Annotated in this window: 209 protein-coding genes, 4 tRNA genes, 1 rRNA gene, 3 pseudogenes and 1 riboswitch (1 of these 218 cut by a window edge); of the genes and pseudogenes, 152 read left to right on the top strand and 65 right to left on the bottom strand. The window is 54.7% G+C overall.

What is annotated here, in order from left to right:
• Positions 1 to 6: 6 nt before the first annotated feature.
• A 5S ribosomal RNA gene (rrf, locus tag ACJSDX_RS06490) occupies positions 7 to 120 on the top strand.
• Positions 121 to 306: 186 nt separating this feature from the next.
• On the opposite strand, the gene ACJSDX_RS06485 is transcribed toward rrf, so the two are convergent.
• Complete coding sequence (locus tag ACJSDX_RS06485; protein WP_407994000.1) at positions 307 to 1,074, bottom strand: ParA family protein; 768 nt, start codon at positions 1,072 to 1,074, stop codon at positions 307 to 309.
• A 129-nt stretch (positions 1,075 to 1,203) separates the two neighbouring features.
• Here ACJSDX_RS06485 and msrA point away from each other — a divergent pair, with 129 nt between their 5' ends.
• Entirely contained in the window at positions 1,204 to 1,758 is a 555-nt protein-coding gene (msrA, locus tag ACJSDX_RS06480) for a peptide-methionine (S)-S-oxide reductase MsrA (RefSeq protein ID WP_407993999.1), read from the top strand.
• Positions 1,759 to 1,761: 3 nt separating this feature from the next.
• Here the strand turns inward: msrA and corA are convergent, their stop codons facing one another.
• On the bottom strand, positions 1,762 to 2,832 hold the full coding sequence (gene corA, locus ACJSDX_RS06475; protein WP_407993998.1) for a magnesium/cobalt transporter CorA: 1,071 nt from the start codon (positions 2,830 to 2,832) through the stop codon (positions 1,762 to 1,764).
• A 241-nt stretch (positions 2,833 to 3,073) separates the two neighbouring features.
• Here corA and ACJSDX_RS06470 point away from each other — a divergent pair, with 241 nt between their 5' ends.
• Positions 3,074 to 3,394 carry a hypothetical protein gene (locus ACJSDX_RS06470; protein WP_309566720.1) on the top strand — a complete coding sequence of 107 codons (321 nt, stop codon included), beginning with the start codon at positions 3,074 to 3,076 and terminating at the stop codon, positions 3,392 to 3,394.
• On the opposite strand, the gene ACJSDX_RS06465 is transcribed toward ACJSDX_RS06470, so the two are convergent.
• Entirely contained in the window at positions 3,395 to 4,003 is a 609-nt protein-coding gene (locus tag ACJSDX_RS06465; protein WP_407993997.1) for a flavin reductase family protein, read from the bottom strand.
• Between the two features lies 1 nt (position 4,004).
• Positions 4,005 to 5,786 (bottom strand): glutamine--tRNA ligase/YqeY domain fusion protein, encoded by a 1,782-nt coding sequence (locus tag ACJSDX_RS06460; protein ID WP_407993996.1) that lies wholly within the window; start codon positions 5,784 to 5,786, stop codon positions 4,005 to 4,007.
• 126 nt (positions 5,787 to 5,912) lie between these two features.
• On the opposite strand from ACJSDX_RS06460, the gene birA reads away from it, so the two are divergent.
• The 3 genes from birA to ACJSDX_RS06445 are packed head-to-tail and all read left to right on the top strand — an operon-like array spanning position 5,913 to position 8,293.
• Positions 5,913 to 6,890, top strand: coding sequence for a bifunctional biotin--[acetyl-CoA-carboxylase] ligase/biotin operon repressor BirA (gene birA, locus ACJSDX_RS06455; protein ID WP_407993995.1), 978 nt, complete (start codon positions 5,913 to 5,915; stop codon positions 6,888 to 6,890).
• Positions 6,891 to 7,640 carry a type III pantothenate kinase gene (locus ACJSDX_RS06450; RefSeq protein ID WP_407993994.1) on the top strand — a complete coding sequence of 250 codons (750 nt, stop codon included), beginning with the start codon at positions 6,891 to 6,893 and terminating at the stop codon, positions 7,638 to 7,640.
• On the top strand, positions 7,637 to 8,293 hold the full coding sequence (locus ACJSDX_RS06445) for an SPOR domain-containing protein (protein ID WP_407994014.1): 657 nt from the start codon (positions 7,637 to 7,639) through the stop codon (positions 8,291 to 8,293). The genes ACJSDX_RS06450 and ACJSDX_RS06445 overlap by 4 nt, the downstream gene beginning before the upstream one ends.
• Here the strand turns inward: ACJSDX_RS06445 and ACJSDX_RS06440 are convergent.
• The 4 genes from ACJSDX_RS06440 to ACJSDX_RS06425 form a co-directional block, all read right to left on the bottom strand.
• On the bottom strand, positions 8,280 to 8,687 hold the full coding sequence (locus ACJSDX_RS06440; RefSeq protein WP_407993993.1) for a hypothetical protein: 408 nt from the start codon (positions 8,685 to 8,687) through the stop codon (positions 8,280 to 8,282). The two genes, ACJSDX_RS06445 and ACJSDX_RS06440, sit on opposite strands and share 14 nt — an antisense overlap.
• 87 nt (positions 8,688 to 8,774) lie before the next feature.
• Complete coding sequence (locus ACJSDX_RS06435; protein ID WP_407993992.1) at positions 8,775 to 10,172, bottom strand: efflux transporter outer membrane subunit; 1,398 nt, start codon at positions 10,170 to 10,172, stop codon at positions 8,775 to 8,777.
• Positions 10,169 to 11,428 carry an efflux RND transporter periplasmic adaptor subunit gene (locus ACJSDX_RS06430; protein WP_407993991.1) on the bottom strand — a complete coding sequence of 420 codons (1,260 nt, stop codon included), beginning with the start codon at positions 11,426 to 11,428 and terminating at the stop codon, positions 10,169 to 10,171. The genes ACJSDX_RS06435 and ACJSDX_RS06430 overlap by 4 nt, the downstream gene beginning before the upstream one ends.
• Positions 11,425 to 14,607: an efflux RND transporter permease subunit gene (locus ACJSDX_RS06425; RefSeq protein ID WP_407993990.1), complete on the bottom strand. Its 3,183-nt coding sequence runs from the start codon at positions 14,605 to 14,607 to the stop codon at positions 11,425 to 11,427. The genes ACJSDX_RS06430 and ACJSDX_RS06425 overlap by 4 nt, the downstream gene beginning before the upstream one ends.
• 652 nt (positions 14,608 to 15,259) lie before the next feature.
• On the opposite strand from ACJSDX_RS06425, the gene ACJSDX_RS06420 reads away from it, so the two are divergent.
• The 7 genes from ACJSDX_RS06420 (at position 15,260) to ACJSDX_RS06390 (ending at position 22,330) form a co-directional block, all read left to right on the top strand.
• Positions 15,260 to 17,395 carry a DUF1549 and DUF1553 domain-containing protein gene (locus tag ACJSDX_RS06420; RefSeq protein ID WP_407993989.1) on the top strand — a complete coding sequence of 712 codons (2,136 nt, stop codon included), beginning with the start codon at positions 15,260 to 15,262 and terminating at the stop codon, positions 17,393 to 17,395.
• A 57-nt stretch (positions 17,396 to 17,452) separates the two neighbouring features.
• Positions 17,453 to 18,895, top strand: a complete 1,443-nt coding sequence (locus ACJSDX_RS06415; RefSeq protein WP_407993988.1) for a DUF1501 domain-containing protein — start codon at positions 17,453 to 17,455, stop codon at positions 18,893 to 18,895.
• A 130-nt stretch (positions 18,896 to 19,025) separates the two neighbouring features.
• Entirely contained in the window at positions 19,026 to 19,409 is a 384-nt protein-coding gene (locus ACJSDX_RS06410; protein ID WP_407993987.1) for a hypothetical protein, read from the top strand.
• Between the two features lie 31 nt (positions 19,410 to 19,440).
• On the top strand, positions 19,441 to 20,037 hold the full coding sequence (locus ACJSDX_RS06405) for a peroxiredoxin (RefSeq protein WP_407993986.1): 597 nt from the start codon (positions 19,441 to 19,443) through the stop codon (positions 20,035 to 20,037).
• Between the two features lie 63 nt (positions 20,038 to 20,100).
• Complete coding sequence (locus ACJSDX_RS06400) at positions 20,101 to 20,727, top strand: c-type cytochrome (protein WP_407993985.1); 627 nt, start codon at positions 20,101 to 20,103, stop codon at positions 20,725 to 20,727.
• A gap of 59 nt (positions 20,728 to 20,786) precedes the next feature.
• Positions 20,787 to 21,785 (top strand): SMP-30/gluconolactonase/LRE family protein, encoded by a 999-nt coding sequence (locus tag ACJSDX_RS06395; RefSeq protein WP_407993984.1) that lies wholly within the window; start codon positions 20,787 to 20,789, stop codon positions 21,783 to 21,785.
• 77 nt (positions 21,786 to 21,862) lie between these two features.
• The gene (locus ACJSDX_RS06390; protein ID WP_407993983.1) at positions 21,863 to 22,330 is read left to right on the top strand and encodes a c-type cytochrome; all 468 of its coding nucleotides are present in this window, start codon (positions 21,863 to 21,865) and stop codon (positions 22,328 to 22,330) included.
• Between the two features lie 149 nt (positions 22,331 to 22,479).
• Here the strand turns inward: ACJSDX_RS06390 and ACJSDX_RS06385 are convergent, their stop codons facing one another.
• Positions 22,480 to 23,085: a 2OG-Fe(II) oxygenase gene (locus ACJSDX_RS06385; protein ID WP_407993982.1), complete on the bottom strand. Its 606-nt coding sequence runs from the start codon at positions 23,083 to 23,085 to the stop codon at positions 22,480 to 22,482.
• A 461-nt stretch (positions 23,086 to 23,546) separates the two neighbouring features.
• On the opposite strand from ACJSDX_RS06385, the gene ACJSDX_RS06380 reads away from it, so the two are divergent.
• Positions 23,547 to 25,037 (top strand): MBL fold metallo-hydrolase, encoded by a 1,491-nt coding sequence (locus ACJSDX_RS06380; protein ID WP_407993981.1) that lies wholly within the window; start codon positions 23,547 to 23,549, stop codon positions 25,035 to 25,037.
• A 94-nt stretch (positions 25,038 to 25,131) separates the two neighbouring features.
• On the opposite strand, the gene ACJSDX_RS06375 is transcribed toward ACJSDX_RS06380, so the two are convergent.
• From ACJSDX_RS06375 to ACJSDX_RS06365, 3 genes are all read right to left on the bottom strand, one after another.
• The gene (locus ACJSDX_RS06375) at positions 25,132 to 25,518 is read right to left on the bottom strand and encodes a hypothetical protein (RefSeq protein WP_407993980.1); all 387 of its coding nucleotides are present in this window, start codon (positions 25,516 to 25,518) and stop codon (positions 25,132 to 25,134) included.
• A 70-nt stretch (positions 25,519 to 25,588) separates the two neighbouring features.
• Positions 25,589 to 28,534 (bottom strand): TonB-dependent receptor domain-containing protein, encoded by a 2,946-nt coding sequence (locus ACJSDX_RS06370; protein ID WP_407993979.1) that lies wholly within the window; start codon positions 28,532 to 28,534, stop codon positions 25,589 to 25,591.
• A 284-nt stretch (positions 28,535 to 28,818) separates the two neighbouring features.
• A complete protein-coding gene (locus ACJSDX_RS06365) occupies positions 28,819 to 31,563 on the bottom strand; it encodes a TonB-dependent receptor domain-containing protein (protein WP_407993978.1) in 2,745 nt (914 codons plus the stop codon).
• A 605-nt stretch (positions 31,564 to 32,168) separates the two neighbouring features.
• On the opposite strand from ACJSDX_RS06365, the gene ACJSDX_RS06360 reads away from it, so the two are divergent.
• The 10 genes from ACJSDX_RS06360 to ccmI all read left to right on the top strand — a co-directional run bounded on the left by ACJSDX_RS06360 (position 32,169) and on the right by ccmI (position 39,286).
• A complete protein-coding gene (locus tag ACJSDX_RS06360; protein ID WP_407993977.1) occupies positions 32,169 to 32,633 on the top strand; it encodes a c-type cytochrome in 465 nt (154 codons plus the stop codon).
• Between the two features lie 120 nt (positions 32,634 to 32,753).
• Positions 32,754 to 33,377 carry a cytochrome c biogenesis heme-transporting ATPase CcmA gene (gene ccmA, locus ACJSDX_RS06355; RefSeq protein ID WP_407993976.1) on the top strand — a complete coding sequence of 208 codons (624 nt, stop codon included), beginning with the start codon at positions 32,754 to 32,756 and terminating at the stop codon, positions 33,375 to 33,377.
• Positions 33,377 to 34,045 carry a heme exporter protein CcmB gene (ccmB, locus tag ACJSDX_RS06350; RefSeq protein WP_407993975.1) on the top strand — a complete coding sequence of 223 codons (669 nt, stop codon included), beginning with the start codon at positions 33,377 to 33,379 and terminating at the stop codon, positions 34,043 to 34,045. Before ccmA ends, ccmB begins: the two co-directional genes overlap by 1 nt.
• 6 nt (positions 34,046 to 34,051) lie before the next feature.
• The gene (gene ccmC / locus ACJSDX_RS06345) at positions 34,052 to 34,795 is read left to right on the top strand and encodes a heme ABC transporter permease CcmC (protein WP_407993974.1); all 744 of its coding nucleotides are present in this window, start codon (positions 34,052 to 34,054) and stop codon (positions 34,793 to 34,795) included.
• Positions 34,795 to 34,989 (top strand): heme exporter protein CcmD, encoded by a 195-nt coding sequence (ccmD, locus tag ACJSDX_RS06340; RefSeq protein ID WP_407993973.1) that lies wholly within the window; start codon positions 34,795 to 34,797, stop codon positions 34,987 to 34,989. Before ccmC ends, ccmD begins: the two co-directional genes overlap by 1 nt.
• Complete coding sequence (gene ccmE / locus ACJSDX_RS06335) at positions 34,986 to 35,453, top strand: cytochrome c maturation protein CcmE (RefSeq protein ID WP_407993972.1); 468 nt, start codon at positions 34,986 to 34,988, stop codon at positions 35,451 to 35,453. Before ccmD ends, ccmE begins: the two co-directional genes overlap by 4 nt.
• On the top strand, positions 35,450 to 37,420 hold the full coding sequence (locus ACJSDX_RS06330; protein ID WP_407993971.1) for a heme lyase CcmF/NrfE family subunit: 1,971 nt from the start codon (positions 35,450 to 35,452) through the stop codon (positions 37,418 to 37,420). Before ccmE ends, ACJSDX_RS06330 begins: the two co-directional genes overlap by 4 nt.
• The gene (locus ACJSDX_RS06325; protein WP_407993970.1) at positions 37,417 to 37,953 is read left to right on the top strand and encodes a DsbE family thiol:disulfide interchange protein; all 537 of its coding nucleotides are present in this window, start codon (positions 37,417 to 37,419) and stop codon (positions 37,951 to 37,953) included. Before ACJSDX_RS06330 ends, ACJSDX_RS06325 begins: the two co-directional genes overlap by 4 nt.
• The gene (locus ACJSDX_RS06320) at positions 37,950 to 38,408 is read left to right on the top strand and encodes a cytochrome c-type biogenesis protein (protein ID WP_407993969.1); all 459 of its coding nucleotides are present in this window, start codon (positions 37,950 to 37,952) and stop codon (positions 38,406 to 38,408) included. The genes ACJSDX_RS06325 and ACJSDX_RS06320 overlap by 4 nt, the downstream gene beginning before the upstream one ends.
• 2 nt (positions 38,409 to 38,410) lie before the next feature.
• Complete coding sequence (gene ccmI, locus ACJSDX_RS06315; RefSeq protein ID WP_407993968.1) at positions 38,411 to 39,286, top strand: c-type cytochrome biogenesis protein CcmI; 876 nt, start codon at positions 38,411 to 38,413, stop codon at positions 39,284 to 39,286.
• Between the two features lie 184 nt (positions 39,287 to 39,470).
• On the opposite strand, the gene ACJSDX_RS06310 is transcribed toward ccmI, so the two are convergent.
• The 6 genes from ACJSDX_RS06310 to aceE all read right to left on the bottom strand — a co-directional run bounded on the left by ACJSDX_RS06310 (position 39,471) and on the right by aceE (position 48,185).
• Positions 39,471 to 39,953 carry a cupin domain-containing protein gene (locus tag ACJSDX_RS06310; RefSeq protein WP_407993967.1) on the bottom strand — a complete coding sequence of 161 codons (483 nt, stop codon included), beginning with the start codon at positions 39,951 to 39,953 and terminating at the stop codon, positions 39,471 to 39,473.
• A 197-nt stretch (positions 39,954 to 40,150) separates the two neighbouring features.
• Positions 40,151 to 41,284, bottom strand: a complete 1,134-nt coding sequence (locus tag ACJSDX_RS06305; protein WP_407993966.1) for a DUF6607 family protein — start codon at positions 41,282 to 41,284, stop codon at positions 40,151 to 40,153.
• Between the two features lie 60 nt (positions 41,285 to 41,344).
• The gene (locus ACJSDX_RS06300; protein ID WP_407993965.1) at positions 41,345 to 42,004 is read right to left on the bottom strand and encodes a cytochrome b/b6 domain-containing protein; all 660 of its coding nucleotides are present in this window, start codon (positions 42,002 to 42,004) and stop codon (positions 41,345 to 41,347) included.
• A 261-nt stretch (positions 42,005 to 42,265) separates the two neighbouring features.
• Positions 42,266 to 44,041 (bottom strand): dihydrolipoyl dehydrogenase, encoded by a 1,776-nt coding sequence (gene lpdA, locus ACJSDX_RS06295; protein WP_407993964.1) that lies wholly within the window; start codon positions 44,039 to 44,041, stop codon positions 42,266 to 42,268.
• A 16-nt stretch (positions 44,042 to 44,057) separates the two neighbouring features.
• Complete coding sequence (aceF, locus tag ACJSDX_RS06290) at positions 44,058 to 45,401, bottom strand: dihydrolipoyllysine-residue acetyltransferase (protein WP_407993963.1); 1,344 nt, start codon at positions 45,399 to 45,401, stop codon at positions 44,058 to 44,060.
• A gap of 129 nt (positions 45,402 to 45,530) precedes the next feature.
• Positions 45,531 to 48,185: a pyruvate dehydrogenase (acetyl-transferring), homodimeric type gene (aceE, locus tag ACJSDX_RS06285; protein WP_309566697.1), complete on the bottom strand. Its 2,655-nt coding sequence runs from the start codon at positions 48,183 to 48,185 to the stop codon at positions 45,531 to 45,533.
• 198 nt (positions 48,186 to 48,383) lie between these two features.
• Here aceE and ACJSDX_RS06280 point away from each other — a divergent pair, with 198 nt between their 5' ends.
• Complete coding sequence (locus ACJSDX_RS06280) at positions 48,384 to 49,838, top strand: M17 family metallopeptidase (protein ID WP_407993962.1); 1,455 nt, start codon at positions 48,384 to 48,386, stop codon at positions 49,836 to 49,838.
• A gap of 10 nt (positions 49,839 to 49,848) precedes the next feature.
• On the top strand, positions 49,849 to 50,256 hold the full coding sequence (gene arfB / locus ACJSDX_RS06275) for an alternative ribosome rescue aminoacyl-tRNA hydrolase ArfB (protein ID WP_407993961.1): 408 nt from the start codon (positions 49,849 to 49,851) through the stop codon (positions 50,254 to 50,256).
• An 83-nt stretch (positions 50,257 to 50,339) separates the two neighbouring features.
• Here the strand turns inward: arfB and ACJSDX_RS06270 are convergent, their stop codons facing one another.
• The 6 genes from ACJSDX_RS06270 to ACJSDX_RS06245 form a co-directional block, all read right to left on the bottom strand.
• Complete coding sequence (locus ACJSDX_RS06270; RefSeq protein ID WP_407993960.1) at positions 50,340 to 51,380, bottom strand: M48 family metalloprotease; 1,041 nt, start codon at positions 51,378 to 51,380, stop codon at positions 50,340 to 50,342.
• A 112-nt stretch (positions 51,381 to 51,492) separates the two neighbouring features.
• Positions 51,493 to 53,184, bottom strand: a complete 1,692-nt coding sequence (locus ACJSDX_RS06265) for a potassium channel family protein (protein WP_407994013.1) — start codon at positions 53,182 to 53,184, stop codon at positions 51,493 to 51,495.
• 52 nt (positions 53,185 to 53,236) lie between these two features.
• Complete coding sequence (locus ACJSDX_RS06260; RefSeq protein ID WP_309566689.1) at positions 53,237 to 53,605, bottom strand: DUF6394 family protein; 369 nt, start codon at positions 53,603 to 53,605, stop codon at positions 53,237 to 53,239.
• Positions 53,606 to 53,675: 70 nt separating this feature from the next.
• Positions 53,676 to 55,160, bottom strand: coding sequence for a CYTH and CHAD domain-containing protein (locus tag ACJSDX_RS06255; protein WP_407993959.1), 1,485 nt, complete (start codon positions 55,158 to 55,160; stop codon positions 53,676 to 53,678).
• 15 nt (positions 55,161 to 55,175) lie between these two features.
• Positions 55,176 to 55,808, bottom strand: coding sequence for a nucleotide-binding protein (locus ACJSDX_RS06250; RefSeq protein ID WP_407993958.1), 633 nt, complete (start codon positions 55,806 to 55,808; stop codon positions 55,176 to 55,178).
• 43 nt (positions 55,809 to 55,851) lie between these two features.
• Complete coding sequence (locus ACJSDX_RS06245) at positions 55,852 to 56,304, bottom strand: SixA phosphatase family protein (protein WP_407993957.1); 453 nt, start codon at positions 56,302 to 56,304, stop codon at positions 55,852 to 55,854.
• Positions 56,305 to 56,377: 73 nt separating this feature from the next.
• Between ACJSDX_RS06245 and ACJSDX_RS06240 the strand changes: the two genes are divergently transcribed.
• From ACJSDX_RS06240 to ACJSDX_RS06080, 33 genes are all read left to right on the top strand, one after another.
• Positions 56,378 to 57,322: a hypothetical protein gene (locus tag ACJSDX_RS06240; RefSeq protein WP_407993956.1), complete on the top strand. Its 945-nt coding sequence runs from the start codon at positions 56,378 to 56,380 to the stop codon at positions 57,320 to 57,322.
• Complete coding sequence (gene recJ / locus ACJSDX_RS06235; RefSeq protein WP_407993955.1) at positions 57,322 to 59,016, top strand: single-stranded-DNA-specific exonuclease RecJ; 1,695 nt, start codon at positions 57,322 to 57,324, stop codon at positions 59,014 to 59,016. The genes ACJSDX_RS06240 and recJ overlap by 1 nt, the downstream gene beginning before the upstream one ends.
• Before the next feature lie 81 nt (positions 59,017 to 59,097).
• On the top strand, positions 59,098 to 59,850 hold the full coding sequence (tpiA, locus tag ACJSDX_RS06230; RefSeq protein ID WP_407993954.1) for a triose-phosphate isomerase: 753 nt from the start codon (positions 59,098 to 59,100) through the stop codon (positions 59,848 to 59,850).
• A gap of 33 nt (positions 59,851 to 59,883) precedes the next feature.
• Positions 59,884 to 60,219: a preprotein translocase subunit SecG gene (secG, locus tag ACJSDX_RS06225; RefSeq protein WP_309566676.1), complete on the top strand. Its 336-nt coding sequence runs from the start codon at positions 59,884 to 59,886 to the stop codon at positions 60,217 to 60,219.
• Positions 60,220 to 60,246: 27 nt separating this feature from the next.
• A tRNA-Leu gene (locus ACJSDX_RS06220) sits at positions 60,247 to 60,331 on the top strand.
• Between the two features lie 699 nt (positions 60,332 to 61,030).
• Entirely contained in the window at positions 61,031 to 61,387 is a 357-nt protein-coding gene (locus ACJSDX_RS06215; RefSeq protein WP_230346657.1) for an NADH-quinone oxidoreductase subunit A, read from the top strand.
• A 13-nt stretch (positions 61,388 to 61,400) separates the two neighbouring features.
• Complete coding sequence (locus ACJSDX_RS06210; protein WP_011480281.1) at positions 61,401 to 61,877, top strand: NuoB/complex I 20 kDa subunit family protein; 477 nt, start codon at positions 61,401 to 61,403, stop codon at positions 61,875 to 61,877.
• A gap of 11 nt (positions 61,878 to 61,888) precedes the next feature.
• Positions 61,889 to 62,482 (top strand): NADH-quinone oxidoreductase subunit C, encoded by a 594-nt coding sequence (locus ACJSDX_RS06205; RefSeq protein WP_407993953.1) that lies wholly within the window; start codon positions 61,889 to 61,891, stop codon positions 62,480 to 62,482.
• A gap of 124 nt (positions 62,483 to 62,606) precedes the next feature.
• On the top strand, positions 62,607 to 63,860 hold the full coding sequence (locus ACJSDX_RS06200) for an NADH-quinone oxidoreductase subunit D (protein ID WP_407993952.1): 1,254 nt from the start codon (positions 62,607 to 62,609) through the stop codon (positions 63,858 to 63,860).
• Positions 63,857 to 64,336: an NADH-quinone oxidoreductase subunit NuoE gene (gene nuoE / locus ACJSDX_RS06195; RefSeq protein ID WP_407993951.1), complete on the top strand. Its 480-nt coding sequence runs from the start codon at positions 63,857 to 63,859 to the stop codon at positions 64,334 to 64,336. The genes ACJSDX_RS06200 and nuoE overlap by 4 nt, the downstream gene beginning before the upstream one ends.
• Positions 64,333 to 65,658 carry an NADH-quinone oxidoreductase subunit NuoF gene (nuoF, locus tag ACJSDX_RS06190; RefSeq protein ID WP_407993950.1) on the top strand — a complete coding sequence of 442 codons (1,326 nt, stop codon included), beginning with the start codon at positions 64,333 to 64,335 and terminating at the stop codon, positions 65,656 to 65,658. Before nuoE ends, nuoF begins: the two co-directional genes overlap by 4 nt.
• On the top strand, positions 65,651 to 68,077 hold the full coding sequence (gene nuoG / locus ACJSDX_RS06185) for an NADH-quinone oxidoreductase subunit NuoG (protein WP_407993949.1): 2,427 nt from the start codon (positions 65,651 to 65,653) through the stop codon (positions 68,075 to 68,077). Before nuoF ends, nuoG begins: the two co-directional genes overlap by 8 nt.
• Positions 68,074 to 69,093 carry an NADH-quinone oxidoreductase subunit NuoH gene (nuoH, locus tag ACJSDX_RS06180; RefSeq protein ID WP_407993948.1) on the top strand — a complete coding sequence of 340 codons (1,020 nt, stop codon included), beginning with the start codon at positions 68,074 to 68,076 and terminating at the stop codon, positions 69,091 to 69,093. Before nuoG ends, nuoH begins: the two co-directional genes overlap by 4 nt.
• Positions 69,094 to 69,135: 42 nt before the next feature.
• Complete coding sequence (nuoI, locus tag ACJSDX_RS06175; RefSeq protein ID WP_309566660.1) at positions 69,136 to 69,627, top strand: NADH-quinone oxidoreductase subunit NuoI; 492 nt, start codon at positions 69,136 to 69,138, stop codon at positions 69,625 to 69,627.
• 197 nt (positions 69,628 to 69,824) lie between these two features.
• Positions 69,825 to 70,463: an NADH-quinone oxidoreductase subunit J gene (locus ACJSDX_RS06170; RefSeq protein ID WP_407993947.1), complete on the top strand. Its 639-nt coding sequence runs from the start codon at positions 69,825 to 69,827 to the stop codon at positions 70,461 to 70,463.
• Positions 70,464 to 70,479: 16 nt separating this feature from the next.
• A complete protein-coding gene (nuoK, locus tag ACJSDX_RS06165; protein ID WP_309566657.1) occupies positions 70,480 to 70,788 on the top strand; it encodes an NADH-quinone oxidoreductase subunit NuoK in 309 nt (102 codons plus the stop codon).
• A gap of 59 nt (positions 70,789 to 70,847) precedes the next feature.
• Positions 70,848 to 72,872 (top strand): NADH-quinone oxidoreductase subunit L, encoded by a 2,025-nt coding sequence (gene nuoL, locus ACJSDX_RS06160; RefSeq protein ID WP_407993946.1) that lies wholly within the window; start codon positions 70,848 to 70,850, stop codon positions 72,870 to 72,872.
• A 6-nt stretch (positions 72,873 to 72,878) separates the two neighbouring features.
• The gene (locus tag ACJSDX_RS06155) at positions 72,879 to 74,366 is read left to right on the top strand and encodes an NADH-quinone oxidoreductase subunit M (RefSeq protein ID WP_309566652.1); all 1,488 of its coding nucleotides are present in this window, start codon (positions 72,879 to 72,881) and stop codon (positions 74,364 to 74,366) included.
• 21 nt (positions 74,367 to 74,387) lie between these two features.
• Positions 74,388 to 75,836, top strand: a complete 1,449-nt coding sequence (gene nuoN, locus ACJSDX_RS06150) for an NADH-quinone oxidoreductase subunit NuoN (protein ID WP_407993945.1) — start codon at positions 74,388 to 74,390, stop codon at positions 75,834 to 75,836.
• A 46-nt stretch (positions 75,837 to 75,882) separates the two neighbouring features.
• A complete protein-coding gene (locus tag ACJSDX_RS06145) occupies positions 75,883 to 76,176 on the top strand; it encodes a DUF2818 family protein (RefSeq protein ID WP_407993944.1) in 294 nt (97 codons plus the stop codon).
• A gap of 39 nt (positions 76,177 to 76,215) precedes the next feature.
• Positions 76,216 to 76,800, top strand: a complete 585-nt coding sequence (locus tag ACJSDX_RS06140) for an NUDIX domain-containing protein (RefSeq protein WP_407993943.1) — start codon at positions 76,216 to 76,218, stop codon at positions 76,798 to 76,800.
• Complete coding sequence (locus ACJSDX_RS06135) at positions 76,797 to 77,627, top strand: SDR family oxidoreductase (protein WP_309566644.1); 831 nt, start codon at positions 76,797 to 76,799, stop codon at positions 77,625 to 77,627. The genes ACJSDX_RS06140 and ACJSDX_RS06135 overlap by 4 nt, the downstream gene beginning before the upstream one ends.
• Positions 77,628 to 77,984: 357 nt before the next feature.
• A complete protein-coding gene (locus ACJSDX_RS06130; RefSeq protein WP_309566642.1) occupies positions 77,985 to 79,784 on the top strand; it encodes a methanol/ethanol family PQQ-dependent dehydrogenase in 1,800 nt (599 codons plus the stop codon).
• A gap of 87 nt (positions 79,785 to 79,871) precedes the next feature.
• Positions 79,872 to 80,714, top strand: coding sequence for a methanol oxidation system protein MoxJ (gene moxJ / locus ACJSDX_RS06125; protein ID WP_407993942.1), 843 nt, complete (start codon positions 79,872 to 79,874; stop codon positions 80,712 to 80,714).
• Positions 80,715 to 80,739: 25 nt separating this feature from the next.
• Positions 80,740 to 81,234: a cytochrome c(L), periplasmic gene (moxG, locus tag ACJSDX_RS06120; RefSeq protein WP_405029521.1), complete on the top strand. Its 495-nt coding sequence runs from the start codon at positions 80,740 to 80,742 to the stop codon at positions 81,232 to 81,234.
• Positions 81,235 to 81,332: 98 nt separating this feature from the next.
• Positions 81,333 to 81,608, top strand: coding sequence for a methanol dehydrogenase (locus tag ACJSDX_RS06115; RefSeq protein WP_309566638.1), 276 nt, complete (start codon positions 81,333 to 81,335; stop codon positions 81,606 to 81,608).
• A gap of 142 nt (positions 81,609 to 81,750) precedes the next feature.
• Positions 81,751 to 82,770, top strand: a complete 1,020-nt coding sequence (locus ACJSDX_RS06110; protein WP_407993941.1) for an AAA family ATPase — start codon at positions 81,751 to 81,753, stop codon at positions 82,768 to 82,770.
• A 31-nt stretch (positions 82,771 to 82,801) separates the two neighbouring features.
• On the top strand, positions 82,802 to 83,665 hold the full coding sequence (locus tag ACJSDX_RS06105; RefSeq protein WP_407993940.1) for a DUF58 domain-containing protein: 864 nt from the start codon (positions 82,802 to 82,804) through the stop codon (positions 83,663 to 83,665).
• Complete coding sequence (locus ACJSDX_RS06100; RefSeq protein ID WP_407993939.1) at positions 83,665 to 84,537, top strand: hypothetical protein; 873 nt, start codon at positions 83,665 to 83,667, stop codon at positions 84,535 to 84,537. Before ACJSDX_RS06105 ends, ACJSDX_RS06100 begins: the two co-directional genes overlap by 1 nt.
• Positions 84,534 to 85,535 (top strand): vWA domain-containing protein, encoded by a 1,002-nt coding sequence (locus ACJSDX_RS06095; RefSeq protein ID WP_407993938.1) that lies wholly within the window; start codon positions 84,534 to 84,536, stop codon positions 85,533 to 85,535. The genes ACJSDX_RS06100 and ACJSDX_RS06095 overlap by 4 nt, the downstream gene beginning before the upstream one ends.
• Before the next feature lie 14 nt (positions 85,536 to 85,549).
• On the top strand, positions 85,550 to 86,092 hold the full coding sequence (locus ACJSDX_RS06090) for a hypothetical protein (RefSeq protein WP_407993937.1): 543 nt from the start codon (positions 85,550 to 85,552) through the stop codon (positions 86,090 to 86,092).
• A gap of 2 nt (positions 86,093 to 86,094) precedes the next feature.
• Complete coding sequence (locus ACJSDX_RS06085) at positions 86,095 to 87,117, top strand: vWA domain-containing protein (protein ID WP_407993936.1); 1,023 nt, start codon at positions 86,095 to 86,097, stop codon at positions 87,115 to 87,117.
• Complete coding sequence (locus tag ACJSDX_RS06080; RefSeq protein ID WP_407993935.1) at positions 87,114 to 87,617, top strand: SRPBCC family protein; 504 nt, start codon at positions 87,114 to 87,116, stop codon at positions 87,615 to 87,617. Before ACJSDX_RS06085 ends, ACJSDX_RS06080 begins: the two co-directional genes overlap by 4 nt.
• A 61-nt stretch (positions 87,618 to 87,678) precedes the next feature.
• On the opposite strand, the gene ACJSDX_RS06075 is transcribed toward ACJSDX_RS06080, so the two are convergent.
• Positions 87,679 to 89,148 carry a pyridoxal phosphate-dependent decarboxylase family protein gene (locus tag ACJSDX_RS06075; RefSeq protein ID WP_407993934.1) on the bottom strand — a complete coding sequence of 490 codons (1,470 nt, stop codon included), beginning with the start codon at positions 89,146 to 89,148 and terminating at the stop codon, positions 87,679 to 87,681.
• Entirely contained in the window at positions 89,145 to 89,810 is a 666-nt protein-coding gene (locus ACJSDX_RS06070; protein ID WP_407993933.1) for a 2OG-Fe(II) oxygenase, read from the bottom strand. Before ACJSDX_RS06070 ends, ACJSDX_RS06075 begins: the two co-directional genes overlap by 4 nt.
• 112 nt (positions 89,811 to 89,922) lie before the next feature.
• Here ACJSDX_RS06070 and ACJSDX_RS06065 point away from each other — a divergent pair.
• The 20 genes from ACJSDX_RS06065 (at position 89,923) to ACJSDX_RS05970 (ending at position 113,430) form a co-directional block, all read left to right on the top strand.
• Positions 89,923 to 89,999, top strand: a tRNA-Val gene (locus tag ACJSDX_RS06065).
• Between the two features lie 157 nt (positions 90,000 to 90,156).
• Positions 90,157 to 92,904, top strand: coding sequence for a TonB-dependent receptor (locus tag ACJSDX_RS06060; RefSeq protein WP_407993932.1), 2,748 nt, complete (start codon positions 90,157 to 90,159; stop codon positions 92,902 to 92,904).
• A gap of 478 nt (positions 92,905 to 93,382) precedes the next feature.
• Entirely contained in the window at positions 93,383 to 94,219 is an 837-nt protein-coding gene (locus ACJSDX_RS06055) for a PEP-CTERM sorting domain-containing protein (protein ID WP_407993931.1), read from the top strand.
• Positions 94,220 to 94,335: 116 nt separating this feature from the next.
• Complete coding sequence (locus ACJSDX_RS06050; protein WP_407993930.1) at positions 94,336 to 95,166, top strand: PEP-CTERM sorting domain-containing protein; 831 nt, start codon at positions 94,336 to 94,338, stop codon at positions 95,164 to 95,166.
• Between the two features lie 144 nt (positions 95,167 to 95,310).
• Positions 95,311 to 95,988 (top strand): CAAX prenyl protease-related protein, encoded by a 678-nt coding sequence (locus ACJSDX_RS06045; RefSeq protein WP_407993929.1) that lies wholly within the window; start codon positions 95,311 to 95,313, stop codon positions 95,986 to 95,988.
• A 21-nt stretch (positions 95,989 to 96,009) separates the two neighbouring features.
• Entirely contained in the window at positions 96,010 to 97,248 is a 1,239-nt protein-coding gene (gene epsL, locus ACJSDX_RS06040) for an XrtB/PEP-CTERM-associated polysaccharide biosynthesis outer membrane protein EpsL (protein WP_407993928.1), read from the top strand.
• An 11-nt stretch (positions 97,249 to 97,259) separates the two neighbouring features.
• Complete coding sequence (locus ACJSDX_RS06035; RefSeq protein ID WP_407993927.1) at positions 97,260 to 98,645, top strand: undecaprenyl-phosphate glucose phosphotransferase; 1,386 nt, start codon at positions 97,260 to 97,262, stop codon at positions 98,643 to 98,645.
• 37 nt (positions 98,646 to 98,682) lie between these two features.
• Positions 98,683 to 99,624 (top strand): EpsD family peptidyl-prolyl cis-trans isomerase, encoded by a 942-nt coding sequence (locus ACJSDX_RS06030; protein ID WP_407993926.1) that lies wholly within the window; start codon positions 98,683 to 98,685, stop codon positions 99,622 to 99,624.
• A gap of 21 nt (positions 99,625 to 99,645) precedes the next feature.
• Positions 99,646 to 100,449: a polysaccharide export protein EpsE gene (gene epsE / locus ACJSDX_RS06025; protein WP_407993925.1), complete on the top strand. Its 804-nt coding sequence runs from the start codon at positions 99,646 to 99,648 to the stop codon at positions 100,447 to 100,449.
• Between the two features lie 35 nt (positions 100,450 to 100,484).
• Positions 100,485 to 101,891: a chain length determinant protein EpsF gene (gene epsF, locus ACJSDX_RS06020; protein ID WP_407993924.1), complete on the top strand. Its 1,407-nt coding sequence runs from the start codon at positions 100,485 to 100,487 to the stop codon at positions 101,889 to 101,891.
• Between the two features lie 4 nt (positions 101,892 to 101,895).
• Complete coding sequence (gene epsG, locus ACJSDX_RS06015; RefSeq protein ID WP_407993923.1) at positions 101,896 to 102,768, top strand: chain length determinant protein tyrosine kinase EpsG; 873 nt, start codon at positions 101,896 to 101,898, stop codon at positions 102,766 to 102,768.
• A complete protein-coding gene (gene xrtB / locus ACJSDX_RS06010) occupies positions 102,769 to 103,665 on the top strand; it encodes an exosortase B (RefSeq protein ID WP_407993922.1) in 897 nt (298 codons plus the stop codon).
• 4 nt (positions 103,666 to 103,669) lie between these two features.
• Positions 103,670 to 104,347 carry an exosortase-associated protein EpsI, B-type gene (gene epsI / locus ACJSDX_RS06005; protein ID WP_407993921.1) on the top strand — a complete coding sequence of 226 codons (678 nt, stop codon included), beginning with the start codon at positions 103,670 to 103,672 and terminating at the stop codon, positions 104,345 to 104,347.
• Between the two features lie 38 nt (positions 104,348 to 104,385).
• A complete protein-coding gene (gene gmd / locus ACJSDX_RS06000; protein WP_407993920.1) occupies positions 104,386 to 105,474 on the top strand; it encodes a GDP-mannose 4,6-dehydratase in 1,089 nt (362 codons plus the stop codon).
• 12 nt (positions 105,475 to 105,486) lie between these two features.
• Positions 105,487 to 106,470, top strand: a complete 984-nt coding sequence (locus tag ACJSDX_RS05995; RefSeq protein WP_407993919.1) for a GDP-L-fucose synthase family protein — start codon at positions 105,487 to 105,489, stop codon at positions 106,468 to 106,470.
• A gap of 1 nt (position 106,471) precedes the next feature.
• Complete coding sequence (locus ACJSDX_RS05990; protein ID WP_407993918.1) at positions 106,472 to 107,590, top strand: hypothetical protein; 1,119 nt, start codon at positions 106,472 to 106,474, stop codon at positions 107,588 to 107,590.
• Entirely contained in the window at positions 107,587 to 109,527 is a 1,941-nt protein-coding gene (locus ACJSDX_RS05985) for a carbohydrate binding domain-containing protein (RefSeq protein WP_407993917.1), read from the top strand. The genes ACJSDX_RS05990 and ACJSDX_RS05985 overlap by 4 nt, the downstream gene beginning before the upstream one ends.
• A 633-nt stretch (positions 109,528 to 110,160) precedes the next feature.
• Positions 110,161 to 110,913: a WecB/TagA/CpsF family glycosyltransferase gene (locus ACJSDX_RS05980; RefSeq protein WP_407993916.1), complete on the top strand. Its 753-nt coding sequence runs from the start codon at positions 110,161 to 110,163 to the stop codon at positions 110,911 to 110,913.
• Between the two features lie 298 nt (positions 110,914 to 111,211).
• A complete protein-coding gene (locus tag ACJSDX_RS05975) occupies positions 111,212 to 111,688 on the top strand; it encodes a GDP-mannose mannosyl hydrolase (protein ID WP_407993915.1) in 477 nt (158 codons plus the stop codon).
• Between the two features lie 290 nt (positions 111,689 to 111,978).
• Complete coding sequence (locus ACJSDX_RS05970; protein ID WP_407993914.1) at positions 111,979 to 113,430, top strand: mannose-1-phosphate guanylyltransferase/mannose-6-phosphate isomerase; 1,452 nt, start codon at positions 111,979 to 111,981, stop codon at positions 113,428 to 113,430.
• An 89-nt stretch (positions 113,431 to 113,519) separates the two neighbouring features.
• On the opposite strand, the gene ACJSDX_RS05965 is transcribed toward ACJSDX_RS05970, so the two are convergent.
• On the bottom strand, positions 113,520 to 114,689 hold the full coding sequence (locus ACJSDX_RS05965) for a glycosyltransferase family 4 protein (protein WP_407993913.1): 1,170 nt from the start codon (positions 114,687 to 114,689) through the stop codon (positions 113,520 to 113,522).
• Between the two features lie 1,122 nt (positions 114,690 to 115,811).
• Between ACJSDX_RS05965 and ACJSDX_RS05960 the strand changes: the two genes are divergently transcribed.
• The 5 genes from ACJSDX_RS05960 to ACJSDX_RS05940 all read left to right on the top strand — a co-directional run bounded on the left by ACJSDX_RS05960 (position 115,812) and on the right by ACJSDX_RS05940 (position 121,895).
• Positions 115,812 to 117,350, top strand: a complete 1,539-nt coding sequence (locus ACJSDX_RS05960; protein ID WP_407993912.1) for a lipopolysaccharide biosynthesis protein — start codon at positions 115,812 to 115,814, stop codon at positions 117,348 to 117,350.
• A complete protein-coding gene (locus ACJSDX_RS05955) occupies positions 117,340 to 118,335 on the top strand; it encodes a nitroreductase family protein (RefSeq protein ID WP_407993911.1) in 996 nt (331 codons plus the stop codon). The genes ACJSDX_RS05960 and ACJSDX_RS05955 overlap by 11 nt, the downstream gene beginning before the upstream one ends.
• 172 nt (positions 118,336 to 118,507) lie before the next feature.
• Positions 118,508 to 119,584, top strand: a complete 1,077-nt coding sequence (locus ACJSDX_RS05950) for a polysaccharide pyruvyl transferase family protein (protein ID WP_407993910.1) — start codon at positions 118,508 to 118,510, stop codon at positions 119,582 to 119,584.
• Positions 119,585 to 119,692: 108 nt separating this feature from the next.
• The gene (locus ACJSDX_RS05945; RefSeq protein ID WP_407993909.1) at positions 119,693 to 120,820 is read left to right on the top strand and encodes a polysaccharide pyruvyl transferase family protein; all 1,128 of its coding nucleotides are present in this window, start codon (positions 119,693 to 119,695) and stop codon (positions 120,818 to 120,820) included.
• 49 nt (positions 120,821 to 120,869) lie between these two features.
• Entirely contained in the window at positions 120,870 to 121,895 is a 1,026-nt protein-coding gene (locus ACJSDX_RS05940) for a glycosyltransferase family 2 protein (RefSeq protein WP_407993908.1), read from the top strand.
• Here the strand turns inward: ACJSDX_RS05940 and ACJSDX_RS05935 are convergent.
• From ACJSDX_RS05935 to ACJSDX_RS14345, 3 pseudogenes are all read right to left on the bottom strand, one after another.
• Positions 121,850 to 121,972: pseudogene (locus ACJSDX_RS05935) on the bottom strand (IS1595 family transposase); the annotation flags it as partial. The gene ACJSDX_RS05940 and the pseudogene ACJSDX_RS05935 sit on opposite strands and share 46 nt — an antisense overlap.
• Positions 121,973 to 122,018: 46 nt before the next feature.
• Positions 122,019 to 122,170 (bottom strand): annotated as a pseudogene (locus ACJSDX_RS14350) (IS3 family transposase); the annotation flags it as partial.
• A gap of 20 nt (positions 122,171 to 122,190) precedes the next feature.
• Positions 122,191 to 122,390: pseudogene (locus ACJSDX_RS14345) on the bottom strand (DDE-type integrase/transposase/recombinase); the annotation flags it as partial.
• Between the two features lie 77 nt (positions 122,391 to 122,467).
• On the opposite strand from ACJSDX_RS14345, the gene ACJSDX_RS05930 reads away from it, so the two are divergent.
• A protein-coding gene (locus ACJSDX_RS05930) for an IS3 family transposase (RefSeq protein ID WP_407993907.1) occupies positions 122,468 to 123,615 on the top strand; the annotation gives its coding sequence in 2 pieces (ribosomal slippage) (positions 122,468 to 122,714 and positions 122,714 to 123,615; 1,149 coding nt in all).
• A gap of 174 nt (positions 123,616 to 123,789) precedes the next feature.
• On the opposite strand, the gene rfbD is transcribed toward ACJSDX_RS05930, so the two are convergent.
• The 4 genes from rfbD to rfbB are packed head-to-tail and all read right to left on the bottom strand — an operon-like array spanning position 123,790 to position 127,221.
• On the bottom strand, positions 123,790 to 124,701 hold the full coding sequence (rfbD, locus tag ACJSDX_RS05925) for a dTDP-4-dehydrorhamnose reductase (protein ID WP_407993906.1): 912 nt from the start codon (positions 124,699 to 124,701) through the stop codon (positions 123,790 to 123,792).
• Positions 124,701 to 125,249: a dTDP-4-dehydrorhamnose 3,5-epimerase gene (gene rfbC, locus ACJSDX_RS05920; RefSeq protein ID WP_407993905.1), complete on the bottom strand. Its 549-nt coding sequence runs from the start codon at positions 125,247 to 125,249 to the stop codon at positions 124,701 to 124,703. Before rfbC ends, rfbD begins: the two co-directional genes overlap by 1 nt.
• A complete protein-coding gene (gene rfbA, locus ACJSDX_RS05915) occupies positions 125,249 to 126,127 on the bottom strand; it encodes a glucose-1-phosphate thymidylyltransferase RfbA (protein WP_407993904.1) in 879 nt (292 codons plus the stop codon). The genes rfbC and rfbA overlap by 1 nt, the downstream gene beginning before the upstream one ends.
• Entirely contained in the window at positions 126,124 to 127,221 is a 1,098-nt protein-coding gene (rfbB, locus tag ACJSDX_RS05910; RefSeq protein ID WP_407993903.1) for a dTDP-glucose 4,6-dehydratase, read from the bottom strand. Before rfbB ends, rfbA begins: the two co-directional genes overlap by 4 nt.
• Before the next feature lie 176 nt (positions 127,222 to 127,397).
• Between rfbB and galE the strand changes: the two genes are divergently transcribed.
• The 15 genes from galE (at position 127,398) to ACJSDX_RS05835 (ending at position 141,019) form a co-directional block, all read left to right on the top strand.
• Positions 127,398 to 128,402 (top strand): UDP-glucose 4-epimerase GalE, encoded by a 1,005-nt coding sequence (galE, locus tag ACJSDX_RS05905; protein WP_407993902.1) that lies wholly within the window; start codon positions 127,398 to 127,400, stop codon positions 128,400 to 128,402.
• 174 nt (positions 128,403 to 128,576) lie between these two features.
• Positions 128,577 to 129,056 carry a hypothetical protein gene (locus ACJSDX_RS05900; RefSeq protein WP_309566589.1) on the top strand — a complete coding sequence of 160 codons (480 nt, stop codon included), beginning with the start codon at positions 128,577 to 128,579 and terminating at the stop codon, positions 129,054 to 129,056.
• A 10-nt stretch (positions 129,057 to 129,066) separates the two neighbouring features.
• Complete coding sequence (locus tag ACJSDX_RS05895) at positions 129,067 to 129,510, top strand: PEP-CTERM sorting domain-containing protein (RefSeq protein WP_407993901.1); 444 nt, start codon at positions 129,067 to 129,069, stop codon at positions 129,508 to 129,510.
• Positions 129,511 to 129,604: 94 nt separating this feature from the next.
• Entirely contained in the window at positions 129,605 to 130,642 is a 1,038-nt protein-coding gene (locus ACJSDX_RS05890) for a TIGR03790 family protein (RefSeq protein ID WP_407993900.1), read from the top strand.
• Positions 130,643 to 130,866: 224 nt separating this feature from the next.
• On the top strand, positions 130,867 to 132,774 hold the full coding sequence (gene thrS, locus ACJSDX_RS05885; RefSeq protein ID WP_407993899.1) for a threonine--tRNA ligase: 1,908 nt from the start codon (positions 130,867 to 130,869) through the stop codon (positions 132,772 to 132,774).
• An 84-nt stretch (positions 132,775 to 132,858) separates the two neighbouring features.
• Positions 132,859 to 133,368, top strand: coding sequence for a translation initiation factor IF-3 (gene infC / locus ACJSDX_RS05880; RefSeq protein ID WP_510355930.1), 510 nt, complete (start codon positions 132,859 to 132,861; stop codon positions 133,366 to 133,368).
• 107 nt (positions 133,369 to 133,475) lie between these two features.
• On the top strand, positions 133,476 to 133,673 hold the full coding sequence (gene rpmI, locus ACJSDX_RS05875) for a 50S ribosomal protein L35 (protein ID WP_011480222.1): 198 nt from the start codon (positions 133,476 to 133,478) through the stop codon (positions 133,671 to 133,673).
• 11 nt (positions 133,674 to 133,684) lie between these two features.
• A complete protein-coding gene (gene rplT, locus ACJSDX_RS05870; RefSeq protein WP_011480221.1) occupies positions 133,685 to 134,047 on the top strand; it encodes a 50S ribosomal protein L20 in 363 nt (120 codons plus the stop codon).
• A 138-nt stretch (positions 134,048 to 134,185) separates the two neighbouring features.
• Positions 134,186 to 135,169, top strand: coding sequence for a phenylalanine--tRNA ligase subunit alpha (gene pheS, locus ACJSDX_RS05865; RefSeq protein WP_407993898.1), 984 nt, complete (start codon positions 134,186 to 134,188; stop codon positions 135,167 to 135,169).
• A gap of 26 nt (positions 135,170 to 135,195) precedes the next feature.
• Positions 135,196 to 137,550: a phenylalanine--tRNA ligase subunit beta gene (gene pheT, locus ACJSDX_RS05860; protein ID WP_407993897.1), complete on the top strand. Its 2,355-nt coding sequence runs from the start codon at positions 135,196 to 135,198 to the stop codon at positions 137,548 to 137,550.
• Positions 137,551 to 137,575: 25 nt separating this feature from the next.
• Positions 137,576 to 137,878: an integration host factor subunit alpha gene (locus ACJSDX_RS05855; protein ID WP_226757146.1), complete on the top strand. Its 303-nt coding sequence runs from the start codon at positions 137,576 to 137,578 to the stop codon at positions 137,876 to 137,878.
• The gene (locus ACJSDX_RS05850) at positions 137,859 to 138,284 is read left to right on the top strand and encodes a MerR family transcriptional regulator (protein WP_309566583.1); all 426 of its coding nucleotides are present in this window, start codon (positions 137,859 to 137,861) and stop codon (positions 138,282 to 138,284) included. Before ACJSDX_RS05855 ends, ACJSDX_RS05850 begins: the two co-directional genes overlap by 20 nt.
• 84 nt (positions 138,285 to 138,368) lie before the next feature.
• Positions 138,369 to 138,445, top strand: a tRNA-Pro gene (locus ACJSDX_RS05845).
• A 309-nt stretch (positions 138,446 to 138,754) separates the two neighbouring features.
• Entirely contained in the window at positions 138,755 to 140,275 is a 1,521-nt protein-coding gene (gene adh / locus ACJSDX_RS05840; RefSeq protein WP_407993896.1) for an aldehyde dehydrogenase, read from the top strand.
• A gap of 369 nt (positions 140,276 to 140,644) precedes the next feature.
• Positions 140,645 to 141,019: a DUF779 domain-containing protein gene (locus tag ACJSDX_RS05835; RefSeq protein WP_407993895.1), complete on the top strand. Its 375-nt coding sequence runs from the start codon at positions 140,645 to 140,647 to the stop codon at positions 141,017 to 141,019.
• Between the two features lie 161 nt (positions 141,020 to 141,180).
• Here ACJSDX_RS05835 and ACJSDX_RS05830 read toward each other — a convergent pair whose 3' ends face one another.
• The 5 genes from ACJSDX_RS05830 to ACJSDX_RS05810 form a co-directional block, all read right to left on the bottom strand.
• On the bottom strand, positions 141,181 to 143,337 hold the full coding sequence (locus tag ACJSDX_RS05830; RefSeq protein ID WP_407993894.1) for a TonB-dependent siderophore receptor: 2,157 nt from the start codon (positions 143,335 to 143,337) through the stop codon (positions 141,181 to 141,183).
• Between the two features lie 76 nt (positions 143,338 to 143,413).
• Positions 143,414 to 143,512: riboswitch (TPP riboswitch) on the bottom strand.
• Between the two features lie 120 nt (positions 143,513 to 143,632).
• The gene (locus tag ACJSDX_RS05825) at positions 143,633 to 145,279 is read right to left on the bottom strand and encodes a SulP family inorganic anion transporter (RefSeq protein ID WP_407993893.1); all 1,647 of its coding nucleotides are present in this window, start codon (positions 145,277 to 145,279) and stop codon (positions 143,633 to 143,635) included.
• A 186-nt stretch (positions 145,280 to 145,465) separates the two neighbouring features.
• Entirely contained in the window at positions 145,466 to 146,818 is a 1,353-nt protein-coding gene (locus tag ACJSDX_RS05820) for a di-heme oxidoreductase family protein (protein WP_407993892.1), read from the bottom strand.
• 10 nt (positions 146,819 to 146,828) lie between these two features.
• Positions 146,829 to 148,091 carry an ABC transporter substrate-binding protein gene (locus tag ACJSDX_RS05815; protein WP_407993891.1) on the bottom strand — a complete coding sequence of 421 codons (1,263 nt, stop codon included), beginning with the start codon at positions 148,089 to 148,091 and terminating at the stop codon, positions 146,829 to 146,831.
• Positions 148,092 to 148,119: 28 nt separating this feature from the next.
• Positions 148,120 to 150,147 carry a TonB-dependent receptor plug domain-containing protein gene (locus tag ACJSDX_RS05810; protein WP_407993890.1) on the bottom strand — a complete coding sequence of 676 codons (2,028 nt, stop codon included), beginning with the start codon at positions 150,145 to 150,147 and terminating at the stop codon, positions 148,120 to 148,122.
• A 202-nt stretch (positions 150,148 to 150,349) separates the two neighbouring features.
• On the opposite strand from ACJSDX_RS05810, the gene ACJSDX_RS05805 reads away from it, so the two are divergent.
• The 9 genes from ACJSDX_RS05805 to ACJSDX_RS05765 all read left to right on the top strand — a co-directional run bounded on the left by ACJSDX_RS05805 (position 150,350) and on the right by ACJSDX_RS05765 (position 158,485).
• Positions 150,350 to 151,786 carry a sensor histidine kinase gene (locus tag ACJSDX_RS05805; RefSeq protein ID WP_407993889.1) on the top strand — a complete coding sequence of 479 codons (1,437 nt, stop codon included), beginning with the start codon at positions 150,350 to 150,352 and terminating at the stop codon, positions 151,784 to 151,786.
• A gap of 35 nt (positions 151,787 to 151,821) precedes the next feature.
• Positions 151,822 to 152,469, top strand: coding sequence for a response regulator (locus ACJSDX_RS05800; RefSeq protein ID WP_309566574.1), 648 nt, complete (start codon positions 151,822 to 151,824; stop codon positions 152,467 to 152,469).
• Between the two features lie 552 nt (positions 152,470 to 153,021).
• Complete coding sequence (locus tag ACJSDX_RS05795; protein WP_407993888.1) at positions 153,022 to 153,879, top strand: flagellin domain-containing protein; 858 nt, start codon at positions 153,022 to 153,024, stop codon at positions 153,877 to 153,879.
• Between the two features lie 77 nt (positions 153,880 to 153,956).
• Complete coding sequence (locus ACJSDX_RS05790) at positions 153,957 to 154,310, top strand: flagellar protein FlaG (protein ID WP_407993887.1); 354 nt, start codon at positions 153,957 to 153,959, stop codon at positions 154,308 to 154,310.
• Between the two features lie 38 nt (positions 154,311 to 154,348).
• Positions 154,349 to 156,355 carry a flagellar filament capping protein FliD gene (gene fliD, locus ACJSDX_RS05785; RefSeq protein ID WP_407993886.1) on the top strand — a complete coding sequence of 669 codons (2,007 nt, stop codon included), beginning with the start codon at positions 154,349 to 154,351 and terminating at the stop codon, positions 156,353 to 156,355.
• A gap of 13 nt (positions 156,356 to 156,368) precedes the next feature.
• Positions 156,369 to 156,827, top strand: a complete 459-nt coding sequence (fliS, locus tag ACJSDX_RS05780) for a flagellar export chaperone FliS (RefSeq protein WP_407993885.1) — start codon at positions 156,369 to 156,371, stop codon at positions 156,825 to 156,827.
• Positions 156,824 to 157,165, top strand: a complete 342-nt coding sequence (locus ACJSDX_RS05775; RefSeq protein WP_407993884.1) for a flagellar protein FliT — start codon at positions 156,824 to 156,826, stop codon at positions 157,163 to 157,165. Before fliS ends, ACJSDX_RS05775 begins: the two co-directional genes overlap by 4 nt.
• Positions 157,162 to 158,184 carry a flagellar hook-length control protein FliK gene (gene fliK, locus ACJSDX_RS05770; protein WP_407993883.1) on the top strand — a complete coding sequence of 341 codons (1,023 nt, stop codon included), beginning with the start codon at positions 157,162 to 157,164 and terminating at the stop codon, positions 158,182 to 158,184. Before ACJSDX_RS05775 ends, fliK begins: the two co-directional genes overlap by 4 nt.
• Entirely contained in the window at positions 158,177 to 158,485 is a 309-nt protein-coding gene (locus ACJSDX_RS05765) for an EscU/YscU/HrcU family type III secretion system export apparatus switch protein (RefSeq protein ID WP_309566567.1), read from the top strand. Before fliK ends, ACJSDX_RS05765 begins: the two co-directional genes overlap by 8 nt.
• Before the next feature lie 39 nt (positions 158,486 to 158,524).
• Here the strand turns inward: ACJSDX_RS05765 and fliE are convergent, their stop codons facing one another.
• Positions 158,525 to 158,890 carry a flagellar hook-basal body complex protein FliE gene (fliE, locus tag ACJSDX_RS05760; protein WP_407993882.1) on the bottom strand — a complete coding sequence of 122 codons (366 nt, stop codon included), beginning with the start codon at positions 158,888 to 158,890 and terminating at the stop codon, positions 158,525 to 158,527.
• Between the two features lie 312 nt (positions 158,891 to 159,202).
• Here fliE and fliF point away from each other — a divergent pair, with 312 nt between their 5' ends.
• From fliF to ACJSDX_RS05690, 14 genes are all read left to right on the top strand, one after another.
• The gene (fliF, locus tag ACJSDX_RS05755; RefSeq protein WP_407993881.1) at positions 159,203 to 160,963 is read left to right on the top strand and encodes a flagellar basal-body MS-ring/collar protein FliF; all 1,761 of its coding nucleotides are present in this window, start codon (positions 159,203 to 159,205) and stop codon (positions 160,961 to 160,963) included.
• Positions 160,956 to 161,951 carry a flagellar motor switch protein FliG gene (gene fliG / locus ACJSDX_RS05750; RefSeq protein WP_309566564.1) on the top strand — a complete coding sequence of 332 codons (996 nt, stop codon included), beginning with the start codon at positions 160,956 to 160,958 and terminating at the stop codon, positions 161,949 to 161,951. Before fliF ends, fliG begins: the two co-directional genes overlap by 8 nt.
• Positions 161,944 to 162,624, top strand: coding sequence for a flagellar assembly protein FliH (locus ACJSDX_RS05745; RefSeq protein WP_407993880.1), 681 nt, complete (start codon positions 161,944 to 161,946; stop codon positions 162,622 to 162,624). Before fliG ends, ACJSDX_RS05745 begins: the two co-directional genes overlap by 8 nt.
• Entirely contained in the window at positions 162,617 to 164,035 is a 1,419-nt protein-coding gene (gene fliI / locus ACJSDX_RS05740; RefSeq protein ID WP_407993879.1) for a flagellar protein export ATPase FliI, read from the top strand. Before ACJSDX_RS05745 ends, fliI begins: the two co-directional genes overlap by 8 nt.
• Positions 164,036 to 164,059: 24 nt before the next feature.
• Positions 164,060 to 164,512, top strand: coding sequence for a flagellar export protein FliJ (gene fliJ / locus ACJSDX_RS05735; protein WP_407993878.1), 453 nt, complete (start codon positions 164,060 to 164,062; stop codon positions 164,510 to 164,512).
• A gap of 14 nt (positions 164,513 to 164,526) precedes the next feature.
• The gene (locus tag ACJSDX_RS05730) at positions 164,527 to 165,654 is read left to right on the top strand and encodes a flagellar hook-length control protein FliK (protein WP_407993877.1); all 1,128 of its coding nucleotides are present in this window, start codon (positions 164,527 to 164,529) and stop codon (positions 165,652 to 165,654) included.
• Positions 165,655 to 165,979: 325 nt separating this feature from the next.
• Complete coding sequence (gene fliL / locus ACJSDX_RS05725; protein ID WP_407993876.1) at positions 165,980 to 166,489, top strand: flagellar basal body-associated protein FliL; 510 nt, start codon at positions 165,980 to 165,982, stop codon at positions 166,487 to 166,489.
• A gap of 22 nt (positions 166,490 to 166,511) precedes the next feature.
• Positions 166,512 to 167,519: a flagellar motor switch protein FliM gene (fliM, locus tag ACJSDX_RS05720; protein ID WP_407993875.1), complete on the top strand. Its 1,008-nt coding sequence runs from the start codon at positions 166,512 to 166,514 to the stop codon at positions 167,517 to 167,519.
• Complete coding sequence (fliN, locus tag ACJSDX_RS05715; RefSeq protein ID WP_309566556.1) at positions 167,509 to 167,937, top strand: flagellar motor switch protein FliN; 429 nt, start codon at positions 167,509 to 167,511, stop codon at positions 167,935 to 167,937. The genes fliM and fliN overlap by 11 nt, the downstream gene beginning before the upstream one ends.
• Positions 167,938 to 167,951: 14 nt before the next feature.
• Positions 167,952 to 168,380: a flagellar biosynthetic protein FliO gene (gene fliO / locus ACJSDX_RS05710; RefSeq protein ID WP_407993874.1), complete on the top strand. Its 429-nt coding sequence runs from the start codon at positions 167,952 to 167,954 to the stop codon at positions 168,378 to 168,380.
• 6 nt (positions 168,381 to 168,386) lie between these two features.
• A complete protein-coding gene (gene fliP / locus ACJSDX_RS05705; protein ID WP_407993873.1) occupies positions 168,387 to 169,139 on the top strand; it encodes a flagellar type III secretion system pore protein FliP in 753 nt (250 codons plus the stop codon).
• A gap of 18 nt (positions 169,140 to 169,157) precedes the next feature.
• Positions 169,158 to 169,427, top strand: a complete 270-nt coding sequence (fliQ, locus tag ACJSDX_RS05700; protein WP_309566552.1) for a flagellar biosynthesis protein FliQ — start codon at positions 169,158 to 169,160, stop codon at positions 169,425 to 169,427.
• Positions 169,428 to 169,437: 10 nt separating this feature from the next.
• Positions 169,438 to 170,235: a flagellar biosynthetic protein FliR gene (fliR, locus tag ACJSDX_RS05695; RefSeq protein ID WP_407993872.1), complete on the top strand. Its 798-nt coding sequence runs from the start codon at positions 169,438 to 169,440 to the stop codon at positions 170,233 to 170,235.
• 102 nt (positions 170,236 to 170,337) lie between these two features.
• Positions 170,338 to 171,555 carry an EAL and HDOD domain-containing protein gene (locus ACJSDX_RS05690; RefSeq protein WP_407993871.1) on the top strand — a complete coding sequence of 406 codons (1,218 nt, stop codon included), beginning with the start codon at positions 170,338 to 170,340 and terminating at the stop codon, positions 171,553 to 171,555.
• A gap of 228 nt (positions 171,556 to 171,783) precedes the next feature.
• On the opposite strand, the gene flgL is transcribed toward ACJSDX_RS05690, so the two are convergent.
• The 11 genes from flgL to flgB all read right to left on the bottom strand — a co-directional run bounded on the left by flgL (position 171,784) and on the right by flgB (position 182,118).
• Positions 171,784 to 172,698 carry a flagellar hook-associated protein FlgL gene (gene flgL, locus ACJSDX_RS05685; protein ID WP_407993870.1) on the bottom strand — a complete coding sequence of 305 codons (915 nt, stop codon included), beginning with the start codon at positions 172,696 to 172,698 and terminating at the stop codon, positions 171,784 to 171,786.
• Positions 172,699 to 172,712: 14 nt separating this feature from the next.
• Positions 172,713 to 174,650 (bottom strand): flagellar hook-associated protein FlgK, encoded by a 1,938-nt coding sequence (gene flgK / locus ACJSDX_RS05680; protein ID WP_407993869.1) that lies wholly within the window; start codon positions 174,648 to 174,650, stop codon positions 172,713 to 172,715.
• Positions 174,651 to 174,705: 55 nt separating this feature from the next.
• Positions 174,706 to 175,587: a flagellar assembly peptidoglycan hydrolase FlgJ gene (gene flgJ / locus ACJSDX_RS05675; protein WP_407993868.1), complete on the bottom strand. Its 882-nt coding sequence runs from the start codon at positions 175,585 to 175,587 to the stop codon at positions 174,706 to 174,708.
• A gap of 12 nt (positions 175,588 to 175,599) precedes the next feature.
• A complete protein-coding gene (locus ACJSDX_RS05670; RefSeq protein WP_407993867.1) occupies positions 175,600 to 176,706 on the bottom strand; it encodes a flagellar basal body P-ring protein FlgI in 1,107 nt (368 codons plus the stop codon).
• Positions 176,707 to 176,716: 10 nt separating this feature from the next.
• Positions 176,717 to 177,385 carry a flagellar basal body L-ring protein FlgH gene (locus ACJSDX_RS05665; protein ID WP_309566544.1) on the bottom strand — a complete coding sequence of 223 codons (669 nt, stop codon included), beginning with the start codon at positions 177,383 to 177,385 and terminating at the stop codon, positions 176,717 to 176,719.
• A 34-nt stretch (positions 177,386 to 177,419) separates the two neighbouring features.
• A complete protein-coding gene (gene flgG / locus ACJSDX_RS05660) occupies positions 177,420 to 178,205 on the bottom strand; it encodes a flagellar basal-body rod protein FlgG (protein ID WP_309566543.1) in 786 nt (261 codons plus the stop codon).
• 74 nt (positions 178,206 to 178,279) lie between these two features.
• Positions 178,280 to 179,020, bottom strand: a complete 741-nt coding sequence (gene flgF, locus ACJSDX_RS05655) for a flagellar basal-body rod protein FlgF (RefSeq protein ID WP_407993866.1) — start codon at positions 179,018 to 179,020, stop codon at positions 178,280 to 178,282.
• 258 nt (positions 179,021 to 179,278) lie between these two features.
• Entirely contained in the window at positions 179,279 to 180,532 is a 1,254-nt protein-coding gene (gene flgE / locus ACJSDX_RS05650) for a flagellar hook protein FlgE (protein WP_407993865.1), read from the bottom strand.
• A 34-nt stretch (positions 180,533 to 180,566) separates the two neighbouring features.
• Complete coding sequence (locus ACJSDX_RS05645) at positions 180,567 to 181,253, bottom strand: flagellar hook assembly protein FlgD (RefSeq protein ID WP_407993864.1); 687 nt, start codon at positions 181,251 to 181,253, stop codon at positions 180,567 to 180,569.
• Positions 181,254 to 181,282: 29 nt separating this feature from the next.
• A complete protein-coding gene (gene flgC, locus ACJSDX_RS05640) occupies positions 181,283 to 181,690 on the bottom strand; it encodes a flagellar basal body rod protein FlgC (RefSeq protein WP_309566538.1) in 408 nt (135 codons plus the stop codon).
• Between the two features lie 32 nt (positions 181,691 to 181,722).
• Positions 181,723 to 182,118: a flagellar basal body rod protein FlgB gene (flgB, locus tag ACJSDX_RS05635; protein WP_309566537.1), complete on the bottom strand. Its 396-nt coding sequence runs from the start codon at positions 182,116 to 182,118 to the stop codon at positions 181,723 to 181,725.
• Between the two features lie 232 nt (positions 182,119 to 182,350).
• On the opposite strand from flgB, the gene flgA reads away from it, so the two are divergent.
• From flgA to ACJSDX_RS05620, 3 genes are all read left to right on the top strand, one after another.
• On the top strand, positions 182,351 to 183,058 hold the full coding sequence (flgA, locus tag ACJSDX_RS05630) for a flagellar basal body P-ring formation chaperone FlgA (RefSeq protein ID WP_407993863.1): 708 nt from the start codon (positions 182,351 to 182,353) through the stop codon (positions 183,056 to 183,058).
• Positions 183,059 to 183,210: 152 nt separating this feature from the next.
• Positions 183,211 to 183,513: a flagellar biosynthesis anti-sigma factor FlgM gene (gene flgM / locus ACJSDX_RS05625; RefSeq protein ID WP_407993862.1), complete on the top strand. Its 303-nt coding sequence runs from the start codon at positions 183,211 to 183,213 to the stop codon at positions 183,511 to 183,513.
• A gap of 29 nt (positions 183,514 to 183,542) precedes the next feature.
• Positions 183,543 to 183,992 (top strand): flagellar protein FlgN, encoded by a 450-nt coding sequence (locus tag ACJSDX_RS05620; protein ID WP_407993861.1) that lies wholly within the window; start codon positions 183,543 to 183,545, stop codon positions 183,990 to 183,992.
• 46 nt (positions 183,993 to 184,038) lie between these two features.
• Here ACJSDX_RS05620 and motD read toward each other — a convergent pair whose 3' ends face one another.
• From motD to flhB, 7 genes are read right to left on the bottom strand one after another with little or no spacing between them, the layout of a single operon-like run.
• Positions 184,039 to 184,842, bottom strand: a complete 804-nt coding sequence (gene motD / locus ACJSDX_RS05615; protein WP_407993860.1) for a flagellar motor protein MotD — start codon at positions 184,840 to 184,842, stop codon at positions 184,039 to 184,041.
• A 12-nt stretch (positions 184,843 to 184,854) separates the two neighbouring features.
• A complete protein-coding gene (locus tag ACJSDX_RS05610; protein WP_407993859.1) occupies positions 184,855 to 185,595 on the bottom strand; it encodes a flagellar motor protein in 741 nt (246 codons plus the stop codon).
• Complete coding sequence (locus tag ACJSDX_RS05605; protein ID WP_309566530.1) at positions 185,577 to 186,311, bottom strand: RNA polymerase sigma factor FliA; 735 nt, start codon at positions 186,309 to 186,311, stop codon at positions 185,577 to 185,579. Before ACJSDX_RS05605 ends, ACJSDX_RS05610 begins: the two co-directional genes overlap by 19 nt.
• Before the next feature lie 13 nt (positions 186,312 to 186,324).
• Positions 186,325 to 187,149: a MinD/ParA family ATP-binding protein gene (locus ACJSDX_RS05600; RefSeq protein ID WP_407993858.1), complete on the bottom strand. Its 825-nt coding sequence runs from the start codon at positions 187,147 to 187,149 to the stop codon at positions 186,325 to 186,327.
• Positions 187,146 to 188,540 (bottom strand): flagellar biosynthesis GTPase FlhF, encoded by a 1,395-nt coding sequence (gene flhF / locus ACJSDX_RS05595; RefSeq protein WP_407993857.1) that lies wholly within the window; start codon positions 188,538 to 188,540, stop codon positions 187,146 to 187,148. The genes ACJSDX_RS05600 and flhF overlap by 4 nt, the downstream gene beginning before the upstream one ends.
• Positions 188,537 to 190,609 carry a flagellar biosynthesis protein FlhA gene (gene flhA / locus ACJSDX_RS05590; RefSeq protein ID WP_407993856.1) on the bottom strand — a complete coding sequence of 691 codons (2,073 nt, stop codon included), beginning with the start codon at positions 190,607 to 190,609 and terminating at the stop codon, positions 188,537 to 188,539. The genes flhF and flhA overlap by 4 nt, the downstream gene beginning before the upstream one ends.
• A 3-nt stretch (positions 190,610 to 190,612) precedes the next feature.
• On the bottom strand, positions 190,613 to 191,758 hold the full coding sequence (gene flhB / locus ACJSDX_RS05585) for a flagellar biosynthesis protein FlhB (protein WP_407993855.1): 1,146 nt from the start codon (positions 191,756 to 191,758) through the stop codon (positions 190,613 to 190,615).
• Positions 191,759 to 192,323: 565 nt separating this feature from the next.
• Between flhB and flhD the strand changes: the two genes are divergently transcribed.
• From flhD to cheZ, 16 genes are all read left to right on the top strand, one after another.
• Positions 192,324 to 192,641: a flagellar transcriptional regulator FlhD gene (gene flhD / locus ACJSDX_RS05580; protein WP_011480164.1), complete on the top strand. Its 318-nt coding sequence runs from the start codon at positions 192,324 to 192,326 to the stop codon at positions 192,639 to 192,641.
• A gap of 53 nt (positions 192,642 to 192,694) precedes the next feature.
• Positions 192,695 to 193,246 (top strand): flagellar transcriptional regulator FlhC, encoded by a 552-nt coding sequence (gene flhC, locus ACJSDX_RS05575; RefSeq protein WP_407994012.1) that lies wholly within the window; start codon positions 192,695 to 192,697, stop codon positions 193,244 to 193,246.
• 41 nt (positions 193,247 to 193,287) lie between these two features.
• Complete coding sequence (locus tag ACJSDX_RS05570; protein WP_407993854.1) at positions 193,288 to 194,085, top strand: class I SAM-dependent methyltransferase; 798 nt, start codon at positions 193,288 to 193,290, stop codon at positions 194,083 to 194,085.
• Between the two features lie 159 nt (positions 194,086 to 194,244).
• Entirely contained in the window at positions 194,245 to 195,105 is an 861-nt protein-coding gene (gene motA, locus ACJSDX_RS05565) for a flagellar motor stator protein MotA (RefSeq protein ID WP_407993853.1), read from the top strand.
• A 24-nt stretch (positions 195,106 to 195,129) separates the two neighbouring features.
• A complete protein-coding gene (motB, locus tag ACJSDX_RS05560; RefSeq protein WP_407993852.1) occupies positions 195,130 to 196,056 on the top strand; it encodes a flagellar motor protein MotB in 927 nt (308 codons plus the stop codon).
• A 67-nt stretch (positions 196,057 to 196,123) separates the two neighbouring features.
• Positions 196,124 to 196,672 carry a chemotaxis protein gene (locus ACJSDX_RS05555; RefSeq protein WP_407993851.1) on the top strand — a complete coding sequence of 183 codons (549 nt, stop codon included), beginning with the start codon at positions 196,124 to 196,126 and terminating at the stop codon, positions 196,670 to 196,672.
• 68 nt (positions 196,673 to 196,740) lie between these two features.
• The gene (locus ACJSDX_RS05550; protein WP_407993850.1) at positions 196,741 to 197,106 is read left to right on the top strand and encodes a response regulator; all 366 of its coding nucleotides are present in this window, start codon (positions 196,741 to 196,743) and stop codon (positions 197,104 to 197,106) included.
• Between the two features lie 70 nt (positions 197,107 to 197,176).
• Positions 197,177 to 199,546: a chemotaxis protein CheW gene (locus ACJSDX_RS05545; RefSeq protein ID WP_407993849.1), complete on the top strand. Its 2,370-nt coding sequence runs from the start codon at positions 197,177 to 197,179 to the stop codon at positions 199,544 to 199,546.
• Between the two features lie 11 nt (positions 199,547 to 199,557).
• The gene (locus ACJSDX_RS05540; protein WP_309566518.1) at positions 199,558 to 200,085 is read left to right on the top strand and encodes a chemotaxis protein CheW; all 528 of its coding nucleotides are present in this window, start codon (positions 199,558 to 199,560) and stop codon (positions 200,083 to 200,085) included.
• Between the two features lie 57 nt (positions 200,086 to 200,142).
• A complete protein-coding gene (locus tag ACJSDX_RS05535; RefSeq protein WP_407993848.1) occupies positions 200,143 to 201,822 on the top strand; it encodes a methyl-accepting chemotaxis protein in 1,680 nt (559 codons plus the stop codon).
• An 86-nt stretch (positions 201,823 to 201,908) separates the two neighbouring features.
• Positions 201,909 to 203,711, top strand: a complete 1,803-nt coding sequence (locus tag ACJSDX_RS05530; RefSeq protein ID WP_407993847.1) for a methyl-accepting chemotaxis protein — start codon at positions 201,909 to 201,911, stop codon at positions 203,709 to 203,711.
• Between the two features lie 32 nt (positions 203,712 to 203,743).
• Entirely contained in the window at positions 203,744 to 204,595 is an 852-nt protein-coding gene (locus tag ACJSDX_RS05525; RefSeq protein WP_407993846.1) for a CheR family methyltransferase, read from the top strand.
• A 2-nt stretch (positions 204,596 to 204,597) separates the two neighbouring features.
• Positions 204,598 to 205,209, top strand: a complete 612-nt coding sequence (gene cheD, locus ACJSDX_RS05520; protein WP_407993845.1) for a chemoreceptor glutamine deamidase CheD — start codon at positions 204,598 to 204,600, stop codon at positions 205,207 to 205,209.
• 69 nt (positions 205,210 to 205,278) lie between these two features.
• Entirely contained in the window at positions 205,279 to 206,346 is a 1,068-nt protein-coding gene (locus ACJSDX_RS05515) for a protein-glutamate methylesterase/protein-glutamine glutaminase (protein ID WP_407993844.1), read from the top strand.
• Positions 206,347 to 206,416: 70 nt separating this feature from the next.
• A complete protein-coding gene (cheY, locus tag ACJSDX_RS05510) occupies positions 206,417 to 206,815 on the top strand; it encodes a chemotaxis response regulator CheY (protein ID WP_230347692.1) in 399 nt (132 codons plus the stop codon).
• Between the two features lie 2 nt (positions 206,816 to 206,817).
• Positions 206,818 to 207,483 (top strand): protein phosphatase CheZ, encoded by a 666-nt coding sequence (gene cheZ / locus ACJSDX_RS05505; protein ID WP_309566510.1) that lies wholly within the window; start codon positions 206,818 to 206,820, stop codon positions 207,481 to 207,483.
• A gap of 265 nt (positions 207,484 to 207,748) precedes the next feature.
• Here cheZ and epsA read toward each other — a convergent pair whose 3' ends face one another.
• Positions 207,749 to 208,522: an XrtB/PEP-CTERM-associated transcriptional regulator EpsA gene (gene epsA, locus ACJSDX_RS05500; RefSeq protein ID WP_309566509.1), complete on the bottom strand. Its 774-nt coding sequence runs from the start codon at positions 208,520 to 208,522 to the stop codon at positions 207,749 to 207,751.
• Positions 208,523 to 208,703: 181 nt separating this feature from the next.
• Between epsA and ACJSDX_RS05495 the strand changes: the two genes are divergently transcribed.
• Positions 208,704 to 209,210, top strand: coding sequence for a Crp/Fnr family transcriptional regulator (locus ACJSDX_RS05495; protein ID WP_309566507.1), 507 nt, complete (start codon positions 208,704 to 208,706; stop codon positions 209,208 to 209,210).
• A gap of 436 nt (positions 209,211 to 209,646) precedes the next feature.
• Positions 209,647 to 210,006 (top strand): hypothetical protein, encoded by a 360-nt coding sequence (locus tag ACJSDX_RS05490; protein WP_407993843.1) that lies wholly within the window; start codon positions 209,647 to 209,649, stop codon positions 210,004 to 210,006.
• A gap of 156 nt (positions 210,007 to 210,162) precedes the next feature.
• Here ACJSDX_RS05490 and ACJSDX_RS05485 read toward each other — a convergent pair.
• Positions 210,163 to 210,238: transfer RNA gene (locus tag ACJSDX_RS05485), tRNA-Lys, on the bottom strand.
• Between the two features lie 116 nt (positions 210,239 to 210,354).
• On the opposite strand from ACJSDX_RS05485, the gene ACJSDX_RS05480 reads away from it, so the two are divergent.
• A complete protein-coding gene (locus ACJSDX_RS05480; protein WP_407993842.1) occupies positions 210,355 to 211,986 on the top strand; it encodes an alpha-D-glucose phosphate-specific phosphoglucomutase in 1,632 nt (543 codons plus the stop codon).
• Positions 211,986 to 212,171 carry a GNAT family N-acetyltransferase gene (locus ACJSDX_RS05475; RefSeq protein ID WP_405029520.1) on the top strand — a complete coding sequence of 62 codons (186 nt, stop codon included), beginning with the start codon at positions 211,986 to 211,988 and terminating at the stop codon, positions 212,169 to 212,171. The genes ACJSDX_RS05480 and ACJSDX_RS05475 overlap by 1 nt, the downstream gene beginning before the upstream one ends.
• Before the next feature lie 47 nt (positions 212,172 to 212,218).
• On the opposite strand, the gene ACJSDX_RS05470 is transcribed toward ACJSDX_RS05475, so the two are convergent.
• From ACJSDX_RS05470 to ACJSDX_RS05450, 5 genes are all read right to left on the bottom strand, one after another.
• A complete protein-coding gene (locus ACJSDX_RS05470; RefSeq protein ID WP_407993841.1) occupies positions 212,219 to 212,695 on the bottom strand; it encodes a retropepsin-like aspartic protease family protein in 477 nt (158 codons plus the stop codon).
• Between the two features lie 2 nt (positions 212,696 to 212,697).
• On the bottom strand, positions 212,698 to 214,071 hold the full coding sequence (locus ACJSDX_RS05465) for a phosphomannomutase/phosphoglucomutase (protein ID WP_407993840.1): 1,374 nt from the start codon (positions 214,069 to 214,071) through the stop codon (positions 212,698 to 212,700).
• A gap of 41 nt (positions 214,072 to 214,112) precedes the next feature.
• Positions 214,113 to 214,307 (bottom strand): Fe-S cluster assembly protein IscX, encoded by a 195-nt coding sequence (iscX, locus tag ACJSDX_RS05460; RefSeq protein WP_407993839.1) that lies wholly within the window; start codon positions 214,305 to 214,307, stop codon positions 214,113 to 214,115.
• 61 nt (positions 214,308 to 214,368) lie between these two features.
• Positions 214,369 to 215,436 carry an NADH:flavin oxidoreductase/NADH oxidase gene (locus ACJSDX_RS05455; RefSeq protein ID WP_407993838.1) on the bottom strand — a complete coding sequence of 356 codons (1,068 nt, stop codon included), beginning with the start codon at positions 215,434 to 215,436 and terminating at the stop codon, positions 214,369 to 214,371.
• A 13-nt stretch (positions 215,437 to 215,449) separates the two neighbouring features.
• A complete protein-coding gene (locus ACJSDX_RS05450; protein ID WP_407993837.1) occupies positions 215,450 to 216,973 on the bottom strand; it encodes a fumarate hydratase in 1,524 nt (507 codons plus the stop codon).
• A gap of 349 nt (positions 216,974 to 217,322) precedes the next feature.
• Between ACJSDX_RS05450 and glyA the strand changes: the two genes are divergently transcribed.
• The 6 genes from glyA to ACJSDX_RS05420 all read left to right on the top strand — a co-directional run.
• Positions 217,323 to 218,570 (top strand): serine hydroxymethyltransferase, encoded by a 1,248-nt coding sequence (gene glyA, locus ACJSDX_RS05445; protein WP_407993836.1) that lies wholly within the window; start codon positions 217,323 to 217,325, stop codon positions 218,568 to 218,570.
• A 177-nt stretch (positions 218,571 to 218,747) separates the two neighbouring features.
• Positions 218,748 to 219,194 (top strand): transcriptional regulator NrdR, encoded by a 447-nt coding sequence (gene nrdR, locus ACJSDX_RS05440; RefSeq protein ID WP_230341323.1) that lies wholly within the window; start codon positions 218,748 to 218,750, stop codon positions 219,192 to 219,194.
• A gap of 963 nt (positions 219,195 to 220,157) precedes the next feature.
• Complete coding sequence (gene ribD / locus ACJSDX_RS05435) at positions 220,158 to 221,282, top strand: bifunctional diaminohydroxyphosphoribosylaminopyrimidine deaminase/5-amino-6-(5-phosphoribosylamino)uracil reductase RibD (RefSeq protein WP_407993835.1); 1,125 nt, start codon at positions 220,158 to 220,160, stop codon at positions 221,280 to 221,282.
• A 13-nt stretch (positions 221,283 to 221,295) separates the two neighbouring features.
• Positions 221,296 to 222,096 carry a TatD family hydrolase gene (locus tag ACJSDX_RS05430; protein ID WP_407993834.1) on the top strand — a complete coding sequence of 267 codons (801 nt, stop codon included), beginning with the start codon at positions 221,296 to 221,298 and terminating at the stop codon, positions 222,094 to 222,096.
• A gap of 591 nt (positions 222,097 to 222,687) precedes the next feature.
• The gene (gene mtnA / locus ACJSDX_RS05425; protein WP_407993833.1) at positions 222,688 to 223,815 is read left to right on the top strand and encodes an S-methyl-5-thioribose-1-phosphate isomerase; all 1,128 of its coding nucleotides are present in this window, start codon (positions 222,688 to 222,690) and stop codon (positions 223,813 to 223,815) included.
• A gap of 9 nt (positions 223,816 to 223,824) precedes the next feature.
• Positions 223,825 to 224,559, top strand: the 5' portion of a protein-coding gene (locus ACJSDX_RS05420) for an NAD(P)H-hydrate dehydratase (RefSeq protein ID WP_407993832.1). Its footprint extends 729 nt past the window's final position; the window shows 735 of its 1,464 coding nt (coding positions 1–735); the start codon lies at positions 223,825 to 223,827; its stop codon lies beyond the right edge, outside the window.

The raw sequence follows: 224,559 nt of genomic DNA, 5'->3' as shown, positions 1-224,559 counted from the left end.
GTTATGTCTGGCGGCCATAGCGAATTGGAACCACCCCTTCCCATCTCGAACAGGGCCGTGAAACGATTCCGCGCCAATGATAGTATGCACCTCGCATGCGAAAGTAGGTCACCGCCAGACTTTTATTCAAAGGCCCGCTAGTTTTCTAGCGGGCTTTTTCATTTTTAAACGTCGGTTTAATTCATGGGCCTGAGTGAGATCGCAAAGATCTTGTGACGTTTTGCAGGTGATTTTTAGGGGCTAGGTTTAGGCAGTAAATCTAGAGGTGCTGCAGTAGGCTTTATATGAAGTATTGCGGTAGCTAACTTACTCTTTTGGCCATTTCTGCGCCAATTCAATCAATAACGCCAAGTAGTTTTGCGCGCCGGTACTGTTGGGTTGGTGGCGGAATATGTCAACGCCGTGCTCGGGGCTTTCTGCCACTGCGACATTTTCTGAAATGACGGTGTCGAGCAGGTTATGCCCAAACAGTTCCTTGGCTTTTTTCTGTACTTCGAATGTCATGCTGCGCCTGCGGTCGAAGCGGGTCAGTAGGTAGCGGCGCTCTATCGGCCGCTTTAATACGGGCTCGATGGCAGCCAGGGTGTCACCGACCTTCTTCGCGCCTCTGAGGGAAAGAAAGTCGGAAGAGATGGGAATAATGACGAGGTCGGCGGCAAATATGGCGCTGAGCGACAGCGTGCCCAGGTAAGGGCAGCAATCAATCAATGTGTGGCGGTTCATATACAGCTTGTCTGCAATATCGAGCCCGTGGCGCAGCTTGTTGAGTATCGCCGGGCCTTTGCCGAAGGCGGAGTCAACCTTGATCAGTTCCTTGTGGGAGGGAATTAGATAGCCGAGCCCAGGCCATTGGACTTCCAGGTGATAAAGCGGTTTGTCATCTTGATAGAATGCAAACAAGCTTTGCTTGGCGCTTTCCGGAGGGTGGCCGTAAATCTGGGTCAGGTGCGCTTGCGGGTCCATGTCGATCAACAGCGCCTCCTTGCCCGTGCGTTGCAATGCTGCGGCAAGGTTGAGGGCCGTGGTGGTTTTTGCTACCCCACCTTTCTGGTTAAAAACTGCAATACGCGCCATAATATTTCTACTGATCTAGATAGTTTGCAGGATCCTAGCTCGCATTATCCTGTATCCGCCTCGCGTCCAATCCGAGGATTTGAGGCGGGAACATGCTACTTTTTACCGTTTGAACCGGTATTGAGATAAATGGAAGGGAATCTCGTGGCTGAATCAATAGCTATTTTTGCAGGGGGGTGCTTTTGGTGTCTCGAACCTGTGTTCTCGCAGCTGCGAGGAGTCAAGCAGGTGGTGTCCGGCTATATCGGCGGCCAGGTTGCGCATCCAACTTATGAAGAGGTCTGCACTGGGACGACAGGGCACGCTGAGGCGATCAAGATCGTCTTTGATCCAGCGGAGATTGATTACGAAGTGTTGCTCGAGGTGTTTTTCCTTGCGCACGATCCGACCACATTGAATCGACAAGGGCATGACGTAGGAACACAATATCGCTCAGCCGTGTTTTGTCAAAGCGGCGAGCAGCAGGCTGTGCTTGATCGACTGCTGGCAAAGTTCGCCAGCGAAAATACCTTTGGTGCGCCAGTAGTGACAGAGGTAAATGCAGGCGGCGAGTTTTATGCAGCTGAGCAATATCACCAGCAATACTATGCCCAACATCCGAACCAGCCTTATTGCTTGGCAGTGGCTGCGCCCAAGATCGCGAAGATACGTGCCAAGTATGCTGAGCGTATCAAACCGGAATGACGCTTAATGCCGGCTGAGCCATTGGCGGCGCCAGAAATGCAGGCCCATGCCTCCTGCCACCAGTAGCATCATGGCAATCGCAATCCAGAATCCCCAATGATCCTTAAGCAAGGGCATGCTCTCGAAATTCATGCCGAAAATGCCGGAGATCAAGGTCGCCGGCATGAATAGCATGGTGACGACCGTAAGGATCCGCACTTCTTTATTGACTTGGTTACTGATGCTGGATAGATAGATGTCCAGCATGCCTGCCAATAAATCCCGCAACGATTCCAGGGACTCGATGAAATGGATGCTGTGGTCGTAGACATCGCGCAGATAGAGGATGGTGTTTTCCTGGAAAAAGGCAAACTCATTGCGGATCAATGTATTGATGATTTCGCGCAATGGCCAGACGGCCCGGCGTAGGTCCATGGTTTCGCGCTTGAGCTTGTGTATGCTTTGCAGGACTGCATCACTGGGGCGGTGCAGGAGTTGGTCTTCCAGCTTTTCGCAATCGTCGCTGATCTGTTCGAGCATGACAAAGTATTTGTCCACGATCATGTCCAGCAGGGCATAGGCCAGGACGTCGGCCCCCGATTTGCGCAACAGGCCCTTATTGGCGCGCAGACGTTCGCGCACGGGGTCAAATGAGCCCGTCGGGCGTTCCTGGAATGAGAGGACAAAGCGGTTGCCGAGAATGATGCTGATTTGCTCGGAGTTGACCAACATCTGCTCCGAGTCATAGGCGAAAAAGCGCGTGACCAGGTACAGGTAGTCGTCATAGGCATCGACTTTGGGGCGCTGATCGGTATTGAGGATATCCTCAAGCACCAGCGGGTGCAGCTTGAAGCGCTGGCCTATCTCAGCCATGAGCTTAGGGTCGTGCAGTCCATGCACGTTAAGCCAGAGGATGCTGTCATCTGCGCTTGGCTGGATTTCATCCAGCGAGCTGATCGATTGTTCTTCGATATGTTCCGCGTTATAACGGAACAGGGTCAACGTAATCTGCGGCGTCTTGACATCCCCGGTATGCACCAGGGTGCCCGGAGGCAGGCCAGTTTTCTTGCTATGCGCATGGCGCCGTTTTTTCATCCTTGCTCCAGTGATTGAGGGTATTGTGCCTAGCCTGCAATGGATTTCTTGGCTCTTCCTCAAAGGGATGAGAAAACGCCAGTTTAGACAATGCTAGGTTGATCGCATGCTGGGTTAGAATATCTGGACTGCAGATCAATGCTTTGATTGTCGAGCGTATCAAACCTCAACACAATGGGTAGAGTAATACAACTGCAACGGCATATACAACCAAGTGCCGCATGATAGTAACGGAGGAAAAATGCGATTTTACTTGTTCGCCGGATTGTTGAGTCTGGCATTCAGCTTGCATGCTGCAGAGTCCGGCAGCGATGCGCAAGTGGGCCTGATCGAGGACGACAGCTCCGAGTGCCTTGCCAATGACGGCAAGCTGATCCTGCTGAAGAGCGATGCGGCTGAGACCATGGTGGTATGGCTGGATCGCTGGTTCATGGGAGTGCAGACCGCAGACCATACCAAGCATATTATTCAGCCTGGCGATGAGCCGATTGCACTAGGTTGCTCGGTGACCCGCGACAAGGAAAAGCAATACTGGACCATTGCCAGCGCACAGCCGCAATAATCAATCTTGTCGAGTAGCGATGCCTTCACCCGGCGTGAAGAAAAACCCGCCTGAGACGTGGTGTAGCGTACGCAAGTCATCATACCCGTCAAAATGCCAGCGTCCATTGCTGAATGCGCGGCTATCTGCATAGGCAGCGACAACTTCGGCGAGGAACAAGTCATAAGCCTGCTGGATATGCGGCTCGGGAATGATGCGGCATTCCAGCCAGGCGACACACCCCTCCAGCAACGGGGCTTCAACCTGCGAGGCAGCGAAGGTTGGCAGGTTCAAGGCGGCCACCTTGTTGTCAGGCGTTTTTCCCAATAATTCCCTGCCTGAACTTAAGCCAACCTTGATGACCATGTCTGCCTGGGCGCGGCATGGCACATTGATGGCAAATGTGCCGCTGGCCTCCATCAATTCCCGCGTATAGGTCTTCTTGTCGATGACAATCGCAACCCTGGATGGATTAAAGTCGAGCGGCATGTTCCAGGCAGCGGCCATCACATTGGAGCGGCCGTTGCAAGAAGAGCTGACCAGTACGGTGGGGCCGTGGTTGAGCAGGCGGAACGCCTTATCCAGCGGGACGGCTTGGATGGTTGCGGCAGACTGAATAGGCGATGCCATATTATTTTTGCCAGGCATCGCGCAAGGTCACGGTACGATTGAATACCGGCTTGCCTGGCTGGCTATCCTTGCTGTCCGCGACGAAGTAGCCATGGCGCTCGAACTGGAAGCGGTCTTCCGGCCGGGCCTCCTTCAATGCCGGCTCCAGTTGCGCGCTGATGGTTTTCACCGAGTCCGGGTTGAGGTCGTCCAAGTAGTCGCGGTCGGAGCCGTCTTCATGTTTGCCTTGGCCCGGATGGGCCTCCTTGAACAAGCGGTCGTACATGCGTACTTCGGCGGCGTAGGCATGCGCTGCCGATACCCAGTGGATGTTGCCCTTGACCTTGACGGAGTCTGCGCCTGGCGTGCCGGACTTGGTATCAGGCAGGTATTCGCAATGCACGACAGTGACGTTGCCAGCCGCATCCTTCTCGCAGCTTGTGCATTTGACGACATAGCCGTAGCGCAGGCGCACCATGTTGCCCGGGAACAGACGGAAATAGCCTTTGACCGGCTCTTCCATGAAGTCTTCGCGCTCTATCCACAATTCGCGCGAAAGCGGCACCACCCGGTGGCCGAGTTCTGGTTTTTGTGGATGGTTGGGGGCATGGCAATCCTCTGACTGGCCTTCTGGATAGTTGTCAATCACGAGCTTGATGGGGTCGAGCACGGCAATGCGGCGTTCCGCCGACGCATTGAGCACTTCGCGCATGCAATCCTCGAGGATGGTGTACTCGATCCAGGAGTCTGCCTTGGAAACGCCGATGCGTTCCGCAAACAGGCGGAAGCCTTCAGGCGCATAGCCGCGGCGGCGGGCGCCGACCAGGGTGGGCAGGCGGGGATCGTCCCAGCCGCTGACGAATTGCTTTTCCACCAGTTCGATCAGTTTGCGCTTGGAAAGCACGACATAGGTGAGGTTGAGGCGGGCAAACTCATACTGCTTGGGCAACGGGTGGGCGAGCAGGCCGCCTTCGGCCAGTTTTTCCAGTACCCAGTCGTAGAAGGGGCGCTGATCTTCGAACTCCAGGGTACAGATGGAATGGGTCACGCCTTCGTAGGCATCTTCCAGCGGATGGGCAAAGGTGTACATCGGGTAGATGCACCATTTGTCGCCAGTGTTGTGGTGGTGCGCGCGCTTGATGCGGTAAATCGCAGGGTCGCGCAGGTTGATGTTGGGCGAGGCCATGTCGATCTTGGCGCGCAGCACCATGCTGCCGTCCGCATGCTTGCCGTCGCGCATTTCGCGGAACAAGGCCAGGTTCTCCGCTACGGGGCGGTCACGCCATGGAGAGTTCTTGCCGGGCTCTGTCAGCGTGCCGCGGTTGATGCGCATTTCCTCGGCGGATTGCTGGTCGACATAGGCATTGCCCGATTCGATCAGGTATTCCGCGGCGCGGTACATGAAATCGAAGTAGTTGCTGGCGTAATAAAGGTGGGATTCGCCAAAGGCATCCCAGCCGAAGCCCAGCCATTTCACCGAGTCGGTGATGCTGTCGACGTATTCCTGCTCTTCCTTCTCCGGGTTGGTGTCGTCGAAACGCATATGGCATACGCCGCCGAAGTCGCGCGCCAGGCCGAAGTTGAGGCAGATGCTTTTGGCATGGCCTATATGCAGGTAACCGTTGGGTTCCGGCGGGAACCGGGTGCGAATTTTCGCCGGATCGGGCTCGCCGGCGGCTTGATGCGCGGCATCGCCGGGCGCGCGCGCCCAGCGGCGGCTGGCATAGGTGCCTTGTTCAAGGTCGCGCTCGACAATATTGCGGATAAAGTTGGAAGCTGGAACAACAGGGTTTTTTTCAGACATGGTGGCAGTACGCTATTGATTTGCGCCTATTTTACACCGTGTCATGTCCCAACGGACCGTCCTACGTGATGGTTGTGCCCAGAATATTCATTCGAGCACGATGGCTTGCGATATACTGCCTCAGCAATGAATAACTTGGTATTTCCCATATTGAGGTTGCTGGCAGACGGACGTTTTCACTCCGGTGAGGACATCGCCCGCCAGTTTTCCGTGACCCGCGCCTCGGTCTGGAATGCAATCCAGGCCGCGGAGGCATTGGGGGTCGAAATTTTTTCCGTGCGCGGGCGAGGGTATCGCCTGCCGGAACCGCTCCATTTGCTGAATGAACAGGCCGTACTGATGGCGTTGGGCAATCAGCAACAGCGTTTCAAACTGGCATTGTTCGACTCGATCGAATCCACGAACAGCTATCTGATGCAGCAGGCCGCCCTTGGCGCGCCCCATGGCACGGTGGCGGCAGCCTTGTTGCAAACCAAGGGGCGCGGCCGTCGCGGGCGGAGTTGGCAATCTGCTTTTGGGGCCAGCCTGACGTTTTCATTGCTATGGCGCTTCCAGATGGGGGCTTCCGCGTTATCCGGCTTGAGCCTGGCGGCGGGGCTGGCATTGGTGCGCACCCTGCATCAATATGGTTTGCGCAGTGCGCAATTGAAATGGCCCAACGATATCCTGGTTCGGGAGCGCAAGCTGGCCGGAATATTGATCGAGTTGCATGGGGATATGGACGGGCCCAGCGCGGCAGTGATCGGCATAGGCCTCAATCTCAGGCTGCCCGCCGCCACGCGCGGGCAGATCGATCAGCCGGTGACGGATATGGCGAGCCACCTGCCTGTCGAGATTAACCCGAACGACATACTTGGACAGTTGTTGAACCATTTGGCGCAGGTGCTGGATGAATTCGAGCAGTCAGGCTTTGCGGCCATGCGCGAGGAATGGCAATCCCATCACGCTTTCCAGGGCGAGACCGTCAAGTTGCTGTTCCCGGACGGACGCGAACAATATGGCAATGTGGAGGGCATCGCCGATGACGGCGTATTGCTGGTACGGAACGAGCATGGCACCCAGCGCTTTTCTTCCGGCGAGATCAGCGTGCGGGGAATGAACTAAATGAGTTATTTGCTGGCCATTGATGCGGGAAATACGCGCACCAAGTGGGCGGTGCTGCAATACGCAAGCGGAGAGATTTTGCAGCATGGCGTACTCAATGGCGATGACATGCCTGCTGCATGGCAACAGTGTGACCGGGTTGCTGTGGCCAATGTGGCCGGGCCGGATCGATACACTCTGCTTGATCAGCAACTCAAGCCGCTTGGCGTGCCTGTGCGTTGGCATGCCAGCACAATGCAGGCATGCGGCTTGAGCAATGGCTATGCGGTACCGGAGCAACTGGGCGTGGACCGTTGGGCGGCCATGATAGCGGCCTGGCAATATTATCAGCGCAGTTGCCTGGTAGTGAATGCAGGAACTGCTTTGACGGTTGATATGATTGAGAAAACTTCGCCCGGGCAGGCGCGTTTTATCGGTGGCATCATCATGCCTGGGATGCGGCTGATGCAGACCAGCATCGCCAATGCGGCAGCCAATATCGGAAGAGCACTGGGGGTGTTCCAGGATTTTCCCTTGAACACGCAGGACGGAGTCTACAGCGGCAGCCTTTACGCGTCAGCCGGGGCTGTCGATAATTTGCTGCAGGTGCTCAGCGAGCATTGCGGGCATGTGGTGCCATGCATGCTGAGCGGTGGCGACGCGGTTGTTTTGCTGCCATTATTGCAAAGGCACGTATTGGCAAGGGAATACAATCTAGAGGAAAACCTGGTATTGCAGGGGTTGTGGTACATGGAAAGAGAATTGCCATGAAGTGGATAGTGGGCGGTTTGCTTGTATTGAATCTTGGCTTGTGGATAGCCGTTGGCTGGTTTCATCCGCAACCGGCATCCAAGACGCATATACATGAACCGCTGTCTGCCGACAAGATCAAACTGTTGACGCAGGAAGAGGTAGACGCATTGCCCAAGGCAGACGAAACCGGCGACGCCAGGCAGGATGAGGGGTATGCTTGTTACGAGTGGGGCAGTTTCTCCGTGGAAGGGCTGCAACGCGCGCAAGCCATACTCAACCAGCATTCATTGGTTGCGACGGTACAGCAGAAAAGCATGCAGGAAGCATTGCGCTATTGGGTATATATCCCGCCATTGCCCTCGTTGCAGGCAGCGCAAAGCAAAGTGGGGGAGCTGAAGGCGCTCGGCGTGGACGTGAGCTTCATCATTCAGGAGCCGCCCTGGCGCAATGCAATTTCGCTTGGGGTCTTCAAGGATGAACGTTTAGCGAATAAACTACTCGAACAATTGCAGCGCCAAGGGGTTAGATCAGCGCAAAAAGGGGTGCGCAATCAGGAAAAGGGGCGTGTCAGTTTGCTTATCAATGATATGTCAGCCGAGATGGCGGCCGAGTTGAACAAACAAGGTACAAACTTCCCTGGTAGTGAACTTAAACAGGTTATTTGCCAATAGGAGTCTGTATGGGAATTTTCAAGGATATCGTCAAGAAAGTTGCACTGGCTGCCGCGGTTATCGCAGGGAAGCGAATATTGAGCAAGGTGGTCACCGATGTGATCGACGGAGATAAAGCCACGACGGAACCGGCAGCGCCAGCCCCGGCAAGCAAACCCAAGTCTACTACTTCCAGCAGGAGAAAGCCGGCGGCGAGCCGAGCCAAGACTGCCAGCAGCAAGAGTGGCGAAACAACGGCCAAATCCACAAGCAAGCCGAAATCGGCAAGCAGTGCGGCTTCTGGGCCTAAGACCGCTGCCAAGCCGAGGTCAACCCGTAAGCCGCGTACCAATAATTCAACAGCCGCTAAATCTGCCGAGAAAAGCGTGAGCAGCGGCGATACAACGGCAACCAATAAAGCGCCTCAAGACGAAAGCAAGAGCGAGGCTAGCTAGCTTTCGTTTTGTTTGTCATGTGATGAAGCTGTCGAGGGGGTAGGCTACTATTCCCAGCCCCCTCCCAACGTTTTGATGAGATATACCGTATTCACCAGCCGTTGACCGGTGATCTGCTGTACCAGCCTACGGTTTTCCAACTGTGTCTGCCTAGCGACAAATAACTCGAACGAGGTTGCCAGCCCGTTCTTGTATTGGTATTCAATAATCTCAGCTGCCTGCGTGGCAGCGCGTTCCGCAGCGTGGTTGTTTTCTGCCGCATCTGCAAGCGCCTTGTCCGTACTCAGGCCGTCTTCGACTTCTTGCAATGCAAGCAATACGGTTTGCCTGTAGTTCGACGTTGCCAGTTCATGGCCCGCCTTGGCGAAATCTATCCTGGCATTATTCCGCTTGTCGAAAATTGTCTGGCTCAGGGCGACGCCCAGGGACCATACAATACTGGGCGCATCGAACAAGTTATTGAATTCACTGCTTTGCCACCCTCTGCCGGCTGATAGTCTCAAACTAGGGAACCACGCAGCTTTTGCAACGCCGATTTGCGCATTGGCCGCGGCCACGCTACGCTCAGCCGACGCCACGTCCGGCCGCCTTTCCAGGACTTGGGCCGGCAAGTCTACGGGGACGATGGGAATCTCGCCCGGCAATACGGCGGTGGGCGGAGTGAAATCCGCCACAGCGACCCCGGTCAATGTGGCGAGTGCATGCAGGGTTTGCTTGCGCTGATTCTGCAATAAGTCCAATTGTGCTTGGGTGCTGCTTAACAGCGATTCTTGCTGCAGACTGTCCAACTTGGAGGCAACGCCGTTTTGTTCGCGGAAGTGTGTCAGCGCTACGGTATTTTTCTGAATCTCAATGATCTCTTGCAGCGCTGCGATTTCGGCTTCTTTCGCGCATAGGTTGAAGTAGTTTGCGGCTACTTCGGCCGCCAGGACGAGCTTGATGTTTTCCAAATCCGCCTTTGCCTGCTGCTGACTGGCTGTGGAGGATTCCACTTCTCTGCCGATGCGGCCGAATAGGTCAACTTCATATGCCGCACTGAACAATGGATTGATATTCGTCTGGATCTGGGTTGAAACGCTGGTGTTTCTGGCATTGTTGGGCCGGTTCGCCGAGGGCTGGGTGCGGGCAGCGTCTAGCCCTAATTGCAACGTCGGAAAGTATGCGCCGCGGGATATCTGGGTGAGCGCTCTGGCTTGTTCCAGTCTTGCCAGGCTGGCCTTGATCGTCTGGTTGCTGTCCAGTGCCTGCTGCTCCAGCCGGTTGAGCTCCGCATCGCCGAAGATCTCCCACCAACTCCCTTTGCTGTGGGTATCCCGGGGTTGGGCCGTATGCCAGCCTTCCTGCCAGGCCTGGGGAATTTGCACGGCTGGCTTCTGGTAGTCCGGGCCGACGGCGCAGCCTGATAGCAGCGCTGCCAGCGACAATGCTTGGGTCAGGGTTTTCATGCGGGTGCCTGGCTCCTAGAGGTTGCCGAGGCAGGAACCCGGTCCTGGTCCTTGGCGGTAGGCCTTTCCTGCTTTTTCTCGTTCTGAGAAGGCACTTCTTGCGCCAGGACCTGCTCGTTTTCCTCCAGAGAGTCAGCCGGGTTCAATATCAGCCTGTCTTCGCTGGAAATGCCGTTCAGGATTTCCACAGTTCTGCCCAGGTCGCGTCCCAGCCGGACCGTGCGGAATGCCACTTTGTCTTCCGGAGTCAGCACGGCGATGCGGGGTTCATCCTTGCCCAGAATGAGGACGCTCGCAGGGACGATCAATGCCTTGACGGCGCTGACCAGCTCCAGGCTGACGTCCACAAAGGCGCCAGGGATCAGCTCGCCATCCGGGTTTGGCAGCAGGATTTCCACCTGGCGCGCCCGCGTGACAGGATCCAGTGCCCCGGCCAGGTGGGTGATATTCCCGGAAAAGGTTTTATCGGGGGCCTCGTTCAAGCAGATGGCGACCTGTTGGCCTTGTTTGATGCCGCTTGCATACGCCTGCGGTATCCAGAGGGATATCCTTTGCTTGTCGGTTTGCGCAAGGGTGAACAACGGGGTGGTGCCTGCCGTGATCAGGGCGCCCACGTCCACTTGGCGGTTGACAATGGTGCCGGAGAACGGGGCGGTAATGCGCCGGAATTCGTCGAGCTGCTGCAGTCGCTTGACGGTGGTTTTCGCGACTTCAAGCTCGGCATTGGCCTGGGCCAGCAGGCTGCGCTTTTCTTCCAGGTCCTGCTGCGTGACCGATTCGCGCTGGCGTAATATTTCCCATCGCTCCTGGGTCAGCTTGGCTAGTGCCTGCCTGGCTTGTACCTGCTCCATCGCCGCTTGCGCCTGCGCCAGCTCCTGGGTTTGCTCCGGGGTCTCGACCTCCGCCAGCAGCTCCCCTTTTTTCACCTTGTCGCCCAAGGTCTTGTGCCATGTGGAAAGATAGCCGTTGCTGCGGGCATAGAGCACCGCCTCGCTATAACCGCGCAGCGTGGCCGGCAGGGTGATGCTGTTGACCAGGTTGCCAGGTTTCGCATAAGTGAAGTTGACCGAGCGTTGCCAATTTTCATGCGTGCGTGACTCCAGCGCAGAGGCAGCCATTGCATTGAGCGTAAAGCGAAAAATGCCGCTGCAAACCAGGATCGACAGCAATATCAGGCAAAGCCAGCCGAAGCGCCGCAATGTGCCTGTCGAGTCAGTTGCCGGGTTGGAGAGCAGGTTGGGTTCTATATCGGTCATGGTGTGGTCGGTTCGGGATGTATTGGATTGATGCTGGCATTCGTTGATGCCTGGCGGAAACGATGCAGGCTGGCGAATACCACGGGGACGAACAGCAGGGTGGAGACAGTGGCAAATAACAGGCCTCCGATCACTGCCCGGCCCAACGGGGCGTTTTGTTCGCCGCCTTCGCCGAGGCCCAGCGCCATCGGCAGCATGCCGACAATCATGGCGGAAGCCGTCATCAATACTGGGCGCAGGCGGGTTGCACCTGCTTCCAGTGCGGCGGTCAGCGGCGGGACGCCGCGTGCAAGTTGGGCGCGTGCGAACGAAATGACAAGAATGCTGTTTGCCGTCACTACGCCGATTGCCATGATCATACCTGTCAAGGCGGGCACGCTGAGCGTGGTGCCGCTCAGGAATAATGTCCATGCGATACCTGCCAGCGCGGCGGGCAGGGCGCTGATGATGATGGCGGCATCCAGCCAGGATTGGAAGTTGACCACGATAAGCAGGTAGACCAGCACAATGGCAACAATCAGGCCGGTCCCTAATCCGATGAACGCCGTTTCCAATGTCAGGCTCTGGCCCCTGACTTCAATTTCAGACCCGGCAGGCAATTCGTTGCGGGTTTCTTCCACTAGTTTTTGAATGGCGCGGCTGGCGCTGCCAAGGTCACGGCCCTGGACACTGGCATAGACATTGACCACTTGATTGACATCGTAATGGGAAACGACCGGCTGTTGTGCCGAGCGGGAGATTTTGACCAAGTTGCCGAGCAATTGCGGCTCGCTTGCGTTGGTGCTTTTGACGGGAGTACGCAAGAGCGCGTCTATGCTGGCAATATCTTTTTCCAGGGAGTTGACACCGATATTGTATGTATTGCCATTGACGGGGTTGAGCCAATAGACGGGTGCGGTCTGCATACTGCCGCTCAGGGAGATCATGAGGTTCTGCGCCACATCGTTTGCAGTCAAATTCAATTGGTGCAAGTGGGCGCGATCCATTTCAAGCGCCAACACCGGCTTGCTCCAACGCTGATGGACGTGGGCGTCTACTACGCCAGGTATTTGCCGCAGCTTGTTACTAAAGCGATTGGCTATTTTCGTATTTTCTTCGGTCTTGTTTCCCTTGAACAGGATGTCGATAGGGGCAGGGATGCCGAAGTTGAGGGTTTGGCTGACCTGGTCTGCCGGCTGGAAGAAGAACTCCACTTCAGGAAAGGCACGCGGCAAGGTTTCCCTTAGTTCGGTGATGTAATCCGCCGTAGGGTGTTTTTTGTAATTGGTGAGGGAAATCATGATCTCCGAATCAGAGGACTCCACCGTGCCGGCATTGCCGAACAAGGTATTTCGCGGTGAGTAGGGCCCGCCAACGATGTCCAGTACGTTGCCGATCTCGGATGCCGGGATCACTGTCTTGATATGCTGCTCTATCTTGTCTACCAGTTTGGGCATTTCTTCAATGCGTGTGCCGGAAGGCGCCCGGATATGCAACCGTATCTGTCCCGCATCTACCTGGGGGAAGAGGTCCTGCCCCAGCAATGGGAAAATCCCCAACGAAAGCAGGCAGAACGAGGTAAACAGCAAACTGAAGCTGCGACGGCGGTTCAGCAGCGCCCCCAACAGGCTGACATAAGACTGCCGAAAGGTTTCAAATGCCCTGTTGAATTTTCGATGCAGGCCCGACACTATCTTGATATCGCCTGCTTGTGTGCCTTTCCTTTTCGCCGTCATCATGAACATCACCAGCGTTGGAACGAGGGTGCGTGAAATGATGTACGAAGCCAGCATGGCGAATATCACAGCCTCTGCCATAGGAACGAACAAATAGCGCGGAATGCCTTCCAGGAAAAACATGGGTGCAAACACGATACATATGCATAGGGTGGAGACAAAGGCGGGCACGGCGATCTCCGCCGCGCCGTCAAGAATCGCTTGGTGAGGAGGCTTGCCCATATGCATATGCCGCTCCACATTCTCAATTTCTACCGTGGCATCATCCACCAGGATGCCGATCGCAAGGGCAAGGCCGCCCAGCGTCATGAGGTTGATGGTCTCGCCAATCGCATGCAGCACGATCAATGAGGACATGATGGATAACGGGATGGATACCGCGATAATCGCAGTGGTTTGCCAGTTGCCGAGGAAAAGCAAGATCAGCGCGGCGGTCAGGGCCGCGGCAATCAATGCCTCAAACACCACGTTGCTGATGGCCGCTTTGACAAACAATGACTGGTCAAACATGGCTTTAAGCTTGATGTTTTCCAAGGCTTCCATTGTCTTCGGCAGGGCAGCCTTCACCTTGTTGACCACATCCAGCGATGATGCGCCACCCGTTTTCAATACAGAGACAAGAATGCCGCGCTCTCCGTCTTGCCGCACGATATTGGTTGCTGGGGTGGAGCCATCGCGCACCTGGGCCACGTCGCGTACATAGGTGGTCCTGCCGTCAATGGTACGGATCGGGATATCGCCTATCTTGGGAATGCTTGAAATCGCCCCGTTAAGATTGACGTCATATTGGCTTTCCCCCAGTTTGATGGTGCCGGTCGGCAAGATCAGGGTTTGCTCGGCAATGGCATTGCTGACGTCTCTCGGCGTCAGGCCGTTGGCCATCAAGGCCGCGTTATTGAGGTTCACCGCCACTTGCCGCCCACGATTCCCGTAAGGAAACGTCATTGTCACCCCTTGAATCTTCAGGAGGTTGGGACGCAGGATATTGTTGACGGCATCGCCAATTTCAATATCGGAAACGGTCTCGCTCGACAGGCCGAGCTGTATCAGGGGGAGGTCTGTCGCTGAGTATTGGACCACTTGCGCCGGTTGCATGCCGAGCGGCATGGAGCGCTGGGCAGTCGTGACGTTGGAAAGCACCTGGGTCATTGCTGAGCGGATGTCGGTTCCTTGCTGGAAAAATATCTTGCTGATGGACAGGCCATTCAATGAGACCGATTCCGTGTGTTCGACATCCTCTACTGTTTGATTGAGCCCGCGCAGGGTCGGACTGGTGATGCGGTCTGCAATTTCCTTTGCGGAAAGTCCGTTGTAAGTCCAGGTAACGGCGATCACGGGAATATGGATATTAGGGAATATATCCATCGGCATGTTGCGCAGGACGTAGGGCGTGGACAATACAATTAAAAGCGCCGCGACAATAAAGGTGTAAGGGCGGCGAAGGGCAATATTGACAATCCACATAACTAAAATTTATCTCCGATATTTCTGCTGAATATCTGACGTGACTGCTGAGGAATTCTCACGCAAGGACCGAGATAAATAGCAAAAATCATACCTGAAAATAAACGTAGGAATCCGCCATATAAAAGCTAAAAATTACGAAGAATTGTTTATTTTCAAGCAGCTCCATGTTGATTTTCGATCACCTGTTTTAATTGGTGCAGTCTGAAAGTTGATGTCAAAAAATTCGACTGTATTGGGATCAACATTTTCTTTTGGTTTTCTGTTGTTGCCACAGCAGATTATGGGAAATTTTTTGCTTCTCAAATAAAGGGTTATATTGTTTTTTTATTTTAAATCAATGTATTAATTTATATTGTGGAAGGGGGTGGTTTGGCTGGCACATTAAATGCTCATGAATTGTGGGTTTAACGCATTGGCGTTTTTAAGGTTTAAAAATGCTGATTATCCGACAATTAAGGAATCATCCAAAATGAGAAAAAACGTTAGTTTTTTGATTCTAGTCATGTTGCTTGGCACAAGCTGGGCTATTGCGGCAGAGTCTGAGACAGATGCTTCTGCAAAAGCTGGCACAAGCAGAGGCAAGGATCGCGATTGGGCTTGGCAGCCTATCGCTTCGCCAGCAGTTCCTGCCATACAGCAAAAGAAATTCGTGCGTACGCCCATAGACGCATTTGTGCTTGCCAAGTTGGAAGAGAAGGGTATCAAGCCTTCCCCGGAAGCTAGCCGTGCCGCGTTTATCCGCCGTGCAACTTTAGATGCCTGGGGCTTGATTCCAACCACCGCCGAGGTTGACGCTTTTGTTAACGATAAATCGCCGAACGCCTATGAGAAGCTGGTGGATCGTTTGCTGGCTTCGCCGCGCTATGGCGAGCGCCAAGCGCGCAAATGGTTGGATCTGGCCCGTTATGCCGATAGTACCGGCTTTCAGAATGATTACACCCGTCCTAATATGTGGCGCTATCGCGACTATGTCATCAACGCTTTCAATGAAGACAAGCCGTATAACCAATTTCTCAAGGAGCAATTGGCCGGAGATGAGTTGTATCCCGGCGACAACAATGCATTGATTGCTACCGGGTTCCTGGCTGGCTTTCCCGACAACAAGAATTCGCGCGACTTGATACAGCGCAAATACCAGATCGCGACAGACATTACCGATACGATCGGCACTGCAATCCTGGGTACCACGCTTGAGTGCGCAAGGTGCCACAACCATAAGTCCGACAAGATTACGCAGAAGGACTATTTCGCATTGCATTCGTTCTTTGCCAATGTGAATCTGGTTGAGAACATTCCCGCGCCCAAAGGCCCGGTTGAAATTCAATACGAGCAAGACCTGGCGAAATGGGAAGCAGCGACCAAGGAGCTCAGGGACAAGCGTGCCGCCATCATCGAGCCAATCAGGGCCGCAGCGGAAAAGTACCATCGGGAGCGCTATTTGACCGATAGCCGTGAATCCATCTTTAAGCCCAAGGAGGAATGGAACGCCACGGATCGCTGGGTGCATCATCGCTTGGCCAATGTGACGACCGAGGAGGATTTCGGCGGTTATCTGCGGGTGACGGGCGAAAACAAGGATAGCCCCGAACATATCCCAGCTCATGCCGAAAAGTGGGTGGAATATAAGCGGCTGACGGATGAGTTGAAAAAGCTCGATAAGCTCAAGCCCAGCAAGGGGTCGGATACCATTTCGGCAATGACTGAGCTGGGATACCAGGATGCGCCGCAAAGCTATGTATTCTTCGGTGGCAACCATGAGCGCCCCCTCGACGAAGTGCATCCTGCATTCCCTGCCAACATCACCAGTGAGAAGCCCGTGATCGTGCCAACCGGGTTTTCCTCCGGCCGTCGTACTGCGCTCGCCAATTGGATAGCTAGCCCGACTAACCCATTGACTGCGCGCGTGTTCGTCAACCGTGTCTGGGACCAGTATTTCGGCACAGGCATCGTACGTACCGTCAGCGACTTCGGCCGTGCCGGCGATAAGCCGAACAATCCCGAACTGCTGGACTACTTGGCCAGCAATTTCGTGAAGCAGGGATGGAGCGTCAAGAAACTGCACAAGGAAATCCTGCTGTCCAGTATCTACCGTCAATCTTCCGATTATCGTGAAGACGTGCAAAAGGTAGATCCTGAAAACAAGCTGCTGGCTGTGTTCCCGCGCAAGCGCCTGGATGCGGAGCAAATTCGGGATTCCCTGCTGGTGGCCGCGGGCCGCCTGGACGACAAGATCGGCGGACCTAGCGTGATGCCGCCCGTCCCTGCCAACTTGAGTGCCGGGAATTTCTGGAAAGTGTCTGAAGACAAGAGTGACTGGAATCGCCGGAGCATCTACATCTTCACGCGTCGCAGCGTGCCATACCCATTGCTTTCGACATTTGATATGGCTTCGCCACAGCAAGCCCATAGCAAGCGGGATGTCACAACCACTCCATTGCAGGCGCTGACATTGGTCAATAGCGATGTCGTCTTCGAATGGTCGCAATCGCTGGCGGGTAGGGTGATCAGCGAAGCCGGTACTGATGAAAGCGCTCAGATCGACAAGCTTTATGAAATATTGTTTGCCCGTAAGCCGGATAAGACCGAGCGGGCAACCTTGGCCGCCTTCCTGAAGAACCATGAAAAAACGATCGAGGACAAGCTGAAAGATGCGAACGGGAAGTTGGCGCTGGCGGTGCCCGTCGGGCTGAAGGCCAACCAGCCCGTGAATCCAGTGCGTGCCTCGGCATTCGTGGATTTGGTGCATACCGTGGCCAATTCCAATGAATTTAGTTATCGCTTCTAGAAGTTTGCTGCTATTGCAAGTCTCTTAAGCATTGAAAATATTAAAGGAATCATCAATATGAGCAAGAATTCACGGCGTGATTTTCTGATTAAAGCCGGTTATGGTTTGGGTGGCATTACACTTAGCGGCCTGCTTCCCGGCGGCGGTATGTTGGCTACTGTTGCAAACGCAGGCACCCTGGATCCCCTGGCTCCCAAGCCAACCCATTTCCCCGCCAAGGTAAAGTCGGTGATTTGGCTGCATATGGATGGCGCTCCCAGCACGCTTGATTTGTACGACTATAAGCCAGACCTGGTGAAGCTTGCCGGCCAGCCGATTCCAGCCTCTTTCCTCAAGGGCATCAAAACCAGCACCCGGGGTGGGGCAGAAAAGCTGTTTGCTTCCAATCGCACGTGGAAGCAGCATGGCGAGAGCGGCGCATGGTTCTCGGATCTCCTGCCTAACCTTGCCAAGCAGGCAGACAAGATTGCGTTCGTGAAATCCAGCGTGACCATTGGCGCAACGCACGATATTTCCATCCTGAAGCTCAATACGGGCGACCTCAATCCGGGCCGCCCTTCGCTTGGCGCATGGATACAGTATGCGCTGGGATCGGCCAATCCTGACTTGCCTGCATATGTGGTGCTGTATTCCGGGGACAGGGAGCCTACGGGCGGCTCGGTGAACTGGAGCTCCGGCTTCCTGCCGGCGGTCTACCAAGGCACTGCGTTCCGGCCCGGACCTTCGCCTATCCTGCACTTGGACAAGCCAGAGCTGGTTGCGCAAGCACAACAGCGGGACAACCTGGATTTGCTCAAGCGCCTGAATGAGCACCACAGCGGTTTTTATCCCGGCGATACCGAGCTCAAGGCCAGATTGAATGCCTATGAATTGGCCTACCGTATGGAGTCTGCCGCCCCTGAGGCTGTGGATCTGAGCAAAGAGTCAGATGCAACCAAAGAGCTGTACGGGATTAATGACGAGCATACCAGGGACTATGGAACCAATATGCTGCGCGCGCGCCGCTTGGTCGAGCGAGGCGTCAGGTTCATCCAGGTGGTGTCGGGCCCGGCGATTGGTGCCGGGGACAGGCGCAACTGGGATGCTCACCAGGATCTGGAAGACAACCACGGCGCTCATGCGAAGGCGGTGGACAAGCCTATCGCAGGCCTGTTGGCCGATCTCGAGGCACGCGGCTTGCTGGATTCCACCTTGATCGTCTGGGCGTCGGAATTCGGGCGCACCTCTTACGGTGAAAGCGGCACCGGGCGTGACCACAATCCATGGGGCTATACCCAATGGCTGGCCGGCGGCGGCGTCAAGGCTGGTACTACGTTCGGCCAAACCGATGAAGTCGGCTTGCAGGCCGTGGGGGATCAAACCATGGATACCTATGACCTGCATGCGACCGTGCTGCAGTTGCTCGGCCTGGACCACCTCAAAACCACCTTCCTCCATAACGGGCGTTCGGAGCGCCCGACGGTGGTATATGGCCAGGTGATCAAGGAGCTGTTGGCCTGACACTGAATGATGTTGGAAAGTTTGCGCGAGACAGGACTGGTTCCGGCCGGGTAGGTTTCGCGCAATTTTTATTCAATACCGGAATTTGATGTGATCAGTTTTCCGGCATTAGCAGGGCGAAGAGCGATAAATGCGAAAGTTGTTATTGTCCCTAATCATTTCTGTAGGGATTGCGGGGTCGGTTGCTGCCGCATTGGATGAGATTGAGGAAGACTTCATGCAGGATATAGAGGACATACAGAAGAGTATGACATCCAATATTTCCTTGCAGGATGCGGCTACCGCAACATCCGAGGCACAGGAGCTCGAGGTGATGTTCAAGGATGTCGAGGATTTTTATGTCAGGAAGGGCGATGCCCCCGATGCTGTTGATTGGTCCAAGGAAAGCCGCACTTACCTGACGGAAATCGTAACGGCGCTGAATAAAAAGAACTTTGCTACGGCTTCCGAGTCTGCGGTCGCCCTCGCGAAAACCTGCAAGGCATGCCACAAGATTTACAAATCCAAAGATTGATCTCACACAGTTTGACTTCCCGGAGTTTGTCATGAAAAAAATGATGTTTGGCGGCCTCTTGCTCGGCTTGTTCAGCATATGCGCAACTGCTGCGCTCAAGGAGGGGGATGTTGCTCCCGACTTCCAGGCCCAGGCCTCCCTGAACGGCAAAAGTTTTAATTTCTCGTTGAAGGATGCGCTGAAGAAAGGCCCGGTCGTGGTGTATTTCTATCCTTCGGCGTATACCGGCGGATGCAATGTGCAGGCGCATACCTTTGCCGAGAAACACGACCAGTTCGCTGCCGCTGGCGCCACGATTATCGGGGTCTCGCTGGATAGCATAGAGCGGCTCAACGAGTTCTCGGTCGATCCGGATTATTGCGCCGGCAAGTTCCCCGTTGCCTCCGATGCAGGAGGAAAAATCGCCAAATCCTATGAATTGAATATCCGTGAAGCCTCGCCCGGCAAGAAGGACAGCCGGGGCAAGGAAATCGACCACGGCTTTGCCGAGCGCACCACTTTCGTCATCACGCCGGACGGCAGGGTCAGCGAAACTGTCGGCGGCATCGCTCCCGCGCAGAACGTGGAAAAGGCGCTGGAATCCGTGCAGCGGCTCGCCGAGGCCAGGCACTCATCCAGGAAGCCCTGATCGATTCTCGGGGGAAGCCAGGTAGATGACGTGATATTGAGGTTATTCGCAAGCGGAGTGGTATTGCTTCTGTTATTGGGGACGAACATTGGGGTACGGGCCGAGGGATATGACGAATACGAATTGCATGACCGGATCGGTTCAGGCAACCCGCAATCGGGCGAGGCGAAGTCCAGGGAGGAGTTATGCCAGGGGTGTCATGGCGAGCAAGGCAATAGTACGAGTGCGGAATTCCCGCGCCTGGCGGGGCAGTACACCGGCTATATCATCAAGCAGTTCCGCGATTTCAGGTCCGGAGCTAGGCAGCACCATGTCATGAATGCGGTGGCGGGCAGTATCAGCGACGAGGATTTGACGGATATCGCAGCCTATTTCGCCAGTCGCGAGCGTATCCGCGCCAAGCAGAAGAAGCCGAATGACATTGCCGAAAGACTGTACCGGACCGGGGATATGAAGCGCTCGATCCTGGCCTGCTCGAGCTGTCATGGCGGCGCAGCGCAAGGAAGCTATGCCGGCGGCGAGAGTTTTCCCGTGCTTGCGGGCCAACACAAGCTTTATTTGCGGGAGCAATTGTTGAAATGGCGTTCCAAGGAGCGCAAGAACAGTCCTGGCGGAGTGATGAATGTCGTGGCGGAGTCGCTTAGGGACGAGGAGATTGAGGCCTTGGCCGAGTACATTTCCTCAATGTAGTGAACCCAATACTGGTCGCTTGTCGCGCATCAGGATGGAAGTATAAGGAGAAAGTAGACATGCATTTGAGTTTTGCAGTAAAACAAAAACAACCATGGTTGAAAAACATGCTGGCTGCAGGGTTTGCGGCGAGTTTCGCGGTAATGGCGACAAGCGCGTGGGCGGAAGACTATCCCGTCACGCCGGCGATTCCCGGCGTGGTGGCGGGCGGCCTCCATATCCGCCTGATCAAGGAAGGGTTTACCGGCACCGAGGGACCGCTGGGCCTGCCGGATGGCAGCCTGATCTTTACCGAGACCCAGGCCAACCGCATCACCCGTATCGACGAGAATGACAATGTCACCACCTACATTGCCGATAGCAACGGGGCGAACGGCCTGGCGCTCGGTCCTGGCGGCGAGTTGTATGCCGTGCAGACATTGAAGCCGCGCGTGGGCATTATCCATCCTGCGGAAAAAGCCAAGGTGCTTGCGGAAAAGTACAACGGCAAGCCGCTCAACCGCCCCAACGATTTGGTGCTGGATAAAAAGGGCGGCATCTATTTCACGGACCCAGGACTCAATGGGCCGGCCAAGCCGGACCAAGCGCCGACCCAGCCTGCGGTTTACTACATCAAGCCGAGCGGCGAACTGGTATTGATCGACAACGAAATCAAGCGTCCCAACGGAATTCAGTTGAGCCCGGATGAGAAAGTGCTGTATGTCGCCAATACCGCCGGCGAATACGTCATCGCCTTCGACGTGGCGGCAGACGGATCGGTCAGCAACAAGCGCAATTTCGCCAAGCTGGAAGATGCCCTGCAGAACACCGAGAACGGCCCCTCCAGCGGTGCCGATGGCTTGGCTGTCGACGCCGAGGGCAGGCTCTATGTGGCGGCCAATCCAGGCATTCAGGTGTTCAGTCCGACAGGCGAGTTCCTGGGCAATATCAAGTTGCCGAAGAAAGCGCAGAATATCGCGTTTGCCGGCAAGGACAAGCGGACGTTCTATATTGTCGGCCGAGGCGCAGCCTATAAGTTTCCCACCTTAGCGCAAGGCTATACCGGGCGTGCCAAGTAAGTCATTGCACATATGGTTTGACCTGGCCCGCGTATCAGCGGGCTTATTGTATGGAAGTCGCTATGAAAGAATGCTTGATGAAGAAATTTGTACAGTTTGCATTGCTGCCCTTGATGGTAACGGCTTCGTTGGCCGCAGTCGCTGCGCCTGCGGCCAAGCCCGAAAAACTCATCCAATGGCGCCAGTCCGCCTACCGTGTGGCGGAATGGAATGTCGCCAGGCTGAAGGCGGCGCTCGAGGGGCAGTATGACAAGGAGGAAGCGGTTGCGGCAGCGAATGCGCTGGAGGGGATTGCAGGCTCCGGGATTGAAAGTTTGTTCGTGCCTGGAACGGAGCAGGGCAAAGGATGGCACGAAACCAGCGCTAAACCAGAGGCTTTCAAGGATACCAAGCGGTTTGCCGAACTATCGCTTAGCTTCAGCAAGGAGGCCGCTGAATTGGCAAAACTTGTCCCCGCTGCAGACCAGTCAGCGGTGAAGGCGCAATTCGGTAAAGTCACCCGCACTTGCAAAACCTGCCACGATGCCTTCAAAGGCAAGGACTAGGCTATAAAAGTTGGCGTTATTTGGGGCGGAGCGTTTCTTTAAGAAGCGCTCCGTATGGGGCGAGATACCGGGTCAAGCCCGGTATGACAACGGGGGCCGGGATGTTGCGGTGCCATGCATGCTCCATGATAAAGATCGTGAACAGGCGCTTAGTCCTTGACCACGATAAACGTCTGGATGATATATTTGGCGTTCGATTCCGGCATATGCCCGCAATGCATGTAGTTCCATCCCGTGGGGAAAAGGACAAGGTAGCCGGCTTTGGGAGAAACCTTGATTCCCTGGTGGAAAAATTCGGTTTCCCCGCCTTTCTCCACGTCGTTCAAATATAAGACCATGGCGACCACCCTATTGCCGTTATGCTTTCCCACTGAATCGGCGTGCCAACGGAAATAGCCTTCTTGTTGCGGATACATCTGGATTTTGTATCCGGTTGCCTGCAAGTCGAACGACTGCAGAACCGGGCTTTTCGATAAATAGTGCGACATGCAGGCCTGGATCCTGGGATGGATGCGTTGAAATATATCCTGCCAAGCGCCTGTAGCGCGTATTTCCAGGTCCCAGGAGCGCTTGGTGTCCTCTTCGTAAGACACGTTTCCCGGTCCGGCGGCAATTTTTCCCCGCCACTTGCTTCCGTCTCGATCGAAAAGGTCAATGACGGACTGGCACAAGTCCCTTTCCAGCGCCTGGTAGACCGTAATGAAGTCTTGGTCGTAAACGATATTGGCGAGGGATGCTTCGGTAGCGTTTTGCAAGTGGCCTATTCCTGATGATGAACAACGAGCTTGATGTGGTGACAATGCCTGGATTCATGCAAGTTTCATTCCTCCTGCCGGCGCGCAATGCCCGTGATGAGCTTGATTGCCCGGCACCAGTGCCGGGGGGCATGAGACGTCGAGGTCAAAATTGACATGCTCTGCGGCGCTATTTTTCCTGCATGGCTGCCGCATCATGGGCAAGAGTGATGTGCATGCAGCAATCCTATGTCGGCTTTTGTTGTGCCAGCAACATTTCGACGGGAATGAAATCATGGCGAGGATGGACACTTGCTTTGCTTGAGCTTTTCCATTTTATAAAGTGTAAACATATCAACGTATTATGTAGGTCATGCATTGAACCTGCTTTCAGGAGGCCGGGCGTCGTTGCTGGTGTGCAAATTGCTGAGTACCTGGGTTAATCGAGCGTGGTTTTTACATTAATCTTTAGGGAGAAACATATGTCGGCTTATTTCCACACGCGACACTGGAAGCATGCAGCAGCACTACCAACCTTGCTTTTTTCATTGGGCCTGATCCCAACTTATTGCCTGGCGGCGGGTACGCTGCAGGAAGCGAGCGATGCGCTGGGGGCCGGTAAAATCCAATCCATCGCGTTTGCCGGCACAGGGCGCTGGTACCAGTTCGGCCAGGCGCCGAACCCCAAGTCGCCGTGGCCGCCATTCGACGTCAGCAGCTATAACGCCGAGATCAATTACGACCAGTCCGCCGCCCGGGTTCAAATTACGCGCAAGCAGGTCGTGGAATCCGGCCGCGTCAGGCCGGCTCCCGTGGAGCAGAAGCCGGATCAATACGTGAAGGGCAATGTGGCCTGGAACCTGGCGGTCCCGCCCGGCGGCAGCGCCCCCGCCGTGCAGCCGCAGCCATTGCAGGTTGAGGAGCGTGAGGCTGAAATATGGGCGAGCCCCCAAGGGTTCCTGAAAGCCGCAGCCGCGCATCAGGCTGTTTCCGAAGCGCATAAAGGCGGTTCCAAGGTGACATTCAGCGTGGGCAAGCACCGTTATGTCGGCACCATCAATGCGAAAAACCAGGTTGAGCGCGTACAAACGTGGATTGACAACCCCGTGCTGGGCGATACCGAAATCGATTACGCCTATTCCGATTACAAGGATTTCAACGGCATTGCTTTTCCCGCGCATATTGCTCGCAAGCAGGGCGGCTACCCGGTCCTCGACCTCAAGATTTCATCCGTGACGGCAAACCCGAATGTGCAGATCGATGTGCCTGCGGAAGCTGGCAAGGCGCCGGCGATTGCGGTAACTTCGGAGGAGTTGGCGCCTGGCGTTTACTATCTCAGGGGCGGTACGCACCATAGCGTGCTGATCGACCAGAAGGATCATTTGGTGATCGTCGAGGGCCCATTGAACGAAGAACGCTCGCAGGCCGTGATCGCCAAGGCCAAGGAGCTGGCGCCTAACAAGCCGATCCGCTACCTGGTCAATACCCACCATCATTTCGATCATTCAGGAGGCGTGCGTACTTTTGTCGCCGAAGGCGCAACGGTCGTCACGCACAAGGACAACAAGCCCTATTACGAAAAAATCTGGGCAAACAAACACGCCATCAATCCCGACCGCTTGGCGCAATCGAACACGCCGGCAAAATTCGCCGCGTTCTCAGACAAGCATGTGCTGACCGATGGCCAGCGCAGCATCGAGGTGCATGCGATCAAGAACAGCGGCCACAACGATGCGTTTGCCCTGGTGTATTTGCCTGCGGAAAAAATATTGATCGAGGCCGACGCCTACACGCCATTGGCAGCCGGCGCGCCGGCACCGGCAAGCGTCAATCCATACTCGGTGAACCTCTATGACAACATCAGGCGCTTGAAGCTGAACGTGGACAAGATTGCGGCCCTGCATGGCCCGGGCGTAGTCGCCTTGCCCGACTTGGAAGCCTTCATTGGAAAGTCGCGGAGCGCGGGCAACTAGCTCGCAGGTGTTCACGGTAATGAAAAAGGCCCTGCAAGAGGGCCTTTTTCATATGTCCGCCAGTTGATGGCTTATCCGTCATGGTGGGCTGGCATCACTTGAATTTTTCACTGGCTGCTTTCGCGTCCTCGGCAATGTTGTTATTGGCTTCTTGTATTGCCAATTGTTCCTCCCTGCCCTGGTTGTTGATTGCCTGGATGTCCGCATTGGCTTCCTCCACGATGCAATCCAAGTAAGGTTTTACCTGGGCCCGGTAAGCATTCACAGCGCCTACGCTCTTGTTGTAGGCATCTTCATTGGTCAGGTCGAGCCTGGGCGCGACCGGTCGGCTTCCGCATTTTGCCGATAACCATTTCCCATTCGCCAGCGTTCCGGCATCGGCAATATTGTTGAAGCTGTAGGTAGAGATGGCAGTGATGGCAATGAACTTGCAAATGTTATTGATCAATGTATGTGTGTGCCGATGGTTCTTGGTATTCATAGCTGACTCCAGTCGTGAAAAATAAAAAGAACCTTGGCGGAAGCCAAGGTTCGTGAAATCGAAAGCTGTTTTACATTTTTCCGCTAAAGCTTATGCCTATCCAGCGAGGGTAGGGATATGGAGAATAAGATGTCCAACTTTCTTCATGCGAACGGTCATTAAATATGTTGCGTCCAACCAGGCTGAGATCGAACTGTTTGCTGATCTGCAGGCCAATTGATATATCAGTGCGCGCTAGTGGATCTATCCATCCATAGCTGGAGTTTGTATCAGTGTTGTTATATTTGCTCTGATAATTTGTGTTGAAGCTGGCATGGAAGATTCTACTTCCCCATACAGGCCGCCTATATTCAGCCCCTACGTTGAATGTCCACTTGGAAACGCCAGGAAGCGTTTGCCCGCTTTGATCCGTGAAAGGCCCTTGTGTAGACTGAAGATAGGCGAGTTCATCCGGGTATGCCGCATTCTTGAAATCTACGTATTTTGCATCTGTATATGCACCGGCAAACCTGACTGTGGTGTAGGGAATGCCGGAGTAAAACGCATCCAGTTCCAGGCCTTGAGATTTTGCCCGCTTGATGTTGCCTTGCACTGTGGCATAAGTAATAGGGTTGGCAATATTATTTGCAATATTGGTTTGCGTTGCGAACTCGTCAACTGCGCGGATAGCCGCTTGGTAGTCACGAATATCCATGTAGAAAAGGTTTGCATTGAGGTTCAATGTGTCATTCAGCCAGTTCGACTTGAAGCCAATTTCATAGGCATTGGTTTTTTCAGGCCTGACGTTGGCTGATACAAAATTGACATTAAGCGCTGAACCGGATTTTTCCCCATATTGAAATGAGGTATAGACCGACAAGTTGTCATTCACTTTATAAGTGGGCGTGACAACTGCTGTGACCAACACATCACGATAAGAGCTTTTTACGCCATTGCTAAGCTGGCCGATATTGTTGGCGCGGATCGCTTTTGCTGCCGCGATTTGTCTTTTCTGTGCAACAGAGAGATCGTTATAGGCATCACCAGGATTCGCGTAGGTTGATAAATCAAGTCCAAAGAATTTTGCTGCGGCACTGTCTGCCAATTGCAGTTGCTCAGTGGAATTGGCAGAAGTTAGATTGCCACTAATGTCAGTATTAGGATCATTTGGATCTTTTGCGTTAAAGCTCTCTGAAGCAAAGCCACCCAAATTGACGCCACGCACCGCTACTGGGTTTAGTTCCGAGCCTGAACCGCTGGCAGATAAAATTCTTGTGTCTTCTGTGGTGCGGTCTTCACGCGTAATACGCAGGCCAGTGAGCAAATCGAGCTTTTCGGTCAAGTGCCAGTTGATTTGGCCATAAATGGCATTATGAGTCGTATTTACCTTTGTCTCTCCTATGGCGTAAACATCATTCAGCGAGTCCCGGAGTAGAGCTAAACCTGAACCGCGATTAATTCCAGCATTGGCTTCCAGGGCATTATATTGGGCAGTCGTCGCAAACCAGGCGCCTGCGTCGGAACCATAGCCGGTTTTGGAGGTAATTGAATCCTCCGTCTTCATCGCAAAGTACCCGGCGGTGTAGTCGATCTTTTCTCCCGGGTCGGAAACAATCCTGAACTCCTGGGTATATTGCCGGTAGTCAACACCGCCACCACCGTTCTTGTTGATGTCGAATGGCGTGCCTTCGTCGTTGTGGGCATCAAAGCTATAGCTTCTCCAGCCGGTAATGGATGTCAATGTGTGACCAGGAATGAAATAGTTGATCTCTGCTGAAGCGCCCCTGTTGGAAACAGTCTGGCCTTGATTCTCGTTCTGCAATAGCCTGTTGTTATTGATGTAATCATCGTATGTGTATGGGCCATGGACTTTGCCATTGGAGCTATAAGTGCGATTCTGGAACCATGCGCGCCCAGGGGTAAAAGCTCCTGCATTGTTGTAAAAGCCAGCTAGCTTGGCGCGGGCTGTTGTTCCATTCGGATCAGTCAGCGCGCCATTCGCATAGCGATAAGGCTGGTCTTTTCTCACAGTCAAGCCGTTCTCGACCTGTGGCGCCTCGGGTTCAAGGTCGAAACTGAAGCGGGCAGAGAGGTTCTCGCTGGGCGTCAACAGGAATTGTGCCCGTCCTGCCAGGCGGTTGCGGTTGTAAAAGCTGTAATTCGAGTCATAGTCGCTATCGTAGAAGCCACGGCCGCGATCCGCGATGAAGGAGCCGCGCCAGGCCAATACATCCTCTACAATCGCGCCACCCAAATTGGCTTTTGCAACGACTGTGTCACGTATACCATATACCAATTGATAATCCGCAGAGGGCGTGAATGAAGGCCGCTTAGTCCTGATGGTTACACCGCCGGCGCTGTAATTGAGACCGCCCAGGGTGCCTTGAGGGCCGCGCGACACTTCAACATTGTCAATATCGTAGAAATCAAAATTCCCTAACTGCGTCAACCCATAGGGAACGCCATCGACAACCAAGCCCACGCTAGGATCCTGCGTTTCCGTGAACGAGCGTTTGCCAAGCCCTCGGATCGACAAGGAAGCGCCGCGCGTATTGTTTTGGTTGAATTGAATCCCTGCGGCACGGCGGGTGATTGCCCCAAGATCAAAACCTAGCTCACGGTCAAGTTCCGCCCCTGAAATGACGGATATGGATTGTGGTACATCTTGCACAAGTTCCAGCTGACTGCGTGCCTGCACAACAACACTGCCCAATTGCGGTGGCTCCTGCCCTTGTGCAACAGCATCGGGGGATGCGCCAGACTTGCTTTCAGGTGGGTAGACAACGTCTCCTTGCGCTGCAAGCGCCTGGCGGCTTTTTTCGAGTTCCTCTTTCAGCTTGGCATTTTCCGTTTTTATCCGGTCATTTTCCGCTTGCAGTTCGGATAAGGAGGGTTCATCGGCTGCATATAGATAGCTATTGCCAACAATGAACATCACGCCGATGGCTAAAATGAAATTCTTGAGAGTGGAAAATATGAAACGAAGGATGAAACGATGTGAATGAAAATACGATAGCGCTACTATTTTATTCTTCATTTGAATTTTATTCCTGCTTGTTATATTGAAAATGCATATGAATAACAGCAGAAATCATGCCAATTTTTATAAGAATAAAACTCCTTGAGTAATGTATTTAAAATACAGAAGGTTATATTGGTTTCGTGGAAAATAAGGAGGAATTATGAATTATTATTCTCCTAATTATTGATGAATATGGCACAGAGTAAAACATGAGGGTATTAAAAATGAACAACAATAAAATAAAAACGGACTCTCAAGAAGTCCGTTTTTCTGGCAACAATTAATGATTAATTAATAGTTTATAAATCGCTAGTGAACATAATGCCAATCCAACGGGGAATTGCAGGGACATAACTGTTCCAAGTGCGAATCTGAGCCGTATCATCGTCGAATAAATTCTTTACAAGCAAGCTTACATCAAACTTACGATCTCGCCTGCCAAGACCAATGGAAAAGTCTGTTCGAGTGTAAGCATCGACCCAGCCATAACTGGAAAGAGTCACGTCAGAATTGTATTTGCTGGTATAAGCAAGATTAATACTACTATGGAACTCTGCATTGGAAAAGACAGGGTATCGATAATCTGCCCCGATATTAAAGGAAAATTTTGCTGCGCCCGGTAAGTTTTCACCAGATACATCTCGATAAGGATCGCTTGTATTAGCTTCTTCAGGAGGTTTTCCTGCGTTCTTAAACTCCTTATAGTAAGCATTATTATAAGCCCCTGCAAACCTGATTGTGGTATGAGGTATTCCAGAGTAAACACCATCAAACTCTAACCCATATGCTCTAACTTTTGCGGCATTGCCTGTCCCTGAGGTGTAATATAGTTGCTCTGTTGAAGTCCCCCTATTAAGGTTAGTGGTATATTCGTCATATATCATTACTGCTTGTTGATAATCTTTTATATCAGTCAAGAACAAATTTGAGTTAAGCGTTAAAGTGTTATCTAACAATATGCTTTTAAAGCCAACCTCAAAGGATTTAGTTTTTTCTGGTTTAACTTGATTATCATAACCATTAACAACCTGGGCTATGCCAGCTTTTTCACCATATTGTAATGAAACATATCCAGTGATATTTTCGTTAAATTTATAGCTTGGACTGAAAAGTGCAGTTGGTTGTAATTTCCTAAAAGTTTCAGCTTCAGTTTTACCATACTGTATACCTATTTGATTCGCACGTAGTGCCCTAGCTGCATTAAGTTGTGCTAATTGAGTTGTGGACAAAGAGCTATAATTTACGCCAAAATATTTCTGGGCTACAGTATTTGCAAGTGCAAGTTGTGTTGGGTCTGCTAAATTTGATGCATCATATCCACCTAATAAGACTCCATTGACGGAGTATGGATTAAGGTCAGCACCATATCCTTGATTTACTATTGAGCGTTCTGACGAGTTAGACCTATCTTCCAGTGTTAATCTTAAACCGGTTGTTAAGGTTAACGGCTCGGAAAGATGCCAATTTGCCTGTCCGTATACAGCAGTGCTTTTATTATGGATGTCCTGTGGGATATTATATTCTAGCCCACTAAGAGCATTTTGCATAAGATAGCGGCCTTCACCAGTTGCATCCAAAGTGTTGTATTGGGCTGTGCTGGCAAACCATGCACCTGCATCAGATCCAAATCCTGTGCGAGAGCTGTAATTATTTCGTGAACTCAAGAAGTATAAGCCAGTTTGGTAATCAACGAATTCACCACCATTAGAAGATAATCTAAATTCTTGGCTGATTTGATCATGACGAGTGACTAGTCCGCCGCCATTTTTGGTAATGTCAAATGGAGTTCCTTCATCATTTCTGGCTTGAAACGAGAAGTTTTTGTATGCGGTAATTGATGTTAAGATATGATTTTCTAATTGCCAATTCAGTACAGCAGATGTGCCCCAAGTGGATGTAACAAGTGGACGCTGGTCATTTTGATTGACGCTATTATCTAAATAATCATTTTGATAGCTATAGTCGCTTCTTTGTAAGAACCAACGTCTATTTAACCTTGTAGAAGCATCCGTACCTAGTGTATTGACAGCGCCGTTAGCATATCTGGTGGGGGTTGGTGTGAAGAATGTCCATCCATTATAATATTCTTCGTGTTTTGGCGTTAACTCAAGCCTGACTAACGCATCAAAATTTTCTGTTGGTGTGAACAGAAATTGCACACGTCCAGAAACGTTGTCTTTGTTCATGAAACGGAAGTCACGATTATAGTTGTTAGGGTAGTAACCTTCTCCTTTATCCACAGCAAAAGAGCCGCGCCATGCAAGCACATTTTCTATAACCGTTCCACCGATCGCTGCATTGGCAATCACTCGGTTATTATCGCCCATGGCAAGTGAGTAGTTTTGCTGGGATTCAAATGTTGGACGACGAGTCGTGATCGTAATGGCACCTATGCTGGAATTTTTTCCTTTCAATGTGCCTTGGGGCCCACGGGCTACTTCTACCTGCTCGATATCGTAAAAATCAAAGCTTGACAGCGGGTTGTAGCCATAAGAAACATCATCAACTGTCACACCAACACTAGGATCCATGGAGTCAGTCTGTGCCTGCTTGCCCAAGCCTCGGATAGACAGACTGCTAGTTCGTGCATTGCCTTGGTTCCATGAAACGTTAGCTGCACGTTGAGTGATAGAGCCTAGATCGCGGGCTTGGAATCTCTCCAATTCCTTACCGCTGACTACGGAAATAGAAACTGGCACGTCTTGTAGCGCCTCCAGCTTGTTCCGGCTACGGACGACGATCCTGCCTAACTCTGCCGGTTCTTCCTCCTGAGCTACTTGTTGAGGCTGTTCAGTGGGTTGAGCTGCCTGCGTTTCTGTAGTGGTGGTTGGTTGCCCGCCTTTTTGCGCAGCCAGTTCCTGCTGGCTTTTTTCCAATGCTTGCTTCAGACGGGCTATCTCGGCCTGCAATTCTGAAATGTTGGGATCATCCGCGGCATAAAGCGCATTCGTCCCCATGAGGCTCAGTGTTGCACCGACAGCAGTGACGATTCTGGAAAGTTTGAACGGCCGCTGTAATGGTTTACGGCGATGTGAAGAACTCATTATTTTAATTGCTCCCTAAGCTGATGGATTAAAACGGTGCGTCAGTTATCGCAAGGAACGTGCCAATTTATAATGTTTTCTTCTTTATATAGTGTTAAATATTCCTTATTCGCCTATTGAAGCCTTGATATTATTGGCCTCAGTAAGAAATTCCGTAGAGAAAAAATCAAGATTTGGCTTGAGAAAAATTTGATAGTTACTGTTGAGTTTGAACCACTTTTTGTGAAAAAGACGCTAGCCTGCTGATGTATTTCAAGCAGAATTGCCAATTGAGATTGATGCAAAATTCATCATTTATATTTGCGAATGATTGTTATTTTTAAATTGGTCGGGGGGTTGCGAGAAGTAACTGTTATTTTTTAAACACCAAAATGTTTTTATTTGAACAATGTGTAGGTTCCTGTTGTGGCGAGAGTGGGTTAACTGGTTGATTTTGAATAATGGTATGGATATTGCATTAAAACCATGATGCCGAGATTGGTTTGTCTGTCCCTGACGTTTTTTGATTGACCAAAACATATTTCTTGAATGAACCGGCTGTGGATTTGCCGGCTTGTAAGTAGAAAAATCCAATACTCTCAAAACTAAATTACAAAGGAATCAACGTGAGAAAGTCATTACAGAAAATTGTTCTTGCAATTGCCGTCACTGGGACGCTTCATATTGCGTATGCGGCAGATCCAAAGCCAGAGGAGGAAATCCGTTATCGCCAGTCTGCGTTCAACGTGATCGGCCGCAACTTCAATGCCTTGGGCGCGATCGCCAAGGGCGAGCGTCCTTATGACCAGGCATTCGCGGTCAAGACCGCTGCATTGCTGGAATTGCTGGCGCCGTTGCCATTCGGCTCGTTCGGCCCAGGCACGGACAAGGGGGCCTTGAACAAGGCGGATCCGAAAATTTGGACCGAGCAGGCGAAATACAAGGAGGCTGCCGAGAAATTCCAGGTTGAGATTGCCAAGTTGTCCGCCGCCGCCAAGGACTTGAATTCCCTCAAGGCGCAGGTCGGGGAAATCGGCAAGACCTGCAAGGGCTGCCATGACGACTTCCGGTTGAAGGAAGCTCGCCAGTAGCAAGTTCACAGGATTGGCCTTTAACTAACGAAATCCTCAAGATTGAAGATATTGGGGCCGGTTGGCTTGGGCCCCGTTTTTGTTTGAATGCAGCTGTCGCGCATTGAAGAAGGCGGATAAGTGGTTGATCAATTGAAGGCAGAGCATCTTGCTTGCATGCGCGGAGATAGGCTGTTGTTCAGCGGCCTGGATTTTTCCTTGCGCTCCGGGGAGTTGCTGTATGTGTCGGGCGAGAACGGGGCGGGCAAGAGCAGCCTGTTGAGGGTGTTGAGCGGCCTGGCGATGCCGGCGCAGGGAACGGTATTCTGGAGTGGCGGCGACGTAGGCAAGCGGCAAGAAGCATATCGCCGTGACATGTTGCTGGTCAGCCATACGGATGGAATGAAGGACGAATTGAGCATTGCCGAGAATTTAAGGTTTGCCTCGCGCCTGGCGAGGCAGGATAGCCAGGACGCCGGAATCGGGGATGCGCTGGTTGCGGTCGGCCTTGGGGCATATGCGGATGAGCGGGCGGGCAGCCTTTCGCAAGGACAGCGCCGCCGGGCCGGCTTGGCCCGCCTCTGGCTGAGCCAGGCGCGGTTGTGGCTGTTGGATGAGCCTTTTGTTTCGCTGGACAAGGCGTCCGTCTCGATATTGGCGGAACGCATACGCCAACATTTGGCAGCCGGCGGCATGGTGGTGCTGACTTCGCACCAGGCCGTGGATATCCAGGCCGGCGCCGTGCACCGGCTCCACATCGCCTGATGGCCGCGATCCTGGTCGAAGTCATCCGCAGAGACTTGCTGCTGGCGGTGCGCAAACCTGCCGAGGCCGTGACGGGCGCGATGTTTTTCATTGTCGTGGCGAGCTTGTTCCCGTTGGCGTCAAACCCTGACCCGGCCGTGTTGCGCAATCTGGCCCCGGGCGTGCTATGGGTGTCGGCCCTGCTGGCTTGCCTGTTGTCGCTGCCGCGGATGTTCGCGGCCGACTACGCGGACGGGACGCTGGAGCAAATGGTGATCGCACCCCAACCGTTGATTGTGCTGGTATTGGGAAAGATGGCGGCCCATTGGCTGGTGTTCGCTCCGCCCTTGCTGGTGTTGGCGCCGCTGCTGGGCATTCAATACGGATTGCAAGGCAGGCCCTTGTGCGTGCTGGAAGCCGCATTGCTGCTCGGGACGCCTACGCTGAGCCTGGTCGGCGCGGTCGGGGCGGCACTGACGCTGGGCAGCCGGGGAGGCGGGGTGCTGCTCTCCGTCCTGGTGCTCCCCTTGTACATCCCGGTCATGATCTTCGGCGCGGGGGCCGTTGCCGCCAGCCAGGCGGGACTTGAGGCTCAAGCCTATTTTTCCTTGCTCGGGGCGTGCTTTTTATTATCGTTGGCGGTGGCTCCTTGGGCTGCCGCCGTTGCTTTGCGGATTGCATTGGAATAGGGCGACATGTCAGGCATCAATTGGTTCAAATATGCGGCGCCGCAGGCGTTCTATCCTGTGTCGGGCCGCTGGATTCCCTGGCTCTACAGTGTCGCCGCCTTGCTGGCGGCAATCGGGATTTACATCGGCTTGTTCATCGCCCCGACCGATTTCCAGCAGGGAGAGGCCTACCGCATCATTTTCATTCATGTACCCGCCGCATGGATGTCCATGGTGATCTATCTGGCCATGGCCTTCTGGGCAACGGTTGGGCTGGTGTTCAACACCAGGTTGTCCGCGATGATGGCACAGGCGCTGGCGCCCACGGGGGCGTTGTTTACCCTGCTGGCGCTTGCGACCGGGTCGCTTTGGGGCAAGCCCACCTGGGGGGCGTGGTGGGTGTGGGATGCCAGGCTCACTTCGGAGCTAATCCTCTTGTTCCTCTATATCGGCTTCATGGCGCTGCATGCTTCTATCGACAATCCCCAGCGCGCAGACCGGGCGGCGGCCGTCATTGCCGTGGTCGGGGCTGTCAACGTGCCCATCATCTATTTCTCGGTGCGTTGGTGGAACACGCTGCACCAGGGAGCCTCCGTCAATGTGTCGTCGGCGCCGAAAATGGCAAGCATCATGCTCGCGGGCATGCTCGTGATGGCGCTGGCAAGCTGGGTATACAGCATCGCGGCCGCTTTATCCCGCGTGCGTTGCGTCATTCTGGAACGTGAGCGGCATTCGGCCTGGGTGCAGCAACTGGAAGAGGTAAGAAACTAATGCAATGGAATTCAGCGGCGGAATTTTTCGCCATGGGAGGTTATGCCTCCTATGTATGGGGCTCGTTCGGCTTGACCCTGCTTGGCCTGGCTTGGGAAGTGAGCGCGCTGGCCCTGAGGCGCCGCAAGGCGATCAGGCGCATCCGGCAGGCGCGTGCATGGGCAGGTGCGCGCAATGCGGAGCATGCTGGATGAAATCGAGATACAAACGTTTGGCATTGGTTGGTGGAAGCATCGTGCTGGTCGCCTTGGCAATAGCCTTGGTCTTGAGCGTTTTCCGCAGCAATCTCGTGTTCTTCTATACGCCTTCGCAGGTGGCCAGCGGCGAAGCGCCGGCCAATACCAGCTTCCGTATCGGCGGCATGGTGGCCGAAGGCAGCCTGGAGCGGCAGGCCGACGGCTTGACCGTGCATTTCGTCGTGACGGATACGGTCAAGGACATCCAGGTAAGCTACCAGGGAATACTGCCGGACCTGTTCAAGGAAGGGAAGGGCGTGGTGGCGCAAGGCGCTTTGGACGCGGATGGACGCTTCATCGCGAGCAATGTGCTGGCGAAGCACGACGAGAACTACATGCCCCCCGAGGCGGCGGAGGCGCTCAAGCGGGCCAAAGCCACTGAAACGGGCCAGGCGGCCCATGAAGCGGGAGACAATTCTTGATTCCCGAGATCGGCCATTTTTCATTGGTGCTGGCATTGCTGGTCGCCGTCGTGCAAGGGGTGTTCCCGATTGCGGGAGCGGCGTTGCGCAGGCCCGCCTGGGTTGCGCTGGCCAAGCCCTGCGCACGGCTGCAGTTCGTGCTGGTGGCCTTGTCCACCGCCTGCCTCGCCTATACGTTCGCCGTCAAGGACTATTCCGTGCTGTACGTGGCCTCCAACTCCAATTCGCAATTGCCGCTGCACTACCGGGTGGCCGCGCTCTGGGGCGGGCACGAGGGCTCGCTGCTGCTCTGGGTGTTCATCCTCAATGCCTGGGCGCTGGCGGTCAGTTTTTTCTCCAAGGAGTTGCCAGAGCTGACGCGGGCCCGCATCCTGGGGGTGATGGGACTCATCAGCATCGGTTTCCTGCTGTTCCTGCTGACGGTCTCCAATCCTTTCGAGCGGCTGATTCCGGCGGCGATAGACGGGCGGGACCTCAATCCGCTCTTGCAGGACCCCGGCATGGTGTTCCATCCTCCCATGCTGTACATGGGCTATGTCGGTTTTTCCGTCGCCTTCGCCTTCGCGATCGCCGCTTTGCTGGGCGGCGAACTCGACGCAGCCTGGGCCCGGTGGTCGCGTCCGTGGACCATCCTCGCCTGGCTGTTCCTTACCGTGGGCATCATGGCGGGGAGCAACTGGGCCTATTACGAGCTGGGCTGGGGCGGGTGGTGGTTCTGGGATGCCGTGGAAAACGCCTCCTTCATGCCATGGCTGGTCGGCACCGCCTTGATGCACTCGCTGGCTGTGACGGAAAAACGCGGCAGCTTCAAGGCCTGGACCGTGCTGCTGGCCATCGCGGCATTTTCACTGAGCCTGCTGGGCACCTTCCTCGTGCGTTCCGGCGTGCTGACCTCGGTCCATGCCTTCGCTACCGACCCTGAACGGGGCCTGTTCATCCTTGCTTTCCTCGTCATCGTGATCGGCGGGTCGCTGGGCCTGTTCGCCTGGCGCGCGTCCTCGGTGGGCAAAGGCGGAGGCTTCAGCGCGCTTTCCCGCGAAAGCCTGCTGCTTTCCAATAACGTGCTGTTGGTGGTTGCGGCAGCTTCCGTCATGCTGGGCACGCTCTATCCCTTGGTCCTCGATACGCTCGGCTTGGGCAAGATATCGGTCGGGCCGCCATATTTCGACACGGTATTTGCTCCGCTGATGGCGCCCGCGGTCTTCCTCATGGGTATAGGCCCCTTGGCGCGGTGGAAGCAGGCGGAGCTGCCGGAACTGGCTGTGCGGCTGCGCTGGGCCTTCGCCATCAGCCTTGTCACGGCGGTATTCCTGCCATTGCTGCTCGGCCGCTGGACGCCGATGGTGGGGCTGGGCCTGTTCCTGGCGTTCTGGGTGTTTGCCTCTTCGGCGCAGACGCTGTGGCTGCGCTTGCGGCTGGGCGGATTGCCATTGGTAGGACGCCTGCGGAGCGTGGCTCGCGCCTGGTGGGGGATGTGGCTGGCGCATGTCGGGATCGGCGTGTTCATCCTGGGCGTGACCATCGTCAAGGGCTTTGAAACCGAGACTGCCGTGCGTATGCATCCCGGCGATGTCGCCCATTTGTCCGGCTACGACTTCTTGTTCGAGGGGGTGACCGAGGTGCGAGGCCCCAACTATACGGCTACCCAGGGCAACATGCGGGTGCTCCGCAATCAAAAGGAAGTGGCGACCGTGCATCCGCAGAAGCGCGTGTACACGGTGCAGAACATGCCGATGACGGAAGCCGGCATAGCCGCGGGCCTGTGGAGCGATCAGTATGCCTCCTTGGGCGAGCCGCTGGGTGACGGCAGCTGGAGCGTGAGGATTTACTACAAACCCATGGTGAACTGGATCTGGGGAGGTTGCCTGCTGATGGCGGCTGGCGGAGCCTTGGCCTTGAGCGATAGGAGGTATCGCATCCGCAACAAGACCAAGGCAAAAGCGTTGCAGGAGGTGGCTGCGGCATGAAGCGTTTGTTGATTCTGGTGCCGTTACTGGCTTTCCTGCTTCTGGCCGGGTTCCTGGCGGTAGGTTTGCGCCATGATCCGCAAGTGGTGCCGTCGCCCTTGGTGGGCAAACCGGCGCCTTTGTTCAGCCTTCCCAGGCTGGACGATCCGCAACGCGCATTTTCGCCGGCCGAGCTGCGGGGGCAGGTCTGGCTGTTCAACGTGTGGGCGTCCTGGTGCGCGCCGTGCCGGGAGGAGCATGGCGTATTGCTGAAGCTGGCCGCGAGCCGGGTCGCTCCTATCGTCGGCATGAACTATAAGGACCAGCGCGAGAAAGCGCTTATCTGGCTCAAACAGGGCGGTGGCGACCCATACTTGGTTTCCGTGACCGATACGCATGGCAGGGTGGGAATCGATTACGGCGTCTACGGCGTGCCAGAAACGTACGTGATCGACAAGGCGGGCGTCATACGCTATAAGCAGATCGGCCCCCTGACGGAGCAGGTCGTTGCTGAAAAGCTATTGCCCCTCATCATGGAGCTGAAGGCGGAATGAAATATTGCTTGATCATGCTCGGCCTGCTGTGGCCTGTGCTGGCATTGCCGGCGCAGGAAGCGGCGCCGTTGGCGGAGAACCCGCAGGTCGAGGCCCAGGTGTCGCGCCTGTCGGAGGAGTTGCGCTGCCTGGTATGCCAAAACCAGACGCTGGCTGATTCCGATGCGCCGTTGGCGGAGGACCTGCGCAATGAAATCCGCGAAATGGCCGCTAAAAACATGAGCGACCAGCAGATCGTCGACTACCTAGTGGCGCGCTATGGCGACTTCATACGCTATCGGCCGCCATTCAAGCCCAGCACGGCGGTCTTATGGACAGGCCCGTTCGTACTGTTGGCAGTAGGTTTGCTATGCATCGTCCTGTTGGTTAGGCGCCGCGAAGTGCCGCCGGTTGAGTTCCATTTGGATGCGGACCAGTCCCGCAAGGTCGATGAGTTATTGAGGCAGGAGCAATAGTGGTGTTGATATTCTGGGCTGTGGCAGCATCATTGCTGCTGTTGGCGGTGGCAGTGCTCCTGAGGCCATTGCTGAGGCGTGAGGCGGCGCCTTTCACCACGACGCCAGCGATGGTCGCCGTATACCGTGAGCAATTCGCCGAACTGGGCCAGGACCGGGAGAACGGCCTGTTGGACGAGCCGCAATACCAGCAAGCGAAAAGCGAACTGGAGCGGCGCTTGCTAGAGGATGCGCGCGATGCCGTGCCAGTATCCGGCAAGGCCGATGGCAGGCCGGAACGCTTGCTGGCCGCGGCCTTGCTGGTGTTGCTGCCGGCGCTTGCCGTGCCGATCTATCTCAAGACCGGCAATCCCGGGGCGATCATTGCCGCGCGCCAGCCGCAGGCCAACCCTGCCGCCGATGGCGGAAATGTCCCGGCCAATATCGAGGCTATCCTGCAATCCCTCAGGCAAAAGCTCGAGCTGGACCCTGACGACGGTGCGGGCTGGGCCTTGCTCGCCCGCGCCAACACCAAGCTGCACCGTTACGACGAGGCGGTGCAGGCATTCGAGCAGGCGGTCCGCACAATTCCCGACGATCCGCAGTTGCTGGTGGATTACGCCATCGCGCTGGCGTTCCTCAACCAGCACAGTATGGCCGGCGAGCCCGAAGCCTTGGTGACTCGTGCGCTGGAGCTGGACCCAGGGCAAGCCAAGGCGCTGATGCTGGCGGCGTCGGCCGCATTCGACCGCAGCGACTATAGCCGCGCTATTGATCTATGGGAGCGTTTGCTGCACAAACTTCCTCCGGATTCAGAAGCGGCGGCATCGGTCAATCGTGCCCTGGACGATGCCCGCAGGCTGCAGGCGGCGGAGTCGCCAGAACAACTGGGGCATTGATATTTTTTCACCCGGATAGCAGTAACGAAGAATACGGAGATATATCGCCGATATCATCTTCGTGTGTTTCGGCGCGGGCGACAAGGTCTTTGCGGATCGTGGTCGGGTAAGGGCGAAGCTGCTGTCATGAAGGCCCCTTTCTCCAGGGATAAGGGGGCGGCCGTCGAAAGGCACTGCAGGATTGCTATTTCTTTTCTTCAGCACGGGTAGAGGTGGCTGGGCCTATGCCTACGATCTGGAGGATAGTGTCCTCGTCCTTGGCGCCGTCGTAGTGGATTTCGTTTGTGTAATGCGTCACGAAGCTTCCGGCCGGCACGGGTTTGAAATGCGCCGGATTGTAGTCGGAACCCGTTGCTACCCACCAGGTGCCGGACAGCACGGTAATGAACCTGTCATTGGGGTGCGAATGGGGCTTGCTATGGTGATTGGCTTTCCATTTGTTGAGGACTACATACAAGCCTGGCTTGGACGGGTCTCCTACCAATACCGCCGTTTCCGAGCCGCTTGGATTGGCCTTCCACTTGATTTCCTTGGGCAGCTTGATCGAAATGGCTTTGGGATCCAGCTCTTCACCCGCGCTGGCAATGCCTACGGCGGTCGTAAGCGCTGCCAGGCCGATCAGTCCGGCAATGCCCAATACGATCAAAGGCTTGAAAGGGGTATCCATTGATTGCTCTCCATTGTTGTTAAATAAGAAGGCCAGCATTGCGAGCATGGCCTGTATGATTGGATAGCAATCGATATGCCAAGCACCGTCCATATATAACCCACTGATGGGTATTGGGTTTTACCTGGGGCGCGAGATGCGGGAGTTGCCACGGCAACAGCTAGGGCATGCATGCTGTTGCAATGGCAAATCTTAAATCAAGGAGTTGTTGAATTGCCGCCTGCAAGATAGGCCTGCACTGCCTGGTGGACCTTTGCCCTGATTTCTGTCGTTGAAACCGGGTTTTTGGCTTCCGCGACCTCCTGGGCATACCGGTAGAGCGGGACGAACAAGTTATCCTTGTCCGGGGCGCCGCACAGCCTCAGGAACTCGTTGTCAGCGATCAGTTTGTCCCACTCTGCGCGCACTGCGCTCCACACCGGCCTGGTGGCCTCCAGGTAACGGTCCCCGGCGCTCCAGTCATGATCCTGAATGCGCTCGTAACGGTTGAAGCCGGATTCGCGGCCGACGACAGGGGCATTCGCCGCAATCCGCCCTGTCTGGTCCAGCCTGACCTTTAGGTTCTGCTGTTCATGCACCCAGCCGGTGGGCGTGATGATATGCCGATTATTCCCGATCAATACGTCATAGTCGCTGCGTACGCTGTATTCGCGGCGCGGCAAGGGCCGCCAGCCGTCTTCGTCGCTCCAGCTGGAGTAGTTGCCCAGGTGCTGCCATTTTGCGATGCCGGAGTAACGGGGGCTGTCGTCGACCTGGTAAACGGTCTGCCTCCACTGGCCATGTTGCCGCCCAGGCGTCTTGATGCGCTGCCAGGTATTGTTACCGCGAAACACCAGTTGCTCGGAGGGCTCGTATTGCCAGTCCTGCCGCCAGTGCTTAGTGACGAAAGGCCCTTCGGCCTTGCCGTGTTCACCCACGAAGGACATGACCAGCAGATGCTGCAAGACAATGGAGTCGCCCTTGTCCTCGACGACATATACCTTTTCCGTGCCCCAGCTGCGGTAGGGGCGGTTGGGTTTATAAGCGGAAACGAAACCGGCCGTTTCTACGAAGTCGAACGTGGCGCGATAACCGCCTGCCATGGCCAGGATGGCGCGGCGGTCGCGTTCAAAGTCGCTCAGGCCGTGCTCTTGCAAGGCTTTCCATTCCGGTGTCGGCTCGGTGACCAGCTTGACGGGAGGGCCTTGGGTCGTGCCGCCCCTGGGCGACATGCCGGATTCATCCTGGAATTGCCATGAGAACGTATATTGGCGTTCGGCAGCCGGTTGCTCATCGGCATGCGCCAACGGGACGCACAGCAAAAGCAATATGGGGACAAGTCTGGCAGCCATGAACGATTCTCAGTTAGTTTAATGATGCCATTTTCCTGGGAAATGGTATCGTTGCCAACCCTATCCGGCCCAGTGGGTGGAAATGAACCAAGTAATTCCCACGCTCGCTGCCAGCAACACCAGGCCCAGGATCACATGGCCGCCTTGACTGGCATGCGCATCAGGGATGGATGCAGGCACTTGCTTGCGCCCGGTGATCATGGCGCTTACCAGGTTTTCGCGCTTGAACAGCCGATAATAGATGATGGCGGTAACATGCAGTCCTATCAGGCCATAGAGCACGTACTGATTGACCGTATGGAGGTAGGTCAGGTAGTCGCTGGTATCCTTGTCGACGAGCGAGTACAGCGGGCCCTCGGTGAAGATGTCGTCATTGGCGAACAGGCCGGTGACCACCTGTGCCAACAGCAACGCCAGCATCGCAACGACCGACCAACCGCCGAGCGGGTTGTGGCCGATGGTCTTGTCGCCCTTGCCCTTGACGTAGCCAAGGATGGCGCGCGGGCCGCGGACGAAGTTGGAGAACTTGGCGTAGGTGCCACCGGCGAATCCCCACAATATGCGGAAAATCAGCAAGGCCAACAGCGCCAGGCCGGAAAATACATGCCATTCCAAGGCGTTGCCGCCTATCTTGACGGTAATGATCGCAGTGGCGAAAAGCGCGACCAGCGACCAATGGAAAACGCGTAAGGGGATGTCCCAGGTTTTGATGTACTTCATGACGACTCCTAAGCCCTTGCCCATGCAGTGAGGCTACACAATATCCCTGGAATGACAGCAAATAACATACCCAGCATAGGGGTATTGTGAATACAACGACTTAGCGCGCGGAGAACCATGCCGGCAACATGATCTGCTTGATATTCAACAGGAGGGTGTTTTGTTTCGGGCAGGTGTCTTGCCGGATGTTCCGGCAAGCCATCTCTTGTCCATCATGGACGAAAAAAATCCCGCATTGCGCGGGATTCTGTTTCGGGATGGTTATCTTTTCTTGATGTAAAGGTCGGTGATGGTGCCTTCCTTCATTTCCGCCGCGAAGCAGATGGTCTCGGACAAGGTCGGGTGGGCGTGGATGGTGAGGCCCAGGTCGTGCGCATCGGCTCCCATCTCGATTGCAAGCACGGCTTCCGCCAGCAGTTCGCCGGCATTGGTGCCGACGATGCCGGCACCGATCACGCGGTGGGTTTTCTTGTCGAAGATCAGCTTGGTGGCGCCTTCGGAGCGAGCAATGGATAACGCCCGGCCGCTTGCCGCCCATGGGAAGGAGGCTTTCTCGATCTCCAGACCCTTGGCCTTGGCTTCGGTTTCAGTGACGCCTACCCAGGCCACTTCGGGATCGGTATAGGCAACGGAAGGAATCGCCATGGCCTGGAACTCGACCTTGTGGCCGGCAATGACTTCAGCCGCCACTTTGGCTTCGTGGGTCGCCTTGTGCGCCAGCATGGGTTGGCCGACGATGTCGCCGATCGCGAAGATATGCGGTACGTTGGTGCGCATCTGCTTGTCGACGGCGATGAAGCCGCGATCGTCCACTGCAACGCCTGCGTTTTCGGCGCCGATGTTCTTGCCGTTCGGGCGGCGGCCGATGGAGACCAGCACGCGGTCGTAGACTTGGCTTTCCTTGGGTGCGTTCTCGCCTTCGAAGCTGACGTGGATGCCGTCTTTCTTGGCTTCGATCTTGGCTACCTTGGTGGAGAGCATGATGCTCTCGAAGCGTTTTTCCATGCGCTTCTGCAATGGGCGGATCAGGTCGCGGTCGGCACCCGGGATGAGGCCGTCCATGAACTCGACCACGCTGACCTTGCTGCCCAGCGCGTCGTATACCGTGCCCATTTCCAGGCCGATGATGCCGCCGCCGATCACCAGCAGGCGTTTCGGTACGTCTGCCAACGCCAGCGCGCCGGTGGAGTCCATGATGCGTTCGTCTTCAGGCGCGCCGGGGAATTTGGTGGCTTGTGAGCCGGCGGCGATGATCGCGTTCTGGAAGCCGACAGTGGTGACCTTGCCATCGGCCGCGGTCACGGCGATCTGGTTGGGACTGGTGAACTGGCCTACGCCCTGCACCACGGTCACGCCGCGCTGCTTGGCCATTTGTGCGAGGCCGCCGGTGAGCTTGGCGACGACGTCGTTGGCTTTCCAGTTGCGCAGTTCTTCCAGGTTGATCTTGGGCTTGCCGAAGCTGACGCCGTGATGGCTGGTTTCCTCGGCCTCGGTGATGACCTTGGCAGTGTGCAGCAACGCCTTGGACGGGATGCAGCCCACATTGAGGCAGACGCCGCCCAGCGTGGAGTAGCGCTCGATCAGCACGACCTGCTTGCCGAGGTCGGCAGCGCGGAAGGCGGCCGTATAGCCGCCAGGGCCGGAGCCGAGCACCACGACTTCGGTATTGATGTCGGAGTCGCCGGTGGCGGTTGCCGGAGCAGGCGCCGGCGCGGCAGGCGTTGCCGCGGGCGCCGGTTTGGATTGTTCCTGGGCTGCTGGTGCCGGGCTGGCGGCAGCGCCTGCCTGTTCCGCACCGGCTTCTTCCACCAGCAGGATCAGTGCGCCCTTGGCGACCTTGTCGCCCACCTTGACCTTGACTTCCTTCACCACGCCGGCGTGGGAGGAGGGAATGTCCATGGAGGCCTTGTCGGATTCCAGGGTGATCAGCGCGTCTTCCTTGGCGATGGTGTCGCCGGCCTTTACCAGTACTTCAATGACGTCCACGCTATCGAAGTTGCCGATATCGGGAACCAATACTTCAGTAATCTTGCTCATGTTTATCCCTCAATCCTTACAGCAACAAACGACGTACATCGGACAACACCATGCGCAAATGGCTGGTGAAACGGGCGCCATCGGCACCGTCGATCACGCGGTGGTCATAAGACAGGGACAAAGGCAGGATCAGGCGCGGCTCGAATTCCTTGTTCTTGCCGTTGAATACCGGTTGGATGCTGGAGCGCGATACGCCCAGGATCGCCACTTCGGGGCAGTTGATGATGGGCGTGAAGGCCGTGCCGCCGATACCGCCCAGGCTGGAAATGGTGAAGCAGCCGCCCTGCATTTCCTCGACCTTGAGCTTGCGCTCGCGTGCCTTGGCGGAAAGCTCGCCCAGCTCGGCAGCGATTTCGAGCACGTCCTTGCGGTTGACGTCTCGGATCACAGGCACAACCAGTCCGTCCGGCGTGTCGCAGGCGAAGCCGACGTTGTAGTACTGCTTGAGGATCAGGTTCTCGCCATCGGCGGACAGCGACGCATTGAAGTTAGGGTAGGCGCGCAACGCGTTGACCGAGGCCTTGATCAGGAAGGCTAGCATAGTGAGCTTGACGCCGCGTTTTTCCGCTTCGGATTGCATGGATTTGCGGAAATCCTCGAGGTCGGTGATGTCGGCCTCGTCGAATTGCGTGACGTGCGGCGCGGTGACCCAGTTGCGGTGCAGGTTGGCGCCCGAGAGCTTCTTGATGCGCGACAACGGCTTGGTTTCGGTCTCGCCATATTGCGAGAAGTCGATGACGGGGGCCGGAATGACGGCAAGGCCGCCGGCTCCGGTGGCGATGCCGCCGCCGCGGGGCTTGCTCAGCTCGCCCTTGACGTAGGCCTGAACGTCGGATTGCGTAATGCGGTTCTTGGGGCCGCTGGCGGTGACCAATGCCAGGTTGACGCCCAGCTCGCGTGCGAACTTGCGCACCGATGGGCTGGCATGCGCAAGCTTGCCAGCAGCGGTTTCAACGCTGGCCGCAACCGGGTTGGGCGTGGTTTGCGGCTGTATGGTCTGGGGAGGCTCGGGCGCAGGGCGCGTGGCCTCAGGTACGGGCGCCGGGGTTGACGGCGCAGCTGCGGCAGGTGCTGGCTTGGCTTCCTCTTGCGGGGCGGCAGCGGGGGCGCTTGCGCTTTCTTCCGCTGCTTCCAGCGTGAGGATGAGGGCGCCTTGGGCCACCTTGTCGCCTACCTTGATTTTGACTTCCTTCACGGTGCCGGCGAATGGCGCGGGAATGTCCATGGAGGCCTTGTCGGATTCCAGGGTGATCAGCGAGTCGTCCTTGGCAATGCTGTCGCCGGCTTTGACCAGGACTTCGATGACATCCACGCTGTCAAAGTTGCCGATGTCGGGAACGAGTACGTCTTTAATTGCCATGCTTGATGTTCCTTAAAATGTATCTTTTCAAGATATGCATTTACGCAAAACGCCCGCATGCGGTAAGCCGGGGCGTATGATTGCTGCGAACGGCCGCCAGGGGTGCCTGGCGGCCTGTTTGCCATGGGCTTACACCGTTGCCGGGTTTGGCCTGTTGGCGTCGAGCTTGTATTTCTTGATTGCTTCCGCGGCCTTGGCGGCAGGCAGTTTGCCTTCGTCCGCCAATGCCTTCAGGGCCGCGAGCACGACATGGTAGCGGTCGACCTCGAAGAAGCTGCGCAATGCCTCGCGCGAGTCGGAGCGGCCATAGCCGTCGGTGCCCAATGCGACATAGCGCTGCGGGATGAAGTTGCGGATCTGGTCGGCAAACGCCTTCATGTAGTCGGTGGAGGCGATCACCGGGCCTTCGGCTTTCTTCAACTGCTTGGCGACGTAGCTTTCCTTCTGCGGCTTTTCCGGATTGAGCAGGTTCCAGCGCTCGACGTCCAGGCCTTCGCGGCGCAGCTCGGTGAAGCTGGTGACGCTCCAGATGTCGGCGGATACGCCCCAGTCCTTTTCCAGCAGCTCGGCCGCGGCAATCACTTCGCGCAGGATCACGCCGCTGCCCAGCAATTGCACCTTGGGGCCTTTTGCCTTGGACTTGCTGAACTGGTAGATGCCCTTGAGGATGCCTTCCTCTGCGCCCTTCGGCAGTTCGGGGTGGGTGTAGTTCTCGTTCATCAGGGTGATGTAGTAATACACATCTTCCTGGTTCTGCACCATGCGGCGCAGGCCTTCCTGGATGATGACCGCGAGTTCGTAGGCGAAGGTCGGGTCATAGGAAACACAGTTCGGGATGGTGGCGGACATCAGGTGGCTGTGGCCATCCTCGTGTTGCAGGCCTTCGCCGTTCAGCGTGGTGCGGCCGGCGGTCGCGCCCAGCAGGAAACCGCGCGCGCGGCTGTCGCCTGCCGCCCATGCCAGGTCGCCGATGCGCTGGAAGCCGAACATGGAGTAGAAGATGTAGAACGGAATCATCTGCACGCCGGTGACGCTGTATGAAGTCGCGGCAGCCAGCCAGGAGGAGAACGAGCCGGCCTCGTTGATGCCTTCCTCGAGGATCTGGCCGTCCTTGGATTCCTTGTAGAACATCACCTGGTCGGCATCCTGCGGCTCATAAAGCTGGCCTACGGAGGAATAGATGCCGAGTTGGCGGAACATGCCTTCCATGCCGAAGGTGCGGGCTTCGTCAGGCACGATGGGCACGACGTATTTGCCGATCTGCTTGTCGCGCACCAGTGTGGAAAGAATGCGCACGAAGGCCATGGTGGTGGAGATTTCGCGCTCGCCGGTGGAGCCCAGCATGTTCTCGAAAGCGGACAGGGCCGGCACGGTCAGTTCGTTGCCCTTGCGGCGGCGTGCAGGAATGAATCCGCCCATGGCTTCGCGGCGCGCCTGCAGGTATTGCATTTCCGGGCTGTCGTCGGCGGGACGGTAGAAGGAAAGTTTTTCCACTTGTTCGTCGGTCAGCGGCAGGTTGAAGCGGTCGCGGAATTTCTTCAGCGTTTCGATGCTCATGCTCTTCTGCTGGTGGGTGGTGTTCTGGCCTTCGCCCTCGTCGCCCATGCCGTAGCCCTTGACGGTCTTGGCAAGCACCACGGTAGGCTGTCCCTTGTGGTTCACCGCGGCATGGTAGGCCGCATACACCTTGTGCGGGTCATGGCCGCCGCGGTTGAGGCGCCAGATGTCCTCGTCGGACATCGCCGCGACCATTTCCTTGAGTTCGGGATACTTGCCGAAGAAATGTTCGCGCGTATAGGCGCCGCCCTTGGCCTTGAAGTTCTGGTATTCGCCGTCCACGCATTCTTCCATGCGCTTCTTGAGCAGGCCGTCCTTGTCCATGGCGAGCAATGGGTCCCAGTAGGAGCCCCACAATACCTTGACCACGTTCCAGCCGGAGCCGCGGAACGCGGCCTCGAATTCCTGGATCACCTTGCCGTTGCCGCGCACCGGGCCGTCCAGGCGCTGCAGGTTACAGTTGATGACGAAGATCAGGTTGTCGAGTTTCTCACGGGCCGCGAGTGAAATTGCGCCCAGGGATTCCGGCTCGTCCATTTCGCCGTCGCCGCAGAACACCCACACCTTGCGGTCTGCAGTATCGGCAATGCCGCGGTTGTGCAGGTACTTGAGGAAACGCGCCTGGTAGATGCCGGCGATCGGGCCCAGGCCCATGGAGACAGTCGGGAACTGCCAGAAATCGGGCATCAGCCAGGGGTGCGGATATGAAGACAGGCCGTTGCCGTTGGATTCCATGCGGAAATTGGACAGCTGTTCTTCCGTAATCCGGCCTTCGAGGAAGGCACGCGCGTATACGCCGGGAGAGGAGTGGCCCTGGAAATAGATCAGGTCGCCGCCGAAGTTCTCGTTGGCAGCGCGGAAGAAGTGGTTGAAGCCGGTATCGTACAAGGTGGCGGCAGACTGGAAACTGGCAATGTGGCCGCCTACGCCCGGGGATTTCTCGTTGGCGCGCAGCACGGTCATGATGGCGTTCCAGCGGATCAGCGCGCGGATCTTGCGTTCCATGGCGGTGTCGCCGGGATGCTTGGGCTGCAGGTGCGCAGGAATGGTGTTTACGTATGCAGTGGTTGCGTTATACGGTAAATATGCACCTGAGCGGCGGGCTTTATCGATCAGCGTTTCCAGCAGGAAATGCGCTCGCTCGGTTCCCTCGTTCTCAAGTACCGATGAGATGGCTTCCAGCCATTCCTGGGTCTCTTGAGGGTCGATATCGGGGGTCAATGCCATGTAAGGTTCTCCGGGAAACTTTTAAGATACGCTTGGGTATAATCAGCCTGATGCAGCATCAAGCTTTAAATATTTGTTATGGCTTGAGGCCGTTGTGAAGACGCTATATTGGCTTTTTTGACTGTTTAGGTCAAGTTTTGTCGCTTGCCGCAGCGCATGAAAGTACGGGCCTAACCCGCTAAAAACAAGAGAAAACTTATGACTGTGCAACTCAAGCAACTCCCGCATCCCGCAGATGAGAAATCACTGGCAACGGCAAGCCATATACTGTTTGTTCTGCCCAGGAAGAAACCTGCCTCGCTACCGTTCGCCTCCGTGCTGGAAGCCAGGTTGCGCCGTGCCCGCAGCAAATATACCGACCTGGCGAAAAGCCATGTATCGGCCGACCTCCCGAACGGGGGCGTTGCAAGCTGGGTGGTGATGGATGAACGGCAGAATGCTTTCCAGCGCCATACCTTACTGCGCAAGGCTGCCAAGATATTGCTGGATGACCAGCCGCAATCGGTGACCATTGCGGTGTTTGGTGATGAAGCGTTGCGGGCGCTCGCCGCACGCGAAGCGTTTTACGTGGTGAGCGTGAACGCGGTGGAGCTGCCTGCGCGCAAATCCACGCACAAGGCGCATCCGCTCAAGCATATCGTGGTTCAGGGATGGAAGCAGGCCGACGGCTATGCCGGAATCAATGCGCTGGTTGCCGGCAATGCATTGGCGAGAAGCCTGACCCTGACGCCGCCTAATGAATTGACGCCGGCCGCATACCGGGAAAAGATTGCGGAACTGGCCAGGCAATATGGCTGGAAACGCCAAGAGTACGACCTCAAGAAACTGCGCAAGCTTGGTGCGGGAGCCTTTGTCGCGGTGGCGCAAGGCTCGCCGGAAGAGGATGCCGCGATCGTGCACTTATCTTACCAGCCCAAGGATGCGCGTCAGCATGTGGCTGTGGTCGGCAAGGGTATCTGCTTCGATACCGGCGGACACAACCTCAAGCCGGCCAAATACATGTACGGCATGCATGAGGACATGAACGGCTCTGCGGTGGCGCTGGGCATCCTGCTCGCCGCGACCGAGGCCCACCTGCCGGTCAAGATAGACTGCTGGCTGGCATTGGCGCAGAACCATATCGGGCCGCGCGCCTACAAGCAGAATGATGTGGTGACTGCCCTCAACGGCACGACCATAGAAATCGTCCATACCGATGCGGAGGGACGCATGGTGCTGGCCGACACCTTGACCCTGGCCTCGCGCGCCAAGCCAGGATTCATGCTTGACTTCGCCACGTTGACCGGCAGCATGCAGGTGGCATTGGGCGACCGGTATAGCGGTGTGATAGGCAACGACAATGGCTGGCTGGACAAGGCGGTGCAAGCTGGAAATGCCGTTGGCGAGCGGGTATGCAGGCTGCCGTTCGACGAGGATTACGAGGAAGAACTGGAAAGCGGCATTGCCGACATCAAGCAATGCACCCTGGAGGGTGGTGCCGACCACGTGCTGGCCGCGCGCTTCCTGTCCAGGTTCATCGAGAACGATATCCCCTGGGTGCACACGGATTTGTCTTCATACCACCGCAAGGGCGGGCTTGGCGCCGTGGGCAGCGACGTGAACGGCTTCGGCGTCAGCCTCGGCTTGCAGTTGATACGCCAGGTGCTGGATTAACGGATTTGTTGTGGATTTGCCTGAACTGTACCTGGAGCCCGATGAAATCACGCTGACCGCCGTGCGGGCGCAAGGAGCGGGCGGCCAGAACGTAAACAAGGTGTCGAGCGCCATCCACCTGCGCTACGACGTCAAGGCCTCCTCTTTGCCAGACATGGTCAAGGCCAGGCTGTTGCGCTTGCGCGACCACAGGATCACCAAGGACGGTGTGATCATCATCAAGGCCCAGCTGCATCGCAGCCAGGAGTTGAATCGTGCCGATGCGCTCGCTAGGTTGCATGAGCTGGTCAATAGCGTAGCCAGGACGCCTGCGCCACGCATTGCCACCAAGCCGACCAAGGGCTCGAAACTGCGCCGGCTGGAAGGCAAGCGCCGCCATGCCGAGCGCAAGGCGTTGCGGCGCAATGTCATTCAATAAAAGGGCGGTAAACTTAACGCAGATATACTGGCTAGCCGCTGCGATGCAAGCAGGCAGCGCCAAGCATGTTTCATCCGCCTCGCTTACTTCAGGTTGGGTACCAGCGCTTGTCCCAATAGCTGTTTTTCATCGATTTCCTTGACCGCCTTGTCCAACGCCAGGTAACGGTTGGCGGTATTGGGATGCGACGCGCCATGCGAGATCGCCTTCGGGTGCTCGGCGCCCATGCGCCGCCAGAAGTTGGGCGCGCTCCTGATGTCGTAGCCCGCGCGCGCGGTGGCGTAGATGCCGACATAGTCGGCCTCCGCCTCGAAATCCTGGCTGAACGCCCCGGCGCCGAGGTTGCCTCCCAGGTTGGTGACATCGACGCCGGTCACGGCGGTCGCTACCGCGCCTAGAATGACGCCCAGCAACTGGTTGTTGGATTTTTTGCCCATGTGGTCCATCTGGTTGTGCGCGAACTCATGCCCGATCACGGTAGCCAGTTCATCGTCGTTTTCGGTAAAGCGCAGCATGCCGCTGGTGATGTAAATCCCCTTGCCGTCGGCATAAGCGTTGACATCATCCGCAGTGACCACCGTCACCGGATAGTTGCAGACGACGTCCATGGGGATCTGCAGGGTCCGGGCCTCGCCGGCACGCAGGATGTCGACGGCGATTTCCCTGCCTGGCGTATGAGGCGCCGCGATCAATGTCCTGATATCCGGCTGCTTGCTGCTGACGGCCTGGTTGTTGATGCGGACGATCACGTCGCCTTTTTGCAGCCCGGCGTTTTCGGCGGGGCTGCCGGCAAAGATTTCCACCACCTTGTAGTCGTCGGTCAAGTTCCAGTGCTTGACCGCAGCGCGCTGCACGTCGCCTTGAAACTGCGACTGGTAATATGCCAGAAAGCCGAGGTGGGGAGCGGTGTTGTTGCCGCAGTGCGGAGCGGAGGTGCGCAGTATCGGCAAGGCGACGCGCATGGCGCGCAGGTGCCGCTTCGCCTGGTTCTGGAAGGCCAGCTCGTGCTGGATGGCTTTTTCGGATTCGCTGACCTGCTGGTCGATAGCGGTTTGCTTGGTGATGGGAGTGGAGCAAGCGAGAAGTAGCGAGCTGATTGCCAAAGCGCTGATATTGCGGATCATACGTCCCCCTTGAAATCGTGCCGATGGTTCGCCGGATACCTATGCTGGTATCTCAGGGCCGGGACAACATATCCTATGAAGAGATGTTGAACAAGCTATCGCCAGCAGTGTATTACTGCTGTGCTTGTTTGCGCAACTTGCGCAAGCGGGTGAGCTTGCGCGTCACCCAGCGCCAGAGCCAGCCGTCGGCAATTTCGCGGCCATTGATGATCCACGTGAGGGTCTTGTGGTTGCTCAGGGTGATCGGCTGCACGCTCTTGGCCATGGCGCTGCCGCAGAATAGCAAGCGGTCGCCAACGTGCAACTGTTCGGTGACTTCCGGCAGCAGGGTGTATTGGCCGCTGCGTACCAGCATGAGAGGAACCAGGTCCAGCTTCTGCGTGCGGTTGCCGGGGTCGCGCGTCAATGCATCGAGCGTCACGGGCAGTCCCCAGGCAATCAGGTTGGCGACAGCGGGGCTGTGTTCCGCATCCACGGTCACGCCCCAGGCATCCGGTACGTTCTCGCCCACTACGCCCACCAGGCGGCTGATCAATTGGTTGGCCCAGCTGTTATCCTGCGTGCGCACCAGTTGCAGGAAATGCGTCATCATCGGGGTGATCATGCGGGCCAGGCATTCATGCGCAATGATGTCGCTGGGATCCATCGAGATATCGGCATTGAAGTGCTCGAACAGGGGCTCGTTGAAGCGGCGGTTCTTGCGCACGACGACGAACAGGTTGGGGTTCATCTTTTGCGCGGTCATCACGATCGACAGGTTGTTGATGTCATTGTTGGTGCCGGCGATGATGCCCACGGCATCTTCTATCCCTGCCGCTTTCAGCGTCGACGCTTCGGTGCCGCTGCCGACGATGCAGTTTTCGCAGTGCGTGAGCTCGGGGTCGGCCTCGATGACGACGGTCGTGATTTGCTCGCGCTCGAGGTTTTCCACCACCGCCTTGCCGAAACGCCCGTAGCCGCACACGATCCATTTGCCGATGGGGGGTACCTTGGGCAGGGTCAGGATATCGCCCGGCACGCCGGTCAGCCATTGGTGCAGCAGGTAAGTCCCGATCGCGTGTACCTCCATGCCGAGCTGGTCGCCAAACAAGGTGTAGGGGTTGAGGATATGGTCGGTGCCGAATGAGGCCATATTGGCGGCGACCTCGTCATCTTCCGCCCGGGCGAGCACCATGAGGTCGGGATTGAGCAGCTTGGCCGCCACCGCCACCGCAAGGTTGACATGGTCGTTGTCGGTGAGCGCGGCGATGCCCTTGCACATGGGATGGCGCACTCCTGCGCGCAGCAAGGTGTCAGGCATCTTGGCGTCGGCGCAGAGCACCGGGATGTCGAACTGGTAGTCTTCGAGTTCCAGGTCGTTGACGCGGTCCTGGTCCACTTCGGTGACCACGACGCGTATGCCTTTGTGGTCCAGCGCCTTCACCAGCAGGCTGCCGGTTTCACCGTAGCCCGAGACGATGAAGAACGGCTCGTGCAGGTGATCCACGGCCCGGGCGAAGCTGTTGGTGGTGAGCGCTTGCTTGAGTGCGGGGTCCTGGAACAGTGAAATGATCTTACCTATGGCGTAAAACCAGGGGATGACCGTGAAATAGATGGAGAAAGTCATCCATAGCCGCTGCGCATCGCTGTAAGGGAAAGGGACTTCGCCGAAGCCAATCGTGGTGGCGGTATAGCTGATGACATAAAAAGCCTCGAACAGGCTCATATGCCAAGGGTTGCCGTGATTATCGACGCCAGGCATCAATGTCAGCCCGACAATCGCGATAGTGTAACTAACAATCACGGTGATCAGCGGAGCGCGCATGCGCCGCAGGATCAGGAAGAAAATATTGTTCACAAGCGGTTCCGCACAGGATTTACCGGCGTAGCGTAATCGTTTCCGCAAGCAGCAGGATGACTGAGGTGATATTGGCGAGCAGGGCGCCGCCGCTGAGCGACACGACGCGCGCGGCCGTGCCGGACTCCTCGGCGCTGGCGACTACCCAGACGATGGCTGCTGCGATCAATTGCAGGTCCGCGACCAGGCTGGTGGACAGGTGGATAGCGCCGATCTGCGAGCGGTCGCCGAACTTGAGCACCGTGGCGATCAGGTTCACCACGATCGCGGTATACAGCTCATAGATATGGTGTTCGATGGGGTTACCGCTGCCCCCGACGAAGAAACCGAAGTTAAGGGTCATCGCCAGGACGATGAAGAAGCCGAAAATGACTTTTTCCAGATTCATTGTGATCCCTGTATGTGTGGAGTTGAGAGAATGGAGGCGAGTTTAGTGGATTTTGCCCGACATGGCACCTTTACCAGGCGGCAGGGGCTTGTTGAAACGCCTTCCATAGCGCAGGCAGGTCGGCAATATGGCGCTTTTCCCGTTTGCGCGCGGCCTGCTGCCAGGCGAGCCACGCGGGTTGCAGGCCGGGATTGCGCTTGCTCATGCGCTCCAGGGTCTGGCTGGTGACGGCAAGGTCGTTGAGCGCCCCGAGGCTGGCTTGAATTTCGCTTAGCGCATCCAACAGTTTTGCCGTCTGTTTTTCTGCTTTCTTGCTCGGATAAAGCGGGCTGAATAATTCGACCGCGTAACGCAGGCGGCGCGCCAGGATGCGCAGCTTGTGCCTTTTCTCCACAGAGAGTTTGTTGAGCCGCTTACCTTGCTTGAGCAGTTTTTTATGCGTGCGGCGCAAATGCACTGCGGCGGTCTTGGATACGGCGTGACGGCTTGCGGGCAATCCCATGGCAAACAGATGGCCCAGCGTGAGCAGCAGGCTTTGATAGCGTGATTGCCTGAGCCCGTTGCGCAACGCGCCGTATGCCCGACTTCTTGCGCGGGCAACGTGGGCTTGGGCCTGTTGCAGTTCATCTGAGGGCAGCTTCAGGCCCGGCAGGGTTTCATGCAGCAGCACATCGAGGTCGCGCGCCTTGGCGAGCAAATCATTGAGCCAGTCGATTTCATCGCCGAGCACATCGTCTTGGCTGCCAAAGACTTTCAATGCCACTTTCAGGCGGCGCAGCGCCACCCGCATCTGGTGTACGCCTTCTGGATCTTCGCCCTGTATTGCGATTGCCTGGTTGCTTTGCAGCTGGCGCAGGCATTCCCAGCCCGCCTTTTCGAAGGCTTCTCCAGGGCAGTCCTTGGGCGCCAGGCCTGCGGACTTGGCTTTGGAGGCCTGCTGCGGGAAATCACGGTAATAGGCATAGCCGCGCTGGGCCTTGCTGACGTTTTCTATGGTGAGCGGGATGTCGGATTGCAGCTCGAGCGCGAGCGCAAACAGGTGCTCGACCTTGCCGCCCTTTAGCTCCAGTTCGATCTCGATGAGTGGCTGACGTTGGTCCTTTGCGATCAAGAGGCCGTCATCCAGCGACAGCTCAATGTGGCTGCCTTGGTAATCCAGTTGCCATTCGGTACGGCGCATATCGGTGGTGAAGATGGGAAGCAACGCCTGCCGGAGCGCCGGATCGTCAAAAATAGGGGTAAGGCTGGGATCCGTGATCTTGGTGTAATCAGGCTCCCCCTTGGAGATGATGTCCTCCCACTCGAGGCGCTGGTGCAGCCCCGCGAGGGAATGGCCTGCCGCCTTGACCGCCTGGAACCAGCCGCCGGACATGCGCCGTACCCGCAGGCTCACGCGCTGGTCGAGCAGCTGCAAGTCGGGCGTGTCGTAGTAGGTGCTCACCAGGCGGCGCGTGACGGCTCTTTCTGCCAGATGCTTGCGGATGGCGGCATGCCGGCGCAGACGGGGAATATCCTCCTTGGCAATGCGCAGCTTGAGCTCGATCTCGTTGGGCATATTCCCTCCTGGTGGTTATTTTTGCTTGTTGGCGTTGACCAGCCAGTGCAGCAGCGGAGCCCATTGCTGCAAATCGCGGCTGACCTGGGATGGGCGGATGTCGAACAGGCTGGCGCCTTGCTCTGCTGCGAGGGCGTATACTTGGGCATTGCGCAGGTTGCCCACGGAGGGGAAGCCCGATTTTGCGAGGAAATCCTGCAAGGCCAATGCGGCGCGCGTGCGGTTGTCCACCCGCATGCCGACCATCGCGACGAAAGTGCGGCCTTTGCGCACGGATTTCTCTTCCTGCAGCACTTGCAGGAAATCCCGCGTCGCTCCCATGTCGAAAGCGGACGGCTGCATGGGGACGAGGATGAAATCGGCATCCTTGACGGCCTGGCTCAGTTTTTCGCCGCGCAAGCCGGCCGGGGAGTCGACAATGGTCCAGTCGGCGCTGAGGCTGTTGGTGTATTTGCCGCGGCCGTCCTGGCCATGGATCAATGGCAGCTTGTACGGCCTGCGCTCCAGCCATTGCAGTGCGGAGCGTTGCCTATCCATGTCTGAAAGCACCACATGCCTGCCCCTGCTGGCAAAATAGCCGGCCAGGTTGGTCGCAAGCGTAGTCTTGCCGCTTCCTCCCTTGGGGTTTGCAATCAGGACGGTGCTCACATGCTCTCCCGGGAGTGTTGGGTCGGGGTGGGGGGCATCTTCATCAAATCAGTTCTGGCGTCACCATGGCGCGCAGTATGGTTTGTTCTTCCTCGCCGCGGCGGCGGTTGGCGATCCACCAGACAGCCCCTTTCTTGATGCTCCAATACTGCATGCGGCGCGTCATGGCATAGGCCGCGGCCATGCCCAGCGTCGGCTGGTGGCCGATGATGAGCACGCTGTCTTTTCCCAGCGGCCAGCCTGCCGCATCGAGCAATACCTGGGGCGACGAACCCGGGGCAAGTTCGTCCAAAGTGGTAAAATCCAGCCCGAGGGCGCTGGCTGTCTGTTGCGTGCGTCTGGCGGGGCTCACAAGAATGCGGGTATCGGCTGGCATGTGCTGTTTCAGCCAAGCTGCCATTTTTGCAGCCTGTTGCTCCCCCTTCGGGGTAAGCTCGCGGGCAAGATCGGGAGAGCCTTCTTCGGCTTCAGCGTGACGCCATAAAATAATATCCATAAACCTTGTTGCTAAGCGGAGAATGTCCTTCTATCTTAGCGCTCAACCTGCTTCATGACAAAGTGACATCTGTGTGAAATTGCAAATCTTTCTTGCTGATACTGCCGAAAGCCGGGCTGCCATGGCGGCCGACGATGCCTTGCTGCGGCTGCTGGCGCGAGGCCGGGTGCAGTGGCTAGCGACAGTCTGGGAGGCCTATCTGTGCCAGCAGTTCGGGATTGCAAAACAGCAGGATTGGCCGCTCGCCGCATTGGCGCGCCTGGGTGAACGGTTGCCCGTAGAGGGGGCGTACTGGATGCTGGCAAGCCCGGTGCACCTCATGTTGCAGCGGGACTCTTTCTCGCTTGCTCAGCCGGCGCCGCTGGCCCTAGGCTTCGAGGAAAGCGAGGCATTGCGGACCAGTCTCAATCGGCATTTTGCCGGGGAGGGACTCGAGTTCCTGCCGGGAGCGCAAGGGCATTGGCACCTCAAGCTGCAATCGGCGCCGGCACTGTCGACCACCTCGATCAGCGTTGCCGCGGGGCGCGACATTACGCCCTGGCTGCCGCAAGGGGTTGAGGCGCAGCACTGGCGGCAATTGCTCAATGAAATGCAGATGCTGTTGTTCGGCCATGAGGTTAACCAGGCAAGGGAGGCGCGCGGCGAGCTTGCCGTCAACAGCGTCTGGCTGCATGGGGGCGGCGTGCTGCCAAGCCAGAGCAAGGCGGCTCCGTGCAAGGTTTATAGCGGCGATGCCAGCCTGGGAGGCATGGCGAAGCTCGCAGGCCTGCAGCATGCCGCCATTGCCGGTTTGCAGGCAGTGTTGCACGACTCGCATGCGCCTGCCGTCTTGCAGTCTTCGTATGATGAGCTAGGGGCAGGCTGGTGCGAACTGTTATGGCAGGCGTTGAAAGCCCGGCAGATACAGCAGTTGGACATATATTTCCCCTGGTCCGATCGCATGCTGCATTTGCGACTCAAGCCAATCGATGTGTATAAGTTCTGGCGCAAGCCTATAGCATTGGAAAAGTATTTTTGATGGTTCAGATCATACAAAGAAATATTGAACAGGATGCCTATGAGGCATTGGTCGAGGCCGGCGTACGCCCCACCATGGCTCGCTTGCTTGCCGCGCGTGGGGTGCGGGATATCGGACAGATGGAGGCAAGCCTGGCTCGCCTGATCCCGCCGGAAACGTTGACAGGCAACCCCGAAATGGCGGCCCTGCTGGCAGATGCCATTGCGGCAGGCAAGCGCATCATGGTGGTGGGCGACTACGACGCTGACGGCGCCACCGCCACGGCGGTGGCCGTCAAGGGCTTGCGCAGCATGGGCGCTGCCGTGGATTTTCTCGTGCCGAACCGCTTCGAGTACGGTTACGGCTTGACGCCGGAAATCGTGGCATTGGCCGCCGGCCATCAGCCTGACCTGATCCTGACTGTGGATAACGGCATCGCCAGTGTCGACGGAGTCGATGCGGCCCATGCGCTTGGTATTCCTGTGCTTGTGACGGACCACCATTTGCCCGGGGATGAGACGCCCCGGGCGGCGTGCATCGTCAACCCGAATCAACACGGATGCGATTTTCCCAGCAAGAGCCTGGCGGGTGTAGGCGTGATGTTTTACGTCCTGCTCGGCCTACGCGCAGAGTTGCGCCGACGTGGAATGTTCGATGCCGGCGCCGAGCCCAACCTGACCGAGCTGCTGGACCTGGTGGCGTTGGGCACCGTGGCCGACCTGGTGCGGCTGGACGACAACAACCGCATCCTGGTCGAGCAGGGCCTGCGCCGCATCCGCGCGGGCAAATGCAGCCCTGGCGTGCTGGCCTTGTTCGAGGTGGCGGGGCGTGACTATGCCAAGGCCAGTCCGCAGGACCTGGGCTTCAGTATCGGCCCGCGCCTGAACGCGGCGGGGCGTCTGGACGACATGACGCTGGGCATAGCCTGCCTGTTGGCGCCGGATATGGCATCTGCCCGGCAGATGGCGCAGCAACTGCATGAGCTGAACCAGGAGCGGCGCAATATCGAGGCCGATATGCAGGATGATGCCCTGGCGGTGCTGGACGAGATCGATGCTGCCGGGCGCTATAGCCTGAGCCTGTTCCGGGAAGGTTGGCACCAAGGCGTGATCGGCATCCTGGCCTCCCGTATCAAGGAGCGTTTTCATCGCCCCGTGATTGCATTCGCATCAGCAGGCGACGGCGTCATCAAGGGCTCGGGGCGCTCGATTGCGGGGCTGCACTTGCGTGATGCGCTGGACTTGCTTTCCAAGCGCGAGCCCGGCTTGCTGCTGAAGTTTGGCGGGCATGCCATGGCGGCAGGCTTGAGCATACGCGAGCAGGATTTCCCTCGGTTCAATGCGGCGTTTGAGCAAGTGGTCGCTGGCCTGTTGACCCAGCAGCAGCTCGAGGCCGTGATCGAGGTCGACGGCTCATTGTCCGTAGAGGACGCCGGGCTGGACATGGCGTATGCGTTGGAGCGCCAGGTATGGGGGCAGGGATTCCCGCCGCCGTTATTCCTGGACGAGTTCCGCGTCGTCAACCAGCGCATTGTCGGGGAACGGCATCTCAAGCTAAGCCTGGAAAAATCCGGCCAGGTGTTTGACGCCATTTTCTTCAGGCAGGAGCAATTCCTGCCTGAACGGGTGCATGCTGTGTACCAAATGCAAGTGAACGAGTTTCGCGGCGCGCAGTCCGTACAGCTATGCCTGCAGCATTGGCAGGATCCAGCCTAGCCGGGGCCTCGTACGTTGACCCGCCCAACGGCTGCACTGTAATATCGATCAACAATATCAAGTAAACTTTTCGGGTTTTTTATGCGTCGCAAGCTGGTTGTCGGCAACTGGAAAATGAATGGCAACCTTGCTCAGAACAAAAGGTTGCTGGAAGCGCTCGTACGTGGCTTGCAGGATGTCGGCCACGCGGATATCGCTGTCTGCGTTCCTTATCCTTACCTGTTCCAGGCTCAGGAAATGCTCAGCAACACCAATATCGCCTGGGGCGCGCAGAATGTGGCCAAGCACGAGAATGGCGCCTATACCGGCGAAGTCAGCGCCGCCATGCTCAAGGAGTTTGGCGCCAGCTACGTCATCGTCGGCCACTCGGAGCGCAGCGACGCCTACTGCGAAAGCGATGCCAACATTGCCGACAAGTTCGCCATCGCCAAGCATTACGGCATCACTCCCATCTTTTGCGTCGGCGAAACCCTGCAGGAGCGCGAGTCGGGAGTCATGGAATATGCGATCGCCAACCAGCTGGACGCCATTCTCTCCGTCTCGGGCGGCGCCTTGCTCGACCAGGCCGTGATTGCCTACGAGCCGGTCTGGGCGATCGGCACCAACAAGACGGCCACGCCGGAACAGGCGCGCGCTGCGCATTCCTTCATTCGCGAGCGTGTTGCCGCCATGCATCCCGGGGCGGCAGAAAGCGTAAGAATCATCTATGGGGGTAGCGTAAATCCGAGAAATGCGGCACAATTACTGTCTATGCCGGATATAGACGGCGGATTGATCGGCAGGTGTTCTTTGGATGCCGATGATTTTGAAAGAATTTGTCGCGCTGCTTGCTGATTTTACAGTCAGGCAGGGGATTTAAAAGAGAAAATGGAAACAATCGTAACCGTCATTCATGTGATCGCAGCGCTGGGCGTAGTCGGCTTGGTATTGTTGCAGCATGGCAAGGGTGCCGACATGGGCGCTGCGTTTGGTAGCGGCGCTTCGGGCAGCCTGTTTGGTGTCAGCGGCTCATCCAACTTCATGAGCCGTGCAACCGCCATCTGCGTCGCGATCTTTTTCGTGACCAGCATGAGCCTTGCATACTTGGCCAGCCACCGTTCTGAACAAGGCAGCGTGGTACAGAAGTCCGTGGTAAAATCCGCTCCTGTTTCTGATGTGCCTAAGCCTGCTGAACCTACATCGGCAAAGGACGTACCTCAGTAATTAAAAGTTTTCGGGCGTGAGCCCATTGCCGTCGTGGTGGAATTGGTAGACACGCTATCTTGAGGGGGTAGTGGCGAAAGCCGTGTGAGTTCGAGTCTCACCGTCGGCACCAAATAAATCGAGAAGTCGATCGTAAAACCCGCATTAACCTAGTGTTGTGCGGGTTTTTTATTGGCTTTAATTGCTGTTAAGAAGGCCGTGCGAGGCGGCAGTTGTTTGCTTGATGAAATGGACTAGTCCTTGTTTCATTCAAGTGAAATATGGCGGCAATACCATGTTCATCAATGCGATTGCACGCATTGAATCTTCCAAACTCATACAGGCCCATCCGGGCCTGTTTTTTCTTGATGTTTCCGGTCTGTCCTTCGTCCCGCCTTCCCTCTTTAGGCGGTGTTGCAACAGGAAGTATTGTTGCCGCTGAATCACCTTTTCTTGATGCTTGATGATCTTTTGAAGTGTTCGATGCTTTGCGGAAATCCTGTCGTCTTTCGTCTTGTATGAATAAATTGAAATCCCTGTGAACTATTGAGGTTTTTGCGGGTATAACCTGTATCTTGTGGGGTTATTTTTGTAACAAAAAGTTAATTTGATTGCATTTTAACCCTGGTTTTGTAAGGTTATTTTCAGCTAAATATCATATGAAACAATTGCTAATGGTAAAATCAGCCCCTGTGGCGGCATTCCGGGCTGTTTAGTTGTAATTTTCATGTTACAATTCATTAACAAATGCGGGGTATGATGAATGCATCGTTACCGCTGTCAAGTTGAATGAACTTGATTTCCTCAAGGCTGATTTGTATAGGGTTAGAACGTGCTGGAGAACTACTTCCCGATATTGCTGTTCATCATTGTGGGTCTTGGTGTCGGTGTCGCTCCTATTGTGCTTGGCAAGTTGGTTTCTCCCAACCGTCCTGATGCTGAAAAGAATTCTCCCTACGAATGCGGTTTTGAAGCGTTCGAAGATGCGCGTATGAAATTCGACGTGCGCTACTACTTGGTTGCCATCCTGTTCATCCTGTTCGACCTTGAAATCGCCTTTCTTTTCCCTTGGGCCGTCGTCTTGCAGGAGATCGGCCTGTTCGGCTTTCTGGCGATGATGGTCTTCCTTGGGATACTGGTCGTGGGTTTCGTCTATGAATGGATGAAGGGGGCGCTGGAATGGGAGTAAGAGGTAATCTGGCATGAGCATTGAAGGCGTACTCGAAAAAGGCTTTGTGACCACCACGCTGGATACGGTGATCAACTATACCCGCACCGGCTCCCTGTGGCCGATGACGTTCGGGCTGGCTTGTTGCGCGGTGGAAATGATGCATGCCGGCGCGGCGCGCTACGACCTGGACCGTTTCGGCATCGTGTTCCGTCCCAGTCCCCGCCAGTCGGATGTTATGATCGTGGCAGGTACGCTGGTCAACAAGATGGCGCCGGCATTGCGCAAGGTCTATGACCAGATGGCCGAGCCGCGCTGGGTGATCTCGATGGGCTCCTGCGCCAATGGCGGCGGTTATTATCACTATTCCTATGCCGTCGTGCGCGGGTGCGACCGTATCGTGCCCGTAGACGTCTATGTCCCAGGCTGCCCGCCGACTGCCGAGGCCTTGCTCTACGGCATCATCCAATTGCAGAACAAGATTAAGCGTACCAATACGATAGCCCGCTGAGAGCCGACACAATGACGCGCCTGGAACAATTAAAGCAGAACTTGCAGCAAGTGCTCGGGGAAAGCATGACCCGCCTCAAGGACGATGGAGGCGAAATCACGATCGAGTGCAAAGCGCCATGTTTGCTGGAGGTGGCCAACTTGCTGCGTGATCACAAGCTGTTGAAGTTCGAGCAGCTGATAGATCTGTGCGGCGTCGATTATGCAGATTACGGCGAAGGTTCCTGGTCTGGCCTGCGCTATGCCACGGTCTACCATTTTCTTTCCGTTAGCTTGAACCAGCGGCTGCGGTTGCGCGTATTTGCCCAGGATGATGATTTTCCGGTATTGCCCACTGTGGTGGATATCTGGCCGGTGGCCAACTGGTTCGAGCGTGAGGCATTCGATCTGTACGGCATCATGTATGAGGGGCACCCCGACCTGCGCCGGCTGTTGACGGATTACGGCTTTGTCGGCCATCCGTTCCGCAAGGATTTTCCGATGATAGGCAATGTGGAAATGCGCTACGACCCCGAGCAACAGCGTGTGGTCTACCAGCCGGTAACGATAGACCCGCGCAACAATGTGCCTCGGGTGATACGCGAGGAAGGCTTTCATCATGGCTGAATTCCGTGACTACACCATGCACTTTGGCTCCGGTCGTACTTCGTGCCTGACTCGCATGGGCAAGCCCGCTGACACTGAAATGGCGGTGGACATAGCGGCAATGGTTGGGCTAAGGGGCTGAGTCATGGCGGAGATCAGAAATTACACCATGAATTTTGGCCCGCAGCATCCCGCCGCGCACGGCGTGCTGCGGCTGGTGCTGGAGCTGGATGGCGAGGTGATCCAGCGCGCCGACCCGCATATCGGCCTGCTGCACCGTGGGACGGAAAAGCTCGCCGAGAACCGTACCTACCTGCAGTCGGTGCCTTACATGGACCGTCTTGATTATGTGTCCATGATGGCGAACGAGCATGCCTACGTCATGGCGATCGAGAAACTGCTCGGGCTGGAAGTGCCTTTGCGCGCGCAGTACATCCGCGTGATGTTCGACGAGATTACCCGCATTCTCAATCACCTGCTGTGGCTGGGCGCGCATGCGTTGGACGTGGGGGCGATGACAGTGTTCCTCTATGCGTTCCGCGAGCGTGAGGACCTGTTCGACTGCTATGAGGCGGTATCCGGCGCGCGCATGCATGCGGCCTATTATCGCCCGGGCGGTGTCTACCGCGACCTGCCGGACCGCATGCCGCAGTATGAGGCATCGGCGGTGCGCAGCAAGGAAGACGTCAAGCAGCTCAACGAGAACCGCCAGGGTTCGCTGCTGGATTTCATCGAGGATTTCACCGACCGCTTTCCGGCCTATGTCGATGAATATGAAACATTGCTGACGGACAACCGCATCTGGAAACAGCGTACCGTGGGCATAGGTGTGGTGTCGCCCGAGCGCGCCTTGGCGCTGGGATTGACCGGGCCGATGCTGCGCGGCAGCGGTTTTGCCTGGGATTTGCGCAAGAAGCAGCCTTACGAGGTGTACGACCGGCTCGATTTCGATATTCCGGTAGGCGTGAACGGCGACTGCTACGATCGCTACCTAGTGCGCATCGAGGAGTTCCGCCAATCCAACCGCATCGTCAAGCAGTGCATAGACTGGCTACGCAAGAACCCGGGACCGGTCATCAGCGACAATACCAAGGTCGCGCCCCCGCCACGTGAAGAGATGAAGCACGACATGGAGGCGCTGATCCATCACTTCAAGTTGTTTACCGAGGGTTTCCACGTCCCTGCGGGCGAAGCCTATGCCGCCGTCGAGCATCCCAAGGGCGAATTTGGCATCTATTTGATTTCCGATGGTGCGAACAAGCCATACCGTGTGAAAATCCGTGCACCGGGCTTTGCCCATTTGGCGGCGCTGGACGAAATGACGCGCGGCCACATGATCGCCGACCTGGTGGCGATTATCGGTACGCAGGATATTGTATTCGGAGAAATTGACCGATGAGTTTGTCTGCTGAATCCTTAGCCAAGATCGACCGCGAGTTGACCAAATACCCGCCCGAGCACCGCCAGGCGGCGGTGATGTCCGCATTGCGGATCGCACAGACCGAGAAGGGCTGGCTCTCCAAGGAAACCATCAGTGAAGTAGCCGACTACCTTGGCATTCCCGCCATTGCCGCACTGGAGGTGGCGACCTTCTACAACATGTACGAGCTGGAGCCGGTCGGCAAGTACAAGATCACGGTGTGCACCAATATTTCCTGCATGCTGCGCGATTCCGCCGAAATCGTGGAGCATTTACAGAAGCGCCTGGGCATCGGCTTCAACGAAACCACGGCAGATGCGCGTTTTACCCTCAAGGAAGGCGAGTGCATGGGATGCTGCGGCGGGGCGCCGTTGTTCCATATCAACAATACCGAAATGCATGAGTTCCTGACGCCGGAGAAGGTGGACCAGATATTGGAGGGCCTCGAGAAATGAGCGCGACACAAACCCTGGTTTGCTTACGTACCGTCGGGCAAGAGAATCCTGCGTCGCTGGATACCTATCTCAAGCTTGGCGGCTATGCCCAGCTGAAGCGGCTGGTGACCGAGAAGGTCAAGGCCACCGAGATCATCAGCCAGGTCAAGCTCTCCGGCTTGCGCGGGCGCGGCGGGGCTGGTTTCCCAACTGGCCTCAAGTGGAGCTTCATGCCGCGCTATTTCGACGGCACCAAGTACTTGGTATGCAATACCGATGAGGGCGAGCCTGGCACCTTCAAGGACCGGGACATCATCCGCTACAACCCGCACCAGCTCATTGAGGGTATGGCGATCGCAGCCTATACCCTGGGCGCGCGGGTGGGTTACAACTATATTCACGGTGAAATCTGGCAGGATTACGAGATATTCGAAGCTGCGCTCGACGAGGCGCGTGCAGCGGGTTATCTCGGCGAACGACTGTTCGGCACCGATTTCAGTTTCGATCTATATGCAGTCCACGGCTACGGCGCTTATATCTGTGGCGAGGAGACTGCATTGATCGAGTCGATAGAGGGCAAGAAGGGGCAACCGAGGTTCAAGCCGCCTTTTCCTGCCAGCTACGGCGTGTTTGGCAAGCCGACCAATGTGAACAATACGGAGTCATACACGTCGATACCATGGATCATGGAGCACGGCGGCCAAGCTTTTCAGGAACTTGGTGTCGCCAATTCAGGGGGAACCAAAATCTTCTCGATCTCGGGCCACGTAGACAAGCCCGGGAATTACGAGGTGAACATGGGCATTCCTTTTGCTGAATTGCTGGCACTGGCTGGAGGTGTATGGAAGGGGCGTCAGTTGAAAGCCGTCATCCCCGGAGGGCCGTCAACTGCCGTTTTACCAGCTTTAGCCATCATGGGAGCGACCATGGATTACGATGGTCTTTCCAAGGCGGGTTCGAGCTTGGGCGCCGGCTCCATGATTGTCATGGACGAAACCACCTGCATGGTGAAAACCCTCAAGCGCTTGTCCTATTTCTTCTTCGAGGAATCTTGCGGGCAATGCACGCCGTGCCGAGAAGGCACGGGTTGGCTATACCGGGTCATCAAGCGCATTGTCGACGGGCAAGGCCGGCTGGAAGACCTGGACTTGCTGACCGACGTCAGCAGCAATATCTCCGGCCGTACCATTTGCGCGCTGGGCGATGCGGCCGCGACGCCGGTACTGAGCTTCATCAAGCATTTCCGCCCCGAATTCGAATACTACATCCGCCATGGCCGCAGCATGGTGGAGGATGGCTTGGCAGGGCAAGGCCAGGCGCAGCAAGAGGTAGCCTATGCTTAATGTCGAGATAGATGGCAAGCAGGTCGAGGTAGAGCACGGCTCCACCATCATCGATGCAGCCGACCAGTTGGGCATTGCCATTCCGCGCTTCTGCTATCACAAGAAGCTTTCCGTCGCGGCCAATTGCCGCATGTGTCTGGTGCAGGTGGAGAAATTCAACAAGCCGCTGCCCGCCTGCGCCACGCCCGTGGCCGACGGCATGAAAATATTCACGCGCTCCAAGGCTGCGGTGGAAGCCCAGCAGAGCGTGATGGAGTTCCTGCTGATCAACCACCCGCTGGATTGCCCAATCTGCGACCAGGGCGGCGAGTGCGACCTGCAGGATATCGCGGTGGCCTATGGCGCGCCCGCATCGCGCTACACCGAGGAAAAGCGCGTCGTCATCAACAAGAACATCGGTCCCCTGGTATCCACCGACATGACGCGCTGCATCCAGTGCACTCGCTGCGTGCGCTTCCTCAAGGAAGTCGGCGGCATGATGGAGCTAGGGTTGATCAACCGCGGCGAACATGCCGAGATCACGGCCTATGTCGACAAGAGCGTCGATTCGGAGCTTTCCGGCAACATCATCGACCTTTGCCCGGTGGGCGCCCTGACCAGCAAGCCGTTCCGCTACACCGCGCGCAGCTGGGAGCTGATCCGCCGCCCCTCCATTGCGCCGCATGACGGCTTGGGCTCGCATATCGAAGTGCATATCAAGGATGGCAAGGTGCTGCGCGTGCTGCCGCGCGAAAAGGAAACCATCAATGAATGCTGGCTGTCCGACCGCGACCGTTTTTCCTACGAAGGATTGAACAGCCCCGACCGGCTCAAGGTACCCATGGTCAAGCACAATGGCGCCTGGCATGAAACCGACTGGAAAACCGCGCTCGAGCTGGCTGCGGGACAGATCAAGGATATCGTGAACAGCGAGGGCGGGGACGCGTTGGGCGTGCTGGTCTCGCCCAACAGCACCATGGAGGAGGCTTACCTCGCCACCAAGTTCGCCCATGGCCTGGGTTCGGACAATGTCGACTACCGCCTGCGCCACACCGACTTCCGTCATGACGGCAAGCGTCTTGGCGTGATCTGGATGGGTTGCAACATCCCCGATGTGCAGGAAATGGACCGTATTCTGGTGATCGGCGGCAACCTCCGCAACGAACATCCCTTGCTGGCCCAGCGCATCCGCCGTGCGGTTGCCAACGGGGCGGAGCTTTCCGTGGTGAATCCGCTGGATGACGACCCTTTGATCCCGATCAAGCACAAGGCCATCTGCTCGCCGAACGACATGGTTAACGTGCTGTCGCAGATACTCAAGGCCGTTTCGGGCATGGAAAGGCTTTCCCTGTGCCTGCCCAAATCCTTGAGCGAATTGCTGGAAGGCGTCAGGGTCTGGGACAACAGCAAAGCCATCGCCCTCAGCCTGACAGGCCATGGCGAAACCATGGACTTGATCAGCCCGCGTTCCGCCGTATTCCTGGGCAATATTTCCCAGCATCATCCGCGCTACACCGAAATATTCAGTCTGGCCGAAGCGATCGCCTCCTTGTGCGGCGCGACTTTCGGCGTGTTGAGTGCTGGCGCAAACAGCGTTGGCGCCAACCTGGTCGGCGCGATGCCCAAGGCGGGCGGCCTGAACGCCCGCACCATGCTCGAGTCGCCGCGCAAGGCCTATATGCTGGTCAATGTGGAGCCTGAGCTGGATTGCCATAACCCCAGCCTGGCGAGAAATGCCTTGCAGCAGGCGGAGTGCGTGGTGGCATTGACCGCGTACAAGTCGGAAGCGCTGGAGCGGGATGCCGATATCCTCTTGCCCATCGCGCCGTTTACCGAAACCTCCGGCACTTTCATGAGCATGGAGGGCAGGGTGCAGAGCTTTACCGCCGTGACCAAGGCATTGGCCGAGGCTCGGCCTGGCTGGAAGGTGCTGCGTGTATTGGGCAATCTTGCCGGCGTGGGTCATTTCGATTTTGACAGCACCGAGCAGATCAAGGACGAGATCTTCGGCGGCGAGAAGCCTTCGGCGGTTGTCTGGCGCACCTTGAACAACAACCTGCGCGAGCTGATCGATGTCGAGATCAAGGTCAAGCTGGATAGCGATTTGCAGCGCGTGGGCGAGATTCCGCAATTCCAGTCCGACGGCATTGTCCGTCGTTCGCCGCCTTTGCAGAAGACGCGCCAGGTAGCGAAGGCGGTGCTGGCTGCGCTGCATCCTGAGCAGATGCAGAAACTGGGCATCAAGGAAGGCGAGCGCATCCTGGTCAGGCAAGGCGAAGGCAGCGCCGTGCTGGAAGCGCATGCGGATATCCGTGTGCCGCATGGCTGCGTGCGGATTCCCGGCGCCTTGCCTCAAACGGCGGGTTTGGGCGATTTGCTCGGTGAGATCACGGTAGAGCGGATTCCCGTCGAGCAACCGGCTGATGAGGTGGCCGCATGATCGCGGAAGTGCAAACTCTGCTGGGGCCGCTTTGGCCCGTGGTCTGGAACCTGCTCAAGATCATTGCCATCGTCCTGCCGCTCATGGGCGCCGTGGCCTACCTGACCTTGGCCGAACGCAAGGTGATCGGCTTCATGCAGGTGCGTCTTGGGCCGAACCGTGTCGGTTATCGCGGCCTGCTTCAGCCATTGGCGGACGGCATCAAGCTGCTGATGAAGGAAATCATCATCCCGAGCGCGGCGAACCGGACCTTGTTCCTGCTCGGCCCGGTGCTGGCGATCGCGCCTGCATTGGCAGCCTGGGCAGTGGTGCCGTTCGACTTCACCTTGGTGCTCGCGGACATCGACGCAGGCCTGCTCTATATCCTGGCGATGACCTCTGTCGGCGTGTACGGCGTGATCATTGCGGGTTGGGCTTCCAACTCCAAGTACGCCTTCCTCGGGTCGCTGCGCTCCGCTGCACAGATCGTCTCCTATGAAATCGCGATGGGGTTTGCGCTGGTCGGGGTATTGATGTCTGCCAACAGCCTCAACCTGGGCAAGATCGTCCTCGCCCAGTCCGGCGGTTTCTGGGAATGGTATTGGCTGCCGCTGTTCCCCTTGTTCGTCGTCTATTTCATCAGTGCGGTGGCGGAGACCAACCGGGCGCCGTTCGACGTGGCGGAAGGCGAGTCGGAGATCGTGGCGGGCTTCCATGTGGAGTATTCCGGCATGGCGTTCGCGGTGTTCTTCCTGGCGGAATACGCCAATATGATCCTCGTGGCCATGCTCGCGGCGCTGATGTTCCTCGGCGGCTGGCTGTCGCCTGTGCCGTTCCTGCCCGACAGCATCTTGTGGCTGTTGTTCAAGGTCGCGGCCTTGCTGTTCTTCTTCCTCTGGTTCCGTGCCACCTTCCCGCGCTATCGCTATGACCAGATCATGCGTCTGGGCTGGAAGGTGTTCATCCCCGTGACCTTGGTCTGGATATTGTTCGTGGGCGCGATGATGCAGACGCGCTGGGCTTATTTGTTTCATTGAGCGATTGGCTTACTTGAGAAACTATTTCATTGAGAAACTAGGATGATCGGCAAGATAAAAGAATTGTTCGCAAGTTTCATGCTGCTTGAGCTGGTCAAGGGCATGGCCTTGACCGGCCGCTACTTCTTCGCGCGCAAGGTCACTGTGCAGTTCCCCGAAGAGCGCACGCCCATGAGCCCGCGCTTCCGCGGCCTGCATGCGCTGCGCCGCTATCCCAACGGCGAGGAGCGCTGCATTGCCTGCAAGCTGTGCGAAGCGGTATGCCCGGCCTTGGCGATCACGATCGAGTCCGAGCAACGCGAAGACAATACCCGCCGCACCACGCGTTACGACATCGATCTGACCAAATGCATTTTCTGCGGTTTTTGCGAAGAATCCTGCCCGGTGGATTCCATCGTCGAGACCAGGATTTTCGATTACCACGGCGAGAAACGCGGAGATTTGCTGTACACCAAGCCCATGCTGCTGGCCGTTGGCGACAAGTATGAAGAACAGATTGCCGCGGACCGTGCGGTGGATGCGCGATATCGCTAGAAATTTGATAATAAGGGCGGCTTAACAAAACCCAGCAAGGCGGTCCTGGCTAGGCGCTCTGCCGCAGGCAGTACAGTTGTATGACCAGGCAGGGCAAAAACGCCAGGAGAGTTTTGTTAAGCCGATCTAAGAAAGCCACGAGGAGGAGTAATGGATATGGCGCTGCCGATAGCGCTTGTATCCATGAGGAGAGCATCATGATATTCCAGGATTATGTTTTTTACGCCCTAGCCGCCATCCTGCTGTTTGCCGGATTGCGCGTGATTACGGCCCGCAACCCGGTGCATGCCGCCTTGTTCCTGGTATTGGCTTTTTTCACTGCCGCAGGCATCTGGCTGCTGCTGGAAGCCGAATTCCTGGCCATTGCCCTGGTGCTGGTTTATGTCGGCGCGGTCATGGTGTTGTTCCTCTTCGTCGTGATGATGCTCGACATTAATCTCGACAAGCTGCGCGAAGGGTTCTGGAACGCATTGCCGGTTGCCTTGCCGGTCGGTCTTCTCATGGCCGCCGAAATGGTGATGATCCTGGGCAGCAAGCATTTCAGCGCGGACATGCTCAGCGCGCCTGCGCCCCGGCCGGCCGGATACAGCAATACTGCGGAGATCGGTCGCCAGCTGTACACCGATTACCTGCTGCCGTTCGAGCTGGCTTCCGTCGTGCTGCTGGTCGCGATCGTTGCGGCGATCGCTCTGACGTTGCGCGAGCGCAAGGACTCCAAGTTCATGGACCCTGCGGAGCAGGTCAAGGTCAAGCGCGCCGACCGCGTGCGCATCGTCAGCATGCCGGCAGAAAAGGAAATCGTGCTGGCTTCAGAACCTGCGGTTGAAAAGAAATAAGAATGAGGATGCAGCAATGAGTGTAGGACTCTCGCACTACCTGATTTTGGGCTCGATATTGTTCGCCATCAGCGTGATCGGCATTTTCCTCAACCGCAAGAACGTGATTGTGCTGTTGATGGCGATCGAATTGATGCTGTTGGCGGTGAACATGAATTTCATTGCATTCTCGTATTACCTGAATGACATTGCCGGGCAGATATTCGTATTTTTCATTCTTACCGTGGCTGCGGCCGAGTCTGCAATCGGCCTGGCGATTCTCGTCCTGCTGTTCCGCAATTTGAGAACCATCAATGTCGATGATATTGGCAGCTTGAAAGGATAAACCATGCAAGCCCTGCAAATTTTCATTCGGCATGCCGTATTGAGCCCTGGAGTATTGGCATGACGGTGCAAAGCCTTTATCTCTGGATTCCCTTGCTGCCATTGTTCGCCGCCGCCGTGGTCGGCCTGTTCGGCCGCCAGTTGCCCCGCGCTTCGGCGCATTGGCTAACGATTGCCGGCGTGGCTGCATCGTTTGCCTTGTCTGTCTGCGTATTCATGGACGCATTGCACGGCAATGTCTTCAACGGCACGGTGTATACCTGGCTGACCAGCGGCGGGCACCGCTTCGAGGTGGGCTTCCTCGTCGACCGCCTCACGGCGACCATGATGGTGGTGGTTACCTTCGTCTCGCTAATGGTGCATATCTACACCATAGGCTACATGGCGGAAGACCCCGGCTACAGCCGTTTCTTCAGCTACATTTCGCTGTTCACCTTCTCGATGCTGATGCTGGTAATGAGCAACAACTTCATGCAGCTCTTCTTCGGCTGGGAGGCGGTGGGGCTGGTGTCCTACCTGTTGATCGGCTTCTGGTACAAGCGGCCTACGGCGATTTATGCCAACCTCAAGGCATTTCTCGTCAACCGCGTCGGCGATTTCGGCTTCCTGCTGGGTATCGGCATGGTGCTGTACTATCTCGGCAGCCTGGATTACGCCGCCGTGTTCTCGATTGCGCCGCAATTTGCCGATACTACCGTCGAGCTGGTGCCGGGACATCCGTGGTCATTGATGACGGTGATCTGCATCCTGCTCTTTATCGGCGCCATGGGCAAGTCGGCGCAGGTGCCGCTGCACGTCTGGCTGCCGGATTCCATGGAAGGCCCGACGCCGATCTCCGCATTGATCCATGCCGCCACCATGGTGACGGCCGGTATCTTCATGGTGGCGCGCATGTCGCCATTGTATGAACTGTCGACCACGGCCTTGTCGTTCGTATTGGTGATCGGCGCGATCACGGCCTTGTTCATGGGCTTCCTCGGCATCATCCAGCACGACATCAAGCGGGTGGTGGCGTATTCCACCCTGTCGCAGCTGGGCTACATGACGGTGGCGCTAGGCGTTTCCGCCTATTCGGTGGCGATTTTCCACCTGATGACGCATGCCTTCTTCAAGGCCTTGCTGTTCCTCGGGGCCGGGTCCGTAATCATGGGCATGCACCACGACCAGGACATGCGCAACATGGGCGGCTTGCGCAAATACATGCCGATCACCTGGATCACCTCCTTGGTCGGCTCACTGGCCCTGATCGGCACGCCATTGTTCAGCGGCTTCTATTCCAAGGATTCCATTATCGAGGCCGTCAGTTTCTCCCATATTCCCGGTAGCGGCTTTGCCTATTTTGCCGTGCTCGCAGGCGTGTTCGTCACCGCGTTCTATTCCTTCCGCATGTATTTCCTCGTCTTCCACGGCAAGGAAAAATGGATGCAGGAAAAAGCCCACGGCCATCATGACGAACACCACCACGATGACGAACACGACGAGCACCATCACGGGCTGGGGCCGCATGACAAGCCGCATGAATCTCCATGGGTGGTGACGGTGCCGTTGGTGCTGCTGGCCATTCCCTCGGTGCTGATCGGTTATGTCGCGATCGATGCGATGGTATTCGGCGATTACTTCAACGACATCATCTATGTGGATCACCATCAGCACGGCGCGATGCACGAGCTGGCGCATCATTTCCACGGCGCATGGGCGATGGCGCTGCATGGGCTGACATCGCTGCCGTTCATCCTCGCGGCTTCCGGCGTGGCGCTGGCCTGGTTCTTCTACATGAAGCGCCCGGATATCCCGGCAGCGATCAAGGACAGGTTCGGGCTGGTTTACCGCATCCTCGACAACAAGTACGGCTTCGACAGCTTCAACGAGAAATTCTTTGCCGGCGGCTCTCGCTTCCTTGGCGGCAAGCTCTGGCAGATCGGGGACGTCAAGCTGATAGACGGCCTGCTGGTGAACGGCTCTGCGCGCTTGGTGGCCTGCGTTGCCGGACTGGTGAGGCGCCTGCAGACCGGCTTGGTGTACCACTATGCGTTTGCCATGATCATCGGCGTTTTCCTCCTGCTCACTGTCTTCATGAAAATATAACAAGCTATGAATGACTTACCTTTCCTGAGCCTGTCGATCTGGGTGCCTATCCTGGCAGGCGTATTGGTGCTGTTCACCGGCGGGGACAAGCACGCCGGCGCTGCGCGCTGGCTGGCCCTGCTGGGCAGCATTGCCGGCTTTGCCGTGACCGTGCCGCTCTATCTCGGTTTCGATACGCAATATGGCGGCTTCCAGTTCGTGGAGCGCCTGCAGTGGATTCCTGCGTTCAATATCCAATACCATCTGGGCGTAGACGGGATTGCAGTGCCCTTGATCCTGCTGACCAGCTTTACCACCTTCATCGTGGTCATCGCCGGCTGGGAAGTGATCGAGAAGCGGGTGGCGCAATACATGGCAGCCTTCCTCATCATGTCCGGCATCATGATCGGCGTATTCTCCGCCTTGGACGCCATCCTTTACTATATCTTCTGGGAGGCGATGTTGATCCCGATGTTCCTGGTGATCGGCGTGTGGGGCGGGCCGAACCGGGTCTATGCCACGATCAAGTTCTTCCTCTATACCTTGCTCGGTTCGTTGCTGATGCTGGTGGCGTTCATCTACCTGTATCACCAGAGCGGCAGTTTCGATATCGCTGAGTATTACCGCATGCCGTTGGCCTTGGACGTGCAGGTCTGGATATTCATCGCCTTCTTCATGGCGTTTGCCGTCAAGATCCCGATGTGGCCCGTGCATACCTGGCTGCCGGACGCCCACGTCGAGGCGCCGACGGGCGGCTCGGTGGTGCTGGCCGCGATCGCGCTCAAACTGGGCGGGTATAGCTTCCTGCGTTTCGCCATGCCCATCGCGCCGGACGCGTCGCATTACCTGGCGGGCTTCATGATCACCCTGTCGTTGATCGCCGTGGTGTATATCGCGCTGGTGGCCCTGGTGCAGAAGGATATGAAGAAGCTGATCGCCTATTCGTCCATCTCGCACATGGGCTTCGTCACCCTGGGCTTTTTCCTGTTCAACCCGCTGGGCCTGGAAGGCGCGATCGTGCAGATGATCTCGCACGGCTTCATTTCTTCCGCGATGTTCCTCTCCGTGGGCGTGCTGTACGACCGCATGCATTCGCGCCAGATTGCGGATTACGGCGGCGTGGTCAACACCATGCCGGTGTTTACGGCTTTTGCCGTGCTGTTCGCCATGGCCAATGCGGGCTTGCCGGGCACATCCGGCTTCGTCGGCGAGTTCATGGTGATCCTGGGTACGGTGCAGGTGAATTTCTGGTATGCCTTCCTGGCGGCGACCACCCTGATCTTTGGCGCCGCTTACACCTTGTGGATGATCAAGCGGGTTTATTACGGCGAGATCGCGAATCCCCAGGTGGCCGCACTGCAGGATATCAATCGGCGAGAGTTCTTCATCCTGGGCCTGTTGGCCATTCTGGTGCTGGGTTTCGGGATCTATCCGCAGCCCATCACCGAAGTGACCCACGCAACCGTGAGCCAACTGCTTGAGCATATGGCGTTGAGCAAGCTGCCGCCACTGTAATTGTGACGAGAATATACCGACATGAATGCCATATCCCTTGACCTGATGACAGCACTACCGGAAATCGTCGTGCTCGCGATGGCGATGTTTATCCTGTTGCTGGACCTGTTCCTCAAGCCGTCTAGCCGTTTCCTAATTTATGTGCTCTCGCAGCTGACCTTGCTTGCTGCGGCCATCATTACCGTAGTGACCCATTCTACCGTGGTGGAATACGCCTTTAACGGCATGTTCGTGGATGACGCGCTTGCGGATATCCTGAAACTGGGAATCTACTTGGCCACTTCGGTCACCCTGATCTACACCCGCACCTATGTCTCGTTGCGGGGCATGTTCAGGGGCGAGTTCTATGCTTTGGTGCTGTTCTCGACCCTGGGCATGATGGTCATGGTGTCGGGGCAGCATTTCCTCACCTTGTACATCGGCCTGGAATTGCTTTCACTATCCTTGTATGCGTTGGTGGCGCTGGACAGGGACAACGCCAGTTCGACCGAGGCCGCGATGAAGTATTTCGTGCTCGGCGCGCTTGCATCCGGCATGTTGCTGTACGGCATGTCCATGCTCTATGGCGTGACCGGCAGCTTGAATATCGCCGGGGTGGCCGAGGCATTGCTCAATGGCGCGCCGGATCATGGCGTGCTGGTGCTGGGTTTGGTGTTCATTGTCGCCGGCTTGGCTTTCAAGCTTGGCGCGGCGCCGTTCCAGATGTGGGTGCCGGACGTCTATCACGGCTCGCCGACGGCGGTGACCTTGTTTATCGGGTCGGCAACCAAGATAGCGGCCTTCGCCATGGTGGTGCGCCTGTTGATCCAGGCCATGTTCGTGCTCGCGGCGGACTGGCAGGGGATGTTGGTCATCATGGCCGTCTTGTCGATGGCGATAGGCAATATTGCCGCGATTGCGCAAACCAATATCAAGCGCATGCTGGCGTACTCGACCATTTCGCATATCGGCTTCCTGCTGCTGGGTTTTTTGAGCGCCAGCCTGAACGGCTATGCCTCGGCGACCTTCTACATCCTGTCGTACGTGCTGATGACATTGGCAGGCTTCGGCGTCATCCTGCTCTTGAGCCGCCAGGGCTTTGAAGCAGATAGACTGGAAGACCTCAAGGGGCTGAACCAGCGCAATCCCTGGTATGCCTTCCTGATGTTGCTGGTCATGTTTTCCATGGCAGGCATCCCGCCGACGCTGGGTTTCTACGCCAAGTTCACGGTATTGCAGGCGGCGTTGCAGGCAGGGTTCACGGTACTGGTGGTCTTTGCCGTGCTCATGGCGCTGATTGGCGCCTTCTACTATCTTCGTGTCGTCAAATATGTGTACTTTGACGAGCCGGATGACCGCAGCGCGATTGCGGCACCAATTGACATGAAGCTGGTCTTGAGTATTAATGCTATTGGTTTACTCATACTCGGCATGCTGCCGCAACGTCTCATGGATGCTTGCGCTTATGCCATTATTCACAGCATTCAATAATCAGGTCAGGCGCAGCATATCCTGCGCCTGAAGTGTAGCCTACGTCATGACAATTACGATCCTGTTGCTGCTGGCATTGCTCGCGGCCAACTTGCCTTGGTTTTCCGAGCGCCTGTTTTACTTCATTCCGTTGAAAAGCCAGCGTAAGGCGCTTGGCTGGAGCCTGCTGGAATTGATCGTGCTTTATTTTGCCGTCGGCATGATGGCGATTGCGGTCGAACGCGGCAGTATCGGCCAGGTGGCTGCGCAGGGCTGGGAATTTTACGCCATCACTTTCAGCTTGTTCATCGTCTTTGCATTCCCGGGTTTCGTATACCGCTATCTCTGGCGCAAGCCTTAGGGACTGTGCCCCCGCCATATCACACCAAGAGTTCATCTTATGAGTCATCACCAATACGACGACCAGGACCTTGCCGAGGTCACCTTGTCATCCGAGACCATTGCCGAGGGCGGCATGCTGCTGGTCAAGCGCGACCAGGTGCGCGTGCCCTCGGGAGCCACCAGCCAGCGCGAATATGTCATCCATCCCGGCGCGGTGGTGGTAGTTCCCGTGCTGGATAACGGCAATTTATTGCTCGAGCGTCAGTTCCGTTATCCCTTGTCCCGCGTGTTCATCGAGCTGCCTGCCGGCAAGATCGACGCAGGAGAGCCGCACCTGGAAACGGGGAAGCGGGAATTGCTCGAGGAAACAGGCTATACGGCGGCAGAGTGGGTTTATCTTGGCCTGCAGCATCCCTGCATCGGCTATTCCAACGAGGTGATCCACATCTACCTTGCCCGAGGCTTGTCCGCCGGGCAGCATAACCGCGATGTGGACGAAGCCTTGCAATTGTTCGAGGCCAGCCTGGAGCAGTGCCTGCAGATGATACGGAACGGCGAGCTGACCGACGGCAAGACCATCGTCGGATTGTTCCATGCGGAGAAATTTCTCCGCGGCGAATGGCCTGGGAAGGAGCAACGTTGAGCAGGGTATTGATCGCGGGGTGCGGCGATCTCGGCCTTGAGTTGGCTCGCCGCCTGGCGGCGCAAGGACATGAGGTGACGGGATTGCGGCGTTCCGAACAGCCCATGCCCGCCGGCGTGCAAACCCTGATTGCCGATGTCACCCGGCCGGAAACGCTGAAGCCGCTTTCCCACACCCGGCTGGAAATACTGGTGTACTGTGTCGCAGCGACCGAATACAGCGATGAGAATTACCGTCTCAGCTACGTTGAAGGCTTGCGCAATCTATTATCGGCATTGAAGAATGTTCCATTGCAGCATGTGTTTTTTGTCTCCAGCACGGGCGTATATGGCCAGGAAACGGAAGATTGGCTGGATGAGGATACACCGGCCATTGCCTCCGACTTCAGCGGCAGGCGCATGCTGGAGGCAGAGGCCCTGCTGGCGGATTATCCTTCCAGCGTGTTGAGGTTTTCCGGCATCTACGGGCCTGGACGCCTGCGCATGATCACCTTGGCGCAAACGCCGGAGCAGTGGCCGTCAAGGAACGCATGGACCAACCGCATTCACCGGGACGACGGCGCTGCATTTATCGCTTATCTGATACAGCAACGAGCCTATGGGATGCCTGAGCGTCTCTACCTGGTGACGGACAACCAGCCCTTGCCAGTCCATGACCTTCTGCGCTGGCTTGCCGATCAGCAGAACATCGTTTATACAGGCGGTGCAACGCCCCCGGTACAAGGCAATAAGAAATTGAGCAACGCGCGGATGCTGGCGAGCGGTTATCAGTTTATCCACCCGGATTATGTATCGGGATATGGTGCCTTGCTTGCTGCAATGAGCTGACCGGCATTTGCTGTAACAATGAAGAAAACGCCACAAGGGCAGCCTTGTGGCGTTTTTTATTTAGCGGCAGTTCAACATAATCCTTAGGCGGTTCGGGTGATTTTCCCGAAGGGGATATTTTAAATATAGCAATATGCCCCAGCCATTTAGAGGGAGTAGCTCAGGCAGTTTAGCTATAAGCCCTGTAAATATCATGCTTCCCGGCAAGGCTGGGTCACGACATTGGTGTGAATACTTTCCTATCTAATCGGGAATCTTTCATCTGTTGCACTTGTTACAAATTGTTAAAAATTGTTTCTGCCGAGTAACAACCGATCGGCAGGGAGTTTGTAATCAAACCAGAATGAGGAGAAGTATATGAAAGGCAGAGTAACCCACGTCGGTATCAGCGCTGCTGTCAGCAGTCTGCTGGTGCTTGCGACGATGCAAGGTGCTCAGGCAAACCAAGATCTGCAAAATCTGACAAAGAACGCAGACAACTGGGCTTTGCAAACCGGTAACTACACTGGTCAGCACAATAGCACACTGAGCCAAATCAATAAAGGCAACGTCAAGAACCTGAAGGCAGCTTGGTCTTTCTCCACCGGCGTGTTGCACGGTCATGAAGGCGCGCCATTGGTGATTGGCGACATGATGTACATCCACAGTGCGTTCCCTAACAACACATTCGCTGTTAACTTGAATGACCCTGGCGTGATTGCCTGGCAGCACAAGCCAAAGCAAATCGCTTCCGTTAAGGCTGTTGCATGTTGCGACATCGTTAACCGCGGTTTGGCTTACGGCGACGGCAAGATCGTCAAGACTCAGCTGGACGGCAAGCTGGTTGCCCTTGATGCCAAGTCCGGTAAGGTCGTGTGGGAAATCGAAGTATGTGATCCTAAGGTTGGTGCAACACTGACCCAAGCTCCATTCATTGTAAAGAATACTGTTCTGGTTGGCTGCTCCGGTGCTGAGCTGGGTGTTCGTGGTGCTGTTAACTCCTTCAACCTGAAGACCGGCGAACTGCAATGGCGTGCCTTTGCAACTGGTCCTGACGAAGAAGTGCGCTTGGCCAAGAACTTCAACAGCGACAATCCACACTACGGTCAATTCGGCCTGGGTCTGAAGACCTGGGAAGGTGATGCATGGAAGATCGGTGGCGGTACTAACTGGGGTTGGTACGCTTACGATCCTAAGCTGAACCTGTTCTACTACGGTTCCGGTAACCCAGCGCCATGGAACGAAACCATGCGCCCTGGCGACAACAAGTGGACCATGACTATCTGGGCGCGTGACCTGGACACAGGCGAAGCCAAGTGGGGTTACCAAAAGACTCCTCACGACGAGTGGGACTTCGCTGGCGTGAACCAAATGATCCTTTCCGATCACAAGGTTGATGGCAAGGTAACTCCTCTGCTGACCCACATCGACCGTAACGGCATCATGTACACGCTGAACCGTGACAACGGTAACCTGATCCAGGCTGCCAAGGTTGATCCAGCCGTAAACGTGTTCAAGAAAGTTGACCTCAAGACAGGTACGCCAGTACGTGACCCTGAGTTCAGCACACGCATGGACCACAAGAGCACCAACGTATGTCCTTCCGCCATGGGTTTCCACAACCAAGGTCTGGATGCATTGGATCTTGACGAGCCTATCGTTTACGCAGGCCTGAACCACATTTGTATGGATTGGGAGCCGTTCATGCTGCCATACCGTGCCGGTCAGTTCTTCGTAGGTGCAACCCTGGCGATGTACCCTGGACCTAGCGGCCCAACCAAGAAGGAAATGGGTCAAGTACGCGCCATGGACATCGTGACAGGCAAGTACAAGTGGACCAAGTGGGAGAAGTTCGCTGTTTGGGGCGGTACTCTCGCTACCAAGGGCGGCCTGGTTGCCTACAACACGCTTGATGGCTACATCAAGGCCCTGGACAAGGACAACGGCAAGGAACTGTGGAAGTTCAAGATGCCATCCGGTGGTATCGGTGCTCCTATGACCTACCAGTTCAAGGGTAAGCAATACATCGGCTCCATGTACGGTGTAGGTGGTTGGCCTGGCGTTGGTCTGGTATTCGACCTGACCGATCCTAGCGCTGGTCTGGGTGCTGTAGGTGCCTTCAAGGAGCTGCAGAACCACACTCAAATGGGCGGTGGCCTGATGGTGTTCAGCCTGTAATTCAGTAAAAGCAAGCTGATGTGATATTCCGGGGCAGCAGGTCTGCCCCGGTATCTAAGTGAAATTGCGTTTTGGAATTGAGTACACATGCATATTGTTGATAAGAAATCCTGTATCAGTGCTGTTAAAGCCGCATTGGTTGGTGTTGCCGGAATGCTGGCCTTGCAGGCCCAGGCGGCAGATGAGTTGAGAGTATGCGCAGGTAAGGACGAGTTGCCTTACTCAAATGACAAGCAACAGGGCTTTGAGAATGAGATTGCCAAGGTGGTCGGCAAGGCCATGAACCGCAAGGTCTCATTTGTGTGGTGGTCTGATGCGCGCTACTCGGTCAGGGATTTTCTTGACAAGAAGCAGTGTGATGTTTTGCTGGGATTGGACAAGGGCGATCCACGCGTCCTGAATACCAAGACCTACTATAAGTCCGGTTATGTGTTCGTGACACGCAAGGACAGGGAAATAGATATTACCTCCTGGGATCATCCATACCTCAAGGAGCGCAATTTTAGGCTGGGATTCTTACCTGACAGTCCTGCCAAGAACATGATGCTTGAGATCGGCCGTTTTGATGACATGTTCGACTATCTGACCGAGCTGACCGATTTCAAGTCCACGCGTAATCGCTACATCAAGATTGACGAGCGCAAGCTGGTCAATGACGTGATTACCATGAAATTGCATGCTGCTGCCATTTGGGGCCCGACAGTTGCAAAGTATGTGGCGGAATCCCCCACACCGTTGAATATGGTGCTGATCGAAGACAACGCCACGCGTGCCAACGGCAGCAAAATTCCTATGCAGTACGAAGTAGTAATGGGCGTACGGCTTGGCGACGAAGCCTTGAAGGCTGAGTTGGACAAGGCCATTACGTCTAGCCAGCAAGAGATTGATGCGATTCTCAAGAGAGAACACATTCCTCTCTTGCCAATCTAGTTTTTTTGTAACTCCGGGGTAGTAAATGTTTAAAAAATTAGCAGTTGTAGGTGGTTTGAGTGTGTTTCTGGCTTCAGGCTTTGCCTTGATGCCTGCACAAGCGGACCTTGATTTCCGTGGCACCATTTCCGGTGAGCCTTTGGACTTTGAAGGCGAAACCGAAAGCCCGCAATTCAAGGAATTCAAGAATACTGGTGTCAATCCGTACAACGGTGACCAAGAAGCCTTGAATAAAGGTTACGTCATCTTCGCAACAGCTTGCTCTGGTTGCCATGGCCACTTGGCTGAAGGCAAGCTGGGCCCTGCATTGTCAGATGATTACTGGACTTATCCAACCAATTTGGAAGACAAGGGCCTGTTTGAAACCATTTATGGTGGGGCGGCTGGTCAAATGGGTCCGCAGCAGGGCTTGCTCGAGCCGGATGAAATTTTGCATGTCATGAGCTGGGTACGCGCTTTGCAAACTGAGCCAGAAAAGGCGAAGAAAGCAGTGGATACCTTTGAGCATCGCAACGGTTAATTTCAGTTAATTGTGCATAGGAATTCTGCCGGAAAGCTGACTGGTGGCCTCCGGCAGATCAGTAGTACCACCAGCAACCATAACACAAGGAGATATCAATGAAACGCGTTTTGACATTAGTAGCAACCGTAGGTGCGATGGTTGCCTCTGGCCTTGCTTTCGCATATGACGGCCAAACCTGTCGTGCTCCTGGCGACTGCTGGCAAGCCAAGCCTGGTTATCCAGAGAAGATTGCTGGTTCTAAGTACGATCCTAAGCACGATGCTGCTGAACTCAGCAAGCAAGAAGCTGCTATCAAGGCAATTGATGAGCGCAATGCTAAGCGTATTGCCAATGCAAAGGCTACCGGCACTTTCAAGTTTGACGTGAAGTAAGCTTGTGATATGTCGAAGGCTGATGTCCGGATACGGACATCAGCCTTTTTACTGAGATGGCAGGCTTGGTTGGTAGTTTATTTAAATGACATTTCCCAAAGTGTCATTCAAATAAAATCTTCAGTCAGCAGGATGCAATGAGATGCAAGAGCAAATAAATCTGAATGAGTGGCGAGAGCGCGCACTGTCATTTGAGCAATCTGCCAATAAGGTCATGCTTGGACTGGAGAAACAGGTTCGCGCACTGACGATTGCCATTTTCTCGCGCGGACATGTCCTGCTTGAAGGCGACGTCGGGGTTGGCAAGACGACCTTGCTGAAAGCGGCCTCTCGCTTGCTTGGCGGCGCGTATCAACGCATCGAGGGCGCGATCGACCTCATGCCGGGCGATTTTCTCTACCATGCCTATATCGACCAGAATGGCCAGCCTGCCGTGGCGCCTGGACCGTTGTTGCGGCATGAGGAAAACCTGGCCGTATTTTTCTTCAACGAAATCAACCGTGCCCGGCCGCAAGCACATTCGCTATTGCTGAGACTGATGGCTGAGCGCAGCGTCAATGCGTTCAATCGCGACTATTCCTTTCCCCACTTGACCGTCTTTGCCGATAGAAACGGTCTCGAGCGCGAGGAAACGTTCGAGTTGCCAGCCGCGGCGCGCGACCGCTTCTTCATGGAAGTTTCCGTGACCGCGCCGGAGGATAAAGAGCTGCAGCGCGACTTGATGTTCAGTACCCGGTTCCACGATGCGGACGCGCTGATCGAGACGTTGGAGCCCGGCCTGGTTCCCTACGACAAACTGAACGCGGTATCCGCCGCGATCCAGGAAAACGTGCGTTCCGAGCTTGCCTTGCAGGATTATGCAGTCAATATCTGGCAGGCATTGCGCCACCCGGAGCGTATCGGCATCGAGATCGAAGACGTCGATATCAGCCGCCTGGTGGCCGGAGGCGCCAGCCCGCGCGGCATGGCCATGTTGATGCGGGCAGCGCGTACACGCGCCTGGCTGGAAGGCCGCGATTACCTGACTCCGGATGATATCCGTGCTGTTTTCCCTGAAACCGTAGGGCACCGTGTGTTCTTTACGCCGGCGTACGAATTGCGCCGCGATGAAATTGCCCCTGCACTGCTGAGCGGCGTACTCAACAAGATCCCTGCGCCCTAGGTTGCACAGGCCCTGACAGGCAAGCATTATTTTGGCAAGCTTTACACCACAGGAATTCTATTACCACCTCCGCTGGCGTGCCCGCGGCGCCCAGCCGGGAGCCCATGCCACCCGCACACCCGGTAGCGGGACAGATTTTGCCGGGCATGTGCCTTTCATGGACAATCCCGATCCGCGCCGACTGGATTTGCGCGCCAGCCTGCGCGTGATTCCTCGGCGTTACGTGGTGCGCTCTTTCTTCGAGCGCGGGGCGATCGTGGTGTATGCCCTGTTGGACGTATCAGCCTCTATGCGGTTTGCCGGCAATGCCGAAAAGAAGCGCTTGCTTGCCGATATTACCGCGGCAATCGCCTGGTCCAGCACCCGTCACGGGGACGCGTTTTCGCTGCTGGCCTGTGATGACGTTGTCCGGCAGGATCTGTTCAGCCCTCCCTCCGCCCGGCGTGGCCTTGCCCAGGAGTTGCACCGGAAAATATTGGGCGCGGACATTCGCCCCCAGTCCGGGGCAACAGGCTTGCCGCGCGCGATCGAGCAGGTGCGACCAAGCCGGTCATTGGTGTTCCTGATTTCCGATTTCCACCTGGATGAGACATTGCTGAGCAATACCTTGACGAGTTTCTCTGCACACGACGTCGTGCCCTTGGTGCTGTGGGACAGCAGCGAATACCGCGACCTTCCTGAATGGGGATGGGCGCGCGTCAGGGATATGGAGGGTCAAGGCGACCGTTCCATTTTCCTGCGGCGCAGCCTCAAGCGCGAAATCGAACAGCGCTACCTGGAACGCAAGAGCGAACTCAAGAAGCTGTGCCGGCAATACGGCGCCCGCGCCCCATTTTTTATTGAAGACAAATTTGATGCCGGCTTGCTGACGCGTCATCTTTTGGAGGCTAGTTGATGAGACGTGTATTGTTGTCTTTGCTATTCCTGACCTTGCCTGCTTTTGCCGCGGAAAAGAGCATCAATGCGCAATCGTTCGTGCGCGACATCGGCTACCGTGTCGGCGATATCGTCGAGCAACGGGTGGAGGTCGTGGTGCCGACAGGCTTTGAATTCGATGAAAGCTCGTTGCCAAAGCGCCTCGGGGCGGGCGCCCATATCGAGTTGCGCGATGTCGCACATAAAACCGAGAACACCAGCAAGGGGGTCAAGCATACCCTCCTGTTCGATTGGCAAGTATTCCGCACCCTGCGGGATGTCCGGTCGATTCCGTTGCGCGCCCTGGATTTGCAGTTCCGCAAGGGGGATGAGATCCTGGTGGCGCGTCTGCAGCCAGCCGAAGTCCTGATGGCTCCCATGCTGCCCACGATGCTGACCAAGGAGCAGGCGACGCCGCGTGAGGCCATCGCGCCTCAGGCGCAGCCGCTGGAGCCTATCCTGCAGCAAATAGGCTGGTCTATCGTCGGGCTCTTGGTCGCTGTTCTTTATTTTGCCTGGCGGTTTGACTACCTGCCTTTCCGCGGCAAGCATGCCAGCCCTTTCCGCAAGGCCGCGCGGGAAATCCGCCGCCTGCGCAACCAGCAAGGCGGGTTGCAGGCATCGATCCGGATTTTGAGCCGTGCGTTCAACGACTATGCCAATGCTGCCGTCACCCAGGAAGGGCTCAAGCAATTCTTTGCCAAGCATCCTGAAACGCAGCAATTCCAGGCTGAGATAGAAAAATTCTTCCTGGCGACGCAACAGATGTTCTTTGCGGGCAAGGCCGACACCATCAGCAAGACCGAGGTGGAAAAGCTGGCACGCCAGCTGAGCTTGATGGAGACGCCGTGAGCGAGTTTCTCCAGAACGCGGGCGCCGGGCTGCAAGCGCCGGGCTGGCTGGCGTTATTGCTGCTGGCTTTGGTGCCATTGCTGGTGCGCGGCCATGCCGCATTTCCTTACCCATCCATCCTGCGCTTGCCCGAGGATGAGCTGTCGCTGTGGATAGAACGCTTTTGGCGTTGGGCGGGGGCGTTGGCTATTGCCGCAATGGCGATTGCATTGTCCGGGCCATATTGGGGCGAGCAACAACTGGAAAAAGTCGGGCGCGGTGCGCACGTCATGATTGTGCTGGACCGCAGTGCGAGCATGAATGACAGTTTCGCCGACTCCGCCAAGAGCGATAGCGAATCGAAAATGGCGGCGGCACGCCGTGTCCTGCAGTCTTTTGTGAGCCAGAGCCGCGAGGATCTGCTGGGCATGGTGACGTTCAGCACCTCTCCCATCTTGGTTGCGCCCCTGGGCGGCGACCGCGAGGCGGTGCTGGCCGCATTGCGTGCCACGGAAGCGGGCGGCATGGGCTTTACCGCGGTGGCGCGCGGCCTCGGCATGGCGCTGGATTATTTCGAGGGGCGCCCGGTTACCGGCGCGCGGGCGATCCTGCTGGTGTCCGATGGCGGGGCGCATCTGGATGTGAAGACGCAGGATTTGCTGCGCGAAATGTTCCATCGCCAGGGCGCCTCCCTGTATTGGGTTTACCTGCGTTCTGCCAACGGCGTCAGCATCAAGAATGCGCCTGAGGATGAGGACCTCGATGCTTATCCCGAGCATCAGCTGCATGATTACTTCAAAACGTTGGGTGTGAACTACCACATATACGAAGCGGAAAGCCCAAAAGCGGTGGAAGAGGCGCTGACCGACATCGCCGAGCTCAAGAACCAGCCTGTGAAGTATTACGAAGCCGCTGCGCGCCAGGATTTGAGCTGGATATTCTATTTATTGTCGCTGTTGTGTGCCGCAGCATTATTTGCCCTACACCTGACGGAGGTTAAGAGATGGCGCGCCGTTTAAGGCTATTTCCGTGGATGTTGCTCTTGTTGGTGCTCGCTACGGCAGGCCTGGTCTGGAGCAGCGTGAGTCTGTACCGTGCGGACATTTACAACCACAAGCTGGAAGCAGGAGAGCCGCAGTCAGGCAAGTCCGCGCGCGAGCTGTTTGCCGATGCCTGGTTGCTGGCAGAGCAGGGGCAAACCGAACAGGCGCTCGAGCTCTATGTCGAAGCCGCCGCCAAGGGGGGTGAGGAACTGCGCAAAGCCGCCTATTTCAATTCCGGCAACCTGTATCTTGCCCAGAGCGTGGATATCCTCGAAAGCGAAGGCTACGTTTCCTGGGACAAGGTTGGGCCGTTGATGTCGTTGTGCAAGGAGAACTACAGCAAGGCGCTCCTCATCGATCCCGAATGGATCGAGGCCAAATACAACCTGGAGCTTGCTTTGCGCTTGTCGCCGTCGTTTGCCGGGGTGAAGACGCCAAACCGCTATAACGAGGATGACGATGAGGTGAAGGAAGACGAAAAGCGCCCTGACGGCTGGCCGTCGATTCCCGGTTTTCCTAGAGGGATGCCTTGATTTTGCAGCGCTTTAGATTTTCCAGCCTGGACCTGCGCGGCCGCATGATGCTGGCAAGCGTGGTGTTGCTCGCGATCACCATGCTGAGCCCCAGCGCCACGTTGCCGCGGCGGGTGTTCGATTGGTTTTTCGTGCTGGATATCACCCAAAGCATGAACGTGCGTGACTATACGCTGGACGGGAAGAGCATCAGCCGGCTGGAGCTCTCCAAGAAAGCCATGCGCGAAGCATTGCGTGACCTGCCTTGCGGCTCCACCGTCGCCCTTGGCATGTTTACCGAACGCGGAACGCAGAACATCGTGCGGCCGCTAGAGGTCTGTGCGCATTTCTCCGCGCTGGACCAAACCATAGACCACATGGATTGGCGCATGGCCTGGGCTGCGGATTCGTTCATTACCCACGGGGTGTTGAGCGGCATCGAGCAGGCAGCCAAGCTTGGGCCCGACGTGCACCTGGCATTCTTTACCGATGGGCACCAGGCGCCGCCATCCAACCCTGATTATTTGCCCAAGTTCGAGGGCAAGCCGGGCGAAGTCGGCGGCATATTGGTCGGTACAGGCAAGGAAGAGTTGAGCAGGATTCCCAAGCTGGACGAGCACGACAACATCATTGGCTATTGGGAATTGGAAGAAGTGATGCGTTTTGCCACGTTCGGCATGTTCACATCCAAGTCTGTCCATGAAATGGAAAAGGACATGGAAGTGGAGGACGACGACGGCCTTAACCGCCGTAACGCATCCCATGGCCGCAACCCGGCAGAAGATACAAAAGCCAACCTTTCCGGGCTGAATGAAAAAGAACTGAAGCAATTGGCCGAAACCACAGGCCTTAAATATAAACGCTTGGACTCGCCGCATGGATTCGCGCGTGATGCCACCGCAACCGGCATGGCAACTTGGCGGTCAGGCAAGACCGACCTCAGGCCATGGTTTGCCTTGCCAGCACTTTTATTGATTTTGGCGTTTTTTATGCCGCCAAGGTTTTTCGATTTCGTTCAACAACATTTGAGGTTTAAAAAAAGATGAAGTTATTAATTGCAATACTCAGCCTTGCCATTGCCGCGCCTGCATTCGCTCACGGCCCTACCCCGCGCAAGACGGATGAGGTGGTTGTGGTCAAGGCCGCCCCGGACGCAGTCTGGGCGAAGATTGCCGAGCCTTGCGGCATTGCCAAGTGGCACCCTGAAGTCAAGGCATGCGAAGCCGTCGATGACAAGACCGCCAACCTGACCCTGCAAAACGGAGGCAAGATCCAGCAGCAGGTAGACGAGCTGGACGTCGCCAACAAGACATTGTCATACCGCCTGGGCGGCGAGATCGCACTCGAGGCATTGCCGGTAAGTTCTCTGACCGGCCGCATCAAGGTGGAAGCTGATGGCAGCAACTCCAAGGTAAGCTGGATGGCGCGTTTCTACCGTTTCGATACCGGTAACGAGCCGCCTGAAGGCCAGGACGATGAGACTGCGCAAAATGCGGTAGACAGCTTCATCAAGGCTGGCCTGGCAGGCCTGGAGTCCGGCAAGTAAACAGGCAAGCATTCGAGGAAGCAAAGGGCAGGGTCCACCTGCCCTTTTTTATTGGCGCTTATCAGGCGGACTGTATAAGCAGGCTGTCGCCGATAAGCCGGATGCTTTCCAGCAGGGCTCGCTGGTGCGACGGCTGGGTATAAGGGTTCATGAATGTGCACCGTAGCCAGATATGGCTGTCGATATTAACCTGGCTCAAATGGAACAATTCCTGTTGCAGCAGTTTTTTTCGGATATCCATCTGTAAGGCATTCAACATTGCCTTATCCAATGCGGCATTGCTTAAATAGCGGAAACAGACAATATTGGTCTGCGGCAGCATCAGTAAGGAAAAGTGTTGGGTTTTGGCGACAAGGCCGGCAAACTGTCCAGCCAGGGAGAATACATGCTCGATCAAGGTCGCTATTCCCTGCCTGCCGTAGAGCTTGAAAGCCGCCAGCAATTTCAGCCCCATCATGCGCTTGGTGCATTCCAAGGTGCGGCGGCTGGTATTGAAACCCATTGCTTCTATGTCGTCGTCCTCATGAAACAGGTAAGAGGCGTCCTGCGAGAACGCACTATAGCTGCTGGCAGCGTCGCGGAACAGCACGGCAGAGACCGTGGCGGGCATGTACAACAGCTTATGCGCATCCCAGGTGACGGAATCCGCCAGCGCCATGCCTTCCAGTTTTTTGCGATGATCTGCCGAAAGCAGTGCCGAGGCCCCGTGAGCGGCATCGACATGCATCCAAAGGCCGTGCGAGCGGCAATATTCCCCTACTGCCTGCAACGGGTCGATACTGCCGGTCGCTGTGCAGCCTGCGGTCGCCACCACCGCCATGACGGTTTCCTGCCGTGCTGTGCACATGTCATGCGCTTGCTTCAAGGCCTCGGTGGACATTTTTCCTTCCGCATCCACTGCTACAGGGAGGACTGCTTCCGCTCCTAGCCCCATGATGCCTGCGGCACGGCTGATGGAGTAATGCGAAAGCGCTGATGTGAGGATGCGTAGCCGCGGCGCAGTGTCGACGCCCTTGTTCCAGATGCTGTTCCCAACCTGCTGTCTTGCTGCAAGCAGGGCGGTGAGATTGGCCTGGCTGCCGCCCGAGGTCAGCACGCCAGATCCTTCAGGCCAGCCGATTAAGGTATTGAGCCAGCGGATGACTTGGCGCTCTATGAGCGTAGCCGCCGGGCCTGCCTCGTAGACCGCCATGGCCTGGTTGCTCAGTGCAGCCACCAGGTCGGAAAGCGCCGCCATGGGCAAGGGCGGCGCTGCCTGGTGCGCCATGCTGTGCGGGTGGTGCATCGCGAGGTTGCGGGGCAATATTGCCTGTCGAATCCAATCGGCGAAATCTTCAGGACGAAGTTCTGGATGCTCCGGCATGGTTTCCTGCCATGTTTGTTCCGCCTCAAGCGGAGGCTGCCATTGGATGAGGCTGGCATCGCCGCTCAACTCGCTGGCGAGCTGTTCGGCCAGCATGTCGATCAATGCATGGCCGCTGGCACGGAACTGTTCCGGGTCGAACAGGGGGTCGAGCCCTGGCAAGCTCATGACAGGCTGGAGCCGCGCTTCCTGAACCATCCGGTCAGGCTGATGCGTGGCTGGGACGCTGGAAGCACTTCATGCCAGAACTTGCCGGATAGAAACGCGACAAGCGTGCCGCCAAGCGGTACGGTGTCGATATAAGGCTCGGGTTCTTTCCCATCCAGGTAGAGGCGCAGCTGGCCGCCGTATTCCTCTTTCCAGTCTTCGTTTAAATAGAGAATGCAGCTGACCTGCCGCTCCTCGTTGCCACGAAACTGATCCAGGTGCTTGTTGTAAATCGCGCCCGGAGGATAGATGGCAAAGTGGTTTTCAAGCTCGAACAGGCCCAGGAAAAGGTGGCGGTTGAGCGATTCGCGCAGGGTTTCCATGATGGCGGAAAACTCTTGCTGCACCGGGCTGGCATCGGCATGGTCCAGCCAATGGATCAGGTCGCCGCGCACCTTGTTATCCAACTGGTTGTTTTCAGCCTTGCCTATGGTGGCGCGCTGCAGCTTGCCGGCTTCCTGCAATGTCAGGGCCTCGTTGCGCAACGCCTGAATAAAAGTGTCAGGCAGGAATCCGGGCACGATCACATAGCCTTGTCCGGCAATGCCGTCAGTGATCTGGTCGATATGGTGGCTGGTTGTAGCAAAAGGCAGCATGAAGAACCTTGGTTTGAATTTAACCATTATTATAACGGCGTGTTCGCTGCGCACGCAGGCTTAGATTTTTGGCATTCAGGATTGCGAACCCAAGGGCATTGCGCTAAAATGCGCAGCTCTCTTGTTTTCAAGAGCAAATAGACCCGTAGCTCAGCTGGTTAGAGCGCTGCCTTGACATGGCAGAGGTCGATGGTTCGAGTCCATTCGGGTCTACCAATATTCCAAAGCCACCAGTCGGTGGCTTTTTGCTTTTGCCCTTTTCTAATTAATTTGGTTGTATGTAGCCATGTGGCTACAGCCATATGGGTGTGTATACAACCATCATCCAATTATTAACTTAATCCCACTTCATTAATTTCCCAATAAAAACAGGTTGTTATTCTGCCATTGTCCTGATGGCTTAACTTTTGCTGGGTTGCTCTCCAAGCTGGCTGGAAAGCCAGTATTCATTAGAAAAAACAAGATGATGGATATGGAGAAGGAGAGCGTGTTGACACAAGTCAAGCTGGGAAGCATTCGCCAGCATAAAGTCATTTATGCATTACTGTTAATGCTGGGGACTTCTGTAGAGTTGGCGATTGCCGCAGAAGAAGAGGAAGCAAATATTGCAGCAGAGGAGGGGAATGCGGTTCCCGAGCCCGCCATCAGGGTTGAGGAGATCGTGATCCGGGCGCCGCGGGTCCGCATCGTTAGCCCATTGCCTGGCGTAGGCATTGACCGGGAACAGGCCGCAACCAATATTCAAAGCGCGACCGGAAAGGAAATCTCGGAGTCGCGGGCGATCAACATTACCGAATTCATGAACAATAACATGCAGTCGGTGAGCATCAACGACTACGCAGGCAATCCTTTCCAGCAAGACCTCAATTTCCGCGGCTTCACTGCTTCCCCCATGATCGGCACCCCGCAGGGCATTTCCGTTTATCTAGATGGCGTGCGGGTCAATGAGGCTTTCGGCGATGTCGTGAACTGGGATTTGCTGCCGATGAACGCGATTGCCTCCATGGATTTGCTGCCAGGCTCCAGCCCCTTGTTTGGCCTCAATACCTTGGGCGGTGCGTTGGCAATCCGTACCAAGACTGGCTTTACCGACAACCACGCCCGCGGCGAAGTGATTGCCGGCGCCTGGGGGAGGCAACAGGTGCAGGTTTCCAATGGCATTAATAATGGCGTTCTGGGATTGTTTACCGCCTATAACCATTTTGAGGAGGATGGCTGGCGTCAGAACTCACCCAGTAACCTGAGACAACTGTACAACAATGTGACTCTGAAGCTGCCGAAAGGTGAGCTCAACTTCAGCGCGCTCAATGTTGATACGGCATTGACCGGCAACGGCCTGTTGTCTTTCGAAATGGCGGAGACCAACCGCAAATGGGTGTTTACTTCTCCCGATGAATCTACTAATAAACTGAACCATTACAATTTGAATGGTCGTTGGGATGTAAACGATTATATTTCGATCTCGGCGCTCGCTTATCGGCGTAACATGAACCAGACGGGAACGAGCGGGGATGTGTATGAAAGCGTCAATCGCTTTGGTGGTGGATCTGCAGGATTGAACCTGACCGGGATGTTCAACTTAACGGATTTGAAGCAGCGGGGAAAGGGCTGGGCGGTGCAGGCCATGTTCGACTTGGACAGGCATCAAATTACAGCAGGCGCAAGTTATGATACAAGTGACATTCGGTTTTTGCAGTCCCAACAGCTTGCGGAAATGAGTCCTGACCGCGAGGTTTATTATGGCGACCCTGATTATTATACTGACTATGGGATTGTTGCGGCTACGAACCAGATTATCAGGAACAACCTGACAGGAAGTAGCCGCACCAAAGGGGTGTTTTTTAGCGATACCTGGTCGCCGGTGGATAATCTGCATATTACGTATGGAGCCAGGTTCAACTGGTCGAATGTAAAAAATACGTTGATTTCTGATCGAGGGAAAGACTTATATAATTTTCAATCTTCAGATTTTCATCCTTTAAGGCAGCGTTGCAGGGTGGAGGGTTCATCTAATGTTAATGAGCGAGAAGCGCGCTGGGTATGTACGGATGGGGATTATGACTATCGGAGCTTCAATCCTGCTTTGGGTGTAGTCTGGCAAGCGATTGAGAGTTTATCTTTATATGGGAATATAAGCCGCGGGGCGAGGGTTCCCACCGTGATTGAGCTTGGTTGCGCGCGTGATTACACCAAGGATAATGAGCCAGCCAGCGAAAACTACCAATATGGCTGTTCCATCCCTACCTCTCTGTCTGCTGATCCTTATCTCAAGCAGGTGAGGTCTACGGCCTATGAAATAGGCATGCGGGGCATGGGAGATAAGTTTAGCTGGAACGTAGGCCTGTTTCGAACCGAGCTCAAGGACGACATTCTGTTCATGCCTTTGGGGCGCAAGAACCGGGGGGTTTTTGATAATTTCGGCGAGACATTGCGTCAAGGCATAGAAATGGGTTTTAAAGGCGAGATGGGAAGAAGCCGGATTGGGTTAAATTACACCTATCTGCTGGCGACATTTGAATCACCCGCCAATGCAATCAACCCCAATAATAGCAGTAATACCGGCCCGCAAACATTGCAATCCTATGTGAATATCGAGCCTGGCGATAATATGACCGGTTTGCCGCGGCATATTGTGCAAGCTAATTGGAATTACCGCTTCAGTGATAGGTTTGATGCCACATTAAGCATGATTATGCATTCATTCTCCTATGTGCGCGGGAATGAGAATAACGAGCATCAAGCACGTCCTGCTTCCAATGCATGTAATCCTTGTTCACCTACTGCTTCTGATCCATACAGATTCAATCGGGATCGTTATGACTACCTTGGCAATGGCACTATTCCAGGCTATGCCATATTTAATGTGAGGGCGGCCTATAGGTTTGATGCCGGTTTTACCCTGTTCGTGAAGGCCGACAATATCTTCGACAAGAAATATGCCACGGCTGGTGATTTAGGGAGAACACCTTTTGATGCAGGTGGAAACTACCGCAGGCAAGCAGATGGTCAGACGTTATATAACAATACGACATTCATCGGGCCGGGCGCGCCGCGTGCTGTATGGATAGGGCTTGCCTATGACCTAGATTGGAAAAAAATAGGAATAGGTAAGAAGGAATAGATCCCACCCTGCCCTACGGACAATATCTCGCTCCTAAGTCGGAGCGTCTATCCTTTGTTGTATTACCACTATATTCCTTCCTTATGATCTTCGGCATAAGGCAGGATATTAATTTATGTGCCCAATTCAGAATTGGTTGTTGGTGGTTGCAAATAACCAAATTGGTTGTTTGCAGCCGTAAAAAGGTAAATATTGTTTGAGAATGTATAGATGGACAAGATGTGAGAATTAGTCCATTTGGACTAATTTTGGCATGGATTTTATTTAGATAACTCGTTCAAGTAAGTTGTATGTAAATGATTTGTAAATATTTTGTTATTTTTGGTTACTTTCCTCGTTTGATTTCCATTTTGTCCTGAAGGCTGACTGGGCCCGGATTTTGCACCCATAGCAAACGCGATAGCCAAGCGATTCGGTTGTCCTCAAGGATATGGTCTCGTTCATAGGGGCTATATGGTTAATAAACATAAGGAGATTGATGATGAAATTGATGTCTATTGCTTTGGCATCTGTGCTGGTGACAGCTACTTCGGCATATGCGGGCGATTTTGTTAACTTGCGTGATGATTTGGCAGCACTCAGCGCAACCAATGGCGGATTGGTCGTTGGCATCCAGAATCCAGCGCGTGATCCGCTGTTTCTGGATGCTACCAGTTACACCTGGGTTGATGGTTATAGCACTGGCTATAATGATCTGGTTGCAAGTTCGATTTCGTATAGTTCCAGTTCCGGTAATTATGAGTTGAAGTTGCTGGATTGGCAGGTAACAACTAACGTGCCTCTTCTTCCTGGCATAGCCCAAGCAACAGTTTATGACTTTGTCTATCAAGATAGCCGCGATGGCGCATTGGTGTTTGGCACTCGCTATATCAACCTCGTTGATAATAACCAAGAGGTAAATTTCCTTTACCGTTACGGGTTTGAAGGCCTTGAAACTTCTGCTGGCTGGATGTTCCTATCTGATTTCGATTTGCGCCTATATGAAGCTGGTCGGACCGATGACTACTCCTTCGACTTTACTGTTGGCTTTGATGGAGATGCTGTACGTCAAAAATCCGATATCAGTGTAAGTGAGGGCAATCCACGTAGCGGCCTGTTCTTAGTCAAGACTGACGCAACTGAGTACACCCTCGCTGACAAGGCGATTGGTTACTATCAGGCTGGTGAAGAAGGGCAGGCAGTAGTTGGTGGTTTTATCGGCGGCTTTGTTCCAACTGTGGCTGCAGTGCCTGAGCCATCTGAGTATGCCCTGATGTTGTTGGGTCTGGGTGTAGTCGGTTTTGTGGCTGGTCGCCGCAAAAAAAACCTGGCCTAAAACCAGTAGCTTTGCATGTTTGACATGCAAAGTTTTTATGGGGAAAGTAGTATCACTAAGAACGGAGTCATTGCCTGTTCATAAGGCGATGATTTAATTTAGAGGGGATTTTTAAAATGCAACAAGTATTCAAACAAGCTATTGCTGGTGCCGCACTGGCGTTTGTGAGTGTCAGCAGTGCCTACGCTGGCGGTTTTGTCGATGTCTTGAACACGGGTGAGCGTACGCCTGGTAGCGCAAACAATGTAGCGGTTGATCCATTTTTCTTGACTGGCGGTATTCCATCCAGCTGGGCTCAGCAAGCTTCTGTGACGACAGCTGTCTATTCTCCTGTGAATAATAGTATCCAGGTTGGCAATTTCATCGACACAGTATGGATTGATGCAACAACTAATCAACTGATTATTGGCAGCTATTTCCAACTGCTGCCTAATTATCCAACAGGCAATATCCATGGCGGCGGCGGTATCTCTGAAATCAATTCTATTGTACGTACTGGTTTTGCCGATGTAGACACTGTTTCTGCTGCTTGGTATTTCGCTTATGGCATTTATAGTGGTGCTGAAGATGGCTACCGTCTGCGTGATCCATCACGCTCTGGCTATGTAGCGTCTTACAATGCTGCCAATGCCGCTGCAGGCGATTATCTTGATCTGGACAAGGTTGCCATTCGTACCGATGTTAGCATCGGTGAAAACAACCCCAATTCCGGAATCTACTTCCTGAGCGTAGATGCATCCCAATACACCTATGTATTTGGTAGCAACGCTATCGGTATCATCCAGGGCGCTTCTACCAGCGAAGGTGGTCGTGTAGGCCAGGAAATCTGGTTGAGTGGTTTCCGTGTGGCTGCCGTTCCTGAGCCATCCGAATATGCGTTGATGCTGATCGGCCTGGGCATGATGGGTGTTGTGGCCCGTCGTCGCAAAAGCAAGGATTTGTCATAAATCTATCGCAGTAGCTCAGTAGCATTCAATAAGTCGGCTTGATGCCGACTTATTTTTTAGTCCGAATAGACTATACAAATGAGAATTTATATCATTTGTGAGCGAAGTTTTGTATCATGCCCGATTGAGCTGATTATCTAGTATATGTTTTTATCCCGGTTGAATATGCCGATTTGGAGTCGCGTAGCGCCGTTTGCGCTATATATGCTATTTATGGCAGCGGTGGACTTGGCTGCCCGGTTCGCGTCTACTGAGCTTGATCTGCGTTGGCTCTATGGCATCAAGGTCGGCCTGGTAGCCATATTGCTCTGGGTTTTACGTAAGCATTATGCCGAGCTCCGCGATATATCCTCGTTGGGAGCAAAGTCGTGGTTGAGCGCAACTGTTATTGGTGTGCTAGTATTTATCGCCTGGATCAATCTGGATGCGCCATGGATGTTGCTTGGCGACCGGTCCGAAGGATTTAATCCGGGAAGCGGACCAGATGCCTGTCTGCTAATGGCGACAAGAGTGATGGGGGCTGCACTGGTTGTACCCCTGATGGAAGAGCTGTTCTGGCGTTCATTCTTGATGCGCTGGATTCATAATCAACACTTCCTCAACGTCGACCCGCGGCAGGTAAGCGTCTTGGCCTTGCTTGTTTCATCTGCGCTATTCGCGATAGAGCATACCGAGTGGTTTGCTGGTCTGATGGCTGGCTTGGCATACGGCTTGCTTTATATCCGTAGCGGAAAAATATGGATGCCGATCATCGCCCATGCGGTGACCAACGGCATGTTAGGAGTTTGGGTCATACATACTGGTAATTGGTATTACTGGTAATCATTGGGGAAAGTATTTCTTTTGCGCTTATCTCTTTTAAATAATCTGCAATTAAAAAAAGCCGCCTTGGTCGGGGTCTTGTGTCTGGATGTTGTCTTGATGCAACCGCAGGCGCATGCTCTTGAAGAGGATGTTATTCGTCCTTACGTAAATGTGTCATATACATATGACGATAATATTCGTCGCTTTAATAATAAGGCGCGAGCTCAGCTGTTGACTGGTAGTTCGAACTTATCTGACACAGTATTGACGACTGGTGTGGGTATTATTCTGGATAAACAGATTAGCCAGCAACGAATATTTGTTGATTTTAATATTAACAAGTCTAAGTACGATCGTAATTCTGCGTTGGATAATAATGCTAAGGAGATGACTGGTCGATGGGATTGGAAAGTCGGTAGAAGATGGGATGGTAAGTTTGAGTTGTATCATAAAGAAGCAATGGTTCCATTCACAGATTTTTTTACTAATGATCCTCGCGCGTTGTCATTAAATACAAGAACTAGTGATCGGCGTTTGATTGAAGCTCGCTGGATGATGCATCCTCGTTGGAGATTGAGAGGCGCCGTTGTGAATTATGAAATTGAATATAGTGCGGATATACAAAAAGCAGCGAATCTCGAAGAGAATTCACAGGAGTTGAGCTTGGATTATCTTTCTCCGAGTAAAAGTATCGTGGGGATATTGTATAGGCAGGTCAAGGGTAATAAGCCAGAGCAGATATTTTTAGGGGCGCTAATTAGCAATGACTATGCCCAGAATGAGTGGAAATTGAATATTGATTGGGCTATCACAGGTAAAACAAAGGTGCAGTTTTTAGGTGGGGTTGTTGATCGTCAGCATGAGCAGTTGTCATCAAGAGATTTTAGAGGGGTTAACTTAAGAGGGAATTTTAGCTGGGTACCTACAGGAAAAACTGATTTACGCTGGATGGTTTGGCGTGAAAACAATGCTCAGTCTTTTGTAACAACAAGTTATACCTTGAATCAAGGATCATCAGTCACTGCTAGCTGGATTGCTACAGAAAAAGTTATGTTACAGGGGAGTCTGAGATATGAGAAGCGAGATTTTGAAGGGGATGCTATTTTTGGTCAGCTACGATCGGATAAGGATAAAAGTGCAATGGTGTCATTAATATATAAACCGATAAGTTCTTTTAGATTCAATGCATCTTTTATACATAGTAGCCGAGATTCGAGCTCAGATGTTTTTGGTTTTAAGTCTAATAGCGTTAGTTTGTCTGGACAATACGAATTCTGATGGTGTGTTAGATGACTGTTAATGATATCCCGTTAGTTGCTTTTTTTAAACAATTACTGGATCCACTGGTGATTTTGGGTACTCTCTATGGATTCACCTTGATATTTGGTGAACCATTTAATGGGTATTATTTAATTCTTGCTCTATTGGCATATTTTGTTTCTGCCAATGTCTATGAGCGCCTTGATCTCTATCGTACTTGGCGTAGTGGTAAGATATTAGGCTATCTTCGAGATATTTTATTTGGATGGGCGATTGTAGTCGCCGTGTTGGTATTTATTGGCTATGCGGCAGATCTTTCCAGTCAATATCTTGATGAGATGGTGTATGCCTGGTTCATAAGTGTTCCAGTGGTTTTTATTATTGCGCATCTTGCTATTCGTAAAATTGCTTCCGATTTGCATAAAAACGGCGAGGTTCGCTCTGTCGTGATCGTGGGGGCCAATGATATTGGTGTTAGATTGGTACATCGTATTAATGAGGATCCTTATCTCTTCATGGATGTGAAGGGGCTTTTTGATGATCGTGAGGTCTCGCGACATCCTAAGGGTATGCGTAATGTTCCGGTGTTGGGAGCCATGACTGATATTGCGCCTTATGTGCGGGCTAATAATACACAAATTATTTTTATAAGTTTACCAATGTCTGCCCAGCCGCGTATTAGGCAGTTATTTGAGGAGTTGCAAGATACGACGGCATCTATCTATTTTGTGCCTGATATATATATATTCGATTTGGTGCAGGCGCGATTTGATGATGTGGCTGGGGTTCCCGTGGTCGCAATTTGTGAGACTCCATTCACAGGTTTTAATAGTTTAATCAAACGGACTAGTGACATTATTCTTGCCTCGCTTATTCTATTGTTGCTTTCTCCTATCATGTTGGTTATTGCACTTGCAGTAAAGTTGACGTCCAAAGGCCCTGTTATCTTTAAGCAACGCCGATATGGTCTAAATGGTGAGGAGATTCTGGTATATAAGTTTCGCTCCATGAAAGTAATGGAAGATGGCGACAAAGTAATACAGGCGCAAAAACGTGATCAGCGTTTGACGCCGATTGGTGGATTTCTGCGTAAAAACTCGCTGGACGAGTTACCTCAATTTATTAATGTGCTACAAGGGCAAATGAGTATTGTCGGCCCGCGTCCGCATGCGATTTCTCATAATGAGCAATACCGGAAGTTGATACGTGGTTATATGCTGAGGCATAAGGTGAAGCCGGGAATTACTGGTTGGGCTCAGGTCAATGGTCTGCGTGGGGAAACTGAGACACTTGATAAAATGGAATCGCGTGTTGAATACGATTTGGATTATTTGCGGCATTGGTCATTGGCCTTCGATTTCTGGATCATCGTAAGGACAGTTTTGGTTGTATTTAAAAAAGATAACGCCTATTAGTTGGTGGTACTTTGCAAAATTCTGAGGAGAATCAAAGTTGAACATACAAGCTGTAGTGAAAATCAAAAGTCTGCCGAAATTTTCTGCAGTGGGAGTGGTGGTAGTTGCAGTAAGTATTGCGTTGTCTGGTTGTGGTGATAATAAGCCTCATGGCAGTAAGGCTAGTCAGTCTTTGGTTAGTGTTAACGGTAAAGAAATTACTGTGCATCAACTGAATGAGGAGCTTGCTAGGGCGAATGTTCAAGCATCCCAGAAAGATGTTGCTAGCAAACAGATACTCAATGCGTTAGTTGAGCGTCAGTTACTTGAGCAAGCTGCATTGAAAACTAAGTTAGATAGGGATCCTAATGTAATGCAAGCAATAGAGCGTGCTAAATCGCAAATTATTGCGCAGGCATATCTACAAAGTAAGGTGGCTTCGATAGGTAAGCCTGAAAAGGCAGAGGTGGACACTTTTTATCGTCAGAATCCTCAATTGTTTGCTGAGCGAAAGTTGGTGGAAATGGAGCAGTTGCTAATAGATTCTCGTTATATTAATGACGAGTTTAAATCTGTACTTGGTAGCTTTAAGTCTTTGCAGGAAGTGGCTATTTGGCTAGATGCGAAGGGAATTCAATATGATAGGGGTGAGGTAGCGCGGAGTGTTGCGGAGTTGCCTCCACAAATTTCAGAGCGGTTGAAAGATGCTAGAAAAGGCCAGTTGTTTGTAATAGGTATGGGACCTAGAACTATGCTTGTATTAATGAATAGTGTAAAGGATAGTCCTGTATCTTTAGTCGATGCTACCCAGCAAATTGAGCAGTTGTTGTTGAATAAGAAGCGTAAAGAAGCAGGCGAAGCAGAATTGCAGCGGCTGAAATCTGAAGCAAAGATCGAGTATCTTGACAGCTCTATCGAGCAGCCAAAAGCAAAAAGTAAAGAGGTAGTGAAAAAGAATATAGATGATGATATTTCGCGTGGTGTCAGTGGGTTGAAGTAAGGGTTTGTACATTAGATATGGATGAAAATTATGATTAATTTGATAAAAAATTTTCTAACGGTCCTTCTTGTGTTTGCCACTATTCATGTGGACGCTGCTGAGTCGGATATTGTTCTAGGTCCAGGAGATGTCCTTAGAATTTCTGTGTTTGAACAACCTGATCTTTCATTGGAGGTTCGTGTTAGTGAGTCTGGCACGATTACTTATCCTTTGATAGGTGAGGTGAAAGTCGGCGGGCAAACACCAGCGGCGGCTGAAAGAAAAATTGCTGGTATGCTTGAAACAGGCGGTTATCTTAGAAGTCCTCATGTAAATATTATTGTTGCTCAGTTGCAAAGTCAGCAAGCATCGGTGCTGGGGCAGGTAAATCGTCCAGGTAGATATCCCCTAGATAGTGCTAAATCATTGGCTGATGTTCTTGCACTTGCTGGAGGGGTTGCTCCAGAAGGAGGTGACCTGATTACGATTGTACGTAAAGTGGAAGGGGGCACTAATCGGGAGGTTGTGGATCTCGCGAGTATGATGCGTGATGGTAATTTGGCAAAAAATATTACCGTTGCTGGTGGAGATATTATTTACGTTGAGCGTGCGCCACGTTTTTATATTTATGGTGAAGTGCAGCGTCCTAGCCAATATCGTCTAGAGCATAATACTACTGTTATACAAGCATTAGCTATGGGCGGCGGTTTAAGTCTTCGAGGCACTGAAAAAGGCATGAAAATTAAGCGTCGGGATAGTGTTGGAACTATTCAGGTCTTAGATGCCAAGCATGACGATTTGTTGCAGCCAGATGATGTAGTTTATGTAAAAGAAAGCTTGTTCTGATTCGGATTGTTATTTGATCATCTAAAGGTAGCTAAATGAGTTTCTCCCAATTTTTGTTTGTATTGCGTATCAGGTACAAGTTGATTGCAATTACTCTGTTCGTCATTCTTGCAGCAACCATTGCTATTAGTTTGTTGATTTCAAAAACCTACGAGGCTACTGCAACAGTACTGGTCAATTACAAGGGTGCGGATCCTGTTACTGGTATGGCTGTGCCCAGTCAGTTGATGCCAGGTTTTATGTCAACTCAGGTTGATATCATTTCTAGTAAGAGCGTAGCAAAAAAAGTGATTGAGAGTCTGGGGCTTGCTGAAAATGAAAATGTTCGTCAGAGCTTTGTTGAGGCAACTGAGGGAGAGGGCGATATCAAAGATTGGCTGGCGGAATTGCTGCTGAGGAATCTTAATGCTATCCCTGCTAAGCAAAGTAGTTTGATTGATATTAATTTTAAGGGTGTTAGCCCTCAGTTTGCTGCGGTAGTTGCTAACGCATTTGCTGAGGCGTATTTGCAAACTACAGTTCAGTTAAAGGTAGAACCATCTAGAAAAGCTGCTCAGTATTTGGATGATCAGATTAAGATGTTTAGAAGGGAATTGGAGTCGGCGCAAGAGAAATTATCGGCATATCAGCAAGAAAAAGGTATTGTCAGTATTGATAATAGATTAGATGTTGAAACTGCTAGGTTGAACGAATTGTCATCACAGTTGGTTATTGCTCAGGCGCAAACTATGGAAGCTCAATCTAGAGAGCGCGGTGCGTCAGGTACCGGCCTTCAAGATTCACCTGATATTGCATCTAACCCAATCATTCAAAGTCTTAAAAGCGAAATTGCACGTGCTGAAGGGAAGTTTGCAGACATTTCTCAGAAGTATGAAAAAAATCACCCTGTATATCAGGGAAGTAAAGCTGAGATTGATAATCTCAAAGCTGAATTGGTTCGGCAAACCAAATCTGTATCTAGTAACGTAGCAAGTAACTCGCGTATTCTCAAGCAGCGAGAGAGAGATATTAGGGCTGCGCTCACAACTCAAAAGACCAGAATACTTGAGATTAATCGTGAGCGGGATCAGTTGGCAATGTTGTCACGGGCCGTCGATAATGCTCAGCAGGTATATAACACAGCTTTGGAAAGGTATACAGCAAATAGTCTTGAAGCTCAATCAAATATGTCGGATGTTGTGCTGTTGAATCCGGCAACTCCTCCATTAAAACCGTCGAGTCCAAAGTTGCTATTGAATATACTGATTGCCATTTTTGTTGGTGGTTTTCTTGGTATAGCTTTTGCTCTTGTTGCAGAGCAAATTAATCGGCGAGTAAGATCGCTTGATGACTTAACGTACTCAGCTCGTGCACCAGTGCTGGGTGAGCTTAAAAGAATGCACACTGGGCCTAAATTCCTGAGCCTTCTTCCTAAGGCTAATTTGATTACAAAAAATAGGTAGCAAAATGACAGAATCTAATAATTCAGCCATTTCGATTGATGCATACTCTGATTTTAGTATAGGGAGTTTGTTGCTTAGAATGGGTAAGATTTCGGCTGCGGATGCCGAAAAGATTATGGCTTTACACAAAGAGAGAGGCATTCGTTTTGGTGAGGCGGCTAAAAGCTTAGGCTTGATCACTGAGGCAGATATTCAGCAAGTACTATCGCGTCAGTTTGACTACCCATATCTTCATTCGGGTGAGACAAGCCTTTCTCCGGAACTTGTAGCTGCTTTTCAGCCATTTAGTGCACAAGTAGAAGTTTTGCGCAATATACGTAGTCAATTGTCGCTTCAGTGGTTTTCTCAACAGAGAAAAACACTGGCTTTTTCAGCCTGCTCTTCAAATGAAGGTGTAAGTTATCTACTTTCTAATCTTGCTGTGGTATTTTCTCAACTTGGGCAGAACACTTTATTGATTGATGCAAATCTGCGTAATTCTCGTCAGCACGATATTTTCAAGCTAGGGCAAAGGCTAGGTTTGTCTGATATTTTGGCTGGGCGTGCAGATGTGAAATCAGCTGCAGTAAATATTCCTGCTTTTCCAAATCTAACAATTTTGCCTGCAGGAACTATTCCTCCCAACCCTCAAGAATTGGTTGCAAGGCCTACATTCAAGAAGTTGGTGGAAAATGTTTCGGAACTGTTTGATGTGGTATTAATTGATGCGCCAGCTTATGCTAAGGGGGCTGACGTATTTTCAGTAGCTGCTTCTGCAGGTGGTTTGGTCTTGGTCGTCAGAAAAAATCTGACATTAGTATCTGAAGTGACAACATTTACTGATCGGTTAAATGCCAATGGTATTCAAGTGGTTGGTACAGTCATGGTTGATTTCTAGATGAAAGTCACTGAAGTCCTTCAAAGCTCAAGGCAAGGGTTAATATTGTTTTTGCCGTTATTAATTGGTTTTCTTGCTATGTATGTACCTACGTATTGGGAAACAGCCAATACTATATGGGTGATGGAAGATCAAGCTCATGCGCCTATTATTGTGTTGGTGATTTTCTATCTGATATGGGTGCGTAAAGATTTTTTTTTACAGCCAGTTCCGACAATTAGCCAATTTACGAAAACCCTTGGTACGTTGTCATTCCTTATCGGGTTGCTATTCTATGTAGTGGGACGGTCACAAAATATTTTAGTATTTGATCTTGGATCACAGATCCCGATCCTGTTAGGGCTCATATTACTAATGCGGGGCTGGCCAGGTTTGAAGGCTTTTTGGTTTCCTCTATTTTTTATTCTATTCATGATCCCGATTCCGGGGGCGATTGTGGATAGTATAACTATGCCCATGAAGATTGCTGTGTCATATGTTGCTGAAGCCGTTCTTTATGGAGTTGGTTTTCCGATAGCCCGTAGTGGTGTGATCTTGCAGATTGGCCCCTATCAATTACTGGTTGCAGATGCCTGCGCAGGATTGCATACCTTAATTTCACTAGAAGCTCTAGGCCTGTTGTATCTAAATATAGTCCGTACAGATTCCATTTTCAGAAACATTACTTTGGCTATCTTGATAGTGCCGATTTCATTTACGGCTAATGTCATTCGTGTAATGACTCTTACACTGATCACTTTCTATTTTGGTGATGCTGCAGGTCAAGGGTTCATGCATGGTTTTGCTGGTATGTTGCTATTTGTTGTGGCTTTGTCACTAATTATTTGGATGGATACTTGCCTACAGTTTATAGAGCGGAAGTATTTGAGAAAAACGTCAACGTATAGTCCTGCCTGACAATATGAATAAGAAACTCTTAGTAAATGTTATTTTGGCATCTTTGATGGTGCTGAGTGCCTATATCGCTGTTGCATATAAACCTACTCAAAAAGTTGCAGATTTGAGCGGTAAAGTTGATCTGGATCTGATTATTCCGGACTCTTTTTCTAATTGGACTAGGATAAAGGATTCAGGGGCATCAATTATTAATCCTCAACAAGAGCAGGTTCTAAATCAGATATACACCCAAACCTTATCTCGTACATACGTTAATGCTCAAGGTGATTTTATTATGATATCAATTGCTTATGGGGATGAGCAAAGTGATACAAATCAAGTGCATATACCTGATGTTTGTTATCCAGCTCAAGGCTTTCAGTTAGTTTCTTCTAAGAGAGATATTGTAAGAACTGGGCAAGGGGAGATTCGTGTTAAGCGATTATTCACAAAACTAGGTAGTCGATCTGAGCCTTTAACATACTGGACAACAGTTGGCGATAAAGTTGTGTCGGGCGGATTTGAAACCAAAATGACGCAATTGAAATATGGATTGAATGGATTAATAGCTGATGGTTTGATTTTTAGAGTGTCTTCCATAAATTCTAATGCTGAAGAGTCTTATGCATTGCAAAATCGATTTATTGATGATTTGTTAACTTCGTTACCTGCAACAGATCGACATAAGCTTGCTGGTATTTAACTTTTCTTTCTATTTAATCTAGTTTAGTAGGATAAAAAATGACAAAAAAAGTAGCATTAATTACAGGTGTAACAGGTCAAGATGGGGCCTACCTAGCAGAACTATTATTGAGCAAGGGTTATGAAGTTCATGGCATCAAGCGCCGTGCATCATTGTTCAACACTGACCGTATTGATCACTTATATCAGGATCCGCATGTTGATAACAAAAACTTCATCCTGCACTATGGTGACCTGACTGACTCCACTAACTTGATTCGTATCATCCAACAAGTCCAGCCAGACGAAATCTACAACCTGGCTGCGATGAGCCACGTCGCTGTAAGCTTTGATACTCCCGAATACACTGCCAATGCCGACGGTATTGGCACCCTGCGCATCCTTGAAGCCATCCGTATTCTCGGCCTGGAAAAAAAGACCCGTTTCTACCAAGCCTCCACTTCCGAACTCTACGGTCTGGTACAAGAAGTTCCACAGAAAGAAACTACGCCATTCTATCCACGTAGTCCTTACGCTGTGGCTAAGCTCTACGGCTACTGGATCACCGTCAACTACCGTGAAGCCTATGGCATTTATGCCTGTAACGGTGTGCTATTCAACCACGAAAGTCCATTGCGCGGTGAAACCTTCGTTACCCGCAAAATCACCCGTGCATTAGCCCGTATCAAGCTCGGCCTGCAAGACAGTCTCTACCTCGGTAATCTAGATGCTCTACGCGATTGGGGTCACGCCAAAGACTACGTCGAAATGCAATGGCTCATGTTACAACAGGATCATCCAGAAGACTTTGTTATTGCCACTGGCGTGCAATACAGTGTGCGTGACTTCGTTAATGCTGCTGCCAAGGAACTCGACATCACCATCACCTGGAAGGGTCAAGGCGTGGATGAAAAGGGCTATGATGCCAACGGCAAAGTCATCGTCCAGGTTGATCCGCGCTACTTCCGTCCGACCGAAGTTGAAACCTTATTGGGTGATCCCACCAAAGCCAAACAAAAGCTGGGCTGGACCCCCAAGACCACCTTCCAGGAACTCGTCTCTGAAATGGTGCGTGAAGACCTCAAGAGTGCCCAGCGTGACGAACTCGTCAAGAAGCACGGCTTTGCCGCTTACGACTACAATGAGTAATAGAGCGTAGTCATGGAAAAAACTGCAAAAATCTATGTCGCAGGCCATCGGGGACTCGTTGGCTCTGCCATCGTCAGAAATCTCGAAGCCAAGGGATACACCAACATCCTCAAGCGCACCCATGCTGAACTCGACCTCACTAACGACAAAGCCACGGACGCATTCTTCGCTGAACACAAGCCCAAATATGTCTTTCTGGCTGCGGCCAAGGTAGGTGGCATTGTTGCCAACAACACCTACCCAGCAGCATTTATCCGGGATAACCTTGCTATCCAAAATAGCGTCATTCACAGCGCCTGGAAGCACGGAGTCACTAGGCTCTTGTTCTTGGGCTCCAGCTGCATCTACCCCAAGCTGGCGCCACAGCCGATGCAAGAGCAACACCTCCTCACAGGCCCATTGGAACCCACTAATCGTCCTTATGCATTGGCCAAAATCGCTGGAATTGAAATGTGCTGGAGCTACAACCGCCAATACGGCACACAATACCTAGCAGCCATGCCCACCAACCTCTACGGTCCCGGTGACAACTACCATCCCGAAAACAGCCACGTCATCCCGGCCCTGCTGCGCAAATTCCACGAAGCTAAGCAGAATAATCAACCCAATGTGACGGTATGGGGCACAGGTACACCAAAGCGAGAGTTCCTCTACAGTGACGACATGGCTGACGCCTGTGTCTACCTCATGAACCTACCGCAAGACCAATACCAGGCTTTGTTGGGTAGCGATGAAAGCAAGACAGGCAGATTCGAACCACCTCTCATTAACGTAGGGGTAGGGGAGGATGTCACCATCAAAGAACTGGCAGAGCTCGTCAAACAAACAGTGGGTTACCAAGGCAACATCGAATTCGACACTACCAAGCCGGATGGCACGCCTAGAAAGCTCATGGATGTGACTAGACTGACGAAGGCGGGGTGGAAAGCTAGCACTCAATTGAGTGATGGTTTGAGACAGGCCTATCGAGATTTTATGGAGTTTCAAGTCAAGTAATATGGCTACTATTGTGCAAAATTCAGTGCAAAAAGACTCTCCTTTACTATTGCGGAATATTATATTTGTAATAGGGTTGATGCTGGCATTGTTATGTTTAACCTTGCCATTCTTGAGATATTTGTTTTTCACTGTGCCATTTCTTGTTTTGATTGCTGTGCTGGCAGACGGCAAGATCAGAATTGGAGAGGAGGTTAGGCCTTTTCTTGCATTTATTTTGGCTGGATTGATCCTATCACCCTTAGGTAATACTGAGGGTATTAAAGATCTTTTTTTTACGTTCTCTGGAATTTCTATATCTTTGCTTTACGTTATACCGCGGGTAAAGTTGTGGACAATATTTAATATCTTCTTTGTCGGGTCTTTTATTTTCTTTGGGTTGTCTGGTGCCTTAACAGGTGGTTTCAGTTTTGATATTGCGACATCTGAATCTTCTTTAGAATCCCCATTTGCATTTGTGTTTGGTTTGTTGGCCCCGTTTGCACTGTTTGAAAAACGGTATAGATTGTTTATTTTGTGCATATTAATGGCTTTACTTTGCTTGAAGCGAATTGCATTGCTTGGCGCATTGGTATCATGTTTTTTTGTTTTTTTTGGTGAAAAAAATGGTCGTTATTTTCTGAACGCATGGGTTATGGTGCCATTGAATGTAATTTTTTTAGTAATGCTTTTAATGTATGGTATGGGCGGGTTTGATTATTTCATTTATGAATATACTCAGCAAAGCGCAGATCAACTTGGAATGGGGCGCCAACAGTTATTGTCTTTGCCAGCAAAAGAAATTTACGCTCACCCAGAACAATTTATTTTTTGGGGTCAAGGTCCTGGGGCATCGTATGAATTATCTAAGTATGTTATTGGAAATGCAGAGAAAGTTAACTTACATAGTGATCTTGTAAAATTATTTTACGAATATGGACTGCTGTTTTATATCTTGATGATATCTTTGATGTATACAGCAAGAAATTACGTTACAAGAGTTGGTTTTCTTTTTTTAAATATATTATTTTTGACTGATAACACATTAATATATTATTTCTTGCTTTTCATTTTTATTTGTTGTGTCAGATCTGTAGGTTCTAATGTAAAAGAGTCAAGATTAACTGGGAGTAGATCATGAGACGTATCTGTGGGGCAAATGCTTTTTTCAGTATGATCTTTTTTCTATTCTCGCATTCCACTCTTGCAACTCCTGCTGAGGCTCGATGGGTAGTTAATTCATGGGGAGGGGCATCACACTCCTACTTCAAAACAGATGCCACTTGCGGGCTACGTGAGGGCAGTTCCTCTACTTCATTTATGGTGCGGAGTCGAGGGACGGGTGATGCTGAACTGATAATACCAGGCACACTTAGTCAGCATGATGCTTATGAAGTCAGTGTTTGGGTGAAGGCTGATAAAGCGGCCAAAGTCAGGCTTTATTTCCGTCGGGATGGGGCACATTATGAGACTGCCGCAATCCAAACAACTAATGTTACCACTGCGTGGAAGCAAATTAAGCTTAAGGGAATTTATCCTTTGAATACAGTGGGTTCTGTGAGGCTGGGATTGGATGATGTCAACGTAAAATTGTGCATCAATGGAGCTATATTCGCAGAGGTAGACCCTTCTTCTGTTGGTAATGTTGCAAGTGTTCCAAATATTCAACAACTCGCCATTGTCGATACAACTCCCCTTAATCAAGGAGCAGAGACTCGTCCTGGGGTGGGTGGCAATGTGGTTGGTGGTGGTGGTGGGACTTTCTCTGGCATAAATAAAACTGCTTCGCCAATCGCTCCTAAGCCTGCGAGTTCTACTTCAACGACCAATCAAACTACAACTACAACAAGCACATCTCAGTTGCCTTCGTATGCTGCCAAACCGATTGATAACAGTTTTTTCGGAATTCATATCAATAAACTAGGTGTGCATTCAACGTGGCCTAGCTTCAACCCTGGTTCAATAAGACTATGGGATACTGGAACCACATGGGCTAATTTGCAGCCTTATAAAGGACCTATTCAATGGTCAAGCTCTGTTCATGCTAAGCGTTTGGATATGTATGTGGATTATGCGTTACGTAATAATCCAGATGTACAAATCATTTATACATTAGGCATGACCCCAGACTGGGCTGGTAGTAAACATGCTAAGTCTTGCAATAATTATCCTTATGGGCGCTCTGCATGCACTATGCCTGTCAATACCGATGATTGGCGTAATTATGTGAGAGCACTAGCTACGAGATACAAAGGTAAGATAAAGGTATGGGAGCTATGGAACGAGGCTGACTATTGGGCATTCTGGGATGGTGGTGCAGAAAACATGGCAACTCTGGCCAGAGTTGCATATCAGGAATTAAAAGCGATTGATCCTACTAATCAGCTTATCGGACCAAATGTTACTAGCTATGGGATGTCGTTTCTTTCCCAATTTTTGGCAGTAGGTGGTGGCAATTATATAGATGCTATTAGTGTGCATGTTTATATAGGTCGGTCGACTGATTTGTCAACTGGAATCTTACGGAATCTGCGAGCAATGCTGGATAATCATGGCCTTGCTAAAGTGGCCTTATGGAATACTGAAGCTAACATTACTTGCAATTCTGTATTGGAGGATTGCAAATCGATAGCGGATGGAGGTAATACTTCAGCTGAAGATGCCTTGGCGCAGGGAGTAATTAGTAATGCGGCGCTCAAAATTGCTAACTTTAGTTTTTATACTTGGGAAGGTGCCTCGCTTCAATATGGCGGTAAGCCCATGGTGGAAGCTAATTATTCAACGCCAACCGCATTGGGCCGAGTATATGGCATAGTTAAGTCTTGGCTCTTAAATAGCTATGCGGACTATGTGCAATTTGACGTAAATGGGCTAAATCAGGTAAGGGTAGAAAAAAATGGTAAGGTTGCGTTGATTCTTTGGACAACAAAAAGTAGTTTTAATCTGGATGTGACTAATCAACCCACCTTAACAAACTTTGCCTATGCTGGAGATAATTTTGAGCAGAAGGTTACTCGTGGAATGGTGATGGTGAGCCAGACCCCGGTTATTATTTATCCTGATGGGTTTTCTAGATAAATTATTAGAGATATTTCATCTTGTTGTATTTGAAGCTGAAGTGATTTATTAGTTCGTAAGAAAATGACAGCCATGAAAAGGATAGGTTATTATTCTCAATCCTAGCAATTCGCCGCTTCTGTTTTTGATGAGTTTTATTGTTATTGAGCTAGTTGAGGCCTAAGTCTTGGTCTTTAATCTGTATTGGTAAATACTCTATACTACTGTTCAGTTTATTTTTCTAGAATGCCACTATAGTTCTTTTTTACTGCATATAAAAAAGCTTTGTATCTGTATCCGTTACGAATTTGTTGGCAGATGACTATGTTTTGTATAAGTTGAGAATTGGGTGTGTTTTAGCGCGAAGAAGTTTTATAGTGGGTAATTTTACTGATGTAGTCACAGCTTACATGGCTGCTCTACCTTGTCGTAGATAAGAAAACATTTTTTTGTATTTGAATAATATTTAGTTTCTATTTAGGAATTAAATTGTTAATCCATAATTTATTTAAAGTGACTAATAAGTCTCCTCTGATATAGTTTTCCTGTTTATTGTACTGTACTGCCATGTTAGAGCGCTTAGTAGCATCGCTATCCTGGGTTTTTTTAGCTGCGCTTAGTGCCTTGATGAGGTATGCGTTGCGGAGAAATTGAATGAATGTGTTGAGAAAAACGGTGAAGGTGCTTGCAGCCGATATTGATGTTATTACTTGGCAGCAAGCAATTTCAAGAATCTCAAGTTGGGCAACTATTCACCAGAGTGCTTATGTGTGTATTTGCAATGTACATTCTGTGGTGTCTGTTACACAAAGTCGAGAATTTGAGGATATAGTTAATCAAGCCGACATGGCTACGCCTGATGGAGCACCGGTTGCCTGGATGATACGCAAACAGGGATATGGTCATCAGGAGCGTATAAATGGTCCTGACCTGATGTGGAAATATTGCGCTCATGCCGAGGCAACCAGTGAGTCAATTTTTCTCTATGGTGGTACACAAACTACGCTTGATATTTTGAAAGAAAAGCTGGCTCAACATTTTCCTCAGCTCAATATAGTTGGTATGTATTCCCCACCTTTCCGCCCACTGAGCGCGGAAGAAGATCAGTCTATAATCAGCCAAATTAATAAGTCAGGAGCTGGTACCGTCTGGGTGAGTCTCGGCTGCCCAAAGCAAGAGAAGTGGATGGCTGAACATAAAGGAAAAATCAATGCTGTTATGATAGGTGTAGGAGCTGCTTTTGATTATCATGCAGGGACTATCCTGCGAGCACCTCTCTGGATGCAAAGAAATGGTTTGGAGTGGCTACATAGATTGTGTTCTGAGCCTCGGCGGTTGTGGAAGCGGTATTTAGTGACGAACTCCTTGTTTGTTTTTCATGTGCTGAAAAATGTCATCGGAAAATAATATCTTGGGCCTCGAAAGATTATTTGAGCTCACAGGCTAGCCATTTTATTAGTTGTGGTCTCGGCTATGTTGTGGCTAGGTAATCACCTAGTAGGAGTGAATGATATAACGTGTTATTTGCTAAACGCGATGTAATTGGTGTTGTTAAGGGGCTTGGTGTGAGATTTATGCCTTGGGAGGATCCCTCTTGTTATATTTTGTTGTAATGCTGATTGCTGAGTTATATCGCCTCATTCTGATTAAGAAAATTGTTTTTTCAAAATTCTCTGTTTTCGACAAATATACTAACTAATCAATCATGATTCATTCTAAAGAAAAATTTTCAGCTATGGTTGATGCCATGCCTTTGGTTTCCGTCGACTTGATAATATATCAGCATGGCAAGGCGTTGCTGGGGCGACGCTTGAACAAGCCTGCTCAGGGATTCTGGTTTGTACCTGGTGGACGGATCATGAAAAATGAAACGATTGCAGCAGCTTTGTCTCGAGTTATACAAACGGAGTTGTCGATTGTGAATGAGCTAAATGCTTATGATATCAAGCCCGAGCTGATGGGAGCCTATCAGCATTTTTATAAAGATAGTTTTGCCGGTGATGTTGGTATTACAACGCACTATGTTGCGCTGGGGCATCGCATTGATTTGCCAGGCACGATTGAGATAAAGCAACATGACAATCAACATGCACAATTGAAGTGGTGGAGCATAGAAGAGTTGAAATCCTCTCCTGAGGTTCATGCATACACTAAAGATTATTTTTCTTCCCCATCACATTAATCGTCGCTGAAAAAGTAGACATGCTCAATAAAAGCTAAAGAGATTGAGGTGATTGTTTCATGAGTCTGTGATGGTGGAGCCGAATTTTTAATTCTAAGATATTGAATGATTTGAAAACCTTCAAATGCTATTCCTGTGTGATTGTTTCTAATCTACCGCCCGCAGATTTTAATGATGTTAATAGCAAAGTGTTTACGCGAGCCCTATTTGGTCGCGACTAATACGCTGGCCCAGGTACTTCTGGCTGGTGTGATCCCATTTCAATTAGATAAATATAAGATGAGGGCAAGATGTCAATTGCTATCGTACCTGTAGTGCTTTGTGGTGGTTCCGGTACCCGGTTGTGGCCACTTTCGCGTGAAAAATATCCCAAGCAGTTGCTGAGTCTGGTCAATGATGACTCCTTGCTACAAGCTACTTTGCGTAGAGTTCAAGGGGAGGGCGTGGCGTTACAGGTCGGAGCGCCTTTGGTTATATGTAATGAGGAGTATCGCTTTGTCATTGCTGAGCAATTGCGCTTGATGGGCGTCTCTGGGCGAGTCATACTTGAGCCTGTAGGGAAAAATACAGCACCAGCACTTACCGTGGCTGCGTTGGAAGCTACGCAAGATGGGCAAGATCCTATCCTGCTTGTCATGCCTGCTGATCATGTCATAGTCGAAACTGCGATTTTTCAAAAGGCTGTTAAGTTGGCTGCCACGCAGGCAGAGCAGGGAAATATCGTTACATTTGGTATCGTGCCTGATAGTCCTGAAACTGGCTACGGCTATATCCAAAAGGGGGAGTCACTCATAGAGGATAATACTGCGTTTAAAATTGCACAGTTTGTTGAGAAGCCAGATCTGCAAACAGCAGGACGCTATGTCGATAGTGGTGAATTTCTCTGGAACAGTGGGCTGTTCATGATGCGAGCCTCAGTTTGGTTGCAGGCTATGATGCAATGTCGGCCAGATATTCTGCAAGCAGTACAACAGGCTTGGGAGCAGAAACAGGATGATGGTGATTTTGTCCGTGTTGATAAAGTTCTGTTCTCTAGTTGTCCGAGTGACTCCATTGATTATGCCGTCATGGAGCGGGTTGCCAATGCTGAGACCTCTCTACCTAAAGGCGTGGTGGTTCCCTTGGCTGCTGGTTGGTCTGATGTAGGAGCCTGGGACTCCTACTGGAAAGTACTACCTCAAGATGACGAAGGCAATGCTAGTAAAGGTGATGTTGTGTTGACCGGATGCGAGAACATATTAGCGCTTTCCTCTAGCCGCTTGGTGGCTTGCGTGGGGGTCAGCAATATTGCCGTCGTCGAAACCTCGGATGCTGTTTTGGTGATAGACAAAAACCAGACCCAGGAAGTCAAAAAAGTGGTTGAGTTACTGAAAGTGCAAGCAAGGCCGGAAGCGCATCTGCATCGCAAAGTGCACAGGCCTTGGGGTTGGTATGACAGTATAGATATGGGAGAGAGGTTCCAGGTCAAGAGGATTGTTGTCAACCCGGGAGCTACACTATCATTACAGATGCACCATCATCGCGCTGAACACTGGATTGTCGTGACCGGCACTGCTGAAGTTACGCGTGGAGATGAGGTTTTCCTTGTGTCGGAAAATCAGTCCACCTATATTCCACTTGGTGTAACTCATAGATTAGCCAATCCAGGAAGATTGCCATTAGAAATGATAGAAGTGCAATCTGGAGCATATCTTGGGGAGGACGATATTGTTAGGTTCAATGATCAATACGGACGTTCATAGATGTATAAATTCGATTAATAAGGTTGTTTTTCTCATAAGATATTAGCAGGTGAGGTGTTTTGCATGTGGTTGAAATCGTTTAGGTAACTTTATCGATTTGCAATGGCGGCGTTATAGATGGATAGTAATTCTTCGTAGTTTTTATTCGAGGTGTATCTTTGCTCATAGCGTTGCCGGGCACGCTTCCCCATTTCCTTGATTTTTTCGGGATGCTGGATAGCCCATTGAAGTTTGGCCGCCAAATCTACAGCATCACCTGGGTTAAATAGTAAACCTGTTACACCATCTTCGACCAATTCTGCAAGGGCGCCTATTCTGCTTGCAATGATAGGAAGGCCACAAGCATAAGCTTCAACAACTACCATTGGGAAACCTTCATACCAAACACTTGGCAAAATCAGTGCATTGGAGGCGTACATCCAGGCGCGTACATCATTACTTTTTAGATTTCCCAAATATTTAACAAGATGTTCGGATTGTGTTATTCGTGGAGATAATGGCCCATCTCCTGCTATTGCAACTTGGATTTTTGATTGACTAATAGTGCTATGGCGTTTTTCGAGTGCAGATAGTAATACGCCAATTCCTTTTTCCTCCGACAGGCGTCCAACAAATAAAAATCCAGTGCGTTCTTGTTCGGGAGGTTTCTTTATATCAACGAAGTTAGGTTTAACCGTGAGAAGGTATGGGTCAATACCAGCCTTGATAAATTTACTGATGGAAAATTGACTTAGCAGAATGAAGCGACTAACTGTGCGATTCCATGTGCCAAGGCGCTTGTGGATGGCAATCATGAGAGCCAACATGAATGTTCCAATATATGATCCTCGGTAAACCTTTTTAGGAATAGTCCACCAAGGTCCTTCTTCCAAACTTTTCTCTGTTACTTTGCCGTCATGCATCAGTAATGCAGTAGGACAAATTAGGCGATAATTATGCAATGTTAATACAACAGGTGTCCTATTCGCCTTACAGGCATAAAAAACTGCTGGTGAAATTAATGGAAAAAAATTATGTACATGGACAATGTCAGGATGAGTTTTTCTGAGTATTTTTCGAATACGGAAATATGAGGTTGGTGAGAATATTACTCCAAGAGCTGCATTTATTTTTCCAGCAATACCACGTACTTCATTATTAGAGACTAGATGAAGCTCAACATCATGTCCGTGCTGTTGCAATAATGCTATTTCATTTTTGACTACACTATCTTCTCCTCCTGCCAATTGATAAGCATTGTGTACGATCAGAATTTTCATGATTTCTCCGTGGTTAAGAATGGAGTGCTAAACAGGGATTAACAAATTTAGTTGATTGCTAAATCGTAATAGCCCGCCCAGTACCAGTACCAAATTTGAGCAAATTTTATTAAGATAAATGTTTACTCATGTTAAATGCACACTTAATAGGATAAGCGAATTTTTATCTTCTCTGTGATCCGCAAGCCACTGCCGTCACTCCTGCGAGTTTAAGCGGCAAGCCGTTCTCGAATTTATCAGTATTGCATCTGTCGCAGGGGGTGGCATGGCATATGGCTTGAGTACGAACCATTTTATAACTAGTGTCGGCAATATTGGTGTGGGTAATTGGACAACACATCAGAGGTGCTGGTTGTTGCCCATATATTTCAATCCTCATCCATCAAGCCAAGCACAAACGTGGGTGAACTGCTCTAGCCCTATAACCCGATGGTGGTATCGAATTGCATCTGAGCGCAGTAAGAATTGTGGAGCATGATGTAGCTTATGTCCAGATGCTGCAATATCTGCTTGTCATTTTACAGCAGAGTCTGCAGAGTTCAGGCGGCTAAAGCGAATACCTCAGTCTAGGTTTTCATGTTCAACGCCAAGTTGGAGGATTGATACTTATAACATTATATGAATCGGTCAATCACTTGGGTGGCAAGCATACGAGTAACAGGTTCAAGCATGCAGGGAGGGCACAAGCCGTAATTGCACACACACTGGTGCGGTAATAGTCGCGATAGGTAAATATCAGTTCATAATTAGCCCATAGCAGACATGGGATTGGCACACTCGTAGCGTGCCCAATCCAGAACCAGCGTATTGCCACCTTTTCTGGCTTTACTGTTGCGTGAGTGACACTCATGAGCTGAAGCTAAAGTGTATCTGACACATGGGCGCCTGTAGAGCGTTAGGCAGGCCGGACTTCAGTCAAGATAAAACTGTCTCATGCCTGAATGTTATTGATAAGTTTGATCAAAAAAGGGAAAATGCCAAATCAGGGATGCCAAAGCTATGCTGGCTTTGGATGGAAATATAGAACTAATATGCGTGTTCATAAAGTTTTAGCATCTTAATGTTCTCCTAGCTACTCTCTTTTTTTCTATATGTCGCCTATAAATAGGCATGAATATCAGAATGTCCACAAATCGTAGAATCGTTAAAAATACCTTAATCCTATATCTAAGGTTGCTCCTCACTATTGGTTTTTCTCTTTATGCCGTTCGTATTGTTCTGAATGCTATGGGGGTTGTTGACTTCGGTATCTTTAGTGTGGTGGGAGGTATTGTTACTGTATTTTCTTTCTTGCCAGCTGCGATGGCATCTGCTACGCAACGATATTTTTCTTATGCCCTTGGTGAAGGGGATCATGAAAAGTTACGTGTTTTATTTAGTATGAATCTCTTGATATATCTTGCGATAGGTATTTTTGCATTATTTGCTCTTGAAACCATAGGGTTATGGTATGTGACAGAAAAACTGAATATACCTGTTTTACGTAAAGAGTCTGTTGTTCTGCTTTATCATTACACAGTTTTTTCTTTTATGTTCAGTATGTTTTCATCTCCCTTTATAGCTATGCTTATATCTTATGAGGATATGCGCACATATGCATATATTTCTATCGCTGAGGCAGGCTTTAAATTATTAGCAGCAGTGCTATTGTTGGTTTTTGAGTTTGATAAGTTAGAGTTATATGGATTGGGTTTGCTGTGTGTATCTATCTTGATTACATTTGTTTATGGTTGGGTTTGTATAAGGCGATATCCTGAGTGTCAAGTTAAAAAGATATATTGGGATTCGATATTATTGCGTGAAATATTGAGTTTTACAGGTTGGATGCTTTTTAATTCATTTTCTACTGTCGCAAGGACTCAGGCTGTTACAATTTTATTAAGTCAAGTCTTTAATCCTGTTGTCGTGGCGGCTCGTGCAATTGCACTTCAAATAGGAGGGCAAGCGATTATTTTATCGCAAAACTTTAATACTAGTTTATATCCTCCTATTGTTAAATATTATGCTGCTGGTAATACGAAGGAGTTATTTTCTTTAGTTAATATGGGATCAAAAATAACATTCTTTCTTATGTGGTTAATAGCATTGCCACTATTTATTGAGATGGAGTTTGTGCTAACGCTTTGGTTGGAGAAGCCTCCTGCTGAGGCAGTACTTTTTTCTCGATTAGTTCTGCTTGAGGCTCTTATTACATCGATTAGCTTACCGCTAATGACCGCGGCAAGAGCAACGGGAAATATACGGCTCTATGATTTGATTCTGAGTACCATGCAGCTGCTTATCTTTCCTGCTTCATGGTTTGCATTAAAGTTATGGCCTATGCCTTGGCTGGTTTTTGCTGTAGCTATTGTTATGAATATTCTGATGTTTATTCCACGCTTGCTAATAGTTAGGTATTTGGTTGGCATCTCTATTGCAGACTATGTGAGAAAGGTGATCGTGTCTAGTATTATAGTAAGTGTGACTTCCTTAATACCTGTGGTTATTTTACGTAGTCTGTTACCTTCTAGCTTTTTGTTCTCCTTAATCGTCATGATTGCGGGAGTTATTGTTTCAATGGGTTGTATTTATCTTTTGGGGATTGATGCAGAGTTGAGGCGTAAAATAAATATGTTTATTTATGCTATTTACTCTAAAGTTAAGGAAAAATATGAGTTTTAAAAAGTTAATACCAGCACAGTTAAAATCTATCCTAAAGCCATGGATTATTCCATTTCAATTCTTGAAAGTAAGTGCTTATGATGTTTACAGATTCCTACGTTATTCAGGAATCCATTGGCGTACTTCTAAATCAGAAGTTAGTCTTGGGGCGCAAATTACTAAATGCTATCATATAATTGAAAAAGGACTCGCTCTTCCTGAGCCAAGGCCTGGCTTTGGTAAAGAGGCAATTAAGAATCTATGTGCTCAACTAGAATATGCGATTAATAACAATATTTGTGCAAATGAAGTAACATTAGCTATGGATGCTTTGCATGGCTATGCTGATTTTAATGCTGGCAGTGGTATTAAAGCATCTGAGCATATCAATCGAGTATTAGATCTTGCTGAGCGTAAAGGTTTCAACATTACTGGGAAACCAGTTAAAGAGCCGGAAAGGCTTTCTGATGTCGGTACTGATTATATAAAATTTATAACTAGTCGTGTCTCGGTACGTAATTTTTCTAATGAGAGTGTTCCTGAAGTTGTGTTGGAAAATGCGGTGAAAGCCGCACAGCATGCACCGTGTGTATGCAATCGACAGGCTGGAAGAATATATTTATTACGGGGTGAAGAAGAGAAGCATCGCGCATTAGCACTACAGAATGGTAACAGGGGGTTTGGCAGTGAAGCATCTGTAATTGCAATAATTGCAATGGATATTTCAGAAATGTTGGAACCTACAGAGCGTTACCAACATTGGATTGATGGAGGAATGTTTGCTCAGAATTTTTTATTGGGAATTCATGCTCAAGGATATGGGGCATGTCCCTTGAATTGGTCTTCATCCATTGGGAACGATTTAAAACTTCGAAAGTTAGGGTATGTAAAACCTGAAGAAGTTGTGATTATGATGGTGGCCGTTGGACGTTTGAAGGGTGAATATAAGGTTGCGCGTTCAGAGCGAAAGCTACTAGATAATATTTCACATACGATAAATAAATAAGATGATTATTAAATTATATGAACCAGTTAGAAATTATTTAGGTAAAAGAAAGCTGGTGGGCGAGAGTTGGTGTCAATAAGTTTAATATATAGTTGTTAAGTGAGGCTGTACGAAAATCCTATGTAATGGTTTTGCTATGTAGTTAAAAAATTTGCTAATTTGGATAGTTAAAGTGAAAATTGGAATTCTTACTTTTCATTGCGCGCATAACTATGGCGCAGTACTACAAGCCTATGCATTACAAGAATATCTAAAATCGTTGGGGCATTGTGTTGAGGTGATTGATTACAGGCCTGAGTATTTGGTGAAGCCATACCAACAACGGTTTATTTATTACAATAATCTTATTAAACTTCTTGGGCAGCTCTTGTGGATCCCCTCAAGAATTTTACGGTCAAGAAAATTTGACAGATTTATAGTAAGTAATCTTGACTTATCACCTTTCCCTTTCAATGCTAAGGAGATGATTGATAAGAGTTATGATGCTTATGTTTTGGGTAGTGATCAGATATGGAATGCAAGCATAACTGGGGGGGATCCTGTTTTTTTGGGAGATTTTGATAGAAATGAAGATTCAAAAATTATCTCATATGCAGCAAGTACAGAAGTGCAAAAACATGGTGAAAATGTAAATTTTTTAAATCAAGCTAGCTATCTTGCAAATTTTTCAGCTATTAGTGTTCGAGAGGATATATTTAATAAGCAAATCCAACCATATCTAAAGAAACCAGTGCAGACCGTATTGGATCCAACACTGATGGTTGATTCATCTATTTTTGATTCTCTTATAGTAAGAAAAAAATCATCAAAATATATACTTGTGTATTTAATGGCGGATGATGTAAATGTTTGTGATGTAATTAGGTCTATTAAAGGGGTGCTTGATATCGATAAGGTAATTAGGCTTAGAGGCCATGTTGGTATCGGTGATTTACTAAATAAATATGCATTAAGTGGGCCGGAAGATTTTGTTGAGTTGTTTTATAACTCAGATTTTGTGATTACTACATCTTTTCATGGTACTGCATTTGCTATTCTTTTTAAGAAGCAGTTTGTTAGTGTCGTGAGTGAATTCCGTGGAAGCTATAGAATTAGTAGTCTATTGCAAGCATTAGGGCTAGAAGATCGAATGGTCTATTCTATAAATGACATTCCTAAAAGCAATATTAATTACGATATTGTTGAGTCTCGGTTAAAAGAGTTGCAAAAAAAGTCTAGAGATTTCTTACATCAAGCTTTGGCAGAGTAGAGTTTCTAGATTGGTTTTTTTAAATTTTATTGTAATTGTCGGCCTGTAGACACTGTGATGCATATGTAATGATTCATTGGTCTTTGGTATTTTTAGTGTGGAGAAATTATGAAAGTTGCTGTGCTGTCGACATATGCTTATGCAAAAGAACATGAAAATTATGGTTCGGCGTTGCAATATTTTGCTTTGCAAGAGTTTTTGAGAAAAAATGGATATGAGGCATGCTGGATAAGATATGATCCAAGTGTTAAAAAAATTATATCTACTGATAATATAAAAAAACTATTTTCACCAAAAACTGTAATTAGGTTTGTAAATAACCGTATAGTAAAGTTTGGGCATAAAAAGTACCCTCGTAACTTCCAAGATTTTTTCATATCTAATTTAAGGCTTAGTGAAAGAATATATGGCGATGTTAATGATTTAAAGCAAAACTATCCTGATGCTGATGTATATATTGTTGGTTCTGATCAGGTTTGGACGGTTGCAAATGAGATAAATTTTTTGGATTTTGGACCGCCAGGAGTAAAAAAAATTTCATATGCTGCAAGTGGTGCTTGGCAGCGACTGTCTCACGACTGGTATGTCTTAGCAGCGAAATATTTAAGTGGATTTTCAGCTATATCAGTTCGCGAGGAACAAGGATTGGAGCACTGTAAATTGGCGGGAATCTGTGATGCTGTTAGTGTTCTGGATCCTACTTTTTTATTGCCTGCTTCTGATTATTTAAATCTAACACGCAATCTTTCTTCAGATGATGATGAAGTGTTGTTGTGCTATTTTTTGAATATTCGCCGACGAAGTTCTTTACCCTGGAGTGAGCTTGTTAATTTTTCTTCGAGTGGTGGGTTGAAGTTAAAAGTGATTCCTCTTCAGGGCGCAGAAAGTTGTATACCTAAGGAAAATCTATTTATACCTAACATTCCCCAGTGGATTAAAAGCTTTTCATCTGCTAACTGTATAGTTACAAACTCATTCCATGGAACGGTTTTTTCTATAATAATGAAAAGACCATTTCTTGTCGTTTTGCAAGATGGCTACACTGCGACTGAGAATAGTCGGTTTATTTCTATTCTGAGTAAATTGGGGCTTGAAAATAGAATTTATAATAGTGAATCTAGTAAAAGTCTTCGTGAGTGTATGCATGAACCAATTGATTGGGATAATGTGTCTATGAAATTAGACTATTTACGTAAAACGAGTGCGGACTGGTTGTTAGAAAGCTTGTGTCAATGATGGGTTTTTCTGTTGTATTACGTGATGAATTAAAATAAGAGGTTTTATTTTGAGTAATAATTTAATTAATCCTCTGATATCAATTGTTCTTCCGACATATAATGTTGGGGAATATATTGACAGGGCTTTGCAGTCTTGTGTTCATCAGACATTCTCTAGCATTGAAATCATAGTTGTTGATGATTGTGGTACTGATGATTCTATTTTTCGAGCAAAAAAGTGGGCAGAAAAAGATAGTCGTATCAGGATTGTTGAAAATGTAAAGAATTTGGGAACTTATCATGCCAGAAGAGTGGGAGTTGAAAACTCCATTGGTGAATATATTGTATTCCTAGATCCTGATGATGAGTTGCGCTTGGATGCTATTTCGCTAATATATTCTTCTGCCTCAAAATATGAGGCTGATATAGTTTTCTTTAATTGTAGAGATATACCAAATTTAAAATGGTGGTCTAATAAACCCCAAACACCAATTGTTGACTTGGGCAGCAAAGATATTGCTAGAGCTGTCTTGAAAAAGAAAAATATCAATTTAGGTACTCCAGGTAAAGCCTTTAGAAAAGATCTGCTAAAAGAAACTTTCTTAATATTAAATGTTAATGTAGATGAAAGACTCATTTTTGCCGAAGATGTTTTATTGCTTTCTGCAATGTTAGTCTTATCTAGGAAGGCAGTAACCATTAATGAGGGGATTTATTTTTATTATAGAAACTCTAGTTCGGTTACAATGAAGAGAGATAATCAATCTTTATATTTTAAGATTGAGCAAATTAATAAAGTTCTTGAGAGTTTATATAGGTTGCCTGCTTCTTTGAATTCTGTATTAAGTTCGGAGAGTATGAACTTTCTGATTAATTATATTTCGAGAAGATTAGTTTCAGATAAGAGTTATATATATATGACTATTCATAAAGAAATATCTGATGCTCTGTACTTTGAAAATCTGATTGAGCGATTAAGATGCTTTTTATCTGTTGCTGATTTAGTTCGCTTGTTCAGTTTTTCAATTGGATTAGGCATTAGGAAACTAAGGAGAGTTTTTCTTAGAAATTTGAGTGTCTCAAAGTTAAGATAGTCATAGCGATGGTTGAATCGGAATTCGCTCTCTTTTATGTGCAAGTAAAATGTGTGTTTAGTAACACTGTTAAACTTTGGACTACCCACGGTTTGATAGCCTTTTTCTGCTGAGTCATTGCTCTTAAAATACCTCAGAGCTCATACCACCTAGGTTAGTAGGCCTGCTAGCCCTGTTATAAAATACCTCAATATAATCTATATATATCAGCACGTGCCTTATCCTTATGGATCGTACATATGAGTACGGATTCTCTCTTTCTTTAAGCTACAAAAAAGGATTTTGCCACTGTACTTTGTACCTAGTCTGAATGAATGATCATCTGCCCTGTTAGTTTCCTTCTCCAGACTGTTATTAGTGATTGCAATTAGTATGATCTCCTTGGCGAGTGTCGATTTCATTGATCAGCCGATCACTTTACGTGAGAATCAATTCAGCATGACTCCAAGATATAGCACACTCTTGGAAGGTGCGGATGTAAGTAATGTCCGTGACCCTTATGCATGACAAACTGAATCGCCCCGGAACCAGTAGACGCTCCGAAGCCTTAAACTTAGGCAAAAGGAGAAGTCATGAGCAGCAAGCGTTACCCGGAAGAGTTCAAGATTGAAGCGGTCAAACAGGTCACGGATCGTGGTCATCCCGCCTCAGAAGTGGCGAGTCGATTGGGCGTGTCGTTGCCGACCCTGTACGAGTGGCTGAAGCGTTACAGCGTGCCCGAGGTTGAGCGTAGCGAGTTGCAAGGCCAGGCGGCAGAAATTCGCCGACTCAAGGCCGAACTGAAGCGGGTCAGCGAGGAGCGCGACATCCTAAAAAAGGCCGCAGCGTACTTCGCCAAAGAGTCCCGGTAAGGTACGCCTTCATTCAATCCCATGAAACGCAGTATCCGGTGCGCCGGCTCTGCCACATGATGGCCGTTCATCCCAGCGGCTATTACGCTTGGAAGGCCGAACCCGTGTCGCCTCGTCAGCAGGATGATCAACGACTGCTGGGGCTGATCAAGCAATCCTGGTTGGAGAGCGGTGGCGTCTATGGTTATCGCAAGATTGCACATGACCTGCGCGATCTGGGCGAGCGCTGCGGCAAACATCGGGTTTATCGGTTGATGAGGCAGGAAGGGCTGCGGGCACAGGTGGGCTACCGTCGTCGGGCCGGTCGCTACGGCAAGCCCGCGGTCGTGGCTGAGAATCAGCTGGAGCAGAAATTCGATGTCGAAGCGCCCAATCAGGTTTGGGTGACAGACATCACCTATATCCGAACCAACGAAGGCTGGTTGTATCTGGCCGTGGTACGGGACCTGTTCTCGCGTCAGGTCATCGGGTGGTCGATGCGCTCGCGGATCGATAGCGAACTGGCGATCAATGCCTTGCTGATGGCGGTCTGGCGGCGAAATCCCACGGCGCCCGTGATCGTCCATTCGGACCAGGGATGCCAGTACAGCAGCCACAACTGGCAAGCCTTTCTGAAAGCCCATGGCCTGGTGGCCAGCATGAGCCGACGGGGAAATTGCTATGACAACGCTGTCGCTGAGAGTTTCTTCCAGCTACTCAAACGGGAGCGAATCCGCCGCAAAACCTATCTCGACCGCGAGGAAGCTCGCCGGGAGGTCTTCAACTACATCGAGATATTTTATAACCCGAAACGTCGCCATGGTTATGCAAACGACGTTTCTCCGGTAGAGTTCGAAAATCAGTATTTCAACCGGCTACGGAGTGTCTAGAAAAGCCGGGGCGATTCAACGCCGGCTTGGTAAGCCTAGGCATCCATTGCTCTGCCGGCAAACTCCGATCCGTTGTTCACGGTGATGGACCGAGGCCGGCCGCGCTCTCGGCGAGCCGGCCAAGCTCACGCGGTGAATTAATTTTCTCAAATGAATTTATTGATAGCTTTATGATCAACGAGTCATTGATCTGCAAAGTTCAATCTCTTTTCGTAATGCATCTTGCCATTTAGGAAGTGTAAGCCTGAAGTCGGTATATATCTTAAAAGTACTAAGTGTTGAATTGCTAGGTCTTTTTGCGGTAGTTGTATATTCTTTTGCAGATATACCTATTACTTCTTTTGATGTGCTTGCATGAGGGGGTGAAGGATGTGCTGGGAATTCAAAGTAAAGATTTAATATTTCTTTTGCAAACTCAAACCATGTGGTATGTCCTTCATTAACAAAGTGATAAATGCCGTGTTGGTGCCCAGTGTGCCATTGGCGAAGAATTTTTGTTGTGTATTCTGCAATGGAAGAGCTAGCTGTGGGAGCGCCAAACTGATCAGAAATAATGCGTAAGGATTTGTTCTCTTGGGCCAATTTTAAGATAGTACGCATGAAGTTCCTACCATATGCGCCATAAACCCAGCTAGTTCTGAAAATTAGATGTTGACCTGCTATGGCTTGGATAGCTTTTTCTCCGGCAAGTTTACTGGCACCATAAACGTTGATTGGGTTGGGTTCGTCCGTTTCAATGTAGGGTGTGGTTTTTGTGCCGTCAAATACATAATCCGTTGAGTAGTGCACGAGCAGTGCGTTCAGTTTTTTCGCTTCTTCTGCAAGAATTCCTGGAGCTATACCGTTGATCGCATGGGCAAGCTCTGGCTCTGACTCTGCCTTGTCTACTGCGGTATATGCTGCGGGGTTGACGATCAGGTCTGGTTTGATTGTTCGTACGATGTCGCGGATATGGTCAGGCTTTGACAAGTCCAGCTGATCACGGCCGAGTGCGATGACTTCCCCCAGGCTTTGTAGTTTGGGATAAAGGGCGTGGCCTACTTGGCCATTGATGCCAGTGAGCAGGATTTTATTGAAGGTCGCCATTATGCAAACAGCTCTGCTTGGTTAATGCTGAGGCCTTGTTGGTCCTTGGTTGACAGTAAAGGGGCAGCGCCTGTATCAGGCCATTGAATACCAATTTCATGGTCATCCCAACTGATACAGCGTTCGTGCGCAGGCGCATAGAAGTCTGTGGTCTTGTAGAGGAACTCGGCTGTTTCAGACAATACTAGAAAGCCATGAGCAAAGCCTGGAGGTACCCACATTTGCTTCTTGTTCTCGCCGGAGATGTATTCTCCAACCCATTGTCCAAAAGTCGGGGATGAGCGGCGGATATCGACTGCAACATCAAAAACCTCGCCGGCAACAACACGAACAAGTTTGCCTTGCGCTTGTTCGATCTGGTAATGCAGGCCTCTCAATACACCTTTGATTGATTTTGAGTGGTTATCTTGTACAAAGTCGAAGTGCTGACCTACTGCTTGCTCAAATACCTTTCGGTTGAAGCTCTCGAAGAAAAAGCCGCGATCATCCCCGAATACTTTGGGTTCAATAACGAGGACATCAGGGATAGAGGTTGGGATGATTTTCATTAAAAGATTTTTTCTTTCAGCATTCTGATCAGGTATTGACCATAGCCATTCTTGAGGTAAGGCTGGGCGATTCTTTCAACATCTTCGGCACTGATATAGCCTTTACGGTAGGCAATTTCTTCTGGGCAGGCTACCTTGAGGCCTTGTCGTTTTTCTATGGTTTCGATGAAGAGGGAAGCTTCCAGAAGAGATTCATGCGTACCCGTGTCCAGCCAGGCATGACCACGGCCCATCAGCTCCACGTTGAGTGTGCCTTGGGCTAGATAGGTTTTGTTGACGTCGGTAATTTCAAGCTCGCCACGTGGAGATGGTTTGAGGCTGGCGGCAATGTCTACTACGCGATTATCATAGAAATACAGGCCGGTGACGGCATAGCGCGATTTGGGTTCCTTGGGCTTTTCTTCAAGGCTGATGGCCTGTCCGGCATCATTGAATTCCACTACGCCATAGCGCTCAGGGTCGTGCACAGGGTAAGCAAATACGGTGGCACCATCCTGCCGTTTGCCTGCATGTGCAAGATCATGTCCAAGGTCGTGCCCGTAAAAGATATTGTCTCCCAGGACAAGGGCGCTTGGACTGTTTCCGATGAAATCCTTGCCAATGATGAAAGCCTGAGCCAAGCCATCTGGTGACGGTTGGACTGCGTAAGTGATGTTAATGCCCCATTGGCTGCCGTCACCAAGCAGTTGCTCAAAGCGTGGCGTGTCCTGCGGGGTGGAAATCAGCAGAATGTCGCGTATCCCTGCCAGCATGAGTGTGGACAAAGGGTAGTAGATCATGGGTTTGTCATAGACCGGCAGCAATTGCTTGGAGACAGCTTGCGTGACGGGATACAAGCGTGTGCCGGAACCGCCGGCGAGAATGATGCCTTTTCTCATGCTGCGCTCCCGCTATATTGCTTGCTGACCCAGTTGCGGTATTCACCGCTGGTAACATTATTAACCCAGGCTTGGTTTTGCAGATACCACTCCACGGTTTTTCTGATGCCGGTTTCAAAAGTTTCTGCAGGCTTCCAGTTCAGCTCACGTTCAAGCTTGGTTGCATCAATGGCATAGCGCCGATCATGGCCTGGGCGATCTTTGACGAAAGTAATTTGCTCCTTGTAACTCTTGCCATCCGCTTTGGGGCTGAGTTCATCAAGAATGCTGCAGAGAGTCTGCACCACGTCGAGATTGGCTTTTTCATTCCATCCTCCCACATTATAGGTTTCACCCAACTTGCCTGCTTCCAACACGCGGCGAATAGCGCTGCAGTGATCCTTGACGAATAACCAGTCGCGGATTTGCTGGCCATCGCCATAGATGGGCAAGGGTTTGCCAGCCAAGGCATTGAGCAGGCAAAGTGGAATCAGTTTCTCAGGGAAATGGTAAGGGCCATAATTATTGGAGCAATTGGTCGTCAGCACCGGTAAACCATAAGTGTGGTAGTAGGCGCGTACCAAGTGATCTGAAGCTGCCTTTGATGCTGAATAAGGGCTATTAGGTGCGTAAGGTGTAGTTTCGGTAAATGCCGGGTCATTAGGCCCGAGAGTACCGTAAACTTCATCCGTGGAAACATGCAGAAAGCGGAACTGAGGTTTTTCTTTTTCTGCTGGATTGGCTTCTGCCAAGGCATTCCAGTAGGCGCGTACTTCTTCCAATAGATGAAAAGTGCCGACAACATTGGTTTGGATAAAGTCTTCAGGACCATGTATGGAGCGGTCAACATGGCTTTCGGCAGCGAAGTGGATAACTGCTCGAGGTTTGTGTTCCGCCAGCAGTTTTGCGACCAATGCTTGATCGCCAATGTCTCCATGCACAAAGATGTGATTGGGGTTGTTTTCAATCTCTGACAAATTTGCTCGATTGCCTGCGTAGGTCAGTTTATCTAAGTTGACTATTATGCCAAGGTCGGCCTTGACCCAATCCAATACAAAATTGCTACCGATAAAGCCAGCGCCACCAGAGACGATGACAGTATTTTTAAGTTGCATAAGCGAAGTTTATTAATTTGCTAAAGTTATTCCTGCGTGATTCTAAAGGATAGCATTGTTTGCGGGAGCATTTAATTCATTACTTTATGATATGTTGGCAATAGGTTTTTATTGTAGAGCTTGCATTAACTGCAATGCATTAGATGTTTAAACTTAAACTAAGCAGGATTTATTGAATGATTTTAGTAACAGGCGGTACAGGTTACATAGGTTCCCACGCATGCGTGGAGTTGATTAATGCGGGTTATGAGGTGGTGGTGCTGGATAATTTCAGCAACAGTCAGGCGCATATGATCGAACGCATTCAGCAGATCACGGGCAAGGTGCCTGTACTGGTTGAAGGGGACGTGCGCGATGAAGCGTTGTTGCGTGACTTGTTTTCCAAGCACCCGTTCAAAGCGGTGATGCATTTTGCCGGGCTCAAGGCGGTGGGTGAGTCGGTTGCCCAGCCTTTACGCTATTACGATAACAACGTGGCGGGCAGCGTCACGTTGCTGCGCGTCATGCAGGCATACGGCGTCAAGCAGTTTGTCTTCAGTTCTTCCGCCACCGTTTATGGTGATCCCGCCAGCGTGCCTATTCGTGAGGACTTCCCGTTGTCTGCGACCAACCCTTACGGAGCGAGCAAGCTGATGGTGGAGGATATCCTCCGTGATTTGGCAGCTTCCGATCCGGAGTGGCGCATTGCCATCCTGCGTTACTTCAATCCTGTTGGAGCGCATGAAAGCGGCCTGATCGGCGAGAACCCGAACGGTATTCCCAACAACCTCATGCCTTACATCACCCAAGTGGCGCAAGGCCAGCGCGAGTATCTCTCTGTGTTTGGCAGTGACTACCCGACGGTGGATGGCACTGGCGTCCGCGACTATATCCATGTGGTGGACCTGGTGGTCGGTCATTTGCGCGCCCTGGAGCGGCTGAACAAGGAGACGGGGGTGTTCACATGCAACCTCGGCACTGGTCAGGGATATAGCGTGCTGGAGATGATCAAGGCCTTTGAAGATGCTAGCGGCCGTACTGTTCCTTATCAATTGGTTGCGCGCCGCCCAGGCGACGTGGCGGCGAGTTATACCGATCCCGCATATGCCGAACAGGCATTGAATTGGAAAGCGACGCGCGGCATCGGGCAGATGTGCGTGGACAGTTGGCGCTGGCAGCAAAATCTCGCCCAGAAGAGCTAATGTTGTGCGGGAAAGCGCTGTTTTTGAGTTGGCGTGATGCTTGTGGTGCAGGTTTTTTTTCAGTCTACATCATCAACTTTTCTAACTTGTTGATTGACATGGTAATTTTTTGATATAAATTTCTGGCCTGCTTATTGCTTATCCTCTCTGGTCTTTACCTTGATGGGAGATGTAATGATGAAACGCTTTGTAATGAAGTGGTTGGTAGGTGCACTGATGCTGGTCATGATGACAGCAGCCAATGCAGCTACCAAGGTTGATGAGGTCGGCTATCTTTACGCTGACGGCGGCTTGCCTAGTGATGCTGTCTTTTCTCACAACCTTGATGCGGGTGTTTATGAGTTGTCCTTGCTGGATTACGGGTTTCCGGTTGCATTTGTAGACGGAAGCTTCGGCATCAGTATATTCAGCGGGGCCACGCTTATCAGCACATTCTATGGTTCCGGCACTTTCCTCCTGCCGGAGCTGACTGCCGGTTCTTATCTGTTCAGTGTGTTTGGCGATGCTAACAATGGCGTTGGAGTCGGCTCTTTCGGCTTTACCGTCTCATTGGTGCCGGAAGCTGACACTTGGGCGTTGCTTTGCGTAGGGATAGGCTTGTTGGTGGCTTACACCTCACGCCGCAGAACGCCTGCTATTTCTGATAAAGCATAAGGACCGGATCATGAAAAAATTATTGAATGCAGTCAAATATCTGCTGGTGGCATTGACCTTCTCTGGCAGCATGGCGGCGCAGGCCGCACCGGTGTTCGAGGTGGATGCCGCGACCACGATCCCGGGTATATACAAATACAATGTGGCATTGCTGGCCGGCGATTATTCACTGACGCTCGAGGACGTGGACAGCAGCTTTTCCTGGCTGGGCGTGACGATCGGGCAAGGCGCAACGCAATTCGGCACCTTGAACTTGCTGGGCAGCGTGGACGAGGGTGTATTGAATTTCTCCATTGCCAACACCGGCATTTATACCGCTTTGCTGTTTGCCCAGGGTAGCATCGGTCCTGTCAACCTGGCGATTACTGCCGTGCCTGAGCCGGAAGTGGCCGCCATGCTGATGGCCGGGTTGAGCCTGGTTGCCTTTAGCGCGCGGCGCAGGCGCAAACTGTAATAGCGTCCGACATCCAGTCATTGTAAGATTCATGGGAGCTTCGGCTCCCATTTTTATTGATGTGGTCTGGATTAGGTACAGGATAAAGGCTGGCGTGCGATATTTACTGATGTTCTGCTTGATGCTGCAAAGCCTGGGAGCGCTGGCGGGCGAGGCAATTTCCCTGCGCACTCCCAATAGGGGCGGCTACAATCTGCAGCCGGAGAATGTGGCGGTGGTGGTGAACACCGATCAGCCGGAGAGCGTGCAGGCCGGGGAATATTACCTCAAGGTACGCCGTATCCCGGCGGACAACCTCATCAAGGTAAGTATTCCCGGCAGCCCGAAGAAGCTCAGCGCGCAGTATTTCGGCCAGCTCAAGCAGGAGATCGACGCCCAATTGCAGCCCAGGCACCAGGCCATCGTCATGATGTGGACTGCTCCTTATGCCGTGGAGTGCAACTCGATCACCTCCGCCATCACCATGGGTTTCGATCCCGCGCAGTGCGCCAATACCTGCGCGCCTGCCAAACATCCCAGCCGCTATTTCAATTCGCGCTCGCTCAAGCCGTTCAATGACATGGGGTACCGCTTGTCCATGCTGTTGCCGGTGCAATCGTTCGAGGATGCCAAGGCCTTGATCGACCGCGGTTTCGCCAGCGACTACAGCGCGCCGGCGGCCACCGCGTATTACCTGACGACATCGGACAAGAACCGCAGTAGCCGCGCCTTGTTTTTCCCGCCTTCGGGCAAGGTGGCGCAGCGCTACCTTGAGATCAAGAACCTCAAGGCTGACAGCATCCGCGACGTGCAGGACGTCATGATCTACCAGACAGGGCTGGTGAAAGTGCCTTTTCTCGAGACCCTGCAGTTTTTCCCCGGCGCGCTGGCTGACCACCTGACTTCTGCTGGCGGTGATTTGCTGGGCAATGGCCAGATGAGCAGCTTGCGCTGGCTGGAGGCGGGCGCGACGGCAAGCTACGGCACGGTGTCCGAGCCTTGCAATCATTGGCAGAAGTTTCCCAACCCGGCTGTGTTGCTCAAGCATTACCTGTTGGGCGCCTCGGCTATCGAGGCTTACTGGAAAAGCGTGGCCTGGCCGGTGCAGGGGGTGTTTATCGGCGAACCGTTGGCCTCGCCTTACAAGCGTTAGGGGCGGCTAACAAACCTCTCCTTGAGTCGTTGCTCTGTCTTGTCGTACTGCTGTACTGCCTGCTGCGGAGCGTCTAGCCAGGATCGCTTCGCTGAGGCTTGTTAGCCGTCCCAGTTCGTGTGCGTGTTGTGGTGCCAGTCGCCTCTATGCGATAATCGGCAGCTAAATTGATTGCGCAAGCAAAAGCCGTTTGACGGCTTTTGCTGTTTATTGGGTAGGGATATATGCCAGTTATTCGTTTGCCAGACGGTTCCGAACGCAAGTTCGACGAACCTGTGACTGTCGCGGAAGTCGCGATGAACATCGGTGCCGGTTTGGCACGTGCCGCATTGGGCGGCAAGGTCAATGGCAAGGCCGTGGATACCTCGTATCAAATCACGGATGACGCGGATCTGGCGATCATTACCGACCGCGACGCCGAGGGGCTGGAAATTATCCGCCATTCCACCGCCCACTTGCTGGCGCAGGCGGTCAAGCAATTGTTCCCTGAAGCCCAGGTGACTATCGGCCCAGTGATCGACAATGGCTTTTATTATGATTTCTCCTACAAGCGCCCGTTCACGCCCGAGGATTTGCAGGCGATCGAAGCTCGCATGCAGGAGCTTGCCAAGCGCGACATCCCCATCGTGCGCACCGTGATGGAGCGCGACGAGGCGGTGACCTATTTCAAGTCGATCGGCGAGCAATACAAGGCGGAAATCATCGGCTCGATCCCTGCCGATCAGGAAATTTCGCTCTATACCCAGGACGATTTCACCGACCTGTGCCGCGGCACCCATGTGCCTTCCACCGGCAAGCTCAAGGCATTCAAGCTCATGAAGGTGGCGGGGGCCTACTGGCGCGGCGATTCCAACAACGAAATGCTGCAGCGCATCTACGGCACGGCCTGGGCCAAGAAAGACGACCTGGATGCCTATCTGCACATGCTGGAAGAGGCGGAAAAGCGCGACCATCGCAAGCTGGGGCGCCAGCTCGATTTCTTCCACATGCAGGACGAGGCGCCTGGCATGGTGTTCTGGCATCCGCGCGGCTGGGTGATCTGGCAGGAAGTCGAGCAATACATGCGCAACATGTTCCGCGACTTCGGCTACCAGGAAGTGCGCACCCCGACCATCATGGACCGGGTCATGTGGGAAAAGTCCGGGCACTGGCAGAATTACCACGACAATATGTTCACCACCGCCTCGGAAAACCGCGATTACGCGGTCAAGCCGATGAACTGTCCCGGCCACATCCAGATATTCAACAGCACCCTGCACAGCTATCGCGACCTGCCGTTGCGCCTGGCCGAATTCGGTTCCTGCCACCGCAATGAGCCGTCGGGCGCTTTGCACGGCCTGATGCGCGTGCGCGGCTTTACCCAGGATGACGCGCATATCTTCTGTACTGAAGACCAGGTCAAGGACGAGGTGGCCGACTTCATCGTCATGCTCTACAAGGCCTACAAGGATTTCGGATTCAACGAGGTGCTGGTCAAGCTATCCACGCGGCCTGCAAAGCGTGTGGGCACCGACGAAGCCTGGGACAAGGCGGAAGAGGCGCTGGCCGTGGCTCTCAAGCAGAACAACCTTGAATTCGAGTTGCAGCCTGGCGAGGGCGCGTTCTACGGTCCCAAGATCGAGTTCACCCTGAAGGACAGCCTGGGCCGCTTGTGGCAATGCGGCACCATCCAGCTCGACTTCAACCTGCCGGAACGCCTGGGAGCGGAATACGTCGATGAGGACAACTCCCGCAAGCATCCGGTCATGTTGCATCGCGCGATCGTCGGCTCCATGGAGCGCTTCCTCGGCATCCTGATCGAAAACCATGCGGGCGCGATGCCGGCCTGGCTGGCGCCGGTGCAGGCCATGGTGCTCAATATCAGCGACGGGCAGGCTCAATATGTCGCTTCCGTGGTCGAGGAATTGCGGAAAAATGGCTTCCGCATCGATTCGGACTTGAGAAATGAGAAAATAACCTATAAAATCCGCGAGCATAGCTTGCAGAAGCTGCCTTACCTCCTGATTGCAGGTGAGCGCGAAATGCAGACTGGTCAAGTGGCCGTGCGTACCCGCAAGGGCGAAGACTTGGGTTCAATGCCGGTAAGCGCTTTCATTGAGCGCTTGAAAAACGACATTGCCGACAAGATCTAGGATGCCTGCGCGAGTAGCGCGGTCTATTATTTTGGCCTTCGATATTAAATAACGGGAGATTTTGCGATAGCTCAGGAAAAGGAATTGCGGATCAATGGCGATATTACTGCGCCACAGGTTCGTCTGGTTGGGGTGGATAACGAGCCGTTAGGCATCGTCAGTCTGAATGAAGCATTTGCAAAGGCCGAAGAGGTGGATACCGACCTGGTCGAGATTGCGCCGCAGGCGAGCCCGCCTGTATGCCGCTTGATGGATTACGGCAAATTCAAGTATGCCGAGAGCAAGCGTCAGCATGAAGCGCGCCTCAAGCAAAAGCAGGTGCAGGTGAAGGAAGTCAAGTTCCGTCCTGGTACCGATGAGGGCGACTACCAAGTCAAACTGCGTAACCTGATTCGTTTCCTGCAGGAAGGTGACAAGGCGAAGGTGACCTTGCGCTTCCGTGGCCGTGAAATCACTCACCAAGAGATTGGCCTCGCGTTGTTGAAGCGGGTCGAGGCGGATTTGACAGAACATGCAGTGGTGGAGCAGTTTCCCAAGATGGAAGGCCGCCAGATGGTGATGGTGTTATCACCGCAAAAGAAAGCAAAGCCTTGAGGCCCTCGGGCGGCAAGGCTTGTGAGTAGTAAGCAGTAAGGAAGCGGCGACGCGGCCAAAGGCATGCCCGATCGCTCTTTTTTCAATATCCCTATTAGGAGAACAAAATGCCAAAGATGAAGACTAAGAGCAGCGCCAAGAAGCGCTTCAAGTTCTTGGGAAATGGCAAGGTGAAGCGTACCCACTCCCACCTGCGTCATATCCTGACCAAGAAGACCACCAAGCAGAAGCGTAACCTGCGCGGCACGGCCATTATTTCCTCAACCGACGTCAAGCGCGTACGCGCCATGATGCCAACTCAATAAGGAGATAAGAGATGCCTAGAGTAAAGCGTGGTGTCATTGCCCGTGCGCGTCACAAGAAGGTTCTGAACGCTGCCAAGGGTTATCGCGGCCGTCGCAAGAACGTTTACCGCATCGCCAAGCAGGCGGTGATGAAGGCTGGTCAATATGCTTACCGTGACCGCCGTCAGAGAAAGCGTCAATTCCGCGCACTGTGGATTGCACGTATCAATGCCGGTGCCCGTGAGTATGGCTTGACCTACAGCCGTTTCATCAACGGCCTGAAGAAGTCCGCGGTTGAAGTCGACCGCAAGGTGCTGGCTGATCTGGCAGTGTTCGACAAGCAGGCGTTTGCCAAGTTTGCCGAACTTGCTAAATCCGGTCTCGCCGCTGCCTAAGCAACAGCAATAAGAAAAGGAGGCCTCGTGCCTCCTTTTTTTTCCGGGTTTTTCCACAAGCGGCCATGTCCGTCGATGACATATGGCATTAAACATAGTGGTCGTTTATGAAAGCATCCGTGAGGACAACACCATAATATGCAAAATCTAGATCACATCATCAGCGAGGCGCAGCAGGATTTCGCAGCCTGTGTCAGCATCGTCGACCTGGAGCAGGCCAAGGCGCGCTATCTCGGCAAGAGCGGCAGCCTGACAGAGGCCTTGAAGGGCCTGGGCAAGCTGTCCGCGGAAGAGCGTCCCGCAGCAGGCGCGGCCATCAATGTCGTCAAGCAGCAAGTCGAATCCGCGCTCAAGCAACGCCGTGATGCGATCCTGCAGGCGGAGCAGGACCGCCAGCTGGCCAGCGAGACGATCGACGTTACGCTCCCAGGCCGGAGCGCCGGTACGGGCGGCTTGCACCCGGTGTCGCTAACCTTGAGGCGTGTGGAAGAACTGTTCCGCTCCATCGGCTTCGAGGTGGCGGAAGGCCCCGAGATCGAGTCCGATTTCTACAATTTTACCGCGCTCAACATCCCGGAAGACCATCCTGCACGCGCGATGCATGACACCTTCTATGTCGACGACAAGCATGTGTTGCGCACGCACACCTCGCCTGTGCAGGTGCACTATATGCAGGACAAGGCGCCGCCGCTCAAGATCATTGCGCCGGGCCGCGTATATCGCGTCGATTCGGATGCTACGCATTCCCCCATGTTCCACCAGGTGGAAGGCTTGTGGGTGGACGAGCACATCAGCTTCGCCAACCTCAAGGGCGTGGTGCAGGATTTCCTGCAGCGCTTCTTCGAGCGTGACGACTTGCAAGTGCGTTTCCGCCCGTCCTTCTTCCCGTTCACCGAGCCTTCCGCAGAAATGGACATGAGCTGGAACGGCGGCTGGCTGGAAATTGGCGGCTGCGGCATGGTGCATCCCGAGGTGTTCCGCCATGTCGGCATCGACAGCGAAAAATACCGCGGCTTTGCCTTCGGCCTCGGCGTTGAGCGCCTGACCATGCTGCGGTACGGCGTCAACGATCTGCGCCTGTTCTTTGAAAACGATTTGCGCTTCCTCAAGCAATTCGCCTAGCCCTTACTTCTGGACAGATCAACACTATGCAATTCTCTGAACACTGGCTGCGCCAATATGTAAATCCTGCCCTGGACAGCCAGGGCCTGAGCCATGCCCTGACCATGGCAGGGCTGGAAGTGGAGGAGCTGGAGCCGGTCTCTCCCGAATTCACCAAGGTGGTGGTGGCTGAAATCATCAGCGCCGAGAAGCACCCGGATGCAGACCGCCTGCAGGTGTGCAAGGTCAATGTTGGCAGCGGTGAGCCGCTGCAAATCGTCTGCGGTGCGCCCAATGCCCGTGCCGGGCTCAAGGCGCCCTGCGCGCTGGTGGGTGCCGAACTGCCTGGCTTCAAGATCAAGCAGGCCAAGGTGCGTGGCGTAGAATCCTTCGGCATGATGTGTTCCGCCAAGGAGCTGGGTTTAGCCGAGGAAAGCGACGGCATATTGGAACTGGCTGCCGATGCACAGGTCGGCCAGGATATCCGCGCGCTGTTCGACCTAGATGACAAGCTGTTCACGCTCAAGCTCACGCCCAACCGTGCCGATTGCCTCAGCATTGCCGGGATCGCACGCGACGTGACGGCGTTGACAGGCGCGCCATTGGCCTTGCCCGAAATCACTCCTGTCCCGGTCGCCCATGCGCAGCAGCTGGCTGTCAGTGTGGCCGAGCCGGAGGCTTGTCCGCGCTATGCGGGCCGCCTGATCCAGGGTGTCGACGCCACCGCCGCAACGCCGGACTGGATGGTGCGCAAGCTCGAGCGCAGCGGTATCCGCAGCATCAGCGCGATTGTCGATATCACCAACTATGTGCTGCTGGAGCAGGGCCAGCCCCTGCATGCCTTTGATGCGGACAAACTCCAGGGCGGCATTCAAGTACGCTATGCGCACAATGGCGAGGAATTGCTGTTGCTCAACGGCCAGCAGATCGCCCTGGGCGACGACATGTTGGTGATTGCGGACGACAAGGCTCCCCTGGCCCTGGCCGGCATCATGGGCGGCGAAGCCAGCGCGGTCGGTGACGCCACCCGCGATATTTTCCTCGAAAGCGCTTTCTTCGCCCCAGCCGTGATCGTGGGCAAGGCGAGGCGTTTGAATTTTTCTACTGACTCATCTTATCGCTTCGAGCGCGGCGTCGATTTCGGCAATACCCTGCAGGCCCTGGAACGCGCGAGTCAATTGGTATTGGAAATCTGCGGCGGGCAGGCGGGGCCAATCACCGAGGCGTTGCATCAATTGCCTGAGCGCAAGCCGGTGCGCCTGCGCCTGGCGCGCCTGAATTCCGTCTTGGGGATCGTCCTGGATGCGGCGGCGGTCGGTACGTTGCTCGAGCGTTTGAGTTTCAAGTTTTCTGCTGTGGAGGGCGGTTTTGAAGTGACTCCTCCCAGCTACCGTTTCGATATCGAAATCGAGGAAGACCTGGTCGAAGAGGTCGCCCGCCTGCACGGCTACGACAATATCCCGGCATTGGCGCCGCATGACGAGCAGCGTATGCTGCCTTTGCCGGAAGCCAGGCTGAATCGCAACCGGCTGCGCGATACGCTTGCGGCCAGCGGCTATCAGGAAATCGTCAGCTACAGCTTCGTCGATGAAAGCTGGGAACGCGATTTCCTTGGCAATGCCAGCCCGATCGCCCTGAAAAACCCGATCGCAAGCAATCTGAGCGTGATGCGTACCGGCTTATGGGCAGGCCTGATGGAGACCTTGATCTATAATCTCAACCGCAAGCAGGAGCGTGTGCGCCTGTTTGAAATCGGCTCGGCTTATTTCGCCGAGGAGGCCGCCTACCGCGAGGTCGGGCGGATATCCGGCTTGGCTTATGGCAGTGCTGAGCCGGAACAGTGGGCCGCGGCCGCTCGAGAAGTCGACTTCTTCGACGTGAAGGCGGAAGTGGACCGCCTGGCAGGAGGTCGTGTGCAGTATGTTGCCGCGCAGCATCCGGCATTGCACCCGGGCCAAACGGCCCAGATCCTGCTGGATGGCTTGCCAATCGGCTGGATAGGAAAGTTGCATCCCAAGTGGCAGCAGCATTACCAGCTGCCGCGCAGTGCGATCTTGTTTGAGCTGGATGTGGAGCCATTGTTGCAGTTCAGCGTGGCATCCTATGTGCAGGTCGGCAAGTTTCCTCCAGTGCGCCGCGACATTGCCGTGGTGGTCGATGAGGCGGTCCCAATCCAGTCATTGCTGGATACCATGCGATCCAGTAAAAATGCGTTGATTAGTGACATTGCGCTGTTTGATGTTTATCAGGGGAAAGGCATCGCTGAAGGGAAGAAAAGCCTTGCATTTCTTGTGCTTATGCAAGATACTCAAAAGACTTTGACCGATGCAGAAGCCGATGCAGTGATAGCCGGGTTGCTGGATTTGTTGGCTCAGCGACACGGTGCAGCATTAAGAAATTAGAAAAAGTAGTAGGGAAGGGTTTTGCATGACATTAACAAAAGCTGATTTGGCTGATTTACTGTTTGAACAAGTGGGGTTGAACAAGCGCGAAGCCAAAGACATGGTGGAAGCATTCTTCGAGGAAATCCGTACTGCCCTGGAAGCTGGCGACAGCGTCAAACTTTCGGGTTTCGGCAATTTCGAATTGCGCCAGAAGTCTGAGCGTCCAGGCCGTAACCCCAAGACAGGCGAAGAAATCCCGATCACCGCCCGCCGCGTCGTGACTTTCCATGCCAGCCAGAAGCTCAAGAGCAAGGTAGAGGAGGCATATGCCGGAGCAAGCGCCTAAGGTCCAGCTCCCGCCGATTCCCGCCAAACGCTATTTCACCATTGGCGAAGTCAGCGAGCTGTGCGGGGTCAAGCCTCATGTATTGCGGTACTGGGAGCAGGAGTTTACCCAGCTCAAGCCAGTGAAGCGCCGTGGCAACCGCAGGTATTACCAGCATCATGAAGTTCTGCTCATCAGGCGCATACGAGAGTTGCTTTACGAGCAGGGCTTCACCATCAGCGGGGCACGCAACCGCCTGGATGAAAGCGGCGGCAACGCATTGAGCCGCGAAGTGGAATCCAGCGCAGGGCTGGCCGTGAACGCGCAGCTCCCGGCAGCTTCCGTGGACGTAGCAGCACCCGGCGTCGATCTGGCAGCGTTGCGTTCGGAACTGCGTGAAGTATTGAGCTTACTCAGCCAGCATTAACAAATACCCGTTTTCCCCTGTGCTAAATCCAGTATTTTCGATATAATCTCTTTCTCGCTCCCGGCCTTGCCGGAAGCGTAGGTTCGGGGCGTAGCGCAGCCTGGTAGCGTACTTGCATGGGGTGCAAGGGGTCGTGTGTTCGAATCACACCGTCCCGACCAAAAAAATCTATTAAAGCCAGTTATTCTGAATTGAATAACTGGCTTTTCGCTTTATACAGGCAACAATCTTCTCTTGATAATCGCAAGAGTTCAGCTCACTCCCATTCAATATTGCTCGTCAGATATGAGTGCTGAAACCATAGCATCACGATGGCCCTCGTATTTTTCCTCTGAAAATCCAGCCTGAATGTAAGACAAAAATTAGACTAGGTAGTATATTAACGAAAACGTAGGCATGGGATGCATTATCCCGATATCAAATCGTGGCAGTTCTGCACAATCGTCAATAACTCTTGGAGGAGTGTAGTAATGAGTCTTGATAGTTTGAAGGGTCTAGGTATTAAGGTTCCGTACAAAAATAAATACGACAATTATATTGGCGGAAAATGGGTTGCGCCGGTAGATGGCGAATATTTCGACAATATCAGCCCGGTGACCGGCAAGGTATTCTGCCAAGTGCCGCGTTCGAATGAAAAGGATATCAACCTGGCGCTGGATGCCGCCCATGCTGCCAAGGATGCCTGGGGCAAGGCCTCGGGCACCGAGCGTGCCAACATCCTGCTCAAGATCGCCGATGCGATGGAAGCCAATCTGGAAACCATCGCGATTGCAGAAACCATAGACAACGGCAAGCCCATCCGCGAGACCATGGCCGCCGATATTCCGCTGGCGATCGACCATTTCCGTTATTTTGCAGGCTGTATTCGTGCTCAGGAAGGTGGGATCAGCGAGATTGATCATACAACAGTGGCTTACCATTTCCATGAGCCGTTGGGCGTTGTCGGACAGATCATTCCATGGAACTTCCCGATCCTGATGGCAGCTTGGAAGCTGGCGCCCGCATTGGCGGCAGGCAATTGCATTGTCATGAAGCCTGCCGAGCAGACGCCGGCCTCGATCCTGGTGGTGCTGGAAATCATCGGCCACCTGTTGCCGCCTGGCGTGCTCAATGTGGTGAATGGGCATGGCGTCGAAGCCGGCAAGGCATTGGCGACCAGCCCGCGCATTGCCAAGATTGCATTTACCGGATCCACTTCCGTTGGCCGCCTGATCATGCAATATGCCAGCCAGAACCTGATTCCCGTGACGCTGGAGCTGGGTGGCAAGTCGCCCAATATCTTCTTCGAGGATGTGATAGACAAGGATGATGCTTATTTCGACAAGGCGCTGGAAGGCTTTGCGCTGTTTGCCTTGAACCAGGGGGAAGTCTGCACCTGCCCGAGCCGGGCCTTGATCCAGGAGTCCATCTACGAACGCTTCATCGAGCGTGCCATCAAGCGTGTGAAGGCGATCAAGCAGGGCAGTCCGCTCGACAAGTCGACCATGATCGGCGCACAGGCGTCCAGCGAACAGGTCGAGATCATCATGTCCTACATCAAGCTCGGCCAGGAAGAAGGCGCGGAGCTGCTCACAGGTGGTAAGGCGACCAAGCTGAGTGGCGACTTGAGCGATGGCTATTACATTGAGCCTACGGTGTTCAAGGGCCACAACAAGATGCGCATCTTCCAGGAGGAAATCTTCGGGCCGGTCTTGTCCGTGACGACGTTCAAGGATGAGAAGGAGGCGCTGGAAATCGCCAACGACACCATGTACGGCCTGGGCGCAGGCCTCTGGACCCGCGACGGCAGCCGTGCCTACCGTGTCGGCCGGGGTATCCAGGCAGGCCGCGTCTGGACCAATTGCTACCATCTTTATCCAGCGCACGCCGCATTCGGCGGCTATAAGCAGTCCGGCATCGGCCGCGAGAACCATCGCATGATGCTGGACCACTACCAGCAGACCAAGAACCTGCTGGTGAGCTACAGCCCTGATGCGCTAGGCTTCTTCTAAACTTTAATGTCGAATGGCTAGGGCCTGTTAACGCAATTGAAGGAGATCGCGTTGGAGCTAGGGCGGTTTGAGCGCAAGGCGTACAGCGCAGCAAGGCTCGATGCCTTGCGAGCATGGACAACGCAGCGGGCGAACCGCCCTGGATCCAACCCTTCGGGAAGGCATGAACAATTCACCCACTCTACGTTGCCCGCCTTGCGCGTATCGACATACGCGCTGCGACGCGCGCCTTGATTGGGGCAAATTGTTCATGCCTTCGCGACTCCTTCAATTGCGTTAACAGGCCCTCGTCCAACGCCCAGGTTTGCGAGTTCGAACCTGGGCGTTATTATTTGTGGTAAAGCAACTGCCAAGAGATGAGGAGGATTGATGAGTGCCAGCCGGATTAATGCCACGCCATCTGCTGCAGCTTTGATTGATGAGCTGCGCGCCAGGCATGGTAATCTCATGTTTCACCAGTCAGGCGGGTGTTGTGAGGGCAGTGCGCCCATGTGCCTGCAGGAGGGCGAGTTCCTGCTCGGCACCTCGGATGTTAAAGTGGGCGAGGTGCACGGCGTGCCGTTCTATATGAACAAGACCCAGTTCGAATATTGGGAGCATACCCACCTGACGCTTGATGCGATTCGCGGGCATGGCGGCATGTTCTCGCTGGAGCAGGCGACCGGCAAGCATTTCCTCATCCGTTCGCGTTTGTTCACGGACGAGGAGCTTGCAGACCTGGAGCCGGTGAAGCAATGCGGGTGATCGAAATGTGGCTATGAGCGTTGGCAACCTTCAATGCCAGCAGCAGGCCAAGAAAAACGCCGCTAAGCGGTGATCCCGTAGCGGCGTTTTTACCTTATAAATGACGCTCACATGCGATGACTTCAAAAGTTGGGTGACTTTTCTTTGATTTAAGGAATCGGTCAGAAGTCGATTTGCGCCGACACGCGGAATACGCGCGGCGCGCCCGGGATCAGGTAGCCGCCGAAAGCGCTGGATGCATCGCCCCAATAGAACTTGTTGAACACGTTGTCCACGCCAGCGCGGAAGGTGGTTGCGGTATTGCCGAGCTTGGCCGTGTAGCGTGCGCCCAGGTTCAGCACGTGGTAGCCCTCCACTTTCCTGTTCAATGCCGCTATCTCGTTGTTCGGCGCGAAGTTTTTGCTGGATGAATAGAGCCATGTCGCGTTCAGTTTAAGGGCTGGCAAACCTGGCCAGGTATATTCGCTATACACCGCTGACTTGAACCTTGGCACGTTGCCGACCTGCTTGCCCTCGATGCGCGCATCGTCCGTGCCTTCGGCCTTGGCCTGCAGCGCGGTAAAGCTGGCGCCCAGCATCCAGTCGCGCGTGACGCGGCCTTGTGCGGCGAATTCCAGGCCGCGGTTGACTTGCGTGCCATTGATGACATAGGTCGGCGTGGCGTCGACGTATTCGTGGTTGCGCTTGATCTGGAATACGGCGGCAGACAGGCTGACATCGCGCGTCACGTCCGCTTTCACGCCGAGTTCGAGCTGCCTGGACCTGCTGGGGTCCATGATGATTTCGGCGTTCGTGGTGCCGGTCGGCGCTGTGCCGCCCGGTTCCAGGCCTTGCGAATACGAGCCGTAAACCGCCAGTGACGGCTGCAGGTTGTAGAGCAGGGCGACGCTAGGCAAGACAAAATCATCGTCCGTGCGCCGCGTCGTCTCGCCCGAGGCATTGAACTGGTCGCGCTTGAGCTGCACGTAGCGCACGCCGGCATGCAGCCTGAGCTGGTCAGTAAGCGCCATGACATCCTGCACGAATACTGCACGCTCCTCATCCTTGCGGCGCAAATGGACAGGATTGACGTCGGCGAGCGCGAAATTATCGTAGTAGACCGGATTATAGATATTGCTCTCGCCGACATAGTTGAATACGTAATCGGCAAAGTGATCGCGGCGGTTCAGCGTGGATACGCCTGTGGTCAGCTCGTGGCGCACGCCGCCTGTCGTGAAATTGCCTTGCAACAGCGCCTGGGTGGTCGTGATCGAGCGCTTGTCGTTCTTGCGGCGCAAGTCGTACATCGAATAACCGCCGTCGCTGCAATAGCCGACGATCAGCCCTTGCGCCTGGCAGCCGGAAGGCAAGGTCACCGCATCATCACGATGCAGGGTCGATTGGTTGGCTTGCAGGATGGTGCGCCAATCGTCATTCAACGCATAGTCGAATTTCACGCCGAGGTTATAGCTGTCATCGACGACGGGACGGCTCCAGGATTGGTCATTGAGCATCTGCTTGGCGCGGATGCCGGTCGGGATGCGCTGCTCCGGCCCGAGCAATTGGAACCCCGGCACGGTCAGTTGCGACTTGTGCTGGTAATCGAGGTCGAGCTGCAACAGCGCGCGTTCGCTCAGGCGGAAGTCAAACGCGCCCGAAATGAAGTTGCGGTTGCCTGTCGAGCCGTCGACATACGACTTGATGTCTTCCGCCGCGGCATTGATGCGGTAACCGAAGACGCCGTCCTCGGAGCGCCCGCCCAGATCTACCGCGCCGTACACCGTGCCGCGCTCGCGGACTTCGAACGTCGCCGAACGCAGCGGGGCGTCGGTAGGTCGCTTGGTCACGTAGTTGAGCATGCCGCCCGATGCGGCAATCCCCGCCTGCAGGCCGGCCAGGCCTTTCAGTATCTCGATGCGTTCCTTGTTCTCCATCGGCACCCTGGCCTGCGCGAGAATCACCATGCCGTCCTTGCGGTAGTTGGCGCCCTGGTCGAGCACGAAGCCGCGGATCGCAAACCAGTCGGCCAGGCCGACCGCATTGTAGGAATTCTGCACGCTGGCATCCCACTTCACGGCGTCAGTCGCGGAACGTATGCTGCGGTCCTGCATCTGCTCCTGCGTAATCACGTTGACCGAGGCTGGCGTCTGCAGCAGCGATGCTTCGGGAAAGCTGCCGATGCTGGCACGGCGCGCCACGCCATCAGTCGATGCGGAGGTGACGACGACCTCCGGCAGTGCGTTATCGCTGTCATCGGCGGTCTGTGCCAGCGCGGCAGGCGCATAAGCGCAGGCAACGGCCAGCACGCTGAGTTTTTGACGGAAAGTAAAAGCAGGCATTGTGTGTTCACTCGCGTTAGGGACAAGCTACGCGCAGGAACGGACAAAGAGCCTACCTCGGGGAAATGAATGGACCTTGAGTGGCTTTGCGCTTTCCTACGCTGGCATTATCCAGGTCAGGTTCAAGGGTATATCTCACCCGAAGATCGGCTCTTCAGGACCCCTAGCGTGGGTCGTATACTAACAAAGAATGTGCAGAAAATGCCAATTTTCGTTGCAAACAGGGTTGCATGCTGCGCATGTAGCCAATTAACGCGTGCTCAATCGGGTAATACGGAAAAGTGTGCAACGCCATTCAATGGAGAGAGGCGGGGGAAGGAGTTTCCGGCCACAGCAAGTGCAGGTGCGGCAGCACATTATGCTCGCCAATCTGGCTGGTGAGCCCGGCGCGGCGCAGTTTTTCCAGGATATTGGGCCTGGCCTCGGCGACCACCAGCCTGATCTGGTGCTGTCTGCAAGTGTCCAGCAGGTTCCACAATGCCTGCATGCCGGTGGCGTCCATGATAGGCACGCGCGCCATCCTCAGCACAATGGTGTCGGTATCCTCGCGCAGGGTTTGCAGGCGGTGCTGCAAGTGCTCGGCAGCACCGAAGAAGAACGGCCCTTCCAGGCGATAGACCAGCGTGCTCGATGGCAGGCGCCATTCGCGCTGGCCGTATTCCTGCTGCAAGTCATCGTCACTCAGTTGCGTCACGTTCACCGTGTCCGCCATGCGCTTCATGAACAACAATGCGGCAAGCACGACGCCGATATTGACGGCAATCACCAGGTCGCTGAACACGGTGAGCAGGAAGGTGATCAGCAGCACCGCCACATCCGCGCGCGGCGCTGTCCTCGCCATGTGCAGGAAGCGATGCGCCTCGCTCATGTTGTAGGCCACCACGAACAGGATGGCCGCGAGCGCCGCCAGCGGGATATTCACGGCCAATGGCGCCAGCAGGACCACGATCAACACCAGGGTGACCGCATGCACGATGCCGGATAACGGGCTGTTGGCCCCGTTGCGGATATTGGTCGCGGTGCGGGCCAGCGCGCCGGTCGCGGCGAACCCGCCGAACAATGGTGAGGCGATGTTGGCAATACCCTGCCCGATCAGCTCCTGGTTGGACTGGTGGCGCGTGCCCGCCATATTGTCGGCAACGACGGCCGAGAGCAACGACTCAATGGCGCCCAGCAGCGCAATGGTGAAGGCCGGGCCGATCAGCTCTATCATGACGGCAGGGCTGATGCCCTCGGGCAGGGCAAAATGTGGCAAAGCCTGTGGGATGCCGCCGAACGCACTGCCTATGGTGGCAACCTGTTCAGGTTGAAAGACAGACTGCACGATAGTGGCTGCCACGATTGCGACCAAGGGGCCGGGAATTTTTTTCAGGTAGCGGTTGGACAGAAGCAGCACTGCCAGCGTGAACGCGCCAAGCAATGCGGTCTGCCATTGCAGCTGCGGCAGGGCTTCCAACAGATGCCAGAGTTTTTCGTGGAAATGGTGCGAGGCCTGGGGCGTGAGGCCGAAAAAATCCTGCCATTGGCCGACGAAGATGATGACTGCGATTCCGCTGGTGAAGCCGATGATCACCGGTTCCGGGATGTAGCGGATCACGCTGCCCATGCGCGTCAGCCCCATGACGAGCAGCATGATGCCTGCCATCAGGGTGGCGATCTGCAAGCCTGCGATGCCGTATTTCGCCGTAATGCCGGCAAGGATGACGATGAACGCCCCGGTCGGGCCGGTAATCTGCAGGCGGCTGCCGCCGAACAGGGAGGCGAGCGTGCCCGCGACAATCGCGGTGTACAAGCCTTGCTCGGGCTTGGCGCCTGATGCGATCGCGAACGCCATGGCGAGCGGGAGGGCGACGACCCCGACGATCAGCCCCGACATGATGTTGCGGGACCAATACCGGCGGGAGAGCAGGCCGGCGCGCTTGGCTTCAAGAATGGCGATCATGGTGTAAATGCATGGCAAGGGAGGTAATCGACAGGCATATCATAGCCTTTTCGCCGCAAGATTACCGAGGCTTAGAGCCGCTAACAAAACCCTTCTGGCGTTGTTGCTCTGCCTTGCCGTACTAGTTGTACTGTCTGCAGCAGAGCGCCTAGCCAGAATCGCTTCGCTGGGTTTTGTTCGCGGCTCTTAAAGTGAGTCGACAAAATCCAGCAGCAATTGCCGGTCCAGCGGAGACATCTGCTGCACCATGTTGCGGGACTCCTGTGCCTCGCCGCCGTGCCACATGATGGCTTCCAGGATAGTCCTGGCGCGGCCATCGTGCAGGAAGCCTGCGTTCGGCTCCACCTGTTTCGCGAGGCCGATCCCCCAGAGCGGCGGGGTGCGCCACTCGCTGCCAGTGGCGGAAAAGTCCGGGCGGTTGTCCGCCAGTTCCGGCCCCATGTCGTGCAACAGCAAGTCCGTGTAGGGGGCGATGCTTTGGTTGCCCAGTGCGGCCAGCCTGGGGAATTCGCTTGTCCTGACTTCAGGCAGGTGGCAGGCTGCGCATTGCGCCTGGCGGAACAGTGCGGCGCCCCGTTGCACCCGGGAATCGTCCTGATGGCGCGGCGAGGGCACGGCAAGCGCCAACTGGTAGAACTCCATTTGCTCGAGCTGGGTTTCCGTGATTTCTGGCGTGCCCGATACGGGGGCTTGCTGGCAGGCTGTTTGGCCTTCGGCGCAATTGCCATGGGGAAACAAGTGGGAGGACAAGCCCATATCGCCGGCCATGGCGCTCGCCGTCTGCTCGCGCAGCGTCGCCACATTGGCCTTCCAGCCAAAGCGCCCGATCACGTGCCGTTGCTGCTCCATGTTCCAGACGCGGTTGAGCCTGCCCTTGATATTGCCCGACTTGGGCTGCGATTCCAGTGCCAGCAGGGTGCTGTCCGCAATGGCTTCGAGCAGGCCCATGCCATAGATGGCGGGTGCGATGCGGGCCGAGGTTTGCAGGTCGTCCGGCAGCGGGCCATAGGCCAGGTTGCTGAACGTGATGGTCGGTTTGCGAAGGCGTACGCGCTCGCCGCCGTTCAATGATATTTCGCTTTCCTCGTAACGCACATGGGCGCGGCCTTCGGCCTCGACGCCCGGCGCGCCGAATTCCTGCAACTGGTCGCCATATAATGGATGGGGCTGCGGGCCGCCTTCAGGTGCCTTGCCGGGGACGCTCAGGCGGACCAGCATGGCGCGCATGGATTCTTCCGGGCCGTCAGGCGCGAAGCCGCGCCCGTTCTTGGCATGGCAAGCGATGCAGGAGTTGCGGTTGTACAAAGGCCCCAGCCCGGCAATATCGCGGTCTTCCGCCGGGGAAATGATCCAGCTTTGCCGGACCAGCCCTCGGCCTAGCTGGAACTGCAGGTTTTCTTGCGAGGACAGCGGACGGATAGGCTGGCTATAGGCTTCGCGGCTTGCAAGGCTGGTCAGCACCTGCGCCGGTTCATCGCCGTGGGTAGCGGCGGGAGCCAGGGTGAGAATGCAAACAGCGAGGGACAGGATGCTGCGCATAGCCCCAGGATTACCGCTGTGACGCGATGCGGGCGGCTTCCTGGTAGCGCTCGTGCATGACTTGCTGCCACCGGCTGATGTCCGCTTGCTGAGGGCCCTGCAGGGATTCTGCCGCGGTTTCGTCGATCGGTAACTTTTGCAGCAGCTCCCTGGCCTTGGTCACTTGCGGCGCATCGGCGCCCAGCTCGGCGCTTGCATTCTCGATGGCGCTGATTGCCTGTTGCAGGGGCGCCAAGTTGAGGGTGATGATGGCATCGAACAGCGCATTGGTGGCCTCCTGGCGAGCCAGCCCGCGAAGGTTGTCGTACACAAAGGCCGGATTGTTCTCGAATGGGTTGAAATAATCGGCAGGCTTGTCTGCGTACACCGAGGGCCTGACCGGCAATTTGCGGATATCGGGGTGGAACAATAGCCGCTGCCCTTGTTCGGACAGCACGAATGCGCTGAACGCCTTCGCTCCTTCGGGGTTGACCGCATGCTTCATGATGGCGACGTGGGCAGGGGAGTAACCAGTCAATTTAGGGTATGCAAACTGCAATGGCGCGCCGTTGGCAATGGCGGATGCCGTGAAGAAATCGATGGTCAGACCCGCGAACAGGCGGCCGCTGGCAACATCGTCAGTGACGAAAGTCGCGCCCGCAGTCACCAGCTCCGCATTGGCGGCGATGGCCTGCAACAGGTTCCAGCCCGCCTGCCAGCCGTAACCTTGCAGCAGGATATCGATGAGCGGCGGCGCATAGCCGACCTTGGAAGGGATGGGCAGCGCGACCTTGCCTTTGAACCCCGGCTGGCCGAGGTCTGTCCAGTCATGGGGAACAGGCAGCCCGGCGGCGGCCAGGGCCTGCGGGTTGCTCACGATGCCGTATCCGGCAATCTCACTGGCAATATGGTGGCCTTCGCGCAAGGGAAAGCCGTTGACGGTTTCAGGCAGTCCATCCAGGTTGATATCCAACGACTGGAACGCCTGTATTTTCTCCAACTGGGCGAAATTGCGCTGGGCAGGCGACCAATAAACATCGACAGCTTGACCGGATTCCTTGAAATAAGCCATTGCATCGCGCGATTGCCGCCATAGCACTTCCAGCTTGTATTGCGGATATTGCTTCTCGAATGCCGCCTCGAATTGCGAAACGACTTCCTGCGGATAACTGGTCATCACGACGACTTTGGCTATGTCTGCCGATGATGACACCTGGCTGACGAGCATCAACCAGATAATGAGAATCCGGACCGGCCAGCGCAATGCTGCCTTGATAGTAAGAGCGCTGGCCATTGGGGTTTCCTATCTATTAGTTAATTATTTAAAACTTGCGTGTTACGTTGACAAACATATTGCGGCCTTCCATATAGAAGCCCTCAGTGTATGCATAGTTTTTGTCGAGAATGTTGTTGATGCCCGCCTCGGCAAACCAATCGGCATTGACTGCATACATAGCCTTGATATTGCCGGTCGCATAACCCTTGGCTGACAGCCAATCAGTGACAGCGGAGTTCTGGCGGGAATAGCGCGAGGATGCCGCTTCGATACTTGCCAGCACTTGCAAGGCGCTATTCACTTTCCATTTGCCGTATGCAAACAGCTTCTGGCGAGGCACGTCGGTCAAGCGCTGGTCATTGCTGAGATTGTCGCGGTTGATAAAGGTATAGTTGCCGCCCAGTTCAACATCATCGCTCGCAAACCAGGTTGCGCCCAGTTCGATACCCTGGCTTTCCACCTTGCCAATGTTGCGGAACTGGAAGCATTGGCCCCCGCCAGCGGAACAGGCGGAATTCGGCAAGCTCGCAGACTGGATCATGTCTTTGGTGTCAATGAAGAATACCGCGCCCTGCAGTTTCAATTCAGGCAGCACAAAAGCACCGGCACCCAGCTCATAATGGGTCGCTCTTTCCGTATCCAGGCCAGGATTGGGAACCGCGCGACCGAAACGGCCGGAGAAGCGATCCTTCATGGTGGCAAAGCGGCTCTTCCTGGCTACTGTAAAGTGAATGTCGCTATCTTCCGTTGGCTTATAGAACAAACCAGCCTGAGGATTCCACGCATGGGCATCGCCATTCGGGAAATCGTAAATCTGGTTTACATTGTTCAGCCCTTCGGCCTTGAGGGTGTCACGCTTGTCATAGCTGATACCCGTCACCAGGCTCAGTTTCTCGGTGAAATGATGGGTATCTTCAATACCCAATGAAATGGTGCGGTCTTCAAACGTCTGAACCGGGTTGCCCTTGTTGTGCTCTTCGTGCTTGTCATGCTTGTAGTGTGCGGCGAACTTCAGGGTATTGGCCTTGGCAACATCGAAACCCAGTTCGGCGCTGACGCCATAGGTGTCATCGTTATAGATGCTGGTGAATGAACTGTTCCTGGTCATCGTGGCATAACGCGCATCGTCATAGCTTTCCAATATATTCTTGAATTTGTCATAGAAAGCGCGGACTTTCAGGTAGGCGCTATCGCCGAAGGTGGTGCGCGATATGAAGTACAGGCTTTCTTTGTCCCATTTGGGCCAATTCCAATAGTTCGCACTGCGGCCACCATCGCTGCCAGCATATACAGGACTGCCTTTTGTGCCTTGCTGGTTGATGTAGTTCAGGCTGTATTCATTGCCTTTGCTCGGGGTCAGGCCGATTTTCAGGTTGATCTTTCCATCCCTGTTGTAAGCGCGTTCCCTGTCTCCGCCGTTCTCATACGCATTGGGCTTGTAATCGCTGGACATACGGGAGCGCTCATTGTCTACGTATGAGGTATTGGCTTGCCAGTACCATGTTTCGTAATTGCCCCCCATGTTGACATCGGTAGCATATCCATTGAATTTAAGGTTGCGGTCAGTCTTGATACCTGCAGTGATGCTGCCTTCAAACTCTTTCGTTGGCTTGCGGCTGACTAGGTTGATCGCACCGCCTAATGTGTTGGGGCCGTACAAAACGGAACTGAACCCCTTGGACAATTGGATCTTGGATAGATCGAAAGTATTGAAACGGCCCAGATCGACGTAGCCATCGTAGGTGACGTAAACCGGAACGCCGTCTACGAACACAGGCACCTGGCGTAAATCAAACCCACGCAATTGCACCAGTTGTTCATTGCGTTGGCCGCCTTGGGTCATGCTGACGCCAGGAAAAGTGTTGAGCGCCGTGCCCACTGTTTCGCGGTTGAACAGGCGCATATCCTCTTGCGTAATGGTGTCGTCAGAGAGCCTGATATCTTCTGGCTGCTTGGTAGTGGTGACATTGATCTCACCCAAGGTAAAAGGCGCAACTTCCGCCAAAGCGACTTGAGTATTGGCTGCCAGCGCGGCAATCACTGCCAGCTTGAGCGGTTTTAGGTAATTGGACATTGATCTCCCCGATGCTAAGTAGTTGAAACAAAGGCGGGATTAAATATTAATTCAATATATTTGTAAATATATAACGAATATTATTTTAATGAACCTGGAAGATGCACATGCATAGATGACAGGGTTAGGGGAGAAACCTTGCGCAGCTTGAATTAATCAATTGTTCTGGTAGGCTTGCCTGAAACTTTTAATAGGTATTGCCGTGTCGCCGCTATCAGAAATCCGCAAGTATCTTGAGTCCGCTGCGCAGAGCTCCTTGGACGATATCTATGCGATCGATCCGCATAGCTTGCAGTTGGTGGGGGTGCTGGTGGATGGCGCGGAAGCGCAGATTACCGATCATCCCTTGGACGACTTGCTGCAGGCGTTGAGGGAGCCAGAAGCCAGGGAGCTTCTGGATGCGGTGCCGATGGAACTGGCGATGGCGGATATCAGCCATGAGTTGCATACCATCAACCGTTATTTTGGCGAGTTCCGCTTGCTCATGGTGGGGCGAGGCAGCGGGCGGGTGTTGTTGGTGATGCGCGACAGCCAGGCGTTCAGCCGGCACATCCTGCACGTGCTGAACGAGGGCGCCAATTTGAGTGCCCTGATTTCGAATGCGCCTGGAGTGGTATACCAAGCCCATATGAGCCGTGATGGCGTCATGGGGTTTCTTTATCTCAGCGATGCTTGCAAGCCGCTGCTGGGCGAAGACGCCGAGGTACTGATTGCCAATCCTGACATTTTTCTTTCTTTGATCGATGAAGAGGATCGCGGAGCTTATGAAAAGCATGTCAGCCAGTCTGCCCATAGTTTGAGTGTGCTGAACTGGACCGGCCGTTTCTGGATGCAGGCGTGGCAGGATACCAAGTGGATCAACCTGCGTGCCAGCCCGCGCAAGATGCCTGACGGTACCGTGGTGTGGGAGGGCATCATGACGAATATCACGCAGAGCCGGCGCGAACAGCAGGCGATTCGGCAATCGCATGAAAAGCTGGCAAGGCTTTCTGCCCAAATGGCCCAGATCAAGGAGAAGGAACGCTTGAGAATCGCCCAGGAGGTGCATGACGACCTAGGAGGAAATTTGACGGCCATCCGGCTTGGGCTCTCTTCCATTATCAAGCGGCTGGGGCCTGGGCAGGAGGCCTTGCTTGCCAAGGCCAAGCAGCTTGAGGCTATCGTCGACGATACATTTGAAGCTACGCACCGGATTGCGAGCGACTTGCGGCCTAATGTCCTTGAGTTGGGCATCGTGGCTGCCCTGGAGTGGCAGGCGGCCCAGTTCGTCGAGAAAATCGGCATTCCGTGCGAGTTTGTTTGCAGCCATGCGGAAGTCGATGTCTCCACCGACCATGCGATCACCTTGTTCAGGATTTGCCAGGAGGCTATGTCCAATATCGCCAAATATGCCAAGGCCAGCCACGTCGAGGTGACGCTGGAAGCTACGCTTGAGGAAATCGTGATGCAGGTCATTGATGATGGCGTTGGCATTGCGCCGGTGGACAGGCTGAAAGCCAACGCATTCGGTATCAGCGGCATGGCGGAACGGGCCGTGGCTCTAGCTGGACAATGCAGGGTGCAAGCCGGCAAGCAAGGGGGTACAATAGTCAGCGTTACTTTGCCGTTGCAACCCGTGAATATCGAGGCTGCCGGTTGAATAATAAAAATTACTTTTAATCATTAGCATTGCTCATGTCGCCCACTTCCACTATCAAAGTCATTATTGCTGACGATCACGCGATCCTGCGTGAAGGCTTGAAGCAGATTCTTGCTGAAACCGAGGATATAGAAGTGGTCGCCGATGCGAAGAACGCGGCTGAAGCCATCAAGCTTGCAGGCACCAAGGGCGTGGACGTGCTGGTGCTGGATATCTCGCTGCCCGATCGAAGCGGTATCGAGGCATGCAACATCATCAAGAAGGAATATTCCCGAGTGGCCGTCCTGATGCTGTCCATGCACCGGGAAGATGCTTATGCGATCCGGGCTCTGCGCGCAGGCGCTGCCGGGTACTTGAGCAAGCAAAGCGCTTCAGACCAGTTGGTGACGGCAATACGCACCGTTGCCAAGGGCAAGAAATACATCAGCGCGGAAGTGGCATTGGCGCTGGCCGACCAAGTGGACGGGGGCTTGGATAAACCTATCCACGATACGCTCTCCAACCGTGAGTTCCAGACGCTGACCATGATCGCGTCGGGTTTGTCCGTCAGTGAAATTGCCGACAATCTGTCGCTTTCGGTCAAGACCGTCAGCATGTACCGGGCACGGCTGCTGGAGAAGCTGAACCTGCGCCATAACGCAGAGCTCACGCACTACGCGATCAAGAACGACCTGATCGATTAAGAGCAGCTGACAAAACACTCCTGCGTCGTTGCTGCCTTGTGTTTTACTGTACTGCCTGCGGCAGAGCGCCTAGCCAGGATCGCTTCGCTGAGTTTTGCTGGCTGCTCCTAGTTTCAAGCGCAGATCTGGCGCTTTTTACCCCGCCTGTTATCCCAATTGCCTTGTCTTGCCGCCCGGTAAGATGTCGTCATGCCTCAAGCAGCAGTTTTTTTTATTCAGGCAAACGTTCGTGATTAACTGCCTGAAAACTTTAGGGTTAAAAATAAAATTTTTTTATATTTTTATTTAACTATCTGAATTTAATATATTTTTTATTTGATGGACATTGCAGGAAAGAGAGGGCTCTAAAGATTTTTTTAATCAATCCGACATCAGGGGCATGGCATTGCAATCAGATGCTGCTCGAGAGAAAAACAAGTGCAGTAAAGCTCCTAAATTTTCTCCTGAAGCGACCGATAACAGTCTTAACAGTGATGTGATTCAAGGCTGTAAAGCGATACCAAACGCAACAAAGTGTTTGATGGAAATTAACTAAATCGAAGGAGAACCAACATGGCTGCAGTTATCAACACCAACCTGGCTTCGCTGAATGCGCAACGTAACTTGACGACTTCGCAATCCAGTCTGAATTCATCCCTGCAACGCTTGTCTTCCGGCCTGCGCGTCAACAGCGCCAAGGACGACGCTGCCGGCCTTTCCATTGCAACTCGTATGGATGCGCAAGTACGCGGCCAGACAGTGGCAATTCGTAACGCCAACGATGCGATTTCGCTGGCGCAAACTGCTGAAGGCGCACTCGGCAAGATTACCGATGCCTTGCAGCGTATGCGTGAACTGGCTGTGCAGTCCGCCAATGCGACCAACGAGTCCGGCGACCGCGACAACCTGCAAGCTGAATTTAAGCAATTGCAAGATGAAATCACCCGCCTGACGAACGGTACCAAGTTCAATAACAAGGCGTTATTTGCTGGTACTGCTGGTTCATTGACATTCCAGGTAGGTGCCGGTACAGATAGTCAAGATACCATCACTGTAGACGAGATTAATTTGACTTCCGGTAGTTCTAATGCTGCTGGTGTGGCTACTGCGGCTGCAACCGGTATTGCAATCAGTGGTTCGGCTGCTGACAATGCGACTGCAGCGATTACTGCGATTGATACGGCCTTGGATCAAGTGAACACCAGCCGCGCCACCTTGGGTGCCGTGCAAAACCGCTTCGAGTCCGTGATCAGCAGCTTGCAAGTGTCGGTCGAGAACCAATCTGCTGCCAAGTCCCGTATCCTCGATGCTGACTTCGCTGCGGAAACGGCCAACCTGACCCGGGCGCAAATTCTGCAACAGGCGGGTACTGCGATGCTGGCACAAGCCAACTCTGTCCCTAACAATGTGCTGACCCTGTTACGTGGCTAAGCAGGTGGCAGGTTAGTATGAAAGTCCCGCAGTCTTCTTGAATAAGGAAGCTGCGGGTTTTGCTTGAGGAACTCAACATGGCGATCACGAATATAGAAGCATACAGTCAGGCAGGTAGCCTGGCTTCTACAGTACGCAATGCGGGGCCTGCCGTATCCTTGCCGGGTGCTGGATCAAAAGAAGCGGAGCAACAGGCGTCTGTGGCAAGTGATGCCGATGTCCAGTCCGCGGTGGAACAGATCAACGAGTTTATCTCGCCTATCATGCAGTCGATCCAGTTTTCCACAGATGCCGATTCTGGCCGGGTAGTGGTCAAGGTGGTGGATTCCGAGACGCAAAAAGTATTGCGACAAATCCCGAATGAAGAAGTATTGGCGATTTCAAAAACTCTGGACAAGCTCCAAGGGTTGATCATCAGGCAGACGGCCTGACTTTTAATTTCAAGTATTCAGGGAAGCGAGGTATTGTCATGGCAAGCACTAGCGGGATTTCTGCCAGTACCAATTTTGATATCGATTCAATCGTCAGCAGCTTGATGGCGGTCGAGCAAAAGCCTTTGACATTGCTGAGCCAGCAGAAGACTTCCTACCAATCAAAGATATCTGCCTATGCGACCTTGCAAAGCTCGCTTTCCAGTTTCCAGACGGCGTTAGCCAACCTTTCCACCAGCAGCAAGTTCAATGTGCAGTCTGCCACTTCGGGCGACAGCGCGGTGTTTACCGCAACCTCCAGCGGCAGTGCAACCGTCAGCAATTATGCGATCAAAGTTGGCCAGCTCGCGCAATCCCATAAAGTTGCCACTTCGAATTTTTCCAATACCAGTACCGCCGTTGGCACGGGCACGATCACGATCGCCCTGGGCACATATGACGAGGCGACCAACACCTTTACCGCCAATCCGGACAAGGCCGCAAAAAGTGTGACCATCTCCGCTTCCAACAATAGCCTGGCGGGCATCCGGGATGCCATCAATGCAGGCGATATGGGAGTGACGGCGACCATTGTCAACGACGGCCAGAGCGGTGGTGGCCGCCTGGTATTGACTTCAAAGGAGTCCGGCGAGGTCAACAGCATCAAGGTGAGTATTGCCGATGCCGATGGCGACAATACGGACGGCGACGGGCTATCCCGCCTTGCTTACGATCCCACGGCCGCTTCCGGTACCGGCAAGAACCTGGTTGAATTGCAGGAGGCACGCAACGCCAAGCTCAATATCGACGGCATCGATGTCGAAAGCGCCAGCAATGTCGTGACCGGCGTCTTGAGCGGCATTACGCTGAATTTATTCAAGGCCAGCCCCGATACGGCCGTTTCCTTGAACGTGACCAAGAACGTGACCGCGATCAAGGATTCGGTCACCGCTTTTGTCAATGCCTTCAATGCAGTGAATACCACGCTGCGCAACCTGACCAAGTTCGACGACAGCACGACAACGGCCGCCGATAGAAAAAACGGCGCATTGCTCGGGGACGCGACAGCGCGCTCAATTTCCTCCCAGATCAAGATGGCGCTTACCAAGTCCGTGGGCGGTACGGATAACTTCAGTTCGCTCAGCCAGATCGGCGTCGCGATACAGCGCGATGGCTCCTTGGCACTGGATTCCAGCAAGCTGGAAAAAGCCATCGAAACCAACCTGGACGATGTCGCCAAGCTGTTCGCCGCCGTGGGAAGTGCCTCGGATGTCGAGACAAGGTTCGTGACCCAGGGAAGCAAGACCCAGCCTGGCAATTACGCTATCAACATCACCCAGGCCGCCACACGCGGCGCATTGACCGGAAGTGCCGCGCCTGACCTGAATATCGTCGCCGGCGTGAACGACACGCTGGCGGTCAAAATCAACGGTTCAAGCTACAACCTCACGCTTGCCGCGGGCAGCTACGCATCGGTGGACGAGCTTGCTCAACAGCTGCGGACGCAGCTTGCCAATGCCAAGTCCTCTGCTGAGGTGGCTGTCGAAGGCGGGATGCTGAAAATTATTTCACCGGAATACGGCACCGGCTCAACTGTGGAAATCACCGGCGGCACGGCGGCAAGCAGCCTGTTTGGCAGCGATCCGGTCTCCGTCGAGGGGTTGGATGTCGCCGGCACCATCAATGGGGCTGAAGCAACGGGCAAGGGGCAAGTGTTGACGAGCACTGCCGTCGGCAATCCGGCAGAGGGCCTGGTGGTCTCGGTACGCGGCACGGCAACAGGTGACAGGGGCAGTATTTCCTTGAGCCTGGGCTATGCCGCGCAACTGAACGAGCTGGTAAAAGGATTCGTCAGCGATACTGGCCTGCTGGCCAGCAGGACCGACGGCCTGCAGGACTCCATCAAGCGCGTCACCAAGCAGGAAGAGGCGATACAGGTCAGGCTGACGGCAGTGGAGGCGCGCTACCGTGCCCAGTTTGTCGCGCTGGACGTGCTGATGACCCAGATGCAGACGACCCAGTCCTATCTCACCCAGCAACTAGCAGCGATTAGTGCTAACAGTTAATTAAGGAGCTTTCATGTTCGGGTTCAACGCAGGTGTCAATGCCTATGCAAAAGTCGGGGTGGAAACTGGCGTGGTGGCTGCCAGCCCTACCCGCTTGATCGTCATGTTGTATGAAGGCGCCATTGCCGCGTGCAACCTTGCCATCAAGCATATCCGCGAGCAGGATTATGCGGGCAAGAGCGCCGACCTGACCAAGGCTATTTCGATCATAGAAAACGGCTTGCGTGCCAGCCTGGACAGCAAGGCGGGCGGAGAGATCGCCAACAGTCTGGATTCCTTGTACGCCTATATGAGCAAGCGCCTGTATCTTGCCAATAGCCAAAGCGATATTGCGGCAGTGGAAGAGGTGGTAAGATTGCTCAACGAGCTGAACGAGGCTTGGTCTGCTCTTGCGGGCCAATCGCCGGATGCGGCCCCGCGTCAGGACATTCAACAACAAAACCAGCACCAGTTGGAAAAGGCATATTCATGAGCACTCAGCAAACCTTGTCTTTATATGCGGCCGTGGCGGACATTACCGACCAAATGCTGGCGGCCGCCAAGCAGCATGACTGGGAGAAGCTGGCTGTGCTCGAGGCCGAGTGCGCCGCACGTATCAAGCGTGCCGACGAGGATACATGCGACGAGCCACTGCGCGAGCCTGAGCAGAAAATCAAGTTTTCCCATCTCAAGCGCATCCTGGATTCCGACCGTGAAATCCGCAACATCATCGACCCGTGGATGGTGCGTCTTTCCGATATCCTCACCAACAACGCCGCCAACCGGCAGATGTTCGATACCTACAAGCAGTTGATACGGCCCGGCAGATGATTATCAAGCAATCTCCCGACCCTGCCGCCGCTGTCGCCCCGCTTGCCAGGGTCGCTCCGGCGCAGGCGGTCGAGGAGATTGCCAGCAATGTCCAGGACCTTAATTTCCGCATTGCCCAGCTGACCAAGGGTCAGAATTACTTCGGCCAGGTGATGAGCCGCCTGCAACCAGGCGTCTTCCAGGTCAACGTGCAGGGCAACACCTTCAAGATGGAACTTGGCCAGCAGGCTGCCGTGGGCCAGCAGATGCTGCTGCGCTTCGTTGGCGACAGTCCCGTTCCCACTTTCCGCTTGCTGGGCCAGCAGGCAGGGCAGCTCGACACGGCAAAACCGCCGGGCACGTTGCTGTCCGCCACGCCCTTGGCGACACCGGCAGCCGACCAGGGCGTTTCGGCTGCGCTCAGCAGCGGGGCGCGTATTCTGAGCCAGCAACTGGCACAGGCAGCCAATGGTGAAACCTCCAAGACCTTGGCTGGCCAGCAGGTCGTGACGCATGCACCGCAAAACCCGCGCGTGATGGCGCAGGACATCCAGCGGGCATTGACCACTTCCGGCCTGTTCTACGAATCACACCTTGAAAAGTTCACTGCGGGCAAGCTGCCGTTGGCCAACCTGTTGCAGGAGCCGCAGAACCAGCCGCATATAGCCGCTGAATCCATGATCAACAAGCAGATTGCCGTGCTGGAGAACCAACGCATCCATTGGCAGGGAGAAGTCTGGTCCGGACAAAAAATGGATTGGCAGGTGCAGCTGCATGAAGCGACGGTCAACCCCGACGAGCATGGCGAGAACGCTGATCCCGAGGATAGGCCGGTATCAAGCAATGTACGGCTGGAGCTGCCGAGCCTGGGGGCCATCGCTGCGAACATCACCTTGCATGCAGGGCGCTTGCGCGTGCGTATCGCCGCGGCGGACCAGGCCTCCATCAAGCGCCTGCAGGCCGAGCTGCCGGCACTGGCCACAGCATTGACTAGTCGCGGGCAAGCATTGGATGCCTTGACGGTGGTGCGCGATGAATGATCCCGTATTGCAACAGCAGGCGATCGCGCTTGCTTACGAGTCCGGCGACTTCGCGCCGCGCGTGGTCGCCAAGGGCAAGGGCATCATTGCCGAGCAGATCATTGCCAAGGCCAAGGAACATGACGTATTCGTCCATGAATCCAGGGAGCTGCTGGCGTTGCTGATGCAAGTCGACCTGGATGACCATATCCCGCCAGCCTTGTATCAGGCGATTGCGGAAATACTGGCCTGGCTGTATCGCCTGGAGCATGGCGAGGATGCACCCCCGCCCAAGCCCCTGATTCCATCCGAAATCAGCTAACTGCCTGCATTAGCTGGTGGTGAGGCATTGAACAGGCGCTTACACCTGCATGTTCATGATGTCCTGATAGGCGGATACCAGCCGGTTACGTACCTGAATGGTGGCCTGCAGCGAGATATTGGCTTTTTGCCCGGCAATCATGACGTCAGACAAGCTGACCCTGTCATCGCCCATCGCAAAGCTTTTGCCTAAATCCTCCGCCTTTACTTGTGCCTGGTTGACCTGGTTGATCGAGGATTTCAGGACCTCCGCAAAGTCAACGCGGTTGGTCGCTTGCGGCTTCTGGGCAATGCCGCTACCGGTGACGCCTTGTACCGACGCCTCCGTACTCGGTTTTTGAGCAGCCGCCTTGAGCTGCGCCAGCATGGATTCTATCCTGCCCGAGTCTATCGCTGAAGTTTTCATGGAGTTCTCCTGGTTGCTGCGGTCCTTGCGGACTTATTTCAACATGGCAGCAGCTTATCACTCGCCAACATGCTTCTTTGATGGGAATAGGGCGGTAAAACCTGGCTTATTTTCCTGATTAAATTTGCAAGCTGATCGTGATAATGGCATCGCAGTGATAAGAGCCGCTCACAAACTCAGCGAAGCGATTTCTGGCTAGGCGCTCTGCCGCAGACAGTACAAGCTAGTACGGCAAGGCAGAGCAACAACGCCAGAAGAGGTATGTGAGCGGCTCTAAGGACCAGTATCTTGCCATCGCATGGGAGAAGTAATATGGCAGCAGCCAACGAAGCGGCCCTGGCCGCGGACACCACCACCGGAGCACCAGCACCTGGCTCGTTCAACTTCAAGTCGCTCTTGGAGAACAAGCTGCTGCTGGCCTTGGGTGCCGCTGCCGTGATCGCCTTGATGGTGGTGTTCTGGCTCTGGAGCCAGAAGCCGGAATACCGCGTATTGTTCTCCAGCTATTCCGACAAGGACGGAGGCGCGATTGTCGCAGCGCTGGAGCAGATGAACGTGCCGTACAAGATCGCCGAAGGCGGCAGCGCCATCCTGGTGCCCGCGAACAATGTGCATGACATCAGGCTCAAACTGGCTTCGCAAGGCCTGCCCAAGGGCGGCAATATCGGCTTTGAATTGCTGGAAAACCAGAAGTTCGGCGTTTCCCAGTTCGTCGAGCAAGTGAATTTCCAGCGCGGCCTGGAGGGCGAGCTTGAGCGCACCATCCAGTCGATCGGCGCGGTGCAGGCGGCACGCATCCACCTGGCCATGCCGAAACCTAGCGTATTCACGCGCGACCAGCAGAAGCCGACGGCTTCCGTCATGCTGAACCTGCATCCTGGCCGGGCCCTGGACCAGCGCCAGGTGAGTGCTATTGTGCACTTGGTGGCCAGCAGTGTCCCTGAGTTGCCGACCTCCAACGTGACCGTGGTCGACCAGAACGGCAACCTGCTCTCGGACAACGGCAAGGATGCCGGCGCAAATAACCAGCTCGACCCCACCCAGTTGAAGTATGTGGATGAGCTGCAGCAAAACATTGTGCGCCGGGTCGAGTCCATTATTGCGCCACTGGTCGGCGCCAAGAACGTGCATGCCGAAGCCAGCGCCGAAGTGGATTTTTCCGTGGTGGAGCAAGCTGCCGAAATCTACAAGCCCAACCAGGCACCAGACAGTGCAGCCATCCGCAGCAGCCAGAACAATGAGTCACAGACATTGCCTGGGCAAGGGACGGGCGGCGTGCCTGGCGCGTTGACCAACCAGCCGCCGGCGCCAGCCACTGCGCCGATTGTCGCCCCCGGCAGCGAACCCACCACCACGACCAATGCCAATGTGGTGACGACCACGACGACGACACCGCCCGGCACCACGGTGACGACCCCGATCATGAACTCGGAGCGCAATACCACGACCAATTATGAAGTGGACAAGACCGTCCGCTACCAGCAGCAGCCCATGGGCGGCATCAAGCGCCTGACCGTGGCGGTGGTGGTGAACCATAAGTCGGTGGTGGATGCGCAAGGCAAGGTGACTACGCGCCCGCTGACCGACGACGAGAAGACCCAGATCAGCGACCTTGCCAAGCAGGCCATGGGCTTCAATGAAGAGCGCGGCGACTCGCTGAGCGTGGTCAACAGCTCCTTCATGCCGGATATTGCCGAGGTTTTCCCTGAAGTGCCATTGTGGAAGGATCCGGAAAATATCGACATGGCCAAGGAGTGGCTGAAGAACGGCTTGGTCCTGCTGGTGTTGTACATGCTGTACCGCCGCTTCCTGCGCCCTTTGCTGCGCAAGCTTTCGCCAGAGGAGGAAAAGAAGGACGAGCTTGCCAAACTGGATGAAGAGGATCAGGATGCAATCGTCCGCCTGTCCGACGTCGAGGGCGGCATGGCGGCCGGAAGCCTGGAAGAAGAGGAAGCCAGGAGCCCGGCGGAGCGGACCTACAAAAAGAACCTGGAAACTGCGCGGAAGCTTGCAAAGGAAAACCCCAAGGTAGTGGCCAGCATTGTGACGAACTGGGTGAACGGCAATGAGTGAGAATGGCGTAGTCAAAAGCGCGGTACTGATGCTCGCCCTCGGCGAGGACGAGGCTGCCGAGGTGATGAAATACCTTGGCCCGCGTGAAGTGCAGAAGCTGGGCACCGCCATGGCGTCGATGAAGTCGATCGGACACGACCAGGTGGAGTCCGTGTTGGCCTCTTTCATGGACGAGGCGGAAAAGAATACGGAGATCGGCCTGGATTCCGACGAATACATCCGCTCGGTGCTCACCAAGGCGCTGGGCAACGACAAGGCTTCAGGCCTGTTGAACCGCATCCTGCAGACGCGTGACTCCAGTGGCATCGAAAGCCTGAAATGGATGGATGCGCAGACAGTGGCCGAGTTCATCAAGAACGAGCATCCGCAGATCATTGCCACGATTCTGGTGCATTTGGAGCCGGACCAGGCTGCGGAAATCCTCGGCTATTTCACCGAGCGCCTGCGCCAGGATGCCATGTTGCGCATTGCTACCCTGGACGGCATCAAGCCGACGGCGCTGCGCGAGCTCAACGATGTGCTGACCAAGCTGCTGAGTGGGAATGAAAGCATCAAGAAGCAGCAGATCGGCGGCGTAAAGGCAGCAGCCGAAATCATGAACTACATGAATAGTGAAAATGAAACCCACCTGATGGACGGGTTCAAGAGTTACGATAGTGAAATGGCGCAACGGATCATGGACGAAATGTTCGTGTTCGATAACATCATGGATATTGACGACAAGGGCATCCAGATCATGCTGCGCGAGGTACAGTCCGAAACACTGATCGTGGCATTGAAAGGCACGACCGACGAATTGCGGGACAAGATATTCCGCAATATGTCCAGCCGTGCCGCTGAAATGATGAAGGAAGACCTTGAAAGCAAGGGCCCGGTCAGGCTGTCCGAGGTGGAAACCCAGCAGAAACAGATACTGCAGATAGTCCGCAGGCTGGCCGACGAAGGCCAGATCGTACTGGGCGGCAAGGGTGAGGATGCTTATGTCTAATGTGGTGATTCCCAAAGAGAAGCAAACAGCGTATCAGCGCTGGGAGATGGCTTCTTTTGCCGAGGAAGCATCGGAGAAAACAATCGCTGCAGCGCCTGTGGCACCGCAAATTGTCCAGGAAAGCGAGGAAGAGAAGAACGCGCGCCTGGAGGCTGAGCTGGAACAGGCAAGGCGCGAAGGCTACAAAATCGGCTTGCAGCAGGGCTTTGATACCGGCATTGCCGATGCCGCATCGCAGGTGCAGCAGGACCGCGAGCGTCTGCTTGCCGTCCTCGGCAGCATGGAAGAAGCGCTCAAGACGGCCGATGAGGCGATTTCGGAACAACTGCTTGCCCTGGCGCTGGATATTGCCAAGGCGATGGTCAAGGACAGGTTGAGGGTGGATCCTACCGTGATTCTGCCTATCGTGCAGGAGTCTATTCATTACTTGCCTACAGTGCAGAAACCGGCAAGGCTGATCGTGCATCCGGACGATGCGCTGGTCGTGAAAAAATACCTGCAAGAGGATATGGCCGACAGCAACTGGCATATCCATGAAGACAGCAGCCTGGAGCGCGGCGGTTGCATGGTGGAAACGGGCGACAACCAGATCGACGCCAGCAACGGCACGCGTTGGAAGCGCATCTGCGATGCTCTTGCGCAACATAATAACTGGGTAGAGCCGAATGAATAGCGCGCTGGCCCATCAGCAAGGCTGGAAGGAGTATCTCAATGATTGCAGCGAGATACTGGAGATCGTCGAGTCGTTGGAAGTCTCCGGCCGCATCACCAAGTTGACGGGCCTTGTGATGGAGGCGGTCGGCATCAAGCTGCCGATCGGCAGCGCATGTTATGTACCCCTTGCGGAAGGCCGCCGTGTCGAGGCTGAGGTTGTCGGCTTCGATGGCGGACGCATGCTGCTGATGCCGCAGAGCGGCGTCGAGGGCGTGACCCCGGGCGCCAAGGTCTTTGCGCTGGAGGTGGCGGAAGCATTGCCCAAGCCCAATCAGGCCAAGCATCCGCGCCGCCGCGCCATTGATCGCGCGCGGCATCTGCCGGTAGGCGAGGCCTTGCTTGGCCGCGTTGTCGACGCTGCCGGGCGCCCCTTGGACGAATTGGGGCCGCTCAATAGTGAAAACAGCGTGCCGCTCAACACGCGCCCCCTCAATCCCTTGTCGCGTGCGCCGATCGAGGACGTGCTGGATGTCGGGGTGCGCGCCATCAACAGCATGCTGACCGTCGGCCGCGGTCAGCGCATGGGTTTGTTCGCGGGTTCGGGCGTGGGCAAGAGCGTGCTGCTCGGCATGATGGCGCGGTATACGACGGCGGAAGTCATTGTTGTCGGCTTGATCGGCGAACGTGGCCGCGAGGTGAAGGAGTTCATCGAGCAGATTCTCGGCGCTGAAGGGCTTGCACGTTCCGTGGTGGTGGCCGCGCCCGCCGATGTACCGGCGCTCATGAGATTGCAGGGCGCGAGTTACGCCACGGCGATTGCCGAGTATTTCCGCAACCAGGGCAAGGACGTATTGCTGATCATGGATTCCTTGACGCGCTATGCGATGGCGCAACGCGAGATCGCCCTGGCGATCGGCGAGCCGCCCGCAACCAAGGGTTATCCGCCTTCGGTATTTGCCAAGCTGCCTGCGCTGGTGGAACGTGCGGGCAACGGCAGGCCGGGCGAGGGCTCGATCACGGCGTTTTATACCGTGCTGACCGAGGGCGACGACCAGCAGGACCCGATTGCCGATTCCGCGCGCGCGATCCTCGACGGGCATATCGTCTTGAGCCGCAGCCTGGCCGAGAGCGGACATTATCCTGCCATCGATATAGAGCAGTCGATCAGCCGCGCGATGCATAACATCACATCGCCGGAACACCAGAAAAACGCACGCAAGCTCAAGCAGCTCAATTCCCGCTACACCCGCAACCAGGACTTGATCAATGTCGGCGCTTATGAAAGCGGGAGCGACCCGGTGCTGGACGAGGCCATCATGCGGCATGAGGCGATCGAGGCGTTTCTGCAGCAGGACATCAAGGAATCTGCCAGCTGGCAGGACAGCGTAGATGCGCTGGCCGGCCTGGTGGGAGCGGCGGGAGTGCATTAATGAACAAGCCAGAGGGGAAACGGCATGTCTAGCCAGAAGAAAGTGGTATTGACGACGTTGCAGGGATTGGCGGAGAAGGATGTGGATGTCGCCACAGACCGCCTGGGCGAAGCCAACCGGCAGTTGGCCGAGGCGGAAAAAAGCTTGAACCTGCTGATGCAATACCGTGCCGATTATGTCAGCCAGCGCGACCATGCTATGGCGAACGGCATGACGGCGGAAATCTACCAGAACTACCAGAGCTTTCTCGGCAAGCTGTCGCAAGCCATTGTCAGCCAGACCGAGAATGTCGAGCGCTTGCGCCAGGTGCATCACCTGCGCAAGCAGGAGTGGCAGGAGTGTCAGAAAAAGAAAATGTCCTACGATGTGCTGATCGACCGTGCCGACAAGCGTGCAAACGCGATTGAGCTCAAACGGGACCAGAAAATGATGGATGAACACGCAACGCGTGTAAGCCGCAACCAGACAAGGCAATAAGCAGGAGCTTGACCATGCAGAATATTCCCGTGCCCAACCAGGCGGCGATCCTCAACAATGCCGCGGCCAGTGCTGCCGCCGCCAAGTCGGCAAAGCAGGCGAATGCCGCCAATGACGGCCCGGCGTTCAAGGAGGTGCTCGCCAAGCAGGTGCAAAACGAAGCCAGGCTGGCCGGCAGCGCGGAGCAGGCATTGCTGCGCCAGCGCCTGCAATTGCAGCTCAGTCTGGGGAGCGAAGGGCAGCAAGCAGTGAACCTTGAGAACCCTGAACTGGTTGCGCCCGAACTCATCGCTGGACAAGGCCTTGCGCCCGAGGATGTGGTGGCGGACGTTACCGGAGAAGACGTGTTGCAGGCTAAGGATGCGACATTGACCGCCGCTGAAGAGGCGCCTTTGCCCATTGATGGGCAGCCGACGCTGGCTGCGGTCACCCCCGACGTGCAACGCCGGCCTATCGTGGAGGTTGCCGAACTGCCTGACAGGCTGGATGTGAAGCGTGAGCCTGTGGAGTGGCTTGGCAAGGACAAGATGGATGACGTCGAGCCCGAATGGGACAAGGCAGCCGTGCAGGCAACGGCTGCATCGACAGCCAAGGCTGTGGCCGGTAACGAACAATCCGCACCGTTTGCTGATGCACTGGAACAGGTGCAGCAGGCACAGCCCGGCGTGACGGCGTCCTTGCCGCAGGCGCAGCAAGCACAGCAGGCAGCTGCGACGATGGATGTGCGCAGCAACCAGGTGCCTACGCCTTTTGGACAGCCCGGCTGGAACCAGGCCATCGGGCAAAAAGTGGTGTGGATGGCGGCCGGTGGCGAGCAGACAGCTTCCCTGACGTTGAATCCGCCGGATCTCGGGCCGTTGCAGGTGGTGATCCATGTGCACAACAACCAGGCAGATACCACCTTCCTCTCCGACCAGGCGGACGTGCGCCGGGCGCTGGAGGACGGCATGGACAACCTGCGCCAGATGATGAGCGAATCCGGGTTGCAGCTGGGGCAGGCCAATGTGCGGTCCGGACAGCAGGAGGCCCAGCAACAGGCGGCCGGCATGGTCCGTAGCAATCCCGCTAGCCAGGGCGAAGAAACCAGCCAAGTATTGACCAAGGCCGCGACGGTGATGGGCTTGGTCGATACTTTTGCCTGAGAGTACAGCTAACAAAACTCTCCTGGCGTCGTTGCGCTGCCTTGCTACTGCTTGTATTGTCTATAGTAGAGCGCCTAGCCAGGAACGCTTCGCTGAGTTTTAAGCATCTCTGACAACGTGCTTCCGGCCTCTCTGTGCTGCCTATGGCAAAGCCGGAAAGCGGTTTAGTTCTCTACCTCACTGCTCGAGAAGATAATCCCTTGGCTGTCAGCCTAGCGCCTATCCATGGATTTGGCGCGATTTCCTCCTTCTATTTCCCGCATGCTATTCTGGCGATTCTTTCATAATATTTCCTAACGGATAGCAGAACGGCGAAGGATTGCAGATGGCGCAACAGGCGGCAAAACAAGAGGCGGCAAAAGAGGCTCCGCCAAAAAAATCAAAAAAAGGCCTGATCCTGGCATTGACCGGGGGATTGGTGATACTGGCGCTTGGTGCGGGCGGCGCCTACTGGTATTTCAGCCAGCAGCACTCCGGCAACCGCCAGGACAAGTCCAAGGAAGAAAAGGTGGTGACGAAGGAGCCTGTGTTCGTTACCCTGGATACATTTACCGTTAACCTGCAGCCTGATCCCGACGACCAATATCTGCAAGTGGACCTGACGGTGCAGGTGGGGGACCAGGCCCAGGCCGATATCATCAAGATGCACATGCCCAGCGTGCGCAACCGTATCCTGATTCTGTTGAGCGGCAAGAAGTCTTCGGAGCTGCTGAGCATGGAGGGCAAGAAGACTCTAGCCCAAGAAATCATCGCCCAGCTTTCGGAGCCGTTTTCACCGGGAGCCAAGCCGCAGGCGGTGAATGATGTGTTCTTTACTTCATTCGTAATTCAGTAATCATCCATTAAGCACACAGACCATGGCGGATAATTTTCTCTCCCAGGAAGAAGTCGACGCCCTGCTCAGGGGGGTGACCAATGAGCAGGAGGATGACACGCCTGCCGTCGATCCGGCCGGGGTGCGCAATTACAATCTGGCCACCCAGGAGCGCATTGTCCGCGGGCGCATGCCGACATTGGAAATCATCAATGAACGGTTTGCCCGTTTGCTGCGTATCGGCCTGTTCAATTTCCTGCGCCGCACCACGGAGGTGTCGGTAGGCCCGGTCAAGATTTCCAAGTACAGCGAGTTCATCCGCAACCTGGTGGTGCCGACCAACCTCAACCTGGTGCAGATGAAGCCGTTGCGCGGCACGGCGCTGATGGTGTTCGACCCGACGCTGGTGTTCCTGATCGTGGATAACTTGTTCGGCGGCGACGGGCGCTTCCATACGCGCGTCGAGGGCCGGGATTTCACGCAGACCGAACAGCGCATCATCCAGCGCGTGCTGGCGATCGTTTTCGAGACCTATGCCAAGTCCTGGGAGCCGGTATACAAGCTCGATTTCGAGTATATCCGTTCCGAGATGAACACCCAGTTCGCCAATATCGCCACGCCCAACGAAGTCGTGGTGTCCACCACCTTCAATATCGAGCTGGGTTCCGTCAGCGGCGAGATCCATTTCTGCTTCCCCTATTCGATGATCGAGCCGATCCGCGACGTGCTCACTTCGCCCCTGCAAGGCGAGGCGCTAGGCGTGGACAAGCGCTGGGTGCGTCTCATGACGCAGCAGATACAGAGCGCGGAAGTGATGCTCATCGCCGACCTGGCGAAGGCGGAAATGACGTTGGGGGACATCCTCAACATGAAGGTGGGCGACGTGATCCCGCTGTCGATTTCCGAGGCGGTCGAGGCCAAGGTCGACAACGTGCCGGTCATGCAATGCAAGTATGGTGTCTTTAATGGTCAATATGCATTACGTGTAGAGAAATTGCTGCGATCAAATTCCAGTGAATATGTAAAAGGAGAGGTATCCGATGGCGATTGATCCCAATGACGAGCAGTTGATGGACGACTGGGGCGCCGCCATGGCGGAGCAAAGCCAGGCAGAAGAGGCCGAGGCCTCGGCGCTGCAGGGCGGCAAGGCGGAGCAGGCGCCGGTGTTCACCGAGTTTTCTGCCAAGAACAAACTGCACGAAACCCAGAATGATATCGACTTCATCCTGGATATCCCGGTACAACTGACCGTAGAGCTAGGCCGCACCAAGATCGCGATCAAGAACCTGCTGCAGCTCGCCCAAGGTTCGGTTGTCGAATTGGACGGGCTGGCAGGCGAACCGATGGACGTGCTGGTGAACGGCTGCCTGATCGCCCAAGGCGAGGTCGTCGTGGTGAACGACAAGTTCGGTATCCGGCTGACCGACATCATCACGCCCGCTGAGCGCATTCGTAAAATTAACAAGTAACAGAGCCGGTTTCCATGAAGAATACAGAACGCCTGGCTGCATACAGGCTGGCCTTGTCGGGCTTGCTGCTTAGCCCGGCAGTGACATGGGCGGCCGCCGAAGAGGTTTCCGCGACCGGCAGCTTGTTGCGCATGGTATTGGGCCTGGCATTGGTGCTGGGTGTGATGATAGGCATTGCCTGGCTGATGAAGCGCATGACGCCAGGGCTCAAGCAGCAATCCGTGGTGCGCATCGTCGGCGGCGTCAGCGTCGGCAGCCGCGAGCGCGTAGTGGTGGTCGAGGTCGCGGGACGGTGGCTGGTGCTGGGTGTCGCGCCCGGGCAAGTCACCAGCCTCGCTGATCTTGAGCCAGGCGAGGAAATTCCGCTGGCGGGCCCTACAACCAACCAGGCGGCGACGCCGTTTTCAGCCTGGCTGAACAAGTCCCTGCAAAGAAAGCCCTGAACCGCCATGCCATCACGCTATTTTCCCGTTTTACTATCGTTGGCGCTGCTTGGCCTGCCGCTGCTGGGTCACGCCGCGGAACCTGGCGGCCTGGGCCTGATCAATAGCCAGCCGGCGGCAGGTGGAGGGCAGAATTACTCCCTGAGCATCCAGACCCTGATTCTGCTCACATCGCTGTCGTTCCTGCCCGCCGCCTTGCTCATGATGACCGGGTTCACCCGCATCATCATCGTGCTGTCATTGTTGCGCCAGGCATTGGGCACGCAGTCATCTCCGCCCAACCAGGTGCTGGTGGGGCTGGCGTTGTTCCTGACCTTTTTCGTCATGGGGCCGGTATTTGAGCGCATCTATACCGAGGCCTACCAGCCGTTCGACGAGGAGCGCATCACCATGCAGGAAGCCATGGTACGCGGTTCCATTCCGCTCAAGGAGTTCATGCTCAAGCAAACGCGCGAATCCGACCTGGCCTTGTTTTTTAAGATGTCGCGCACCGATGCCGTTGCCACCCCTGAAGAGGTGCCGTTGCGCGTCTTGGTGCCGGCGTTCGTGACCAGTGAATTGAAAACCGCCTTCCAGATCGGCTTTGCGATCTTCATCCCGTTCCTCATCATCGATATGGTGGTGGCCAGCATCCTGATGTCGATGGGGATGATGATGGTATCGCCGGCCATTGTGGCTTTGCCGTTCAAGCTAATGCTGTTCGTGCTGGTGGACGGCTGGCAATTGCTGCTGGGTTCCCTGGCGCAGAGTTTCTATTGAGAGGGCAGATAGATGAGCATGAGTCCCGAACAAGTCATGACCATGGGGCGCCAGGCGGCGGAGGTATTGTTGATGATGGCCGGCCCGATATTGCTGGTAGTATTGGCCATCGGCTTGCTGGTGAGCATTTTCCAGGCCGCGACTCAGATCAACGAAACCACGCTGACCTTTATCCCGAAGCTTCTGGGCGTTTTTGCCACCCTGCTGATTGCCGGGCCCTGGATGCTGTCGGTATTTACGGATTACCTGAGGACGGTATTCACGAGCATTCCCACCCTGGCGGGGTGAATGAATCCGCATGGTGACGATCCCCAGCGAGTTCCTGCAGGTGTGGGTGGCGACCCTGATGTGGCCGCTCACGCGTATACTCGCCTTCATCGCAATCGCGCCGTTGTTCAACCACCGCGCGCTGCCGAACAATATCAAGCTGGGGTTCGGCCTGGTATTGACGGTGGCGGTGATCCCGGCCATTCCCGATATCCCGCCGGTATCGGTGTTTTCCATGAACGGTTTGCTGATCCTGTGCCAGCAAGTCCTCATTGGCGCGGCGATGGGCTTCAGCCTGCGCATCATCTTCTCGGCGGTAGAGCTGGCAGGGCATGCCGCGGGGATGACCATGGGACTGGGGTTCGCCATGTTCTACGACCCGCAGACCCAGGGGCAGAGCACCGCGATCGGGCAGTTTCTGGTGGTGCTGTCCATGCTGATCTTCCTGAGCATCAACGGCCACCTGGTCGTGATTTCCACGCTGGCCGAGAGTTTTTCCAGCTTTCCTATCACCGCGGAGCCGAATTTCGGCCTGAATCCCTATAAAATCGCCCTGTGGGGAGGCAAGATATTCAGTGCCGGCTTGTTGATCTCGTTGCCCATCATCACGGCATTGCTGCTGGCAAACCTGGCGCTCGGCGTATTGACCAGGGCCGCGCCGCAACTCAACCTGTTCGGCATCGGTTTCCCGATTACAATATCGTTGGGATTTCTGTTGCTGATGCTGGCATTGCCCTACATGATGCAGCCTGTGCAGAAGCTGATGCACGAGAGCATGAGCTTCATGCAGGAGATAGCGCATCCTGTCGTCAAGGCGCCACGGGAATAATAAAAGCGAAAAGCGGTTCGCAGAACATTTCATTGCTTCGTCCCATCAAGTTTTACTTTTATTGGCCGCTTAAATAGAACGTCATCTGGAAATTTTGATTGTATGGAACAAGATCAGGCATATATTGGCCGTCAACCCATCATGAACCCGTCGCAGGAGATCGTGGCCTACGAGCTGTTCTTCCGCCATAGCGCCGAGGCGACGACCGCGGTATACGAAAACAGCCTGCAGGCCTGCAACCGCGTGCTGATGAACACTATCAACGACATGGGCACCCAATGGCTGCTGGGCGACAAGCTGGCCTTCCTCAACATCAGCGAGGAAATGCTGCACAGCGAGCTGCTGGAGCTATTGCCTCCGGCAAAGGCCGTACTCGAGCTGGAGTCATTGGTGGCGCCGAGCAATGAAGTGTTGGAGCGCTGCCAGTTCCTGCGCCAGCGCGGCTATCGGATCGCGCTCAAGGACAAGGGCGAGTCGTTGGTGGGCTCCGCGCTGATCGATTATGCCGATTACGTCAAGATCGATATCCTCGCCTATACCATGGATGAAGTGGCGCGGCGCTTCCTCGAATACCAGATTCTCGGCGTCACGGTGGTGGCGGAGAGGGTCGAGCATCATCACCAGTATGAGGCGTGCCACCATATTGGCTTCCACCTGATCCAAGGCTTCTATTTCGCCCACACCGAGACCTTCACGGCCAAGGTGATCAATCCGGCGTTCTCCGCCGTGCTGGATCTGCTGAACATGGTCAGCCGCGATGCCGACATCCCCGATATCGAAAACGGCTTCAAGCGCGACGCCGCGCTGTCCTTCAAGCTGCTGCGCTACATCAACTCCGTCGGGTTCGGCTTATCCTGCGAAATACAATCCCTGCGCCATGCGCTCACGATTATAGGCACCAAGCAGCTATATCGCTGGCTGACCTTGCTGATGGTGACGGCAGGGGAGAATTCTGCCGTGCCCGCGCTGATGAAAACCTCGATCACGCGCGGCCGCCTGACCGAGCTCCTCGGAGAGGGCTATTTCGACAAGACCGGACGCGACAACCTGTTTGTGACAGGCGTGTTCTCCATGCTCGACCTGATGTTGGAAATGCCGATGGAGAAGGTGCTGGAAAAGATAGACCTGCCAGATGCCATAAAGGATGCGTTGCTGCACCGCCAGGGCGTATATGGGCCATTCCTGCAGCTGGCTGAGGCGTGTGAAAACCAGGACAACAGCCGCATCATTGCCCTGGCGGAAAGCCTGCAGCTTGACCCGAACAAGGTCAACGACTCGCATATCGCGGCCTTGTCATGGGTGGAGGCGCTCGGGGTATAGCACGCCTAGTCTGAGGAGCAAACAAAAAGCCGGAGTGTTCTTCCGGCTTTTTGTTTGAAAGCGGCTGGTATCGTTGCTTAGTCCCAGCTCGGCTTGGCGCTATTAACAGGAGCGGCTGACAAAACCCAGCGAAGCGATCCTGGCTAGACGCTCTGCCACAGGCCGTACAAGCGGTACGACAAGGCAGGGCAACAACGCCAGGAGAGTGTTGTTGGCCGCGCTTGGGATTTAGATCAAGTTGAACAGGGAAAGGCTGGTGGTGGCAACGAAAGCCTTCTGCGCGGCCTCGAGCACAGTCTGCTGCTTGGCCAGGTCGGACAATGCCTTGGCGTAATCGAGATCCTGCAGTTCCGATAGAGACTTGGCATATTGCAACTCGCGGCTGTCGCCGTCGCTATTGAGCGCCGTGATCTCCTTGAGGGCGGAACCATTGCGGGCCCGCACAGTGAGCACATTGTCCAGCGTGCCTTGCAGGGCGTCGCTCGCCGCCGCCAGTCCGTCCTGCAACGCCTGGGCGTCGGCATCGCTGGCCACCGGTGTCTGCAGCAAGTCGGTAATGGTCGCCAATGCGGCAAAGATGTCGTTGCCGTTCGCCTGGAAGACATTGGGGCCGTTGTCGGCAACCGGCAGTTGGCGGGTATTGGATACCTGTAATTGGCGGACCTGGTTGTCGCCGTTGTAGGTGGCGCCTGCCGCATTGAGCGTGTAGGGCACGGTATCCGTGCTGTAGCCGGCATACAGGTAGTTGCCGCTGCCATCCTGGGCGTTGGCCAGGCCGACCAGCGCTTCGAGGTCGTTTTTCAGGTCGATGGCGATATAGCTGCGCTGGGTGTCGTCATAGGAGGCGTTGCCTGCCTCGGTGAGCCTGGCCTTTGCTGCGATCAGCAGGTCAGTGACACTTTGCAGGTTGCTTTCTATTGCATTCATGCCGTTTTCGGCGAACATGCGGTTGCGCTCGAATTGCGTGTTGACGCGTTGCGCGTTTTGCAATTCCAGCGCGCGTGCTGCGCCTACAGGGTCGTCTGCAGGCGTCAGAATGCGCTTCTTGCTCGAAATCTGCTGCATGAGGCGGTCTTGCTCAACCTGCAGCTGCGAGAGTCTGTTCAGGCCGTTCTGGTATAGGGTGTTGGTGCTGATACGCATGGCACGTTCCTCGTTTATCTGATCGATAGCACTGTTTCAAACAGCGTGCTGGCAATCTGCATCACCTTGCCTGCCGCCTGGTAGGCTTGCTGGTAGCGGATCAGGTTGACTGCCTCTTCATCCAGGTTGACGCCGGATTCGCTTTGCTGCGCGGTAATCGATTGCGCCAGCAGCGCATCCTCGGCAGCCCCCGTGACTTGCAGCTCGCGGGTGCGATTGCCGATGTAGCTCACCAGCTGGTTGAAGGTGTCCTGGTAGGATGCGGTGCCGCTGAGCATGGTCTTCGCGGTTTGCAAGGCAGCCAGTTGCAGCGCGTTGCGGTTATCGCCCGCGGCATTGCTGGTATTGGCCGCAATCGTGAACTGGTCGCCATCCGCAGGGGCGCCGCTCAGGCTGAAGCTGATGCCTGCCACGCTGATAGTGGCGCCGGCGCTGTACGGGACTGTGCTGCCCGCCGGATAAGTCGTGGTGACGCCCGCGCTGGTGGTGACCGTGATGGCCTCGCCGGCGGGGAAGCCGCTCAGGTCGCCGCTGTTGTAGCTCAGGGTGAACGGGCTCGCGAGCGGGGCGCTGGCGTAGCCGTTGCTCACGGTGGCGCCGCTGATCGCGCCGCTGCCGGTGTTGCCGCTCGCAGCCGAAGTCGCGATGACGGGCGCGCCGGCGGCGATGTCAGCGATCTGCTTGACTGCCACGGAGAGATCGGTCGCCGCATTGGCTGTCGGCCTGATGAGGAATTCATCGCCCGTGTTCATGGCGCCGCTTGCCAGGGTGAAGCTGACGCCGTCTATCGTCTGCGGCAGGCTGCCGAAGGTTTGCACGGTATTGTCGCTGAGGCGGGTGACGATGTAGTTCGACCCGTCATAACGCAGGCGGTAGTCGCTTGCTGTCAACAGGTTGGCATCGGTAATGCTGCTGGAAATATCGGCATTGCCAGTATTGCGGCTGCTGGCATTCACCTGGGGTGAGGGGATGTTGAAGAAATTGCCGCCTTGCACGTTGTTGTTGGTCAGGCCTTGCTGGTGCTGGGTGTTGAACGACTGCGCCAGTGCGACGGCGATCTGCCCCAATGTATTCTGGGCCTTGTCCAGGGATTCGCGGCGGTATTCGATCAAGCCGCCGATGACGCCGCCCTGCAGGCTTTGTTCGGAGAGAATGGAGACGGTCGAGCCGACTTGGTAGGCGACTTCCAGCTTGCCCGGGTTTGTGGGCGAGTTGACCGTGGTGAGCGAATACGCGGTCAGTCCGTTGACCAGCGGGATGCCGTTGCCGATGGAGATATTGTATTTGTTGCCGTCCTGCACCACGACGGTACCCTTGATTTCCTTGTTCAGCGCGAGCACCAATTGGTCGCGTTGGTCCAGCAGGTCGTTCGGCGGCTGGCCCGTGCTGGTTGTCGCCAGGTCGATGGCTTCGTTGAGCCGCGCGATTTCCTTGGCGTAGTGGTTGACCGTATTGACGCTGGCGGTAAGCTGCGAATTCACCGAACTCTGCATTTCCTGCAAGCGGGTTCCCAGGCTGTTGAAGCGGCTCACCAAGGCTTCCGCGTTGGACAGCATGGCCTGGCGCGACGCCGCGTCGTTGGGTGCGGACGACAGGTCGTTGATCGAGTCGAAGAAATCCTGGATAGCAGGAGAAAGGCCCGCTTCCGAATCGGCCAGCATGTCGTTGATCTGGTTGATATTGGAAAGCTGGGTGTTGATCGAACTGGCGATGGACTGGCTGTTGCTGATCTGGCGCGACAGCAAGTCGTTGTAGATACGCTTGACCGTGTCGACCTGCGTCCCGTTGCCCAGGTAGCCGAAACCCCAGTTCTGCGCCTGGTTGGTGGACTGCACGATCACCTGGCGCGAATAGCCATCGGTATTGGCATTGGCGATGTTGTGCCCTGTGACGCTGATGCCTACCTGGGCGGCATTGAGTGCAGTTTTGCCGATGTTGAATATATTGGACATGGGGCGTATCGATCAAGGTTACGTAAGTGGGTGAACGGCATAAAATTTGTAAACTTTAAGCGGCCGTGACGTTTTCGATCACCCGCCGCAGCTTGCTGGCGTACTGGGGATCGGTGGCATAGCCCGCGTCCTGCATCGCCTGGGCGTAGCCAGCGGTGCTGCCGGTATTGCCCATTACATTCTCGTAGCGCGGGTTGTTGCGCATCATGTTGGCAAAGTCGCGGAACGAATCGGCATACGAGTCATACGCGCGGAATTTCTCGATGCGCTTTTGCGGCATGCCGTTGATATATTCGGTGGTGAGCGCGTCTACCGTCTTGCCTTTCCAGTTCGGCCCGGCCTTGATGCCGAACAGGTTGTTGCTGGGAGTGCCGTCGGCGCCAGTAATCTGGCGCTTGCCCCAGCCTGTTTCCAGCGCCGCCTGGCCCAGCATCAGGTAGGCGGGGATGCCGCTGTCCTGGCTGGCCGTCTCCGCATGCTGGCTCATCTGCTGCACGAATTCACGCGCATTCTGCGGCAGGGCTTGATTGGTGCTAGTGACGCTGGCCGCCGACTGGCTCGCATTGAGCGGCATGCTTCTCGGGGTGGGGCCCAGGGAATCCAGCGCTTCCGGCGGCACGCTGGTCAACTTGCCTTGCAGCTGGCGGGCCAGCATGTCGGCAAGGCCGGTGCCGCGGTTGGCTATCTGCTGGCTGAGCTGCTGGTCTAGCATTGAAGTAAAAGTGCGGCTTTGCTCGCTGTCGAACATGCTTTCCTTGGGCGTGGCGTCGCGCATGCTTTTCAGCATCATGTTGATCATCAAGGCTTCGAACTGCACTGCCGCGGCCTTGATCGATTCCGGGCTGTTGTCGCGCGCAGCGTATTTCAGGTTGTTCAGGCTGTTGGCATCGGCCGCCATCCTGCCGTTGATATCCGTATTGAGATTGTAGGCAGCCATGTCGCCGTGCTCCTAGATGATTTCCAGGTCGGCACGCAGCGAGCCTGCCGCCTTCATGGCCTGCAGGATGGCCAGCAAATCCTGCGGCGTGGCGCCGATGGCATTCAGCGCCTTCACCACGTCGGCAAGCGAGGTGCCCTTATCCAGTTTGATGACCTTGCCCGGCTCCTTGTTGATTTCCACCTGGGAAACCTGGGTGGCCACCGTCTGTCCGCCGGAGAACGGGCCTGGCTGGCTGATGGCGGGAGCGGTGTTGATGACCACGGAGAGGTTGCCATGGGAAATGGCGCAGTCATCCAGCGTCACGGCCTGGTTCATGACCACGGAACCGGTGCGTGCGTTGAGGATCACCTTGGCCGGGCCCTGGGACGGCTTGACGTCGAGGTTCTCCAGGTTGCCGATGAAGGCGATCCTGTTGGTGTCCATGGGGGGCTGCACCTGGATCACGCGCCCATCGAGCGGCGTGGCGGTGCCATTGCCGAAGCGCTTGTTGATGGCGTCGACCACCATGCTGGCGGTGGAGAAATCGGCTTCCTTGAGCTCCAGCCTGATGGTGCTGGTTTCGGTCAGCTGGCTAGGCACGGCGCGTTCCACGATGGCGCCGGCAGAAATGCGCCCTGCGCCAAGGTGGTTGATCTGCGTGCTGGTGCCGTTGGCGCCCGCTCCCGCGCCGCCGATGACCAGGTTGCCCTGGGCCATGGCATACACCTGGTTGTCCGCGCCCTTGAGCGGGGTCATGAGCAGGGTGCCGCCGCGCAGGCTGCGCGCGTTGCCCATGGAGGATACCGTGACGTCCATGTTCTGGCCGGGCTGGGCGAAGGGCGGCAAGTTGCCGGTGACCATGACAGCGGCCACGTTGCGCAATTGCAGGTTGGTGCCGCTGGGCAGGTTGATGCCCATCTGCTGCATCATGCTGACGATGCTTTGCACCGTGAACGGGGTTTGCGTGGTCTGGTCGCCCGTGCCGTCCAGGCCGACGACCAAGCCATAGCCGATGAGCTGGTTGGAGCGCACGCCCTGGATGGTGGTGAGGTCCTTGATGCGCTCCGCATCGGCCGGCAGAGCCAACAATAAGGCAGCGAGCGCGGAGATCAGGGCGAGAGGGCGTGTGAGTGTCATGGTGTCAACCTTACAAAGGCACGAAGCTCAGGAAGAAGCGGGTGAGGATGGACATCACCTGGGCAGCGTCCATATTGCTGTTGGTGCGGTATTCAATGCGCGCATCGGCAACGCGGCTCGAGGCGACGGTATTGCCGGCGGCGACATACATCGGGTCCACCACGCCTGAAAAGCGCACGAACTCGGTGCCGCGGTCGAACGCTACCTGTTTTTCGCCGCTGACGACCAGGTGGCCGTTGGGCAGGACTTCCGTCACGGTGGCGCTGATGGTGCCGGTGAACACGTTGCGAGAGTTGGATGCGGCGGCATCGTCGTAGGAGTTGTCCGAGGCGGCATTGAAGCTTGCCTTGGGCACGTTGTGGCCGAACAGGCCGGTAATGCCGGCATTGACCGCGCCCGACTTGCTGGCGGAATTGGTGCCCGACTTGGTGGCGGAAGTGTTCTCGGTGATGTTGATGACGATGGTGTCGCCGACCAGGCGCGCACGCTTGTCTTCAAGCAAGGGGCGGTAGGTCGCCGGGCTGTAGATGCCGCCGCTATTATAGGCCGTCTGCACGGGGGCGACGGGGCGCGCAGTATTGGGCGCCTGGGTAATGGTCTTGGGGGTGACGGCGCACCCGCTGCCGAGCAGCAATAGGCCCAATGCCAGCCAGGTCCTTGAGTAGATAAGCGATCGCATATATTGTCCTTTGCCGCCCATGTTCATGCCAGGGTTACAGTTGCGACAGGCGCTGCAGCATCTGGTCCGAAGTGGAAATCGCCTTGCTGTTGATCTCATAGGCGCGCTGGGTCTGGATCATGCTGACCAGCTCTTCCGCCACGTTGACGTTGGAGGTTTCCAGGTATTGGTGTATCAGCAAGCCGGTGCCATTCATGCCGGGCTGGTTGATGTTGGCGGCCCCGGAAGCGGCGGTCTCGATATACAGGTTCTCGCCGCGCGACTGCAGGCCGGCCGGGTTGATGAAGGTCGCTAGCTGGAAGGTGCCGATCTGCACGGCGTTGTTCGGGTTGTCCGGCAACACCACGGACACCGTGCCGTCGCGCGCTACCGTGAGGCTTAGCGCATTCGGCGGGACGATGATGGCCGGCTGCACGGTGAAGCCGCTGGCTGTCACCAGCTGGCCCTGGTTATCAAGCTGGAAAGCGCCATCGCGGGTATAAGCCGTGGAGCCGTCAGGGAGCAGCACCTGGAAGAAACCTTCGCCGCTGATGGCGACGTCCTTGTTGTTGCCGGTCTGCTGCAGGTTGCCCTGGATATGGATGCGTTCGGTCGCCACAGGACGGACGCCGGTACCCAGTTGCAGGCCCGAAGGCAGCTGGGTCTGCTGGGAGGATTGCGCGCCGGGCTGGCGGATGTTCTGGTAGAGCAGATCCTCGAATACGGCGCGGGTTTTCTTGAAGCCGTTGGTGCTGACGTTGGCCAGGTTGTTGGCAATCACGTCCATCTGCGTTTGCTGGGCATCAAGGCCGGTCTTGGCGATCCATAGCGAACGTATCATGGTCTGCTCCTTTGCAATGGCAGCATCGGGCTGCCGGGATTCTGGAATTTAAGGCTATGCTACTCCAGCACCGCTCAACTTAAACTGAAGATCTGACCCGCTTTTGTGGCGTTATTCTCCGCGTTCTGGATCAACTTGGTTTGCAGGTCGAACTGGCGCGCCTGGGAGATCATGTTGACCATTTCTTCCACGACGTTCACATTGCTGCCTTCCAGCGCGCCGCTTGCCACCGTCACCGTGGCGTCGGCGTTCAGGGGCTGGCGGTTCTTGGTCTCGAACAGCCCGTCCGTTCCGCGCACCAGGTCCGCGTCATTCGGGTTGACCAGCTTCAGCCGGCCTATGAGGTTGGTGAACAGCGGCACCACATTGGTGGCAACGGCGGAGACGGTGCCGTCATTGGCAATCGCAATCTTGGCCTCGGGCGGGATCGTAATCGGGCCGCCGTCGCCCACGACCGTGAGGCCGTCCTGGGTTTGCAGGACGCCGTTCTCGTTCAACTTGAAATTGCCGTTGCGGGTGTAAGCCTCGGTGCCATCCGGCCTTTGCACCGCAAACCAGCCGCGGTCGCGGATGGCGACGTCGAGCTCGCGGCCGGTGGTGTTGATGACCCCGCTGTTGAAATTCGTGCCTACCGTGGCATCGACAACGAATGCGCGGGTGGGCAGGCCGTCGCTCAACACGGGAACCGCACGGAAACTGTCTATCTGGGCACGGAAGCCGGTCGTCGTGGAGTTCGCCAGGTTGTTGGCCGTGGTCGATTGCTGCTCCATGATGTGTTTCAGGCCGGTCATGGCGGTATAGATCAGGCGGTCCATGGTGGTTCCTTTCTCTTGTTAGCGGTTAACAAAACTCTCCTGGCGTTGTTGCTCTGCCTTGCCGTACTACTTGTATTGTCTGCGGCAGAGCGCTCAGGAGCGCTTCGCTGAGTTTTGTTAACCGCTTTTATTACTGTAATGGTTGGATGGCTTTGCATTCGCGCGTAGAACAAGGCGGGCTGCCGCAGACCGTGCTTTTCGCATGGCAAGGCAGCCCAAGGCGGTTATACGCTTGAAGGCGAATCCATGTTCAATCAATCAACGCAGGTTGACCAAGGTCTGCATGATCTGGTCCTCGGTCTTGATGGTTTGCGCATTGGCCTGGTAGACGCGCTGCGCGGTGATCATATTGACCAGTTCAGCCGTCAGGTCGACGTTGGAATCCTCCAAACGGTAGGATTGCAGCACGCCCAGGCCGCCGGAGTTGGCAACGCCGATGATGGGAGGGCCGGACTCGGAAGTTTCAGCCCATTGGTTGTCTCCCAATGGCTGGAGGCCGTTGAGGTTGCGGAAGTTGGCAAGAGCGACTTGGCCCAGTATCGCGCTTTGACCGTTGGAGTAGCGGCCGAGAATGGAACCGTCGGAGCCTACGCTGAAGCTCGACAAACGGCCCGCGCTGTAACCATCCTGCCCAAGGTCGCTTTCGCTGAAGGAGTTGGCGAACTGAGTGCTGCCAGCCAGATTCAAGGTAACCGACATGGGGGTGAGGCCGCCGGTTCCGACCGGAATGCTGATGTTCGGGGTCGCCGGAGTGATTGTCGGATTGATGCCTGAGCCGGTGAATACCATGGTGCCGACAGGAACGGGCGGCGTGCCCACGGGCGTCTGGACGCCATCTGCGCTTGCCATGATTGTCCATGTGGTGGTGGCGGGCGTTACGGCGGTATCAACGCCTGTCTTGAGGTAATACAGCTGCACCGCATGCGAGTTGCCCAGCGAGTCGAACACCTCGATCGGGGTCGAGTGGCTGTAAGTGCTGGGGTCGTTGATGTCGAACAGATCCGGGTCCAGGATGTCCGCGCGTGAGTCCAGGTTCAACGGCCCGGTAATGGAGGTGGTGGCGCGCGGAGCAAGGTCAGCGGCATCAATGCGCAGTTCAGTCAGGGCGCCGGTCTGGATTTGGCCGTTGACTAGGGCATATCCTGTCAAGCGCTGCCCGGAAGCGTTCTCGATATAACCATCCTTGCTCAACTGGAACTGTCCGTTGCGGCTGTAGGTGATGGCACCGTTGTCGCTCATGCGGAAGAAGCCGTTGCCATTGATGGCCACGTCCAGCGGGTTTTGCGAGTTGGAAATGTTGCCTTGCGTGAATTGCTGGGTGATCGCGGCGATCTTGGTGCCGATGCCGATCTTGGACGCGTTGCCGCCGCCCAGGGAGTTGGCATAGACGTCGGCGAACTCCGTGCGCGATTGCTTGAAGCCCACGGTGCTCGCATTGGCAACGTTGTTGCCGATGACTTCAATGTTCTTGGAAGCGGCGTTGAGCCCGCTCAAACCCTGTTGGAAAGCCATGTTGTTCTCCTGGTGGTAGATACCTGGGTTGTGGTTAGAAAATCTGCTTGATCTGGTCTGTGGTAATTGCTGCCAAATTGCTCAGGTTGAGCTTGACGCCGTCGCTGCCGGTGGACACGCTCATGACCTGTTCATAGCTGAGCGTGGTCGACGCAACGGTGCTGTTGCCCGTGGTTGCGGTCGCTTCGATGGTATAGCGGCCGTCTGTCAGTTTCGCGCCGTCGTCGCCATAGCCATCCCAGCCCAGGGGCGTGATGCCCGGTTGCTGGTTGGTCACTGTGAGGGTTCTCACCACCTTGCCTGAGCTGTCCTTGATATTGACGGTGAGCTTGTCCGCACCGACAGGCAGCTCGACGCCGAAATAGGCAGCGGACTCGCCCTCGGTTTCGGTAGGGGCAAGATAGGTGCTGTTGCCTTCCACCAGGACAGTATTGCCGATCAGGCTGGAGGCTTGCAGGGCCTGTGTCGCCTGCATGCTGCTGATGAACGTGGACAGCGTGGCGTTCATCTTCTCGATCCCGGTCACGGTGGACAGTTGCGCCATCTGGCTCGTCACCTCGGCGTTGTCCATCGGGTTGAGCGGGTCCTGGTTCTTCATCTGGGCGATCAGCAGCTTCATGAACCGGTCCTGGGTTTCGGAAATGCTGCTGGCATTGCTGGTGGAGCTAGTGCCGTTCATGCTGGTGAGCAGTGAATCGGAAATGCCTGAGGTGCTTGCCATGATCGTTACTCGCTTTCAGGGTCTAAGGTTTATTGGCCGATGGTCAGGGTCTTGAGCAGCATGGATTTGGCTGCGTTCATGGTTTCAACATTGTTCTGGTACGACCTGGATGCCGAGATCATGTTGACCATCTCTTCGGTGACGTTGACGTTGGGCATGGCGACATAGCCATTGGCGTCAGCCAGGGGGTGCTTGGGATCGTACTTGAGCTGCGGCGGCGCCTGGTCTTCCACGACCTGCTGCACCTTGACGCCTTGCGCATCGCCGTTGGGGTTCACCGGCACGGCGGAAAACACAATATGCTTGGCGCGGTAGGGCTGGCCGTTGGAGCTGGTCACGCTATCGGCATTGGCCAGGTTGCTTGCCACGACGTTCAGGCGCTGGCCCTGCGCACTCATGGCCGACCCGGAAATATTGAATACATTAAAAAGTGACATTCACGTCTCCTTCAAGATTTAGGCGGCCGCCATTACTGGCCTTGTATCGCGGACAGCAGCTTCTTGATCTGCCCGCTGATCATGGTGGCGCTGGCTTCGTAGCGTAATGCGTTGTCGGCGAACTGGTTGCGTTCCACGTCCATGTCGACCGTATTGCCGTCGACGCTGCCCTGGATAATGGAGCGGTACAGCACGCCGTTCTGATGGCTGGCGGTGGCGGGGATATGGCCGGGGTTGGTGGTATCCGCTTTCAGTCCGCCGGAGGCGCCGGCGAGGGCCTGTTTGAAAGTGTCGGCAAAATTGATGTCGCGCGCCTTGTAGCCCGGGGTATCGGCATTGGCGATATTGGCCGCCAGCAGTTCCTGGCGTTGCCCGCGCACGCGCAGCGCGGTTTCATGGAAATTGAGTGCGGCATCCAGCTTGTTCATCGTACAACCTCCCTTGCTAACGGCGGCGGTCAAGAAATGCGTGCGACTGCCGTTATTTCAGATGATTGCGAGTCTAGAACCTGTCGTGCAAATTCCATTGCATGAACAACGGGGAAATTCCCCTCTTGTTTCCTGCTTATGTACTTGCATGCCTCAGTAAAATGCACCTTGATCTGAATTCCAACCACTATCCTGAATGAATAGTGCCAACCCGGAGCCGAGGAGGGGTGCAATGAAGCGAGTATATATCACTGGGCGTATCGCTGCCTTGCTGATTGCTTGCCTATGCGGGATGCCGGTGCATGCAGCGGCCAACTACCAGGATTTGACGCAGCTGCGGGTCCAGGTAGAGCAGTTCTTGTTGAGCCAGAGTGCAGGAATGCCCGGCAAGGTGTCGGTATCGGCAGTCGCCGTGGACTCGCGCCTCAAGCTGGCAAGTTGCGACAATCTACAGATGTCATTGCCTCCCGGCAGCAAAATCTGGGGACGGACCAGCGTGGGCGTGCGCTGCAATGCGCCGCAAGTCTGGACCATCTATGTACAGGCCAACGTGCAGGTCATGGCGGAATACCTGATTGCCGCAGGCCCGCTCGCGCAAGGGCATATCATTACCGAGCAGGATCTGGCCAAGAGTCAGGGGGATCTTGCCAAGCTGCCGCCGGGCGTGTTCACGGATGCGAGTCAGGCGGTCGGACGAGCGGTATACGTGCCGCTGAGCGCAGGCACGGTGCTGCGGCAGGAAATGCTGCGCGTATTGCCGGTCGTGCAGCAGGGGCAGAAAGTTGTGCTCAACACCATAGGCGAAGGCTTCAAGGTGTCGGCGGAAGGCACGGCGCTGAGCAACGCGGGCGAAGGCCAGCGTGTGAAGGTGAAGGTGGGCAACGGCCAGGTGGTCAGCGGGCTGGCGCGCCAGGGCGGCTTGATTGAGGTCATTTTCTAGCGCAGTCATACTCAAGGCATTTTCGATACGGGCTTTGTGACTTTGGCAAAAGGCTTTAAACTTTTTTACTAAAGTTAACAAAAATGCCGCCGATAAGAGCAATATATCGGTATGCGGTTTTGCCGTAGATGAAACTAGCTTAAGGAATTGCCATGAAAATTGATGACGCACTTCAGAAAGCGGTTGCGCTTAGCAATGACAAGACTGAGAACAGGCCTGCTCCTCGCACCAGCGAGACCAAAACGCCTGTTGCTGGCGAAAGTGTCACCTTGTCCCCCTTGGCTTCGCAATTGCAATCCATCGAAGCCGCCGGAGCCAATGAGCAAGTATATGACGCGGACAAAGTCAGCGCGATCAAATCTGCTATTTCCAGCGGCCAGTTCAGGGTTGACTCTGAAAAGGTCGCAGATGGCCTTATCAACACAGTAAAAGACCTGTTGACAGCCCAACGTTAAGGCTGCGCAGGAAGAAAGGGTATCCTGACATGACCACAGCCAGCTTCGAGCGTGAAATTGCGTTGACCGACAACCTGCTGGAGCTTTTGAAGCGCGAGCAGGCCTGCCTGGTCAAGGTGGATGTGGATGCCATGGAAGGCTTGCTCAATGAAAAGTCCCGCGTCTTGCAGGACATCAACGCCACTACCCAGGCCCGTTACCAAGCGGTGGCAGCCTTGGGCTTCGGTACGGACGAGCGCGGCCTTGCCGCCTGGATCGCAGCCCAGGATGTCGTCATCCAGGAGTCCTGGAGCAGGTTCCAGGGCCTGATAGACCAGGCCAAAGAGCTCAATCGCGTGAATGGCGTCCTGATCAACAAACAGTTCCATCGCAACCAGCAGGTGCTCGACACCTTGGGCAGGCCGCCGTCCGCAGGACAGTTCTACGGCCCGAACGGCCAAGCCAGTTCGGGTTCAGGCCTCTACAATGCGCATGCCTGAAAGATAGTACAAGGATAACGAAAAGCCGGGATGTTTCCCGGCTTTTTTATTGCTGGATGTCTGCAGCTTGGAGTTTCTCGGGTTTGCGGTAGAGCACCATGATAGAGACGCGGCGGTTCTGCGCGCGCCCTTCGGCGGTCTCGTTGTCAGCGACGGGTTGCGTGTCGCTATAACCGACCGCGCTGAGCCGTTCTGCGTTGATGCCGTTTTCTATCATCTTGCGCACTACGCTGGTGGCACGCATCGAAGACAGCTCCCAGTTGGAGGGAAACTGGGCATTGCTGATCGGGGCGTTGTCGGTGTGGCCTTCCACCTGGATGGCATACTGCTGGTCAGCCAGCACCTGGGTGATTTCATTGATGGGAGCGTTCGCTTCCGCCTTGATGGCGGCCGAGCCTGCCTGGAACAGCACGCCGTCGGCAATGTCGATGCGTACGCCCCGGCTGGTCTTGCTGATGTTGATCTTGCCGTTCGTGGCCAGGCTGCCGAGCGTGCGATTCAGGTTGGCGATCATGGCGCTGATGTTTTCCTGTTCCTGGCGCTGTTTTTCCTTCTGCAGGCGTGCCAGCGGCAGGGCGTTGATCAACGAGCTGGTGGGAGGGGTCTTGAGGACACTCTTACCTGCGGGGGACTTGGCGTCGGGCGGAGGATTCGCCTCTTTGTCGGGCGGGGTGCCGCTGAATGCGCTGCCCAACGCGGAGGTGAGTTCCTTGTATTTCTGGTCGTTGACCGACGAAATGCCATACATGACCACGAAGAAGGCGAACAGCAGGGTAATGAAGTCGGCGTAGGAGACTAGCCAACGGTCATGGTTGTCCGGGTCATCCTCAAATTTTCTTCTTCTTCCCATATCGCCCTGAGATTAGCGTAAGTATGCATTCAAGCGCTCTTCCACGATCTTGTGGTTTTCGCCATTCGCGATTCCCACCATGCCCTCGACCACCATTTCGCGGCGTGTGGTCTCCAGTTGCACAAGCGCCTTGAGCTTGTTGGCGACCGGCAGGAAGAGCAGGTTGGCAAAGCCGACGCCGTAGATGGTCGCAACGAAGGCAATCGCGATGCCGCTGCCCAGCTTGCTCGGGTCGGAAAGGTTCTCCATGACATGGATCAGGCCGAGCACTGCGCCCAGGATGCCGATGGTCGGGGCGTAGCCGCCGGCCGCTTCCCATATTTTGACTGCGTTGCGCTGTGCTGCCTCATAGCGGTTGATATCCACGTTGCAGATATCGCGGATTTTCTCGGGGGGCGTGCCGTCTATCACCAGACGCAATGCCGTTTTCACGAAGGAGTCCGGTTCCGAGTACATATGGTTTTCCAGCAGCAGGATGCCGTCCTTGCGCGCAATCTGGCTCCAGGTGCTGATGCGGCGCGCCAGTTTTTCCCTGTCGTCCGCCGGGGGCAACACCACCCATTTCAATAGGCGTATCCCCTGGATGAAGAACACGGGGCGGGTTTGCAACAGCACCGCGCCTATGGTGCCGAACAGCACGATCATGAATGCGGCGGGCTGGATGAGCGAGCTGAACTTGCCGCCCTCAAGCGCTTGCCCAAGCAGGATGCCGGCAAGGGCGAGGAGTATGCCGCCTAGGCTGCTCCAGTCCACAACTTTTCTTTCAGGTTGGTGCGCAGGCGTGCAACAGCCTGGGTGTGCAATTGGCAAACCCGGGATTCGGATACGCTCATGATGGCGCCGATTTCCTTGAGGTTCATTTCTTGTTCGTAGTAGAGGCCCATGAGGATTTTCTCGCGTTCCGGCAGCGAGTCGATGGCGTCGATCAATGCTTCGCGGAAGTCGGTGGAAAGCAAGGCTCTCAGCGGGTCTCCGGAGTCATCGGACTGATAGCGGTCCAGGAAGTGGTCGCCGCTGTCCTGCTCGCTGAAATCTTCGTAATAGATGAGCTGGTGCCCGCTGCAGTCATCCAGCATTTCTTGGAAATCATCCATGGAAAGGTTGAGTTCGCGCGCAATTTCGCCCTCGGTGGGCGGCCGGCCGAGTTTCTGCTCCAGCAGGTGCACGGCCGTCTCGACATCGCGCATGTTCTTGCGCACGCTGCGCGGCAGCCAGTCGGCGCGGCGCAGCTCGTCGATCATGGAGCCGCGGATGCGTTGTGCGGCATAAGTCTCGAATTGCGCGCCATGGTTGTCTTCATAGCGGTTGGTGGCATCGAGCAGCCCCATCATGCCGGCCTGTATCAGGTCGTCGATATCGACGCTGGCGGGCAGCTTGGCCTTGAGCTGGTAAGCAATTTTCTTGACCAGGCTTGCATGCTGCTTCAGCAGTTCTTCCTTCGGGCTGGTTTTTCCATGCAAGGTGTACATCACTTGGGTCCTCTTAGCTGAGCGACGTTTCCAATAAACCATGATTATGGTCTATTTTGCCCGCTAATGCCTTAAATGCTGCCGCGGCCTTGGTCATGGGGAAGGCTTCGATGACGCTGCGGCCGAGTTTCGCGGCGATGCCCAGATGTTCGTCGGACGGGATCAGCCCGGCAAAGTTGAGCTCGATATAAAGGTGCCGGCGCGCCACTTCTGCAATGTTGTTGAAGACGACGCGCGCCTGCGCCTCGCTGGCATGCGACACCACGATGCCGAAAGAGCGCCTGCCTATCTGGCCGCATAGTTGCTTGATCAGGGTGTAAGCCTGGGTAATGGAACCGACATCCCGTGTCATGTGTATCAGTATCTCCCCATGATGTAGTACGTCCAGCGGCATGGCGTCTTGAGCGTTGAGCGCCGCATCCACCAGAACGATGTCGTGCTGGCTCGCCATGGCCAGGAACACCCGCTCGAGCTGCTGTTTGATGTTGTCGTTTTGCAGAAAACGGCCGGCGGAATTTCCTGACAGCAATTTTGCAACAGAATAGCCTTGGCTGTCATTGTTTATTAACGGCTGGTGCAGTTCCGGCCGCATGATGGCTTCCAGCAATGTTCCCTGCTCGGCATTGATGCCGTAATGGCCGACCTCGCGCATCAAGGCGCTGGTCGCCTCCACGATCAGCACCTTGTTTCCTTGCCGGTAAAGCGGGGCGGCAAGGTTGGTCATGAATCTGGCGTGCTCAGGTTTGCTGGCCGCGGAAAGCAGGGAGATGATCCTGGGCTTGGGGCCTGCCATGAGGCGGCGCAGGCCGGCCGCCTGGTCTTTATGCTGTTGGTTCATGCGAGGCCTCCTGCGATTTTTCCGCTGCTGGCGATGTTGGCCATCAGGAACGGCATTTCCGCATCGCGGAACTGGAATTGCTCCGCCTTCTTGCGCGTCATCTTGAATGCATGGTGCGCGAGGAAGTTGTTGTTGGCGATATGGATGTCCTCGGGCACGCGCTGGCCGTTGGCGACGTAATACAGCTTGAGGCGCTCTCGGATGGTGATGTCGAGCACGCTGCCGATCGAGGCGGCCTCGTCCAGCTTTGTGATGATGCCGCCGTCCAGGCCGTAGCGTTTGTAGACGTCCATGACGTCGGCCAGGGTTTCGCCGGAGCTGGTGGCGTTCATGCACAGGATCTTCTTGATCGGCAGGCCGGTCTTGGACAGCATGGCAATTTGCTCCGCCACCATGCGGTCGCGCTGGCTGACGCCTACCGTGTCGATCAGGATGGTGTGCTTGCCCTTGAGCTCGTTCAGGGCAATGCGCAGGTCGGCCTCGTCCTTGACCGCATGCACCATGACGCCGAGGATCTTGCCGTAGATGCGCAATTGCTCGTGCCCGCCTATACGGTAAGAGTCGGTCGTGATCAGGGCCAGTTTTCCCGGGCCGTGCTTCATCACGAAGCGGGCGGCAAGTTTGGCGGTGGTGGTGGTCTTGCCGACGCCGGTCGGGCCGACCAGCGCATAAATGCCGCCCTGGTCGAGAATCTGTTGTTCGTCGGTGATGGTGTTGATGTTGTTGCTGAGCACGTTGTGCAGCCATTTCATGGCTTCGGCCTCGCTGTGGCCAGCAGGGACTTTTTCGGCAATCTGGCGCGAGAGGCCGGCGCTGAAGCCGGCCGAGATCATCTTGCCGAGCACGCTGGACTTCACCGGGTCGCGTTGCTGGATATTGGTCCAGGTGATTTCGGTCAGCTGCGACTCGATGGCGCCGCGCATGGAGCGCAGCTCCTGCATCATATTGGCCATTTCGCGCTGGGCCATGCGGTCTTGAGCGGCCTGTTCGCTCACCGGCTGGGCATTGTTCTTCACCAGGGGCTTGGCGACTTGGGGCGTGGTTGCCTGGATCTCAGGACGTACGGGCTGCTTGCTTGCGGCTTGCGCGCGCTGTTGCTGCAGCGCCTTGTGGTTCAGCGGCTCCGCCGTTTTCAGGATGCGCTGGTTGCGGCTCAGCATGGATACCAGGGTTTCTTCCACCTCCGGCACAGGAGCCTGCGCCTTGGCGGCGACCGGCTTCGGTTTGTCGCGCGCCACCAGCGTCGCCATGTCCTCCTCGCGGAACGCCAGGATTTCGTTACCGCCTTCGACGGCACGGTTGGAGAGGATGACGGCATTGGCTCCCAGTTCTTGCTTGACCATGTTCAGGGCTTCGCGGGAGTTTTTTCCGAAGTAACGTTTGATGTTCATGCTTGGCCTCCAATTAGGCTGGTAACGCGTATGGTTTTGGTGTCAGGAAGTTCTTCATGCGAGAGCACACGCAGGCGCGGGGCTGCGCGGCGCAGGAATCTGGATAGTGCGGTGCGCAGCGAGCCGGGAACCAGCAGCACCGGGGCCAGGCCCATTTGCTCCTGCTGTTTGGCCGCATTGGCGGTCTGGGTCGAGAGGGTCTCCGCCAGCCCCGGCTCGATGGCCGCGCCGCCATTGGCGCTGGCTTGCAATGCCTGCATCAGCAAGCGTTCCAGGTTGTGGTCCAGGGTCATGACCGGCACCTCGTTGCCGGTGGGGAACAGCTGCTGCACGATGGCGCGCCCGAGCTGGATGCGTACCAGCGAGGTGAGCTCGTCGGTGTCCTGGGTGCGCGGGCCATGCTCGGACAGGGTTTCGATGATGGTGCGCATGTCGCGGATATGCACGCCTTCCATCAGCAGGTTCTGCAGCACTTTCTGCACGCTGGACAGGCTGAGCGACTTGGGCACCAGGTCTTCCACCAGCTTGGGCGATTCCTTGCCCACATGGTCGAGCAATTGCTGTACTTCCTGGCGGCCCAGCAATTCCGCCGCGTGTGAAGTGATCATGTGGTTGAGGTGGGTGGCGATCACCGTGCTGGTATCGACCACGGTATATCCCATTGCTTGCGCCTGGTCGCGGATGTTGGCTTCGATCCATACCGCAGGCAGCCCGAATGCGGGATCGGTCGTGGCCGTGCCGCTGAGCGGGCCGGTGACGTTGCCCGGGTCGATTGCCAGGTATTGGCCGGGAAAGGATTCGCCGTTGCCGATCTCGACGCCCTTCAATGTGATGCGGTAGCCTGCAGGGCGCAGCTCCAGGTTGTCGCGGATATGGATGGGCGGGGGCAGGAAGCCGACTTCCTGGGCGAATTTCTTGCGCAACCCCTTGATGCGCTTCAACAAGTCGCCGCCCTGGGCGACATCGACGAGGGGGATCAGCCGGTAGCCGACTTCCAGGCCGATGACATCCACAGGCATCACGTCGTCCCAGCTGGCTTCCGGGGAATCGGTGGCTGGCGCAGGCGTTTTTTCAGGTTCGGCTTCCTTGACTTGCTGTTTCTTTTCGGCTGCATAGGCAATGCCGGCCAGCAAGCCTGCAAGCAGCAGGAAGGCGAAGTGGGGCATGCCGGGGATCAGGCCCAGGCCGGCAATGATGGCAGCGGTGATATAGATGGCGCGGGGATTGGCAAACAGCTGTTCCGTCAACTGGTTGCCGATGTCGCGATCGTCGGCAACCCGGGATACGACGACGCCGGCAGCCACCGAAATGATCAGGGCTGGAATCTGCGCCACCAGGCCGTCGCCGATCGCCAGCAGGGTATAGTTCTTGACCGCGTCGGCAAAGCTGAGATCGTGCTGAACCATGCCGACGATCAAGCCCCCGAGGATGTTGATCACGATCACCAGGATGCCTGCCACCGCATCGCCGCGCACATACTTGCTGGCGCCGTCCATGGCGCCGTAGAACTCGGCTTCCTGCCCAATTTCCTTGCGGCGGCTGCGTGCCTCTTCCTCGCCGATCAGGCCGGCGTTCAGGTCCGCATCGATCGCCATTTGCTTGCCGGGCATCGCATCCAGGGTGAACCGCGCGCCGACTTCCGCAATCCGGCCCGCCCCCTTGGTGACGACGACGAAGTTGATGATGGTCAGGATGACAAATACCACGATCCCCACGGTGTAGTTGCCGCCGATCAGGAAATGGCCGAACGCTTCGATCACCTTGCCGGCCGCATCCGGGCCGGTGTGTCCTTCCGTCAATACGACACGGGTGGAGGCGACGTTGAGCGAAAGCCGCAGCATGGTGGTGACCAGCAATACGGTCGGGAAGGCGATGAAATCCAGCGGCTTGGAGGTTTGCAGGCCAACCAGCAGCACCAGAATGGAGAGCGCGATATTGAAACTGAACAAGGCATCCAGTGCGATCGCTGGCAATGGCAGGATCATCATGGCGAGCAGCATGATGATAATGATGGGCGCCGCCATCGAGGCTCCGCCGTTCAGCCACGAAGGGAGTTTGAAAGCATTCATGACTTAGTTGGCTCCTTTCATATGGGGGTCCATCGCGTCCGGCACGTCCAATGCGGTCGGCATGTCGGGGTAGTAGCCGCCATGCGTCTTGTAGCTGCGCAGCTGGAAGATATAAGCCAGGATTTCGGCGACGGCGGCATAGAGCGCCTGCGGGATTTCATCGCCCAGTTCGGTATGGGCGAAAAGCGCCCGCGCCAGCTTGGGGGATTCAAGGATCGCGACTTTATGTTCGCCGGCGATTTCCCTGATCTTGAGCGCGATATCGTCGGCGCCCTTGGCGATCACGCGCGGCGCCGCCATGGATTGGTCGTCATACTTGATGGCAACGGCATAGTGGGTCGGGTTGGTGATCACCACATCTGCCTTGGGAATCTCGGCCATCATGCGGCGGCGCGCCATTTCACGTTGCTGCTGACGGATACGCCCCTTGATTTGCGGGTTGCCTTCGCTTTCCTTGGCTTCCTGCTTGACCTCTTCCTTGGTCATCTTCAGCTTGTTGTTGTAGCTCCAGCGCTGGTAGGGCACGTCGATCAGCGCAATCAGTACCAATGCGGATACGATGAAGAGGAACCCCTTGATCAGGATGCCGTCCACCTGGGCGATACCGGTTTCCAGGGGTTGCGTCGACAGCGAGAGCAGGGTATCGAAGTCGTGCGCCATCACCATGTAGGAAACAGTGCCTACCAGTGTTGCCTTCAATATGGCCTTGACCAGCTCCACCAGCGAATTCTTCGAAAACAGGTTCTTTATGCCGTTGAGCGGGTTGAGCTTGCCGAATTTGGGGGTGAATGCCTTGTTGCTGAAGTTCCATCCGCCTACCAGCACCGGGGCCCCTATAATCACGACCAACAGCAGCAGGACCAAGGGCGCAAACGCAATCAGCAATTCCAGGATCCCGCTCGCAATCTTGCTGAGCAACAGGCTGAAGTCGAAGGCGGCCTCGCGGCTGATGCGCAGGTTGCTGTTCATATTGCTCAGCATGGCCTGGTTGAGCCGGCCGCCCAGCATCATGAGGCCAAGGCCGCCAGCCATCAGCACCACGCAAGTGGAAAACTCGCGCGAACGCGGCACGTCGCCGTCCTCGCGGGCTTTTTCTATGCGCCGCGGCGTGGGCTGTTCCGTTTTTTCCAAATCACTATCTTGCGCCATGCTCGTCCGTTCCCTGATGCAGGCAATAAGTATTTTCTGTACACGTTGCCTTTCACGATGGCTGCATTATTCGTCACGGACAAAGCAATGAAATCGAAGAATAGAAGGGGGAAAACCAGTTATTCCTGATAAAAAAGTTAAAAATTTTTTGAGGAAATTCCTAAAGTTTGGGTAAACCATGCCGATAGATAGTTTGTATGGAAAATTTTCTCGAATAAATTTCCATATTAATTAGTAGCTTATAAAATTTTCGCAAATTTTTTTAAATTTGCCCTAAAGATTGACCAAGCGCTGCCGTTAAGCGGATATGGTTGCAAAAAATATTTTGAGGGATGCAAATCGTTAGATTGAGTTAGTGACTGAAAATTAGCAGTACTCCTCCTCTGAAAGCCTTATCTCCCAAGGCCGGTACGGTGTTTGTAAGACAAACACCGTACCGGCTGTGTTCGTTCGTCTTACGTAAAAAACCGACAGACGCTAGTTTTTTCATGATCCCAAAAAGTTCAAAGTACGCCTCACCTGCACTGCACATAGCAGCGCTGACTTCTAAGCAAGGGAGCTGGAAATGAACGAACAAGAAATCATGGCAGAGATTAAAGATGCTAACCTCAGTTATCTGATGCTGGCGCAACAAATGATTCGTGCAGACAAGGCTAGTGCAATTTTCCGCCTTGGGCTGAGCCAAGAGATTGCAGATTTGCTGGAAGGTCTGAGCAATGCGCAACTGCTGAAGCTGAGCAGCTTCAATATGATGCTGACACGTTTCCGCTTCGATGACACCGCGATTCTGGGCATGCTGACCAGCTACACCAAGGATCGCATGCAGGCACAAGCCCATGCCGCCATCTTGATGGCGGGCCAGGGTGTTGAAGAAATCGCCTGAAGATAAAAAGTATTCAGTCGCAAGCATCGGCAGTTCATTGGGTATCGGGGGGTATCATGAGTAAGAGCGTCATCAACGAAGCAGAGCAGATCCAGTTGGCCATCCAGATGATTCATCTTGGCGCGAGGCTGCAACTGCTCGAATCCCAAACAACTTTGTCTCGTGAACGCTTGATCAAGCTATATAAGGAAATCAAGGGCATGTCGCCGCCTAAGGGCATGCTTCCCTTTTCGACCGACTGGTTCCTGACCTGGCAGCCGAATATCCATTCCTCGATTTTTGTGAATATTTATCACTTCCTGATCCAGCATGCAGGCGTGACGGGAATCATAGCCGTCATGAAGGCTTACAGGCTGTATCTGCAGCAGGTGGGAAGCGAACCTGACGATGACGAGGTGGTGTTGTCGCTGACACGCGCCTGGACCCTGATCCGTTTTCTCGATAGCAATATGCTGAAGATGCAACGCTGCAGCTGCTGTGGCGGCGAGTTTGTCGTAAACGCCTACGACCTCCATGAGCGTTATCAGTGCAACCTTTGCCATGTGCCTTCACGCGCCGGCAAGACCAAGAAAGCCAAGGAGCAGGCGGCAGCATTGATCGCGTAATCGTGAATATGTCGCTTCAACAGTTTTAATGGATCTTGCCCATGCGAATTGAGCAGGAGCCAAACCCGGAGTTGAGTGGTGCCAGGAGGCGGCTTCCCCCCGCTATCCTGGCTTTTTTTATTCAGTTTGCGGCGCTTGCGGCAGTCTGGTGCACCAGCCAATTGCTGTGGGGTCTCGGCTGGCAGGATTTGCCGGCCTGGACTTTGTTCCTGCTGCAAGGAGTGGTTGCCTGCCTGTTGTCCATCATGCTGGCGATGGCCGCTTGGTGGCGGTGGATACACCTGTTGTTCCCGTTGGCGATCCTGGCTATGCTGCAATGGCAATTGCCCGCATGGATATATCTGCTGGCGTTTTGTTTTACCCTTGCTCTGTTCTGGAGCACGTATCGCACCCAGGTGCCCTTCTATCCGACCAGGCCCGCGACTTGGCGTCAGGTCAAAGAGCTGGTTCCCGCGGACAGGCCGGTCGGCGTGCTCGATATCGGCAGCGGAATGGGCGGGCTTGTCATGTACCTGGCCCGGGAACGCACGAATGCCAGGTGTGCCGGAATTGAGCTGGCGCCTTTGCCATGGCTGATCAGCGTCTTGTCGGCCTTCTTAAAAAAATCTCCCGCATCATTCAAGTATGGCGACTACCAGGCCGTTAATCTTTCTGAGTACGACGTAGTGTTCGCGTACCTCTCCCCGGCGGCGATGCCTGATGTTTGGCTCAAGGCTAAGAAGGAAATGCAGGCAGGTAGTTTGCTTATCAGTTATGAGTTTGAGATTCCGGGAGTGGCTCCCAAGTTGCAGATTCAGGATAAGTTCGATGCCCCAAGTATTTTCGTATGGGAATTGTAAGCGCGGGACATTGCGCTCTAGGAGGCGTTCAAGCCACGATGATTCAGATATAAAGGGTTATTGCACTTCAATTGCCGCGATCAGAACATCAGCTTGATTGCTATGCTGAAAAAGAACTTAAGAAATCGGGCCTGTGAAGCCTGAGCGGAGCTTGCTGATATGCTGGTGATAGCGGGGTATCTGGTAGTACTGGGAAGTGTCTTTGGCGGGTTCGCCATGGCAGGCGGGCATCTGGCCGCCTTGTTCCAGCCGATAGAGTTGCTCATGATCGGCGGGGCCGCCATTGGCGCTTTCCTGGTAGGAAATGATGCCAAAGCGATCAAGGCGACGCTGAAAGCCTTGCCCAGCGTATTCAAAGGTTCGAAATACACCAAATCGCGCTATATGGATCTGTTGGCGCTGCTGTTTGAAATCCTCACCAAGATCCGCCGCGAGGGGATGATGGCGATAGAGAGCGACATCGACAATCCCGAAGCCAGCCAGATTTTTTCCAAGTATCCAGACATCCTTGTCGATCAGCATCTGATGGATTTCATTTGCGATTACCTGCGCCTGATGACCTCAGGCAACATGGATGCGTTCCAGATCGAAAACCTGATGGATAACGAGATCGAGACCCATCATCATGAGAGTATGGTGCCTTCCCATTGTATTGCCCGCATGGGCGACGGCATGCCGGCGTTTGGCATTGTGGCTGCGGTAATGGGGGTGGTGCACACCATGGAATCCGTAGGGTTGCCGCCAAACGAATTGGGGGTGCTGATTGCCCACGCCTTGGTGGGAACCTTCCTCGGCATTTTGCTCGCTTATGGCTTCGTCGGTCCGCTAGCGAGCTTGCTGGAGCGCAAGGCTGACGAGTCATCCAAGATGTTCCAGTGTGCCAAGGTGACTTTCCTCGCCAGCCTGAACAGTTACGCTCCTGCGATTGCGGTGGAGTTCGGCCGCAAGGTGCTGTACTCGACCGAGCGCCCCGAGTTCGCCGAACTGGAGGCTCACGTCAAGCAGGCCAGGGCCCGCTAGGGAAAGGAAAAGGCGGAGAACGAGATGGCCCAGGAAAACGTCCGGATTGTCGTTAAACGTGCCAACAAGCATGGCGCTAGCCGTCATGCTGGTGCCTGGAAAATAGCCTATGCCGATTTCGTGACGGCAATGATGGCGTTCTTTCTCCTCATGTGGTTGTTGGGCTCCACGTCCAAGGCCGACCTGGAAGGGATTTCGGAGTATTTCAAGATGCCGCTCAAGGTGGCGATGCAAGGCGGGCCGGGCCTTGGTGCCAGCGATAGCGTCCTCAGGGGCGGCGGTACTGATGTGACCAAGGTACAGGGGCAGATCAGGAAGTCTGATGATATTGAGGCCAGGAAAAAGCCGGACTTGAAGGCCGCCAAGCAAACGGTGGCCAAGGCGGATATGGAAAGGCTCAAGGTGCTGAAAAAGCGTATCGAGGATGCCATTGAGGCCAGCACGACATTGCGCCAGTTCAAGAAGCAGCTGTTGCTGGACATCACGACAGAAGGGCTGCGTATCCAGATCGTGGATGAGCAGAACCGCCCGATGTTCGCCTCTTCTAAGGCGGAACTTCAGCCATACGCCCGTCAGATCCTGCACGAGATCGGCCAGTTGCTCAACGACGTGCCGAACAAGATCAGCTTGTCCGGTCATACCGACTCGGCCCCTTATCCGAGTGGAGAGCGTTACTACAGCAACTGGGAGCTATCCTCTGACCGAGCCAATGCCTCACGCCGGGAATTGGTTGCCGGCGGCATGAAAGAGGAAAAGCTATTGCGCGTGGTAGGCTTGTCTTCCGCGGTACTGTTCGATAAGGAAAACCCGCTCAATCCCGTTAACCGTCGTATCAGCATCATCATCATGAACAAGAAGGCGGAGGAGGAAACGATTAACGACAATGGTTCGACGGAGGTGCGCGCAGCTGGCGATGTGCCTGCTGTGACTGAGAGTTTTAATAAATCATGATAGTGATCAAGCGGGATTTTTCTCTTGTTTTTTATAGATTGAATGTAGTCCGGACAGGATAGCGTATATGGCAAGTCAGACTATACCGATAGACGAATTAAAGGAGTTGCTGGTCAGTCTCGGCGGCTGGGGCGAGGAGCATCTTGAACACGTGGAGGCAGATCTCGGCCAGGCCAACGCGTTGCTGCGCGAGGCGATCAGCATGCTGGTGGATGGCTTCATGGCCATCAACCGGGCCGCGCAGGCGCAGCAGCAGATACTGTTGAGCTTGAGCACCAGCACGCAATTATCTCAACAGCATATTGCCGAGGTGGCAATGTATAGCCGTCAGATCGAGAGCGAAGTGAACCGAGTCGTGACGGGAATGCAGTTCGAGGACATGACCAACCAGCTACTGACGCGCGCTCTCGCCCGCGTCGGCGGGCTCAAGCTGTTGCTGCTGGCAATGGCGGACCAGCATGAGTCCTTGGTTGCCGGACATTCGCATCAAGATATCGCCGTCATTTTGCAAAAGATGAGCGAGTCTCTCAACGAAAAACGTGCCTCCATGCATCGCGATTTACAGTCGTCCGTGAATCAGCAGCATATGGGGGCGGGCGATATCGAGCTTTTTTAGGTTTCTCTTTTAACAATGTCAGGAACGTGCCGGAGCGCACAGGCGCGCAAGAACGGGGATTGAACGATATGGGAAAAACAATACTGGCTGTGGATGACTCCGGGTCGTTGAGGCAGATGGTGGTATTCAGCCTGAACGCCGCAGGCTACCAGGTGATAGAGGCAGTGGACGGCGAGGATGCCTTGAACAAGGCGCAGACCCAGGTCGTGGACCTGGTGCTGACTGACCAGAACATGCCCAGGATGGATGGGCTGACGCTGATTAAATCACTGCGCAGCCTCAGTTCTTACCAGAAAGTGCCGATATTAATGCTAACGACCGAGTCCAGTGACGAAATGAAGGCATTGGGCAAGGCAGCGGGTGCGACAGGATGGTTGGTCAAGCCATTTGATCCCAAGCGTTTACTAGATGTTGTTCAGCGTGTCATTGGGTGAGGTTGGTGCATTGCACAGGACTGATCTTCGTGTGGGGCGTGGATAGCATGAATCAATGTGGAGTTGAACAATGACAATTGACATGAGCCAGTTTTACCAGGTGTTCTTCGACGAGTCGGACGAACTGCTGGCGGAAGCTGAGCGTTTGCTGCTCGAGCTTGATATCGCGGACCCGAGCGCGGAAGACCTCAATGCCATTTTTCGTGCGGCACACTCCATCAAGGGCGGGGCCGCGACTTTCGGCATGACGGACATGACTGAGATCACCCATGTGCTTGAGAACCTGCTGGACCGCATCCGCAAGAACGAGATGAAGCTGCAGGCGGAGCATGTGGATGTATTCCTCTCCGCCAAGGACATTCTTAAGATGCAGCTCGATGGCCACCGCAATGGAAGCGCCGTCGATCAGGACGCCGTCAGCGAGATCAAGGCCACATTGCACAACCTGGCCCAGGAGGGCGGACAGGCTGTCGCTGCCCCGACGGAGGCATTGCCCGCGGCTGGGCAAGCGCCCGCGGAGGCCAAGCCCGGGAATGCAGTTGCCTCAGCGCCAGCTGCCGGTTCGACCAGGCAATACCAAGTGCAGTTGCCGGAATTGCCGGAAAAGGACGTGACGGCATTGACCGAGGAGCTGGCCTTGCTGGGCGCGGTGGAGGCATTGCCTGCGGTCGGCAACCGCCATGTGCTCAAGTTGGACACGGACGAGAGCCTGGATAACATCGTGGCGATCTGTTCTTTTATCCTGGATCCGGACGACCTGGTCATCACCGAGCTTGATGCCGGCGCACGCAATGTATCCCCGGCGAAGCCAGCTGCCGCCGGCAGCCTGGGCTTTCTGATCGAAATCCCGGAAATCCTGGACAAGGACTGGAGCACGCTGGTTTCGGAACTCGAATTGCTCGGCAAAGTCGTCGTGCAGCCTGTGGTCGGCAACTTGCATTCGCTCTGGCTGGAAACCGAGGAGGACCGTGACAGCATCCTCGCGGTGAGTTCCTTTGTCGTCGACGTCGACAAGATCAAAGTGACAAAGAGAAGTGATGCTCCGCTAACAGAAAGCGTGCAGGCAGAACCGGTTCAGGCTAAGGAAAAGCCGTTGGATGAGGGTGATTTCGGTTTGTTTGATGAAAGCGCCGTCAAACCGGAGCCTGTGAAGAAGCCTGCCGTTGTAGAGGCAACCAAGGTGAATGCGGAACCGCCGGAAAACAAACGGGTGGCGCCGCGCCGCGAAGCTGACAAAGCGGCGGCAAGCCAGGAAACCACATCCATCCGTGTCGGGATCGAAAAGGTGGACCAATTGATCAACCTGGTTGGCGAGCTTGTCATCACCCAGGCCATGATAGAGCAGCGTACCGGCACGCTGGACCCCATGCTGCATGAGCGCCTGCTCAACAGCGTAGGCCAATTGACACGGAACACCCGCGATTTGCAGGAAGCCGTCATGTCGATCCGCATGATGCCGATGGACTATGTATTTTCCCGTTTCCCGCGCATGGTGCGCGATCTTGCGAGCAAGCTCGGCAAGAAGGTCGAGTTCGTCACCAACGGCGCGGCCACCGAGCTGGACAAGGGCCTGATCGAGCGTATTGTCGACCCATTGACCCACCTGGTGCGCAACAGTATCGACCATGGCATCGAGTCGCCCGAGGTGCGTGCCGCCGCAGGCAAGAGCCCGGTGGGCCGTTTGTCGCTTTCAGCAGGGCATCAGGGCGGCAATATCATTATTGAGGTGAGCGACGATGGTGGCGGCCTCAACCGCGAACGCATCCTCAACAAGGCCAAATCCTCGGGGCTGAGCGTTTCCGACAGCATGCCGGACGGCGACGTATGGCAACTGATCTTTGCTCCTGGCTTCTCTACGGCGGAACAGGTGACCGATGTCTCCGGCCGAGGGGTCGGCATGGATGTGGTCAAGCGCAATATCACCGCCATGGGCGGTGTGGTCGACATACGTTCCGCCGCCGGATACGGCACCACCATTTCTATTTCCCTGCCCTTGACCCTGGCGATTCTTGACGGCATGTCCGTCCGGGTCGGGGATGAGGTCTACATCCTGCCGCTCAGTTTTGTCATGGAGTCGCTGCAGCCGTCTGCGGGCGACGTCAAGGATGTGACCGGCCAGGGCCGCCTGGTCAAGGTGCGTGAAGATTACCTTCCGCTGATTCCGCTATACCAGATGTTTGGCATCGAGCCACTCTATCGCGAGCCCGAGGACGGCATCCTCGTGGTCTTGCAGGCGGACGGCAAGAAAGCCGCATTGTTCGTTGATGAACTGGTGGGTCAGCAGCAAGTCGTGGTGAAGAATCTCGAATCCAATTACCGCAAGGTGGCGGGGATTTCCGGCGCGACCATCCTCGGCGATGGCGGCGTCTCGCTGATTCTGGATGTTGCCAATTTGCTGCGGTCCAGCAGGCAGTTGATCACTGAAACTTCCATTCATTAAGAGGTGTTGTCATGTTAGAACCAACAAGCAGTAAAGCAGAGAGCCAGTCGCAACCGGTTCCATCAGGGGCAGCGCAAGGTGAGAGCAGCGAGTTCCTCGCTTTTACGCTGGGCAGCGAGGAATACGGGATTGATATCCTCAAGGTGCAGGAGATCCGAGGCTACGAGAGCGTGACCAGGATCGTCAACGCGCCGGAATTCATCAAGGGCGTGATCAACCTGCGCGGCATCATTGTCCCGATCGTGGACATGCGCATCAGGTTCAACCTGGGCACGCCTACCTACGACCAGTTCACCGTCGTCATCATCCTCAATATCAACGGGCGTGTGACCGGGATCGTGGTGGACAGCGTTTCCGACGTCACGACGCTGAACGCGCAACAGATCAAGCCTGCGCCGGAGATGGGCTCTATCCTGAGTACGGACTACCTGATTGGCCTGGGAACGCTGGATGACCGCATGTTGATCCTGGTCGATATCGATAAATTGATGACCAGTTCGGAAATGGGCTTGGTCGACCATATCGTTGCCAACGCTTAATTATCCCTAGATAACGATAAAAACAGACATATTGGACTCGAAGGGCGGAGATTAGAAATGAAGCTACTAAATCCATTGATGAATTACATGTATGGTCAGAGGATCACCAAGCGCCTCGTGATCGGTTTTGGATCCTTGCTGGTGCTGCTGGCGGCGATCGTCATCCTCAGTTTCGTGCTGATGACATCCATGAATAATCGTACGGACGCGATTGTCGCGGAATCGGCGACCAAGCAGGCATTGCTGAATGATTGGAAGCTGTATACCAATATGAACATCGTCAATGCCGTGGCTTATATCAGGAACCGTAGCCAGAACCAGGAGGCATATTTCCTCGAAAAGATGGATGAGTATTCGAAAGAGGTCGACAAGCTGCAGGCGCAGGCCTTGGAATCCATGAAGGGCGACGAGTACCAACCTTTGTTAGAGAAAATCAACAAGGCGCGCGAGGAGTACCGCACCGTGCGCAGCGATGCCTTCAAGATCCGTGTCGCATTGAATGTGCGCGCAGCAGCGCTTGAGAACTGGCTGACCAATGAGCAAGTGAGCCTCGAGGAAAAGCGCAATGTCAGCAATAAGCTGGCCGCTGATGAAAAGGCATACTACGAAAGTATCGACAGCAGTTTCCAGGCTGCCCGCGACGCTTATCAGGGCGCCATGAACGAGTTGTTGCAGTATGAGCGCGACAGGGCAGTGGAATTGGCTGCGGCTAATAAGAGCGCCAGCATCCAGGGCCGTACCCTGGTGATCGTGCTGGGCTTGCTGGCCATCCTGCTGGGCGTGGTGTTCGCGAGAGTGATTACGGTATCCATCATCGAGCCGATCAATTACGGCATCCGCGTGATCGGCCGAGTCTCCAAGGGCGACTTGGCGCCGCGCCAGAACGACCTGCTCGACATGATCAATGAAAACGCCTCCGATGAGCCTGGCAAGCTGCTGGTCGGTATCCGCTTCATGATCCAGGAACTGCGCAAGCTGGTGACGGAAGTGCGCGGCAGCACGGACACGATGCTGGTCGCGACCAGCGAGATTTCCTCTGGCAACGCCGACCTCTCTTCGCGTACCGAGTCGCAGGCTTCCAGCCTGGAAGAAACTGCCAGCTCCATGGAAGAGTTGACTTCCACCGTGCGCCAGAATGCGGACAACGCAAGACAGGCCAACCAATTGGTGATCACGGCTTCGGAGTCTGCGGTGCGTGGCGGGCAAGTGGTCGACCAAGTCGTCAACACCATGGGCTCGATCAAGGAGAGCTCGCGCAAGATTGTGGACATCATCGGCGTCATCGACGGCATTGCCTTCCAGACCAATATCCTCGCGTTGAATGCTGCAGTTGAGGCTGCACGGGCAGGCGAGCAGGGGCGCGGGTTTGCGGTGGTGGCGAGCGAGGTGCGCAACCTGGCCCAGCGTTCTGCGGCGGCGGCCAAGGAAATCAAGGGCCTGATCGGCGATTCCGTGGAGAAGGTTGATATCGGCAACAAGCTGGTGGACCAAGCCGGTACCACGATGAGCGAAATCGTGAGCTCGGTTCAACGCGTGGCCGACATCATGGGCGAGATCACCTCAGCCAGCCAGGAACAAAGCTCCGGCATCGAGCAGGTGAATATTGCCATTGGGCAGATGGACGAAATGACCCAGCAGAATGCCGCCCTGGTTGAACAGGCGGCGGCAGCGGCGGAGAGTCTTGAGGAACAGGCGCAGAAACTGTCCTCTACGGTCAGCGTATTCAAGATCAACTAAAAATAAAATACTTGTTTTGATTAAAAGGCAGAAAAACGCAAATGGGGTGGCTGCATTGCCATCCTCTCAATAGGAGAAAAAGTAACATGCGTATCAACATGCCTGTGACAACGAATGAGTATTTGCTGCAGGACGGCCAGTCGATTTTGTCGACGACCGACCTGCAGGGAAAAATCACTTATATAAACCAGGATTTCATCGAGGTAAGCGGCTTTACCGAAGAAGAGCTGATTGGTTCTCCTCATAATTTGGTTCGCCATCCTGACATGCCTCCCGAAGCGTTTGCCGATATGTGGGCGACGCTGAAAGCCGGATTGCCCTGGACGGGGATGGTCAAGAACCGGCGCAAAAATGGTGACTATTACTGGGTCCTGGCGAATGCCACGCCCATGCGCCAGAACGGCAGTGTCGTGGGATATATGTCCGTACGTGTCAAGCCCACACGCCAGCAAGTCGAGCAGGCCTCGCGGATTTACGCCAGCCTGCGCGAAAACAAGCGCCATGGTCTCAAGCTGTACCGTGGCGAGGTTCTGAAAACAGATTTAATCTCGCGGGTAAGAAGAGCAATGCAAATGACGTTGAAAACAAGAGTAACCGTGACAACCATCGCCATCATTCTGGCGATGATTGTCGTCATGGCGGCAGCGCTTAGCGGGCTGGGCATTGGCTTCGTGATCGGCGGCGCCTTGGTTGCCATCGTGGCGGCCGTGGGGCTTGCCATGTCGCTTTCCGCCTCAGTGATCAAGCCGCTGCGCGAAGCAACCGACATCGCCAATTCGCTTGCGAGCGGCGATCTTTCACACAAGTTCAGCGCCAGCAAGACAGATGAGACCGGCATGCTGTTGCGGGCGCTCAACCAGATGAACGTCAACATCGTCGCCATGATCTCCGATATCCGTACCAATATGCAGCGCATCAATATAGGTGTCAGCGAGATTGCCAAAGGCAACAACGATCTTTCGGCACGTACCGAATCCCAGGCCAGTTCGCTGGAAGAAACGGCCAGTTCGATGGAAGAGCTGGCCTCTACCGTGAAGCAGAACGCCGACAATGCGCGGCAGGCCAACCAACTGGTGATATCCGCCTCCAGCGTCGCGGCCCGTGGCGGCGAGGTGATTGGCGAGGCCAGGGACAGGATGCGCCTGATCAGCGAGTCGGCCAACAAGATTTCAGACATCATCGGCGTGATCGACGGCATTGCCTTCCAGACCAATATCCTCGCATTGAATGCCGCGGTCGAGGCGGCCCGTGCCGGCGAGCAAGGGCGGGGGTTTGCAGTGGTTGCTGCAGAAGTACGCAATCTTGCCCATCGTTCCGCGGCGGCAGCCAAGGAAATCAAGGGATTGATTTCCGATTCGGTGGAGCGGGTGGAGGCTGGGGTGGTGTTTGTGGACCAGGCCGGCACGACGATGACGGAGATCGTGTCTTCGGTGCGTAGTGTCACCGATATCATGGCGGAAATATCAGCGGCCTCGACCGAGCAGAGCTCAGGTATTGACCAAGTGAACCACGCAGTCAATGACATGGACGAGGTCACCCAGCGCAATGCCGCGCTGGTCGAGGAGTCCGCCGCGGCGGCAGAGGCATTGAAACGGGATGTGTTGCAGCTCGAGCGTGCCGTCAGCGTGTTCAAGCTGGGCAACGGCAGGGATACTGTGCTGGAGCAACAGCCCGCGGTTCAGGCTAAAGCATCCGCGCCGGCACCTGCCAGGCCCAAGGCCGAGCTTGCGCCAAGCGCTCCCGCAAAGCCCAAAGCGGCTGCCGCAGCACATGAGGCAAAAACAAAAACCAAAGGCGTTGCGGCACATGCAGCGCCCGCGTCCAAATCCGCACTACCCAGGAAGGTCATTGGTCCGGATTTTTCCAGCGACGAATGGGAAGAGTTCTGATCGCGCATGCGCATATGCAGAGGAACGTGTAATTGAATTCAAGCACAGTGAGCAAATCAAGTGCGGGCAAGGAGTTTGATTTTACAGAAGCGGATTTTGCCCGCGTACGCAAGCTGATCTATCAGGCGGCTGGCATTTCGCTGTCGGACTCCAAGCACGAGATGGTCTACAGCCGTCTTGCAAGGCGCTTGCGGGCGACTGGCATATCCAGCTTCCAGCATTACCTCGACGTGCTGGAAAGCGGCTCCGGCTCTGATGAGTGGGAGGCCTTTACCAACGCGCTCACCACCAACCTGACATCGTTCTTTCGCGAACATCACCATTTTCCCATTCTCGCGGAACATATCCGCAAGGCGGCTCAGCCCATTTCCATCTGGTGCTGCGCGAGTTCCACCGGCGAGGAGCCGTACAGCCTGGCGATTACTGCGTGCGAAGCTTTCGGCACGCTGCGGCCGCCTGTCGAGATCATCGCCACCGATATTGACACCAATGTGCTGGCAACCGCTGCCGCCGGCATATACACCTACGACCGCATCGAGAAATTGCCCATGGAGCAGAAGAAGAAATTCTTCCTGCGCGGGACCGGCAAGCAGCAGGGCATGGTGCGGGTACGCGACGATTTGCGCAAGCTGATCAGTTTCAGGCCCCTGAACCTGCTGAGCAACAGCTGGCCTGTCAGCGGACAGTTCGATGCGATCTTCTGCCGCAATGTCATGATCTATTTCGACAAGCCGACACAGGCGGCGATTCTCAAGCGCTTTGCCCCGTTGATGAAGCCGGACGGCTTGCTTTTCGCCGGGCATTCGGAAAATTTTCTTTACGCCACTGACGCATTCAAGCTATTGGGCAAGACGGTATACACCCTCGAGCGGCGAGGAGGCTGATCATGGCCAGCCCGATAGAAGAGCAGTTGGCCACCAACCTGTATTTCGACAAGACCTTCAATTGCGAGGCGGCCAAGATTTTGCCTGGGGAGTATTACACGACCAACCAGGACATCGTGATCGTGACGGTGCTGGGTTCATGCGTATCCGCATGTATCCGCGACAAGGTTTCCGGCATTGGCGGCATGAATCATTTCATGCTGCCGGAGGGCAGCCCTGCGGATGCCAACAACCCGGTTTCGGAGTCGGCCCGTTATGGTACTTATGCCATGGAGGTGTTGATCAACCAGCTATTGAAGAACGGTGCGCGCCGGGAGAACCTTGAGGCCAAGATTTTTGGTGGCGGCAATGTGTTGAGCGGTTTCACCGCCATCAATATCGGCGAGAAGAATGCGGCATTTGTGCGCAAGTATTTGCGCGACGAGAATATCCGCGTGGTCGGCGAGGACCTGAACGATATCTATCCCCGCAAAGTGTATTTCTTCCCCAAGACCGGGCGCGTATTGGTGAAGAAGCTGAAGCAGATGCATAACAACACCTTGATCACGCGTGAAGAAAGCTATGCCAAGAGGCTCAACACGAACAAGGTGGCTGGCGATGTGGAATTGTTCTGAGGCAGGCTCAACGGTGGTGGCTGGGAGGAGACCAGATGCCAGGTGATAGTTAAATAAAAAGGCAATGTCATGACCATAAAAGTTCTTATCATCGACGATTCAGCGCTGATCCGCAGCTTGTTGACCGAGATCATCAACCAACAGCCTGATCTCGAGGTAGTGGGCGCGGCTCCCGACCCCTTGATCGCGCGGGAAATGATCAAGCAAAAGAATCCTGATGTGCTGACTCTGGATGTGGAAATGCCCAAAATGGACGGGTTGGATTTTCTCGAGCGCCTGATGCGGCTGCGCCCGACGCCGGTGGTGATGATTTCCTCGCTGACCGAGCGCGGCTCGGAAATCACCATGCGGGCCATGGAGCTGGGCGCGGTGGATTTCATTACCAAGCCGAAAATGTCGATTGCCAGCGGCATGCATGAATATAGCGAGATGATTGCGGACAAGATACGCGCAGCTTCCAGGGCGCGCCTGATTGCCAGGAAACCATTGACTCCGGCGACAGGCAGCACTGGTTTGCCTTCGGTCAGCAATCCCCTGATCAGCAGCGAGAAGCTCATCATCATCGGCGCCTCCACGGGCGGCACCGAGGCGATCAAGTCCTTCCTGATGCAAATGCCGTCGGACTGTCCCGGCATCCTGATTACGCAGCATATGCCGGCAGGCTTTACGCAATCTTTTGCCAATCGCCTGAACGCCTTATGCAAAATCTCGGTGCAGGAAGCCAAGGGCGGCGAGCGCGTCCTGCCCGGCCATGCGTATATTGCGCCTGGGCATTCGCACCTGTTGCTGGCGCGTAGCGGCGCCAATTACGTGACGCAGCTGGATGACGGCCCGCCCGTGAGCCGGCACCGCCCCTCGGTGGATGTCTTGTTCAGTTCTGCCGCAAGCAATGCGGGCAAGAATGCGATTGGTGTTATTCTCACGGGCATGGGCAAGGATGGTGCCGACGGCATGCTGAAAATGAAGCAGGCCGGGGCCTACAACTTTGCGCAGGACGAGGCGAGCTGCGTCGTCTTCGGCATGCCCAAGGAGGCAATTGCCATGGGCGGGGTGGACGAGGTGAGCTCATTATATGATATGCCTGGCAAGGTGCTGCAATACCTCGCAGCCAACAGCGCGCGGGCATTGCGTGTTTAATATGGAGGTGCCGCAGCATGATCGACCGGCATTTCCGGCAATACAAATAAAAGTTGAAATGGAGTAACAAATGGCAAATCCCAATACCAAATTTCTGGTGGTCGACGACTTTTCGACCATGCGGCGTATTGTGCGTAACCTGCTCAAGGAGCTGGGTTACAACAATGTCGATGAAGCTGAGGATGGCGTCATGGCCCTGGCCAAGTTGAGGAGCGGAAGCTTCGATTTCGTGGTGTCCGACTGGAACATGCCCAATATGGACGGGTTGACCATGTTGCAGCAGATACGCGCCGACCCGGCGCTGTCATCGCTGCCGGTGTTGATGGTGACCGCAGAAGCGAAAAAGGAAAACATCATTGCGGCTGCCCAGGCAGGCGCCAATGGCTACGTGGTGAAGCCGTTCACCGCTGCGACATTGGATGAGAAGCTTAGTAAAATTTTTGAGAAGCTTGAAAAAGCAGGGGGCTGATAATGAGTAACCCACTTCAACATGTAGAACCCGTACCGGGTGAAGCCGAGAACATGCAATCCCAGCATGATGAAATGCTGCACCGTATCGGCTTAATGACCAGGAACCTGCATGAAAGCTTGCGCGGCCTTGGATTCGACAAGCTGCTCGAGCAGGCGGCGCACGGAATACCCGATGCCAGGGACAGGCTCAATTACGTAGCGCGCATGACCGAGCAGGCGGCGGAGCGCGTATTGAATGCGACCGACATTGCGACGCCCTTGCAGGATGAGTTGAACCAGCAGGCCGTCAGCCTGGAAGAGCGTTGGAAAAACATCCTGGCCGTGCCTTCGCTCAAGAAGGATTATGACCAGGTGGCCGACGAGACGGTGGCATTCCTCACCAAAACGGTAAGCCATACCGATGCGACCAAGGCGCAATTGCTCGACATCATGATGGCGCAGGATTTCCAGGACCTGACTGGACAAGTGATCAAGAAAATCACCGAGCTTGCGCAGGAAATAGAACAGCAACTGGTGCAGGTGCTCATCGACTTCTCCCCAGGCACCGGGGTGAAAAAGGAAGACAACAGCCTCATGAACGGCCCGCAGATCAATCCTGATACCGCCATCGACGTGGTGGCGAACCAGGAGCAGGTGGATGATTTGCTCGACAGCCTCGGTTTTTGACCGGCTGGCAGCCGATGGCGATGGAAGGCTAGTCCGATTGGCCTATTGTTCGCCAATCAAGGATGAGCGACCATGCGTACCCAAGAGCAGTACAAAATAAAATGTGCAAAAAAGCACGCAGTACATCACATTTTCCAGGGGAGCTTCCGCGTTATACGCATAGAAGCGACAAGTTGCGCTCAACCTAATGGTAAATGACAATCGAGAGGTGGGGAGGCTGTGGAGATCACGGCCTTTTTAGTACCTGCCGTGATTGAAGGCACGGCTATTTGCGGAACTTGGCGACGGCCTGTGCGCGATTCAGTACATTGAGTTTTTTGAAGATGCGTTGCAAATGGTTTTTGACGGTGAAGGCGCTGATGTCGAGGATCATGCCGATTTCCTGATTGGTTTTGCCCTTGGTGACCCAGTCCATGATTTCCAGCTCGCGGCCGGAAAGAATGTTCAGGCTTTCATCCTTGGGCTCGGGTTCGACCTTGACGGGCGTTGGCTGCTGTTCCGGCAAATGCTCGATCTGCCGCAACGCACTGTCGATGTAAGGCAGGAGCGCTTCCAGCATGGGGCGCGAGGCCGGAGGAAAACTCAAGTTGGAGCTGAGCAACACATAAAGACAATCGTGCCGGCCACGGTGATCCTTGATGGCATGCACCAAGGCCGATTTCATGTTTTTTAAGTAATAACTTGATTCTACGTTCGAGAACTCGCAGTCGTGCAAAATATTGTCGGCTGCGGCAAGCGTAAAGGGGGCCTTGGCATGGTTCAGCCAATAGTTGAACAGGTTCTGCAGGAACTTATTGATTTCGTGGCTGGCAATCTTGTCGGAGCGGATGCCAGGCAGGGGCGAAACAACATTGAAGTATATGACTCCAAGTGAAAAGTCTCCCCAAGCCGTGATCATGATCTCATGCGGAAGGAAAATCTGCAGTTTCCCCTGCATCCAGAGAAAAAGCTCGAAGTGCGAGCGAATTCTCAAGGATTCGTGCATTAGCTCAATTAACTGGCTTTTCTCGATATCGTTTAAGTTTTTATTTAAGGACATGCGCTCGGTTATAATTTACTAAGCAATTCAGGTCTAATTTTTTGTGTCATATATATACTCTTGCATTATTATGACGCAAATAGCTTGAGTATGAGAATTTTTGAGAGCATTTATCTATTAATTTCCATAAATATTTTATGGGTAATTAATACATTCCTTTAAATCTAAGGGCAAAAATTACATGTATCCTGATTTGGTGCATCTGGGCGGAGCCGATAAATACGTCGAAGAAATCCTTGAAATTGTCAATACGATCAAGCTGTTTGGCGATTTCACCGATGAAGAAGTGCGTTATTTATGCTCTTACATGCAATGCTATGCTGCGCCCAGGGACTGTCAATTGCTGACCGAAGGCGATACGGGCGACTACCTGCTCCTGATCCTCACCGGAGAAGTCAATGTCATCAAGGACATTCCGAATAAAGGCATCCAGACGATTGCCCAGGTGGGCGCCGGCGCGATTATCGGCGAAATGTCCATGATCGACGGCATGCCGCGTTCAGCCAGCTGCGTCGCCAGCTTGCCCACGGACTTTGCGGTGCTGACCAGGGAAGCGCTCTATCAATTGCTGGCCAATATGCCCAAGCTGGGCAACAAGGTGCTGGTAAGATTGCTGCAATTGCTCACGGCGAGGTTCCGCGAGACCTCCGACAGGTTTCTTCCGAAAACGTTGGGTGAACTGGTCTGATCGGCATACCAATGTAAGGACTAGGCTGCTGGCGTTGAACAGCGCGCCGAAGAATAAAGCCACTGAAGTCCCGCTATGCGGGATTTTTTATGTCCGGCAAAAATAGTAAGGCTTCACCCATGAATGGCGCCATCAATCCTGGGCGCTGTTGTCAAGATTCGCTTGCTAGTCAAATTGGCAGTTTTCGCGATGGCTGCAAGTATCAATCTTTCCCCTGGCCTGCATAGCAAGAGCAGGCCGCACGCGATGTCATCGGCATTTCTACTTCTACCAGGCGATTCCGGCAAATCGATCCATCCAAGCGCGGAGGCGATATCTTCTCGGTATTACAAGAGAATAAATTTGTCAAATAAATTTCTATTTAATATAGTAAATAATATGTATTAATAGTAAATATTGATTGTGCGCGATAAGTCAATGCGGGAGGAAGGCTGACATGTCCAATGGCGATGCATTCGTACTAACCCATAATGCCAAGTATGTCATTGAGAAGAATTTCAAGGGCGTAGATATATTTTCCCTTTATCTGGAAGCTAAAGTGCTAGGCAAGAAGAGCAAGGTCAAGCGCCAAATACGAGAATTCGCCAGGGCACGCGATATTGCATTGATGATAGACGGTTTCAAGGGCAGGTATTTCAAAGCCACATCCTGTGGCGTGGTGTTTGTCATGGCTGTTCCCGAGATATGCATCACCATTTTCAGGTTGAAAGACCGTCAGCATATTGGCAAGAGATTTGCTAATTCAAAAGACCAAGCCCAACTGCCCTTAGGCAACATATCGGGTTTAAGCCGATGATCGATGCTTGCAATCTGGATCAAGCTCGAGAGTGAGTTGATTCAATTATTGTTTTAAGGATGCTGGATAGCTCGCCAATTTTGGCAGCGTTTACGGAAGTAACTGGGAAGCGAAAATACAAAAGGGTTAGCGTAATTGCTAACCCTTTGATCTGACTGGTGGGGCATGTAGGGGTCGAACCTACGACAAACGGATTAAGAGTCCGCTGCTCTACCAACTGAGCTAATGCCCCAATCGAGGAGCGAGATTATGCTTGGGTTTCGAGCCTATGTCAACTTGAAAGTGAGAAGTTAATCGAGTAAGTTAGCTGCTGCATTCAATCTTAACAACCCCCCGAAAGTATATTGCATGGCAATTCATATCATTACCACTCAACCGTTCAGCGACCAACGGCCGGGAACATCCGGGTTACGCAAGCGAGTCACGGTTTTTCAGCAGCCGCATTATCTTGAAAATTTCGTACAGAGCGTTTTCGACGCGATCGAGGCGCCTGTCGGGGCGTCATTGGTTATTGGAGGGGACGGACGTTTCTATAACGTCGAAGCAATACAGGTTATCCTCAAAATGGCTGCTGCCAACGGAATAGGGCGCGTATTGGTCGGCAGGAACGGCATCTTGTCCACGCCGGCAGCATCCTGCGTGATCCGCAAGCATAAGACGTTCGGCGGCATCATTCTGTCGGCCAGCCATAACCCCGGCGGACCGCAGGGCGATTTTGGCATCAAGTTCAATTCGGCCAATGGCGGGCCAGCATCGGAAAAAGTGACGGAAGCGATTTTTGCGCGCAGCAAGGAGCTGGTCCAGTACAAGATCGTGGATGCGCCGGATGTGGCGCTGGATGTTGTGGGGGAAACCGAGTTGGCGGGAATGAAGGTAGAGGTCATCGATTCCGTCAGCGATTATGTTGACTTGATGGCGACATTGTTCGACTTCGATGCCATCCGACAGTTGCTGGCCAGCGGCTTCCGTTTGCGTTTTGATGCGATGCACGCGGTGACTGGGCCCTATGCGCGTGCCATTTTGGTCGACCGGCTCGGCGCTCCACCGGATGCTGTGATGAATGCCGAGCCTCTCCCTGATTTTGGCGGCGGCCACCCCGACCCTAACTTGACCTATGCGCATGACCTGGTCGAGATCATGTATGGGGACTCCGCGCCGGATTTCGGCGCGGCGTCGGACGGCGACGGGGACCGCAACATGATCCTGGGCAAGCGTTTCTTCGTGACGCCTTCGGATAGCCTGGCATTGCTTGCCGCCAATGCGAGGCTGGCGCCGGGCTATGCGCAAGGGATTGCCGGGGTCGCACGCTCCATGCCGACCAGCGCGGCGGTGGACCGTGTGGCGCAGGAGCTGGATATCCCATGTTTCGAGACACCGACCGGCTGGAAATTCTTCGGCAACCTGATGGATGCGGGCAGGGTGACATTGTGCGGCGAGGAGAGCTTCGGCACCGGATCGGACCATGTGCGCGAAAAAGACGGTCTGTGGGCGGTATTGTTCTGGCTCAATATCCTGGCGATCAAGCGCCAGCCTGTGGAAACCATCGTCAAGCGCCATTGGGCCAGGTTCGGCCGCAATGTCTATTCGCGCCATGATTACGAGGAGCTGCCCAGCGATGCCGCCAACGGCTTGATCGAGCATGTCCGTGCCCAGTTTGCCTCACTGCCCGGACAAGCTTTGGGACGCTATACCGTGAAGACATGCGACGATTTCAGCTATACCGATCCTGTCGACGGCAGCGTGAGCCAGAAGCAGGGGATACGCATCTTGTTCGAGGATGGCTCGCGTATTGTGTTCCGCCTCTCGGGAACAGGCACCGCCGGCGCAACGCTGCGCATCTATCTCGAGTCTTTCGAGCCGGATACTGCCAAGCATGACGAGGACGCGCAGGATGCCTTGGCGGAATTGATCGCCGTTGCCGAGCAAATCTCCGAGCTGAAGCAGCGTACCGGGCGCGAGCAACCTACGGTCATCACCTGATGCAGTACCTTGCAGTCCCGACCGGCAGGTTGGTGTTGAGGCAATGGCGTGAGGCGGATCTTGCGCCATTTGCTTTACTCAGTACCGATCCTGAGGTCATGGAGTATTTTCCTGGCGTCTTGGATCGGCACAGAAGTGCTTCGACCATCTCGCTGTTGCGGATATTCCGATATTCCGAGATCTAAGACCTCATGTGTTATATCGCCGGGGTCGGCTGGCGCAAGGAAGCTGGCTATTCCTCAAGCTGTGTGATCGTCATCTTGCCCTGGAACAGGCGCACGTCCATGCGCGCCAGGAACGACATTCCCAGCAGCACGTCGCCATCCAGCCCGGGGGCAATCACCGCCGCGACATTGTGCGCCTTGACGCCGCCTAGCTGTACGGATTGCAGCCGGGTCATGTAGGCCACGGTATCGCCGTTCGCTGTGGAGGTGCGGATCGCCTGGTTGCTTTGCAGCTGCAGGCGCTCCGCAGTGCGTTGCGAGATGGCAACGCCAGTGGCGCCGGTGTCCACCAGCACATTGACCATGACGCCGTTGATGAGCGCCTCGGCGCGGTAATGCCCGTCAAGCCCGCGCTGCAGGGTAACGCTGGGCGCATCGCCCAGGATGCCGATGCGGTTCGGGTTGAGGGCGCGATCCGCCAGGAAGTAAAGCCCGCTGGCCAAAGCAAGCCAGACCGCCAGCCAAAGCAGACGCGCGCCGCTCATGCTCAGAACGGCAGCTTGGCGTCAGGCGCGGCAGCGAGAATGACGCTGCGGAACTGGTCCTGGATGCGCTTGAGCGCTGCGGCGTTGTCGGCCTCGAAGCGCAGGACGATCACCGGTGTGGTATTGGAAGGGCGCATCAGGCCGAAACCGTCGCTGTATTCCACGCGCAGGCCGTCGATAGTGATGACTTCTTCGGCGCCTTCGAACTTGGCACTGGCCTGCAGCTGGCTGATGAGTTGGTGCGGCTCGCCTTCCTTCATATTGATGTGCTGCTCCGGCGTGCTGACGCTGTCCGGCAATGCATTGAGCACGGCGGACGGGTCGTCGAACTGGCTGAGGATTTCCAGCAGGCGTGCGCCGGAATACAAGCCGTCGTCGAAGCCGTACCAGCGTTCCTTGAAGAATATGTGGCCGCTCATCTCGCCTGCCAGCGCAGCGCCGGTTTCCTTCATCTTGGCCTTGACCAATGAATGACCGGTTTTCCACATCAGCGGCTCGCCGCCGCGCTGCTTGATCCAGGGGGCGAGGTTGCGGGTGGATTTCACGTCGTAAATGATGGTGGCCTGGGGATTGCGCTTGAGCACGTCCTCGGCAAACAGCAGCAGCTGGCGGTCCGGGTAGATGATGCTGCCATCCTTGGTGACCACGCCCAGGCGGTCGCCGTCGCCGTCGAAGGCGAAACCGATTTCGGATTGGCCTGTCAGCAGGTTCTCAATCAAGTCCTTGAGATTTTCCGGGACGGACGGGTCGGGATGATGGTTGGGGAAATGACCGTCGACTTCGCAGAACAATTCCTCCACTTCGCAGCCGAGCGCGCGGTAAAGTTTGCCCGCAAACGCACCGGGCACGCCGTTGCCGCAATCCACGGTGAGCTTGAGCGGACGCTTGAGCTTGATGTCGGAGGCGATACGGTCGATGTACGCAGGGGCGATGTCGTGGCTGCTTTCCGTGCCGTTGCCGTGCGTGAAGTCGTTGTTGTCGATGCGGGCGCGCAGCCGTTGAATGGTCTCGCCGGACAAGGTCTCGCCGGCCACCACCATTTTCAGGCCGTTGTATTCCGGCGGGTTGTGGCTGCCGGTGACCATGACGCCGGAGCCGGTATTCAGGTGGTAGGCGGCGAAATACACCATGGGAGTTGCCACCAGCCCGAGGTTGATGACGTCCAGGCCGCTTTTGCGGATGCCGCGCGAAAGCGCTGCGGCAAGCTCGGGACCTGAAAGGCGGCCGTCGTAGCCGATGCAGATGGTTTTCTGGCCGCGCAGCGCAGCTTCGCTGCCGATCGCATGGCCGATGGCTTCCACGGTTTCCGGCGTGAGGGTCTTGCCGACGATGCCGCGGATGTCGTAAGCCTTGAAGATTTCTTTTGGTGCTGTCATGGTGCTCCCTTGATTGATGCTGAAATGCTGTGAATTCGGGGTTATTCCGCTTCTTCTATCCATGCCATCTGGATGGCTTCCAGGATGCGCTCGCCGCATTTTTCCGGTTCGTCATCGAAATCATCCAGCGCCAATATCCAATCGTAAAGATCAGTGAAGCGGATGAGCTTGGGGTCGACATCAGGATGTTTATCAAAGAGTTCTTCAGCAATGCGCTGGCTATCAGTCCATTTCATTATGTTTCCCTTTCAATCAGTTGCTTATATTATCCGGCAACTATGAAAATTAAGAGTCGCTTTAAATGTGCTTGGCGCGTACATATTGCTCCGGCCATGTGACATCGGTACGCAACTCCTTTGCTGCATGCAGCGGCCAGTGCGGGTCGCTCAGCAGCTTGCGCGCGAGCATGATCACGTCGGCTTGGCCTGAAACGAGGATATGCTCGGCCTGGATGGCGGAAGTGATCAGCCCGACCGCGCCGCTGGCAATACCTGCCTCATGGCGGATACGTTGCGCGAACTCGGTCTGGTAGCCGGGCCCGGCAGGGATCTTGGCGTCCAGGAGCAGGCCGCCGCTGGAGCAGTCTATCAGGTCGATGCCGATGTCCTTGAGCCATTTGGCAAACTGTATCGATTGCTCGATGTCCCATCCGCCTTCCACCCAGTCGGTCGCGGAAATACGCACGAAGACAGGCTTGTCCTGCGGCCACAATGTGCGCAGATCGCGCGCGATGTCGAGCGCCAGGCGGCAGCGGTTTTCCAGGCTGCCGCCGTATTCGTCCTCGCGTCGGTTCGACAGGGGTGAAAGGAACTCGTGCAATAGATAGCCGTGGGCGCAATGCAATTCCAGCACCTCAAAGCCTGCATCCAGCGCGCGCTGGGCGGCCGCATGGAATTGGCCTGCGACTTGCTGGATTTCCTCGCGGTCGAGGGCGAGGGGCGTGCCATGCTCCGGCGTGACGGGAATGGCGGAGGGCGCCACGGTCTGCCAGCCGCCTTGTTCCAGGCTCAGGAATTTGCCGTCGCGCCAGGGCACGTCGCAGGATGCCTTGCGTCCGGCATGGGCTATCTGGATCGCGGGGACGGCGCCCTGCTGCTTAATGAATTCAACGATGGGCTTGAACGCCTGGGTGTGCGCATCGGACCAAAGCCCCAGGCAGGAAGGGGTGATGCGGCCTTCGGGCGCAACCGCTGTCGCTTCGGCGATGACCAGGCCCGCACCGCCCACGGCCAGGCCTCCCAGGTGAACCAGGTGCCAATGGTTGGCAATGCCGTTTTCGGCAGAGTACTGGCACATGGGCGAGACGAAAATACGGTTCTTGATCTCAGTCTCGCGGAAGCGGATCGGGGTAAATAGTTTGGCCATGCGTGAATCCTGTTTATTCGCTGAAAATGGGGATGTCGGCAATCCGAGGACGCCATTCGGCAGGGCCGGAGTCATGCACGGAGTGTCCCTGGCTGTCCACGGCCACGGTCACCGGCATGTCCTCCACCGTGAATTCGTAGACGGCCTCCATGCCCAGGTCGGCGAAGGCGACGACGCGCGATGCCTTAATGGCCTGCGAGATCAGGTAGGCCGCGCCGCCGATGGCGATCAGGTAGGCCGATTGGTGTTGCTTGATCGCTTGCACGGTGGCTTCGCCGCGTTCGGCCTTGCCTATCATGCCGAGTAAGCCGGTCTTGGTCAGCATGGTTTCCGTGAAGCGGTCCATGCGCGTCGCGGTGGTGGGGCCCGCCGGGCCGATGATCTCGTCCCCCACCGGGTCGACCGGGCCGACGTAGTAGATGAAACGGTTGGTGAAATCCAGGCCTTCCGGCATGGGTTCGCCGCGCGCGATCAGGTCGACGATGCGCTTGTGGGCGGCATCGCGGCCGGTAAGCAACTTGCCCGAGAGCAGCAGTTTCTCTCCCGGCTGCCATTGCGTGATGTCGTCCGGCGTCAGCGTATCCAGGTTGACGCGGCGCATGGGCGTGCTGGCATCCAGCGCAATCTGCGGCCAGTCTTCGAGCCTGGGGACAGGCAGCCGGGCAGGGCCGCTGCCGTCCAGGGTAAAGTGCACATGGCGGGTGGCGGCGCAATTGGGGATGATGGCGACCGGCAACGAAGTCGCATGCGTCGGAGCCTCGAGTATCTTCACGTCCAGCACGGTGGTGAGCCCGCCCAGGCCTTGGGCGCCGATGCCGAGCCGGTTGACCTGCTCATATATCGCCAGGCGCAGTTCCTCCGCGCGGGTCTGTGGCCCGCGTGCTTTTAATGCCTGGATGTCGATGGGGGCGAACAGGGACTGCTTGGCGAGCAGCACGGCTTTTTCCGCGGTGCCGCCGATGCCGATGCCGAGCACGCCTGGTGGGCACCAGCCGGCGCCCATGCCGGGAACCGCCTGCAGCACCCATTCCACGATGTCGTCGGAAGGTTCCAGCATGGCGAGCTTGGATTTGTTTTCCGAGCCGCCGCCCTTGGCGGCGATATGGATGTCGACCGTGTCGCCGGGCACCATCTCGACATGCACGACGGACGGCGTGTTGTCGCGGGTATTGAGGCGCTTGCCCGCCGGGTCGCGCACGATGGAGGCGCGCAGGCGGTTTTCCGGATCGAGATAGGCGCGGCGCACGCCTTCGTCCACCATCTCCTGCAGGCTCATGCCGGCCTGCCACTGCACGTTCATGCCGATGGAAACAAAGGCCACGACAATGCCGGTATCCTGGCAAAGCGGGCGTTGCCCTTGCGCGCAGAGATAGGAGTTGATGAGGATTTGGCCGATGGCATCGCGCGCGGCCGGGGAAGGCTCGCGTTGCCATGCATCGTGCATGGCCGCGAGAAAGTCCGGCGAATGGTAGCAGGCAATGTATTGCAATGCCTGGTGGATGCTGTCGATAAAATCTTCTTGGCGGATGAAGGCCATGATGCGGAATTCGAGATGAATATTAGGAAGGGATTATACCTGACCGGGGGGAAAAGGCCGCCAGCAACATCAGACGCAGAGGCTGCCGGCGGAGAGAGAGTGTGATGAGATGGGGATGCATCTCAAGATGATCGTAGCAATCGATGTGCCAATTGGTAATATCTATATATTTCAATGATATATGAATTTCAACGCGAAGCGGCCCGGCTGTATTGGCGCAGGTGGTGGTTGCAATTGGCTGCAGGCAGGCAATGAATCATTTTCATTGGCTGTGAATCTGTTTCAAAGCTGTTGTGCAGCGAACATGTTAAAATCCCGCCTATTCATTTTCATCCCCGAGATATAGAACATGTTTAGCACGGCCAAAAACCTGAGCGTTGTTGATCCCGATCTGTGGAAATATGTGGAAGCCGAGCGCCACCGCCAGGACGAACACATCGAACTGATCGCCTCCGAGAACTACACCAGCCCTGCCGTGATGCAGGCGCAGGGTTCGCAGCTGACCAACAAGTACGCGGAAGGTTACCCGGGCAAGCGTTTCTATGGCGGCTGTGAATTCGTTGACGGCGTCGAGCAATTGGCGATCGACCGCCTGAAGAAGCTGTTCGGCGCCGAATATGCCAACGTGCAGCCGCATTCCGGCTCCCAGGCCAACCAGGCCGTGTACTTCTCCATCCTCAAGCCCGGCGACACCGTCATGGGCATGAACCTGGGCCATGGCGGCCACTTGACGCACGGCTCCCCGGCCAACCTGTCCGGCAAGCTGTTCAATATCGTGCCTTACGGCCTCAATGACAAGGAAGAGATCGACTACGACGAAATGGAGCGCATTGCCCTGGAGTGCAAGCCCAAGCTGCTGATCGGCGGTGCTTCCGCTTACGCCTTGCGTTTCGACTGGGCGCGCATGGCCGAAATCGCCAAGAAGGTCGGCGCCTATTTCATGGTCGATATGGCGCACTATGCGGGCTTGATCGCGGCAGGCGTCTATCCCAACCCTGTGCCGCATGCCGACTTTGTCACCTCCACCACGCACAAGACCTTGCGCGGCCCTCGTGGCGGCCTGATCATGGCCAAGGCGGAGTTTGAGAAGTCGCTCAATTCCAGCGTGTTCCCAAGCCTGCAAGGCGGCCCCTTGATGCACGTGATCGCGGGCAAGGCGGTTGCCTTCCTCGAAGCTGCACAGCCTGAATTCAAGGCTTACCAGGAGCAGGTGTTGAAGAACGCCGACATCATGGCCAAGACCTTGGCCTCACGCGGCTTGCGCATCATCTCCGGCGGCACGCAGTCGCACGTGTTCCTGGTCGACCTGCGTCCCAAGGGGCTGACCGGCAAGGCGGCCGATGCCTACCTCGGCCAAGCGCATATCACCGTGAACAAGAACGCAATTCCGAACGACCCGGAAAGCCCGTTCGTCACTTCCGGCATACGCATCGGTTCGCCTGCGATCACCACGCGCGGCTTCAAGGAAGCGGAAGCCGCCGAAGTGGCCAACCTGATTGCCGACATCCTGGACAACCCGACTGACGAATCCGTGATCGCCGCGACCACGGCCAAGGTGCATGCCTTGACTTCTCGCTTCCCGGTGTACGGCGCCTAGCGCAGCTAATAAACCTCTCCTGGCGTTGTTGCTCTGCCTTGCCCGTACTAAGTACTGCCCGCAGCAGAGCGCCTAGCCAGGACCGCTACGTAGCCGCACTTGTACATAAATTATCTATACAGAGCGTGCCTTGTAGCCGGTGGGGGTCTTCTTTAAATTGCAGGGCAAAATTACTCAATGAAATGTCCGTTTTGCGGTGCCGACGATACGCAGGTGATTGATTCCCGTGTCAACGAGGAAGGGGACTCCATTCGCCGTCGCCGCCGCTGCAATGCCTGCGACAAGCGTTTCACCACCTACGAAACGGCGGAACTGCACCTGCCGCAGGTGGTGAAGCAGAACGGCAACCGCGAGGAATTCAACCGGGATAAATTGCGCCTGTCCTTCACGCGTGCCTTACACAAGCGCCCGGTGCCGACTGAATATGTGGACAGGGCGCTCGAGCATATCGTGCAGAAAATCCTCGCCAAGGGGGAGCGCGAGATCATTGCGCGCGACCTTGGCGAAATCGTCATGCAGGAATTGAAAGCCATCGATAAGGTGGCTTATATCCGTTTTGCTTCGGTTTACCGCAGCTTCCAGGATGTGGATGATTTCAGCGACGTCATCCGCGACCTGGATTGATTGCAGGACTGGCGACGAGCCAGCAGCCTGATTGAAAAGCACCGCTTCCAGTGATTTGGAGCGGTGCTTTTTTGTATTGATAGTTAAGAAGTAGGGGCGCCCTTGATTGTGATTTGACGGGAAGATGGTTTTCGTCCTGCCGGGCGAGTTGCTTTTCTTTGCTTCGCCAAAGGAAAGTGATCAAAAGGAGATGAAGGCACACACAATTGAGGGCGAGCGCAGCGATGCCAAGTGTTGGCTTTTCCTCCCGTCTGGCTGCGCCGAGTAGCGCAGCTTTTAATGGATTAAGGACTGGCGTCTATTTGAGCGCTAGCGAGTTCAGCCAGTCCCCATTAAAAGCGAGCAACGCAGGTTGCCCGGAACAACGTTCCGGGACGCAGACAATCGGGTCGCCTTTTGGCTCCGCCGAAACTGCGTTTTCTTTCGTATCTTTCTTTTGGCGAAGCAAAAGAAAGGTACTCGCCCGGCGGGGCGAAACCCATCCTCGCGCAATCACAGCATGGATGCAGACTAAAAACCGTTGAGCTTGATGGGGTTGAGGGTTGGAGCTTGGATCGTGAGTTAAGCCAACATGGTCTTGACCCCCTATCGCAATCCATTGAACCTTTGCCTTTCGCTTGCCAGCGAGTTACTTTCATTTGCTTCGCCAAATAAAAGTAACCAAAGCAAAGGCGACCCCGGAGTCTGCGCCGGGAGCAAGCTCCCGGTTCCCTGCGTTGCTCAATCTGTCTGGGAGCTTGCTGAACTCGCTTCGCTCAGACAGACGCAAGCTCTTGATCCAGACAGATTTGCGCTACTCGGCGCAGCCAGACGGGGAAACCAAAATCAAAAGCAACTTGACTTCGCTACGCTCGCCCTTGGGTTTGTGGCGGGCAGGCCCGCTGTTGATGTTTGATATTAAGGGCTGCGTGCACTGCTGCTCTCCGCTTGTCTCCCGCCCTTGCCAGCACTTATCATGGCAGCATGAATACCCTTATTTCCCCGGAATTTTCCGCCAGCGACCATCACTATATGAATCTTGCCTTGCGCGAGGCGGCGCGCGGCTTGTACGGCACCAGCCCCAACCCGCGCGTCGGCTGCGTGATCGTCAAGGATGGTCGAGTGGTGGGACATGGCGCGCATCTCAGGGCGGGCGAGCCGCATGCGGAGGTGCATGCCTTGAGGATGGCCGGGGAGCAGGCGGCAGGCGCGGACGCCTACGTTACCCTGGAGCCGTGCAGTCATTTCGGGCGTACGCCGCCGTGTGCCGATGCCTTGGTCAAGGCGGGCGTCAGGCGCGTAGTCGCCGCCATGCAGGACCCTAATCCAGTGGTGTCGGGCAACGGGCTGAAACGGCTGGCCGAACATGGCATCGAGGTTGCCTCCGGTTTACTCGAACATGAAGCCAGGGCATTGAATGTGGGGTTCATTTCGCGCATGACCAGGCAACGCCCCTGGGTGCGCAGCAAGATCGCCGCCAGCCTGGATGGCAAGACCGGCCTGAGCAACGGGCAGAGCAAATGGATCACCGGGCCTTCGGCCCGCCTGCATGTACAGCAATGGCGGGCGCAATCCTGCGCGATACTGACAGGCGTTGGCACCGTGCTTGCCGACGATCCGCTGCTAACCGTGCGGGATGAAGGGCTTCTGCAGGCGCGGCATGGTATCCAGCCTTGGCGCGTGATCGTCGATAGCCAATTGCGCACCCCGCCCTCTGCTGCAACGCTGTCGGCCGGCCGGGTGCTGATTGCCCATGCGGCGAGCCTGCCCGCGCAGGAAAAGGCCTTGCGTAATGTAGGTGCCGAATTGATAGCTTTACCTGTCCAGGCAGGGCGGGTCGACCTCGAGGGCCTGCTGCAAGCCCTGGCCCAGCGGCAGATCAACGAAGTGATGGTGGAGGCGGGCGCGGTGTTGAATGGCGGCCTGCTGCATGCCGGGCTGGTGGATGAGCTGCTGCTGTATTACGCGCCGGTGCTGCTGGGCGGAGATGCGCGTGATATGTTCGCCATGCCTGCGTTGCAGGATATGCAGCAAAAAGTTCAATTGCAGATGCTGGATTCGCGCCAGGTGGGCGCGGACTGGTTCGTGCGCGCCAAGCCTGTGAAGTGACGGCGGAGCTGCCATGCTGATCGATACCCATTGCCACCTTGATGCGCTCGAGTTCGACCATGACCGTGCGGAGATGGTGCAGGCCGCTTTGCAGGCGGGTGTCGGCATCATCGTGGTGCCCGCGGTCGTGCGCAGCAATTTCGCAGCGGTGCGGGAGCTTGCTGCGCGTTATCCAGGCTGTGCCATGGCCTTGGGCATACACCCTTTATTCGTCGACCAGTCACAACCGCAGGATCTGGATGCCCTTGCGGGAGAAATTACGCGCAACCGCGACGAGGTGGTTGCCGTAGGGGAAATCGGCCTGGATTTCTTCATCGAGCATTACGATCGCGAACGCCAGGAGTTTTATTTCACCGAGCAGCTCAAGCTTGCGCGGGAATATGAGCTGCCGGTACTCCTGCATGTCAGGCGCTCCGTTGACCAGGTATTGAAGCAGGTGCGGCGGTTCAAGGTGCGGGGCATTGCCCATGCGTTCAACGGTAGCCTGCAGCAGGCGCAGGAATTCATCAAGCTGGGCTTCAAGCTGGGGTTCGGCGGGGCCATGACCTATGACCGCGCGCTCAAGATACGCCACCTGGCACGGGCGCTGCCGCTGGAGGCCATCGTGTTGGAAACCGATGCGCCAGATATTCCTCCCTCATGGCTGGGGCATCGTGGACGCAACCAACCGGACCAGCTTGTGCGAATCGCCCAGGTATTGGCGGAAATCAGGCACGAAGACGTTGAGTCGGTCATGGAAAAAACCACCCAGAATGCACTTGACATTTTGCCCGGCCTCGCGAGTTTATACACACCACCTCAAGTGATACTTTAAAGCCTGTTAAAAAATGTTAACAATCCAATGGCTTACATTAAGTGATTGATTTTTAATGATTAATAAATAAGTTCATTTTTTGGGCGATTAAAAAAAACCATTATGAATTGGGACGTTACACTTTTAAGTCACAGCTATCCACAAAATTATCCACAGAATTTGTGGATAGCTCAGCAGATAGCGAATAGGCGCATTTGAGGTGCTAATATTGGTCCGGCAATGTTGGACGGCGTATGCCGGGTTGATGAAGCGAAAAGTCCGGAATTGCCATTAGAAAAATAAAGTTTCATTCTCATGACAGTTTTAATTTCATTTTTGCTGGATTGGCCCATTGCCATAGTTCTTGCCGATCAATTTACGGTCAGTTGTGCACACAAGCTCAAGTAATACTTAAGCTTTTTGCAAGAACCTTAACAAATCCAATGACATACTAAATTTTATTACAAATCAATAGCTTATTGTTTAGTGCAAAAAGTGGGCAAATTGAAAATTTCCTTTTAATTACAATAGTTACAATTTCAAGTCGCCTCTATCCACAAAATTATCCACAGAATTTGTGGATAGTAATATTTCTTGTTTCCAAATGGAAAAATGAACATAGGTCAACAACAATTTCGCACCATTTGGCCGCTCATTCAGGAAGAGGGCGGCCACGCTTTGCATCGCGTGGCCATCATCGACCAGACGGCGCTGCCGCATGAATGGCGTATCGTCACGCTGGACTCGGTGCAGCAGATGGCGGATGCCATCCGCAGGATGCAGGTGCGCGGCGCTCCCTTGATCGGGGCCGCCGCCGCTTACGGGATGGCGTTGGCAAGCCGGCATTCCACCAGCGACGGAAACTTGCAGGCGGCGGCCGCGAGTTTGCTGGCAAGCCGGCCAACGGCGGTGAATTTGCGTTGGGCGGTGGAGCGCATGATGCTGAAATTGATGGCCGTCCCTGAAGCCCAGCGCTGTGAATACGCCTGGCGGGAAGCTGCGCAGATCGCCGACGAGGATGTCCGTACCAACCAGGCGATCGGACAGCATGGGCTGGCCTTGCTGCAAACATTGGCGGCAGCCAAGCCAGGCCGCCTCAACATCCTCACTCACTGTAATGCCGGCTGGTTGGCGACCGTGGATTGGGGAACGGCGCTGGCCCCTGTCTATGCCGCCTTTGATGCCGGCATGGATGTCCATGTATGGGTGGATGAAACCCGGCCGCGCAACCAGGGCGCCAGCCTGACGGCATGGGAGCTGCAGCAGCACGGCGTGCCCTATACCGTGGTGTGCGACAATGCAGGAGGACACCTGATGCAGCAAGGCAAGGTGGATTGCTTGATCGTGGGAGCGGATCGCGTCACGCGCACCGGCGATGTCTGCAACAAGATCGGCACCTACCTCAAGGCGCTGGCTGCGGCGGACAACGGGGTGCCGTTCTACGCTGCAGTGCCGACGCCGACAATAGACTGGCAGATTGCCGATGCGAAGGACATTCCGATCGAAGAGCGGGACGCCGATGAAATCCACATGGTGGCCGGGCGGGCGGAAAACGGATGCACGGCCAGGGTGCGCGTGACGCCGGAAGGCAGCGCGGCGGCCAATCCCGCGTTCGACGTGACGCCCGCGCGGCTGGTGACTTCCGTCATTACCGAGCATGGCTGCTATGCACCAGGCCGTCTAGGCGATATCCTGCAGATTGTCGATGCAACAATCAATCCAATAACCAGCAACCATTGAAGCCGGCCCATGAATCCTTTATATGATCTAGTTCAACTGCGGGAAATCGAGCAGCGGCATGCTGTCGAAGGGTTGATGGAAAAAGCCGGTCTGGCGGCCGCCGGCATGGCGCGCAAGCTGCTGCGCGAGCATGAATACAGCGTGCTGGTGCTGGCAGGACCGGGAAACAACGGCGGCGACGCACTGGTCGCCGCACGCCATCTGAAGGCGGCTTGGCACCAGGTGACCGTGGTGTTTACCGGCGACCGGGCCAAGCTGCCTGCCGATGCGGCCGCCGCCTACGATGCATGGGTTGTCGCAGGCGGCGAGTTGCGTACTGAAATCCCGCCGCACGGTCGTTGGCAATTGGTGATCGACGGCTTGTTCGGGATCGGCTTGTCCCGGGAGCTGGACACCCGCTATTGCGGGCTGATCGGGCAGGTGAACGCGCTGGGCCTGCCTGTGCTGGCAGTGGATATTCCCAGCGGCTTGTGCACGGCGACAGGGCGCGTGCTCGGCGCTGTCATCAAGGCCAGTCATACATTGAGCTTCATCGGCCTCAAGCCCGGCTTGTTCACCCTGGATGGTCCCGATCATGCGGGCGAGGTCCATCTTGAGACGCTGGGGCTGGAGATCGATAATGTCCGGGCTGCTGGATCATTGATCGACCAACCTCCAGCCTTGCCTTTGCCGAGAAAGCTGAACAGCCACAAAGGCAGCCACGGCAGCGTTGGGGTGGTCGGCGGCGCGCAGCATATGGCAGGC

Source organism: Methylobacillus draconifructus (genome assembly GCF_045984355.1).
GTDB lineage: Bacteria > Pseudomonadota > Gammaproteobacteria > Burkholderiales > Methylophilaceae > Methylobacillus > Methylobacillus flagellatus_A.
This window is presented reverse-complemented; position numbering and strand designations above follow the sequence as displayed.

Bases quoted from the DNA above. Each gene is read 5' to 3' on its own strand.
- ACJSDX_RS06035 (WP_407993927.1), top strand. From the start codon at position 97,260: ATGACTGTTAATGATATCCCGTTAGTTGCTTTTTTTAAACAATTACTG.
- ACJSDX_RS06115 (WP_309566638.1), top strand. From the start codon at position 81,333: ATGAAACGCGTTTTGACATTAGTAGCAACCGTAGGTGCGATGGTTGCC.
- ACJSDX_RS05495 (WP_309566507.1), top strand. From the start codon at position 208,704: ATGTATCCTGATTTGGTGCATCTGGGCGGAGCCGATAAATACGTCGAA.
- iscX (WP_407993839.1), bottom strand. From the start codon at position 214,307: ATGAAATGGACTGATAGCCAGCGCATTGCTGAAGAACTCTTTGATAAA.
- ACJSDX_RS05480 (WP_407993842.1), top strand. From the start codon at position 210,355: ATGGCAATTCATATCATTACCACTCAACCGTTCAGCGACCAACGGCCG.
- gmd (WP_407993920.1), top strand. From the start codon at position 104,386: ATGACAAAAAAAGTAGCATTAATTACAGGTGTAACAGGTCAAGATGGG.
- flhF (WP_407993857.1), bottom strand. From the start codon at position 188,540: ATGAACATCAAACGTTACTTCGGAAAAAACTCCCGCGAAGCCCTGAAC.
- ACJSDX_RS06270 (WP_407993960.1), bottom strand. From the start codon at position 51,380: ATGATCCGCAATATCAGCGCTTTGGCAATCAGCTCGCTACTTCTCGCT.
- flgC (WP_309566538.1), bottom strand. From the start codon at position 181,690: ATGTCACTTTTTAATGTATTCAATATTTCCGGGTCGGCCATGAGTGCG.
- glyA (WP_407993836.1), top strand. From the start codon at position 217,323: ATGTTTAGCACGGCCAAAAACCTGAGCGTTGTTGATCCCGATCTGTGG.
- flgB (WP_309566537.1), bottom strand. From the start codon at position 182,118: ATGAACAAGCTGGATGCCGCACTCAATTTCCATGAAACCGCGCTGCGC.
- fliO (WP_407993874.1), top strand. From the start codon at position 167,952: ATGAAGAATACAGAACGCCTGGCTGCATACAGGCTGGCCTTGTCGGGC.
- ccmB (WP_407993975.1), top strand. From the start codon at position 33,377: ATGGCCGCGATCCTGGTCGAAGTCATCCGCAGAGACTTGCTGCTGGCG.
- ACJSDX_RS05980 (WP_407993916.1), top strand. From the start codon at position 110,161: ATGAATGTGTTGAGAAAAACGGTGAAGGTGCTTGCAGCCGATATTGAT.
- recJ (WP_407993955.1), top strand. From the start codon at position 57,322: ATGGTTCAGATCATACAAAGAAATATTGAACAGGATGCCTATGAGGCA.
- ACJSDX_RS05945 (WP_407993909.1), top strand. From the start codon at position 119,693: ATGAAAGTTGCTGTGCTGTCGACATATGCTTATGCAAAAGAACATGAA.
- ACJSDX_RS05895 (WP_407993901.1), top strand. From the start codon at position 129,067: ATGAAAAAATTATTGAATGCAGTCAAATATCTGCTGGTGGCATTGACC.
- fliK (WP_407993883.1), top strand. From the start codon at position 157,162: ATGATTATCAAGCAATCTCCCGACCCTGCCGCCGCTGTCGCCCCGCTT.
- ACJSDX_RS05960 (WP_407993912.1), top strand. From the start codon at position 115,812: ATGTCCACAAATCGTAGAATCGTTAAAAATACCTTAATCCTATATCTA.
- ACJSDX_RS06415 (WP_407993988.1), top strand. From the start codon at position 17,453: ATGAGCAAGAATTCACGGCGTGATTTTCTGATTAAAGCCGGTTATGGT.
- nuoF (WP_407993950.1), top strand. From the start codon at position 64,333: ATGAGCGCGACACAAACCCTGGTTTGCTTACGTACCGTCGGGCAAGAG.
- rpmI (WP_011480222.1), top strand. From the start codon at position 133,476: ATGCCAAAGATGAAGACTAAGAGCAGCGCCAAGAAGCGCTTCAAGTTC.
- rfbC (WP_407993905.1), bottom strand. From the start codon at position 125,249: ATGAAAATCATCCCAACCTCTATCCCTGATGTCCTCGTTATTGAACCC.
- ACJSDX_RS05765 (WP_309566567.1), top strand. From the start codon at position 158,177: ATGAATGATCCCGTATTGCAACAGCAGGCGATCGCGCTTGCTTACGAG.
- ACJSDX_RS05430 (WP_407993834.1), top strand. From the start codon at position 221,296: ATGCTGATCGATACCCATTGCCACCTTGATGCGCTCGAGTTCGACCAT.
- msrA (WP_407993999.1), top strand. From the start codon at position 1,204: ATGGAAGGGAATCTCGTGGCTGAATCAATAGCTATTTTTGCAGGGGGG.
- ccmC (WP_407993974.1), top strand. From the start codon at position 34,052: ATGTCAGGCATCAATTGGTTCAAATATGCGGCGCCGCAGGCGTTCTAT.
- ACJSDX_RS05470 (WP_407993841.1), bottom strand. From the start codon at position 212,695: ATGAGCGGCGCGCGTCTGCTTTGGCTGGCGGTCTGGCTTGCTTTGGCC.
- ACJSDX_RS05745 (WP_407993880.1), top strand. From the start codon at position 161,944: ATGTCTAATGTGGTGATTCCCAAAGAGAAGCAAACAGCGTATCAGCGC.
- nuoH (WP_407993948.1), top strand. From the start codon at position 68,074: ATGATCGCGGAAGTGCAAACTCTGCTGGGGCCGCTTTGGCCCGTGGTC.
- flgF (WP_407993866.1), bottom strand. From the start codon at position 179,020: ATGGACCGCCTGATCTATACCGCCATGACCGGCCTGAAACACATCATG.
- ACJSDX_RS05855 (WP_226757146.1), top strand. From the start codon at position 137,576: ATGACATTAACAAAAGCTGATTTGGCTGATTTACTGTTTGAACAAGTG.
- fliD (WP_407993886.1), top strand. From the start codon at position 154,349: ATGGCAAGCACTAGCGGGATTTCTGCCAGTACCAATTTTGATATCGAT.
- fliP (WP_407993873.1), top strand. From the start codon at position 168,387: ATGCCATCACGCTATTTTCCCGTTTTACTATCGTTGGCGCTGCTTGGC.
- motD (WP_407993860.1), bottom strand. From the start codon at position 184,842: ATGGGAAGAAGAAGAAAATTTGAGGATGACCCGGACAACCATGACCGT.
- flgM (WP_407993862.1), top strand. From the start codon at position 183,211: ATGAAAATTGATGACGCACTTCAGAAAGCGGTTGCGCTTAGCAATGAC.
- ACJSDX_RS06450 (WP_407993994.1), top strand. From the start codon at position 6,891: ATGAGTTATTTGCTGGCCATTGATGCGGGAAATACGCGCACCAAGTGG.
- adh (WP_407993896.1), top strand. From the start codon at position 138,755: ATGAGTCTTGATAGTTTGAAGGGTCTAGGTATTAAGGTTCCGTACAAA.
- moxG (WP_405029521.1), top strand. From the start codon at position 80,740: ATGTTTAAAAAATTAGCAGTTGTAGGTGGTTTGAGTGTGTTTCTGGCT.
- cheD (WP_407993845.1), top strand. From the start codon at position 204,598: ATGGCCAGCCCGATAGAAGAGCAGTTGGCCACCAACCTGTATTTCGAC.
- rfbB (WP_407993903.1), bottom strand. From the start codon at position 127,221: ATGCAACTTAAAAATACTGTCATCGTCTCTGGTGGCGCTGGCTTTATC.
- ACJSDX_RS05600 (WP_407993858.1), bottom strand. From the start codon at position 187,149: ATGAACCAACAGCATAAAGACCAGGCGGCCGGCCTGCGCCGCCTCATG.
- ACJSDX_RS05530 (WP_407993847.1), top strand. From the start codon at position 201,909: ATGCGTATCAACATGCCTGTGACAACGAATGAGTATTTGCTGCAGGAC.
- ACJSDX_RS05850 (WP_309566583.1), top strand. From the start codon at position 137,859: ATGCCGGAGCAAGCGCCTAAGGTCCAGCTCCCGCCGATTCCCGCCAAA.
- epsA (WP_309566509.1), bottom strand. From the start codon at position 208,522: ATGTCCTTAAATAAAAACTTAAACGATATCGAGAAAAGCCAGTTAATT.
- ACJSDX_RS05790 (WP_407993887.1), top strand. From the start codon at position 153,957: ATGGCGATCACGAATATAGAAGCATACAGTCAGGCAGGTAGCCTGGCT.
- nuoE (WP_407993951.1), top strand. From the start codon at position 63,857: ATGAGTTTGTCTGCTGAATCCTTAGCCAAGATCGACCGCGAGTTGACC.
- ACJSDX_RS05665 (WP_309566544.1), bottom strand. From the start codon at position 177,385: ATGCGATCGCTTATCTACTCAAGGACCTGGCTGGCATTGGGCCTATTG.
- ACJSDX_RS05570 (WP_407993854.1), top strand. From the start codon at position 193,288: ATGCGAATTGAGCAGGAGCCAAACCCGGAGTTGAGTGGTGCCAGGAGG.
- motA (WP_407993853.1), top strand. From the start codon at position 194,245: ATGCTGGTGATAGCGGGGTATCTGGTAGTACTGGGAAGTGTCTTTGGC.
- pheT (WP_407993897.1), top strand. From the start codon at position 135,196: ATGCAATTCTCTGAACACTGGCTGCGCCAATATGTAAATCCTGCCCTG.
- rplT (WP_011480221.1), top strand. From the start codon at position 133,685: ATGCCTAGAGTAAAGCGTGGTGTCATTGCCCGTGCGCGTCACAAGAAG.
- ACJSDX_RS05995 (WP_407993919.1), top strand. From the start codon at position 105,487: ATGGAAAAAACTGCAAAAATCTATGTCGCAGGCCATCGGGGACTCGTT.
- ACJSDX_RS06045 (WP_407993929.1), top strand. From the start codon at position 95,311: ATGTTTTTATCCCGGTTGAATATGCCGATTTGGAGTCGCGTAGCGCCG.
- epsF (WP_407993924.1), top strand. From the start codon at position 100,485: ATGAGTTTCTCCCAATTTTTGTTTGTATTGCGTATCAGGTACAAGTTG.
- ACJSDX_RS06265 (WP_407994013.1), bottom strand. From the start codon at position 53,184: ATGCGCGCTCCGCTGATCACCGTGATTGTTAGTTACACTATCGCGATT.
- ACJSDX_RS06255 (WP_407993959.1), bottom strand. From the start codon at position 55,160: ATGCCCAACGAGATCGAGCTCAAGCTGCGCATTGCCAAGGAGGATATT.
- nuoG (WP_407993949.1), top strand. From the start codon at position 65,651: ATGCTTAATGTCGAGATAGATGGCAAGCAGGTCGAGGTAGAGCACGGC.
- epsG (WP_407993923.1), top strand. From the start codon at position 101,896: ATGACAGAATCTAATAATTCAGCCATTTCGATTGATGCATACTCTGAT.
- ACJSDX_RS05830 (WP_407993894.1), bottom strand. From the start codon at position 143,337: ATGCCTGCTTTTACTTTCCGTCAAAAACTCAGCGTGCTGGCCGTTGCC.
- flgE (WP_407993865.1), bottom strand. From the start codon at position 180,532: ATGGCTTTCCAACAGGGTTTGAGCGGGCTCAACGCCGCTTCCAAGAAC.
- xrtB (WP_407993922.1), top strand. From the start codon at position 102,769: ATGAAAGTCACTGAAGTCCTTCAAAGCTCAAGGCAAGGGTTAATATTG.
- ACJSDX_RS05795 (WP_407993888.1), top strand. From the start codon at position 153,022: ATGGCTGCAGTTATCAACACCAACCTGGCTTCGCTGAATGCGCAACGT.
- ACJSDX_RS06310 (WP_407993967.1), bottom strand. From the start codon at position 39,953: ATGGATACCCCTTTCAAGCCTTTGATCGTATTGGGCATTGCCGGACTG.
- ACJSDX_RS06205 (WP_407993953.1), top strand. From the start codon at position 61,889: ATGACGCGCCTGGAACAATTAAAGCAGAACTTGCAGCAAGTGCTCGGG.
- ACJSDX_RS05810 (WP_407993890.1), bottom strand. From the start codon at position 150,147: ATGTCCAATTACCTAAAACCGCTCAAGCTGGCAGTGATTGCCGCGCTG.
- ACJSDX_RS05550 (WP_407993850.1), top strand. From the start codon at position 196,741: ATGGGAAAAACAATACTGGCTGTGGATGACTCCGGGTCGTTGAGGCAG.
- ACJSDX_RS06430 (WP_407993991.1), bottom strand. From the start codon at position 11,428: ATGACCGATATAGAACCCAACCTGCTCTCCAACCCGGCAACTGACTCG.
- nuoK (WP_309566657.1), top strand. From the start codon at position 70,480: ATGAGTGTAGGACTCTCGCACTACCTGATTTTGGGCTCGATATTGTTC.
- tpiA (WP_407993954.1), top strand. From the start codon at position 59,098: ATGCGTCGCAAGCTGGTTGTCGGCAACTGGAAAATGAATGGCAACCTT.
- ACJSDX_RS06405 (WP_407993986.1), top strand. From the start codon at position 19,441: ATGAAAAAAATGATGTTTGGCGGCCTCTTGCTCGGCTTGTTCAGCATA.
- ACJSDX_RS05975 (WP_407993915.1), top strand. From the start codon at position 111,212: ATGATTCATTCTAAAGAAAAATTTTCAGCTATGGTTGATGCCATGCCT.
- cheZ (WP_309566510.1), top strand. From the start codon at position 206,818: ATGAGTAACCCACTTCAACATGTAGAACCCGTACCGGGTGAAGCCGAG.
- rfbA (WP_407993904.1), bottom strand. From the start codon at position 126,127: ATGAGAAAAGGCATCATTCTCGCCGGCGGTTCCGGCACACGCTTGTAT.
- ACJSDX_RS06465 (WP_407993997.1), bottom strand. From the start codon at position 4,003: ATGGCATCGCCTATTCAGTCTGCCGCAACCATCCAAGCCGTCCCGCTG.
- ACJSDX_RS05670 (WP_407993867.1), bottom strand. From the start codon at position 176,706: ATGACACTCACACGCCCTCTCGCCCTGATCTCCGCGCTCGCTGCCTTA.
- ACJSDX_RS06460 (WP_407993996.1), bottom strand. From the start codon at position 5,786: ATGTCTGAAAAAAACCCTGTTGTTCCAGCTTCCAACTTTATCCGCAAT.
- epsI (WP_407993921.1), top strand. From the start codon at position 103,670: ATGAATAAGAAACTCTTAGTAAATGTTATTTTGGCATCTTTGATGGTG.
- fliS (WP_407993885.1), top strand. From the start codon at position 156,369: ATGTTCGGGTTCAACGCAGGTGTCAATGCCTATGCAAAAGTCGGGGTG.
- flgK (WP_407993869.1), bottom strand. From the start codon at position 174,650: ATGTCCAATATATTCAACATCGGCAAAACTGCACTCAATGCCGCCCAG.
- ACJSDX_RS05800 (WP_309566574.1), top strand. From the start codon at position 151,822: ATGTCGCCCACTTCCACTATCAAAGTCATTATTGCTGACGATCACGCG.
- ACJSDX_RS06425 (WP_407993990.1), bottom strand. From the start codon at position 14,607: ATGTGGATTGTCAATATTGCCCTTCGCCGCCCTTACACCTTTATTGTC.
- ACJSDX_RS06050 (WP_407993930.1), top strand. From the start codon at position 94,336: ATGCAACAAGTATTCAAACAAGCTATTGCTGGTGCCGCACTGGCGTTT.
- nrdR (WP_230341323.1), top strand. From the start codon at position 218,748: ATGAAATGTCCGTTTTGCGGTGCCGACGATACGCAGGTGATTGATTCC.
- ACJSDX_RS06140 (WP_407993943.1), top strand. From the start codon at position 76,216: ATGAGTCATCACCAATACGACGACCAGGACCTTGCCGAGGTCACCTTG.
- ACJSDX_RS05835 (WP_407993895.1), top strand. From the start codon at position 140,645: ATGAGTGCCAGCCGGATTAATGCCACGCCATCTGCTGCAGCTTTGATT.
- ACJSDX_RS05825 (WP_407993893.1), bottom strand. From the start codon at position 145,279: ATGATCGCCATTCTTGAAGCCAAGCGCGCCGGCCTGCTCTCCCGCCGG.
- ACJSDX_RS06200 (WP_407993952.1), top strand. From the start codon at position 62,607: ATGGCGGAGATCAGAAATTACACCATGAATTTTGGCCCGCAGCATCCC.
- ACJSDX_RS06170 (WP_407993947.1), top strand. From the start codon at position 69,825: ATGATATTCCAGGATTATGTTTTTTACGCCCTAGCCGCCATCCTGCTG.
- ACJSDX_RS05555 (WP_407993851.1), top strand. From the start codon at position 196,124: ATGGCAAGTCAGACTATACCGATAGACGAATTAAAGGAGTTGCTGGTC.
- ACJSDX_RS06110 (WP_407993941.1), top strand. From the start codon at position 81,751: ATGCAAGAGCAAATAAATCTGAATGAGTGGCGAGAGCGCGCACTGTCA.
- aceE (WP_309566697.1), bottom strand. From the start codon at position 48,185: ATGGCATTGACCCCCGATATCGACCCTCAAGAGACCCAGGAATGGCTG.
- cheY (WP_230347692.1), top strand. From the start codon at position 206,417: ATGGCAAATCCCAATACCAAATTTCTGGTGGTCGACGACTTTTCGACC.
- ACJSDX_RS06305 (WP_407993966.1), bottom strand. From the start codon at position 41,284: ATGGCTGCCAGACTTGTCCCCATATTGCTTTTGCTGTGCGTCCCGTTG.
- ACJSDX_RS06100 (WP_407993939.1), top strand. From the start codon at position 83,665: ATGAGACGTGTATTGTTGTCTTTGCTATTCCTGACCTTGCCTGCTTTT.
- pheS (WP_407993898.1), top strand. From the start codon at position 134,186: ATGCAAAATCTAGATCACATCATCAGCGAGGCGCAGCAGGATTTCGCA.
- ribD (WP_407993835.1), top strand. From the start codon at position 220,158: ATGAATACCCTTATTTCCCCGGAATTTTCCGCCAGCGACCATCACTAT.
- fliQ (WP_309566552.1), top strand. From the start codon at position 169,158: ATGAGTCCCGAACAAGTCATGACCATGGGGCGCCAGGCGGCGGAGGTA.
- ACJSDX_RS05815 (WP_407993891.1), bottom strand. From the start codon at position 148,091: ATGGCCAGCGCTCTTACTATCAAGGCAGCATTGCGCTGGCCGGTCCGG.
- ACJSDX_RS06325 (WP_407993970.1), top strand. From the start codon at position 37,417: ATGAAGCGTTTGTTGATTCTGGTGCCGTTACTGGCTTTCCTGCTTCTG.
- ACJSDX_RS06380 (WP_407993981.1), top strand. From the start codon at position 23,547: ATGTCGGCTTATTTCCACACGCGACACTGGAAGCATGCAGCAGCACTA.
- ccmE (WP_407993972.1), top strand. From the start codon at position 34,986: ATGAAATCGAGATACAAACGTTTGGCATTGGTTGGTGGAAGCATCGTG.
- ACJSDX_RS05730 (WP_407993877.1), top strand. From the start codon at position 164,527: ATGCAGAATATTCCCGTGCCCAACCAGGCGGCGATCCTCAACAATGCC.
- ACJSDX_RS05990 (WP_407993918.1), top strand. From the start codon at position 106,472: ATGGCTACTATTGTGCAAAATTCAGTGCAAAAAGACTCTCCTTTACTA.
- ACJSDX_RS05900 (WP_309566589.1), top strand. From the start codon at position 128,577: ATGATGAAACGCTTTGTAATGAAGTGGTTGGTAGGTGCACTGATGCTG.
- ACJSDX_RS05540 (WP_309566518.1), top strand. From the start codon at position 199,558: ATGTTAGAACCAACAAGCAGTAAAGCAGAGAGCCAGTCGCAACCGGTT.
- ACJSDX_RS06245 (WP_407993957.1), bottom strand. From the start codon at position 56,304: ATGGATATTATTTTATGGCGTCACGCTGAAGCCGAAGAAGGCTCTCCC.
- ACJSDX_RS06080 (WP_407993935.1), top strand. From the start codon at position 87,114: ATGAAGTTATTAATTGCAATACTCAGCCTTGCCATTGCCGCGCCTGCA.
- ACJSDX_RS06370 (WP_407993979.1), bottom strand. From the start codon at position 28,534: ATGAAGAATAAAATAGTAGCGCTATCGTATTTTCATTCACATCGTTTC.
- flhD (WP_011480164.1), top strand. From the start codon at position 192,324: ATGAACGAACAAGAAATCATGGCAGAGATTAAAGATGCTAACCTCAGT.
- ACJSDX_RS06365 (WP_407993978.1), bottom strand. From the start codon at position 31,563: ATGAGTTCTTCACATCGCCGTAAACCATTACAGCGGCCGTTCAAACTT.
- ACJSDX_RS06070 (WP_407993933.1), bottom strand. From the start codon at position 89,810: ATGGTTAAATTCAAACCAAGGTTCTTCATGCTGCCTTTTGCTACAACC.
- aceF (WP_407993963.1), bottom strand. From the start codon at position 45,401: ATGGCAATTAAAGACGTACTCGTTCCCGACATCGGCAACTTTGACAGC.
- ACJSDX_RS05545 (WP_407993849.1), top strand. From the start codon at position 197,177: ATGACAATTGACATGAGCCAGTTTTACCAGGTGTTCTTCGACGAGTCG.
- ACJSDX_RS05450 (WP_407993837.1), bottom strand. From the start codon at position 216,973: ATGGCCTTCATCCGCCAAGAAGATTTTATCGACAGCATCCACCAGGCA.
- ACJSDX_RS06300 (WP_407993965.1), bottom strand. From the start codon at position 42,004: ATGAAGTACATCAAAACCTGGGACATCCCCTTACGCGTTTTCCATTGG.
- ACJSDX_RS06395 (WP_407993984.1), top strand. From the start codon at position 20,787: ATGCATTTGAGTTTTGCAGTAAAACAAAAACAACCATGGTTGAAAAAC.
- ACJSDX_RS05965 (WP_407993913.1), bottom strand. From the start codon at position 114,689: ATGAAAATTCTGATCGTACACAATGCTTATCAATTGGCAGGAGGAGAA.
- ACJSDX_RS06155 (WP_309566652.1), top strand. From the start codon at position 72,879: ATGAATGACTTACCTTTCCTGAGCCTGTCGATCTGGGTGCCTATCCTG.
- ACJSDX_RS06375 (WP_407993980.1), bottom strand. From the start codon at position 25,518: ATGAATACCAAGAACCATCGGCACACACATACATTGATCAATAACATT.
- ACJSDX_RS06075 (WP_407993934.1), bottom strand. From the start codon at position 89,148: ATGAGCTTGCCAGGGCTCGACCCCCTGTTCGACCCGGAACAGTTCCGT.
- ACJSDX_RS06390 (WP_407993983.1), top strand. From the start codon at position 21,863: ATGAAGAAATTTGTACAGTTTGCATTGCTGCCCTTGATGGTAACGGCT.
- ACJSDX_RS06130 (WP_309566642.1), top strand. From the start codon at position 77,985: ATGAAAGGCAGAGTAACCCACGTCGGTATCAGCGCTGCTGTCAGCAGT.
- fliG (WP_309566564.1), top strand. From the start codon at position 160,956: ATGAGTGAGAATGGCGTAGTCAAAAGCGCGGTACTGATGCTCGCCCTC.
- flhB (WP_407993855.1), bottom strand. From the start codon at position 191,758: ATGGCGCAAGATAGTGATTTGGAAAAAACGGAACAGCCCACGCCGCGG.
- ACJSDX_RS05465 (WP_407993840.1), bottom strand. From the start codon at position 214,071: ATGACAGCACCAAAAGAAATCTTCAAGGCTTACGACATCCGCGGCATC.
- fliL (WP_407993876.1), top strand. From the start codon at position 165,980: ATGGCGCAACAGGCGGCAAAACAAGAGGCGGCAAAAGAGGCTCCGCCA.
- motB (WP_407993852.1), top strand. From the start codon at position 195,130: ATGGCCCAGGAAAACGTCCGGATTGTCGTTAAACGTGCCAACAAGCAT.
- ACJSDX_RS05620 (WP_407993861.1), top strand. From the start codon at position 183,543: ATGACCACAGCCAGCTTCGAGCGTGAAATTGCGTTGACCGACAACCTG.
- ACJSDX_RS05515 (WP_407993844.1), top strand. From the start codon at position 205,279: ATGACCATAAAAGTTCTTATCATCGACGATTCAGCGCTGATCCGCAGC.
- flgL (WP_407993870.1), bottom strand. From the start codon at position 172,698: ATGCGTATCAGCACCAACACCCTATACCAGAACGGCCTGAACAGACTC.
- ACJSDX_RS05985 (WP_407993917.1), top strand. From the start codon at position 107,587: ATGAGACGTATCTGTGGGGCAAATGCTTTTTTCAGTATGATCTTTTTT.
- nuoL (WP_407993946.1), top strand. From the start codon at position 70,848: ATGACGGTGCAAAGCCTTTATCTCTGGATTCCCTTGCTGCCATTGTTC.
- ACJSDX_RS06055 (WP_407993931.1), top strand. From the start codon at position 93,383: ATGATGAAATTGATGTCTATTGCTTTGGCATCTGTGCTGGTGACAGCT.
- thrS (WP_407993899.1), top strand. From the start codon at position 130,867: ATGCCAGTTATTCGTTTGCCAGACGGTTCCGAACGCAAGTTCGACGAA.
- ACJSDX_RS05775 (WP_407993884.1), top strand. From the start codon at position 156,824: ATGAGCACTCAGCAAACCTTGTCTTTATATGCGGCCGTGGCGGACATT.
- ACJSDX_RS05605 (WP_309566530.1), bottom strand. From the start codon at position 186,311: ATGTACACCTTGCATGGAAAAACCAGCCCGAAGGAAGAACTGCTGAAG.
- flhA (WP_407993856.1), bottom strand. From the start codon at position 190,609: ATGAATGCTTTCAAACTCCCTTCGTGGCTGAACGGCGGAGCCTCGATG.
- ACJSDX_RS05535 (WP_407993848.1), top strand. From the start codon at position 200,143: ATGAAGCTACTAAATCCATTGATGAATTACATGTATGGTCAGAGGATC.
- ACJSDX_RS06410 (WP_407993987.1), top strand. From the start codon at position 19,026: ATGCGAAAGTTGTTATTGTCCCTAATCATTTCTGTAGGGATTGCGGGG.
- rfbD (WP_407993906.1), bottom strand. From the start codon at position 124,701: ATGGCGACCTTCAATAAAATCCTGCTCACTGGCATCAATGGCCAAGTA.
- fliR (WP_407993872.1), top strand. From the start codon at position 169,438: ATGGTGACGATCCCCAGCGAGTTCCTGCAGGTGTGGGTGGCGACCCTG.
- flgJ (WP_407993868.1), bottom strand. From the start codon at position 175,587: ATGGCTGCCTACAATCTCAATACGGATATCAACGGCAGGATGGCGGCC.
- ACJSDX_RS05820 (WP_407993892.1), bottom strand. From the start codon at position 146,818: ATGCGCAGCATCCTGTCCCTCGCTGTTTGCATTCTCACCCTGGCTCCC.
- fliF (WP_407993881.1), top strand. From the start codon at position 159,203: ATGGCAGCAGCCAACGAAGCGGCCCTGGCCGCGGACACCACCACCGGA.
- ccmD (WP_407993973.1), top strand. From the start codon at position 34,795: ATGCAATGGAATTCAGCGGCGGAATTTTTCGCCATGGGAGGTTATGCC.
- nuoN (WP_407993945.1), top strand. From the start codon at position 74,388: ATGAATGCCATATCCCTTGACCTGATGACAGCACTACCGGAAATCGTC.
- moxJ (WP_407993942.1), top strand. From the start codon at position 79,872: ATGCATATTGTTGATAAGAAATCCTGTATCAGTGCTGTTAAAGCCGCA.
- nuoI (WP_309566660.1), top strand. From the start codon at position 69,136: ATGATCGGCAAGATAAAAGAATTGTTCGCAAGTTTCATGCTGCTTGAG.
- ACJSDX_RS06320 (WP_407993969.1), top strand. From the start codon at position 37,950: ATGAAATATTGCTTGATCATGCTCGGCCTGCTGTGGCCTGTGCTGGCA.
- ACJSDX_RS05690 (WP_407993871.1), top strand. From the start codon at position 170,338: ATGGAACAAGATCAGGCATATATTGGCCGTCAACCCATCATGAACCCG.
- ACJSDX_RS05455 (WP_407993838.1), bottom strand. From the start codon at position 215,436: ATGGCCAAACTATTTACCCCGATCCGCTTCCGCGAGACTGAGATCAAG.
- flgG (WP_309566543.1), bottom strand. From the start codon at position 178,205: ATGATACGTTCGCTATGGATCGCCAAGACCGGCCTTGATGCCCAGCAA.
- ACJSDX_RS06280 (WP_407993962.1), top strand. From the start codon at position 48,384: ATGACTGTGCAACTCAAGCAACTCCCGCATCCCGCAGATGAGAAATCA.
- ACJSDX_RS05970 (WP_407993914.1), top strand. From the start codon at position 111,979: ATGTCAATTGCTATCGTACCTGTAGTGCTTTGTGGTGGTTCCGGTACC.
- ACJSDX_RS06445 (WP_407994014.1), top strand. From the start codon at position 7,637: ATGAAGTGGATAGTGGGCGGTTTGCTTGTATTGAATCTTGGCTTGTGG.
- ACJSDX_RS06260 (WP_309566689.1), bottom strand. From the start codon at position 53,605: ATGAATCTGGAAAAAGTCATTTTCGGCTTCTTCATCGTCCTGGCGATG.
- birA (WP_407993995.1), top strand. From the start codon at position 5,913: ATGAATAACTTGGTATTTCCCATATTGAGGTTGCTGGCAGACGGACGT.
- corA (WP_407993998.1), bottom strand. From the start codon at position 2,832: ATGAAAAAACGGCGCCATGCGCATAGCAAGAAAACTGGCCTGCCTCCG.
- ACJSDX_RS05475 (WP_405029520.1), top strand. From the start codon at position 211,986: ATGCAGTACCTTGCAGTCCCGACCGGCAGGTTGGTGTTGAGGCAATGG.
- ACJSDX_RS06090 (WP_407993937.1), top strand. From the start codon at position 85,550: ATGTTGCTCTTGTTGGTGCTCGCTACGGCAGGCCTGGTCTGGAGCAGC.
- fliI (WP_407993879.1), top strand. From the start codon at position 162,617: ATGAATAGCGCGCTGGCCCATCAGCAAGGCTGGAAGGAGTATCTCAAT.
- ACJSDX_RS06470 (WP_309566720.1), top strand. From the start codon at position 3,074: ATGCGATTTTACTTGTTCGCCGGATTGTTGAGTCTGGCATTCAGCTTG.
- fliN (WP_309566556.1), top strand. From the start codon at position 167,509: ATGGCGATTGATCCCAATGACGAGCAGTTGATGGACGACTGGGGCGCC.
- galE (WP_407993902.1), top strand. From the start codon at position 127,398: ATGATTTTAGTAACAGGCGGTACAGGTTACATAGGTTCCCACGCATGC.
- flgA (WP_407993863.1), top strand. From the start codon at position 182,351: ATGAAGCGAGTATATATCACTGGGCGTATCGCTGCCTTGCTGATTGCT.
- ACJSDX_RS05955 (WP_407993911.1), top strand. From the start codon at position 117,340: ATGAGTTTTAAAAAGTTAATACCAGCACAGTTAAAATCTATCCTAAAG.
- fliM (WP_407993875.1), top strand. From the start codon at position 166,512: ATGGCGGATAATTTTCTCTCCCAGGAAGAAGTCGACGCCCTGCTCAGG.
- ACJSDX_RS06435 (WP_407993992.1), bottom strand. From the start codon at position 10,172: ATGAAAACCCTGACCCAAGCATTGTCGCTGGCAGCGCTGCTATCAGGC.
- secG (WP_309566676.1), top strand. From the start codon at position 59,884: ATGGAAACAATCGTAACCGTCATTCATGTGATCGCAGCGCTGGGCGTA.
- epsE (WP_407993925.1), top strand. From the start codon at position 99,646: ATGAAAATTATGATTAATTTGATAAAAAATTTTCTAACGGTCCTTCTT.
- ACJSDX_RS06145 (WP_407993944.1), top strand. From the start codon at position 75,883: ATGACAATTACGATCCTGTTGCTGCTGGCATTGCTCGCGGCCAACTTG.
- lpdA (WP_407993964.1), bottom strand. From the start codon at position 44,041: ATGAGCAAGATTACTGAAGTATTGGTTCCCGATATCGGCAACTTCGAT.
- fliE (WP_407993882.1), bottom strand. From the start codon at position 158,890: ATGAAAACTTCAGCGATAGACTCGGGCAGGATAGAATCCATGCTGGCG.
- fliJ (WP_407993878.1), top strand. From the start codon at position 164,060: ATGTCTAGCCAGAAGAAAGTGGTATTGACGACGTTGCAGGGATTGGCG.
- ACJSDX_RS06210 (WP_011480281.1), top strand. From the start codon at position 61,401: ATGAGCATTGAAGGCGTACTCGAAAAAGGCTTTGTGACCACCACGCTG.
- mtnA (WP_407993833.1), top strand. From the start codon at position 222,688: ATGAACATAGGTCAACAACAATTTCGCACCATTTGGCCGCTCATTCAG.
- ACJSDX_RS05645 (WP_407993864.1), bottom strand. From the start codon at position 181,253: ATGGCAAGCACCTCAGGCATTTCCGATTCACTGCTCACCAGCATGAAC.
- ACJSDX_RS05490 (WP_407993843.1), top strand. From the start codon at position 209,647: ATGTCCAATGGCGATGCATTCGTACTAACCCATAATGCCAAGTATGTC.
- ACJSDX_RS06485 (WP_407994000.1), bottom strand. From the start codon at position 1,074: ATGGCGCGTATTGCAGTTTTTAACCAGAAAGGTGGGGTAGCAAAAACC.